This is a genomic window from Janthinobacterium sp. GMG1, from assembly GCF_034427795.1.
In the GTDB taxonomy this organism is placed as follows: domain Bacteria; phylum Pseudomonadota; class Gammaproteobacteria; order Burkholderiales; family Burkholderiaceae_D; genus Janthinobacterium.
The window spans coordinates 1-225828 of sequence record NZ_JAXQNT010000007.1; the positions used below are offsets into that span (position 1 = coordinate 1).

At 62.7% G+C, this 225828-nt stretch carries 220 protein-coding genes and 5 tRNA genes (1 of these 225 only partly in view); 161 read left to right on the top strand and 64 right to left on the bottom strand.

Annotation, left to right across the window (positions count from 1 at the left end; genetic code table 11):
- On the top strand, positions 1–902 hold a 902-nt coding region (locus SJI03_RS18475), incomplete at its 5' end, for an autotransporter outer membrane beta-barrel domain-containing protein (RefSeq protein ID WP_322428162.1).
- Positions 903–979: 77 nt separating this feature from the next.
- On the opposite strand, the gene SJI03_RS18480 is transcribed toward SJI03_RS18475, so the two are convergent.
- The 9 genes from SJI03_RS18480 to SJI03_RS18520 all read right to left on the bottom strand — a co-directional run bounded on the left by SJI03_RS18480 (position 980) and on the right by SJI03_RS18520 (position 10460).
- A complete protein-coding gene (locus SJI03_RS18480) occupies positions 980–2008 on the bottom strand; it encodes an acyl-CoA dehydrogenase (RefSeq protein WP_322428163.1) in 1029 nt (342 codons plus the stop codon).
- A 116-nt stretch (positions 2009–2124) separates the two neighbouring features.
- Complete coding sequence (locus SJI03_RS18485; protein ID WP_322428164.1) at positions 2125–2745, bottom strand: hypothetical protein; 621 nt, start codon at positions 2743–2745, stop codon at positions 2125–2127.
- A gap of 216 nt (positions 2746–2961) precedes the next feature.
- Positions 2962–3618: a hypothetical protein gene (locus tag SJI03_RS18490; RefSeq protein WP_322428165.1), complete on the bottom strand. Its 657-nt coding sequence runs from the start codon at positions 3616–3618 to the stop codon at positions 2962–2964.
- Between the two features lie 260 nt (positions 3619–3878).
- Positions 3879–5963, bottom strand: a complete 2085-nt coding sequence (locus SJI03_RS18495) for a methyl-accepting chemotaxis protein (protein ID WP_322428166.1) — start codon at positions 5961–5963, stop codon at positions 3879–3881.
- Positions 5964–6020: 57 nt separating this feature from the next.
- Positions 6021–6815, bottom strand: a complete 795-nt coding sequence (locus SJI03_RS18500; RefSeq protein ID WP_322428167.1) for a TorF family putative porin — start codon at positions 6813–6815, stop codon at positions 6021–6023.
- Positions 6816–7055: 240 nt separating this feature from the next.
- On the bottom strand, positions 7056–7469 hold the full coding sequence (locus SJI03_RS18505) for a hypothetical protein (RefSeq protein WP_322428168.1): 414 nt from the start codon (positions 7467–7469) through the stop codon (positions 7056–7058).
- A gap of 62 nt (positions 7470–7531) precedes the next feature.
- On the bottom strand, positions 7532–8551 hold the full coding sequence (locus SJI03_RS18510) for a WYL domain-containing protein (protein WP_322428169.1): 1020 nt from the start codon (positions 8549–8551) through the stop codon (positions 7532–7534).
- A gap of 81 nt (positions 8552–8632) precedes the next feature.
- A complete protein-coding gene (locus SJI03_RS18515; protein WP_322428170.1) occupies positions 8633–9652 on the bottom strand; it encodes a GGDEF domain-containing protein in 1020 nt (339 codons plus the stop codon).
- 109 nt (positions 9653–9761) lie between these two features.
- Complete coding sequence (locus SJI03_RS18520; protein WP_322428171.1) at positions 9762–10460, bottom strand: FadR/GntR family transcriptional regulator; 699 nt, start codon at positions 10458–10460, stop codon at positions 9762–9764.
- A gap of 152 nt (positions 10461–10612) precedes the next feature.
- On the opposite strand from SJI03_RS18520, the gene SJI03_RS18525 reads away from it, so the two are divergent.
- The 4 genes from SJI03_RS18525 (at position 10613) to SJI03_RS18540 (ending at position 15366) form a co-directional block, all read left to right on the top strand.
- Complete coding sequence (locus SJI03_RS18525; RefSeq protein ID WP_322428172.1) at positions 10613–11404, top strand: (Fe-S)-binding protein; 792 nt, start codon at positions 10613–10615, stop codon at positions 11402–11404.
- On the top strand, positions 11401–12117 hold the full coding sequence (locus tag SJI03_RS18530) for a LutC/YkgG family protein (protein ID WP_322428173.1): 717 nt from the start codon (positions 11401–11403) through the stop codon (positions 12115–12117). Before SJI03_RS18525 ends, SJI03_RS18530 begins: the two co-directional genes overlap by 4 nt.
- On the top strand, positions 12114–13559 hold the full coding sequence (locus tag SJI03_RS18535; RefSeq protein WP_322428174.1) for a LutB/LldF family L-lactate oxidation iron-sulfur protein: 1446 nt from the start codon (positions 12114–12116) through the stop codon (positions 13557–13559). Before SJI03_RS18530 ends, SJI03_RS18535 begins: the two co-directional genes overlap by 4 nt.
- Positions 13560–13659: 100 nt before the next feature.
- Positions 13660–15366 carry a lactate permease LctP family transporter gene (locus tag SJI03_RS18540; protein WP_099380842.1) on the top strand — a complete coding sequence of 569 codons (1707 nt, stop codon included), beginning with the start codon at positions 13660–13662 and terminating at the stop codon, positions 15364–15366.
- 58 nt (positions 15367–15424) lie between these two features.
- On the opposite strand, the gene SJI03_RS18545 is transcribed toward SJI03_RS18540, so the two are convergent.
- Positions 15425–15952 (bottom strand): NADPH-dependent FMN reductase, encoded by a 528-nt coding sequence (locus SJI03_RS18545; RefSeq protein WP_322428175.1) that lies wholly within the window; start codon positions 15950–15952, stop codon positions 15425–15427.
- Positions 15953–16051: 99 nt separating this feature from the next.
- Positions 16052–16285: a DUF3563 family protein gene (locus SJI03_RS18550; protein ID WP_080698581.1), complete on the bottom strand. Its 234-nt coding sequence runs from the start codon at positions 16283–16285 to the stop codon at positions 16052–16054.
- Positions 16286–16720: 435 nt separating this feature from the next.
- Between SJI03_RS18550 and fucP the strand changes: the two genes are divergently transcribed.
- A complete protein-coding gene (gene fucP, locus SJI03_RS18555; RefSeq protein WP_099380855.1) occupies positions 16721–18022 on the top strand; it encodes an L-fucose:H+ symporter permease in 1302 nt (433 codons plus the stop codon).
- A 51-nt stretch (positions 18023–18073) separates the two neighbouring features.
- On the opposite strand, the gene SJI03_RS18560 is transcribed toward fucP, so the two are convergent.
- A complete protein-coding gene (locus SJI03_RS18560) occupies positions 18074–18967 on the bottom strand; it encodes a LysR substrate-binding domain-containing protein (RefSeq protein ID WP_099380841.1) in 894 nt (297 codons plus the stop codon).
- A 160-nt stretch (positions 18968–19127) separates the two neighbouring features.
- Between SJI03_RS18560 and SJI03_RS18565 the strand changes: the two genes are divergently transcribed.
- A complete protein-coding gene (locus tag SJI03_RS18565) occupies positions 19128–20624 on the top strand; it encodes an acetyl-CoA hydrolase/transferase family protein (protein ID WP_099380840.1) in 1497 nt (498 codons plus the stop codon).
- 124 nt (positions 20625–20748) lie between these two features.
- Here the strand turns inward: SJI03_RS18565 and SJI03_RS18570 are convergent, their stop codons facing one another.
- Positions 20749–21411: a TetR/AcrR family transcriptional regulator gene (locus tag SJI03_RS18570; RefSeq protein WP_322428176.1), complete on the bottom strand. Its 663-nt coding sequence runs from the start codon at positions 21409–21411 to the stop codon at positions 20749–20751.
- Positions 21412–21713: 302 nt separating this feature from the next.
- Between SJI03_RS18570 and SJI03_RS18575 the strand changes: the two genes are divergently transcribed.
- Together SJI03_RS18575 and SJI03_RS18580 are read left to right on the top strand one after the other, a co-directional pair.
- Positions 21714–22835 carry a M14-type cytosolic carboxypeptidase gene (locus tag SJI03_RS18575; RefSeq protein ID WP_099380838.1) on the top strand — a complete coding sequence of 374 codons (1122 nt, stop codon included), beginning with the start codon at positions 21714–21716 and terminating at the stop codon, positions 22833–22835.
- Between the two features lie 12 nt (positions 22836–22847).
- On the top strand, positions 22848–23312 hold the full coding sequence (locus SJI03_RS18580; protein ID WP_099380854.1) for a CYTH domain-containing protein: 465 nt from the start codon (positions 22848–22850) through the stop codon (positions 23310–23312).
- Here SJI03_RS18580 and SJI03_RS18585 read toward each other — a convergent pair.
- The 6 genes from SJI03_RS18585 to SJI03_RS18610 form a co-directional block, all read right to left on the bottom strand.
- Positions 23301–24068: a CPBP family intramembrane glutamic endopeptidase gene (locus tag SJI03_RS18585; RefSeq protein ID WP_322428177.1), complete on the bottom strand. Its 768-nt coding sequence runs from the start codon at positions 24066–24068 to the stop codon at positions 23301–23303. The two genes, SJI03_RS18580 and SJI03_RS18585, sit on opposite strands and share 12 nt — an antisense overlap.
- 58 nt (positions 24069–24126) lie before the next feature.
- Positions 24127–25380 carry a DUF2863 family protein gene (locus SJI03_RS18590; RefSeq protein ID WP_099380836.1) on the bottom strand — a complete coding sequence of 418 codons (1254 nt, stop codon included), beginning with the start codon at positions 25378–25380 and terminating at the stop codon, positions 24127–24129.
- Between the two features lie 213 nt (positions 25381–25593).
- The gene (acnA, locus tag SJI03_RS18595; protein WP_099380767.1) at positions 25594–28314 is read right to left on the bottom strand and encodes an aconitate hydratase AcnA; all 2721 of its coding nucleotides are present in this window, start codon (positions 28312–28314) and stop codon (positions 25594–25596) included.
- 88 nt (positions 28315–28402) lie between these two features.
- On the bottom strand, positions 28403–28957 hold the full coding sequence (locus tag SJI03_RS18600; protein ID WP_322428178.1) for a hypothetical protein: 555 nt from the start codon (positions 28955–28957) through the stop codon (positions 28403–28405).
- A 13-nt stretch (positions 28958–28970) separates the two neighbouring features.
- Positions 28971–29969 (bottom strand): HpcH/HpaI aldolase/citrate lyase family protein, encoded by a 999-nt coding sequence (locus tag SJI03_RS18605; RefSeq protein WP_099380769.1) that lies wholly within the window; start codon positions 29967–29969, stop codon positions 28971–28973.
- Positions 29970–30080: 111 nt separating this feature from the next.
- Entirely contained in the window at positions 30081–31070 is a 990-nt protein-coding gene (locus tag SJI03_RS18610) for a malate dehydrogenase (protein WP_034789110.1), read from the bottom strand.
- Positions 31071–31375: 305 nt separating this feature from the next.
- Between SJI03_RS18610 and SJI03_RS18615 the strand changes: the two genes are divergently transcribed.
- The 29 genes from SJI03_RS18615 (at position 31376) to SJI03_RS18755 (ending at position 65126) form a co-directional block, all read left to right on the top strand.
- Positions 31376–32269, top strand: coding sequence for a GntR family transcriptional regulator (locus SJI03_RS18615; RefSeq protein ID WP_322428179.1), 894 nt, complete (start codon positions 31376–31378; stop codon positions 32267–32269).
- A gap of 306 nt (positions 32270–32575) precedes the next feature.
- Entirely contained in the window at positions 32576–32998 is a 423-nt protein-coding gene (gene sdhC / locus SJI03_RS18620) for a succinate dehydrogenase, cytochrome b556 subunit (RefSeq protein ID WP_034752080.1), read from the top strand.
- A 2-nt stretch (positions 32999–33000) separates the two neighbouring features.
- Entirely contained in the window at positions 33001–33366 is a 366-nt protein-coding gene (gene sdhD / locus SJI03_RS18625; RefSeq protein ID WP_034752078.1) for a succinate dehydrogenase, hydrophobic membrane anchor protein, read from the top strand.
- A 2-nt stretch (positions 33367–33368) separates the two neighbouring features.
- Positions 33369–35150, top strand: coding sequence for a succinate dehydrogenase flavoprotein subunit (gene sdhA, locus SJI03_RS18630; protein WP_035820761.1), 1782 nt, complete (start codon positions 33369–33371; stop codon positions 35148–35150).
- Between the two features lie 9 nt (positions 35151–35159).
- On the top strand, positions 35160–35870 hold the full coding sequence (locus SJI03_RS18635) for a succinate dehydrogenase iron-sulfur subunit (protein ID WP_034752075.1): 711 nt from the start codon (positions 35160–35162) through the stop codon (positions 35868–35870).
- Between the two features lie 117 nt (positions 35871–35987).
- Positions 35988–36269: a succinate dehydrogenase assembly factor 2 gene (locus tag SJI03_RS18640; RefSeq protein WP_034752073.1), complete on the top strand. Its 282-nt coding sequence runs from the start codon at positions 35988–35990 to the stop codon at positions 36267–36269.
- 122 nt (positions 36270–36391) lie between these two features.
- Positions 36392–37693, top strand: coding sequence for a citrate synthase (gene gltA / locus SJI03_RS18645; RefSeq protein WP_035820759.1), 1302 nt, complete (start codon positions 36392–36394; stop codon positions 37691–37693).
- Positions 37694–37791: 98 nt separating this feature from the next.
- The gene (locus SJI03_RS18650; RefSeq protein WP_099380771.1) at positions 37792–38133 is read left to right on the top strand and encodes a winged helix-turn-helix transcriptional regulator; all 342 of its coding nucleotides are present in this window, start codon (positions 37792–37794) and stop codon (positions 38131–38133) included.
- A 225-nt stretch (positions 38134–38358) separates the two neighbouring features.
- The gene (locus SJI03_RS18655; protein ID WP_322428180.1) at positions 38359–38901 is read left to right on the top strand and encodes an NAD(P)H-dependent oxidoreductase; all 543 of its coding nucleotides are present in this window, start codon (positions 38359–38361) and stop codon (positions 38899–38901) included.
- A gap of 218 nt (positions 38902–39119) precedes the next feature.
- Complete coding sequence (locus SJI03_RS18660) at positions 39120–40094, top strand: LysR family transcriptional regulator (RefSeq protein WP_322428181.1); 975 nt, start codon at positions 39120–39122, stop codon at positions 40092–40094.
- Between the two features lie 257 nt (positions 40095–40351).
- On the top strand, positions 40352–43204 hold the full coding sequence (locus SJI03_RS18665) for a 2-oxoglutarate dehydrogenase E1 component (RefSeq protein WP_034789088.1): 2853 nt from the start codon (positions 40352–40354) through the stop codon (positions 43202–43204).
- 117 nt (positions 43205–43321) lie between these two features.
- Positions 43322–44578: a 2-oxoglutarate dehydrogenase complex dihydrolipoyllysine-residue succinyltransferase gene (odhB, locus tag SJI03_RS18670; protein ID WP_099380774.1), complete on the top strand. Its 1257-nt coding sequence runs from the start codon at positions 43322–43324 to the stop codon at positions 44576–44578.
- Between the two features lie 94 nt (positions 44579–44672).
- Positions 44673–45056 carry a PspC domain-containing protein gene (locus SJI03_RS18675; RefSeq protein ID WP_099380775.1) on the top strand — a complete coding sequence of 128 codons (384 nt, stop codon included), beginning with the start codon at positions 44673–44675 and terminating at the stop codon, positions 45054–45056.
- Complete coding sequence (lpdA, locus tag SJI03_RS18680; protein ID WP_322428182.1) at positions 45046–46476, top strand: dihydrolipoyl dehydrogenase; 1431 nt, start codon at positions 45046–45048, stop codon at positions 46474–46476. Before SJI03_RS18675 ends, lpdA begins: the two co-directional genes overlap by 11 nt.
- Positions 46477–46546: 70 nt before the next feature.
- The gene (gene zapE, locus SJI03_RS18685) at positions 46547–47644 is read left to right on the top strand and encodes a cell division protein ZapE (RefSeq protein WP_322428183.1); all 1098 of its coding nucleotides are present in this window, start codon (positions 46547–46549) and stop codon (positions 47642–47644) included.
- Between the two features lie 19 nt (positions 47645–47663).
- On the top strand, positions 47664–48383 hold the full coding sequence (locus tag SJI03_RS18690; RefSeq protein ID WP_322428184.1) for a hypothetical protein: 720 nt from the start codon (positions 47664–47666) through the stop codon (positions 48381–48383).
- A 137-nt stretch (positions 48384–48520) separates the two neighbouring features.
- A complete protein-coding gene (locus tag SJI03_RS18695) occupies positions 48521–48721 on the top strand; it encodes a YdcH family protein (RefSeq protein WP_034752051.1) in 201 nt (66 codons plus the stop codon).
- Positions 48722–48764: 43 nt separating this feature from the next.
- Complete coding sequence (locus SJI03_RS18700) at positions 48765–50819, top strand: ATP-dependent DNA helicase (protein ID WP_416208767.1); 2055 nt, start codon at positions 48765–48767, stop codon at positions 50817–50819.
- A gap of 270 nt (positions 50820–51089) precedes the next feature.
- Positions 51090–51695, top strand: coding sequence for a toll/interleukin-1 receptor domain-containing protein (locus SJI03_RS18705; RefSeq protein ID WP_099380780.1), 606 nt, complete (start codon positions 51090–51092; stop codon positions 51693–51695).
- Positions 51696–51714: 19 nt separating this feature from the next.
- Positions 51715–54168: a tetratricopeptide repeat protein gene (locus SJI03_RS18710; RefSeq protein ID WP_322428185.1), complete on the top strand. Its 2454-nt coding sequence runs from the start codon at positions 51715–51717 to the stop codon at positions 54166–54168.
- Between the two features lie 94 nt (positions 54169–54262).
- Complete coding sequence (gene surE, locus SJI03_RS18715) at positions 54263–55000, top strand: 5'/3'-nucleotidase SurE (protein WP_099380781.1); 738 nt, start codon at positions 54263–54265, stop codon at positions 54998–55000.
- 9 nt (positions 55001–55009) lie between these two features.
- Positions 55010–55900 (top strand): protein-L-isoaspartate(D-aspartate) O-methyltransferase, encoded by an 891-nt coding sequence (locus SJI03_RS18720; RefSeq protein WP_099380782.1) that lies wholly within the window; start codon positions 55010–55012, stop codon positions 55898–55900.
- Positions 55901–55942: 42 nt separating this feature from the next.
- Complete coding sequence (locus SJI03_RS18725) at positions 55943–56863, top strand: peptidoglycan DD-metalloendopeptidase family protein (protein WP_322428348.1); 921 nt, start codon at positions 55943–55945, stop codon at positions 56861–56863.
- Positions 56864–56871: 8 nt separating this feature from the next.
- A complete protein-coding gene (gene rpoS / locus SJI03_RS18730) occupies positions 56872–57903 on the top strand; it encodes an RNA polymerase sigma factor RpoS (RefSeq protein WP_322428186.1) in 1032 nt (343 codons plus the stop codon).
- A 130-nt stretch (positions 57904–58033) separates the two neighbouring features.
- Entirely contained in the window at positions 58034–59377 is a 1344-nt protein-coding gene (rlmD, locus tag SJI03_RS18735) for a 23S rRNA (uracil(1939)-C(5))-methyltransferase RlmD (protein WP_099380785.1), read from the top strand.
- Positions 59378–59774: 397 nt separating this feature from the next.
- On the top strand, positions 59775–61700 hold the full coding sequence (locus SJI03_RS18740) for a glycosyl hydrolase family 18 protein (RefSeq protein ID WP_322428187.1): 1926 nt from the start codon (positions 59775–59777) through the stop codon (positions 61698–61700).
- Between the two features lie 78 nt (positions 61701–61778).
- Entirely contained in the window at positions 61779–62819 is a 1041-nt protein-coding gene (locus tag SJI03_RS18745) for a cupin-like domain-containing protein (RefSeq protein ID WP_322428188.1), read from the top strand.
- Positions 62820–63091: 272 nt separating this feature from the next.
- Positions 63092–64252, top strand: a complete 1161-nt coding sequence (gene cfa, locus SJI03_RS18750; RefSeq protein ID WP_416208773.1) for a cyclopropane fatty acyl phospholipid synthase — start codon at positions 63092–63094, stop codon at positions 64250–64252.
- Positions 64253–64280: 28 nt separating this feature from the next.
- Positions 64281–65126, top strand: coding sequence for a LysR family transcriptional regulator (locus SJI03_RS18755; protein ID WP_322428190.1), 846 nt, complete (start codon positions 64281–64283; stop codon positions 65124–65126).
- Positions 65127–65185: 59 nt separating this feature from the next.
- On the opposite strand, the gene SJI03_RS18760 is transcribed toward SJI03_RS18755, so the two are convergent.
- Positions 65186–65872, bottom strand: coding sequence for a Bax inhibitor-1/YccA family protein (locus SJI03_RS18760; RefSeq protein ID WP_034752039.1), 687 nt, complete (start codon positions 65870–65872; stop codon positions 65186–65188).
- Positions 65873–66093: 221 nt separating this feature from the next.
- Between SJI03_RS18760 and ndk the strand changes: the two genes are divergently transcribed.
- From ndk to SJI03_RS18855, 19 genes are all read left to right on the top strand, one after another.
- Entirely contained in the window at positions 66094–66510 is a 417-nt protein-coding gene (ndk, locus tag SJI03_RS18765) for a nucleoside-diphosphate kinase (RefSeq protein WP_034752036.1), read from the top strand.
- A 125-nt stretch (positions 66511–66635) separates the two neighbouring features.
- Positions 66636–67811 (top strand): 23S rRNA (adenine(2503)-C(2))-methyltransferase RlmN, encoded by a 1176-nt coding sequence (rlmN, locus tag SJI03_RS18770; protein WP_034752035.1) that lies wholly within the window; start codon positions 66636–66638, stop codon positions 67809–67811.
- Positions 67812–67867: 56 nt separating this feature from the next.
- Entirely contained in the window at positions 67868–68599 is a 732-nt protein-coding gene (gene pilW, locus SJI03_RS18775; RefSeq protein WP_233516150.1) for a type IV pilus biogenesis/stability protein PilW, read from the top strand.
- 67 nt (positions 68600–68666) lie between these two features.
- Positions 68667–69587 (top strand): helix-turn-helix domain-containing protein, encoded by a 921-nt coding sequence (locus tag SJI03_RS18780; RefSeq protein ID WP_322428191.1) that lies wholly within the window; start codon positions 68667–68669, stop codon positions 69585–69587.
- 38 nt (positions 69588–69625) lie between these two features.
- The gene (gene ispG, locus SJI03_RS18785; RefSeq protein ID WP_322428192.1) at positions 69626–70894 is read left to right on the top strand and encodes a flavodoxin-dependent (E)-4-hydroxy-3-methylbut-2-enyl-diphosphate synthase; all 1269 of its coding nucleotides are present in this window, start codon (positions 69626–69628) and stop codon (positions 70892–70894) included.
- Between the two features lie 33 nt (positions 70895–70927).
- Positions 70928–72289, top strand: a complete 1362-nt coding sequence (gene hisS, locus SJI03_RS18790; RefSeq protein WP_322428193.1) for a histidine--tRNA ligase — start codon at positions 70928–70930, stop codon at positions 72287–72289.
- Positions 72290–72343: 54 nt separating this feature from the next.
- The gene (locus SJI03_RS18795) at positions 72344–73012 is read left to right on the top strand and encodes a tetratricopeptide repeat protein (RefSeq protein WP_322428194.1); all 669 of its coding nucleotides are present in this window, start codon (positions 72344–72346) and stop codon (positions 73010–73012) included.
- An 85-nt stretch (positions 73013–73097) separates the two neighbouring features.
- A complete protein-coding gene (gene bamB / locus SJI03_RS18800; protein WP_322428195.1) occupies positions 73098–74243 on the top strand; it encodes an outer membrane protein assembly factor BamB in 1146 nt (381 codons plus the stop codon).
- 4 nt (positions 74244–74247) lie between these two features.
- Positions 74248–75594 carry a ribosome biogenesis GTPase Der gene (gene der, locus SJI03_RS18805; RefSeq protein ID WP_034752028.1) on the top strand — a complete coding sequence of 449 codons (1347 nt, stop codon included), beginning with the start codon at positions 74248–74250 and terminating at the stop codon, positions 75592–75594.
- Between the two features lie 240 nt (positions 75595–75834).
- Positions 75835–76071, top strand: a complete 237-nt coding sequence (gene hfq, locus SJI03_RS18810; RefSeq protein WP_008450615.1) for an RNA chaperone Hfq — start codon at positions 75835–75837, stop codon at positions 76069–76071.
- Positions 76072–76185: 114 nt separating this feature from the next.
- Positions 76186–77409 carry a GTPase HflX gene (gene hflX / locus SJI03_RS18815; RefSeq protein ID WP_034752026.1) on the top strand — a complete coding sequence of 408 codons (1224 nt, stop codon included), beginning with the start codon at positions 76186–76188 and terminating at the stop codon, positions 77407–77409.
- 2 nt (positions 77410–77411) lie between these two features.
- Entirely contained in the window at positions 77412–78704 is a 1293-nt protein-coding gene (gene hflK / locus SJI03_RS18820) for an FtsH protease activity modulator HflK (protein ID WP_322428196.1), read from the top strand.
- Entirely contained in the window at positions 78704–79591 is an 888-nt protein-coding gene (gene hflC, locus SJI03_RS18825; RefSeq protein ID WP_099378211.1) for a protease modulator HflC, read from the top strand. The genes hflK and hflC overlap by 1 nt, the downstream gene beginning before the upstream one ends.
- Positions 79592–79862: 271 nt before the next feature.
- A complete protein-coding gene (locus SJI03_RS18830) occupies positions 79863–81023 on the top strand; it encodes an ATP phosphoribosyltransferase regulatory subunit (RefSeq protein WP_035820702.1) in 1161 nt (386 codons plus the stop codon).
- 3 nt (positions 81024–81026) lie between these two features.
- Entirely contained in the window at positions 81027–82340 is a 1314-nt protein-coding gene (locus SJI03_RS18835) for an adenylosuccinate synthase (protein ID WP_034752021.1), read from the top strand.
- Between the two features lie 66 nt (positions 82341–82406).
- Entirely contained in the window at positions 82407–82952 is a 546-nt protein-coding gene (locus tag SJI03_RS18840) for a phosphoribosyltransferase (protein ID WP_034752020.1), read from the top strand.
- A gap of 65 nt (positions 82953–83017) precedes the next feature.
- Complete coding sequence (locus SJI03_RS18845; RefSeq protein WP_099378212.1) at positions 83018–83527, top strand: GNAT family N-acetyltransferase; 510 nt, start codon at positions 83018–83020, stop codon at positions 83525–83527.
- Positions 83524–84450 (top strand): WD40 repeat domain-containing protein, encoded by a 927-nt coding sequence (locus SJI03_RS18850; protein WP_322428197.1) that lies wholly within the window; start codon positions 83524–83526, stop codon positions 84448–84450. The genes SJI03_RS18845 and SJI03_RS18850 overlap by 4 nt, the downstream gene beginning before the upstream one ends.
- Complete coding sequence (locus SJI03_RS18855) at positions 84447–84752, top strand: NIPSNAP family protein (RefSeq protein WP_034752016.1); 306 nt, start codon at positions 84447–84449, stop codon at positions 84750–84752. The genes SJI03_RS18850 and SJI03_RS18855 overlap by 4 nt, the downstream gene beginning before the upstream one ends.
- A gap of 6 nt (positions 84753–84758) precedes the next feature.
- On the opposite strand, the gene SJI03_RS18860 is transcribed toward SJI03_RS18855, so the two are convergent.
- From SJI03_RS18860 to SJI03_RS18880, 5 genes are all read right to left on the bottom strand, one after another.
- Entirely contained in the window at positions 84759–85418 is a 660-nt protein-coding gene (locus SJI03_RS18860; protein WP_322428198.1) for a glutathione S-transferase family protein, read from the bottom strand.
- A gap of 119 nt (positions 85419–85537) precedes the next feature.
- On the bottom strand, positions 85538–86965 hold the full coding sequence (locus SJI03_RS18865; protein ID WP_322428199.1) for a hypothetical protein: 1428 nt from the start codon (positions 86963–86965) through the stop codon (positions 85538–85540).
- 74 nt (positions 86966–87039) lie between these two features.
- Positions 87040–87498, bottom strand: a complete 459-nt coding sequence (locus SJI03_RS18870) for a hypothetical protein (protein ID WP_158301205.1) — start codon at positions 87496–87498, stop codon at positions 87040–87042.
- A gap of 278 nt (positions 87499–87776) precedes the next feature.
- Positions 87777–88490, bottom strand: a complete 714-nt coding sequence (locus SJI03_RS18875; RefSeq protein ID WP_322428200.1) for a hypothetical protein — start codon at positions 88488–88490, stop codon at positions 87777–87779.
- A gap of 30 nt (positions 88491–88520) precedes the next feature.
- Positions 88521–89582: an AI-2E family transporter gene (locus SJI03_RS18880; RefSeq protein WP_322428201.1), complete on the bottom strand. Its 1062-nt coding sequence runs from the start codon at positions 89580–89582 to the stop codon at positions 88521–88523.
- A 197-nt stretch (positions 89583–89779) separates the two neighbouring features.
- Between SJI03_RS18880 and SJI03_RS18885 the strand changes: the two genes are divergently transcribed.
- Positions 89780–90406 (top strand): flavin reductase family protein, encoded by a 627-nt coding sequence (locus tag SJI03_RS18885; RefSeq protein WP_099378219.1) that lies wholly within the window; start codon positions 89780–89782, stop codon positions 90404–90406.
- Positions 90407–90414: 8 nt separating this feature from the next.
- Here the strand turns inward: SJI03_RS18885 and SJI03_RS18890 are convergent, their stop codons facing one another.
- A complete protein-coding gene (locus SJI03_RS18890; RefSeq protein ID WP_322428202.1) occupies positions 90415–91227 on the bottom strand; it encodes a FadR/GntR family transcriptional regulator in 813 nt (270 codons plus the stop codon).
- A 189-nt stretch (positions 91228–91416) separates the two neighbouring features.
- On the opposite strand from SJI03_RS18890, the gene SJI03_RS18895 reads away from it, so the two are divergent.
- The 6 genes from SJI03_RS18895 to denD are packed head-to-tail and all read left to right on the top strand — an operon-like array spanning position 91417 to position 97412.
- Entirely contained in the window at positions 91417–92745 is a 1329-nt protein-coding gene (locus SJI03_RS18895) for an MFS transporter (protein ID WP_416208768.1), read from the top strand.
- A 14-nt stretch (positions 92746–92759) separates the two neighbouring features.
- Complete coding sequence (gene ltnD / locus SJI03_RS18900) at positions 92760–93683, top strand: L-threonate dehydrogenase (protein ID WP_322428203.1); 924 nt, start codon at positions 92760–92762, stop codon at positions 93681–93683.
- Positions 93680–94981, top strand: coding sequence for a 3-oxo-tetronate kinase (gene otnK / locus SJI03_RS18905; protein WP_322428204.1), 1302 nt, complete (start codon positions 93680–93682; stop codon positions 94979–94981). Before ltnD ends, otnK begins: the two co-directional genes overlap by 4 nt.
- Positions 94978–95622 carry a 3-oxo-tetronate 4-phosphate decarboxylase gene (gene otnC, locus SJI03_RS18910; protein WP_099378224.1) on the top strand — a complete coding sequence of 215 codons (645 nt, stop codon included), beginning with the start codon at positions 94978–94980 and terminating at the stop codon, positions 95620–95622. The genes otnK and otnC overlap by 4 nt, the downstream gene beginning before the upstream one ends.
- 18 nt (positions 95623–95640) lie before the next feature.
- Positions 95641–96432 (top strand): 2-oxo-tetronate isomerase, encoded by a 792-nt coding sequence (gene otnI, locus SJI03_RS18915; protein ID WP_099378225.1) that lies wholly within the window; start codon positions 95641–95643, stop codon positions 96430–96432.
- Positions 96433–96434: 2 nt separating this feature from the next.
- Positions 96435–97412: a D-erythronate dehydrogenase gene (gene denD, locus SJI03_RS18920; RefSeq protein WP_322428205.1), complete on the top strand. Its 978-nt coding sequence runs from the start codon at positions 96435–96437 to the stop codon at positions 97410–97412.
- Here the strand turns inward: denD and SJI03_RS18925 are convergent.
- Positions 97409–98251 (bottom strand): helix-turn-helix domain-containing protein, encoded by an 843-nt coding sequence (locus SJI03_RS18925; protein ID WP_322428206.1) that lies wholly within the window; start codon positions 98249–98251, stop codon positions 97409–97411. The two genes, denD and SJI03_RS18925, sit on opposite strands and share 4 nt — an antisense overlap.
- Before the next feature lie 56 nt (positions 98252–98307).
- Between SJI03_RS18925 and SJI03_RS18930 the strand changes: the two genes are divergently transcribed.
- Positions 98308–98805 carry a DUF3224 domain-containing protein gene (locus SJI03_RS18930; protein ID WP_322428207.1) on the top strand — a complete coding sequence of 166 codons (498 nt, stop codon included), beginning with the start codon at positions 98308–98310 and terminating at the stop codon, positions 98803–98805.
- A gap of 24 nt (positions 98806–98829) precedes the next feature.
- Here SJI03_RS18930 and uvrB read toward each other — a convergent pair whose 3' ends face one another.
- Positions 98830–100917 (bottom strand): excinuclease ABC subunit UvrB, encoded by a 2088-nt coding sequence (gene uvrB, locus SJI03_RS18935; protein ID WP_099378229.1) that lies wholly within the window; start codon positions 100915–100917, stop codon positions 98830–98832.
- A 112-nt stretch (positions 100918–101029) separates the two neighbouring features.
- Between uvrB and SJI03_RS18940 the strand changes: the two genes are divergently transcribed.
- The 5 genes from SJI03_RS18940 to SJI03_RS18960 all read left to right on the top strand — a co-directional run bounded on the left by SJI03_RS18940 (position 101030) and on the right by SJI03_RS18960 (position 103281).
- Positions 101030–102244 (top strand): amino acid aminotransferase, encoded by a 1215-nt coding sequence (locus SJI03_RS18940; RefSeq protein ID WP_322428208.1) that lies wholly within the window; start codon positions 101030–101032, stop codon positions 102242–102244.
- A gap of 131 nt (positions 102245–102375) precedes the next feature.
- Positions 102376–102451: transfer RNA gene (locus SJI03_RS18945), tRNA-Asn, on the top strand.
- Between the two features lie 135 nt (positions 102452–102586).
- Positions 102587–102662, top strand: a tRNA-Asn gene (locus SJI03_RS18950).
- Positions 102663–102785: 123 nt separating this feature from the next.
- On the top strand, positions 102786–103112 hold the full coding sequence (locus SJI03_RS18955) for a Dabb family protein (RefSeq protein WP_322428209.1): 327 nt from the start codon (positions 102786–102788) through the stop codon (positions 103110–103112).
- A gap of 93 nt (positions 103113–103205) precedes the next feature.
- A tRNA-Asn gene (locus SJI03_RS18960) sits at positions 103206–103281 on the top strand.
- A 63-nt stretch (positions 103282–103344) separates the two neighbouring features.
- On the opposite strand, the gene SJI03_RS18965 is transcribed toward SJI03_RS18960, so the two are convergent.
- The 4 genes from SJI03_RS18965 to SJI03_RS18980 are packed head-to-tail and all read right to left on the bottom strand — an operon-like array spanning position 103345 to position 106613.
- Positions 103345–104316 carry an alpha/beta hydrolase gene (locus SJI03_RS18965; RefSeq protein ID WP_322428210.1) on the bottom strand — a complete coding sequence of 324 codons (972 nt, stop codon included), beginning with the start codon at positions 104314–104316 and terminating at the stop codon, positions 103345–103347.
- A 58-nt stretch (positions 104317–104374) separates the two neighbouring features.
- A complete protein-coding gene (locus SJI03_RS18970; protein ID WP_322428211.1) occupies positions 104375–105406 on the bottom strand; it encodes a hypothetical protein in 1032 nt (343 codons plus the stop codon).
- On the bottom strand, positions 105403–106140 hold the full coding sequence (locus SJI03_RS18975) for an aspartyl/asparaginyl beta-hydroxylase domain-containing protein (RefSeq protein ID WP_322428212.1): 738 nt from the start codon (positions 106138–106140) through the stop codon (positions 105403–105405). Before SJI03_RS18975 ends, SJI03_RS18970 begins: the two co-directional genes overlap by 4 nt.
- Complete coding sequence (locus SJI03_RS18980; protein WP_322428213.1) at positions 106125–106613, bottom strand: GNAT family N-acetyltransferase; 489 nt, start codon at positions 106611–106613, stop codon at positions 106125–106127. The genes SJI03_RS18975 and SJI03_RS18980 overlap by 16 nt, the downstream gene beginning before the upstream one ends.
- A gap of 150 nt (positions 106614–106763) precedes the next feature.
- On the opposite strand from SJI03_RS18980, the gene SJI03_RS18985 reads away from it, so the two are divergent.
- The 6 genes from SJI03_RS18985 (at position 106764) to SJI03_RS19010 (ending at position 113590) form a co-directional block, all read left to right on the top strand.
- Positions 106764–107780, top strand: a complete 1017-nt coding sequence (locus tag SJI03_RS18985) for a hypothetical protein (RefSeq protein WP_322428214.1) — start codon at positions 106764–106766, stop codon at positions 107778–107780.
- A 122-nt stretch (positions 107781–107902) separates the two neighbouring features.
- Positions 107903–108562, top strand: a complete 660-nt coding sequence (locus tag SJI03_RS18990) for a sugar dehydrogenase complex small subunit (protein ID WP_322428215.1) — start codon at positions 107903–107905, stop codon at positions 108560–108562.
- Positions 108559–110217 carry a GMC family oxidoreductase gene (locus tag SJI03_RS18995; RefSeq protein ID WP_322428216.1) on the top strand — a complete coding sequence of 553 codons (1659 nt, stop codon included), beginning with the start codon at positions 108559–108561 and terminating at the stop codon, positions 110215–110217. The genes SJI03_RS18990 and SJI03_RS18995 overlap by 4 nt, the downstream gene beginning before the upstream one ends.
- Positions 110214–111674, top strand: coding sequence for a c-type cytochrome (locus SJI03_RS19000; RefSeq protein ID WP_322428217.1), 1461 nt, complete (start codon positions 110214–110216; stop codon positions 111672–111674). Before SJI03_RS18995 ends, SJI03_RS19000 begins: the two co-directional genes overlap by 4 nt.
- A 140-nt stretch (positions 111675–111814) precedes the next feature.
- The gene (locus SJI03_RS19005; protein ID WP_322428218.1) at positions 111815–112216 is read left to right on the top strand and encodes a GtrA family protein; all 402 of its coding nucleotides are present in this window, start codon (positions 111815–111817) and stop codon (positions 112214–112216) included.
- A 75-nt stretch (positions 112217–112291) separates the two neighbouring features.
- Positions 112292–113590 (top strand): NCS2 family permease, encoded by a 1299-nt coding sequence (locus SJI03_RS19010; protein ID WP_035820652.1) that lies wholly within the window; start codon positions 112292–112294, stop codon positions 113588–113590.
- Positions 113591–113672: 82 nt separating this feature from the next.
- On the opposite strand, the gene SJI03_RS19015 is transcribed toward SJI03_RS19010, so the two are convergent.
- Complete coding sequence (locus SJI03_RS19015) at positions 113673–114380, bottom strand: GntR family transcriptional regulator (RefSeq protein WP_416208769.1); 708 nt, start codon at positions 114378–114380, stop codon at positions 113673–113675.
- Positions 114381–114660: 280 nt separating this feature from the next.
- Between SJI03_RS19015 and SJI03_RS19020 the strand changes: the two genes are divergently transcribed.
- Positions 114661–114736: transfer RNA gene (locus SJI03_RS19020), tRNA-Asn, on the top strand.
- 120 nt (positions 114737–114856) lie between these two features.
- On the opposite strand, the gene SJI03_RS19025 is transcribed toward SJI03_RS19020, so the two are convergent.
- Positions 114857–115240, bottom strand: coding sequence for a hypothetical protein (locus SJI03_RS19025; RefSeq protein WP_233516153.1), 384 nt, complete (start codon positions 115238–115240; stop codon positions 114857–114859).
- A gap of 337 nt (positions 115241–115577) precedes the next feature.
- On the opposite strand from SJI03_RS19025, the gene SJI03_RS19030 reads away from it, so the two are divergent.
- Both SJI03_RS19030 and SJI03_RS19035 read left to right on the top strand, forming a co-directional pair.
- Complete coding sequence (locus SJI03_RS19030; protein WP_322428219.1) at positions 115578–116372, top strand: alpha/beta hydrolase; 795 nt, start codon at positions 115578–115580, stop codon at positions 116370–116372.
- Positions 116366–116743 (top strand): VOC family protein, encoded by a 378-nt coding sequence (locus tag SJI03_RS19035; protein WP_035820641.1) that lies wholly within the window; start codon positions 116366–116368, stop codon positions 116741–116743. Before SJI03_RS19030 ends, SJI03_RS19035 begins: the two co-directional genes overlap by 7 nt.
- A 16-nt stretch (positions 116744–116759) precedes the next feature.
- Here the strand turns inward: SJI03_RS19035 and SJI03_RS19040 are convergent, their stop codons facing one another.
- Positions 116760–117437 (bottom strand): hypothetical protein, encoded by a 678-nt coding sequence (locus SJI03_RS19040; protein ID WP_322428220.1) that lies wholly within the window; start codon positions 117435–117437, stop codon positions 116760–116762.
- 139 nt (positions 117438–117576) lie between these two features.
- Between SJI03_RS19040 and SJI03_RS19045 the strand changes: the two genes are divergently transcribed.
- The 4 genes from SJI03_RS19045 (at position 117577) to SJI03_RS19060 (ending at position 124209) form a co-directional block, all read left to right on the top strand.
- Entirely contained in the window at positions 117577–118416 is an 840-nt protein-coding gene (locus tag SJI03_RS19045; protein WP_322428221.1) for a M15 family metallopeptidase, read from the top strand.
- Between the two features lie 217 nt (positions 118417–118633).
- Entirely contained in the window at positions 118634–122443 is a 3810-nt protein-coding gene (tssM, locus tag SJI03_RS19050; protein ID WP_322428222.1) for a type VI secretion system membrane subunit TssM, read from the top strand.
- Positions 122440–123420: a type VI secretion system-associated protein TagF gene (tagF, locus tag SJI03_RS19055; protein WP_322428223.1), complete on the top strand. Its 981-nt coding sequence runs from the start codon at positions 122440–122442 to the stop codon at positions 123418–123420. The genes tssM and tagF overlap by 4 nt, the downstream gene beginning before the upstream one ends.
- Positions 123421–123429: 9 nt before the next feature.
- Positions 123430–124209 carry an OmpA family protein gene (locus SJI03_RS19060; RefSeq protein ID WP_322428224.1) on the top strand — a complete coding sequence of 260 codons (780 nt, stop codon included), beginning with the start codon at positions 123430–123432 and terminating at the stop codon, positions 124207–124209.
- Positions 124210–124259: 50 nt separating this feature from the next.
- Here the strand turns inward: SJI03_RS19060 and icmH are convergent, their stop codons facing one another.
- Genes icmH through tssJ form a run of 3 tightly spaced genes read right to left on the bottom strand, consistent with a single transcriptional unit; the run spans position 124260 to position 127049 of the window.
- Positions 124260–125045, bottom strand: a complete 786-nt coding sequence (gene icmH / locus SJI03_RS19065) for a type IVB secretion system protein IcmH/DotU (RefSeq protein ID WP_322428225.1) — start codon at positions 125043–125045, stop codon at positions 124260–124262.
- Positions 125042–126412 (bottom strand): type VI secretion system baseplate subunit TssK, encoded by a 1371-nt coding sequence (gene tssK, locus SJI03_RS19070; RefSeq protein ID WP_322428226.1) that lies wholly within the window; start codon positions 126410–126412, stop codon positions 125042–125044. Before tssK ends, icmH begins: the two co-directional genes overlap by 4 nt.
- Positions 126413–126449: 37 nt before the next feature.
- A complete protein-coding gene (tssJ, locus tag SJI03_RS19075; RefSeq protein WP_099378248.1) occupies positions 126450–127049 on the bottom strand; it encodes a type VI secretion system lipoprotein TssJ in 600 nt (199 codons plus the stop codon).
- A gap of 278 nt (positions 127050–127327) precedes the next feature.
- Here tssJ and SJI03_RS19080 point away from each other — a divergent pair, with 278 nt between their 5' ends.
- The 12 genes from SJI03_RS19080 to SJI03_RS19135 all read left to right on the top strand — a co-directional run bounded on the left by SJI03_RS19080 (position 127328) and on the right by SJI03_RS19135 (position 140214).
- Positions 127328–127930 carry a tetratricopeptide repeat protein gene (locus SJI03_RS19080; RefSeq protein WP_322428227.1) on the top strand — a complete coding sequence of 201 codons (603 nt, stop codon included), beginning with the start codon at positions 127328–127330 and terminating at the stop codon, positions 127928–127930.
- Between the two features lie 37 nt (positions 127931–127967).
- Complete coding sequence (tssB, locus tag SJI03_RS19085; RefSeq protein ID WP_322428228.1) at positions 127968–128477, top strand: type VI secretion system contractile sheath small subunit; 510 nt, start codon at positions 127968–127970, stop codon at positions 128475–128477.
- A 1-nt stretch (position 128478) separates the two neighbouring features.
- Entirely contained in the window at positions 128479–129978 is a 1500-nt protein-coding gene (gene tssC / locus SJI03_RS19090; protein ID WP_322428229.1) for a type VI secretion system contractile sheath large subunit, read from the top strand.
- Positions 129979–130009: 31 nt separating this feature from the next.
- Complete coding sequence (locus SJI03_RS19095; protein ID WP_322428230.1) at positions 130010–130501, top strand: type VI secretion system tube protein Hcp; 492 nt, start codon at positions 130010–130012, stop codon at positions 130499–130501.
- Positions 130502–130567: 66 nt separating this feature from the next.
- Positions 130568–131041, top strand: coding sequence for a type VI secretion system baseplate subunit TssE (tssE, locus tag SJI03_RS19100; protein ID WP_322428231.1), 474 nt, complete (start codon positions 130568–130570; stop codon positions 131039–131041).
- Complete coding sequence (gene tssH, locus SJI03_RS19105; RefSeq protein WP_322428232.1) at positions 131038–133677, top strand: type VI secretion system ATPase TssH; 2640 nt, start codon at positions 131038–131040, stop codon at positions 133675–133677. The genes tssE and tssH overlap by 4 nt, the downstream gene beginning before the upstream one ends.
- A gap of 20 nt (positions 133678–133697) precedes the next feature.
- Positions 133698–134729 (top strand): type VI secretion system protein TssA, encoded by a 1032-nt coding sequence (tssA, locus tag SJI03_RS19110; RefSeq protein ID WP_099378253.1) that lies wholly within the window; start codon positions 133698–133700, stop codon positions 134727–134729.
- Positions 134730–134762: 33 nt separating this feature from the next.
- On the top strand, positions 134763–135563 hold the full coding sequence (locus tag SJI03_RS19115; RefSeq protein WP_322428233.1) for an ABC transporter substrate-binding protein: 801 nt from the start codon (positions 134763–134765) through the stop codon (positions 135561–135563).
- A gap of 48 nt (positions 135564–135611) precedes the next feature.
- Positions 135612–136124, top strand: a complete 513-nt coding sequence (locus SJI03_RS19120) for a lipocalin family protein (RefSeq protein WP_322428234.1) — start codon at positions 135612–135614, stop codon at positions 136122–136124.
- A 264-nt stretch (positions 136125–136388) separates the two neighbouring features.
- Positions 136389–138170, top strand: a complete 1782-nt coding sequence (locus SJI03_RS19125) for a methyl-accepting chemotaxis protein (protein ID WP_322428235.1) — start codon at positions 136389–136391, stop codon at positions 138168–138170.
- A 71-nt stretch (positions 138171–138241) separates the two neighbouring features.
- Positions 138242–138943 (top strand): tRNA-uridine aminocarboxypropyltransferase, encoded by a 702-nt coding sequence (locus SJI03_RS19130; RefSeq protein ID WP_322428236.1) that lies wholly within the window; start codon positions 138242–138244, stop codon positions 138941–138943.
- Between the two features lie 80 nt (positions 138944–139023).
- Positions 139024–140214, top strand: coding sequence for a PA0069 family radical SAM protein (locus tag SJI03_RS19135; RefSeq protein ID WP_416208770.1), 1191 nt, complete (start codon positions 139024–139026; stop codon positions 140212–140214).
- 462 nt (positions 140215–140676) lie between these two features.
- Here SJI03_RS19135 and SJI03_RS19140 read toward each other — a convergent pair whose 3' ends face one another.
- The 7 genes from SJI03_RS19140 to SJI03_RS19170 all read right to left on the bottom strand — a co-directional run bounded on the left by SJI03_RS19140 (position 140677) and on the right by SJI03_RS19170 (position 149305).
- A complete protein-coding gene (locus SJI03_RS19140; protein WP_158301208.1) occupies positions 140677–140853 on the bottom strand; it encodes a hypothetical protein in 177 nt (58 codons plus the stop codon).
- A 147-nt stretch (positions 140854–141000) separates the two neighbouring features.
- Positions 141001–142911, bottom strand: coding sequence for a S8 family serine peptidase (locus SJI03_RS19145; protein ID WP_322428237.1), 1911 nt, complete (start codon positions 142909–142911; stop codon positions 141001–141003).
- A 296-nt stretch (positions 142912–143207) separates the two neighbouring features.
- On the bottom strand, positions 143208–143921 hold the full coding sequence (locus SJI03_RS19150; RefSeq protein WP_322428238.1) for an aspartate/glutamate racemase family protein: 714 nt from the start codon (positions 143919–143921) through the stop codon (positions 143208–143210).
- Positions 143918–145138: a DUF917 domain-containing protein gene (locus SJI03_RS19155; protein WP_322428239.1), complete on the bottom strand. Its 1221-nt coding sequence runs from the start codon at positions 145136–145138 to the stop codon at positions 143918–143920. The genes SJI03_RS19150 and SJI03_RS19155 overlap by 4 nt, the downstream gene beginning before the upstream one ends.
- Positions 145113–147500: a sigma 54-interacting transcriptional regulator gene (locus SJI03_RS19160; RefSeq protein WP_416208774.1), complete on the bottom strand. Its 2388-nt coding sequence runs from the start codon at positions 147498–147500 to the stop codon at positions 145113–145115. The genes SJI03_RS19155 and SJI03_RS19160 overlap by 26 nt, the downstream gene beginning before the upstream one ends.
- Positions 147501–147722: 222 nt before the next feature.
- The gene (locus SJI03_RS19165) at positions 147723–148307 is read right to left on the bottom strand and encodes a gamma-glutamylcyclotransferase (protein ID WP_099378419.1); all 585 of its coding nucleotides are present in this window, start codon (positions 148305–148307) and stop codon (positions 147723–147725) included.
- A gap of 62 nt (positions 148308–148369) precedes the next feature.
- On the bottom strand, positions 148370–149305 hold the full coding sequence (locus SJI03_RS19170; RefSeq protein WP_099378261.1) for a LysR family transcriptional regulator: 936 nt from the start codon (positions 149303–149305) through the stop codon (positions 148370–148372).
- Between the two features lie 126 nt (positions 149306–149431).
- Here SJI03_RS19170 and SJI03_RS19175 point away from each other — a divergent pair, with 126 nt between their 5' ends.
- From SJI03_RS19175 to SJI03_RS19245, 15 genes are all read left to right on the top strand, one after another.
- A complete protein-coding gene (locus SJI03_RS19175; RefSeq protein ID WP_322428241.1) occupies positions 149432–149965 on the top strand; it encodes a VOC family protein in 534 nt (177 codons plus the stop codon).
- Positions 149966–150017: 52 nt separating this feature from the next.
- Entirely contained in the window at positions 150018–151040 is a 1023-nt protein-coding gene (locus SJI03_RS19180) for a fumarylacetoacetate hydrolase family protein (protein ID WP_322428242.1), read from the top strand.
- Between the two features lie 14 nt (positions 151041–151054).
- A complete protein-coding gene (maiA, locus tag SJI03_RS19185; protein ID WP_322428243.1) occupies positions 151055–151705 on the top strand; it encodes a maleylacetoacetate isomerase in 651 nt (216 codons plus the stop codon).
- Positions 151706–151840: 135 nt separating this feature from the next.
- Complete coding sequence (locus tag SJI03_RS19190) at positions 151841–152620, top strand: uracil-DNA glycosylase (RefSeq protein WP_322428244.1); 780 nt, start codon at positions 151841–151843, stop codon at positions 152618–152620.
- Positions 152621–152658: 38 nt separating this feature from the next.
- Positions 152659–153210, top strand: coding sequence for an NADAR family protein (locus SJI03_RS19195; protein WP_099378265.1), 552 nt, complete (start codon positions 152659–152661; stop codon positions 153208–153210).
- 204 nt (positions 153211–153414) lie between these two features.
- The gene (gene iscR, locus SJI03_RS19200) at positions 153415–153891 is read left to right on the top strand and encodes a Fe-S cluster assembly transcriptional regulator IscR (protein ID WP_034779566.1); all 477 of its coding nucleotides are present in this window, start codon (positions 153415–153417) and stop codon (positions 153889–153891) included.
- Between the two features lie 40 nt (positions 153892–153931).
- Positions 153932–155188, top strand: coding sequence for an IscS subfamily cysteine desulfurase (locus SJI03_RS19205; protein WP_099378266.1), 1257 nt, complete (start codon positions 153932–153934; stop codon positions 155186–155188).
- A 54-nt stretch (positions 155189–155242) separates the two neighbouring features.
- Positions 155243–155632, top strand: coding sequence for a Fe-S cluster assembly scaffold IscU (gene iscU / locus SJI03_RS19210; RefSeq protein WP_034779562.1), 390 nt, complete (start codon positions 155243–155245; stop codon positions 155630–155632).
- A gap of 51 nt (positions 155633–155683) precedes the next feature.
- Positions 155684–156004 (top strand): iron-sulfur cluster assembly protein IscA, encoded by a 321-nt coding sequence (gene iscA, locus SJI03_RS19215; protein WP_010399774.1) that lies wholly within the window; start codon positions 155684–155686, stop codon positions 156002–156004.
- 66 nt (positions 156005–156070) lie between these two features.
- A complete protein-coding gene (gene hscB, locus SJI03_RS19220) occupies positions 156071–156586 on the top strand; it encodes a Fe-S protein assembly co-chaperone HscB (RefSeq protein WP_298409908.1) in 516 nt (171 codons plus the stop codon).
- 108 nt (positions 156587–156694) lie between these two features.
- On the top strand, positions 156695–158581 hold the full coding sequence (gene hscA / locus SJI03_RS19225; RefSeq protein WP_322428245.1) for a Fe-S protein assembly chaperone HscA: 1887 nt from the start codon (positions 156695–156697) through the stop codon (positions 158579–158581).
- 61 nt (positions 158582–158642) lie between these two features.
- Entirely contained in the window at positions 158643–158984 is a 342-nt protein-coding gene (fdx, locus tag SJI03_RS19230) for an ISC system 2Fe-2S type ferredoxin (RefSeq protein ID WP_099378269.1), read from the top strand.
- A 1-nt stretch (position 158985) separates the two neighbouring features.
- Positions 158986–159180, top strand: a complete 195-nt coding sequence (gene iscX, locus SJI03_RS19235; protein ID WP_099378270.1) for a Fe-S cluster assembly protein IscX — start codon at positions 158986–158988, stop codon at positions 159178–159180.
- Positions 159167–160084: a class I SAM-dependent methyltransferase gene (locus SJI03_RS19240; protein ID WP_099378271.1), complete on the top strand. Its 918-nt coding sequence runs from the start codon at positions 159167–159169 to the stop codon at positions 160082–160084. The genes iscX and SJI03_RS19240 overlap by 14 nt, the downstream gene beginning before the upstream one ends.
- An 80-nt stretch (positions 160085–160164) precedes the next feature.
- Positions 160165–160923: an rRNA pseudouridine synthase gene (locus tag SJI03_RS19245; protein ID WP_322428246.1), complete on the top strand. Its 759-nt coding sequence runs from the start codon at positions 160165–160167 to the stop codon at positions 160921–160923.
- Here the strand turns inward: SJI03_RS19245 and SJI03_RS19250 are convergent.
- From SJI03_RS19250 to SJI03_RS19270, 5 genes are all read right to left on the bottom strand, one after another.
- The gene (locus tag SJI03_RS19250; RefSeq protein WP_099378273.1) at positions 160920–161348 is read right to left on the bottom strand and encodes a group III truncated hemoglobin; all 429 of its coding nucleotides are present in this window, start codon (positions 161346–161348) and stop codon (positions 160920–160922) included. The two genes, SJI03_RS19245 and SJI03_RS19250, sit on opposite strands and share 4 nt — an antisense overlap.
- 63 nt (positions 161349–161411) lie before the next feature.
- A complete protein-coding gene (locus SJI03_RS19255; protein WP_099378274.1) occupies positions 161412–161957 on the bottom strand; it encodes an RDD family protein in 546 nt (181 codons plus the stop codon).
- Positions 161947–162702 (bottom strand): DUF3106 domain-containing protein, encoded by a 756-nt coding sequence (locus SJI03_RS19260; RefSeq protein ID WP_322428247.1) that lies wholly within the window; start codon positions 162700–162702, stop codon positions 161947–161949. The genes SJI03_RS19255 and SJI03_RS19260 overlap by 11 nt, the downstream gene beginning before the upstream one ends.
- Before the next feature lie 2 nt (positions 162703–162704).
- Positions 162705–163109 (bottom strand): DUF3619 family protein, encoded by a 405-nt coding sequence (locus SJI03_RS19265; protein WP_035820561.1) that lies wholly within the window; start codon positions 163107–163109, stop codon positions 162705–162707.
- Positions 163106–163675 carry an RNA polymerase sigma factor gene (locus SJI03_RS19270; RefSeq protein ID WP_034779551.1) on the bottom strand — a complete coding sequence of 190 codons (570 nt, stop codon included), beginning with the start codon at positions 163673–163675 and terminating at the stop codon, positions 163106–163108. Before SJI03_RS19270 ends, SJI03_RS19265 begins: the two co-directional genes overlap by 4 nt.
- Before the next feature lie 495 nt (positions 163676–164170).
- Between SJI03_RS19270 and SJI03_RS19275 the strand changes: the two genes are divergently transcribed.
- The 9 genes from SJI03_RS19275 (at position 164171) to SJI03_RS19315 (ending at position 173908) form a co-directional block, all read left to right on the top strand.
- On the top strand, positions 164171–165901 hold the full coding sequence (locus SJI03_RS19275) for an acetolactate synthase 3 catalytic subunit (protein WP_099667148.1): 1731 nt from the start codon (positions 164171–164173) through the stop codon (positions 165899–165901).
- A 2-nt stretch (positions 165902–165903) separates the two neighbouring features.
- Positions 165904–166395, top strand: coding sequence for an acetolactate synthase small subunit (gene ilvN / locus SJI03_RS19280; RefSeq protein ID WP_010399754.1), 492 nt, complete (start codon positions 165904–165906; stop codon positions 166393–166395).
- A 74-nt stretch (positions 166396–166469) separates the two neighbouring features.
- Positions 166470–167486: a ketol-acid reductoisomerase gene (gene ilvC / locus SJI03_RS19285; protein ID WP_034750044.1), complete on the top strand. Its 1017-nt coding sequence runs from the start codon at positions 166470–166472 to the stop codon at positions 167484–167486.
- A 149-nt stretch (positions 167487–167635) separates the two neighbouring features.
- Complete coding sequence (locus SJI03_RS19290) at positions 167636–168046, top strand: hypothetical protein (protein WP_322428248.1); 411 nt, start codon at positions 167636–167638, stop codon at positions 168044–168046.
- Between the two features lie 193 nt (positions 168047–168239).
- Positions 168240–169478, top strand: coding sequence for an MFS transporter (locus SJI03_RS19295; protein ID WP_322428249.1), 1239 nt, complete (start codon positions 168240–168242; stop codon positions 169476–169478).
- 206 nt (positions 169479–169684) lie between these two features.
- Positions 169685–170440 carry an SIMPL domain-containing protein gene (locus SJI03_RS19300; protein ID WP_099378281.1) on the top strand — a complete coding sequence of 252 codons (756 nt, stop codon included), beginning with the start codon at positions 169685–169687 and terminating at the stop codon, positions 170438–170440.
- Positions 170441–170550: 110 nt separating this feature from the next.
- Complete coding sequence (locus tag SJI03_RS19305; RefSeq protein ID WP_278316551.1) at positions 170551–171306, top strand: SIMPL domain-containing protein; 756 nt, start codon at positions 170551–170553, stop codon at positions 171304–171306.
- Positions 171307–171463: 157 nt separating this feature from the next.
- Entirely contained in the window at positions 171464–172315 is an 852-nt protein-coding gene (gene pssA, locus SJI03_RS19310; protein ID WP_099378283.1) for a CDP-diacylglycerol--serine O-phosphatidyltransferase, read from the top strand.
- 48 nt (positions 172316–172363) lie between these two features.
- Complete coding sequence (locus SJI03_RS19315; protein ID WP_322428250.1) at positions 172364–173908, top strand: 2-isopropylmalate synthase; 1545 nt, start codon at positions 172364–172366, stop codon at positions 173906–173908.
- An 11-nt stretch (positions 173909–173919) separates the two neighbouring features.
- Here SJI03_RS19315 and bamE read toward each other — a convergent pair whose 3' ends face one another.
- Positions 173920–174417, bottom strand: coding sequence for an outer membrane protein assembly factor BamE domain-containing protein (bamE, locus tag SJI03_RS19320; protein WP_322428251.1), 498 nt, complete (start codon positions 174415–174417; stop codon positions 173920–173922).
- 185 nt (positions 174418–174602) lie between these two features.
- On the opposite strand from bamE, the gene rpsO reads away from it, so the two are divergent.
- The 33 genes from rpsO to SJI03_RS19485 all read left to right on the top strand — a co-directional run bounded on the left by rpsO (position 174603) and on the right by SJI03_RS19485 (position 204267).
- The gene (gene rpsO, locus SJI03_RS19325) at positions 174603–174872 is read left to right on the top strand and encodes a 30S ribosomal protein S15 (RefSeq protein WP_010399743.1); all 270 of its coding nucleotides are present in this window, start codon (positions 174603–174605) and stop codon (positions 174870–174872) included.
- A gap of 220 nt (positions 174873–175092) precedes the next feature.
- Positions 175093–177210, top strand: coding sequence for a polyribonucleotide nucleotidyltransferase (pnp, locus tag SJI03_RS19330; protein WP_010399742.1), 2118 nt, complete (start codon positions 175093–175095; stop codon positions 177208–177210).
- A gap of 213 nt (positions 177211–177423) precedes the next feature.
- Positions 177424–178119, top strand: a complete 696-nt coding sequence (locus tag SJI03_RS19335; protein ID WP_322428252.1) for a hypothetical protein — start codon at positions 177424–177426, stop codon at positions 178117–178119.
- A gap of 9 nt (positions 178120–178128) precedes the next feature.
- On the top strand, positions 178129–178425 hold the full coding sequence (locus SJI03_RS19340; protein WP_099378287.1) for a hypothetical protein: 297 nt from the start codon (positions 178129–178131) through the stop codon (positions 178423–178425).
- Between the two features lie 121 nt (positions 178426–178546).
- Positions 178547–180496: a methyl-accepting chemotaxis protein gene (locus tag SJI03_RS19345; protein ID WP_322428253.1), complete on the top strand. Its 1950-nt coding sequence runs from the start codon at positions 178547–178549 to the stop codon at positions 180494–180496.
- A 153-nt stretch (positions 180497–180649) separates the two neighbouring features.
- Positions 180650–180859 carry a hypothetical protein gene (locus SJI03_RS19350; RefSeq protein WP_322428254.1) on the top strand — a complete coding sequence of 70 codons (210 nt, stop codon included), beginning with the start codon at positions 180650–180652 and terminating at the stop codon, positions 180857–180859.
- 109 nt (positions 180860–180968) lie between these two features.
- Entirely contained in the window at positions 180969–181730 is a 762-nt protein-coding gene (locus SJI03_RS19355) for a GIN domain-containing protein (protein WP_322428255.1), read from the top strand.
- A gap of 62 nt (positions 181731–181792) precedes the next feature.
- On the top strand, positions 181793–182401 hold the full coding sequence (locus tag SJI03_RS19360) for a tetratricopeptide repeat protein (protein ID WP_099378290.1): 609 nt from the start codon (positions 181793–181795) through the stop codon (positions 182399–182401).
- Between the two features lie 70 nt (positions 182402–182471).
- Positions 182472–183452: an NAD(P)H-quinone oxidoreductase gene (locus tag SJI03_RS19365; RefSeq protein ID WP_322428256.1), complete on the top strand. Its 981-nt coding sequence runs from the start codon at positions 182472–182474 to the stop codon at positions 183450–183452.
- A gap of 72 nt (positions 183453–183524) precedes the next feature.
- Positions 183525–184274 carry a triose-phosphate isomerase gene (gene tpiA / locus SJI03_RS19370; RefSeq protein WP_322428257.1) on the top strand — a complete coding sequence of 250 codons (750 nt, stop codon included), beginning with the start codon at positions 183525–183527 and terminating at the stop codon, positions 184272–184274.
- Positions 184275–184302: 28 nt separating this feature from the next.
- Positions 184303–184704, top strand: a complete 402-nt coding sequence (secG, locus tag SJI03_RS19375; protein WP_035820525.1) for a preprotein translocase subunit SecG — start codon at positions 184303–184305, stop codon at positions 184702–184704.
- 191 nt (positions 184705–184895) lie between these two features.
- Positions 184896–184980 (top strand) — tRNA-Leu (locus SJI03_RS19380).
- Positions 184981–185157: 177 nt separating this feature from the next.
- Positions 185158–185517 carry an NADH-quinone oxidoreductase subunit A gene (locus tag SJI03_RS19385; RefSeq protein ID WP_010399734.1) on the top strand — a complete coding sequence of 120 codons (360 nt, stop codon included), beginning with the start codon at positions 185158–185160 and terminating at the stop codon, positions 185515–185517.
- 3 nt (positions 185518–185520) lie between these two features.
- The gene (locus SJI03_RS19390) at positions 185521–185997 is read left to right on the top strand and encodes a NuoB/complex I 20 kDa subunit family protein (RefSeq protein WP_010399733.1); all 477 of its coding nucleotides are present in this window, start codon (positions 185521–185523) and stop codon (positions 185995–185997) included.
- Between the two features lie 17 nt (positions 185998–186014).
- Entirely contained in the window at positions 186015–186608 is a 594-nt protein-coding gene (locus tag SJI03_RS19395; RefSeq protein ID WP_099378293.1) for an NADH-quinone oxidoreductase subunit C, read from the top strand.
- The gene (locus SJI03_RS19400) at positions 186608–187861 is read left to right on the top strand and encodes an NADH-quinone oxidoreductase subunit D (protein ID WP_034749992.1); all 1254 of its coding nucleotides are present in this window, start codon (positions 186608–186610) and stop codon (positions 187859–187861) included. Before SJI03_RS19395 ends, SJI03_RS19400 begins: the two co-directional genes overlap by 1 nt.
- A gap of 12 nt (positions 187862–187873) precedes the next feature.
- Positions 187874–188353, top strand: coding sequence for an NADH-quinone oxidoreductase subunit NuoE (gene nuoE, locus SJI03_RS19405; protein ID WP_034749989.1), 480 nt, complete (start codon positions 187874–187876; stop codon positions 188351–188353).
- Positions 188350–189645 carry an NADH-quinone oxidoreductase subunit NuoF gene (gene nuoF, locus SJI03_RS19410; RefSeq protein WP_010399729.1) on the top strand — a complete coding sequence of 432 codons (1296 nt, stop codon included), beginning with the start codon at positions 188350–188352 and terminating at the stop codon, positions 189643–189645. The genes nuoE and nuoF overlap by 4 nt, the downstream gene beginning before the upstream one ends.
- A 22-nt stretch (positions 189646–189667) precedes the next feature.
- Positions 189668–192001: an NADH-quinone oxidoreductase subunit NuoG gene (gene nuoG / locus SJI03_RS19415; protein WP_322428258.1), complete on the top strand. Its 2334-nt coding sequence runs from the start codon at positions 189668–189670 to the stop codon at positions 191999–192001.
- A complete protein-coding gene (gene nuoH, locus SJI03_RS19420; RefSeq protein WP_099378296.1) occupies positions 192001–193083 on the top strand; it encodes an NADH-quinone oxidoreductase subunit NuoH in 1083 nt (360 codons plus the stop codon). Before nuoG ends, nuoH begins: the two co-directional genes overlap by 1 nt.
- A 14-nt stretch (positions 193084–193097) precedes the next feature.
- Entirely contained in the window at positions 193098–193586 is a 489-nt protein-coding gene (nuoI, locus tag SJI03_RS19425; protein WP_010399726.1) for an NADH-quinone oxidoreductase subunit NuoI, read from the top strand.
- Positions 193587–193652: 66 nt separating this feature from the next.
- Positions 193653–194285: an NADH-quinone oxidoreductase subunit J gene (locus SJI03_RS19430; RefSeq protein WP_034779507.1), complete on the top strand. Its 633-nt coding sequence runs from the start codon at positions 193653–193655 to the stop codon at positions 194283–194285.
- Positions 194282–194590 (top strand): NADH-quinone oxidoreductase subunit NuoK, encoded by a 309-nt coding sequence (nuoK, locus tag SJI03_RS19435; protein WP_010399724.1) that lies wholly within the window; start codon positions 194282–194284, stop codon positions 194588–194590. The genes SJI03_RS19430 and nuoK overlap by 4 nt, the downstream gene beginning before the upstream one ends.
- Before the next feature lie 46 nt (positions 194591–194636).
- Positions 194637–196736 carry an NADH-quinone oxidoreductase subunit L gene (nuoL, locus tag SJI03_RS19440; protein WP_322428259.1) on the top strand — a complete coding sequence of 700 codons (2100 nt, stop codon included), beginning with the start codon at positions 194637–194639 and terminating at the stop codon, positions 196734–196736.
- 29 nt (positions 196737–196765) lie between these two features.
- Positions 196766–198265 (top strand): NADH-quinone oxidoreductase subunit M, encoded by a 1500-nt coding sequence (locus SJI03_RS19445; RefSeq protein WP_072452736.1) that lies wholly within the window; start codon positions 196766–196768, stop codon positions 198263–198265.
- 16 nt (positions 198266–198281) lie between these two features.
- Positions 198282–199784: an NADH-quinone oxidoreductase subunit NuoN gene (gene nuoN, locus SJI03_RS19450; RefSeq protein WP_322428260.1), complete on the top strand. Its 1503-nt coding sequence runs from the start codon at positions 198282–198284 to the stop codon at positions 199782–199784.
- A gap of 3 nt (positions 199785–199787) precedes the next feature.
- A complete protein-coding gene (locus SJI03_RS19455) occupies positions 199788–200111 on the top strand; it encodes a DUF2818 family protein (RefSeq protein WP_099378298.1) in 324 nt (107 codons plus the stop codon).
- Between the two features lie 57 nt (positions 200112–200168).
- Positions 200169–200741: an NUDIX domain-containing protein gene (locus SJI03_RS19460; RefSeq protein ID WP_099378299.1), complete on the top strand. Its 573-nt coding sequence runs from the start codon at positions 200169–200171 to the stop codon at positions 200739–200741.
- Between the two features lie 8 nt (positions 200742–200749).
- Positions 200750–201445 carry a hypothetical protein gene (locus SJI03_RS19465; RefSeq protein WP_233516156.1) on the top strand — a complete coding sequence of 232 codons (696 nt, stop codon included), beginning with the start codon at positions 200750–200752 and terminating at the stop codon, positions 201443–201445.
- 12 nt (positions 201446–201457) lie between these two features.
- Positions 201458–202183: a 2-C-methyl-D-erythritol 4-phosphate cytidylyltransferase gene (ispD, locus tag SJI03_RS19470; protein ID WP_322428261.1), complete on the top strand. Its 726-nt coding sequence runs from the start codon at positions 201458–201460 to the stop codon at positions 202181–202183.
- 20 nt (positions 202184–202203) lie between these two features.
- On the top strand, positions 202204–202707 hold the full coding sequence (gene ispF, locus SJI03_RS19475; RefSeq protein ID WP_322428262.1) for a 2-C-methyl-D-erythritol 2,4-cyclodiphosphate synthase: 504 nt from the start codon (positions 202204–202206) through the stop codon (positions 202705–202707).
- A 36-nt stretch (positions 202708–202743) separates the two neighbouring features.
- Complete coding sequence (locus SJI03_RS19480; RefSeq protein WP_322428263.1) at positions 202744–203907, top strand: PQQ-dependent sugar dehydrogenase; 1164 nt, start codon at positions 202744–202746, stop codon at positions 203905–203907.
- Positions 203908–203964: 57 nt separating this feature from the next.
- Positions 203965–204267, top strand: a complete 303-nt coding sequence (locus SJI03_RS19485; RefSeq protein ID WP_322428264.1) for a hypothetical protein — start codon at positions 203965–203967, stop codon at positions 204265–204267.
- Between the two features lie 3 nt (positions 204268–204270).
- Here the strand turns inward: SJI03_RS19485 and SJI03_RS19490 are convergent, their stop codons facing one another.
- Positions 204271–205485: an MFS transporter gene (locus tag SJI03_RS19490; protein WP_322428265.1), complete on the bottom strand. Its 1215-nt coding sequence runs from the start codon at positions 205483–205485 to the stop codon at positions 204271–204273.
- Positions 205486–205576: 91 nt separating this feature from the next.
- Here SJI03_RS19490 and SJI03_RS19495 point away from each other — a divergent pair, with 91 nt between their 5' ends.
- Entirely contained in the window at positions 205577–206197 is a 621-nt protein-coding gene (locus SJI03_RS19495; RefSeq protein ID WP_077407037.1) for a TetR/AcrR family transcriptional regulator, read from the top strand.
- On the opposite strand, the gene SJI03_RS19500 is transcribed toward SJI03_RS19495, so the two are convergent.
- A complete protein-coding gene (locus tag SJI03_RS19500) occupies positions 206198–206536 on the bottom strand; it encodes an MmcQ/YjbR family DNA-binding protein (RefSeq protein WP_099378307.1) in 339 nt (112 codons plus the stop codon).
- Between the two features lie 518 nt (positions 206537–207054).
- On the opposite strand from SJI03_RS19500, the gene SJI03_RS19505 reads away from it, so the two are divergent.
- Entirely contained in the window at positions 207055–207711 is a 657-nt protein-coding gene (locus SJI03_RS19505) for a CCXG family PEP-CTERM protein (protein WP_322428266.1), read from the top strand.
- Positions 207712–207810: 99 nt separating this feature from the next.
- Here SJI03_RS19505 and SJI03_RS19510 read toward each other — a convergent pair whose 3' ends face one another.
- The 6 genes from SJI03_RS19510 to SJI03_RS19535 all read right to left on the bottom strand — a co-directional run bounded on the left by SJI03_RS19510 (position 207811) and on the right by SJI03_RS19535 (position 214654).
- On the bottom strand, positions 207811–208791 hold the full coding sequence (locus SJI03_RS19510; RefSeq protein WP_099378309.1) for an FHA domain-containing protein: 981 nt from the start codon (positions 208789–208791) through the stop codon (positions 207811–207813).
- Complete coding sequence (locus tag SJI03_RS19515) at positions 208788–210191, bottom strand: serine protease (RefSeq protein ID WP_322428267.1); 1404 nt, start codon at positions 210189–210191, stop codon at positions 208788–208790. The genes SJI03_RS19510 and SJI03_RS19515 overlap by 4 nt, the downstream gene beginning before the upstream one ends.
- A 71-nt stretch (positions 210192–210262) precedes the next feature.
- The gene (gene ribA, locus SJI03_RS19520; protein ID WP_099378311.1) at positions 210263–210916 is read right to left on the bottom strand and encodes a GTP cyclohydrolase II; all 654 of its coding nucleotides are present in this window, start codon (positions 210914–210916) and stop codon (positions 210263–210265) included.
- A 220-nt stretch (positions 210917–211136) separates the two neighbouring features.
- Positions 211137–213380, bottom strand: a complete 2244-nt coding sequence (locus SJI03_RS19525) for a PhoX family phosphatase (protein WP_322428268.1) — start codon at positions 213378–213380, stop codon at positions 211137–211139.
- 156 nt (positions 213381–213536) lie between these two features.
- On the bottom strand, positions 213537–213923 hold the full coding sequence (locus SJI03_RS19530) for a DoxX family protein (protein ID WP_099378313.1): 387 nt from the start codon (positions 213921–213923) through the stop codon (positions 213537–213539).
- 29 nt (positions 213924–213952) lie between these two features.
- Positions 213953–214654, bottom strand: a complete 702-nt coding sequence (locus SJI03_RS19535) for a pirin family protein (RefSeq protein ID WP_322428269.1) — start codon at positions 214652–214654, stop codon at positions 213953–213955.
- Between the two features lie 166 nt (positions 214655–214820).
- On the opposite strand from SJI03_RS19535, the gene SJI03_RS19540 reads away from it, so the two are divergent.
- The gene (locus SJI03_RS19540) at positions 214821–215747 is read left to right on the top strand and encodes a LysR family transcriptional regulator (RefSeq protein WP_322428270.1); all 927 of its coding nucleotides are present in this window, start codon (positions 214821–214823) and stop codon (positions 215745–215747) included.
- 153 nt (positions 215748–215900) lie between these two features.
- Positions 215901–218057: a putative bifunctional diguanylate cyclase/phosphodiesterase gene (locus tag SJI03_RS19545; protein ID WP_099378316.1), complete on the top strand. Its 2157-nt coding sequence runs from the start codon at positions 215901–215903 to the stop codon at positions 218055–218057.
- An 11-nt stretch (positions 218058–218068) separates the two neighbouring features.
- Here the strand turns inward: SJI03_RS19545 and SJI03_RS19550 are convergent, their stop codons facing one another.
- Both SJI03_RS19550 and SJI03_RS19555 read right to left on the bottom strand, forming a co-directional pair.
- Positions 218069–218602 carry a DUF4256 domain-containing protein gene (locus tag SJI03_RS19550; protein ID WP_322428271.1) on the bottom strand — a complete coding sequence of 178 codons (534 nt, stop codon included), beginning with the start codon at positions 218600–218602 and terminating at the stop codon, positions 218069–218071.
- A 74-nt stretch (positions 218603–218676) separates the two neighbouring features.
- Complete coding sequence (locus tag SJI03_RS19555; protein ID WP_322428272.1) at positions 218677–219585, bottom strand: LysR family transcriptional regulator; 909 nt, start codon at positions 219583–219585, stop codon at positions 218677–218679.
- Between the two features lie 98 nt (positions 219586–219683).
- On the opposite strand from SJI03_RS19555, the gene SJI03_RS19560 reads away from it, so the two are divergent.
- Entirely contained in the window at positions 219684–220907 is a 1224-nt protein-coding gene (locus tag SJI03_RS19560) for an MFS transporter (protein ID WP_322428273.1), read from the top strand.
- Between the two features lie 14 nt (positions 220908–220921).
- Here SJI03_RS19560 and SJI03_RS19565 read toward each other — a convergent pair whose 3' ends face one another.
- A complete protein-coding gene (locus SJI03_RS19565) occupies positions 220922–221812 on the bottom strand; it encodes a DMT family transporter (RefSeq protein WP_322428274.1) in 891 nt (296 codons plus the stop codon).
- A 77-nt stretch (positions 221813–221889) separates the two neighbouring features.
- On the opposite strand from SJI03_RS19565, the gene SJI03_RS19570 reads away from it, so the two are divergent.
- Positions 221890–222378, top strand: a complete 489-nt coding sequence (locus SJI03_RS19570) for an Lrp/AsnC family transcriptional regulator (protein WP_322428275.1) — start codon at positions 221890–221892, stop codon at positions 222376–222378.
- A gap of 3 nt (positions 222379–222381) precedes the next feature.
- Here SJI03_RS19570 and SJI03_RS19575 read toward each other — a convergent pair whose 3' ends face one another.
- Positions 222382–222906, bottom strand: a complete 525-nt coding sequence (locus tag SJI03_RS19575; RefSeq protein WP_322428276.1) for a hypothetical protein — start codon at positions 222904–222906, stop codon at positions 222382–222384.
- Positions 222907–223023: 117 nt separating this feature from the next.
- Between SJI03_RS19575 and SJI03_RS19580 the strand changes: the two genes are divergently transcribed.
- Entirely contained in the window at positions 223024–223407 is a 384-nt protein-coding gene (locus SJI03_RS19580) for a glutaredoxin (RefSeq protein ID WP_322428277.1), read from the top strand.
- Between the two features lie 19 nt (positions 223408–223426).
- Here SJI03_RS19580 and SJI03_RS19585 read toward each other — a convergent pair whose 3' ends face one another.
- Positions 223427–223663, bottom strand: a complete 237-nt coding sequence (locus SJI03_RS19585; protein ID WP_034749909.1) for a DUF3820 family protein — start codon at positions 223661–223663, stop codon at positions 223427–223429.
- A gap of 144 nt (positions 223664–223807) precedes the next feature.
- Between SJI03_RS19585 and SJI03_RS19590 the strand changes: the two genes are divergently transcribed.
- A complete protein-coding gene (locus SJI03_RS19590; RefSeq protein ID WP_099378322.1) occupies positions 223808–225019 on the top strand; it encodes an MFS transporter in 1212 nt (403 codons plus the stop codon).
- Between the two features lie 85 nt (positions 225020–225104).
- Positions 225105–225828, top strand: partial view of a YeeE/YedE family protein gene (locus SJI03_RS19595; RefSeq protein ID WP_322428278.1) — the 5' portion only. It continues 494 nt past the right edge of the window; the window shows 724 of its 1218 coding nt (coding positions 1–724); its start codon is at positions 225105–225107; the stop codon falls past the right edge of the window.

Sequence of the window (225828 nt, forward strand, 5' to 3'; positions counted from 1 at the left end):
CCGATGTCAGCGGCGCCACGCAGGGCTTGCCGGACATGCCGCAAAAGCCGGACACGCAGAAGCAGGCGTTGTCGCTGTGGCTCGGTGGCGCGGTGGACTTCGGCCAGCATTATGTGAATGGCCGCGAGACGGGCTTCCGCTTCCGCACGAATGGTGTCAGCGTGGGTGGCGATTACCGCCTCAGCGACCTGGCCACCCTGGGTGTGGGCGCCGGTTTCAGCCATGACCGCAGCGACGTGGGCCAGAACGGCAGCCGCAGCACGGCCGACAGCGCCGTGGCGGCCGTGTATGGCAGCCTGCGTCCGAGCAAGGGCGTGTTCCTTGACGGCGTGCTCGGCTACGGTACCTTGCAGTACGACGCCTCGCGTTATCTGAGCGACGGCAGCGGTTTCGCCACCGGTGAACGTGACGGCAAGCAAGTGTTCGGGGCGCTGGTGGGCGGCATGGAGATGCGCCAGGAAACCTGGATGTGGTCGCCGTATGGCCGCGTGGAACTGATGTCGGCCAAGCTCGATCCGTACACGGAAAAGGCGGCGGGCATCAATGCCTTGAGCTACTTCAAGCAGACGGTGCGTTCGCGCATCGGCGCGCTGGGCGTGCGGGCCGAGGGTATCTATGTGGGCGGTCTGGGCACGTGGTTCCCGCGTGCGCGGCTCGAGTACCGGCACCAGTTCCAGGGCGCCGATGATGCGCGCCTGGCGTATGCCGACCTGGTGGCCGACGGCCCCGTGTACGTGATCCGCACGGTGCCGCAGCAGACGGGCAACTGGGCGGCCGGGCTGGGCGTCAAACTGCTGCTGTCGAACGGCATGACGATTACGCTGGACTACAACAGCAATCTGAACATCGATAGCGGGCGGACCCAGTCGGTGATGTTCGGCATCGCCATGCCGCTCAAGTAATCAACTAGCCCTCAACTTAGCCCTGATCGCCGGCCCGGAGCCAATCCGGTCCGGCGATTTTTTTTGTCCGCGCGCCATCACAGCGTCCACGGATGGTCTTCCGCGCCGGCAACAATGCCGCCCAGCAGTGCCTGGTCGCGTTCGGCATGGCTCTGGCGCAGGAAGACGGGCAGGTCGGCAACCAGGCGGGCGAAACGGGCATCGCGGCACAGGGGACCGGCGCCCAGCGCCCGCGTGGCCAGATGCAGGACCAGGGTGGCGGCGTCTTCCGTTGCCAGGCGCAGGCGCAGGGCCAGCCCCATGGCGTCGCGTTGCGGATGCAGGTCGATTTCGGCGGCTCCTTCGCGCAGCAGGGCGCAGGTGGCGCGCAGGACGCAATCGATTTGCCCCAGCTGCGCCAGGCGCACGGGGTCGGGGGCGGCGTGCTGCGCACGCGCATGCAGGTGGCCGGCGATGGCGCAGGCCGCGCCATACCAGGCGGCCGCGATGCCCGCGTTGCCATGCCAGAAGCCGGGCCGCTGCAGATAGGCACCCGGTGCACCAACGGGATAGGCGCGCGCGGCAGAAAAAGTCACGTCGACGCTGGCACAGGCATGCATGCCGACGGCTTGCCAGCCTTCGTCCGTGAGGTGCACACCGGGCTGCGACAGGGCCACCGAGGCGAGGCAAGCCTGGCCAGCGTCGTTCCAGCAGCTGACTAATGCGTGGCTGAGGCCCTGTGCCCCGGCACACCAGGCCTTGCGTCCATCGAGCACATGGCGGCCTTCGGCCGTCTGCCGCAAGCGCACGCGCGTACCAGGCATGTCCGCGCACCAGACGCCCCAGCTGCTGCCGGCCGGCACGCCGGAGCCGCCGATTTCCGCCAGGATGGCGAGCGCATCGGTATGGCTTTCATACAGCTTGAGCAGGGAAAGGTCGACGGCAGCGATGGCCGCCAGCATTTGCCAGCGCCGCAGGGTGGCGCCGTGGCCGGGCAGGGGCAGCTGCTCCAGTCCCGCGTCACGCAAGCGCCGCAAGCCTTCGATCGGGTGGAAAGCGTTGTCCTGAGGCTGCAGCAGGGTGTCCAGTGCGGCGTGGGAGGGCAGGGGAAAGGTATGCTGCGACATGGCAAGCTCCTGTTTTTTAACAGGATAGCTTTTTATTTTTGCAATGTCTGTTCGATTTTGCACGGAAATACGCGAACGGCCACGACTCCATGACGTGGCCGCAACAAATCAGGCGTTTACTTTTTCACGTAGTGCATGTCCAGGACATACACGCCCTTGTCCAGCACCACCGAGTACAGGTCGTTGCCGCGCAAGGACAGGCCGCCGGGGACGCTTAGTGCGGGCTGCATGCCTTCATCCCACATGCACGATTCGCCATTGTCCACATCGACGCACCATTGCTGCTGGTTTGCTCGCAGCACATATTTCACGGTGGCGCCGCTGCGCTGGAAGGTATAGGCCGGAACCGACGAGGTGAACTTATCGACGCGCAAGTTCGTTGCCGCGGTATTTTCTGCCAGCTTGATCAGCATGTCGGCGGTGCCGTCCGGCTTGCCGGTGATCTTCGCGCTCATACCGTCCGTCGCTATCACGGGGCCGGAGCAATCGGCCTTGAAGTAGGTTTCGCCGGTCGGCGTCATTTCCAGCGAACCGCTGCCGTCGCTCTTGAGCGCGATGACGAGCATTTGACGGTCGTGATCGTCGCACGCGGATTGCCACGTGCCGATATACGCGGCCAGTGGCGAGGTGCTGCCGGAATCGCCGGCAAGTTGCTGTGTCGAACCGCCGCCACCGCCGCCGCAGCCCGTCAGGAGTACCGCAGCCGAGCCAGCCAATACTGCCAATAATTTTTTCATTCAGAGTCCTTTTTATCCGGCAGTGGTGCGTGCCGTCAACGCGGCCTGATTATAGAAGTATTAATAGGGAGGAATTCTCACCGAATCTATCGCTGACTTGATTTGGATCATGTCGCGGCAAGGCGCTGAAATGGTTTGATGGACTGCAGGGGGGAAGTGGTGTAACTGGTGCGCATTGCGCCGAGCACGCGGCGCAATGGCTGATTATTGGCTGGTTTATTGTTTTACATAGTGCATATCGAGCACATAAGCACCGTCTTTTTCCATTACGGTAAACAATTCGTTACCGCGCAGATAAAAGCCGCCCTTGCCACTTACTGTAGTTTGTACGCCGGTATCCGGAATGTCCGTGGTGTTGCCACTGCCATCATTGATGTGCCAATGAGGTTTACCATCCAGCATCACGGTGGTGACGGCCGGACCCGTAATCTGGATGGTGTGGGCTGGAAGCGACGATACGACCTTGTCGATGCGGATGTCCGAGGCCGGGCTGTCCGCCACCAGTTTGAGCTGAATATTGCCTGCGCCATCCGGCGTCGCGGTAATCTTTTCACTCGTCGTTTCCGTAAATTGCACGGGGCCGCTGCAATCGGGAGTGGCGAAGGTTTCGCCGTAGGTCGACATTTCCAGAGCGCCGCTGCCATCGTTTTTGAGGGCGACGACGAGGCGCTGGCGGTATTGGTCGTCACAAGCGGGTTGCCAAGTGCCAACATACGCGGCCAGTGCCGGCGGAGGCGGGGGCGCGACCACCACTGGCGGAACGACTGCATCACCGCTGGCGCTATTCGCACCGCTATTGCCACTGCTGCCACCACCGCAGCCTGTCAATGCCACCGTGCCCGATACCATTAATAATGCCAATACTTTTTTCATGCGTTATTCCTATTAATCTTCAACCGGCTGAAAGCGTGCCGTATGCGCGGCGATATTATAAAGTACATGCGCATCTTATTTTTTTTGAAATCTGAAATGGGTCGCAATACCTGTATTGAAAGTGCGGCCATTGAATGGCGGGGAGGAGAAACAGGCGGGTGCCGCGCATGGTAATGCGTGAGGCAGGTATGGATATGGCAGATTATGAAACGCGTGCCGGCGCCTGAGTATGGCGCCGGCCGAAAGCGGAAATGTCCGGCTTAAAACTCTTCCCAATCATCACCTGCCGGTGTCTTGGCGGGCGCGTGCTGTGTCGCTTGCGGTTTGGCAACATTCAGGCGCTTGGCTGGCGCGGGTGTCTTGGGCGTCACGGCACGCGGCGCTGCTGCCGCTGGCGTTGCTGTCGGCGTTGCCTGGCGCGCCTGCTCGCCCAGCTTGAACACGCTGACTACCTCGGCCAGATGGCTGGCCTGGTCTTGCAGGCTTTCGGCGGCCGCTGCCGCTTCCTCGACCAGGGCAGCGTTTTGCTGCGTCACGCCATCCATCTGCGCCAGCGCCTGGTTGACCTGGGCGATGCCGTCGCTTTGCTCGGTGGTGGCGACGCTGATGTCGGCCATGATGGCGGTCACCTTGCGCACGCTGTCGACCACTTGCTCCATGGTGGCGCCCGCCTCATCGACAAGCTTGCTGCCGGCGGCCACCTTGCCGACGGAATCGTCGATCAGCAGCTTGATTTCCTTGGCCGCCGCGGCGGAGCGTTGCGCCAGGTTGCGCACTTCCGTGGCGACGACGGCGAAGCCGCGTCCCTGTTCGCCCGCGCGCGCCGCTTCCACTGCCGCGTTCAGGGCCAGGATATTCGTCTGGAAGGCGATGCCGTCGATGACAGAAATAATGTCGACGATCTTGTTCGACGAGTCATTGATCGAGGTCATCGTTGCTATCACCTTGCCGACCACTTCGCCGCTCTTCTGCGCCACGCTGGAGGCGGAGGCGGCCAGTTGATTCGCCTGGCGCGCATGGTCGGCGTTTTCCTTGACGGTGCCCGTCAGTTCTTCCACCGAGGCGGCCGTTTCTTCCAGCGAACTGGCTTGCTGTTCCGTGCGCGCCGACAGGTCGTTATTGCCTTGCGCAATTTCCGCGCTGGCACGGGCCACATTGTCGGCACTGGCTTGCACTTGCAGCAGCACGGCGTGGATCTTTTCCACGAAGGCGTTGAACCCCTTGCCGATGACAGCCAGCTCGTCGGTGCCCTTGACTTCCAGCTTGACGCGCAAGTCGGCGTCGCCGCTGGACAGGTCCGTCATGGTGCGGCCCAGGGTGCGCAGCGGGCGCGTCAGCTGGTTGACGACGAGGATCAAGATGCCGGCCGTGGCTGCCGCGCACAGCAGGGCGACGATCAGCGTGTAAGTCATCAGGTCGCGCGCCGAGGCGGTGGCCACGCTTTTCGGGAAATTCAGTTCCACGCTCCACGGCGCGATGTCGGGGTGGATCTGCAGCGGCTGCAGCAAGTGGATGTAGCCCTTGTCGTCCTCGTATTCATACGCCTGGCCCTGGCGCACCTTGTCCAGGCCGGTGGCTGGCACGTCGTCCGCCTTCTTGCCCAGCCGTTCAGGCGCGGGATGGCTGGCGTACAGGCCGCCGTTCGAGATCAGGGCCAGCTTGCCGCCTTCGATCACTTTCAGGTCGGCCAGGATTTTCGCCAGGCGCGTGAGCATGAAGTCGGCGCTGGCCGTGCCCTTGAAGCTGCCGTCGATCATGATGGGCGCCACCAGCGAGGCCATCAGCACATCCTTGCCATCGACGGGGTAGATGTACGGTTCCGTAAAGTAAGTCCTGCCCGTGCGTTTGGGCACGTCGTACCAGTCGTTGGCGCCCGGTTTCGGGTCGAAGACGATGGGTTCGACTTGCAGCTTGCCGCCGGCACCGCGTGTCCAGTAGGGCATGAAGCGGCCGCTGGCGTCGTAGTTCGGTTTCTGGTTGGCAAATTCCGCATCCTTGCCGTCGAGCGCGTTCGGCTCCCACGTCACGGCTGAGCCCAGCAAGTCTTCCGAGCTGGTCAACGTTGCCTTGGTCAGTTCATTGATCTGCTCGCGCTGCAGGGGCAGGCTGGCGCTTTTGGTGCCGCGCATGGCGCCGGCCAGGCTGGACACGCTGGACAGGTTGCTGGCGATGCGCGCCTGCAGCGCGCCGGCCACTTCGCGCGCCGACGTACGGGCCAGTTCCAGTGCGGCCGCTTCGGCGCTGGCGCTGCTCTTGTAGCCGATCACCGCCGCCGTGACGCCGAGGCTGAGGATGGCGAGCGCGGTGGCGGCGACGCAGATTTTACTGTTCAGTGATAGTTGCATGAGGCTGTTCCTTGATGGGGAGGGGTATCGGTGTCTCGGGCGTCGCGGGTAGCGTGCCTAGAAAGTCTTGCTGACGGCCAGCACGAAGGTCGTCGCGGCCGGGTTCGAGGTGTCGAACTGACCGGCTGCATTCGGGATGCCTAAAGTGTAATGGTCGTAGGCGTCGCTGGCGCCCCAGGCGCGCGTGACGGCGCCGCTCAGGCTCAAGCCGCCGTCGAAGGTTTTGGTGACGCCCACCTTGGCGTCGCGCCAGTTCCACATGGCATTGCCCGTGCCCGCCACGCGGCCATTGCCGGCGTGCAGGTTCAAGGTCCAGGCGTTGCCCAGGTCGACATTCGCGCCCACGTCCAGGTAAGCCGTGCCGCGCGCATTGGTGATGCCGAAAAAATCCCGCGTGACGGTATGGTTGTACTTGGCATACAGCATCTTGTAGCTCAGGCCCAGCGACAGCTCGCCATAGTCGTACTTGACGCCCGTGGCGCGGTAGACGGCGCCCGGATATTTGTAATAGTAGGCCAGCACGCTGTAACCGAGTTCGCCCGCCGTGCCGCTGTAGCCGCCGTACAAGTCCCATTCGATGGTTGCATCCTCGATATAGCGGTCGCTGACGGTGGACGCCCAGGTGCCCAGCGACCAGCCGCTCGGGTGCGCGTAGTCGGCACCCGCCTGCAGGGCCGGCTTGCCCCAGGTCTGGCGAAAGCCGCGCGAGATGTATTGCGAGGTGAGGCTGGCATTGGCGCTGAAGGTGGCGGCGGGGCTGTCCGTGGTCTGCGCCTGCACGGGCAGGGCGGCCGCCAGCAGGAAGGCGCAGCCCAGCAACGATGAGGCGGGGAAATGGTGGTGCGATGGCATGGCAGTCAGCTCCGTATTTGCTGGCAGCGGCCGTCCAGGCGCGTTGCCCTGATGGTTGCAATAAAAATGCGGAATGGACTTTTGTGGAGGCAAGGCGAGGCTGCGTGCATGCTCGTCTGAACATGCACACATTCTCACCAAACGTAACTGAAAGGATAGGGGCTAGGGCTAGTGGAAGTCAATAAAGTTGCGTTGAGGAAAGCGTAAGTTGTTGTTTCCTGGCACTTTTTCATGCGCCTGTCATATTGCTGGCGTGCCTCGGCTGGCTGAATGTTGCAAGCTGGCCAGCAAGCCGGGCAGGGCCGCATGCAAGGCTTGCAGGTCGCCAGCATTTAGATCTGCCTGCATTTCCACCAAGCCCGAGGGCTGGCCCCAGACAACCTGTGCGCTGAGCCGGGCGCCGGCGTCGAGGCCCGTGACGCTGACCAGCAGGGCGACTTCTTCCGGGGCATCCTCGGGCACGTCCTCAAGCAGGCAGGAAATGCCGAAATGATAATCCTGAAAGGTGCTGGCCGTGCCGCTGGAAAAAGCGAAGACGGAGGCAAGCACCTGTGGCGCAGCGGCCGCAAGTGACGGCAGGGCGGCGCGAAACAGGGGCAGCAAGTCGTTTTCCAGCTGGCGTACCAACGGATGAGTGTGGCTGAGGACGGTCATGGTTGGATGAAAGGAGTGGCGGCGCGCGATGGTAGCAGTTTTCGCCGCCGCCGGGGCCGTCGTCAGGCGGCGTAGCGGCTGGCCATGCTGGCGATAGTGCTTTTCATCTGTTCGCGCAGGGCGGCAGGCGCCAGCACTTCCACGCCATCGCCCAGGCCCAGCAACCACCACTGCAGTTCGCGCGTGCTGGGCACGGTGGCGGTCAGGTGCAGCGAGCCATCGGCGCGTTCCTGCAATTGCTGGTCCGCGCTCAGCGGCGTCTCGTACAGGTGCTCGCCGCTGCGACGGGCAAACACGGCTTCCAGCAGCAGCGGTTCGCCCTCGCGGATGCCCATGGCGCCCGAAGCAATATACGCATCGATGTCGAAGCCTGGCTGCGCGCGCGCGGCCAGATAGAGCATTTCCGCCTGCTGCACGCGGTGCAGGACCAGCGTGCGCACGTCGTTGTAGTCGGCGAACAGGCATACCAGGTAGAGCAACTGACCGCGCTGCACGATGGCCAGCGGATGGACGGCGTCATAGCTGACGGGACTGTCGTTGTCACGCTTCTTGTAGCTCAGCTTGAGCTGGCGGTTTTGCATCAGCGCTTCATACACGGTGCGCTGGCAAGCTTCGTCGATGTCGGGCGCCAGCAGCCGCTGCATGGGGGCGATGACGCGTATCTTGTCCAGCCAGGCGGATGCGCTGGCACGTTCGCTGGCCGCGTTCAAGGTCTGGCGGGCCGCGCTGAAATACGGCTGCATGCTGTCCAGGGTGGATGGCGGCAATGCATGGCGCATGTGCTGTTCCATCAGGGCCAGGGTCAGCGCGGCTGGCGTCGACAGGCCCGGCATGTCCATGCGCGCCGCATTTTCCATCCAGCACCAGCCAAATGGCTTGCTGTCGGCGGGATTGGTCAGCGGGAAAATTTCGGCCAGGTCGAGCAAGTCGCGCTGGATCGTGCGCACGCCGATTGCAAAGTCGATGGCCTTGAGCTTGTCGTGCAATTCAGCGACGGTGATGGTGCGTGGCGCCTGCGGTATCAGGCGCAGCATTTGCCATTGGCGCATGATGGTGGAAGGGCGGGGCGCGTGTTCAGACATGGTGATTCCGTTCTCTTCAGTGGCAGGATGTGTACTGACAAGTACACAAGTTAACGAATGGTAACATTGATTCGATGGCAATTACAGGGCGTCCAGCATGGCTGCCCTGACGCAATTGCGCCCCGCGTGCTTGGCCTGGTACAGCAGGCGGTCGGCCGCCGCGACCAGGGCGGCGGCGCCGGGCGCCCGGCTATCGGGCGTACACGCGAGGGAGGCGACGCCGAAGCTGGCCGTCGTCCCGATGTGCCGTGCCAGGCCGTCGCGCAGGCGTTCGGCCAGGCGCACGCCGCCCGCCAGGTCCGTTTCAGGCAGGATCAGCAGGAATTCCTCACCGCCGTGGCGCACCACGCTGTCGATGCCACGGCGCGTGGCGTTGCCGAGCAGGCCGGCAAAGGTGCGCAGCACGGCATCGCCCGCAGCATGGCCGTGGGCGTCGTTGATGCGCTTGAAGTGGTCGAGATCGCACAGGATGGCCGTCAGGCACAGGCCATGGCGTTGTGAACGCGCAAGTTCGGCGCCCAGCAAGTGCTCGTCGAGGTAGCGGCGGTTGTAGCAGCCGGTCAGGTGGTCGCGCACGGCCTGTTCTGCCAGGATGGCGTGTTGCAGGACGTGCGCGCGGCGCTGGCGCTGCTGGCCATGGCTGGCACACAGGCCAGTCAAGTTGAGCAGCAGCAAGGTGGCGGCGTTGCCGGCTTGAAAGTCATCCTGCAGGCCGAGCCAGGCCAGGCTCGCCACGATGGCCAGGCCGGCGCCGCCCAGCAGTTGCCGCGTGATGCCGGCATAGGGGGCAACGAGCAGGATGCAAAAGGCGGTTGCGTGCCAGCCGGCGTCGGTTTCGCGCAATGCATAGCAGAGCAGGAACACGAGCACGTCCAGCGCCAGCAGCGCGGTGCCGGAGGCGGCGCTGTCAGGCTGTGCGGCGGGTGCGCGCAAGGCCCGCAGCAGCATGGCCAGAATAAGCAGGCAACAGGCCAGGCCCAGCGGCCAGCCGGCGGGCGGCAGCAGCGCGACGGCAAAGCTGGCGCTGGCGCCGGCATGCAGCGCCAGCAAGGGAAGTGGCGCCGGCTTGCGGAGATCGTCAATTGCATGGTGCAAATGCATGGAAACCTGTCGGATAGCGAATCGGGCCTCCATTCTTGCCCGGCCCTGCGACAAGCCACGACGCGTTGCGCCACCATGCTGCATATCAGATTGGTCCTACCAGTGACCCTTATTCGTCGCTGGTGACGCGCGTGCGCACGAAATCGATGTGGCCTTGCATGGCCGTGCGCGCCTCTTCGGGCTGGCTGGCGCAGATGGCCTCGCACAGCGTGCGGTGCTGCGACAGCAGTTGCAGCGAAGTCGCCTCGTCCTGCTGGCGCAAGCCCGTGCCATTGATGGTGATGTGTTCGCGCAGCATGCCGATGATGCTGGTGTGCAAGTGCAGAAACATGGTGTTGTGCGACGCCTGCGCGATGACTTCATGCAGCCGTGCATCGGCCTGCGCCTCGCCGTGCTTGTCGTCGCTGGCGCGTGCCTGTTCCAGCTCGGCCAGCAGCGCCATGATCTGCGCGCGCTCGTCGCCGCTGGCCCGCTGCGCCGCAAAATAGGCCGTCGCCCCTTCCAGCACGCGGCGAAATTCCAGGATGTCGTTGCGCAGGGCGGGGTGGTCGGCCACCAGCTGGCTCCACGGCGACGCCATGCCGGTGCGCAATTGATCCGTCACAAATACGCCGGCGCCGCGCCGGCTGCGCACGAGGCCCCGCGCCGCCAGCCGCTGCACCGCTTCGCGCACGGTGTTGCGCGAAACCGCATATTGCAGCGCCAGCAGGCGTTCGGCCGGCAGCTGCGCGCCCGCCGGCAAGCTGCCGTCCAGCAGGGCCGTTTCCAGCCGGCGCATCACCATCTCGACCCTGCCCCGCGTTTGCATGCCTGTCGCCATCGCTGTCTTCCGGTGTTGTTTTAAAGTGGTCCGAGCAATTTGAAGTGGCTCGCGGAAGCTGGAATTATGCGTGAACCGGTCATTCTTAACAACACACAGCGGCGCCGCAGCAACATACAGAGCGCCGGGGAGACACACTCATGCAGCCAGACCCGCGCCAGCCACGCCGCTATCCACCCGCACCGCTCCAGGTGTACCTGTTCGCCACCTGCCTGGTCGACCTGTTCGTGCCGCAGGCGGGACTCGACGCGGTGCGCCTGCTGGAGCGGGAAGGCTTGCTGGTGCATTATCCGCGCGGCCAGAGCTGCTGCGGCCAGCCCGCCTACAGCAGCGGCAATCCGGAACAGGCGCGCGCCGTGGCCCGCGCCCAGCTCGACCTGTTTGCGCAGCCTTGGCCCGTGATCGTACCGTCCGGCTCTTGCGCCGGCATGATGCGCCACCACTGGCCGCAGCTGTTCCAGGACGACCCCGTCGCCGGCCCCAAGGCGGTTGAACTGGCCGAGCGCGTGTATGAACTGAGCGAGTTTCTCGTCTGCGTGCTGAAACTCGACCTGGCCGGCCTGGCAGGCGCAGGGCAGGCGCAGGAAAGCGTGGTGCTGCACACCTCGTGCGGCGCGCGCCGCGAAATGGGCACGCGCCTGCACGGCGTGGCCCTGGTCGACGCCTTGCCCGGCGTGACGCGCATCGAACACCAGCGCGAATCGGAATGCTGTGGCTTTGGCGGCACGTTTTCATTGAAGCATCCGGACATTTCCGGCGCCATGGTCACCGACAAGATCGCTTCGGCCTGCGCCACCGGCTGCGACCGGCTCGTCTCGGCCGATTGCGGCTGCCTGCTCAATATTGGTCACGCCGCGCAGCACCAGGGCGCGCTGCTGCCCGTCGAGCACCTGGCCAGCTTCCTGTGGCGCCGCACGGGAGGCGCGGCATGAGCGCGATCTTGACCGCCCGCGAACGCATGCTGGGGCGCTTGCGTGCCGCGGCCCCCACCGCGCCCGAGACGGTGGAGGTCATCGATACGGCCATCGACCGGCATTACCTGGCGCGCCGCGCGCAAGCGCCGCAGTCACCGCGCCAGCAGCTCGACGCCATGCAGACAGCCTTGCGTGCCGCACATGCGCAAGTCGACTGCGTGAGCAGCGACGCCTGGCCCGCCCTGCTGGCGCAGCGCCTCGGCGCGCAGCAGGTGCGCCGTTTGCTGATGGATACCGGCAGCGCCGAAGGGCTGGCCTTGCGCGCCGCCTTGCCCGCTGGCGTGGAAACGCTGTCCTTTGACCGTCCGCTGGCGCAGTGGAAGGGCGAATTGTTCGACACCGTCGACGCGGGGTTGACTGTCGCCCGTTCCGGCATCGCCGCCACGGGCACCCTGGTCATCGCGCCCGACGCGGCCACGCCGCGCACGGTGTCCTTGGCGCCGCCGCTGCATATCTGCCTCGTGTATGCGAGCACCCTGCACGCGGATTTGCATGCGGCGGCGCGCGCCGAGCGCTGGATGGATGGCATGCCATCGAATCTGGTGCTGGTGTCGGGGCCCTCGAAAACGTCCGATATCCAGCAAACCCTCGCGTATGGCGCGCACGGTCCGCGCTGGCTGTGGGTGCTGATCATCGATGATTTATCTGCCCATGAAGGAGGCCAGCCATGAACGCCAAGCCGCTGCAATTCGTCAAGCCGGCGGACTTCCATGCGCGCGCCCGCGCCGCGCTGGACGACCCGAAGCTGCGCCAGAGTTTTCGCGGCGCCATGGATTTTTTACAGGACAAGCGTAGCGCCCAGTTCCCCGACGGCGACGAACTGGAGCGCCTGCGCGACCTCGGCGAAGCCGTGCGCCGGCATGCGCTGGCGCGCCTGCCCGATTTGCTGGTGCAGCTGGAAGACAAGCTGACGGCGGCCGGCGTGCAGGTGCACTGGGCCGAGGATGGCGAGCAAGCCAACGCCATCATCCACGCCATCGCGCAGCGTAATCAGGCGACGCGCTTCATCAAGGGCAAGTCGATGGCCAGCGAGGAAATCGAGCTCAATCACTACCTGGAAGCGCGCGGCATGAGCTGCCTGGAATCGGACATGGGCGAGTACATCGTGCAGCTGGCCGGCGAAAAGCCGTCGCACATCGTCATGCCGGCCATTCACAAGACCAAGGCCGACATCGCCGGCCTGTTCGCCGAGCACATTCCCGACGCGCCCTACACGGAAGACGTCGACAGCCTGATCCAGACGGGACGGCGCGCCCTGCGCCAGGCGTTTGTCGAGGCGGACATCGGCCTGTCGGGCGTGAACTTCGCGGCGACCGACACGGGCACCCTGTGGCTGGTGGAAAACGAGGGCAATGGCCGGCTGACGACGTCCGTGCCGGAGGTACACATCGCCATCATGGGCATGGAAAAGGTGGTCGCCAAGCTCGAACATATCGTGCCGCTGGCCAGTCTATTGACGCGCTCGGCCACGGGGCAGGCCATCACCACGTATTTCAACCTGATTTCCGGTCCGCGCCGCGCCGGTGAGCTGGATGGCCCGCGCGAAGTGCACCTGGTCTTGCTCGACAACGGCCGCAGCCAGGCCTACGCCGACGAGCAGCTGCGCGCTACCTTGCAATGCATCCGCTGCGGCGCCTGCATGAACCACTGCCCCGTCTACACGCGCATCGGCGGCCACGCCTACGGCACCACGTATCCGGGGCCGATCGGCAAGATCATCTCGCCCCACTTGCTGGGACTAGCTGCGACGGCGGACCTGGCCACCGCGTCGAGCCTGTGCGGCGCCTGCGGCGAGGTGTGCCCCGTGCGCATCCCGATTCCGCAACTGCTGGTGCGCCTGCGCACGGAGGCCAACCGCAATCCGCACGAGGAAGTCAGCCATCCGCTGCGCGGCCAGGGTGCCAAGTTCAGCCGCGGCGAAAGCCTGATCTGGCGCTTCTGGAGCGGCGCCTTTGCGCGTCCTGCCAGCTACCGCCTGTTCCGCTGGGCCGCCACGCGGCTGCGGATGCTGACGCCGCGCGCGCAACTGGGCTGGACGCAGCACCGCAAGCCCTTGACACCGGCGCCGCGCAGCCTGGCCGACCTGCTCAATGCGCGGGGACAGGAAGAATAGCCCGGCCCCGCAGCCTCGCAGCACCGCAAAAAACACGCTACACACAATTACATCAAAAGCCGTTTTTTACTTAACCCGCATCCACCGGAGGAGACCCGACATGCAGACCTGGACCCAACTTTATACACCGCTCGGCAGCCTGTGGCTGTCGTCGCTGGCGGCAGCCGTTCCCATCATTTTCTTTTTCATCGCCCTGGCGGCACTGCGCATCAAGGGCCACGTGGCGGCCGCCGTCACCCTGGCGCTGGCGCTGGCCGTCGCCATCTTCGCGTATGGCATGCCCGTGCCGCAGGCGCTGGCGGCGGCCGGCTACGGTTTTGCGTATGGTTTGTGGCCCATCGCGTGGATCATCGTCACGGCCGTCTTCCTGTACAAGATCGTCGTGAAGACGGGGCAGATCGAGATCATCCGCGCCTCCGTATTGTCTGTTACGGACGACCAGCGTTTGCAGGTGCTGCTGATCGGCTTTGCCTTCGGCGCCTTCCTGGAAGGGGCGGCCGGTTTTGGCGCGCCCGTGGCGATCACGTCGGCCTTGCTGGTGGGCCTGGGCTTCAACCCGCTGTATGCGGCGGGCCTGTGCCTGATCGCCAATACGGCGCCCGTGGCCTTTGGCGCCATGGGCATCCCCATCATCGTGGCGGGCCAGGTGACGGGCATCGATCCGTTCCTGATCGGCGCCATGGCGGGCCGCCAATTGCCGCTGCTGTCGCTGCTGGTACCGTTCTGGCTGGTGTTCATGATGGATGGCTTTCGCGGTGTGCGCGAAGTGTGGCCGGCCGCGCTGGTGACGGGTTTGAGCTTTGCCGTGACCCAGTACTTCACGTCTAACCATATCGGCCCTGAGCTGCCGGACATCACTTCGGCCCTCGTCAGCCTGGTGTCGCTGACCCTGTTCCTGAAAGTGTGGCAGCCGAAGAATGCGAAAGTGGCCCATGCCGTCGGCGGTGGCACGGCTGCGCTGTCCGGTTTTGGCGGTGGCGCCGGCAAGGCGGACTTGCGCGGCAGCGGCAGCCGCGCCGCCTCGCCCTACACGACGGCGCAGACCATGCGCGCCTGGGCGCCGTTCGGCCTGCTGACGGCCATCGTCACCGTCTGGAGCCTGCCCGGCTTCAAGGCCCTGTTCGCCGCCGGCGGGGCGCTATCGAGCCTGGTTGTCAAGATCCACGTGCCTTACCTCGATAAACTGGTGATCAAGACGATGCCCATCGTGGCGGAGCCGAAGGCGTATGACGCCGTCTTCAAGCTCGACCTGCTGTCGGCCGTGGGCACGGCGATCTTGCTGACGGCCGTGCTGTCGATGCTGATGCTGCGCATGAAGCCGCGCGATGGCCTCAAGGCCTTCGTCGAAACGCTCGTGGAATTGCGCCGTCCCGTGCTGTCGATCGGCCTGGTGCTGGCGTTTGCCTTCGTTGCCAATTACTCGGGCATGTCGTCCACCCTGGCCCTGTTGCTGGCCGGCAGCGGCGCCGCCTTCCCGTTCTTCTCGCCATTCCTGGGCTGGCTGGGCGTCTTCCTGACGGGTTCCGATACGTCCTCCAACGCCTTGTTCTGCTCCCTGCAAAACACGACGGCGCACCAGATCGGCGTCTCCGACACCTTGCTGGTGGCGGCCAATACGACGGGTGGCGTGACGGCGAAGATGATCTCGCCCCAATCGATCGCCGTCGCCTGTGCGGCAACAGGCCTGGTGGGCAAGGAATCGGACCTGTTCCGCTTTACCCTGAAGCACAGCCTGATGTTTGCCGTGATCATCGGCATCATCACCATGCTGCAGGCCTACGTATTCACCGGCATGATCCCGCACTGAGCGGTCCGTAGAAGTACGTAGTAAAACTAGATGAATTGATAGTAAAACGTGCATCAGGTCATGAAAATGACCTGATGCACTGCAGCATATCCAAGATAGCCCGGCGCAATGCCGGGTCTGCGGCGATGCCTTCCGCATCGAGACCCGACCCCAGCAGGGGCAGGCTGATACAGGCCTCGTCGATCAGTCGTGCCGACATGGTGCGCACCGTTTCGCGCAGGGCCGCTTGCGCATGCGTGGCGCGCGGCGAGGCGTTCAGCAGCACCAGCGGCTTGTCGATGAACGATTCATTTCCCACCATCCAGTCCAGCGCGTTTTTCATGGGTCCACTCACGCCGTGCGCGTACTCGGGACTGGCCAGCAGCAGCACGTCGGCCGCCAGGATGGCGTCGCGCAGGCCCGTCACGGCCGGCAGGCTGTCGGCGTCGAGGTCGGGATTGAACAGGGGCAGTTCACCGAGTCCCGGATAGATGCGGATGTCGAATGGCTCTGGGGCAAGCCGGGCGATGGCGCGCAGCAGGGCGGTGTTCAGCGAGGCGGCGCGCAGGCTGCCGGCGATGGCGAGGATGGTAATGGGCGTTTGCATCCCGCCTGTATAGCCCATCCTGTGCTCAAGCGCAAGGCGAGCAGGATGGCGCTATCGTTGTTGCAACAGCCGATGATGGGCTGCGTGTTGCCGTATTAATTAACGGCTCAGACCGCTCATCCAGCTTGGCTGCGGGTTGGCACGGGCCAGTTCGCGCATGCGGTATTCCAGATCGTAGCGGTCGGTCGATTCGGCCAGGTAGGCTTCTTCGTAAGCGCGCTCGCGGCGGTCGCTGCTTTGGTTCAGCCAGGCACCGACGCGCTTGGCGGCGTGGACCAGGGTGGCGACGATATTGCTGTTTTGCGTGGTGTGATAGGTAAATGCGGTAGACATGGCAGACTCCTTATGTGGCGTGCCGCGTTGTGCTGCACTGCAATATAAGTATAGCGATTCCAAGTTATAAGGCTACTTTTGATTTCAAATGTCAGCTATTCAATTTTGAAATAACAGCCGCGAAAGCTGCGCAATACGGGGCTTTAAGGCATAATGCCGGCGCAGTATCGTAGTTTTACTACAAGACTGTTTTGTCCTGGATGTTGTTTTCAGACGCAGCCCGCAGGCGCGCCGCGTCCACAAGACATCATCTGACGAGAAACGGTCGGCCGTGCGCCTGCCGCGCGCAAGAGTCGCCATGCCTGCCCCCATTTCGTCAATGGCAGTCATGGCCCACGCTGATATCTGCGTGGCGCTTGCGCGTCCTGGTGCTGCCCGGGTGGAAACGCTTCCATGCCTGGCAAGATCAACTTGGAATTGAAAAATGGAGAAGGTATGGAATACGTAAAGCAAGGTCCGGGCATACAGTCCGCACAGGCCGGCACGCAAAACAATACAGGCGCCCTGATCATTGTCACGGTGCTGTTTTTCATGTGGGGACTGCTGACATCGCTCAATGATGTGCTGATCCCCCACCTGCGTTCGATCTACACCCTGACCTATGTCCAGGCGATGCTGGTGCAGTTCTGCTTCTTTGGCGCTTATGCCATCGTTTCGCTGCCCGCCGGCATGCTGATCAAGAAAATCGGTTACCAGCGCGGCGTCGTCGCCGGCCTGCTGATCGCGGCCGCCGGCTGCGCCATGTTCTACCCGGCGTCCACCGGCAGCTATGCGCTGTTCCTCTTGTCCTTCTTCATCCTGGCGGCCGGCATCACCGTGCTGCAGGTGGCGGCCAATCCCTACGTGACGGAACTGGGCGACCCGCAGACGGCGTCGAGCCGTTTGACCCTGACGCAAGCGTTCAACGCGCTGGGCACCACCGTGGCGCCTGCGCTGGGCGGCATGCTGATTTTGTCGGGCACCGTGCTGACGGTGCAGCAGTTCGATCTGCTGCCGGCCGTCGAGCAACTGGCTTACCGCGCCAAGGAAGCGGCTTCCGTGCAGGGGCCGTACCTGGTGCTGGCCGCTACCCTGGTGATCCTGGCGGTGCTGTTCGCGCTGGCCAAATTGCCGAAGATTTCGCATGCCGACGATGCGGCCGCGCTGGCGCAGGATGGCCACAAGGTCTCGATCTGGTCGCACCGCCACCTGGTGCTGGGCGCGCTGGCCATCTTCCTGTATGTGGGCGGTGAAGTCAGTATCGGCAGCTTCCTGATCAACTTCCTGGGCGAGAGCCATATCGCTGGTCTCAGCCACGCCGACGCCGCGTATTTCGTCAGCTATTACTGGGGTGGCGCCATGCTGGGCCGCTTCGTCGGCTTTGCTGTGATGCGCTATGTCAGCCCGGGCAAGACCCTGGCCTTCAACGCCGCCGTCGTCATCGCGCTGATCCTCGTTGCCGTGTTCTCCAGCGGTCACACGGCCATGTGGGCACTGATCGCCGTCGGCCTGTTCAACTCCATCATGTTCCCGACCATCTTCAGCATGGCCCTGAACAAGCTGGGCGCGCAAACGGGTCAAGGTTCGGGCATCCTGTGCATGGCCATCGTCGGCGGCGCCATCGTGCCGTTCATCCAGGGCTTCCTGGCCGACCACATCAACCTGCAGCTGTCCTTCCTCGTGCCGGCCCTGTGCTACACCTTCATTCTGTACTTCGGCTGGAAGTACGCCAGCATGTACAACGACGACGCCAAGTAAGCAAGGTGGCGTGATCAATCAAAAGGGTGGCTTCGGCCACCCTTTTTTGCATTAATGAGCGAACTGCGTGCCCAGTACGTCCTGGCATACCTCGAGCCAGGCGCGCGCCGCGTGCGACAGATAGCGCCCGCTCCAGATATGCGCCACCTGCCACGCCACTTCCGGCTCGACGATGCGCACCGCCTCCAACGGTTCGCCGGCCAGGCGGTGGATGAACGGCTCGGGCAACAGGGCCACGCCCAGGCCCGCCGAGGCCATCGCCACCAGCCAGTCCCACTGCCCGCTCTGCGCGGCGATGGTCGGCGTGAAGCCCGCTTGCGCGAAATGCTGGCGCAGGCTGCGCGTGAGCGCGAAATCATCTTTCAATAACACCAGCGGCAGCTCGGCCAGCGCCTTGAAGGGCAGTGTCGTGCGGTTTTTCTGGAAGGTGCCCGGCTCGGCCAAGGCCCAGATCGGATAGTTGGCCACTTCCACGGCCACGAGATCGAGTTCCGGGTCGGCCGGCAGCACCGTCATGCCGATTTCCAGCTCGCCGGCCGCCACCTTGCGCTCGATCTGCTGGCCCGTGTCTTCCTGCAAGGTCAGGCTGATGTTCGGATGGCGCGCGCGGAAGGCTTTTAGTACGGGCGTAAACAGCACATTGATCATGGGCGGGATGCCGACTGTCAGGCTGCCGCGCTGCAAGGCCTGCGTGTCGCGCACTTCCAGGGTCAGCTGGCGCATATTGGCCAGCATTTCCTGGCCATGCTGGTAGACGATGCGGCCCGTGTCCGTCAGGGTCAGCTTGCGCCCGTCGCGTACCAGCAGCTGGGCCCCAACCTCGTCTTCCAGTTGGCGCACCATCTTGCTGATGGTCGACTGGGTCAGGTGCAGCGATTCGGCCGCCTGCGTAAAGCTCGACAGGCGCACGGTTTCGACGAAATAGCGCAGGGAACGGATATCCAAGAGGAGGCTCGGCGTTGGCAAAGCATGAAAATATCGACTGGATATGACGAAATTAATTCATGCCATGCATGTAGGCGGGATTTTATACTGAATCCACTTATGGGGTTGGTGTATGACAGCCATCCAGTTTGAGAATATTAAGAATATCAGGAGCATCACGATGTACGAGGACCGTATTCGCCACCCAGGCTTGCTCAGCAAAATCATGAGCGCCGATGAGGCCGCCAAATTGTTCCACAACGGCATGCGTGTCGGCATGAGCGGCTTTACCCGTGCCGGCGACGCCAAGGCCCTGCCGCGCGCGCTGGCCGAGCGCGCCCTGCAAGATCCATTGAGCCTGACCCTGATCACGGGCGCATCGCTGGGCAATGGCAGCGATGGCCTGATGGCCGAGGCGGGCGTGCTGGCGCGCCGCATGCCGTTCCAGGTCGACCCTGTGCTGCGCGGCAAGATCAACAACGGCGAAGTCATGTTCATCGACCAGCATCTGTCGGAAACGGCGGAGCAACTGCGCTCGGGCAACCTGGCCGCCGTCGACATCGCCGTTATCGAAGCGACGGCCATCACGGCCGCCGGCGCCATCATCCCGACCATGTCGGTGGGCAACTCCGCCGCGTTTGCCCAGCAGGCCACGCAGGTCATCATCGAGATCAACCTGTCCACGCCGCTGGCGCTGGAAGGCTTGCACGACATCTATATTCCGCAAACCTTGCCGGGGCGCGAACCGATTCCCCTCACGCGCGTCGATCAGCGCCTGGGCAGCACGGCCATCGCCATCGATCCGGCCCGCATCGCCGCCATCGTCATCACGGACAGTCCCGACAGCCCGTCGAACGCCTTGCCGCCCGACGAAGAGACGCAAGCCATTGCCGGCCACGTGATCGCCTTCCTGGAGGGCGAAGTGGCGGCTGGACGCATGGGGCCGGAATTGCTGCCCCTGCAGGCGGGCATCGGCACCATCGCCAACGCCGTGCTGCATGGCCTGATCGGTTCGCCTTTCCGCAATATGACCATGTATTCGGAAGTGCTGCAGGACAGCGCCATCGAGTTGCTCGACTCGGGCCAGCTGGCGTTTGCCTCGGCCTCGTCGATTACCCTGTCGGCCGCCGTGCATCAAAAGCTGATGGACAATATCGACCATTACCGCTCGAAGATCGTGCTGCGCCCGCAAGAGATCAGCAACCATCCGGAAATCGTGCGCCGCCTGGGCATCATCGCCCTGAACACGGCGCTCGAGTTCGATATCTACGGCAACGTCAATTCCACGCACGTGTGCGGCACGCACATGATGAACGGCATCGGTGGCTCGGGCGATTTCGCGCGCAACGGGCAAGTGTCGATGTTCGTGTCGAAATCGGCGGCCAAGGGCGGGCGCATTTCCAGCGTCGTGCCGATGGTCTCGCATGTCGACCATACGGAGCATGATGTCGACGTGCTGGTGACGGAGTGGGGTTTTGCGGACTTGCGTGGCCTGGCGCCGCGCGAACGGGCGCCGTTGATCATCGAGCGCTGCACGCATCCCGCTTACCGCGATCAATTGCGCGCGTATTACGACGCGGCATGCCAGCGCGGCGGTCATACGCCGCACATCCTGGAACAGGCGCTGTCGTGGCATACGCGCTATCAGGAAACGCAGAGCATGCTCGAAGCGCAGTAAGCTTCGCACATATCAAGACGGGGCAGGGCGGTGCAGCACCGCGCCTGCCTTTACTTTTTTTTCAGTACATGTGCAGCGCCTTGGCGCCCAGGCCCAGCAAGGCAAGTTTGCGCTGGATCAAGCGTCAGGAAGCCGGTGCAAAGCGCAGGCGGATGCCTGTCGTGACGACGGCCAGCAAGTCGTCGATATGCGCGTTCATTTCCGGGTGCGGCGTCCACGGGTCGCCCGCATCCATGACGATGCGCAGCGACACGAGGCCGTGCAGCGACTGCCAGAAGATTTGCGTCATCGTATGCAGCGCCAGCTCGTCCTGGCGTACCAGGCCAGTTTGCGCCAGTTCGGTAAACAGGTGCAGCGCATAGGCGTACGGGTCTTGCTCGATATTGCCGTGTTCCACTTCGACGGCGTCGATTTCCGCGTGCGGACGCAATTCCATGAAGATCAGCGAATACTCGTCGGGATGCTGGAAGCCGTACTCGATATAGGCGCGGCCGACCAGGGCGATGCGCTGCCATGGATCGTCGCTGGCGGCGCACGCCGTGCGCATGGCGCGCACCAGTTCCAGCAAGTCCTTGTCCATGGCCTGGGCGATCAAGGTGGCCTTGTCGCGGAACAGGGCGTACACGACGGTGGTGGAAAAACCGGCCGCCTCGGCCACCTTGCGGATGGAGACGGCGCGCGCGCCACCCTTCTTGATGAGATCTTTGACGACGTCGATGATGTGCTCGCGCCGCGCCTGCGCCTCGCGTAACTTTCTTTCCTGGATGTTAGTTAACTTCTTGTCCACGACTCTTTCCTGGCGACTCTATGAAAGCAAGAATTATAGGGGGGCGACCGGGCGCCAATGTGTCAGCCGCTGTTACAAAGCAGTTTTTTGTCCGGTAGATGCAACAGCTGACCGATTTTTCGCGCTTTTGCCCGGCACTTTTCCATCGATGCCCCGGATTGGTGCATAAATCGCCGGGCCAGGCTTTGCGAACGGGGTCAAAGGGCGGAAAATAGCGGGATAGCTTACACTGCGTTTTTTAGCGCGACGGCGCTAGCCCACGAGGCAACGCCGTAACACTTACCTTCGGACGGGATCATTACATGACCATTAAAATCAGCCAGAACTTCGACTCGGGCGCCATCGACGTGGTGAGCGCCGCCAGTGCCGGCGCCATCGACCTGAATTTGCGCAAGGATAGCCACGCCGACATCCACCAGTGGTTCCACTTCCGCCTGCAGGGCGCGCGGGGCCAGGCATGCACGATGCGCTTCCTGAACGCGGGCCAGGCCACCTATCCGGCCGGCTATGAAGACTACCAGGCCGTGGCCAGCTACGACAGCGAAAACTGGTTCCGCGTGCCGACCTCGTTTGATGGCCAGGTCATGACGATCTCGCACACGCCGGAACTCGACAGCGTGTACTACGCCTATTTCGAGCCGTATTCGTGGGAACGCCATCTGCGCCTGCTGGGCGAAGTGGCCGAGCATCCGCTGGCGCGCGTGTCCGACCTGGGCAGCACGGTCGACGGCCGCGACATGAACATGATTACCATTGGCAATCCGCAGGCGGAAAAGAAAATCTGGGTCATCGCGCGCCAGCATCCGGGCGAATCGATGGCCGAATGGTTCGTCGAAGGCCTGATCGACTCGCTGCTCGACGATGCCAACCCGATCGCGCGCAAACTGTTGCAGCGCGCCGTGTTCCACATCGTGCCGAACATGAATCCGGACGGTTCCATCCGCGGCAACCTGCGCACGAATGCGGCAGGCGCCAACCTGAACCGCGAATGGATGACGCCATCGCTGGAATCGAGCCCGGAAGTGCTGTGCGTGAAAAACAAGATCCACGAAACGGGCGTCGACATGTTCTTCGACATCCACGGCGATGAAGCGCTGCCGTACAACTTTGTGGCCGGCAATGAAATGCTGGAAAACTTCACGCCGGCGCAAGCGGCGCACCAGAAGGCCTTTATCGAGCGCTACAAGCAGGCCAGCCCCGACTTCCAGGACAAGTTCGGCTATGCGGCCAGCAAGTACAAGTCGGACATGCTGACCCTGGCGTCGAAGTATGTCGGCCATCACTTCGGCTGCCTGGCGCTGACCCTGGAAATGCCGTTCAAGGAAAACGCCGACTTGCCGGATCCGGCCGTCGGCTGGAATGGCGCGCGCAGCGCGGCCTTGGGCGCGGCCATGCTGCAGCCTATCCTGCTGTCGCTGGATTGAACGGCGTTGTTCATGGGTATCGAGATCGAGCGTAAATTTCTGCTTGCCAGCGACGCCTGGCGTGGCCTGGGCCAGCCGGTCCTGCTGCGCCAGGGTTATTTGTCGTCCGCGCGCGAGCGCGTGGTGCGCGTGCGCATCGAAGGCGGGCAGGCGATGCTGACCATCAAGGGGGCGAATGTGGGCGCGACGCGCGGCGAGTGGGAGTATCCGATTCCGCTGGCCGACGCCGCCGAACTGCTCGACGGCCTGTGCGAACAGCCGCTGATCGAAAAGTACCGTCATCGCATCGAACATGCAGGCATGGTGTGGGAAGTCGATGAGTTCCTGGGCGCCAATGCGGGCCTGGTGGTGGCCGAGATCGAACTGGCCTCGGAAGACCAGCCCTTCGAGAAACCCGACTGGATCGGCGCGGAAGTGTCGGGCGATACGCGCTACTACAACGCAAACCTGATCCGCCACCCGTTTTCACAGTGGTGATGTTGGCCACAGGAACTGGAAAATCACGGCATTCATCGTCAGATTGAATGCCGCGTGCGCCGCCATTGCTGGCCATAGCGAAGCATGGCGGCGACGTAACCACGCGAACAGGCAGGCTGTCGCAAACATCAGCACCACCCACACTGCCGCCGAGACCACATTCAGCGACAGGCCTGCAGCCGTCATGCTCAGGCCATGATGGCACAGGTGTGCCAGGCCGAACAGCCCTGCTTCCACGCAGGTGCTGACGCGCACGGACAGTTTTTCCTCGAGTGCCTTTTGCAGCACGCCCCGAAAGAAGATTTCCTCCCCGATAGGGCTGAAGATGCAGGCCGGCACGGTGATCATCAGGTGCAGCATCCAGATGCTCAGCCCGGCCGTGGGCGCCGTGCGGCGAAAGCTCGTCGCTATGCTGACAAACCAGTTGTCCGGCGTGGCGTCATACAGCAGCATGCCCAGCGCAAAGCACAGGAGCGCGGCCGCCGCGCCGCAGATCAGCGCCAGGGCATAGGGCGCCTTGCCCGAGGGCGCTTGCAGGCCGATGCTGCGCCGTCCGTGCGGTGACAGCAAGATCCATGGCAAGGCCGCCATCACGCAAAAACTCAGTGGCAGCATCCAGAACAAACCCAATGGCCCCAGCGTGCCCATGACGCGCATGGCGATGAATACGCCTGCCAGCAACATTGCCAGCATGGGGAAGGACAGCGCCAGCAATGCTGGCCGCAGGGGAGGGAGCGAGGCTGGGCTGGAATGCATCGGCGGCCGGGGCGAAAAAAAAGGCCGGAAGAAAACTTCCGGCCCGATAAATCATCAATTAATGGAAATGCTCGGTGCCTTGCGGCGTATCTTCCGGCATTTCCGCATGCGCCAGCTCGCCGACAGGATCGGCAAACAGGGGCGCGCCGCAATCGTCGCAGTATTCGCCGACAAAACGTTCCGCATGGCGCTTGATCTGCGTCACGCCGGCGGCGTTCAGATGCTCGATGATTTCATCGACAGGCGTCTTTTGCTTGTCCAGCGCGGCGATGCCTACCTGGATCAGGCCTTCGATCGGCGTGCCATCCTCGTCTTCCTGGCCGTACAAAGGCCAGACGATGCCGTAGATGACGTCCGGCGCCTGGCGCAGGGTGAAGGCGATGCGGTACTCATCGACCTGGCCATCGGCCGCTTCCTCGCCGAAACCGGCGATGACGGCGCGCAGTTCCGACGGCTCGATGGCCAGCGTATGCGTCAGGTAATGCACGGCGGCGCGCACGGAAACGGGACGTATCAGCTTGTCCGCTTCGCGGCAGGCCACGTAATACGCTTCCGGCAGCAGCAATTCCAGGCCGCATCCGGGCAGCAGGCGGGCAATCGTCGGCGTCGCCTGCGTGCGCCATTGTTCCAGGGCGGCGCTGCGTTCGGCGATGAAGTCGAGCTGGCTGGCCGGCGTCTGCCAGCGGAACAACGGTGCGCCCGCAGGGGCGACCACGGCCACCAGCAGGTAGCGCGTATCGGCCAGGAAGGGCGCCGTTTCCGCCTCTTTGGCTGACGGCTTGACGGCCGTGCCTTTCAGCGCGGCCAGTGCCAGCTTCTGCGTCTTGGCATAGGTCTCGACGTGGCTGCGCGGCAGCTGGTCGATCGAGTACAGGGTCGGCGCCATGGCCATCTTCGTGCCATCGGCCAGCAGGTGGGCGGCGAAATGCGCCGACAGCACGCCGTGCGCGTCGCCGGCCATGGGGCCGGAGGCGATGGAGAAGCGCGTCCACGCGAGGATGGGCACGGCGACCAGCAGGGCGTCGTAGCGCACGTCTTCATGTGTGACGACGGTCGATTCGCTGACGGCTTCAACGCAGTCCATCAGCACGTCGTAGGCGTTCAAGTCTTCCTTGAACAGGCTGCCCAGGGTGTTGTCGATGGTGTCCTGGTGGCCGGTTTTGAGTAATTTCTGGAGCTGCGTATCCAGGCTGTGTTCCCAGGACCGCTCTTCGAGACGGCTGGCTGCCTGTACGATCGCCTGGGCAAAGGTGACCAGGCGCTGGCTGTCGGCAGTCAGTTTATGGGATGAATCTTTGGAAGGACGACGCATAGCGGGATAAGAGTCTCGGAAAGTGAAAAAAATGGATCAGTCAAACAATGATAAACCCTTATAACCGTATTGTAGAGGATTCAGCCGCACGCAATACGTAAGCTGTCCTTAGATCATGCCAATAGTCGAAATTTCAAGTCGGAACGGGATGCCGGGACGAAAAAAAGCGCCGGTCGGAACCGGCGCTTTTATCTTGCCTCACAGCTGGGCTGATTACTCGGCCAGCAATTGACGCAGGACGAATGGCAGGATGCCGCCATGCTTGTAGTAATCGACTTCGATCGGCGTATCGATGCGCAGCAGGACTTTGACTTCCTGACTGCTGCCATCGGCGCGGTGGATCACCAGGGTGGCCAGTTGCTGTGGCTTGATTTCGCCTTCGAGGCCTTTCAGGTCGAAGGTTTCCTTGCCGGTGATGCCCAGGGTTTGTACGCTGTCGTCGCCGATGAATTGCAGCGGCAACACGCCCATGCCCACCAGATTCGAGCGGTGAATACGCTCGAACGAACGGGTGATCACGGCTTTCACGCCCAGCAGTTGCGTACCTTTTGCTGCCCAGTCGCGCGACGAGCCCGTACCGTACTCTTCGCCGCCGAAGACCATGGTTGGCGTGCCTTCAGCAACATATTTCATCGCTGCGTCGTAGATCGACATTTCTTCGCCGGAAGGCTGGTGGATCGTGATGCCGCCTTCGACCGCCGAACCGTCTGCCTTGGCAGGGATCATGCGGTTTTTGATACGCACGTTGGCGAACGTGCCGCGCATCATGATTTCATGGTTACCGCGACGCGAGCCGTAGGAGTTGAAGTCCGCTTTCAGGACGCCGTTTTCCTTCAGCCATTTGCCTGCAGGACCGTTTTCCTGGATCGAGCCGGCTGGCGAGATGTGGTCGGTGGTGATGGAATCGCCGAACACGCCCAGTGCGCGCGCGCCTTCGATACCGGTGGCCACTGCCGCTGGCGTCATCGAGAAATTGTCGAAGAACGGTGGTTCCGCGATATAGGTCGATTTTGGCCAGTTGTAGACTTGACCGGAGACGGTCGTGACTTTTTCCCACAGCTTGCCTGGTGCGCCCTTGACGTCGGCGTAGTTGTCCTTGAATACCTTGGCATTCATGGCGAACTTCATCATGGCCGAGACTTCAGCCGAGGTCGGCCAGATGTCGCCCAGGTAGATGTCCTTGCCGCCCTTGCCCTTGCCGACAGGTTCCGTCATCAGGTCGCGCGTCATGTTGCCGGCGATGGCGTAAGCGACGACCAGCGGTGGCGAAGCGAGGAAGTTCGAGCGGATGTTCGGGTGAATACGCGCTTCGAAGTTACGGTTACCCGACAGCACGGCCGACGCGACGATGTCGTGCGTGGCGATCGCTGCGTTCAGCTCAGGCGTCAGGTCGCCCGCGTTGCCGATACAGGTGGTGCAGCCGTAGGCGGTGACGCCGAAGCCCAGTTTTTCCAGGTAGGGCAGCAGACCGGCAGCGGTCAGGTACTCGGTCACGACGCGCGAGCCAGGGGCCAGCGAGGTCTTGATGTGTGGCGCGACTTTCAGGCCGGCTTCCACGGCTTTCTTGGCCAGCAGGCCGGCAGCCAGCATCACGCTCGGGTTCGAGGTGTTGGTGCACGAGGTGATCGCAGCGATCAGTACGTCGCCGTTCGACACTTTCACGTTGTTGGTGGTCTCGTACACGGCGTTCAGATCGGCCGGGTTCTTGTTGAAGCCGTTCTCCGAGGTTGGCTTGGCGAACAGTTCGGCGAAGTTCGCTTTCACATTGCCGATTTCGATACGGTCTTGCGGGCGTTTCGGGCCGGCCAGCGACGGAGCGACCGATGCCAGGTCCAGTTCCACCACGCGGGTGTAGTCGATGTCGCCGGCTTTTGGCACGCCGAACAGGTTTTGCGCCTTGAAGTAGCCTTCGAACGCGGCGATTTCAGCCTTGCTGCGGCCGGTGCCCTTGAAGTAGTCGATGGTCGCTTCGTCGACCGGGAAGAAGCCCATGGTCGCGCCGTATTCCGGTGCCATGTTGGCGATCGTCGCGCGGTCGGTCAGGGTCAAGGACTCGGTGCCTTCGCCGAAGAATTCGACGAACTTGCCGACGACTTTTTCTTTGCGCAGCAGTTCGGTGATGGTCAGTACCAGATCGGTGGCGGTGCAGCCTTCGCGCAATGCGCCCGACAGGTTCACGCCGATGACGTCTGGCGTCAGGAAGTAGACCGGTTGGCCCAGCATGCCGGCTTCCGCCTCGATGCCGCCCACACCCCAGCCGACCACGCCGATGCCGTTGATCATGGTAGTGTGCGAGTCGGTGCCGACCAGGGTGTCAGGGTAGTACACGTCGCCGGCTTTCTTGCCGGAGTGGTGCACGCCGCGCGCCAGGTATTCCAGGTTGACCTGGTGGACGATGCCGAAGCCTGGTGGCACGACGCCGAAGGTGTCGAAGGCTTGCATGCCCCATTTCATGAACTGGTAACGCTCGTTGTTACGCGAGAATTCCAGTTTCATGTTCAGGTCCAGCGCTTTCTTTTCGCGGTAGTGATCGATGGTGACCGAGTGGTCGACCACCAGATCGACCGGTACCAGCGGTTCGATCTTCTTGGCGTTGATGCCCATCTTGGCGGCCACGTTGCGCATCGCTGCCAGGTCGGCCAGCAGCGGCACGCCGGTGAAATCCTGCAGCACGACGCGCGCCACTACGAACGGGATCTCGTCGGTGCGCTCGGCGGTCGGGCCCCAGCTCGCCAATTGCTTGACGTGTTCTTCGGTGACTTTTTTGCCGTCGCAGTTGCGCAATACCGATTCGAGCACGATACGAATCGACACTGGCAGGCGGGAGACATTGATGCCCAGGCTTTTTTCCAGCGCAGGCAGGGAGTACAGCTTGCCCTTCTTGCTATCCGAAATATTAAAGTCCTTGAGCGTGTTCAGAGTGTTGCGGGACATGACCTCTCCTTGTTGGGTATCGTCTATTTATTGATTATTCAAATTACAAAACATGACTGAGCCCCCGAAGAGGCCCTTGCTGCTCACATCAGCCGCCGGTCGCCGGCAGCACGCCCAGCGATGGCGCGGCTTCCACCGCTGCCGCCGGCTTGGCTTGTTCCGCATCCTTGCATTCATTGGCCAGCTGGCGGCCCTGCTTGGAATCGAGCAGCATGCCTTTGGCCGGGATGCCGATCCAGACGAGACCGTACAGACGGTTCTCGAAGCGGTTGGCGCCGGTGGTGGTACCAACGCGGCTCAGGCGGTGCAGGCGCTTCTTCCAGCGCAGGGCGATGTGTTTGTCGTCAGTCGCATTGGTGTAGATGGTAATTTTATTACCAAGTTCACAATTGAAATCGGTGGAGGCCGAGCCTGCGGTGTCCGGTTCGTCGGATTCTTCCTTGTCGGCGACTGACATGGCGAGCGGATGGGCTTCCTTGGCGGCTGCCTTGGCTTTGGTGGTCTTGGTCTTTGGCTTGGCCTTGGCAGCCTTCACTGCCTTGGGATTTGCCTCTGCCGTGGCGGCGAAGCTGGCTGGCGCCAGCGTGAGGGTCATGGCGCCCAGCGCGACGCTGCAGGCAATGGCTAATTTGGAGAGGGACATCGTGTAATTCCTGTCAGTTTTCAGTGGTGCTGGAAGAGGGGGTGTTGAGTAATGCAGCGGCCGCCTCGGGCAGGCCGAGGCCTGCCAGTTTGGCGCGTTGCAAAACGGTCCAATAATATCGGTAGCTGGCGCGGTCGTGCAAGCGGCCATTTTGCGCAATCGGTCCCCAGTTGGCGCGCAGCGCTTCATTGAGGATATTGCTGGCCTCGTTGACTTCGGACAGGCGCGGCGTGAAGGCCTTGATGATGGGCTTGATCTGGTCCGGGTGGATGCTCCACATGCGCGTGTAGCCGAACTCGGCTGTCGCGCGCTGGGCGTCATTCGCCACCACGGCCGAATCGCGCACGTCCGTCGTCACGTTATGCGACGGCACCTTGCCGTGCGCATGGCAGGCGGCCGCCACTTCCAGCTTGGCGCGCACCACCAGCGGGTGCGTGAACTGGCCCGGCGTGCGCATGGCGGCGGCGGGAATGGCGCCGTAGTGGGCCGAGACGAAATCCATGATGCCGAAGGACAGGCATTCGACCTGGGGCAGGGCGGCGATCGCGTAGGCGTCGCGCAGCGCGCCATGCGTCTCGATCAGGATGTGCACGGGCAGGTTGTCGCGGCCGGCGCGGCGCGCGTGCAGGTTGATCAGGTCGATGGCCAGCATGGCATCCTGCACGCCTGCCACCTTGGGCACGGCGATGTAGGCCAGGCGGGAGGCGGCACTGCAGATGATTTCCACGTCGCGCGCGAAAAACGGGCTGTCGACGTCGTGCACGCGCACGCCGATACGGTTGAACTGGTTGTCGTCGCTGGCCAGCAGGCCGGCGATCATCAGGGCGTGGGCTTCTTCATTGCCGGCGCTGGCGCCGTCTTCGCAGTCGAACGTGATGTCGAACAGGGGGCCAAGCTCTTGTTGCAAAGCAATCGATTTACGCATCAGCTTTTCAGAGCCGGCGTAGTGGTCGCAAGCGGCGAGCAACAGCGGCTGGCGTTTGCCTTGGAATAAAACCTCGGAAGGGTGCATGCTTAAGGCATTTCTGCAGGTAAAAACTACTTGGGAAAACAGCCGCGCCGCGAATCTCGCGGGGCGGCCTTCTTTGGCGGGCGGCGCATTGCCGCGCCGCCAAAACTGGACTTAGGCCAGCAGGTGTTTCACGCCTTCGCGCTCTTCGGTCAGTTCTTTCAGGGTCAGGTTGATGCGCTCTTGCGAGAATGCATCGATTTCCAGACCTTGAACGATGGTGTACTCACCGTTGTCGGTGGTGACCGGGAAGCCGAACACTGTGCCTTCAGGAATGCCATACGAGCCATCCGAAGGAACGCCCATGGTGGTCCACTTGCCTGCCGTGCCCAGCATCCAGTCATGGATGTGATCGATGGCGGCGTTTGCTGCCGACGCTGCCGACGACAGGCCGCGCGCTTCGATGATGGCCGCGCCGCGCTTGCCGACGGTTGGCAGGAAGGTGTTGGCGTTCCATTCCTGATCGTTGATCAGGTCTTTCACAGCCTTGCCGTTGACGGTGGCGAAGCGGTAGTCGGCGTACATCGTTGGCGAGTGGTTGCCCCACACGGTCAGCTTCTCGATGTCTTTCACGGCGGTGCCGGTCTTGGCAGCGACTTGCGACAGCGCGCGGTTGTGGTCCAGGCGCAGCATGGCGGTGAAGTTTTTCGCTGGCAGCGATGGCGCCGATTTCATGGCGATGTAGGCGTTGGTGTTGGCAGGGTTGCCGACCACCAGTACTTTGACATTGCGCGAAGCGACGGCGTCGAGCGCCTTGCCTTGCACCGTGAAGATCTGGGCGTTCGCTTCCAGCAGGTCCTTGCGTTCCATGCCTGGGCCGCGTGGACGCGCGCCAACCAGTACGGCCACGTCGACATCCTTGAAGGCGGTCAGCGGATCGGAGTGAGCGGTCATTTCCGTCAGCAGCGGGAAGGCGCAGTCGTCGATTTCCATCATCACGCCCTTGAGCGCCTTCTGGGCTTTTTCGTCCGGGATTTCAAGCAGTTGCAAGATGACAGGCTGGTCTTTGCCGAGCATGTCGCCATTGGCGATGCGGAACAACAGGGCGTAGCCGATCTGGCCGGCGGCGCCGGTCACTGCAACACGCATTGGGGTTTTAGCCATGATGAATCTCCAAAAATGGGAAAGAAAACGGGCTTGAAGCTGGGCTTACGCTTATCCGGAAAAACTATAATGATACCAAAACCGGCACGCGCCACCGAATTGCTGGTGTACGCTGCCGTCACGCTCGTGCTGCACGAGGCCAGAGTGGCTGGCCGACAACATAAAACGCTGGCTCACAAGTTTTATCGAGGGCAGTTTAGGCCCCCGATCTGTATCTGTCAATCATATCTTATGTCTTATATAAGACAGATAACTACGAGTCTTTTACTGGACGCGGGCAGTGATTTGTGTTGAAATGTCGGACTATGAATTCCGCCTCGTCCAATCTGACCAACAATGCCACTGCTGCAAGCGGGGCGGTCAGTCCGACCGCGGGCACCCCGGTCACGCCCGTTGCCGCAGCGGCCAGCACCGCCGCCACCCCTGTCGCCAGCATCAATACCACTGCCTCCACCGCCGTGGCCGCGCCTGCCGCAACTGCCTCGCCCACCTTCAGTCCCCTGTACCAGCAGATCAAGGCGCTCATCACGCAGAGCCTGCAATCGGGCGAATGGAAACCGGGCGAGCTGATTCCCAGCGAAGTCGAACTGGCAGGACGCTTCAAGGTCAGCCAGGGCACGGTGCGCAAGGCCATCGATGAACTGGCCGCCGAGAATCTCGTCATGCGCCGCCAGGGCAAGGGCACCTTCGTTTCCACCCACCATGAGGCGCGCGCGCATTTCCGCTTCCTGCGCCTGGTGCCGGACGAAGGCGTGCCGCATTATCCTGAAAGCAAGTTTATTGAAGTCAAGCGCGTGCGCGCGCCGGCCGACGTGGCGCGCCTGATGGACCTGAAGTCCGGCGACGCCGTCATCTTCATCAAGCGGGTGCAGTATTTCGACGGCGTGCCGACCATCGTCGAGGAGCTGTGGCTGCCTGGCCTGATCTTCAAGGGCCTGACGGCCGAGCGGCTGGTGGAATACAAGGGCCCCATGTACGGCCTGTTCGAAACGGAATTTGGCACGCGCATGATACGCGCGTCCGAGCAGATCCGCGCCGTGTGCGCGGACGCGGGCGCTGCCCAATTGTTAAATATCGACCTCGGCACGCCCTTGCTCAGTTCCGAGCGCGTGTCGTTTACCTACGGCGACAAGCCGGTCGAACTGCGCCGGGGCCTGTACCTGACCAGTCGTCATCATTATCAGAATGAACTCAGCTGAAGCGGCGGGGCACCCTTGGGTGCCCGAACAAGCAGCAAGGCTGAAGTGCATCGCTTGCAAGATGCCTGCCGCAAGGCGGGCAACGGAGACAACGGAAAGCGCAGCGACAGCATGGCCCGCTCCGGCGGGCCGTGTTTTGCCGGCGATTCTGTAATTAAATTACGTGAACTACGGAAAGTAGCGCGGTATTTTGTAGTAAAAAACCATTTTGGTTATATGTAACAATAGATATTGGTATGGGTTGCGAAAATCGGCGAAAATCGCGGCTTCAATATTTAGTTGAAATTCAAAGGGGAGGTTTTTGTTATGTCTGAAGCCGTAAGAGAAGTACCAAAAAAAGAACGGCCGCAATTCCGTAACATTCATGTTACCGAATTGTCGAACTACCGCATGGCTGTCGGCGCCATCGTCTCGATCCTGCATCGCATCAGCGGTTTCATCATTTTCGCCTTGCTGCCATGCATACTGTACATGCTGGAACTGAGCCTGCGTTCCGAAATGTCCTACGCCTACTTCCAGGGCATCGCCTCGCACTGGTTCGTCAAGCTGATCACCCTGGGTCTGGTCTGGGCCTTCCTGCACCACTTCTGCGCCGGTATCCGTCACCTGTTCATGGATGTGCACGTTGCCATCGAAAAAGATTCGGCACGCAAGACCGCTTCGTCCGTGCTGGTCGTGAGCCTGGTGTTGACGGCTCTGGTCGCTTTGAAACTGTTTGGAGTATTTTAAACATGGCAGACAATAATATCGGACCGAAACGCCTCGTCGTCGGTGCCCATTACGGCTTGCGCGATTGGCTGGCGCAACGCGTTACCGCCATCGTCATGGTGGCCTATGTGGCCATCCTGCTTATTTCTTTCCTGACCGGCAGCAACTTCAGCTATGAAGGCTGGGCTGGTCTGTTCGCACAGCAGTGGTTTAAATTGTTCAGCCTGGTGACCTTCGTCGCCCTGTTCTACCACGCATGGGTCGGCGTACGCGACATCTGGATGGACTACGTGAAAAGCGCTGGCCTCCGTCTGACCCTGCAAATTGCCACCATGCTGTGGTTGATCGCTTGTGCCGGCTGGACGGTACAGATACTCTGGAGTGTGTAATCGTGGCAGCATATAAATCTGCAATCCCTACCCGCCGCTTTGATGCGGTCATCGTTGGCGCCGGCGGTTCCGGCATGCGCGCGTCGTTGCAACTGGCTGAAGCCGGTCTGAACGTCGCTGTTTTGTCGAAAGTTTTCCCGACCCGCTCGCACACCGTGGCGGCGCAGGGCGGTATCGGCGCGTCGCTCGGCAACATGGCCGAAGACAACTGGTTCTGGCACATGTTCGACACGGTCAAGGGTGGCGACTATCTGGGCGACCAGGATGCCATCGAATTCATGTGCCGCGAAGCACCGAAGGTCGTGTACGAGCTGGAACACTTCGGCATGCCATTCGACCGCAACCCTGACGGCACCATCTATCAGCGTCCATTCGGCGGCCACACGGCCCACTTCGGCGAAAAGCCGGTGCAGCGCGCTTGCGCGGCAGCCGACCGTACCGGTCACGCCCTGTTGCACACCCTGTACCAGCGCAACGTGCGTGCGCGTACGCACTTCTTCGTCGAATGGATGGCACTCGACCTGATCCGTGACGCCGAAGGCGACGTGATCGGTGTTGTCGCGCTGGAAATGGAAACCGGCGAATGCATGATCCTGGAAGCAAAAACGACGGTCATGGCAACGGGCGGCGCAGGCCGCATCTTCGCCGCATCGACGAATGCCTTCATCAACACGGGTGACGGCATGGGCATGGCGGCACGCGCCGGCTTGCCGCTGCAAGACATGGAATTCTGGCAATTCCACCCGACCGGCGTGGCCGGCGCGGGCGTATTGATCACCGAAGGCGTGCGCGGCGAAGGCGGCATCCTGATCAATAGCGAAGGCGAACGCTTCATGGAGCGCTATGCGCCGACCCTGAAGGATCTGGCGCCGCGCGACTTCGTCTCGCGTTCGATGGACCAGGAAATCAAGGAAGGCCGCGGCTGCGGTCCGAACAAGGACCACGTGATGCTGGACCTGCGCCATATCGGCGCCGACACCATCGCCAAGCGCCTGCCGTCGATCCTAGAAATTGGCCACAAGTTCGCCAACGTCGACGCCACCAAGGAGCCGATTCCTGTCGTGCCGACGATTCACTACCAGATGGGCGGCATCCCGACGAACATCCACGGCCAGGTCGTCACCCCGACCGGTCCGGATAATTCGGCCAAGGTTGTCAACGGCCTGTACGCGATCGGTGAATGCGCCTGCGTGTCCGTGCACGGCGCCAACCGCCTGGGTACGAACTCGCTGCTCGACCTGGTGGTCTTCGGCCGCGCGGCCGGCAACCACATCGTCAACAGCGGCCTGAAAGCCAAGGAAAACAAGCCTTTGCCAGCCGACGCTGCCGAATTCGCCATGGGCCGCCTGGCGCGCCTGGAAAACTCGACCGGCACGGAAACCGTGCAGGGCGTGGCGAATGACATCCGCGCAACGATGCAGAAGTACTGTGGCGTGTTCCGTACCGACGAGATGCTGAACAAGGGCGTCGAAGAAATCATGAAGCTTGACGAGCGCCGCAAGCACGTCTCCTTCAAGGATAAATCGATGGTCTTCAACACGGCCCGCGTGGAAGCGCTGGAACTGGATAACCTGATCGAAACGGCGAAAGCGACCATCGTTTCGGCAGCCGCCCGCAAGGAATCGCGCGGCGCCCACGCCCAGGACGACCATCCGCAACGTGACGACGACAACTGGATGAAGCACACTCTGTGGTATTCGGAAGGCAACCGACTGGAATACAAGCCAGTCGTGACCAAGCCGCTGACGGTTGATACCTTCAAACCGAAACCACGTACTTTCTAAGGCTATACCATGGCACGCACTCTTAAATTCAAAATCTACCGCTACGATCCTGACCAGGATGCCAAGCCGTACATGCAAGACCTGACGGTCGAACTGAAAGACACCGACAAGATGCTGCTCGACGCACTGCAGCGCATCAAGGCGGACGTCGATGACTCGCTGGCCCTGCGCCGCTCGTGCCGCGAAGGCGTGTGCGGTTCGGACGCGATGAACATCAACGGCAAGAACGGCCTGGCATGCACCACCAACCTGAACGAACTGTCGGAGCCTATCGTGCTGCGTCCGTTGCCAGGCTTGCCAGTCATCCGCGACCTGATCGTCGACATGACGCAATTTTTCAAGCAATACGATTCGATCAAGCCTTTCCTGATCAACGATTCGATCCCGCCTGAAAAAGAACGCCTGCAGTCGCCGGAACAGCGCGAAGAACTCGATGGCCTGTACGAGTGCATCCTGTGCGCATGCTGCTCCACGTCGTGCCCGTCGTTCTGGTGGAATCCGGACAAATTCGTCGGCCCGGCTGGCCTGCTGCAAGCCTACCGCTTCATCGCCGATTCGCGCGACGAAGCCACCGGCGCGCGTCTGGACAACCTGGAAGACCCGTACCGCCTGTTCCGCTGCCATTCGATCATGAACTGCGTCGACGTCTGCCCGAAAGGGTTGAACCCGAACAAGGCGATCGGCAAGATCAAGGAATTGATGGTCCGCCGCGCGATCTGATCCTCCTGATCGCGTCCGCCGGGCGCCGTTTGCAGGAAGAGGGTATCCTCTCTTGCCTGCAGGCGGCGCCTGCAAAGCAGCACCGTGCCGCAAGGCACACGTAAAGTGGTAAACCAAATGACAGAATCAATTTTGTCCTCGCATCAGGCCGACCCGGCCAACCGCGCCCGCCTGCGCTGGCGTTCACGCCGTGGCCTGCTGGAAAACGACATTATCCTGACCCGTTTTCTCGATGCGTATGAAACCGAATTGACCGATGAAGAAGTTGACGCGCTGACGCGTTTGCTGGATTTATCGGACAATGCGTTAATGGATCTGGTACTGGCCCGTAAAGAGCCGGAAGGCGAAGTCGATCTGCCGCATGTGCGCGCACTGCTGCAACGACTGCGCATTGCCTAGACGCCTGGGCGATATATTGCAAACGGTGCGAGTGGCGCGCTGTAGCACTGCCGAATTGCGGTGCGAATTGCAGCCAGAATTTTTGATTTTAATTTCGACTCACTCCCGAGAAGGAAGAGCCCATGAATATCTCTGACACAAAAGCTACCCTGTCGTTCTCCGATGGCAGCCCATCGCTTGAATTTCCAATCTACAAAGGCACGGTTGGCCCGGACGTCATCGACATCCGCAAACTGTACGCCGGTAGCGGCAAGTTCACCTACGACCCAGGCTTTATGTCGACGGCCGCCTGCAACTCGTCGATCACCTACATCGACGGCGACAAGGGCGAGCTGCTGTACCGTGGTTACCCGATCGAACAATTGGCCGTCAACGCCGACTTCATGGAATCGTGCTACCTGCTGCTGAACGGCGAACTGCCGAACGCGGCGCAAAAAGCCAAGTTCGTCGACACCGTCACCAAGCACACGATGGTGCACGAACAGATGCAATTCTTCTTCCGTGGCTTCCGCCGCGATGCGCATCCGATGTCGGTCCTGGTGGGCACCGTCGGCGCGCTGGCATCGTTCTACCATGATTCGCTGGACATCAACGACCCGCGTCACCGCGAAGTGTCGGCCATCCGCCTGATCGCCAAGATGCCAACCCTGGTCGCCATGACCTACAAGTACTCGGTCGGCCAGCCGTTCGTGTACCCACGCAACGACCTGTCGTACAGCGCCAACTTCATGCACATGATGTTCGCCAACCCGTGCGAAGAGTACAAGGTCAACGACGTGCTGGTGCGCGCACTGGACCGCATCCTGATCCTGCACGCGGATCACGAGCAAAATGCATCGACCTCGACCGTCCGTCTGGCCGGTTCGTCGGGCGCCAACCCGTTCGCCTGTATCGCTGCCGGTATCGCCTGCCTGTGGGGCCCTGCCCACGGTGGCGCCAACGAAGCGGCACTGAACATGCTGAAAGAAATCGGCACCGTCGAGAACATCCCTGCCTTCATCGAGCAAGTCAAGGACAAGAACTCCGGCGTCAAGCTGATGGGCTTTGGCCACCGCGTGTACAAGAACTTCGATCCACGCGCCAAGCTGATGCGTGAAACCTGCTACGAAGTGCTGCAAGAACTGGGTCTGCAAGACGACCCGCTGTTCAAGCTGGCGATGGAACTGGAAAAGATTGCACTGAACGACGAATACTTCGTTTCGCGCAAACTCTACCCGAACGTCGACTTCTACTCGGGCATCGTGCAATCGGCGCTGGGCATCCCTGTGTCGCTGTTCACCGGTATCTTCGCTATGGCCCGTACGATCGGCTGGATCGCCCAGTGGAACGAAATGATCGCCGACCCAGAGCAAAAAATCGGCCGTCCGCGCCAGCTGTTCGTCGGTTCGACCACGCGCGAAGTACTGCCACTGGACAAGCGTTAATCCAGAGCGGTATCGAGCAAACAAAAAACGGGCTTCGGCCCGTTTTTTTATGCCGGGCTGTTATGCTCGGACCCTGGTTCAACAGGAAGTACAACGCGATGAATGAAGAAACCTGCGCCCCCGGCGGCGTGGCCCTGGGCGATACGGCATTTGGCTACACCTTGTCGCTGATCGGCGGCAAATACAAGATGCTGATCCTGTATGCGCTGGCGGAAAACACCGTGCTGCGGCATAACGAACTCAAGCGCCATCTCGGCGGCATTGCCTTCAAGACCCTCAGCGTCGTCCTGAAGGAGCTGGAAGCCGATGCGCTGATCATCCGCAAGGAATATCCCCAAGTGCCGCCCAAGGTGGAATATTCGCTCTCCAGCAAGGGCGCCTCGCTGATCCCCGTGCTCCACACCTTGTGCGAGTGGGGCGAACGGCACCAGCCAGCCTGATCCGGATACGCATGGCAAAGCGCTATTCTGCGGGCGAGTAACTTACTTTTTATAGGGTATGAGCAGTTAAGGTGCGTACTTGTGAAAGGTACTCGCCATCGCTATGCTGTTTTTGCCCCTGCAGGTGCGCGGCCACATGCTGCGCGCCACGGGGCAGGGTGCCGGCTTGCCTGCTTTTTTGTGAGCGCGGGGCCGGTGCGTCCATTTCATTTTCAGGAAAGCAGCATGATGAAAACCCTCGTTATCGTCTTCCATCCCTCGATTGACACGTCGGTCGCCAACAAGCGCTGGCTGCAGGAGCTGGCACAGTATCCCGACCGCTACACCATCCACGACGTGCATCGGGCCTACCCCGACGGCGTCATCGACGTGGCGCGCGAGCAGGCGCTGGTGGAGGCGCACGCCCATGTGGTCCTGCAATTCCCCGTGTACTGGTTCAACTGCCCGCCCTTGCTGAAGCGGTGGCTCGATGAGGTGCTGGCGTATGGCTGGGCCTACGGTACGGGCGGCGATGCCTTCAAAGGGAGAAAAGTGGCGCTGGCCGTCACGGCAGGCATCCGCCAGGAAGACTTCACGCCGGAAGGCAAGTGGAATGTCACCCTGGCGCAGTTGCTGGCGCCGTTCGATGTCACCCTGGCGTATATCGGCGCCGACAATCGCCGCTTCTTTGCCTTCTATGGCGCGGAAGACGGGCCGAAGGAAACGGGCTATGCCGAGCGGCTGACGCGCAGCGCGCAAGCGTATGAGCGCTTCCTGGCTGCGTTGTAGGGACGGCCTGCATCGTGTCAGTTCAAGGCCGCTGGCCGGTCGTGGTGATGGTGTGCGCTAACTGCGCGGCATCGGAAAGGTTGCCCAGGTACGCGAGGGGCGGGCGGCGCGTGCAAACATATTATTTGTCGTCGCATGGATCCTTTCGACCCGGCACGGCAAATAGGGTAGATTGCAAGCCTTAGTTGCATGAATCGGACGAATCAAGGGAGTACTGCATGGACCGCATCACCGCCGCACAAGTATTTGTCGCCATCGCCGAGCGTGGCAGCATGGTGGCCGCCAGCGACGCGCTCGACATGTCGCGCGCCATGGTGACGCGCTACCTGGCCGAGATGGAGCAGTGGGCGGGGGCACGCCTGTTGCACCGCACCACGCGCCGTTTGAGCCTGACGGATGCGGGCGAGGCCACGCTCGCGCGCTGCCAGCAGATGCTGGAAGTGGCTGGCGCCATGGCCGTCACCTCGCCCGAGGGCCTCGACACGCCACACGGCTTGCTGCGCATCACGTGCTCGCAATCGCTGGCGCAGACGGCGCTGGCCAGCGCAGTAACCGCTTACCTGCGGCGCTACCCGCGCGCCGCCGTCGACCTGCAGATGGAAAACCGCGCCGTCAACCTGGTGGAGCAGCGCATCGACCTGGCGATCCGCATCACCAACGCGCTCGAGCCGAACCTGATCGCGCGCCAGTTGGCCAGCTGCGCTTCGGTGGTGTGCGCCGCGCCATCGTACCTGGCTGTCCATGGCACGCCGCGCCGGGCGGAAGACCTGGCCCTGCACAACTGCCTGACGTACACGTATTTCGGCAAGAGCCTGTGGCAGTTCACGCATGACGGGGAAGCGCTTACTGTCCCCGTCAGCGGCCGCCTGTCGGCGAATGAGTCGCTGGTCCTGCTGGTGGCCACGGTGGCGGGGGCGGGCATCGCCATGCAGCCGCGCTATTCGGCCGCGCCGCTGATCGCCAGCGGCCAGCTGGTGGAGCTGCTGCCCGCTTATGTGCCGCAGGACATGGGCATCTACGGCGTCTACACCTCGCGCCAGCACATGTCGCCGCTGCTGCGCACCATGCTCGACTTCCTGGTGGAGTGGTTTGCCGGCGATGCCGAGTGGCTGGCGGCCATCGCGGCGGCGCCGTTGCCGGGCAGACCAGTTGGGCGCAAACGGCATGCCGGTAGGGCCGCCGATGTGTTGTAAGCATAACAGTGACAGGCTTGCAAGCCCGGGAAAATCAGCAACACAGCTTACATTTGCTTGCCAAATAAAATTCAACTAGCCGTTGTTGCGTTACAATACCGCGTGCTATTCTAAATGACGGTATGCAGAATGCTGGTGCAATAAAAAAGCCCTTCCCCACAACTTGATGTGCAATCCGCTAACCGGTCAGGCCGTGTCGCGGAAGGTTAGATTAACCCGCTAATTCCTCGCGAAACGCGAAGAAAGGTGAGCAATATATGCAGCAATTAACGACCAACTCCTACCTGTTCGGTGGGAATGCTCCGTACGTGGAAGACCTGTACGAGGCGTATCTGAACAACCCAGGCTCGGTACCCGATAACTGGCGCTCCTACTTCGACGCGATGCAGCACGTGCCTGCCGTCGATGGCACCAACAAGCCTGACGTGGCGCATGCCTCCGTCGTCGCCTCGTTCGCCGAACGCGCAAAAGCTGGTCCGATCCGCACAGTAACCGCTTCCTTCGATGCTGAAATGGGCCGCAAGCGCGTCGCCGCCACGCAGCTGATCGCCGCTTACCGCTACCTCGGTTCGCACTGGGCCAACCTGGATCCGCTGCAGCGCCAGGAACGTCCGATGATCCCGGAACTGGAGCCAAGCTTCTACGGTTTCACCGACGCGGACATGGACACCGTGTTCAACATCAGCAATACCTATTTTGGCCCCGAGACCGCCACCCTGCGCGATCTGCTGAACTATCTGCGCGATACCTACACGCGTTCGATCGGCGCCGAATTCATGTACATCTCCGACCCGGCCGAAAAGCGCTGGCTGCAAGAGAAACTGGAAGCGATCCGCTCCACCCCGAATTTCACCCCAGAGAAAAAAATCCACATCCTCGACCGCCTGACCGCGGCTGAAGGCCTGGAACGCTATCTGCACACCCGCTATGTGGGCCAGAAGCGCTTCTCCCTGGAAGGCGGCGAAACCTTCATCGCCTCGATGGATGAAACCATCCAGCGCGCCGGCGAAAAAGGCGTGCAGGAAATCGTCATCGGCATGGCCCACCGCGGCCGCCTGAACGTGCTGGTGAACACCCTGGGCAAGGCGCCGCAGGAACTGTTCGAAGAATTCGAAGGCAAGCATGGCGACGACCTGCCTGCCGGCGACGTGAAGTACCATCAAGGCTTCTCGTCGGACATCTCCACCGCAGGCGGCCCGGTCCACCTGTCGCTGGCGTTCAACCCGTCGCACCTGGAAATCGTCAACCCTGTGGTCGAAGGTTCCGTCAAGGCCCGCATGGATCGCCGCGGCGACGCGCAGGGCGCGCAAGTGCTGCCTATCCTGGTGCACGGCGATGCCGCTTTCGCCGGCCAGGGCGTGGTCATGGAAACGCTGAATCTGGCGCAAACCCGTGGCTACCATACCGGCGGCACGGTGCATATCGTGATCAACAACCAGATCGGTTTCACCACTTCGGATCCGCGCGATGCCCGCTCGACCCTGTACTGCTCGGACGTCGTGAAGATGATCGAAGCACCGGTCCTGCACATCAACGCCGATGATCCTGAAGCCGTGGTGCTGGCGACGCAGATCGCGCTCGACTACCGCATGGAATTCAAGAAGGACATCGTCCTCGACATCATCTGCTACCGCAAGCTTGGCCACAACGAGCAAGATACGCCGGCACTGACGCAGCCACTGATGTACAAGAAGATCGGCCAGCACCCAGGCACCCGCAAACTGTACGCGGACAAACTGGTAGCGCAAGGCGTGATCCCTGCCGATGGCGGCGACAAGATGGTGGCCGCCTTCCGCGACGCCATGGACGCCGGCAAGCACACCGTCGATCCGGTCATCTCGAACTTCAAGAACAAGTACGCCGTCGACTGGCTGCCGTTCCTGAACAAGAAATGGACCGATTCGGCCGACACCGCCGTGCCGATGACGGAACTGAAACGCCTGGCCACCCGCATCACCACCGTGCCGGAAGACTTCAAGGTCCACTCGCTGGTTGAAAAAGTACTGGGCGACCGCGGCACCATGGGTCGTGGCGAAATGAACCTGGACTGGGGCATGGGCGAACACCTGGCCTACGCATCGCTGGTATCGTCCGGCTACGCCATCCGCCTGACGGGCCAGGACGCCGGCCGCGGCACCTTCGTGCACCGCCACGCCGTCTTGCACGATCAAAACCGCGAGCGTTGGGATGCAGGTACCTACATTCCGCTGCAAAACGTGTCGGACAACCAGGCGCCGTTCACCGTCATCGACTCGGTGCTGTCCGAAGAAGCCGTACTGGCCTTCGAATACGGGTACTCGACCGCTGAACCGAACACGCTGACGATCTGGGAAGCCCAGTTCGGCGACTTCGCCAACGGCGCGCAAGTGGTGATCGACCAGTTCATCAGCTCCGGCGAAGTGAAGTGGGGCCGCGCTTCGGGCCTGGTCATGATGCTGCCGCACGGTTACGAAGGCCAGGGTCCTGAGCACTCGTCCGCGCGTCCTGAGCGTTTCCTGCAGCTGTGCGCAGACAACAACATGCAAGTGGTGCAGCCGACGACGGCTTCGCAGATCTTCCATTTGCTGCGCCGCCAGATGGTGCGTCAGTTCCGCAAGCCGCTGGTCATCCTGACGCCGAAGTCGCTGTTGCGCAACAAGGATGCCGGTTCGCCGCTGACCGACCTGGCCAAGGGTGGTTTCCAGACCGTCATCGGCGAAGTCGACGACAAAATCGACGCCAAGAAAGTCAAGCGCGTGGTCGCCTGCTCGGGCAAGGTCTATTACGACCTGGTCAACGCACGCAAGACCCGCGGCCAGACCGACACGGCCATCGTGCGCCTGGAACAGCTGTATCCGTTCCCGCACAAGTCGTTCGCTGCTGAACTGAAGAAGTTCCCGAACCTGGTCGAAGTCGTCTGGGCGCAGGACGAGCCGCAAAACCAGGGCGCCTGGTTCCAGATCCAGCACAACATCTTCGAAGGCCTGGAATCGGGTCAGCGTCTGGCTTACGCCGGCCGTCCTGCTTCGGCGTCGCCTGCTGTCGGTTACTATGACAAGCACTACGCCCAGCAAAAAGATCTGCTGGAAACGGCATTCTCGAAGCTGAAGGGTTTTATCCTGACCAAGTAAGTGGCAGGATGAGGGGCGCCATGCACATGCATGGCGCTTGCTTGCATACATCATGACGGAGCGCTGCCCTTGCTACGCAGGGGCGGCGCCGCAATAACAAAATAAACGGAGTTTTACATGGCACAAATCGAAGTCAAAGTTCCCCAGTTGTCGGAATCGGTTGCAGAAGCGACCCTGCTGGCATGGCACAAGAAAGTCGGCGAACCAGTCGCGCGCGACGAAAACATGATCGATATCGAAACCGATAAAGTGGTGCTGGAACTGCCGGCGCCAGCCGCTGGCGTGATCGTTCAAATCATCAAGGCTGACGGCGCCACCGTCGTCGCCGGCGAAGTCATCGCCATCATCGACACCGACGGCTCGGCCAAGGTCAGCCCGATGGAAGTGTCGGCCGTGCCTGCACCAGCCCTGGCTGCCGCTGCGCAAGACGCATCGACCGCTTCGGCGCCTGCCGCCGCGACCAAAGGCGATGTCGCCATGCCTGCCGCTGCCAAGATCCTGTCCGAAAAAGGCTTGTCCGCTGGCGACGTCGCCGGTTCCGGCAAAGACGGCCGCGTGACCAAGGGCGACGCCCTGGCAGCTTCCGCCAAGCCAGCTGTCGCGCCACTGGCGCCAGCCGCTGCCAAGCCAGCGCTGCAACAAGTTGCCACGCCATCGGCCGCCAGCCTGGGCGACCGCCCTGAAGAGCGCGTGCCGATGAGCCGCCTGCGCGCACGTATCGCCGAGCGCCTGCTGCAATCGCAATCGACGAACGCCATCCTGACCACGTTCAATGAAGTGAACATGCAGCCGGTCATCGACCTGCGCAACAAGTACAAGGACAAGTTCGAGAAAGAGCATGGCGTCAAGCTGGGCTTCATGTCCTTCTTCGTCAAGGCCGCCGTCGCCGCCCTGAAAAAGTACCCGATCATCAATGCCTCCGTTGACGGCAACGACATCGTCTACCACGGCTACTTCGACATCGGTATCGCCGTCGGTTCGCCACGCGGCCTGGTCGTGCCTATCATCCGCAACGCGGACCAGCTGTCGATCGCCGACATCGAGAAAAAAATCGGTGAATTCGGCGCGAAAGCCAAGGAAGGCAAGCTGACCCTGGACGACCTGACGGGCGGCACGTTCTCGATCTCGAACGGCGGCACCTTCGGCTCCATGCTGTCGACCCCGATCATCAACCCGCCACAATCGGCCATCCTGGGCGTGCATGCGACCAAAGACCGCGCTGTTGTCGAAAACGGCCAGATCGTGGTGCGTCCGATGAACTACCTGGCCATGTCCTACGACCACCGCATCATCGACGGCCGCGAAGCCGTCCTGGGCCTGGTGGCGATGAAAGAAGCGCTGGAAGATCCTGCACGCCTGTTGCTGGACCTGTAAGCACTGTAGTCCCCCGGCGTCGCCGCCGGGGCAATGTAGCTGATACCCCTTGCCAGAAGACGCAGCTGGCTGATCTCAATGAAAGAGGATTCCCATGAACGTCTCTGAAGAAATCAAGCGTCTGCACGAGTTGCACCTGGCGGGCGCCCTGAGCGACGCGGAATTCGCGCAAGCGAAAGCCAAGCTCCTGAGCAATATCAACCTGGACAAGCCGGACAACGCGTCCGGCGCCGATGCGGCCCCCGGCCCGGCGAACGACCTGGTGCAGGAATTCAACCGCCTGCGCCGTTCGCGCAACGACCGCTGGCTTGGCGGCGTCTGCGGCGGCCTGGGACGCGCTTCCGGCATGGAAGCGTGGATCTGGCGCCTCGTCTTCGTCCTGTTTACATTGACCTTCGGCTTCGGCGTGGTGATTTACCTTCTATTGTGGATTTTCGTACCAGACGAAGAGATTGGAATAACAAAACATGAGTACTAAACAATTTGACGTAGTTGTCATCGGTGCGGGCCCTGGCGGCTACATCGCCGCCATCCGCGCAGCGCAGCTGGGCTTTTCCGTCGCTTGCGTCGACGAGTGGTCGAACGCCAAGGGCGGCGCCGCTCCTGGCGGCACCTGCACCAACGTCGGCTGCATCCCGTCGAAAGCGCTGCTGCAATCGTCCGAGCATTTCGAACACGCGGGCCACAGCTTCGCCGAGCATGGCATCGACGTCGCCGGCCTGAAGCTGAACCTGGGCCAGATGCTCAAGCGCAAAGACACCGTCGTCAAGCAAAACAACGACGGCATCCTGTACCTGTTCAAGAAGAACAAGATCGCCTTCTTCCACGGTCGCGCCGCTTTCGCTGCCGCCGCCGCTGGCACGTACGAGATCAGCGTGACGGGCGAAGCCAACGAAACCCTGACGGCCAAGCACGTGGTCATTGCCACGGGTTCGAACGCACGCGAACTGCCGGGCGCGCCATTCGACGAGAAACTGATCCTGTCGAACACGGGCGCACTGGCCATCGACGCCGTACCAGCCAAGCTGGGCGTCATCGGTGCCGGCGTGATCGGCCTGGAAATGGGCAGCGTATGGCGCCGCCTCGGTTCCGACGTCACCGTGCTGGAAGGCCTGCCGGTCTTCCTCGGCGCCGTCGACGAGCAGATCGCCAAGGAAGCGTCGAAGCTGTTCATCAAGCAAGGCTTGAAGATCAACCTCGGCTGCAAGATCGGTGCGATCACGCCAGGCAAGAAAGACGTCACCGTGGAATTCGTGGACGCCAAGGGCGAAGCGCAAAAAGCCGTGTTCGATAAGCTGATCATCTCGATCGGCCGCACGCCGAACACGAATGGCCTGGGTGCCGACAAGGTCGGCCTGCAGCTGGACGAACGCGGCTTCATCGCCGTCGACGGCGACTGCAAGACCAACCTGCCGAACGTCTGGGCAGTGGGCGACGTCGTGCGCGGCCCGATGCTGGCGCACAAGGCCGAAGAAGAAGGCGTTGCCGTGGCCGAGCGTATCGCCGGCCAGCATGGTCACACCAACTTCAACACGATTCCTTGGGTGATCTACACCTCGCCGGAAATCGCGTGGGTCGGCAAGACCGAGCAAACCTTGAAGGCCGAAGGCATCGCCTATAAGGCCGGCACCTTCCCGTTCCTAGCCAACGGCCGTGCGCGCGCGCTGGGCGACACTTCGGGCATGGTGAAATTCCTGGCCGATGCGACCACCGATGAAATCCTCGGCGTGCACATCGTCGGCCCGATGGCCTCCGAACTGATTTCCGAAGCCGTCGTGGCGATGGAATTCAAGGCCTCGGCCGAAGACATCGCACGCATCTGCCACGCTCACCCATCCCTGTCGGAAGCGACCAAGGAAGCGGCACTGGCGGTTGACAAGCGTACGTTGAACTTTTAATTGTAGTTAGTCCTGCAGGGGCGCTCGCGGAATTTTTCCGCCGGCGCCCTTGTGCGTTAAAGCGAATCCCATGAACGTAGAAGAGTTTTACCAGCACGCGTTGCAGAAGCGTGATTTCAAGGCCGATGCCGCCCAGCGGCGCGCGGTCGACCGCCTGCAGCTGTGCCATGACGAGTGGGTGGCCTACAAGGGCCAGCGCTCGAGCACCTTCAAGCGCCTGCTGAACCGTCCTGCCGTGCCGAAAGGCGTGTACATGTGGGGTGGGGTGGGGCGCGGCAAGTCGTTCCTGATGGATAGCTTCTATTCGGTCGTGCCCCTGGTGCGCAAGACGCGATTGCACTTCCACGAATTCATGCGCGGCGTGCACCAGCAGCTCGATGAATTGAAAGGCGTGGCCGACCCGCTCGACGAGGTGGCCAAGCGCATCGCCAAGAAATACCGCCTCATCTGTTTCGATGAATTCCACGTCTCCGACATCGCCGACGCGATGATCCTGTACAACCTGCTGTCGGCCCTGTTCGCCAACGGCGTGTCCTTCATCATGACCTCGAACTACGATCCGGACCTGCTGTATCCGGACGGCCTGCACCGTGACCGCATGTTGCCGACCATCGCGCTGCTCAAGGACAAGCTCGACGTGATGAACGTCGACGCCGGCGTCGATTACCGGGGCCGCGCACTGGAACAGGTGGAAAGCTATTACACGCCGCTGGGCGCCGATACCGACAAGGCCCTGCGCGACGCGTACACGCGCATCGCCGAGACGGCCGACGAAGACGCGCGTATTCGCATCGAGAGCCGCGAAATCCATTGCCTGCGCCGCGCCGGCGGCATCATCTGGTTCGATTTCGCCACCCTGTGCGGCGGTCCCCGCTCGCAAAATGATTACCTGGAAATCGCCAGCCGCTTCCATACGGTGATATTGTCCGGCATACCGGCCATGTCGGCGGCGCAGTCGTCCGAGGCGCGCCGCTTCACGTGGCTGATCGACGTGTTTTATGATCAGAAGGTCAAGCTGATCATGTCGGCCGAAGTGGCGCCTGAAGAGCTGTACACGAACGGCATGCTGGCCAACGAGTTTCACCGCACCGTTTCGCGTATCATCGAGATGCAATCGCGCGAATACATGGAAAAAGAACAGCGCGGCGCGGCCGACGCGATCGTTTGAGGCAGGGATAAGGAACATGATGGCAAATACACTATACAAGCTGGGTGCGGTGCTGGGCCTGGTCCTGGCCCTGTCCGCCTGCGCCCACCAGGGCGCCGCGGCACTGGATGAAGTCGGCGCGCCGCAGGTGCCCGCCACCTTGTCGGTGGACGAGGCGGACGCCAAGCTGAAGCAGGTCGCCAGCGAGCGCGCGGCGGCGGAAAACGAGTTTGCCGCGCGCGAACTGGAGTGCTACGACAAGTTTTTCGTGAATAACTGCCTGGACACGGCCAAGGAAAAGCGCCGCCTGATCCTCGTGCGCCTGCGCGCCGTCGAAGCGGAAGCGAATTACTTCAAGCGGGCCGAGTCCGTGCGCCTGCGCGATATCGACCTGGCCCGCACGCAGGAAAGTGCGCGTCTGGACGCCGAGCAGCGGGCCGCGGCCCTGCCCAAGCCTGTGAAAGTGGTCGCGCCCGAGCCGGCGCCGCCCAAGCCGCAAGGCAAGAGCGTTGCCGAGCGCGAAGCCGAGCATGCGGCAAAGGTGGCGAAGCAGGCTGCCGCCGATGCCGCCGACGCGCCGCGCCGCGCGGCCCGCGAAGCGCAATATGCGAAAAAACAGGCTGACGCCGTGGCGCGCCAGAAACGGGTGGCGCAACGCCTGGCCGAGCGCCAGGCCGAAGCGCAGGCCAAGGCGGCCAAGGCGGCCGCCGCCGCTGCCAGCACGCCGGCCGTTGCTGTACCTGTGCCGCCTGTCAAATAAGACCACCGCGCAGGGGCATGCCGGAAATGGCGTGCCCTAACGCGCGCGGCAGGTTAAACTACGCACGATGGCTGCCTGCGTACGCTGCACGCCCCGGTTTCCCAACACTGTCACCAACACTGCCTGGAACGCAACACATGAGCGATGCACAGCAAATAGAGCGGCGCCTGATTGAACTCAACGTGGAACACCGCGACCTCGATGCCGTCATCGAGTTGCTGATACTCGATGGCCACCATGACGAGTTGCAGCTGCGCCGCCTGAAAAAGCGCAAATTGCAATTGAAGGATCACATCACCTTGCTGAAAATGCAGTTGGTGCCCGACGTTCCCGCCTGAGGGGCGCCAGTAGCGTCCAGTCCAGCCTTCACCTAAGTATATTTTGACCGATCACAATTTATTGCCAGTAAACCCAGATGGCCAGCCTGCTGTCTTGCCAGCCGATGTGCCAGCCGAACCGCAGGCGGCGCCTGGCAAGCACGATGCCGACATCGAGCGCCTGTTCGGCGCCGGCGGCCCGCTCGGTCCGGCCGTGGGCAGCTACAAGCCGCGCCGTTCGCAAACGGAAATGGCGAAAGCCATCGCCAGCGCCATCGACAGCCAGACGACCCTGATCGCCGAGGCAGGCACGGGCACCGGCAAGACCTTCGCCTACCTGGTGCCGGCCCTGATGTGGGGCGGCAAGACCATTGTCTCCACCGGCACGAAGAACTTGCAGGATCAATTGTTCCTGCGCGACATCCCCACCGTGCGCGCCGCGCTGCAGGCGCCCGTTTCCGTCGCCTTGCTGAAAGGCCGCTCGAACTACGTCTGCCACTATCACCTGGAACGCACCCTGCAAAACGGCCGCATGACGTCGCGCGACGACGTGGGCCATTTGCGTGAAATCTCGCGTTTCATCAAGATGACCAGCTCGGGCGACAAGGCCGAGCTGACCAAGGTGCCGGAAAACGCCATGATCTGGAACCTGGTGACGTCCACGCGCGACACCTGCATGGGCGCCGAATGCCAGTACTACCAGGATTGCTTTGTCATGAAGGCCCGCAAGGAAGCCCAGCAGGCCGATGTGGTGGTGGTCAACCACCACTTGTTCTTTGCCGATGTGGCCCTGAAGGATACGGGCGTGGCGGAATTGCTGCCCTCGGCCAACACCATCATCTTCGATGAGGCGCACCAGCTGCCCGATACGGCCACCTTGTTCTTTGGCAACACGGTATCGACCTCGCAAATCCTGGAGCTGTGCCGCGACGTGCTGGCCGAGGGACTCGCGCACGCGCGCGGCATCGACTGGGCCAAGACCGTCACGGTGGTGGAAAAGGCGGCACGCGACCTGCGCTTGACCTTCCCGCAGGATATCGTGCGCCTGTCCCTGCCGCAGATTGCCCCGTCGAGCGATTTCTTCCCTGCGCTCGACACCCTCAAGGATGAGCTTGACGGCATGGTGGCCGTGCTGGAAACCCAGGCGGAACGGGCGGAAACGCTGGAGCAGTGCCGCGTGCGCGGTGTCGAGCTGGCGCAGCAGCTGAGCGGCTGGAAGTTCGATCCGAAGGCGAAAGTGGCGGCCGGCGAAGAAGCCGTGTTCTGGGTGGAAGCGTTTTCCAGCTCCTTGCAATTGCATAAAACACCGTTGTCGATCGCGCCAATCTTCAACAACCAGCGCGAAGGCACGCCACGCAGCTGGATCTTCACGTCCGCCACCCTGGCCGTGAAAAACGACTTCAAGCATTTTTCCGAACAGATGGGCTTGACGGGCGAACCGTCGCATACGTGGCCGTCGCCGTTCGACTATGGCCAGCAAGGCTTGCTGTTCGTGCCGCAAAACCTGCCGCAACCGAACTCGCTGGGCTACACGGATGCCGTCATCGACTGCGCCCTGCCCATCATCGAGGCGGCCGGCGGTCGCACCTTCTTCCTGTGCACCACCTTGCGCGCCGTCAAACGGGCCGCCGAGCGCCTGGCCGACGAATTCAAGCAGCGCGGTTTGAACTTCCCCCTGTTCGTGCAGGGAGAAAAGGGCCGCACGGAATTGCTGGACCAGTTCCGCGCCGCCGGCAACGGCGTGCTGATCGGCAGCCAGAGTTTCTGGGAAGGCGTCGACGTGCGCGGCGATGCCTTATCTCTGGTAATCATCGACAAGCTGCCGTTCGCGCCGCCCGACGACCCCGTGCTGGCCGCGCGCATCGAAGTGATGGAAAAGCAAGGCAAGAACGGTTTCATGCACCACTCGCTGCCGGAAGCCATCATCAACCTGAAGCAGGGTGCGGGCCGGCTGATCCGTGACGAGGGCGACCGGGGCGTGCTGATGATCTGTGATCCGCGCCTGATCTCCAAGCCATATGGCAAGCGCATCTGGCAAAGCCTGCCGCCGTTCAAGCGCACGCGCGACACGGCTGAAGTGGTAGAGTTCTTCCGCAACCTGCCCGCCAAGGGCGCTTAAGTCCTTGTTGCCGGCGCCTTCCGCGCGCCGGCATATTTCCCTTTGTTATCAAGCGAGTAGCGTTTTTTGTGCGGCGCCGCCTTGCGCGCCTGGCATGCCAGAAATCGGCGTGATCGCGCCAGTTTCTGGCTTTCTTGCGAATGTCCAGGACGCCAGACACATCTTTGCGCCAGCGCAAACAGGCCGTTGCTCAGCGGTCTACAGTGACTTCATGCCTCGTGGGATCAAGGCGCGGCGATGGCAGGGCCGCACGGGGAACAGGGGGATGCCATGGAGATCCGCTACGGCTGTTTCTTGAGCTACGCGCACGGCCAATATGCGTACATGAACAAGTTCAAGAATGACCTCATCGAGGCGCTCGCATGCTATCTGGAACCGCACCTGGACCGCGAGGAAGTCCTGTTCATCGACAGCGAGCAACTGGGAGGCGGCGACGATATCGACCTGCGCGTGGCGCGCGCCATGTGCCAGAGCGTCTGCATGATCGTGCTGTACACGCCTAAATATGAAGCGCACGGCTACACGCGGCGCGAATTTGCCGCCATGCAACTGATCGAGCAGGAGCGGCGCGCCTGGTATGAACTGCCCAGCCATTTGATTATCCCCATCATCATGACGCGCCATCCCGACGGCTTGCCGCCGCAAATCACGGAATCGGGCCTGTACGTCGATTTCTCCGGCTACACCCTGGCCAGCGGCGACCTGAAATCGAATCCGCAGTACCTGCCCGACATAGAACGCATCGTGCAGCGCATCGCCACGCATTACCACTTGCTCAAGCGGTCAACACCGCCCGGCCACGATTGCAGCCGTTTCGTGTTGCCCGCTATTCCGCCGGAATGGCGCGCCATTCCGCCTCCCCACTTTCCGCGTTAATCACGTAAAAGGTCCTGTCATGGAATGCCAACGCCTCTCCCTGCCACCTTTGAGCGCCCCTGGCGAAGTCGTCACCTTCTATTCCTACAAGGGCGGTACCGGCCGCACCATGGCCCTGTCGAACATCGCCGTCCTGCTGGCGCGCCGCGAAAACGCCAGCGTGCCCGTGCTGATGCTGGACTGGGACATGGAAGCACCGGGCCTGCACCACTATTTCGAACAGCACGAGGAGCGCCCGGGCGTGCTGGAATTCTTTGAGGCGTGCCGCCAGCAGCTCGAACGCCTCAGCCTGGAGACGGGAGGCAAGCGCGGCTCGGTCGCCGACGATGTCGCCCTGGCCCAGCGCGTGCTCGATGCCATCGACTGGCAGCAATACGTGGTGCGCGTCGACCAGGGCAGCCCGCTGTACCTGATGCGCGCGGGGCGCTTCGACGCCAGCTACAGCGAGCGCCTGGCGCAGATGCGCTGGGATCAGCTGTTCGACAGTTGCCCGGCCCTGTTTCGCTGCTTCGCCGATACCCTGGCCCAGCATTTCCGTTATGTGCTCGTCGACTCGCGCACGGGCCGCACGGACAGCGCCGGCATCTGCACCACCTTGCTGCCGAAAAAACTGGTGGTGGTCTTCACGCCGAACCGGCAAAGCCTGGAAGGCGTCGATGCACTCGTCACGCGGGCCATCGAGTACCGCCGCAGCCATGAAGACGAACAGCGTCCGCTGCTCGTCTACCCCTTGCCCTCGCGCATAGAAATGGGCGATGGCGCGCAGCGTGCCGAGTGGCGCCGCGGCGACGCGCACAAGGGCATCGCCGGCTTCCAGCCCATGTTCGAGCGCCTGCTGCGCACTTCCTACGGCTTGCCGCAGATCGCCCTCGACAGCTATTTCGACGAAGTCCAGCTGCAGCAGACGAAAACCTTTGCCTATGGCGAGCAGTTGGCCGTGCGCATCGATCAGGGCGGCGACCGCTTTTCCCTCACGCGCACCTTCGAAGCCTTTTTGCACTGGCTGACGGGCGGCTACTTCCCCTGGCAATCGAGCCGCGAAATCGCCTTGCTGGGCGCCATCAGCGAAGCGCGTCAGGCTTTGCTTGCCGAACCGGGCCGCGCCGTGGCCCTGCCGCTGGCGCGCGACCTGGCCCGTCTGGGCGAGCTGTACCGCAAGGATGGCCGCAGCGGGCAGGCGCTCGAGGCCTTCCGCCAGAGCGTCGAGATCCGCGTGCGCCTGCTGGGCGAGGAGCATCCCGACAGCCTGGCGTGCAAGAGCGGCATGGCGCGCCTGCTGCGCCAGCTGGGCAAGCTCGAGGAAGCCCGCTTCCTGGAAGAAGACGTGCTCGACGTGCGCGAACGTGTGCTGGGCAGCGAACATCCCGACACCCTGGCGGCCCGCGCCTGCCTGGCGAAAACCCTGTTGCTGCAGGGGGAACTGGCGGCGGCGCTGCTGCTGCAGGATGCGGTGCTGGCAAGCTACGCGCGCCAGCTGGGCGGCGAGCATCCGCTGACCCTGGAAGCGATGGATGGCCGCGCCGCCACCTTGCTGCGCATGGGCCGGCTGGCGCAGGCGCAGCAAGTGCTGGCCACGGTGGTGGCGGCGCGCGAACGCCTGTTTGGCGCTGAGCATGGCGATACCTTGCGCAGCAAGCTGGCCCTGGCGCAGGCGCTGGGGCGCGAAGGCGACCTGGAAGGCGCGCGGCGCCTGTTCGTTGCCGTGCTACAGGCGCAGGAGCGGCGCCTGGGCGGCGACCATGCGGCCACCCTGGCCACGCGCGATTTGCTGGCCGACATCGTGGCCGGGCAGGGTGACTGGGCCGGCGCGCGCCAGTTGCACGAAGACCAGGTGGCGGCGCGCGAGCGCACGCATGGGCTCGACCATCCGGAAACCCTGATGAGCCAGCGCAAGCTGGCCGAGGCGCTGTTGCGGCGTGGTGAGCTCGATGCGGCGCGCAGCGTGCAGGAGCAGGTGCTGGAAGTGCATGCGCGCCTGCTGGGCGAAGACCATCTCGATACCTTGCACAGCAAGACGCAATTGGCCGGTACCTTGCAGCAGCAGGGCGACAGCGAGGCGGCGCGCCTGCTGGAAGACGCCGTGCTCAGCGGCAGTGACCGGCTCCTGAATGCGCCCGTCACGGGGCATGCGGACAGCGTGCTGGACGGTGCGCGGCATTTGCAGGAAACCATCCTGGCCGGGCGCGCCAGCGGGCACGAGGGCGCGGAGCCGGATACCCTGGTCAGCATGATCTCCATGCTGCAAGGCATGATCGAGCGCGAACAGTATGCGCAGGCGGGCGAACTGGCCGAACATTTGAAGTCTTGCCTGCTGCGTCCGGGCGTGCCGGGCAAGCTGCGCCGGCGCGGCATGGCGCAGCTGAAAAGAATGTACAAGTTGCAAGGCGATTTGAATGCCTTGCTGGCCTTGCAGGAAGATGAAGTGCAGGCGCTGGAAGGGGCATTGTCCGAGGCGCGCATCGAGCAGCGCTGATCCTGTGCGCCATGTCCGCGCGGCAGCACAAATAATGCTGTCTATCGGCGTGCGGCATGCGCAGTGTTGGCATCGCTTCGGGTAAAATCCCGTTATGAGAATTCTTATCAGTAACGACGACGGCTACCTGGCGCCTGGCCTGGCGGCCCTGGCCGACGCGCTCGCACCCATTGCCGACATCGTCGTGGTGGCGCCCGACAGCAACCGTTCGGGCGCCTCCAATTCGCTGTCCCTGGACCGCCCCTTGTCCGTGCACAAGGCCGCCAACGGCTTTTATTTTGTCAACGGCACGCCCACCGACTGCGTGCACGTGGCGCTGACGGGCATGCTCATCGAGCGACCCGACCTGGTGGTCTCCGGCATCAACAATGGCCCCAACATGGGCGACGACACCCTGTATTCGGGCACCGTGGCGGCCGCCACGGAAGGCTATCTGTTCGGCATTCCCGCCATCGCCTTTTCCCAGTCGCAGTTTGGCTGGGCCAACCTGGACGCGGCTGCCCGCGTGGCCAGGGAAATCGTCGAGCGCCAGTTCGACGCCCTGCAGAAACCGTATCTGCTGAATGTGAACATCCCCGCCATCCCTTACGAGCAAATGCAAGGCATGGCGGCCACGCGTCTGGGCAAGCGCCATTCGGCCGAGCCCGTGATCCGCGCGCTCGACCCCCGTGGCCGTGAAATCTTCTGGATCGGCCCGGCCGGCGCCGCCAAGGAAGGCGGTCCGGGCACGGACTTCCATGCCGTTGAACATGGACAAGTATCGATCACGCCGCTGCAGATCGACCTGACCCATACCACCCAACTCGATGCACTGGCGAAAGGCCTGGCATGACCGCTCACTATGACTGACAAGCCGCGCACCTTCCCCCTTACCCTCGATTCGCTGGCCGGCAAGCCCGCCAGGCCGGGCGGGGGACAGTCGCTGGCCCAGTCCAGGATCGCCACGCCGCAGACGGCCACGCAGAATGCGGCGCAAAACGCGGCGCGCGGCGTGGCGCAGCCGTATGGCGCGCACGCGGCCATCGCACCGTCGCGCGCCCAGGCCATCGCCAATGAGCGGGCGCAGCCGGCGGTGGTGTCGCCGCCACGGCAAAACCCGCTCGTCTCGGAGGCCGTGCGCCGCGCCATGGTGGCCCGCGTGGCGAAGCAGGGCGTCAAGGACCAGGTGGTGCTCGACGCCATGCAGGCCGTGCCGCGCCACATGTTCATGGACGAGGCGCTGGCGTCGCAGGCGTATATCGACGCGTCCCTGCCCATCGGCCACCACCAGACCATTTCGCAGCCATATATCGTGGCGCGCATGATCGAAGTGATGCGCCAGGGCGGCAGCCTGCAGCGCGTGCTGGAAATCGGCACGGGCTGCGGCTACCAGGCGGCGGTGCTGTCGCTGGTGGCGAAAGAGGTGTATTCGATCGAGCGCATCCGGCCCCTGCACGAGCTGGCGAAGGCCAATCTGCGCCCGCTGCGCGTGTCAAATCTGCGCTTGCAGTACGGAGATGGTATGCTTGGCCTGCCGCAGGCGGCGCCCTTCGACGGGATCATCCTTGCCGCAGCCGGCCTGGAAGTCCCGCAAGCCTTGCTGGAACAGCTGGCGCCCGGCGGGCGTCTGGTTGCGCCGGTGGGGGCTAAATTGCAACACTTACAACTCATTACCCGGGTGGGGAAAATGGAATGGACTAGCCAAACCCTGGAAGATTGCCATTTCGTACCTTTGCGCCCGGGCACCATATGATCCCCGGATCAGCTAGCAAGCAGGACATACAATTACATGCGAATGATTAAGAAAAGTAACATACTTCTATGTGGCATCACCTTGGCCGCGCTGTTGAGCGGTTGCGGCACGACGGGCGTCCAGGCGCCCGTCGTGGAGCGCCACCCATCGAGCAGCAGCAGCGCCGCAGCCAGCGATCCGCGCGACCGCGATCCGGCTTATTACACGGTCAAGCGTGGCGATACCCTGTTGCGCATCGCCCTCGAGCACGGGCAGAATTACCGCGACCTGGTGGCCTGGAATGACTTGAGCAATCCGAACGACATCAAGGTCGACCAGGTGCTGCGCGTGTTGCCGCCGAATGGCGATACGGGCGGGGCGCAAACGTCGGCCATCGTCATGCCGCCGGTGACGGAAGTCAAGCCGGCCGCGCCTGTCGTGCCGAAGAAAACGGGTCCGCGTGGCGAGAAGCGCGCGTATTCCGACGCTACCCTGGCCGAGCTGCGCGCCGATGGCGGCAACGGCGACGCCAAGCCTGCGCCGGCCCCGGCAGCAGTTGTAGCCGCCGCACCGGCCGCCGCCGCGGCAGCCCCTGCGGCATCGGCGCCTGGCGACGAGAAGATCAGCTGGATGTGGCCTTCCGAAGGCAAGGTCATCGGCACTTTCGACGAAGGCAAGAACAAGGGCGTCGATATCGCCGGCAAGGCGGGCCAGCAGGTCGTGGCCGCCGGCGCGGGAAAAGTCATGTATGCCGGGAGCGGAATCCGTGGTTATGGTAATCTTGTCATCGTGAAGCACAGTAATAGTTTATTGTCGGCGTATGCGCATAACCGCAGCATCCTGGTGAAGGAAGGGCAGAACGTCAACAAAGGCCAGGCCATCGCCGAAATGGGCGATTCCGATGCCGACCGCGTGAAACTGCACTTTGAAATCCGCCAGCAAGGCAAACCTGTCGACCCATCGAAATTCCTGCCTAACCGTTAGGTAAAGCAATGACACACGCGCCGCACGACCAGCTGGACGATGACCCGGAACTGCCGGAAGACGGGGCAGACGAAGTCGTGACGGACGATGCCGGTGAACTCGACGGCATTGACGCCGTCGACGCCGTCGACGCGGGCGAGGTGGCCAGCGTAACCGTGTTGGTCGAAAGTGTCGATGAACTGAAAAAGGTGCTGGCGGCCGAGCTGTCGACCGATACCACGCAGCACTATCTGAACCAGATCGGCACGCGGCCCCTGCTGACGGTGGCGCAGGAAGTGCATTACGCCACCCTGGCCAAGCAGGGCAATTTTGAAGCCCGCCAAACCATGATCGAGCACAACCTGCGCCTGGTCGTGTCGATCGCCAAGCATTACATCAACCGCGGCGTGGTCTTGCTCGACATGATCGAGGAGGGCAACATCGGCCTGATGCGCGCCATCGACAAGTTCGAACCCGAACGCGGTTTCCGTTTCTCTACTTATGCCACCTGGTGGATACGCCAGAGCATAGAGCGCGCCATCATGAACCAGGCGCGCACGGTGCGCCTGCCCGTGCACATGGTGCGCGAACTGAACCAGATTTTGCGCGGCAAATACCACCTGGAAGCCCAGCACCACGATGGCAAGGATGCCACCGCGGAAGATATCGCCCACCTGGTGGGCCGTCCCGTGGAAGAGGTGCAGGATATCCTGGCCCTGTCCGAGCACGCCACTTCGCTCGACGCGCCGCTCGACAACGATCCGCAGTCGTCGTTGATGGACATGTTGCCCGGCGCCAGCGAAGACAGCCCCGACGCGCGCGCGGAACACCATGAAATGACGGTGCTGGTGCGCGACTGGCTGACCAAGCTGCCCGACAAGCAGCGCGTGGTGATCATGCGCCGTTTTGGCCTCGACAATGACGATCCCGCCACCCTGGAAACCCTGGCCGAGGAAATGGGCGTGACGCGAGAGCGCGTGCGCCAGATCCAGCAGGAAGCCCTGATTAAACTGAAGCGGGCCATGGCGGCGCGCGGCGTAGTAAGAGATTCCCTTTTGTAATCCCCTGGCCCGGCTGTCGCGGGCCCGCATCTGCTATCATACGCCCCGCTCGCGGCGCCTGACCTTTCCCCCGTTCTTTCAAGTTCCAGCGCGGCCCTGCGTCCTGGCCCACTCTTACCTATTGATCGCTATGCAAGAAAATATCATCGAAATCAAATCGCTCGACATGGACGCCCGCGGCGTTGGCCATATTGAAAACGAAGACGGCTCGCCGGGCAAGGTCGTGTTTGTCGAAGGCGCATTGCCGGGCGAGCGCGTCAGCTTTGTGACGTTCAAGAAAAAGAAGAACTGGGAAATGGCCCGCATGACGGCGCTGCACCGCGAATCATCGATGCGCGTGACGCCCAAGTGCAAGCATTTCGACAATTGCGGCGGCTGCTCGATGCAGCACCTGGAGCCGTCGGCGCAGGTGGCGATCAAGCAGCGCGTGCTGGAAGACAACTTGTGGCATATCGGCAAGGTGCGTCCGCAAAGCATCATGCGCCCCATGTATGGCCCGACGTGGGGCTACCGCTACCGCGCGCGCCTGTCCGTGCGCCACGTCAAGAAGAAAGATGCCGTGCTGGTAGGCTTCCATGAAAAGAAATCGGCGTTTGTTGCCGACATGGATAGCTGCGAAATCCTGCCGCCGCATATCTCCGCCATGCTGCTGCCGCTGCGTGGATTGATTGCTTCGCTGTCCATCTTCGACCAGATGCCGCAGATCGAGCTGGCCGTGGGTGAAGACGTCACCGCCATGGTCTTGCGCATCATGGCGCCGTTGACGGCGGACGATGAAACGAAATTGAAGGCCTTTGCCGACGAATACGGCGTGCAATGGTGGCTGCAGGTGAAAGGTCCGGAAACGGCCGTGCCGTTCTATCCGCTCGACAAGCAATTGCACTACCTGCTGCCGGAATTCGGCGTCAAGATGCCGTTCAAGCCTGTCGATTTCACGCAGGTGAACCACCACATCAACCGCGTGCTGGTATCGAAAGCCCTGCGTTTGCTGGAAGTGCAGCCGACGGACCGCGTGGCCGACTTGTTCTGCGGCCTGGGCAATTTCACCTTGCCGCTGGCCACGCAGGGCAGTGAAGTGGTCGGTATCGAAGGTAGCACCACTCTGACGGAGCGGGCGCTGGAAAACGCGCTGGCCAATGGCCTGGCGGAAAAAACCTCGTTTTCGACGCGCAACCTGTTCGAAGTGACGACGGACGACCTGATCGCGCTGGGCCGTTTTGATCGCATCCTCGTCGACCCGCCGCGCGATGGCGCCATGGCCCTGTGCCAGGCGCTGGTCGGTTTGTCGCAAGTGCGTCCTGACCTGCTGCCGAAACGCATCGTCTACGTGTCGTGCAGCCCGTCGACCCTGGCGCGCGACGCCGGCATCCTGGCGCTGGAAGCCGGCTATGTGCTGAGCAAAGCGGGCGTGGTGAACATGTTCCCGCACACTTCGCACGTCGAATCGATGGCCGTGTTTGATCTGCCGCAATAAGTCTGCCTGACACGGCGGGTGGCCAGGCAGGCACCCGCCGTTGCCGTATGTGACGGCACAGCAAGCTCCCCCAATACCACTTACAGCGTGTTATAAAACTGGTCTGTCTTTTCCCGATCCAGCGTCTTTTTTCATCCTTCCTCTGCCGTTTTTTTGCTTGTCCAGTAGGACAACGCGCCGTCCGCCTCCGCCGTTATGCTTTCTTTGTAAAGTGGTATTGCCCACTTTGAGGCCACTTCAAAACCACTTGACCGCCTATTTTTTCAGCAGCATGCTGTTCTTGCAACTGCAAAAAACAAAATCACAGGTAGCTTTTTATTGAAGCAGAGTGGTATTTCCGCAAACCTGAACAGGAGACAACGTGGAAAATTTAATACTCAAAAAAACGATCAGAAACATGATGGTATGTCTGGCCAGCGGTGGCGTGCTGGCCGCATGCGGCGGCGGTGGTGGTGATGCCGGCGCCCCGGCTGGCTCGCAATTGCTGGCGGCCAGCACCGTCGTCGCCTGCGTGCCTTGGCAAGAGGGTGGCACGTATAACGCAGGCACGGTGGTCACTTACCTGGGCGCCAACTACACGGCCCTGGTGACGCAGACCGATCACGTGGGCTCCGGTTGGAACCCCGTTTCCACGCCGAGCCTGTGGAGCGCCGGCGGCACTTGCGACGGCGGCACCACGCCGACGCCGACTCCCACCCCAACGCCTACTCCAACTCCCACGCCAACCCCGACCCCGGCGCCTACGCCGAACCCGACGCCCACTCCGACGCCAACGCCAACCGGCGGCACCTGCGCGCTGGCCTGGGTGGCCGGCACGGCTTACAGCGCGGGCGCCACCGTCAGCTATGCGGGCACGAATTACCGCGCCAACTACTGGACGCAGGGCGACAACCCGTCGACCAGCAGCGGCGCCGCCGGCACGGGCAAGCCATGGACCAGCCAGGAGATATGCAGCACCACGCCGACTCCGACACCTACGCCTACCCCGACACCGACACCGACACCGACGCCGACTCCAACGCCGACTCCGACCCCAACGCCAACGCCAACGCCAACGGGCCGCGAAGTCGGTTCCTATTTCGCGCAGTGGGGCGTGTACGGCCGCGACTATGAAGTGGCGAACGTGCACACGAGCGGCGTGGCCGACAAGCTGACCTTCATCAACTATGCCTTCGGCAATATTTACCCGAAAAACGGCGGCTATGAATGCGCCATGATTACCAAGACGGAGCCGGGCGCGACGAATCCGAATTCGCCGGACGCGGGCACGGGCGGCGATGCCGAGGCCGACTACATCCGCACGCCGAAGCGCACCGTCGATGGCCAGGCGATCCCTTGGGACGCTCCGTTGTCGGGCAACTTCCTGCAGCTGAGGAAACTCAAGGCGGCGCACCCGAACCTGAAGCTGTTCATCTCGCTGGGCGGCTGGAGCTGGTCGAAGAACTTCTCCGTCGGTTCGGCCACGGATGCGCTGCGCAAGCAGATGGTGCGCTCGTGTATCGACATCTACATCAAGGGCAACTTGCCGGTGCAGGGCGGTCGCGGCGGCGCGGGCGCGGCGGCCAACATCTTTGACGGCATCGACATCGACTGGGAATATCCGGTCGGCGGCGGCCAGCCGTACAACACGGTCAGCCCCAACGACAAGCGCAACTTCACCTTGCTGATGGCGGAATTCCGTGCCCAGCTCGATGCGCTCGGTGCAGCCAACGGCAAGCGCTACCTGCTGACGGCCGCTGTCGGTGCGGGCAAGGACAAGATCGACAACACGGAACCGGCCCTGTACTCGCAGTACATGGATTGGATCAACCTGATGACCTACGACTTCCACGGCGGCTGGGAAACGAGCACCAACTTCAACGCCCAGCTGTTTGCCGATCCTGCCGATCCATCGACGGGCATGGCGCGCGAGTACGTGGGCGACAAGGCGGTGCAGTACATGATTGCCGCCGGCGTACCGCGCGACAAGCTGCTGCTGGGCATACCGTTCTATGGCCGCGGCTGGACCGGCGTGGCGCCGGGGCCGAACGGCGATGGCCTGTACCAGGCGGCGACGGGCACGGCGCCAGGCACGTACGAGTCGGGCATCGAGGACTATAAAATCCTCGTGGCCAAGGCCGGCACGCGCTACTACCACCCCGTGACCAAGCAGCTGTACCTGTACACGGGGGCGGGCGGCCAGTGGTGGAGCTATGATGACCCGACCGTCATCGGCACCAAGGTCAAGTACGTGAAGGACCAGGGCTTGCGCGGCGCGTTCTCGTGGGAACTCGATGGCGACGCGAATGGCGTGCTGGCGACAGAGGTGTGGAAAGTGCGGTAATGTTGATGTAGCGTAAGACGCGGCCGGATAGCCATGCTGTCCGGCTGCTTGTTCACATAAAAAAACAGGAGACGGGCGATGGCGGCAGTATCGACATTCGGAGTCAAGCAGCAGCAGGAGCAGCAGGAGCTGAGCCGCGAGTGGCGCAGCTGGATCGCGGAAAACCTCATGCTGGGCAGCCACCCGTCGGCGCTGATGCCTGTGCTGCAACAGGCCGGCATCGCGGAGCCGCTGGCGCGCCGCGAAATCGAGCTGGCGCTGCAGAGTCCCTACCTGGCCGGCGCCGTGCGCCTGTCGAACCGGCTGGCCAAGCGCGACTGGGTGATCGACATCCAGCGCAAGCTGAACCAGCTGCGCCCACCCGAGATTCCCCGCCGCGAGAAACTGACGGCGCAAGAGTTCCTGACGGAGTTCTATTCCACCAACCAGCCCGTCATCATCACGGGCATGATGGACGACTGGCCCGCCATGGCCAAGTGGAGCCCGGCTTATTTCCGCGACCATTACGCGCAGCGCGAAGTGGAAGTGCAGTTCGGCCGAGAGGCGGACGCCCAGTACGAAATGAACAGCGTGGCGCACAAGCGCAAGATGGCGTTCGGCGAATACGCCAGCCTGGTCGAGGGCAGTGGCGCGACCAACGATTTCTACATGACGGCGAATAACAATTCGCAAAACCGGCAAGCCTTGCGCGAGCTGTGGGACGATATCGGCCAGCTGCCCGAATACCTGGAACAGAGTGGCGGCCCCACGGGCTTTTTATGGTTTGGCCCGGCCGGCACCGTGACGCCATTCCACCACGACCTGACGAACAACTTCATGGCCCAGGTCAAAGGGCGCAAGCGGCTGCGCATCATGGCCGCCTGCGAGGTGGCACGCGTGTACAACCAGCGCCACTGTTTTACGCCCGTCGACGGGCGCGACATCGACCTGCGGCGCTATCCGCTGATGGCCGACGTGCAGGTGCGCGAATGCGTGCTGGCACCGGGCGAGATCCTGTTTTTGCCCGTCGGCTGCTGGCATTTCGTCGAAGCGCTCGACGTATCGATGACGGTGGCGTTTACCAATTTCAAATGGGATAACGATTTTTACAGCAAGTACCCGTCGAATCACGACTTTTGATGGTGACATGACTTGCTGCGAACAGCCGCCGTACAGGCGGCTTTTTTCATGCTGCGGAGCGTTTCGTAAGAAAAATATTTCCATAAAAAAATTGATTCAAATCATTTGGCAGCAATTATTTTGATATGAATGACCATGATGTTTCATTATCCAGATGGGCATGGCAGGCGGATAATTTTATGACTGGTGCGTCGCCGGGCATCTGAGTGCATTGCCGGCGCGTGCCAGCACCGACAACCATCTGGAGGCGGCAGGGCATGAACACGCAGCAAATGACACAGTTACAGCAAGCACCAGCAGGTAGTACTGAACTCCAGCTCGACACGCGGCTGACCCGCGAAGCGGCCGAATTGCTGGCCAGGGCCGACATCCATCTGAATGGCCGCGCCGCCTGGGACATGCAGTTGCGCAAACCGGGCGTGCCCGAACGGGCCTTCGCCAGCGGCAACCTGGGCCTTGGTGAAGCGTACATGGACGGCGACTGGGATGCGAAGCAGCTCGATGAATTCTTTTGCCATCTGCTGCGGGCCAGGGTGGCCGACGACGTGCGTCCCATGCGCCTGGCCTTCCACGCCCTGTACGCGCGTCTGTTCAACTTGCAGACGGAGCGCCGCGCCTGGATGGTGGGCAAGGAGCACTACGACCTGGGCAACGCCTTCTATGCGGCCATGCTCGATCCGCGCATGACGTACACGTGCGGCTACTGGAAGGATGCCAGCAACCTAGCTGAGGCACAGGAAGCCAAGCTCGATCTGATCTGCCGCAAGCTCAGGCTGGAACCTGGCATGCGCGTGCTCGACATCGGCTGTGGCTGGGGCAGTTTCATGCGCTATGCGGCGGAAAAATACCGGGTGCAGTGCGTGGGCGTGACGATATCGCAAGAGCAGGCAGCGTATGCGCGCGGCATGCCGGGCGGCGAGCAGCTGGACTTCCGCCTGCAGGACTACCGCGACACCGATGAAAAATTTGACCGCATCGTCAGCATCGGCATGTTCGAGCATGTGGGGCATAAAAATCACCGCACTTTCATGGAAGTGGCGCACCGCTGCCTGGAAGATGACGGCCTGTTCCTGCTGCACACAATCGGCAAAAACAAGCGCCATTCCACGTGCGACCCGTGGATCGACAAATACATCTTCCCGAATGGCGATTTGCCGTCGATCGGCCAGATCGGCGACGCCATGGACGATCTGTTTGTGGCCGAGGACTTGCACAACTTCGGCGCCGACTACGACAAGACCCTGATGGCCTGGCATGCGAACTTTGAGCAGGCGTGGCCACGCTTTTCCGCCCAGCTGGGCGAGCGCTTCCATCGCATGTGGTCATACTATTTGCTGTCCTGCGCCGGCGCTTTCCGCGCGCGCGACCTGCAGCTGTGGCAATGGGTCTTGTCGAAGCAGGGCGTATTGGGTGGTTATGAACGCATTAGTTGAGATGTACGGCAACTGATATGATGGATTGATGGATATCAATCAAGCGCGTACCTTCCTGGAAGTGGCCTCCTGCGGCAGCTTCATCATGGCCGCCGAACGCATGCACGTGACGCAGACGGCTGTCAGCGCCCGCATTCGCACCCTGGAGCAGCAGCTGGGGCGCCAGCTGTTCGTGCGCAACAAGGCAGGCGCGCGCCTGACGTCGGCCGGCGAGCGCTTCATGCGCCATGCGGCCACCATGGTGCAGGTGTGGGAAAGAGCGCGCCACCAGGTGGCCTTGCCGCCGGGGCGCGATGACGCCGTCAGCATCGGCTGCGAGCTGAGCCTGTGGCAGCCGCTGCTCGGCGACTGGCTGATACGCATGAGCCGTGATTGCCCGGAGATCGCCTTGCGCGCGGAAGTCGACAGCCCCGCGCGCCTGCTCGACGCCGTGCACGACGGCTCGCTGGACCTGGCCGTACTGTACAACCCGCCGCAGCGCCCGGGCCTGGCCAGCGAATTGCTGGCCGAGGAAAAGCTGGTGATGGTGACCACGCGCGATGACGGCCAAATGCATGCCGATACGTATGTGTACGTGGACTGGGGGCCCAGCTTCGCGGCCAATCACCAGGCGGCCTACCCGGAGCTGAGCAGCCCGCCCATCTCCATTTCCCTAGGGCCGCTGGCCCTCGTCTACCTGCTGGAGGTGGGCGGCGCCAGTTACTTCCGTATCGGCAGCGCGCAGCCCTATCTCGATGCGGGCCTCTTGTACCGCGTGCGCGACGCGCCAGAATTCTCGCATTCCGCCTACGCCGTCTACGCGGCGCAGCGCGACAACCCGACCCTGGACCGCGCCCGCGCCTGCCTGCTGGAAGTGGCGGAGAGAATCAAGTAGATTCGAAAGACGTAAAAAAGCCGACCCGAGGGTCGGCTTTTATTTTCATGCGCTAGCGCTTAGTCGCGGCTGCCGCCGGCGAAACCGAGCAGTGACAACAGGCTGGTGAAGATGTTGTACACGTCCAGGTAGATGCGCAGGGTGGCCGAGATGTAGTTGGTCTCGCCGCCGTTGATGATTTGCTGCACGTCATACAGGATGTAGGCCGAGAAGATGGCGATGGCGACCATGGAGATCACGATCGACAGTGCCGACAGGCCCAGGAAAATATTCGCCACCGATGCGAGGATCAGCACGATCACGCCGGCGAACAGCCATTTGCCCATGGCCGAGAAGTCGCGCTTCGAGACCGTGGCGATCGTTGCCATCACGGCCAGGATGGTGGCCGTGCCGCCGAATGCCGTCATGATCAGCATGCCGCCGTTCGAGTAGCCGAGCGTGCGCGTCAGGATAGGCGTGAGCATCAGGCCCATGAAGAAGGTAAAGCCCAGCAGGACGGCGACGCCGAGACCCGAGTTCTTGGTTTTTTCAATCGCGTACATGAAGCCGAAGGCGACGGCCATGAAGATGATGAAACCCATGCCGCCGGTCAGCATCGGCAAATGCATTTGCACGCCGATGAAGGCGCCCAGCACGGTCGGGATCATGGACAGCGCCAGCAGCCAGTAAGTGTTGCGCAAGACCTGATGGCGGACTTGCTGCATGCCCCCCGACAGGTCAAAGGTGCGTTGCATGTTCTGATTCATAGTGCCTCCGTGTTGTCAATTCAAATTACTGCTTTACCCAAGGATAGCATGAGGGCCGGAATTTGCCAAAAAAGCAGCTTAAGATTTCATTAAACTCAAGCGGCAGGGAAGGATGCCCCCTGCCTGTCTGGGTAATATGGGGTGGAGTATGGTAAAATCAAAGGTTGATTGAGTTATCAATTTACCGTTTTAAACCTTACTTTTTATTGGAGTTTTCACACATGGCAATCGAACGCACCCTGTCGATCATCAAACCAGACGCAGTTGCAAAAAACGTAATCGGTCAAATCTACTCCCGTTTTGAAAACGCTGGCCTGAAAATCGTTGCTGCACGCATGACCCAACTGTCGCGCGAACAAGCTGAAGGCTTCTACGCAGCGCACAAAGAACGCGGCTTCTTCAAGGATCTGGTCGACTTCATGGTTTCCGGTCCAGTCATGATCCAAGCCCTGGAAGGCGAAAACGCCGTTCTGGCCCACCGTGACCTGATGGGCGCGACCGATCCGAAGAAAGCAGAAAAAGGCACGATCCGCGCCGATTTCGCCGATTCGATCGACGCTAACGCCGTACACGGTTCCGACGCTGTCGAAGCTGCTAAAGTGGAAATCGCTTACTTCTTCCCAGAACTGAAGGCTTAATTGCCTTAGATAACGTTATTTCCTGGCGTTATCTGTGAAATAACTTATCACCCCCTGTTCCCGCTGCGCTGTGGAGTTTTCTCTCCGGATGCGCGCGGGGACGGATTTTTAGAATAGACAAGATCATGAATACGACGACCCTCACCAACTTGCTGGACCTCGATCCCGCGCAACTCATCGCCTACTGCGCCGAGTTGGGAGAGAAACCGTTTCGTGCGAAACAATTGCAACGCTGGATACACCAGTTCGGCGCCTCCGACTTCGACGCCATGACGGATCTGGCCAAGTCGCTGCGCGACAAGCTGGCCACGCGCGCCGAAGTGCGCGCCCCGGCCATCATCAGCGACCACACGTCGACGGATGGCACGCGCAAGTGGCTGGTCGACGTCGGCAATGGCAATGCCGTGGAAACCGTGTTCATTCCGGAAGAAAACCGCGGCACCCTGTGCATCTCGACCCAGGCCGGCTGCGCCGTGAACTGCCGTTTCTGCTCGACGGGCAAGCAAGGCTTCAACCGCAACCTGTCCGTGGGCGAAATCATTGGCCAGCTGTGGATGGCGGAATTCGAATTGCGCCGCACCAAGGGCATCGAGCCGGGCCCGAAAGGCGAGCGCCAGATCACCAACGTGGTGATGATGGGCATGGGCGAACCCCTGCTGAACTTTGAGCCGACCGTCACAGCCCTGAAATTGATGCTCGACGACAACGCCTACGGCCTGTCGCGCCGCCGCGTGACCCTGTCGACCTCGGGCGTGGTGCCGATGATGGACAAGCTTTCGCAGGAAGTGCCGGTGGCCCTGGCCGTCTCGCTGCACGCCTCGAACGATGCCTTGCGCGATGGTTTGATTCCACTGAACAAGAAATACCCGCTGAAGGAATTGATGGCGGCCTGCAAGCGCTACCTGGAATTCGCCCCGCGCGATTTCATCACGTTTGAATACTGCATGCTCGACGGTGTCAACGACAGCGACGAGCATGCGCGCGAACTGCTTGCGCTGGTGCAAGACCGCGAGTTCGGCGTGAACTGCAAGTTCAACCTGATTCCGTTCAACCCGTTTCCCGAGTCGGGCCTGTTCCGCTCGAAAAACCCGCGCATCAAGGCCTTTGCCCAAGTCCTCATGGATGGCGGCATCATCACCACCGTGCGCAAGACGCGCGGCGACGATATCGATGCGGCCTGCGGCCAGCTGGCCGGCGAAGTCAAGGACCGCACCCGGGTGCAGGAGCGCATGGAAAAAATGACTGAGTATCAACAGAAATTTGGCGCCAATTTCGGCAAGATCGTGGAGATCCGCTCCTGATGCGGGGAAGCATGGCTTATCCTGGCGTACTTGCCGCGGCTGTTGTCAGCCTGGGCGTGCTGCTGGCCGGCTGTGCTTCCACCGCGGACAAGGAGCAAGCCGCATCGGTCGAGCAGCGCGCCGCCTTGCGCTTGCAGCTGGCCAGCGCCTATTATATGCAAGACCAGTTTGCGGTGGCGTTGACAGAAGCGGATCAGGCGGTGCAGCTGCTGCCGGGCAATGCCCAGGTGCGCGGCATGCGCGCCCTGATTTTTGCTGCCCTGCGCCAACCTGCTGCTGCTGAAAAAGATTTTCTTTACGCATTGCGCCTTGCGCCCCACAATCCCGAGTTGAGCAATAATTATGGCCTGTTTCTGTGCCAGACCGGGCGCGCGGCGCAGTCGCTGGCGTATTTTGATGCCGCATTGCAAGATACCGCCTATGGCACGCCTGAACTTGCGCTGCATAATGCGGCCGCGTGCAGCCTGCTCATGAAAGATTACCCGCGCGCCGCCAGCTACTGGCTCAAGGCGGAGCGCATCGCACCTGGCGCGGCAATCACGTATGCCGGCCTGGTGCGCGTGTATTACGAACAGCAAGACTACCGGCAAGCGGCTCAATACCTTGAGCGGCTCGGTAAAGCAGCGACAATGGAGAGCCAGACGGCCGATGTGCTGTGGCTCGGGATCAAGGTGCAGCATAAGCTCGGGGATGCGGGTGCGGAAGCTGGCCTGGGGGCGCATTTGCGCCGCCACCATTCCGGCTCCCCCGAATATGCTGCTTATCAAAATGGGGCGTTTGATGAGTGAGACAGGGATACCAATGAATTCAGAGTGGGCAGAAACGCCTCAGCAGCAGCCCCAGGGCAATCTTGCGTTGGCGGGCGCACAGTTGAAGGCGCAGCGCGAAGCGCTGGGCTGGCCGGTGGAACAGGTGGCCGACCAGCTCAAGCTGGCGCCACGCCAGGTGATCGCGCTGGAAGAGGGCGACATGGCGGCCTTGCCGAACGTGGCCGTGGTGCGCGGTTTCGTGCGCGCCTACGCCAAGGTGGTGCGTCTCGACGCGGCGCCGCTGGTGGCCATGATCGAAGTCCATCCGGCGCCGGCGCAAGACCCGGCCGCGCCCGTGCGGCGTGAAATTTCCGCCACGTTTTCCGAGTCGCGCTTCCCGTCGATGACGCAACGCTCGTCGAACCAGACTCCCCTCTGGATCGCCGGCGCCGTGGCCGTCGTCGTGGCGGCCGCCTTTGGCGCCTATAAACTCGGTTATGTGCCGGCCAGCCTGCTGTCCTCGCACACGGAGAAAGAAACGGCGCATGCGGAAGTGGGGCCCGTGGAAACGACCCTGATCAAGCCGGGCCAGGACTTGACGCCGGTGCAGTCGCCATCCGTGCCGCTGATCTCCGTGCCGCCGCCGCCAGGCAACGATACGCAGACTGGCGCACCGGCCTCTGGCGTCGCTTCGGTGCCGGCCGCCGCCGTGCCGCCAGCAGCTGCGCCGGCAACGACGGCCGCCGTCACGCCGCCCGCGGCGGCTGCTACCGCTGCAGCTGCCGTGGGCGCGAATGCGCTGGTGCTGAAGGTCGAGCAGGATTCCTGGGTGGAAATCCGCCGTCCTGGCAGCACGCCGCTGATTTCGCGCATGGTGAAGGCGGGCAGCACGGAAACGTTTGATATCACGGGTCCGGCTACCCTGGTGGTGGGCAAGCCTGGTGTTGTGCAGGCAACTTTGCGTGGCGCCAAGCTGGATCTGCCAACCGTTGCCGGCGGCACGATTTCGCGCGTCAGCATCAAATAATTGCAGTAATCGTTCAAGCAAACTCAGAAGATAATATTATGGCTACCTCGAAAACAGCGATCGGCTCCGGTCCATCCGGCCGGCGCGACAGCCGCAAGGTGCTGATCGCGCACGGCCAGCGCCAGATCTGGGTGGGCGGCGACGCCCCCGTGGTGGTGCAGTCGATGACGAACACGGATACGGCCGACGCCATCGGCACGGCGATCCAGATCAAGGAACTGGCGCGTGCGGGTTCGGAACTGGTGCGCCTGACGGTGGACCGTCCGGAAGCGGCCGCGGCAGTGCCCTACATCCGCGAGCAGCTCGACAAGATGGACATCGACGTGCCGCTGGTGGGCGATTTTCACTATAACGGCCATACCCTGCTCAACGATTACCCCGATTGCGCGCGCGCGCTGTCGAAGTACCGGATCAATCCAGGCAACGTGGGCAAGGGCGCCAAGCGCGACACGCAATTTGCGCAAATGATCGAGGCGGCTTGCCGCTACGACAAGCCGGTGCGCATCGGCGTGAACTGGGGCAGCCTGGACCAGGCCTTGCTGGCGCGCATCATGGATGAAAACGCGGGTCGTGCCGAACCGTGGCCGGCGCAAGCCGTCATGTATGAAGCGCTGGTGACGTCGGCGATTGAAAATGCCGTGCGGGCCGAAGAGCTGGGCCTGGCGCGCGACAAGATCATCCTGTCGTGCAAAGTTTCTGGCGTGCAAGATTTGATCGCCGTGTACCGCGAACTGGCGCAGCGCTGCGACTATCCGCTGCATCTGGGCCTGACGGAAGCGGGCATGGGCAGCAAGGGCATCGTGGCGTCCACCGCGGCGCTGTCCGTGCTGCTGCAAGAGGGCATCGGCGACACCATCCGCATTTCGCTCACGCCAGAACCTGGCGGCGACCGCACGCGTGAAGTCATCGTCGGCCAGGAAATCCTGCAAACCATGGGCTTGCGCAAGTTCGCGCCCATGGTCATCGCCTGCCCGGGTTGCGGCCGCACGACGTCGACCACCTTCCAGGAGCTGGCCGACAATATCCAGACGTATCTGCGCGAGCAGATGCCGGAATGGAAGAAATCGTATCCGGGCGTGGAAGCGATGAACGTGGCCGTCATGGGCTGCATCGTCAACGGCCCCGGCGAATCGAAGCATGCGAACATCGGCATCAGCCTGCCCGGCACGGGCGAGTCGCCGGCCGCGCCCGTGTTTGTCGACGGCGAAAAAGTCGTCACCCTGCGCGGCGAACGCATCGTCGAGGAATTCCAGGACATCGTCTTGAAGTATGTACAGAGTCACTATGGAAACACGGTTGCCGTCTGAGCCTGATCCGATAAAAAAGTAAAGAAGAACACTATGTCCGAAAATAAAAAGCTCGACAAGATCACTGCCGTCAAAGGCATGAACGATATCCTGCCGGTCGACGCCCCGCTGTGGGAGTTGTTTGAAAACACGGCGCAGTCCGTGCTGCAAAGCTATGGCTTCCAGCAGATCCGCACGCCGATCGTGGAAGAAACGAAATTGTTCGCGCGCGCCATCGGCGCCGTGACCGATATCGTGGAAAAGGAAATGTATTCGTTCACCGATTCGATGAACGGCGACAACCTGACCCTGCGTCCTGAAGGCACGGCCGGCGTGGTGCGCGCCGTGGTCGAGCACAACCTCGTCTACGAAGGTCCGAAACGTCTGTGGTACAAGGGCCAGATGTTCCGCCACGAGCGCCCGCAAAAGGGCCGCTATCGCCAGTTCCACCAGTTCGGCGTGGAAGCCATCGGTTTTACAGGGCCGGATATCGACGCCGAAATCATCATGCTGTCGCGCCGCCTGTGGGATGACCTGGGCCTGGAAGGCATTCGCCTGGAACTGAACTCGATCGGCGACGCGGCCGAGCGCCTGCGCCACCGCGCCGACCTGATCGCCTACCTGGAAGGTCACAGCGAGCTGCTCGACGAAGAAGCCAAGCGCCGCCTGCACAGCAATCCGTTGCGCATCCTCGACACCAAGAACCCTGCCATGCAGGACCTGGTCAATGGCGCGCCGAAGCTGCTGGACTACCTGGGCGAGGAATCGCTGGCCCACTTCCATGGCGTGCAGAAGATTCTGAACCACAACAATATCCCGTTCACCATCAATCCACGCTTGGTGCGCGGCCTCGATTACTACAACCGCACGGTGTTCGAGTGGGTCAGCGATAAGCTGGGCGCGCAAGGCACGGTCTGCGCCGGTGGCCGCTATGACGGCATGGTGGAAATGTTTGGCGGCAAATCGACGCCCGCCGTCGGTTTCGGCATGGGCGTCGAACGCCTGGTGCTGCTGATGAAGGATGCGGCCGAGCCGGAACAGCCGGCCCAGTGCGACGTCTACCTGGTGCACCAGGGCGAGCAGGCAGGCTTGCAAGCCTTCGTGCTGGCCGAGCGGATTCGCGATGCGGGCCTGGACGTTGTGCTACATTGCGCAGCGAGCAACGGTGGTGGCAGCTTCAAGACGCAAATGAAAAAGGCCGACGCCAGCGGCGCGGCGTTTGCCGTGATCATGGGCGACGATGAAATCGCCAATAACGTCGCGACGGTGAAAGCCATGCGCGAAGCCGATGCCGGCGCGCAGCAGAACACGGTGCCGTTCGACGATGTCGTCGATTACGTGGTGGACCAGATCATCGGCGACCACGATTGCGGCCATGACCACGGTCCTGGCGGCCACGTGCATCACCACCACTGATTTGCAGCAAGACCGTTCTACCCTCGATCAACTACTCATTAAAACTGACGACCCATGGCATACGATCACGAAGAACAAGAACAACTGGCAACCCTCAAGGCCTGGTGGCAGCGCAATGGCAATCTGACCTCCTGGGTCCTGATCGTGGCGCTGGCAGGCTACAGCGGCTGGGCTGGCTGGCAGTACTACCAGCGCACGCAGGCCGCGCAAGCGGGCCAGCTGTACGACGAACTGCAAAACGCCATCGTCGCCAAGGACACGGCCAAGGTGATGCGCGCGGCCGGCGACATGCAGTCGCGCTTCGGTGGCACGGCATATGCGCAGATGAGCGCCCTGTCCGCTGCCAAGGTGGCGTTCGACGCGAATGACCTGAAAACGGCCAAGACCCAGTTGCAATGGGTGGCCGAGCATGGCACGGAAGAGTACAAGTCCATCGCCAAGCTGCGTCTGGCTGGCGTCCTGCTGGACGAAAAAGCCTACGATGAAGCGCTGAAAGTGCTGGCGACGGCTTCCGTGGCGCAATTTGCCGGCGCCGTGGCCGACCGCAAGGGCGACATCCTGGTGGCGCAAAACAAGCTGGCCGATGCGCGCACGGCTTATCTGGCCGCGATAGCCGCGACGGACAAGAACAATCCAGGCCGTCAATTGATCCAGGTCAAACTGGAAGCGATCGGCGGTACGGTACCGGAAGACAAGGCCAAGGCTGACAAGGCTGCCGCCTGACAGGAACACTGATGGCGTGGCCGCGCGGCGTTCTGCGCCGCCTGCCTTGCCCTTACAAGTACAAGAAAAAGGTTGGATAACACTTATGCGTGTCACTGAAAAGCTGGTAGCTGCAAGTCTGTTGGCCCTGATGGCCGGTTGCTCGTCGTGGAACCCGTTCGCCTCGAAAGATCCGAAAGTCGAACCGGCCAAGCTGGTCGAGTTAAAATCGAGCATCGCCGTGCGCGACGCCTGGAAGTATTCGATCGGCAAGGCCGGCGTGTACGCGTTTACGCCTGCGCTGGCTGGCAGCAGCCTGTACGTGGTCAATGCCGATGGCGCGCTGGCGCGTCTGGATGCGGCCAGCGGCCGTGAAACGTGGCGCATCAAGGCCGGCAGCGACATCACGTCGAGCGCCGGCAGCGATGGCACGCTGGTGGCCGTGGGTGCCGCCAAGGGCGTCGTGCTGGCGTTCGACGCCGATGGCAAGCAGCTGTGGAAGGCGCAGGCGTCCAGCGAAGTGTTGACGGCGCCTGTCGTGGGCCAGGGCGTGGTGGTGGTGCGCAGCGTGGACAACCGCATCGTCGGCTTCGACGCCAAGACGGGTGAGCGCAAGTGGACGGTGCAGCGCGCCACGCCAGCCTTGACCTTGCGCAATGCGCCGGGCATGGTGCTGGGCGGCGCGAATATCTACGTGGCCCAGCCGGGCGGCAAGCTGCTGGCACTGACGGCCGCCACCGGTGTGGTACGCTGGGAGATCGTCGTCAGCGAACCGCGCGGCGCTACCGAACTGGAGCGCGTCTCCGACATCGCCGGCACGCCGGTGGCGTTCGAAGGCGAAGTGTGCGTCGTCACGTACCAGGGCAAGGCGGGCTGCTTCGACGCCGCCACGGGCGTGCCGCGCTGGACCAAGCCGATCTCGTCCGATGTGGGCGTGGCCGTCGATCAGCGTTTCGTGTTTGTTGCCGATGACCAGGGCGGCGTGGTGGCGTTCAGCCGCGAAGGCGGCCAGAGCGCCTGGAAGAATGAGGCGCTGGCGCGCCGCCGCCTGTCGACGCCGGCCTCCTACGGCCGCAGCGTCGCCGTCGGCGACTATCAAGGTTATATCCACTTCCTGTCACGGGAAGATGGCGCATTAATAGGTCGTGTCAGCACCGACGGTAGCCCGATTGTTTCGGCTCCCGTTGTTGCCGGTTCGAATTTGATTTTTCAAACCCAATCAGGGACAGTGACCGCTCTCGCGGTCGAGTAATACAATGAAGCCGGTAATTGCACTAGTAGGTCGACCCAATGTTGGGAAATCGACTTTATTCAATCGTCTGACCCGCTCGCGCGATGCGCTGGTGGCGGATTTGCCTGGGTTGACGCGCGATCGTCACTATGGCGAAGGCCGTGTCGGCGAACGTCCCTTCCTGGTCATCGATACGGGTGGTTTCGAACCCGTCGCCAAGGAAGGCATCATGCACCAGATGGCACTGCAGACCAAGCAGGCCGTGGCCGAGGCCGACGTGGTGGTGTTCATCGTGGACGGCCGTCAAGGCCTGACCCCGCATGACAAGACCATCGTCGACTTCCTGCGCAAGAGCGGTCGCCCGGTCTTGCTGGTGGTCAACAAAAGCGAAGGCATGCGCTATACGGCCGTCGTGTCCGAATTCTATGAATTGGGCATGGGCGATCCGTATGCGATCTCGTCGGCGCACGGCGACGGCGTCAACGACCTCGTCGAAGTGATGCTGGACCTGGCGTTCGCGCAGCGTCCGGATGAGCCTGAAGAGCTGGAAAAGACCGACCGCGGCATCAAGATCGCCCTCGTCGGCCGTCCGAACGTGGGCAAGTCGACCTTGATCAACACCCTGCTGGGCGAAGAGCGCGTGATCGCCTTCGACATGCCGGGCACGACGCGCGATTCGATCGAGATCCCGTTCGAGCGCGATGGACAGCAATACACCTTGATCGACACGGCAGGTATCCGCCGCCGCGGCAAGGTGTTTGAAGCGATCGAGAAATTCTCGGTGGTGAAAACGCTGCAGTCGATTTCCGAAGCCAACGTGGTCGTGCTGATGCTCGACGCGCAGCAGGATATCTCGGAGCAGGACGCGCATATCGCCGGCTTTATCCTGGAATCGGGCCGCGCACTGGTCGTGGCCGTGAATAAATGGGATGGCTTGCAATCGCACGAGCGCGATGAAATCAAGATCGATATCGACCGCAAGCTCGACTTCCTGTCGTTCGCGCAGATGCATTTCATTTCGGCGCTGAAGGGCACCAACATCGGTCCGCTGATGAAGTCGCTCAACGCCGCGTATGCGGCCGCCATGTGCGACCTGTCGACGCCGAAGCTGACGCGCGCCCTGATCGAGGCCGTGGAGAAGCAGGAGCCGCGCCGCAAGGGTTCGATCCGTCCGAAGCTGCGTTACGCCCACCAGGGCGGCATGAACCCGCCTGTGATCGTTATTCACGGCAATGCGCTCGACGCTGTTGGCGATCCATACAAACGCTATCTGGAAAAACATTTCCGCGATACGTTTGCGCTGGTCGGCACGCCGCTGCGCATCGAACTGCGCACGGGTAAAAACCCGTTTGCACGCACGCCAAGCAAGTAATGATTTAACTGCTGAATTAAGTGCATATTAAGGCGCCGCAGAGATAATGCGGCGCCGACAGCCAATTAATGGCTTTTGCACGGAAATAATAAAGTGTTAATGCGCCATGCGCGACAGCGATCGCGAAAACAGGTTACAGTAGCTATGACGCATCTTTCTTTCTTTGAAAGGTGTGAGAGCACTTGAAATCAAGCGAGTCGCCTCCAATTCTTACACAACAACATAAACAACGGAGCTGTTATGAGCAACAAAGGGCAACTGTTACAAGACCCATTCCTCAATGCATTACGCAAAGAGCATGTTCCTGTCTCGATCTACCTGGTCAATGGCATTAAATTGCAGGGCCATATCGAATCGTTCGATCAATATGTCGTATTGCTGCGCAATACGGTGACACAGATGGTGTACAAGCATGCCATCTCGACAGTGGTGCCGGCCCGTGCCGTCAATCTCAATATTGAATCTGAAGCGGAGTAAAGCGTTGAGCTTGACGGCCCAGCGCCTTTCACCCTCCATCGCCCCCGTCCGCGCCAGCGGCGCTGATGCGTTTGCATCGGCGTCGGCGTCCGCCACAACTCATCAGTTGCCATCATGCGCGCGGCACTAGTCGGGGTTGACTTCGGTCACAGCGACTTTGCCGCCAGCATGGAGGAACTCATGCTGTTGTCGCGTTCGGCTGGCGCCGACCCGATTTCCACCATCACGGCCAAGCGTTCCAGTCCCGATTCCGCGTATTTCGTCGGCAGCGGCAAGGCCGATGAAATTGGCGACGTCGTCGTCAACGATGGCCTGGAAATCGTCATCTTCAACCATGCCCTTTCGCCGGCTCAGCAGCGCAATCTGGAAAAGCGCCTGAATGTGCGCGTGCTCGACCGTACCAGCCTGATCCTCGACATCTTCGCGCAGCGCGCCAAGAGCCACGAGGGCAAGCTGCAAGTCGAGCTGGCCCAGCTGCAGCATCTGGCCACGCGCCTGATCCGCGGCTGGACCCACCTTGAGCGGCAAAAGGGCGGTATCGGCTTGCGCGGTCCCGGCGAGACGCAGCTCGAGACCGACCGCCGGCTGATTGGCGACCGCGTCAAGGCCTTGCGCGCCCGCCTGGAAAAGCTGCACAAGCAGCGCGAAACGCAGCGCCGCGCGCGCGGCCGCAATCACACATTTTCCGTGTCCCTGGTCGGCTATACCAATGCCGGCAAGTCGACCCTGTTCAATGCCGTGACCAAGGCCGGCGTGTATGTCGCCGACCAGTTGTTCGCCACCCTCGACACCACCTCGCGCCGGGTTTACCTGGGCCAGGAAGTGGGCAATGTGGTGATCTCCGACACGGTCGGCTTCGTGCGCGAATTGCCGCACCAGCTGGTGGCGGCCTTCCGCGCCACGCTCGAAGAAACCATCCATGCCGATTTGCTGCTGCATGTCGTCGACGCCGCGTCGCCGGTGCGCATGGAGCAGATCGAGCAGGTCAACCTGGTCTTGAAAGAGATCGGCGCCGATCATATTCCCCAAATCCTCGTGTGGAACAAGATCGATGCGGCCGGGCTGGAGCCTTCGGTGGAGCGCGACGAATATGCTACGATCAGTCGCGTGTTCGTCAGTGCGCAGAAGGGCAGCGGGCTCGACCTGCTGCGCGATGCGATCGTCGAGATGGCCAGGAAGGCGCCCGGTTCGGCCCACCTGTACCAGAACGACGAAGCACCGCAGGAAGATCAGTTTGACGGTCAGTACGACCAGCACGATGGCGCCGCCCCGGACCAGGACGAAGAGCCTGGCGAGGACGATAGGATTTCCACCCACTCCCAAGTCGGAACACGATAGTTATGCTTGTCTCCCTACTCAAAAAAACAGGCTTGAAGTTGTCCCTGAACGACCCCCGCTGGGGCAATCGCAAGGACGACGGCAAGAAAGCCCAAGAAGGCAAAAAGCCCGGCGAAGGTCCGCCGGACCTCGATCAGTTGTGGCGCGATTTCAATCAGCGCCTGAACGCCTTTTTCGGACAGAAGAACCGTCCCGACAACGGCGGCAATAACAACGGCGGTGGCGGTGGCCCGCGTCCCGACATGAAGGGCGCCGGCATCACCGCCGGCGTGGTCGGCGTGATCGCCGTCTTCATCTGGCTCGCCAGCGGTGCGTTCATCGTGCAAGAGGGCCAGAGCGGCGTCGTGCTCACGTTCGGCAAGTACAGCCACACCACGCCGGCCGGTTTCAACTGGCGCTGGCCGTATCCGTTCCAGACCGACGAAACGGTCAACGTGTCGCAGGTGCGCACGGTGGAAGTAGGTTACCGCCAGTCGCTGCGCAACAAGCAGGCCAGCGAATCGCTGATGCTGACGGATGATGAAAACATCATCGACATCCAGTTCGCGGTGCAATACACGCTGAAAGACCCCGTGGCGTGGCTGTTCAACACGCGTGACCAGGAAGACACCCTGCGCCAGGTCGCCGAAACGGCGATCCGCGAAGTGGTCGGCCGCAGCAAGATGGACTTCGTGCTGTACGAAGGTCGTGAAAAGGTCGCGTACGATACGCAGCAGCTGATGCAGCAGATCCTCGATCGCTACAAGGTCGGTGCCGCCATCACCAACGTGACGATGCAGGCCGTGCAGCCGCCGGAGCAGGTGCAAGCCGCCTTCGACGATGCCGTCAAGGCAGGCCAGGACCGCGAACGCCAGAAGAATGAAGGCCAGGCTTACGCCAATGACGTCATTCCGAAAGCCCGCGGTGCCGCTTTCCGCCTGATGGAAGAGGCGCAAGCCTACAGTGCGATGGTGACCGAGAACGCTGCCGGTAATGCTTCGCGCTTCAAGCAGGTGCTGGTCGAGTACCAGAAGGCGCCGGTCGTCACGCGCGACCGCATGTATCTGGAAACGATGCAGCAGGTGTTCAGCAGTGCCAGCAAGGTCATGGTCGACGCGAAGACGGGCAGCAATCTGCTGTACCTGCCGCTCGACAAGCTGATCGCCCAGACGGCTGCCACCGATGCTGCCGCTGCCGCCGCCCGTGCTGCCGCGACACCCGCAGCCAACACCGTTTTGCCACAGGAAGCCATGCCGACAGTAGAAGTCAATCAGCGCCGCGACAGCCGCTCTTCGCGTGAACGGGAGAGCCGCTAATGAACCGTATCGTAGCCGCCCTGATCGCGGGCTTTATCGCGATCATGCTCTTGTCCTCGACCGTGTTCGTGGTCGACCAGCGTAAGTATGCGGTCGTCTTCGCCCTCGGTGAAGTCAAGGAAGTCATCAGCACGCCAGGCCTGTATTTCAAGCTGCCGCCGCCGTTCCAGAACGTGCTGTATCTGGACAAGCGCATCCTGACCCTGGATACGCCGGAGCCGGAACGCTTCATCACGGCCGAGAAGAAGAACATCCTCGTCGACGCCTATGTGAAATGGCGCATCGCCGATCCACGCCTGTATTTCCGCAGCTTTGGCGGCGATGAAAAGCCGGCCCGCAACCGCATGTCGCAAATCGTCAAGGCGGCGCTGAACGATGAAATCACCAAGCGCACCGTGCGCGAAGTGATCTCGGGCCAGCGCGGCAAGGTGATGGAAGCGATCCTGGCCAAGGTCTCGGCGGAAGCCAAGGCCATCGGCGTGGAAATCGTCGACGTGCGCCTGAAGCGTGTCGACTACGTCGAGCAGATCAACAACTCCGTGTACGAGCGCATGAAGTCCGAGCGCGTGCGCGTGGCCAATGAGCTGCGTTCGACCGGTTCGGCCGACTCCGAGAAAATCCGCGCCGACGCCGACAAGCAGCGCACGGTGATCCTGGCCGAAGCGTATCGCGAAGCCGAGAAGATCCGCGGCGAGGGCGATGCCAAGGCATCGCAGGTCTATGCGGAAGCGTTTGGCAAGAATCCGGAGTTCTACAAGTTCTACCGTAGCCTGGAAGCCTATCGCGCCACGTTCAAGGACAAGGGCGACGTGATGGTGGTCGATCCGAGTTCGGAATTCTTCAAGTACTTCAAGGGTAACGGCACGGCCGCTCCGTCCAAGAAGTAAGGCAGCATCGAGACTGCCCCCGGCCGCAAGGACGGGGGGCGGCAACAGCGGGGCCGGCATCGATGCCGGCCCCGTTTTTTTGTGCCCGTCATGCTGTTGCGGGAAGGCGTAAAATGCGGTGTTTTTAGGGCTGTGCGGCAGCGTTTCGGAGAACTTATCCCTAAAGGCCCGTGTTTTCGCGTAAAATATCAGGTTCGGCCTCTTGCCTGGCGCGCCCGCCGCTGCCTCGCATGATGCATTTTTTCAACTTTCTTCCGTATCTCGCTCCCTCATGCCGAATTGGCTTTTGCCCGAAAATATTGCCGATGTTCTGCCGTCGGAAGCGCGCAAGATCGAAGAGCTGCGCCGCCTCATGCTGGATAATTTCCGTCTGTACGGATATGAACTGGTGATGCCGCCGCTGCTCGAGTATCTGGAATCGCTGATGACTGGCGCTGGCAAGGATACCGACCTGCGTACGTTCAAACTGGTCGACCAGCTGTCGGGCCGCATGCTCGGCCTGCGCGCCGACATGACGACGCAAGTGGCGCGCATCGACGCGCACCTGCTCAACCGTGCCACCGTCACCCGCCTGTGCTACGCCGGCAGCGTGCTGCATACCCGTCCGTCGGGCCTGCACGCCACCCGCGAACCGCTTCAGATCGGCGCCGAGATCTATGGCCACGCCGGCCTGGAAGCGGATGCCGAGATCCAGGAACTGGCGCTCGCTTCGCTGGCACTGGCAGGTTTCGATAGCGTCCGCCTGGATTTGTCGCACGTTGGCCTGTTGCGCGCTATCATTGCGCAAGACGCCGCCGCCGTGCGCGACGAAGCTGCGCTGTACACCTTGCTGCGCGCGAAAGATGCGCCGGGCCTGCGCGCCCTGACCGCATCCTACGATGCCGTGACGCGCGATGCGCTGCTGGCCTTGCCGAACCTGTACGGCGACATTGATGTGCTGGCGCGTGCGCGCGAAGTGCTGCCGCCGTTGCCGGGCGTGCTCAAGGCGCTGGCCGAACTGGCCGCGCTGGCAGGATCTGCCCTCGGCCGCGCCGAAGTGGCGATCGACCTGGCCGACCTGCGCGGCTACCAATATGAAAGTGGCGCGATGTTTGCGCTGTATGTACCTGGCTTGCCGAACGCGGTTGCGCGCGGCGGCCGTTATGACCACGTCGGCGAAGCGTTCGGCCGGGCACGTCCCGCGACCGGCTTCTCGCTCGATTTGCGCGAACTGGCGCGCCTGTTGCCGACCGCGGAACGGAAGCATTCGATCCGCGCGCCGTGGGGCAGCGCGCCAGAATTGAAGGAAAAAATCGCCGAGTTGCGCAAGGCGGGCGAGGTCGTGATCCAGAGTATGCCGGGTCACAGTAATGAACAAGACGAGTTCGAGTGCGATCGCGTGCTGGTACTTGCCGATAATGGTAGTAGCTGGATTCTTAAAAACTTAGGTTGAGTGATGTCAAAGAAAATTATGGCAAAGAACGTTGTTGTCATCGGCACCCAATGGGGCGATGAAGGTAAAGGCAAGATCGTCGATTGGTTGACCGATCACGCCCAGGGTGTGGTGCGTTTCCAGGGCGGCCACAATGCAGGCCACACGCTGGTCATCGGCGGCGTCAAAACCGCGCTGCAGCTGATCCCGTCGGGCATCATGCGTCCAGGCGTCGCCTGCTACATCGGCAACGGCGTGGTCGTTTCCGTGCCGGACGTGCTGCGTGAAATCGACAAGCTCGAAGCGGTCGGCGTCGAAGTCGCCTCGCGCCTGAAAGTGTCGGACGCGGCGCCCGTGATCCTGCCTTACCACACCGCGATCGACCTGGCGCGTGAAGCCAAGCGTGGCGATGCGAAGATCGGCACCACAGGCAAGGGCATCGGCCCGGCCTACGAAGACAAAGTGGCGCGCCGCGCGATCCGTATCGCCGACCTGCTGAACGAGAAGCGCTTCGCTGAAAAGCTGGCCGAAAACCTCGATTACCACAACTTCGTGCTGGAAAACTACCTGAAGGCGCCGAAAGTCGACTATCAGAAGACCCTCGACGACGCGCTGGCCTATGTGCCGCGTCTGCGTCCGATGGTCACCGACGTGTCGAGCGCGCTGTACAAGGCGCACAAGGCTGGCGCCAACCTGCTGTTCGAAGGCGCGCAGGGTTCCCTGCTCGACGTCGACCACGGCACCTACCCGTTCGTCACCTCGTCGAACTGCGTGGCCGGCAATGCCGCCGCCGGTTCCGGCGTGGGTCCTGGCATGCTGCACTACATCATGGGCATCACCAAGGCCTACACGACGCGCGTCGGTTCCGGCCCGTTCCCTTCGGAACTGCCAACGGATGCGGGCGTCGGCCACCATCTGGCGCAAGTCGGCCATGAATTCGGCACCGTGACGGGCCGTGCCCGCCGCTGCGGCTGGTTCGACGCCGCCTTGCTGCGCCGCTCCGTGCAGATCAACGGCGTGACGGGCATGTGCCTGACCAAGCTGGACGTGCTGGACGGTATCGAAACGCTGAAACTGTGCACCGGCTACACCATCGACGGCGTCGCTACGGACATCTTCCCATCGGGCGCTGAAGAAGCCGCCCGTTGCGTGCCGGTGTACGAAGAGATGCCAGGCTGGACGGAAAGCACGGTCGGCGCGAAATCGCTGGCGGCCCTGCCGGCAACGGCGCGCGCTTACATCAAGCGCATCGAAGAACTGGTCGGCGTGCCGGTGGACATGGTTTCGACCGGTCCGGATCGTGAAGAAACGATCGTGCTGCGTCACCCATTCGAGTAAGCTGCTGGACACAATCCGCCGCAAGGCGGATTTTTTTAATCACGCTAATAATAAGATTCCACTATCATGACTACCCCACAATCGAACGATCAACACCTCTGGGTCAACTGGGAAGAATACCACCGCCTGATCGAGCGCCTGGCGCTCAAGGTCTACGAATCGGGCTGGAAATTCGACCAGGTATTGTGCCTGGCGCGCGGCGGCGTGCGTCCCGGCGACGTCTTCTCGCGTATTTTTGATTTGCCACTGGCTATCCTGTCGACCAGCTCCTACCGCGAAGACGCGGGCACGGTGCGCGGCGACCTCGATATCGCCAAGTACATGACCATGACCAAGGGCCCGCTGGCCGGCCGCATCCTGCTGGTCGACGACCTGGCCGATTCGGGCGTCACCCTGGACAAGGTCACGCGTCACCTGAAGGAAAACTTCCCTGACGTGACCGAAGTCAAATCGGCCGTGATCTGGCTGAAGGGCTGCTCCGTCGTGCGTCCCGACTACTTCCTCGACGAACTGCCGCACAATCCGTGGATCCACCAGCCGTTCGAAGACTACGACGGCCTGCGTCCGCACCAGTTGGCGGCGTGGATCAAGAAGGGCGAAGCAGGCAAGTAATTGCGTGCGCGCTTGCAAAAAAAAGACGATCGTGTATCGTCTTTTTTTTCGTCCAAGGAAATGCGATGACCATACTGACGACGGCGCGCCTGCGCCTGGAACCGATCAACGAGAGCCATTACGAGCGCATGCGCACGCTCAACACCGATCCCGAGGTGATGACGTATCTGAACGCGGGCCAGCCCGAGACGGAAGAGGACACGCGCGCGGCCATCACGCGCACCATGGGCCGCTGGGCCGAGTGGGGCTATTCGTGGTGGGCGATGATACGCCTCGACGATGGTGAGCTGGTGGGCATGGCGTGCCTGCAGCACCTCTCCGGCGTCAAGGCCAATCCCCTGGAAATCGGCTGGCGCCTTGCGCGCACCAGCTGGGGTCAGGGCTATGCCAGCGAAGCGGCGGCCGCCATCGTCGCGCATGCGTTCGACGTCGTCGGCGCGCCCGAAGTGGTGGCCGTGGCCCACCCGGACAATGCCGCCTCGATCAAGGTCATGACGCGCCTGGGCATGCAATACGTCGGCATGGAGCGCCATTACGACCTCGATAGCGTCGTCTACCGCCTGGCGCGCCCATGACGGCAGCGCAGAAGCCCCTGAAGCTGGGCTGCAGCTACGGCGTGCGCTTTTCACCGGATGGCACGCGCCTGGCCGTGCTGGGCCGCGACCTGGTTCTGTGGAACGTGGCGGCGCGGACCAAGCTGTGGCGCGGCAAATTCATCGCGCACATGTCGGGCATGGCCTTTTCTCCCGATGGCGGCCGGCTGGCCATCAAGAGCACGACGGGGCAGATGGCCGTGGTGGATGCCCACGCAGGTCAGTTGCTGCTGAACTTCCAGAACAAAAAGGATGGCGAAGGCTGCGGTCCCGTGTGGTCGCCATGCGGCCGGTATCTGGCCGACGGCGGCTGGGATGGCCGTCTGCGGGTGCGCGACGCGCAAACGGGCGAGGTGCTTTTCACGCAGCTGCATCCGGGCGAGATGCTGCGGGGTGTCTGCGCCATCGATGGCGGGCGGCGTTTGCTGGTCCATCATGGCGTCAAATCGGTGGACGAAGGGCAGGTGCAGCCGCCTGATTACTGCCGTGTATGGGACTGGCCCTTGCAAGACGGCGGCGGGCGCAAGGTGCTGTCGCTGCCAGGCTTGAAGTCCTGCGCGCCATCGCCGGATGGAAAGTATCTGGCCGTGCTGCACCATGCCGGTGGCGAGGAGTATCTGTCCATGTATGCGCTGGCCGACGGCCGCTGGCAGGCCAAGGTGCCCGTGGAGGCGGGTGGCGGCACGGGTAACGGCTTGCGCTGGCTGCCCGACGGCAGCGCGCTGGGACGCATCGGCAAGGGCAAGCTGCTGTTCTACGCCTGGCCTGGGTTAAACGTCCTGGCGCAGGAAGATTTTATCTATCCCTGCGCGCTGGACTTTTTGCCTGGCTCGCCATTGGCCGCCATCGGCTCCTGGGAGTCCGGCATGCTGATGGATCTGAACCTTCACAAGGAAACCGCATGATCACCTGTTATTTGCGTTACATCATCGATCCGTATAAATTGCGGGAATTCGAAGCCTACGGCAAGCTGTGGATACCGCTGGTCGAACGCTTCGGCGGCCAGCACCACGGTTACTTTTTACCATCCGAAGGCGCCAGCAACGTGGCGCTGGCCATGTTTTCGTTCCCCAGCCTGGCCTTGTACGAGCAGTACCGCAGCGACTCGATGCAGGACGCCGAGTGCCAGGCCGCCTTCCGCTACGCCGAAGAGACGCGCTGCATCGTCAGCTACGAGCGCAGTTTTTTCCGCCCCGTGTTTGCCTGAACAGGGTCAGTCGCGCTGCGGTGCACCCAGCGGGAAGAGGTGGCGGTACGGGCGCGCTTCTTCCATCGCGCGGGCGAACGATGGGCGGGCCAGCAGGCGCGCGCGGTAGGCGCGCAGCAGGGGTAGTGTGGCGGGAATCGGCTGCGTCCAGTCCGCATAGAACAGTGAAGGAGCGGCGGCGCAGTCGGCCAAGGTGAAGTGGTCGCCAGCGGCCCAGGACCTGCCGGCCAGGCGGGCTTCCAGCCAGGTATAGGCGAGGTCCAGCTTGTCGCCGGCAAATGCGCGGCCTTCGCGCGTCTTCACCGGGTCGCCGCTCAGGGCGGCGCCAACGGCATGCTGCACGGGCGTCATCACATGCAGGTCGAAATAGCGGTCGAGAAAACGCACGTCCAGCGCCTGCATCGGGTCGTCCGGCAGCAGGCGCAGCGGACCCGGATGGGCCAGTTGCAGGTATTCGATGATGATGCTGGTCTCGGCGACATTGCGCTCGCCGTCCACCAGCAGGGGAAACTTGCGCAGCGGCCAGCGCTCCAGCCATTCCTGAAGGTGCTGGGGTTCGTCCGGCGCCAGGCAGCGGAAGGCGAACGGTATGGCATTCTCGTACAGGGCGATGAGTACCTTTTGCGTGTATGAGGAAAAGGGATGGCCGTAGAGGATCAGCGACACGATGGGATCTCCTGTCATTGCGAAGGGTTGGCAACACGCGCGTGCAGCAACGATAGTGCAATGACAGGATCAATGCAAGCGGTCCGGGACGTCCCCGTTTGTCTCCGTGGCCCGTCCGCCTAGCCGAGGTTCGCCAGGTAGCGCAAGCCCGTGATGCTGGGGAAGAAGCAATACACGCCGCCACGCGTGATGACGCTGCGCGAGAAATGCTGCAGTTCCGTGTTGCCGCTGCCCTTGGGGCCCACGCCGGGCAAGGTGAAGGAACTGACGGCCGGGTCGTTGACACCCAGAAACACGTCCTGGCCGCTGATGTTGAGCGTGGCATTGCCCGCCTCGGGACCGGCCGGACCGACGGCCGATTTGACGAAAATATCCTCATTGTTCCACTGCTTCATCAGGAATTCAAACTGATTGCGCAGGCTGGCATTGATGAAATAGCCGACCAGGCCGCGCTGTTCTGCGATGGGGGCGGCCGGATCATATTCGCTGCCGTAAGGCATGGCGCGCCGCACGATGCGGTGGTGGCGGGCGGAGGCGCCCACGACGGCTTCGTCGCGCGGATTGTTGCGCCGGATATGCGAACCGATCGGGCATTTCAGACCCAGCGTGTCGTCCTGTTCCGGCTGTTCATCGACATAGTGAAAGCGGTTCAGGCTGGCGTCCGGCAGCACGGGGCCTGCCTCGTCCGGCCTGAGCACGAGCGGATTGCCATTGCGCCAGCGCCCGCACATCTTGGCGGCCACCATTTCGGTGCTGAGCCCGGAACTGGCCGCGCCCTGGCTCAGGATGCTGTCAAACAGGGGCACGTCCTGCTCCAGGATGCGGAAGGCGGCGTAGCTGCCATTGGTGGACAGTTGCGGCGGTTGCACCTCGTAGGTGCCGCCGTTCTCATTCTGATAGCCGAGCAGGAATTCCCCCGTCATGACGCTGTTGAGCGGGTCAGGGTCGTGCTCGTGCTTGCGCTGCGGTGCGCCATCGACGTCCGGCTGGGCGATGCTGTCGCGGTAGCCGAAATGCACGCGGTTGTCTGGCAGGGCCACGCCGTCGTGTGCATACAGTTCACGCCAGCCGGCGGCAAAGGCGCGGCGGAGTCTGGCCGAGCTTGCCTCCAGCACTTCCGTCGATTCGCTGACCCATAGGCTCAGTATCGCATGCACCTGGCCCGCTTTGGTGGCCGGCCCCAGGTTGCCGAGCCAGTGTTCGGGGGCGCTGTCGCCCACGTCGCCCACGGCCTTGACGCTGGCCGGGTCGGCTGCGCCCCGTTGAAATGCCTGGTCAAAGGTGCTCAGGTCGGTCGCGGCAACGCCCAGCGCCGACAGGCCGGGAGCGGTAAAGCTGAGGTTCAGGAAGCAGGGCGGCTTGGGGCGGATATGGCGCGCGGTGGTAATGGACGGCAAGCCGTCGCTGCCGTCGAGCAGGGCCGCGATGGTGCGTCGTGCCAGCGCCGCATCCGTGATGCTGAAGATGAAATGGCGCGCCAGGTTGACGCGGTAGCCGCGCAGGATCGTGCCTTGCACGTCGTCGTAATCGATGGTGGGATCGGCCATGCTGTCTCCGGGGGCTGGGGTGGTGGCTGGCAGGGTGGTGGGGCCGCTTGCGCAGCCCCGGCGTGGTGTTCGGTTCAGACCGAGGCGAGGATTTTCTGAACGGTCTGCGGATAAGCGCTATACAGGCCATTATTGGGCACGTGCTGCGCGGCGTCGTTGGCCGTGATGAAGGCTTCAAATGCGGTCACGTGCTTCGCAACGGGCATCAACGCCTTGCCACCCACGACAAACTGCAGCAGTGCGTCGAATACCTCGCCCAACTGGTCCACGAAATCTTCGATGTAGTCGTTGAAGCTGCCGTCATATTCGGTGATTACGCCGATGATCAGGGTATCGGAAGGGCCCACCGATTGAAGGTTGGGCAGCAGATTGGCCTGGGAGCGGTCAAGCAGGGTGAAACGGGCAAAGTGCACGGTACCGATATCGGTGAGGGCGGCATTGATCTTCGCCTGGTACTCCACCAATGTTGCGGCGATGGCGGTCGGATTGGTGCCGGGAAGTACCGGCATCATTAAGCACAGTGGATTTGCCATGGGAGGCTCCTCATTACGTGGTTGTCGGGAGGACCGACACTACGCCGCGGCGCCCGGTGCGTCAAAAACTATATTTTCGCGTCTGTTGTTAAATGTATACTGTTGCAACATGATAAATTTGCGAAATGCGGTCTCATGTGGATAGTTGCCGAGGCTGGCCGGCGCCGGCGGACACTCTGCCGCCAGGCTGTTCCCGCCTGTTTCAGGAAGCGCAAGTGGCGCCGTCGGCAGCGCCGGGTTCCGCAGGTTTTATTGGAGGCGCGCTGCATCGCCCGCTGTTAAAACCGGATGGGACAAGGCGCCGCCGTCCCTTCGCCGAAACCGGCGTAGCCGGACCGCGCGCTGAGGTTCAGCGACATGCTGCCTTTGTCGGGTAAATAGATGCAGTATTCACCGGTCGCCGTGATGACGCGGTAGATGCGTTTCGGGTCGTTTGGCGCGCTGAACAGCTCAATGCGGGCCGCTTCGAACCACTTCGGCTTGACCGCCGCATGCGCTTGCGCAAATCCCTTTGCCAGGCGCGTCTGCGGCGTATCGGGCGGCGCCACGAACTCCTGCGGATGCTCGGCGCGCAGCTGGCGGTCGATGGCGCCGGCTGCCAGCAGCGCCTGTTGCGCCAGGGTGAGGGTGCCGGTCTTCGGGGCGGCCGGTGCCGGTTCTGCCGGCAGGGCATCGTCTTGTGGCTGGTCCTGCAGCGATGCCGTCGCCGCCTTTGGCGGCGACACGCTTGCCGCGCTCGATGGATGGGCTGGCGCGCGTGCCGGTGCCGGCGCCGGATCGGGCTTGGCGGGTGGAATGAAGCGTTGCATTGGGCGCTGTGGCGGCATCAGCTGCAGCCAGATCCGGTCATCGTGCTCGACGCTTGTGTGTACAGGCCGCGTGGCTACCCAGAACAGCGCCAGGTGCAGCACGATAATCGCGGCGATGTAGCGGCCATGGGGACGCTGGCCGAGAGAAAAATCATGCGCTTGTCCTGCAAGGTCGATGCGCATTTGTTTCCCGCCTGCCCAGGCCGCCACGCCTCAATCCTCGGCCTGGAATTCGCTGGCCGAGACGAACAGATCCCACGAGGCGATGAACAGGGCCGCCACCACGGGGCCGATGACGAAGCCGTTCAGGCCAAACAGGGCCATGCCGCCCACGGTCGACAGCAGCACCACGTAGTCGGGCATCTTGGTATCCTTGCCGACCAGGATGGGGCGCAGCACGTTGTCGACCAGGCCGATGACGAAGACGCCGAAGGCGGCCAGGCCTGCGCCTTGCCAGATGGCGCCCGTGGCCAGGAAGTAGACGGCCACGGGCGCCCAGACGAGGGCGGCGCCGACGGCCGGCAGCAGCGACAGGAAGGCCATCAGCACGGCCCACAGCAGGGGCGCGGGCACGTCGAGGAACCAGAACGCCAGCCCGCCGAGGGCGCCCTGGGCGATCGCCACGAGTATATTGCCCTTCACCGTGGCGCGGATCACCGTGGTGAAATTGGTGAACAGGCGTTGCTTGTACTTGCGGCTCAGCGGCACGGCACCCTTGATGCGGGCCGACAGGGCGGAGCCGTCGCGCATGAGGAAAAACAACAGGTACAGCATGATGCACAGGCTGGTGAGAAATTCGAAGGTGTACAGGCCCACATTGATGGCTTTCACGGCCACCACCTGGCTCACTTGCGTGGCGCCCTCGGCCAGCTTGTCCTGCAGGCTGGCCAGGCTGGTCAGGTTGAAGCGGTCGAGCAAGTTGATCAGCCATTGCGGCAGCACCGCCATGATCTTATTGAAGAACATGGTGACCGTGATTTCACCCGAACGCACCATTTCCACGACGCTGGCCGCCTGGTTTACGAGCGACACGGAAATGAGCGACAGTGGCAGGATCACGATGACGATGATGAGCAGCAAGGTCAGCAGCGACGCCAGGCCGGCGCGGCCCTTGGTTTTCCTCAGCAGCCAGCGGTACACGGGGGCGAACAGGATCGCCAGGATGACGCCCCAGAAGATGGCGCCCGCATACGGCGCCAGTATCCAGCCGAAGCCGATGGTGACGATGCTCAGGAGGAGCAAGAACACTTTCTGGTGCAGCGTGAGGGTATGCATGGGCGGTAGTGGAATGATAAGGGTTGAGTTGTCCCATCATAAGCGAGGCATGGTGCGGCGCGCCATAGAATTGTCGTGATGCGTGCGCGAGCGCACCCGGCACCGGCGGGCTGACAACGCGGTGGCGGCAATTCCAGTAAGCTGTTGCTCCAGGCGTTCCATCCCGGGCGCCTAAGACTTCGACTTCAGGAACGCGCGTGGCCGACAATATTCACTTTTATGAACCGGCACAGGGCCATGGCCTGCCGCATGATCCGTTCAACGCCATCGTGGGGCCGCGGCCCATCGGCTGGATCGCTTCGCAGAGCAGCGAGGGCGTGCTCAATCTGGCGCCGTACAGCTTTTTCAACGCCTTTAATTACCATCCGCCGCTGATCGGTTTTTCCAGCATCGGCCGCAAGGATACCTTGCGCAATATCGAACAGACGGGTGAATTCGTGTGGAACCTGGCGACGCGTCCGCTGGCCGGGGCGATGAATATCAGCTGCGCGCCGGCGCCGCCCGAAGTCGATGAATTCGCGCTGGCCGGCCTGACGCCGGCCGCCTCGCGCATCGTCAACGTGCCGCGCGTGGAGGAAAGCCCCGTCTCCTTCGAATGCCGGCGCACGCAGATCATCGAGCTGCAAGGCGTCAATGGCGACGGTGTCGGCAGCTGGCTGGTGCTGGGGGAAGTGGTGGGCGTGCACATCGCGCACCACCTGTTGACCGATGGCGTGTACGACACGGCCGCCGCGGCGCCGATCTTGCGCGGCGGCGGCCCGGCCGATTATTTCGAGATCGGACCGGACAGCTTGTTCCACATGCGCCGGCCCAGCTATCCCTGAGCCAGGATTTATTTCTGCATGATGGGGTCGCGTCCCAGGGTGCGCGCCAGCGCGCCGCCGTCGCCGCGCCAGAATTCGCGGTCGGCCAGGCGCACGCGTTCGGCCGCATGCTGCATGTGTTCCATGGCCGCCTGGCGCGCCCGTTGCGGGTCGCCGTCAGCAATCGCCTGCACGATCTTTTCATGTTCGCGCCGCACTTCGATTGAAAAGTCCGTGCGCCGCGCTTCATTCGCGCGCGTCACCTTGACGGCCGAGCGGATCGGGTCGGCGAACATGGCGACGAATTTCGGCCAATAGGGATTGCCCGTCGCCTCGGCGATGCACAAGTGCAGGCGCACGTCTTCTTCCACGCCATCGACGCCGGCCGCCACCGCTTCCTCGATGCGCCGCAGCGCGTGTTCGATGTCGGCCAGCTGGCCCGGCGTGCGCCGCACGGCCGCCAGCGCGGCGATTTCCGCTTCCAGGCCCTGGCGCACTTCGATCAGGTTCAGCAGCGATTGCACCGATTGCTCCGTCAGCGCGTCGCCCCGTTCGCCGCTCTTCGCGCCATCCTGCGCACACACGAAGGTGCCGCTACCCTTGCGCGTGACGAGGATGCTTTCGGCTTGCAGCAGGGCTATGGCTTCACGCAGCACCGTGCGGCTCACACCGAAATGCTCGGCCATCGCCTGCTCCGACGGCAGGCGCGTGCCGGCGGCCAGACCGTCGTGGTGGAGCTGCTGGCGCAAGCGGGCCGCCACGCGCGCACCCAGGGTGCCGGTGGTGAAGCTGCCCGCGGCGGGCTCCGGCGCGGGGAGGGTGAAGCTAAACGTGCGGTCCATCGGGTGCATCCTTGCGCTAACGGTTTTCAAATGGGATTGCCTGCTTGCCATTATATGGAATATACAGCTTGACACACATAAAACACACACATAATATACATCCATACAAATTTTAGACAAGTTGCCAGCCACCTCCGGTGGACCATAAAAACCCGGCACGGTCGATCCCTTCGTGATCAGGAGACAAGCATGGAAGTGTCACAAACAATGCCGGGCCAGCCGGCAGGCGCCGCCGCCAGCCAGAAAATCATCGATGACGCCGTCTACCGCAAGGTGACCTGGCGCATCATCCCCTTCCTCATGCTGTGCTACATCGTCGCTTACCTCGACCGTGTGAACGTGGGCTTCGCCAAGCTGCAGATGCTGGCCGACCTGCAGTTTTCCGAAACCGTGTATGGCCTGGGCGCCGGCGTGTTCTTCCTCGGCTACTTCCTGTTCGAAGTACCCAGCAATGTGATGCTGCATAAAATCGGCGCGCGCGTGTGGATCGCCCGCATCATGATCACCTGGGCCATCATCTCGGGTGCCTTCATGTTCGTCACCACGCCGACCATGTTCTACATCATGCGCTTCCTGCTCGGCGTGGCCGAAGCGGGCTTCTTCCCCGGCATCATCCTGTACCTGACCTACTGGTATCCATCCGAGCGCCGCGCACGCATGGTCTGCACCTTCATGGCGGCCATTCCCGTGGCGGGCCTGATCGGCGGCCCGCTGTCGGGCTGGATCATGGAAACCTTCGCCGGCGTGCATGGCTATGCGGGCTGGCAGTGGATGTTCGTGCTCGAAGCCATCCCCGCCGTGATCATGGGCGTGGCCGTGCTGCTGTACCTCGATAACAGCATCCGCGCCGCCAAGTGGCTGACGGAAGACGAAAAAGTGATCCTCGAGCAGCGCATCGCCACGGAAGCGAAGGGCAAGGTGTCGCACCCGTCGATCCGCGCCATGTTCGCCGATCCGCGCATCTGGGTCATGGCCCTGATTTATTTCTGCTGCGTGATGGGCCAGTATTCGCTGACGTTCTGGCTGCCCAGCCTGATCAAGGCGGCTGGCGTGACGGGCGTGCTCAATATCGGTTTGTTTACCGCGATTCCCTATTCGTTTGCCGTGGCCACGATGATTTTGCTGGGCCGCAGCTCGGACAAATACCGCGAACGCCGCTGGCATATGGCCATTCCGCTGGTGATCGGCGCGGCCGCCATCGTTTGCAGCGCGCTGGCCGGCGCCCATAACACGGGCTGGGCCATCTTCTTCCTGACGATCGCCGCCGGCGGCATCCTGGCCGCCTCGCCCATGTTCTGGAGCCTGCCGACGGCCTTCCTCGGTGGCGTCTCGGCCGCCGCCGGCATCGCCGCCATCAATTCGGTGGGCAACCTGGCCGGTTTCGCGGCGCCATACATGATCGGCTCGATCAAGGACCTGACACAGTCGACCGACATCGCCATCTACCTGCTGGCGGCCATCCTCGTGATCGGCGCGGTCATCATCATGCGCGTGCCGGCCAAGCTGGTGAACAAATAAAACTGGAGTAGCAGATGAACGTAGCAATCAAAAAAGTAGGTGTGATCGGCCTGGGCGCCATGGGCATGGGCATCGCGCAATCCTTGCTGCGCGCCGGTTTTGAGGTGCATGCCTGCGACGTGCGGCCCGAAACCGTGCAAGCGCTGGCAGACAAGGGCGCCCGTGCGGCGCAGTCGCCGGCCGCGCTGGCGGCGCAGGTGCAGGCCGTGCTGATCGTCGTTGTCAACGCGCAGCAGACGGAGTCCGTGCTGTTTGGCGAGCACGGCGCGGCCAGCGCCCTGGCGGCGGGCAGCGTGGTGATCGCCTGCGCCACCGTGGCGCCGGAGTTTGCCGAAGCCCTCGGCGCGCGCCTGGCGGCCATGGGCTTGCGCTTCATCGATGCGCCCATCTCTGGCGGCGCGGCCAAGGCGGCGGCCGGCGAAATGTCCGTCATGGCGGCCGGCGCACCCGAGGCGTTCGATGCCTGCGCCGGCATCTTTGACGCCATCTGCGCAAAGTTGTACTGCCTGGGCGAACAGCCGGGGCAGGGCTCGAAAGTCAAGATGATCAACCAGCTGCTGGCCGGCGTGCACATCGCCGCCGCCGCCGAAGCGATGGCCTTGGGACTGCGCGCTGGCTGCGACCCGGACGCGCTGTACGAAGTCATTTCGAACAGCGCCGGCAGTTCCTGGATGTTCCAGAACCGGGTGCCGCATATTTTGAAAGGCGACTACGCGCCGCTGTCGGCCGTGAATATTTTTGTGAAAGACCTCGGCATCGTGCTCGATTACGCAAAAAAAAGCGTGTTCCCGTTGCCCCTGTCGGCCACGGCGCACCAGATGTTCATGCAGGCGTCGGCAGCAGGCTTTGGCGGCGAGGACGACTCGGCCGTCATCAAGATTTTCCCGGGCATTGAACTGCCGGCGCAAGCGTCACTGAATCAAGAGGAACCATCATGACCGTACTACTGGGATGTATCGCCGACGATTTCACGGGTGGCACCGACCTGGCCGGCATGCTGGTCAAGGCCGGCATGCGCACGGTGCAGCTGATCGGCGTGCCGCAAGGTCCGCCGCCGGCCGACGTCGACGCCGTCGTCATCGCGCTGAAGTCGCGCACGAATGCGCCCGAGGAGGCGGTGGCTGAATCGCTGGCTGCGCTGGCCTGGCTGCAGCAAGCCGGATGCAAGCAGTTTTACTTCAAGTACTGCTCCACGTTCGACTCCACGCCGCGCGGCAATATCGGACCCGTGGCCGAGGCGCTGATGCGGGCGCTTGACACGGATTTTACGATTGCCTGCCCGGCGTTCCCCGCCAACGGCCGCACCATCTACAAGGGCAACCTGTTTGTCGGCGACGTGCCGCTGGCCGAATCTGGCATGCGCGACCATCCCTTGACGCCGATGACGGATTCGAACCTGGTGCGCGTGCTGCAGCAGCAGGTGCAAGCCAAGGTAGGTCTGGCCGATTTCTCCGTGGTGGAGAAGGGCGCCGCAGCCATCGCCCAGCGCTTCACGGACTTGCGCGGCCAGGGCTGCCATTTCGCCGTCGTCGATGCCGTCTCGAACCGCGACCTGGAAGCCATCGGCGCCGCCTGCGCGGACTTGAAACTGATCACGGGCGGCTCCGGCATCGCGCTGGGACTGCCGCAGAATTTCCGCCAGCGGGGGCAATTGGCGCCATCGCCCGCCGGCCAGGCGGGGCGCCTGCCGCCGCCGACAGGCCTGCGTGCCGTGATCTCGGGCAGCTGCTCCGTGGCCACGCAGCAGCAGGTGGCGCACCTGCGTGAACTGGCGCCATCGTTCCACGTCGACCCATTGCAGCTGGCCGCGGGCGGCGAGGTGGTTGACGCCGTGATCGAGCAGGCGTTGGCCTGGGCCGGCGCGCATCTGGCGCAAGGCCCTGTGCTGATCTATGCCACGGCCACGCCGGATGCCGTGCGCGCCGTGCAGGCGCAGCTGGGCGTGGAGCGGGCCGGCGCGCTCGTCGAGGAAACCCTGGCCGCCATCGCGCAAGGCCTGGTGCGCCTCGGCGTGGGCCAACTGATCGTCGCCGGCGGCGAAACCTCGGGTGCGGTGGTGAAAGCGCTGGGTGTGGCGGGTTTGCGCATCGGCCCCGAGATCGACCCTGGCGTGCCGTGGACGCAAGCCTTGCCTGCATTGGGTGACGATGGCGCGGCGCCGCTGGCGCTGGCGCTCAAGTCCGGCAATTTCGGCACGGTCGATTTCTTCAGCAAAGCGTGGCAGGTGCTGGCATGAGCAGCAGCGAATCGCGCCAGCGCGAGCAGATCGTCGACTTCGGCAAGTCGCTATACGAGCGTGGCTTGACGGCGGGCAGCAGCGGCAACCTGAGCGTGCGCCTGGATGACGGCTGGCTGCTGACGCCGACGAACGCCAGCCTGGGACGGCTCGATCCCGCGCAATTGTCCAAGCTCGATTGGGACGGCAACTTGATCAGCGGCGCACCGCCGTCGAAAGAGGCGTTCCTGCACCGCGCCATGTACGCGGAGCGGGGCGGCGCCGGCGCCATCGTGCATCTGCACTCGACGCATTCGGCGGCCGTGTCGTGCATGTGCGGCTTGAACCATGACGACTGCATCCCGCCGCTCACGCCCTACTTTGTGATGAAGGTGGGGCGCCTGCCGCTGGTGCCGTATCACCGTCCGGGCGACCCGGCGCTGGCTGGCGCCATCGGTGCCATGGCACGCAAGCATTCGGCCGTGCTGCTGGCCAATCACGGCCCCGTCGTCTCGGGCTCGAATCTGGAAGCGGCCGTGTATGCGGCCGAGGAACTGGAAGAGACGGCCAAGCTGTTCCTGCTGCTGCGCGACGTGCCCACGCGCCCGCTCGACGCGGCGCAGATCGCCGACCTGAAACACACATTCAAACTCGACATATAAAAAATCCAGGAGATACGCATGCCCCGCTTTGCCGCCAATCTGACCATGATGTTCAACGAAGTGCCGTTCCCGCAGCGCTTTGCCGCCGCCGCGCAAGCGGGTTTTAAAGGCGTCGAATTCCTTTTCCCGTATGACCACGCGCCGCAGGAAGTGGCCGGCTGGCTGCGCGAGCATGGTTTGATAAATGTGCTGTTCAACCTCCCGCCGGGCGACTGGGCGGCGGGCGAGCGGGGCATCGCTTCGCTGCCGGGCCGCGAGGAAGAATTCCGCGCTGGCGTGGCGCGCGCCATCGAGTATGCGCTGGCCCTGGGCACCCCGCGCGTGCACATGATGGCGGGGCTGGTGCCGGAGGGCGCCGACCTGGCGCTGCACCGTGCCACGTACCTGACGAACCTGCGGTACGCGGCCCAGGCCGTGGGCCAGCATGGCATCGAACTCTTGATCGAACCGATCAACGGGCGCGACATGCCTGGCTACTTCCTCGTCACGCAGGCGCAGGGCCATGCGCTACGCCTGGAATCGGGCCAGCCCAACGTCAAGGTGCAGATGGATTTTTATCACACGCAGATCGTCGAGGGCGATATCGCCATGACGTTCAGGAACAACTTCGACGGCATCGGCCACGTGCAGATCGCCAGCGTCCCGGCGCGCAATGAGCCGGACGATGGCGAAGTCAATTACCCGTATTTATTCAGCCTGCTCGATGAACTGGGTTACGACGGCTGGATCGGCTGCGAATACCGTCCGCGCGGGCGCACAGAAGATGGCCTGGGCTGGCTCGCCGCATACAACAACAAACAAGGAGCATGAACATGAAAGTACTCATTACCGGCGGCGCCGGTTTCCTCGGGCAGCGCCTGGCGCGCCAGTTGCTGGCGCAAGGCCAGCTGACGGACAGCCAGGGCCAGTTGCAAACGATCAGCGAGCTGGTATTGGTCGACGTGGTGGCTGCGCATGACTTCAACGATGCGCGCGTAAAAGTGGTCACGGGCGACATCGCCGACGGTGCCCTGATGCGTGCCACCATCGATGCGCGCACAAGCTCGATCTTCCATATGGCCGCCATCGTCAGCGGCCAGGCGGAAGCCGATTTCGAGCTGGGCATGCGCATTAACCTTGATGCGTCGCGTTTGCTGCTCGATATCTGCCGCGAACTGGGACACAAGCCGAAAGTGGTGTTTACCAGTTCCGTGGCCGTCTACGGCGGCCAGCTGCCGGACGTGGTGCAGGATACGACGGCACTGAACCCGCAGTCGTCGTACGGCGCGCAAAAGGCCATCGGCGAACTGTTGCTCAACGATTACAGCCGCCGCGGCTTTGTCGATGGCCGCGTCTTGCGCTTGCCCACCATCAGCGTGCGTCCCGGCAAACCGAACAAGGCGGCGTCATCGTTCGCCAGCGGCATCATCCGCGAACCCTTGAATGGCGAGGCGGCCGTCTGCCCCGTGTCCACCGACCTGCGTCTGTGGCTGCTGTCGCCGCGCGGCGCCATCGCCTCGCTGATCGCCGGCCACGAACTGGCGGGCGAGGCGTTTGGCGCCAGCCGCACAGTGAACTTGCCGGGCTTGAGCGTGAGCGTGGGCGAAATGATCGCCGCACTCGAAGCCGTGGCCGGCAGCGACGTGACGGCCCGCATCAGCTATGCACCCGATCCCGCCGTCGAGCGCATCGTCAGGAGCTGGCCCGGCGCCTGGGATACGGCACGGGCCGAAGCGCTGGGTTTGACGGCCGATGCAGATTTCGCCGCCATCATCCGTGCGTATGTCGACGACATGAAAGCGGCCGGCTAGGTGACTGTCGCCAGCTGCGAGCGGCGATAGTCGAGCGGCGTGCTGCCCACCAGGTCCGCAAAACTGCGGCTGAAATGGGCCTGGTCAAAAAAGCCCAGTTCCTGCGCCAGGCTGGCCAGGTCGGGCGCATCGGGCTGCGCCAGGCGCCAGATCGCTTCCTGCAGACGGTAGCGCTGGATCACCCACTTTGGCGGCACGCCCACGTAGTTGGCGAACAGGCGCTGCAGCCGTCGTTCGCCGATGGCCATTTTTTCGCACAGTTGCGCCACGCTTGCCGGGCCGTTGTGGGCCGCCGCCGCGGCAGTCAGCCTGGCTGCCAGCAGGGCGGCGGCGTCGACTTGCGGCAGCCTTGCCAGCAGCAGTGCCTGTGCCTGCGCCACCATGGCCGTATCGTCGGCTTGTTGCAGCACCAGCGCCTCGGCTTGCGCGGCAGGCATGTCCAGCATGGCATCGGCGGCGATGGTCGTATCGGTGAATGACGACAAGGGCTGGCTGATGAACGGGCGCAGGCCGCCCGGTGAAAAACGCACGCCCAGCACCTTGCCCGTTCCGCTCAATGGCCGGTCGAAGGCGCCGCGCACCACGCCATGGATGGCCGTGCGTCCAAGGTCGAACACCAGGTGCGCGTTCGGGTAGGGCAGCACGCGCTGCGTCTCCGGCGCGCAGTCCCGCCTGTCCCATTCGACCATCCAGAAGTAGTCGACGAACGGCGCCAGCGCGCCAGCCGGCGGATAGGTCGCCAGCCGTATGCGGCGCGCCGCTGCCTGCGGGTCGACGATGCCTTTCGGCGCCTGGCCGCGTGTGGCGAGCACATTGCGCGGGTTGTCGGGTTTATCCAATATTTGTCTCCTGCGTGGCTTTAAGCTGGCTCTCTCGCATCGATTGAAAGGGAGTCATGAAATCACACAGCTTGTCTGGCCTGGTGCTGGCCGCATGTTGTCTATTGGTGGCGCCAGCCGGCGCCGCCTCGTCTGCACAGGGGGATCATCGCATGCATGTACGCGCCACGGGAAGTTTCAGTATCACCATGACGCCAGCCGCGGCGCCGCAGCGCGCGGGGCGCACGACTCTGGGCAGGGTGCTGCTCGACAAAGTCTATGCCGGCGACCTGGTCGCCACGGCAAAGGGCGAGATGCTCAACGCCGTCACTGACACCAGGGGCGCGGCAGGCTATGTCGCCATGGAAGCCATCACGGGCGTGCTGCAGGGCCGGCAAGGCACCTTCGTGGCGCAGCATGCGGGCACCATGGCCGACGGCCAGCAGACGTTGTCCATCGTGATCGTGCCGCATTCCGGCACGGGGCAGCTGACAGGCATCAGCGGGACGCTGGCCATCCGCATCGTCGATGGCCAGCATTTCTACGACATCGACTATTCGCTGCCGGAGCCGTAGGCGGGTCAAGGCACGGATAGCCGTCTATTTGCCCAGTATCGACGCCACATTGTCGGTACCGGGCGCGCCGAACAGCTGCTGTTTGAGGACGTGCAGCTGGTCGCGCACCTGCGCCGCTTTTTCGAACTCGAGGTTCTTTGCGTGGTCGACCATCAGTTTTTCCAGGCGCTTGATTTCCTTGCTGACCTGTTTCTCGCTCATGGCTTCGAACTTCGCCGCTTCCTGCGCCACTTGCAGGGTTTCGCGCGCTTCCTGCGGGCTGTAGACGCCATCGATCATTTCGCGGATCGATTTTTTCACGCCGATCGGCACGATGTTGTTGGCTGTGTTGAAGGCGATCTGCTTGTTGCGGCGGCGTTCCGTCTCGTCGATGGCGCGGCGCATGGAGTCCGTGATGCGGTCGCCGTACAGGATCGCCGTGCCGTTCAGGTTACGCGCGGCGCGGCCGATGGTCTGGATCAGGCTGCGCTCGGAACGCAAGAAACCTTCCTTGTCCGCGTCGAGGATGGCGACCAGCGACACTTCCGGCAAGTCCAGACCCTCGCGCAGCAGGTTGATCCCCACCAGTACGTCGAAGGTGCCCAGGCGCAGATCGCGCAGGATTTCCACGCGCTCCACCGTCTCGATATCGCTGTGCAGATAGCGCACCTTGATGCCATGGTCGCCCAGGTATTCCGTCAACTGCTCCGACATGCGCTTGGTGAGCGTGGTCACCAGCACGCGCTCGTCCTTCTTGATGCGCTCGACGATTTCCGACATCAGGTCGTCCACCTGGCTGCTGGCGGGGCGCACGATGATCTGCGGGTCGACCAGGCCGGTGGGGCGCACGACTTGCTCGACCACCTGGTCGGAATGGCTCTTTTCGTATTCGGCCGGCGTGGCCGAGACGAACACGGTCTGGCGCATCTTCTGTTCGAATTCCTCGAATTTCAAGGGCCGGTTGTCGAGTGCCGACGGCAGGCGGAAGCCATAGTCGACCAGATTCGTCTTGCGCGAACGGTCGCCGTTGTACATGGCGCTCAGCTGGCCCGTCAGCACGTGCGACTCGTCGAGGAACATCAATGCGTCTGGCGGCAGGTAATCGACCAGGGTCGGCGGCGGTTCGCCCGGCAGCGCGCCGCTCAAATGGCGCGAGTAGTTCTCGATGCCCTTCGTAAAACCGATTTCCGCCATCATTTCCAGGTCGAAGCGCGTGCGCTGTTCCAGCCGCTGCTCCTCGATCAGCTTATTCTCCTTGCGGAAGAATTCGAGGCGTTCACGCAGCTCGTCCTTGATGGTTTCCACGGCGCGCAGCACGGTGGAGCGGGGCGTCACATAGTGCGAGCCCGGGTACACGGTGAAGCGGGGGATTTTCTGACGCACTCTGCCCGTCAGCGGGTCGAACAGCTGGATCGATTCGATCTCGTCGTCGAACATTTCCAGGCGCACGGCCAGTTCCGCATGCTCGGCGGGGAAGATGTCGATGGTATCGCCGCGCACGCGGAAGGTGCCGCGGCCGAAGTCGACTTCATTGCGCGTGTACTGCATCTGGATCAGGCGCGCGATGACGTCGCGCTGCGCGACCCTGTCCTTGACGCGCAAGGTCAGGATCATCTGGTGGTATTCGTTCGGATTGCCGATACCGTAGATGGCCGAGACGGTGGCGACGATGATGACGTCGCGCCGTTCCATCAGCGACTTGGTGCATGACAGGCGCATCTGCTCGATATGCTCGTTGATCGACGAGTCCTTTTCGATGAACAGGTCGCGCTGCGGCACGTAGGCTTCGGGCTGGTAGTAATCGTAGTAGCTGACGAAGTATTCGACGGCGTTCTGCGGGAAAAAGTCGCGGAACTCGCTGTACAGCTGCGCCGCCAGGGTCTTGTTCGGCGCGAAGACGATGGCGGGCCGGCCCATGCGCGCGATGACGTTGGCCATGGTGTAGGTCTTGCCCGAGCCGGTCACGCCCAGCAGGGTCTGGAAGGCCAGTCCGTCGGCGATCCCCTCGGATAACTGGTCGATTGCCGTGGGCTGATCGCCGGCCGGAGGGAAGGGCTGGTGCAGCTTGAAGGGGGAGTCCGGGAAAGAGATAATTGCGCTTTCCGCCTCGCTGGCGGTAGATAATTCGGGCATGTGAATCAGACCTTTGTTAGAATAGTGCTCTGCTGGCGGCCCTGGCGTTGTATTTTGGGGCGCTGTCTACAACTCCGCTGTGAACCTGCTTCCAATCGAATCCAATCTTATCATGACGAACCCAACTGTTTCTGCCAGTCTGTTTAGCGCCATCGAGATGGCCCCACGCGACCCGATCCTGGGCATCACCGAAGCATTTAACGCGGACCAGAATCCCGCCAAAATCAATCTGGGCGTTGGCGTCTATTATGACGACAACGGTAAAGTGCCTCTGTTAGCTTGCGTACGCAAGGCGGAAGCCATCCTGATCGAACAGGCGGCGCCACGCACCTACCTGCCGATCGAAGGCCTCGCCGCCTACGACAAGGCTGTGCAAGAACTCGTATTTGGCGCCGATAGCGCCGTAATTCAAGAGCGCCGCGCCGTGACCGTGCAAGCCATCGGCGGCACGGGCGCACTGAAGATCGGTGCCGACTTCCTGCAGCGCTTCGCGCCGGGTGCCCAGGTCTACATCAGCGACCCGAGCTGGGAAAACCACCGCGCGCTGTTCGAAAACGCCGGTTTTGTCGTGAATAACTACGCGTACTACGATGCCGCCACCCATGGCGTGAACTTCGACGGCATGTTGGCCAGCCTGAACGCCATGCCAGCCGGTTCCATCGTCGTGCTGCACGCCTGCTGCCACAACCCGACCGGCGCCGACCTGAGCGTGGCCCAATGGGATCAGATCATCAGCGTCGTGACTTCGCGCGGCCTGGTGCCGTTCCTGGACATGGCCTATCAAGGCTTCGCCAACGGCATCGCCGAAGACGGCGCCGTGGTGCGCCGCTTCGCCGACGCGGGCGGCCCGCTGCTGGTGTCGAACTCGTTCTCGAAATCGTTCTCGCTGTACGGCGAGCGCGTGGGCGCCCTGAGCGTTGTCGCTGCCGACGCTGACGAAGCGGCCCGTTTGCTGTCGCAGCTGAAACGTGTCGTGCGCACCAACTACTCGAATCCGCCTACGCATGGCGGCAAGGTGGTTGCCACCGTCCTGGCCACGCCGGAACTGCGCCAGCTGTGGGAAGAGGAACTGGCCGGCATGCGCGTGCGCATCCGCGAAATGCGCAATGCCTTCGTGGAAAAACTGAAAGCCAAGGCGCCAGCCCACGATTTCGAATTCGTGCGCCAGCAAATCGGCATGTTCTCGTACTCGGGTCTCACCAAGGAGCAGGTGGCGTCCTTGCGCGAGCAATCGATCTACGCCGTGGACACGGGCCGTATCTGCGTGGCAGCATTGAATTCGCGCAATATCGACATCGTCATTGACGCGATCGCCAAAGTACTTTAATATCTTGCTTCTTCGGCGTTGCATGCAAGTGCGGCGCTGATGGCGGTAGAAAGTCGGCGATGGCCGTGTTTGTGAAGATGCAGTATCAGTCTTGCAAATATGGAACAAGCGACATATAATATTGCCTCTTTTCCCTGATAGCTCAGTTGGTAGAGCGACGGACTGTTAATCCGCAGGTCCCTGGTTCGAGTCCAGGTCGGGGAGCCAGAATTCGAAAGGCCACGTTGAAAAACGTGGCCTTTTTTGTTTTTGCGGCGCCGGCGCGTAGTTTGGGGCAGGGTAAGATTTTCCCTATGGGAATCTGGACAGCGCCAAGTTTGGCCTATATAATACGGCCTCTTTTCCCTGATAGCTCAGTTGGTAGAGCGACGGACTGTTAATCCGCAGGTCCCTGGTTCGAGTCCAGGTCGGGGAGCCAGAATTCGGAAGGCCATGTTGAAAAACATGGCCTTTTTTGTTTTCCGCAGCCATCAGCAGGGCTTGCCTGTGCGTAATCGCGTTTTGCGCTATCCTGAATGCATCACTTCAGGAGCACCTTCCCATGACTTGTACCTCCGCCTTGCGCCATATCGTCCTGTGCGACTTCCTCGATGGCATCACGTCCGCCAAGCACGCCGAGCTCGTCTACGAATTTTCCCAGTTGAAACACCGCATACCCGGTGTGCGGCAATTTGAATGGGGGCCGAACGTCAGCCCGGAAGGCCTCGATGATGGCTTTACCGATTGTTTTACCCTGACCTTCGATGACGCCGGCGCGCGCGACGTGTACCTGACCCATGCGGCCCACCTGGCCTTTGTCGAGCAGCTCAAGCCATGGCTGGGGCGGGTGCTGGTATTTGACTACTATCCGCAAGAGCAGCCCGGCTGACCGCTGCCGGGCAGGCTGACGCCGGGAAAATATACATTTTTCCGGGGGAAATCTGGACACCGTAAAATTTACCCTATAGAATGCGGCCTCTTTTCCCTGATAGCTCAGTTGGTAGAGCGACGGACTGTTAATCCGCAGGTCCCTGGTTCGAGTCCAGGTCGGGGAGCCAGAACATCAGCAGCATCGAAAAGCCCAGCCTTCACGGTTGGGCTTTTTGCGTTTCAGACGCTCTTTACTTGCTTGGTTGAACTGTATCCAATGTCTTGATGATGGCCTCTTGGAATTTCACCGGTTCATCCTGGTGTATCTGATGCCCGGAATGTTCGAAGAAAAACAGCCCCTTCCTTGGCGCCTTCAAGGTGTCGAAATACGCTTGCGTGATCCTGGTCGAGGTCTGGATGTCGTTTTTACCGACGAAGAAGTACACAGGGCAGTCAACGCTCTTCAAGGTCTTGGGCAGATCAATGTTCATGACCTCGTTCCAGACGGGCGACCAGGTTTTTGACCATTGAAGAAAGCCCGTCTTGAATCCCTCGCTCGTCGCGAATGCCTTGCCATCCTTGTAAAAAAGCCATTTCCTTAAGTAAAACATGCTTTCGTCACTAGTAAACGGGAAACTGATACTGTTCAGTTCCTGGCTGGCGACGGCATTGTCCTTGAAATGCGCTTTCAAGGCTTGCAGCAATTCTTTCTCGCTTTCCAACTGGCTCACGACAGGATTCGACGCGAAATAGGCATGCAGCAGTTCCGGGTGATGCTTGACGATATCAAAGCCCAGGACGTTGCCCCAGGAGCTGCCCAGCAAGTATATTTTGTCCTGCCTGAATTCCTTGCGCAGAAATTGGACGACCTGATACGTGTCGTTCTCCATCTGCCTGACGGATGGCTGCGTGGGGGAAGGATTCAGTTTCAAGGTTTTTCCGGCGTCCCGCTGGTCCCATTGCACAATCGTGAATCTGCTTTTCAGGATATTCGTAAAGGCCTCCGCTCCCTTGATCATGGAGCTGCCCGGACCGCCGGACAAAAACAGCAGCACGGGCTTGTTCGCGTCGTCCGTCTTGATTTCCAGCACCTGCTTTATCCCGCCAATGTCAGGTGTCAGGGTGGTGGTGACTTCCGCGGAAACGGGTTTCGCTTCCGCCATGGTTTGCGCCTGGCATGCGTAGAAGGGAAGCAGGGCCGTAAAGAATACTGCCAATGTCATTTTTTTTATCATGGTGTGAGGGTCAATTTCAGGTTGTCAGAGGTTGGTTTCATAGAAATCATTGGCCTTGCCTTGCAGGCAGCCGCAACGCTTCCAGCGCCAGATAGCCGGGCTGTAACTGCGCGGCGATGGCAGCCAGGCCGTCTGTTGCTGGCACGGGCGGATCGCCGTGGTAAGCCGTGCCGTACTTTGCATGCACACCGCCTTGCGCGTGCATCGCTTGCAATTGCGCCGCCGTGGAGGTGATGCCGAAACGGGCCAGCAAATCGCTGAACACGATGTCTGGCAATTGCTTGTAGTTAATTAACTGCAGCTGGCCTGCGGCAGCATGAGGCAGGGCGGCGTCGAACAGGCTGGCCAGCACGAGGCCCGTGTAGCCATCGATATCGCCCGGCGTCAGCAGGTGCGCGGGCAGCGGCAGCTGTGCCGGATGCAGCATGCCGGGCACCATTTGCGGTCCGCGCTGGCGCTGGTGCGAGGCCAGCACGGCCAGCGGTTCGCGGTAGACGAACAGGCAGGGCGTGCCGGGAAACGCTTGCCGCAGCAAGTCCAGGCTGTGGATGTGCCAGCAGTCGAACTTGATGATGAAATGCGTCTCGTCGCCCGAGCGGCGCCGGCCGAGGGCCAGGATGGCCTGGCGCAGCAGGGCGATGCTGTCGCTGCCCGCCATGCCATCGTGATGCAGCCGCAGCAGCGAATCGATGACGGGCGGCTCGGACATGACGATGCATTGCGGCAGGGATGCCAGCAACTGGCTCAGCAGGGTTGAGCCGCAGCGCGAGACGTGGAAGATGAAGGCGTCGGGCGCCAGGCCATCGCCCAGCGTGGCCACCATGGCCAGCGCCGCCAGCGGCGTGCGGCAGACGCGGCGCTCCTCGTGCGGCTGGCGCGCCAGGGTGTTGACAAAAAAGGCGTCGTTGAAAGGTGTTTTTCCCAGGTGGCGCCAGCACATGGTGGCGTCCGCCAATGTTTCGCCACGCTCCACGTACAGCGGATACCAGCCGCGCAGATCCATGCCCTCGTGCCACGTCACCGTCTCGCCCCTGGCCAGCAGACGTTCCTGCTGCGCAAGGCCCGGCGCGGCGCTCACGGGGCGACCCCGTCTGCCAAGGCAGACAGTTGGCTTGCCAAGGCCAGGCTGGCAGGCGAGGGCGACAGTCGCAGCTGGGCGATGACGGCCCGCACATTGCCATCGTTGATGCAGGGATCGCCATATTTTGGGGCCGCTTTCGGCACGAAGCCGGCCGAGGCGAACAGCGCTTCGAGCCAGGCATTGGTGACGCAGTCGAGCACGAGGTGGATGCGCGGCGCCGTGCCCTGGTTGTGCACCGCGTGCAGGCAGCTGGCGTCCATGTACCAGGCGTGGCCGGCCGTAAAGTGCACGCTCTCGCCATCGATGGTAAACAACACCTGTGGCGAAGTGTGGATGGGGATGTGGATGCGGATCAAGCCATCGGCCAGCGACGTGCCGGCGTCGCGGTGCGCGCGGATGACGGCGCCCGGCGCCAGGGCCATCAGGCGCGCGGCGCGGATATCGCAGGCGAAGCTGGCGAGCACTTCGCGCAGGCCGGGACAGCGCGCCAGCTGCGGCGTGGCGGCGTAGGCGGCGCCATCGACGGGCATGATGTCGCCGGCTGCTCCGTCAGGCGAGCGCAGCGGCACGCAGCTCCAGCCGTTTTCATAGGCGCCCGTGTTGAAATGGCTGATCCACTCGCTGGTGGAGAACTGGTCGCTGTCGCCTTGCATGCGCGCCACGTCGAAGCGCAGCGGCAGTTGCAGCCAGGTGCTGGGGGTATTTTGCGCCGGCACTAGGGTGCGCTCCATTCCAGTTGCTCCTGGACGTCGTTTTCCCCGCGCAGGCGAAAGCCCAGCCGCTGGTACAGCGCGCGCGCGGCGGTGTTGCTTTTGTTGACGGCTAGGTGGAGGTGTAATTGCTCCGCACTGGCTTGCGCCTGCAGGCCGCGCAGCACGGCGCTGCCGGCGCCCTGGCCTTGCGCGGCAGGCAGGATGGCGATGTCGACCAGGTGCAGCACCTGATCCTGGCGCTCCAGGACCAGGCGGCCGATGGGGATAGTGCCGTGCTGCAGCACCAGGTATACGGCGTGCGGATACGCCTGGCGGTAACCGTGGCTTTGCATGCGGCGCTGCATGGCGATCAGCTGTTCGATGACGGCGGGCTCGGCCGGCATCTGGCGCAAGTCGTCGCGCGTGGAGCTGTACAGCGCGGCGGCAAAGCCATCGTCGTCGTCGCGCTGGACGCGCAACTGGTAGGGGGCGGAAAGCGGTAAGTTGTGCATCGGTGCTCCGGCAGGTTGTGGCAAATGCGCAGGCGTGTATTTATTTGCTATGCTGCCAATTTTTCCGCGTACTTGCAATCATTTCAAGGAAGCCGCCATGCATTCTGTCTTTATCCTGCCTTATCCGTGGAGTGATGCGTGGAGTTGCGCGTGACTTCGGCGCGAGCGGAACTGGCCGCCATCGCGGCCGCGCTGTGCGATCCGCGGCGTTCCCTGGCCAGCCTGGTCGGCGAAACGGTGCAATTGCGCCAGCTCGTCGAGCGCCATTCGCGCCTGTCCATGGACCGGCAGGACGGCTTGCGCGATGGCGAGAGTTTTCTTCCCAGCGGCTGGGCCATCTCGCCCGTGCAGGCGGGACTGTGCGCGCGCGAGCCCTACCGCAGCGCTGCCTTCATCCAGGGCCTGGCGCTGGCCGTGCGCGAGCGCCTGGACGTGAGCGGCGGGCGGCCCGTACGCGTGCTGTATGCGGGTTGCGGCCCGTTCGCCCTGCTGGCCTTGCCGGTGATGGCCTTGCTCGATGCGAAGCAGGTGCAGTTTGCCATCCTCGACGTGCACGCGGAGACGCTGGCGTATGCGCGCGAGCTGATTGCAGTCCTGGGCCTGGACGGCCATGTGACGGACTACCTTTGCGCCGACGCGGCCGCCTATCAAATGCCTGCCGGCGCCACACCGGATGTGATCGTCAGCGAAACCATGAATACGGCGCTGGGCAAGGAGCCGCAGGTAGCCATCCTGCGCAATCTGCACGCGCAAGCGCCTGCGGCGGCGCTGTTGCCGGCGGCCGTCACCGTGCACCTGGGCCTGGACCGGCGCGCGCCGGGCGAACCGTGCACCGACTGGGGCCGCGTGTTTGCACTCGATGCGGACGCCTTGCGCACTTGGCAGGGTGAGCCGGGCGACAGTTTGCCGGCCGCCAGCATCCGCCTGCCCGACGTGCTGGAACAGGCGCCGCGCTTGCTGACGCGCATCCGCGTGCATGGCGACATCGTTCTGGGCGACCATGAGTGCAGCCTGAACCTTCCACTGCCCTTGCCGGGCAAGCCAAGTCTGCCTGGCGGCAGCGTGCTCGACTTCCATTACCGCCTGGGCGGCCAGCCGGGACTGGCGTTTTGCCTGCGCGAAACGCCTGCATCCCTGCAGGCATTGCACCAGCCAGTGCCTCAGTAGTAGTACTACATTGGCAGACTATTTACTTCTGTAGGATAATATGGAACCGGTTCCATTTATGCGCAAATGCAATGTGGCGCAATCATCGAAGTCAATAAAACAACAAGTCTTGCGGGAGTCTCATGAACCATCCAGGCACTGAACCATCTGCAACATCCGCTTCATCCCTTCCCCGTATCAGCCGCCGCCACGCCCTGATTGGCCTGGCCGCCTTGCTGGCGCAGGCCGGTTTCTGGAGCAATCCCCTGTCCGCCGCCATGCAGGCGCCGGCCAGCGTTCCCGCGACGGGCGTGGTGTCCGCCACCATGCTGTTCTATACCTTGTCGCAAACCATCACGGGCCACCGCGACCTGTCCACCGCGACGGCGGCGCGCATGGAACAAGCCATGCGCAGCAACGTGCCCGGCTTCGCCGAGCGCTTGCCGCAACTGGGCGCGCTGCTCGTCACGGGCCAGGAAGCCAAGGCCTTGCTGGCGGCCGCCACCGCCGCGGATGCCGGCTTGCGCGAGCTGGCGCTGGCCATCGTCGCCGCCTGGTACACGGGCACTGTCGCCGGCAACGCGGCGCAGGGCACGAAATCCATCGTAGTCGCCTACGCCGAGGCCTTGATGTACCGCACGGTGGCCGATGGCCAGGTCGTGCCCACGTATTGCAATTACGGCCCCCTGTGGTGGTTGAAGGCGCCGCCGGCCGTGCGCGTCTCCGCGCCCGTGGCGCCAAAACCTGTACCGGCCCCGGCCACCACCGGCACTCCCGAAACGAAAGGCAAGCAAGCAAAATGAAATCACCCCAATTCAAGAGTAATGGCGACGTCGTCGCCGATGTCGTCATCGTCGGCACCGGCGTTGTCGGCGCCATGATGGCCGACCAGCTGGCTGCGCAGGGTCACTCCGTGATCATGCTGGAAGCGGGCCTGCGCATCGAGCGCGGGCAAGCCGTGGAAAACTGGCGCAACATGCCGTTCGAAAACCGCGTCGGTTCCGACTTCCAGGGCCTGTATCCGCAGGCCGAGAATGCGCCCGCGCCCCTGTATTTCCCGAAGAATAATTACGTGGAAGTGTCTGGCCCCAACGGCAGCAGTTTTCAGCAGGGCTATCTGCGCACGGTGGGCGGCACGACCTGGCACTGGGCCGCGTCGTGCTGGCGCCACTTGCCATCCGACATGCGCATGAAGAGCGATTACGGGGTAGGGCGCGACTGGGCCATTTCCTATGACGAGCTGGAACCGTACTATTGCCGCGCCGAGCAGGAAATGGGCGTGGCCGGCCCCAACGATCCGGCGCTGCAATCGCCGAGCGAGCGCAGTGCGCCATACCCGATGGACATGGTGCCCTGGGGCTATGGCGACAAGCGTTTCGCCGAAGTGGTCAACCCGCACGGCTACCGCTCCGTGCCGATCCCGCAAGGCCGCTCGACGCGCCCGTGGCAGGGCCGTCCGACTTGCTGCGGCAACAACAATTGCCAGCCGATCTGCCCCATCGGCGCCATGTACAACGGCATCCACCACGTGGAGCGGGCCGAGCTGAAAGGCGCCGGCGTATTGGCCGAGGCCGTCGTCTACCGCATCGATACGGATCAGAACAACCGCGTCACCGCCGTGCACTGGTACGACGCCAAGAAGCAGTCGCACATGGCGACCGGCAAGGCTTTCGTGATCGCATGCAACGGCATCGAGACGCCGCGCCTGTTGTTGCTGGCGGCGAACCAGAACAATCCGAACGGCATCGCCAACAGTTCGGACCAGGTGGGCCGCAACATGATGGACCACTCGGGTTTCCACTGTACCTTCCTCGCCAATGAGCCGATCTGGACGGGCCGTGGCCCGGCGCAGAGCAGCTGCCTGGTGGGACCGCGCGACGGCGCCTTCCGCGCGCAGTATTCGGCCAACAAGATGATTCTGAACAATATCACTCGGGTGGGGCCTGCTACCCAGCAGTCGTTGAAGCTGGGGCTGGTAGGCAAGGATCTCGACGACGAGATCCGCCGCCGCGCCGCGTTCGGTGTGGACTTGTCGATCAGCCTGGAACCGCTGCCCGAGGCGCACAACCGTTTGACCTTGAGCAAGACGCGCAAGGATCCGCTGGGCCTGGCCTGTCCCGACATTTACTATGACGTGGGCGATTACGTGCGCGATGGCGCGAAGGCCGCGCATGCACAGCTCAAGCACATCGGCAAGCTGTTTGGCGCCGTGGAATTCCATATCACCGACAGCCTGAACGCGAATAACCACATCATGGGCGGCGTCATCATGGGTTCGAATCGTCTTGACTCCGTGGTCGACGGCAATTGCCGTGCCCACGATCACGCCAACCTGTGGCTGCCGGGCGGCGGCGCCATGCCGTCGGCCAGCGTCGTCAACACCACCCTCAGCATGGCCGCGCTCGGCTTGCGCGCGGCAGACGACATCGCCCGCACCCTGGCAAGGGAGGCCGCATGATGCGCCGTTTATTCCTGAGCCTGGCTTTGGCAGCTAGCTTGCCGCTGGCCGCGTACGCCGTGCCACCTGTTCCTCCCGTCACCCTGACGCCGGACCGCCCGGCCGCACCCGTGGCCGCCAAGCCCGATGCGCGCCTCGAACGGGGCCGCTACCTGGCCATCGCCGCCGACTGCATGGCGTGCCATACGGCTGCGGGCGGCAAGCCGTATGCGGGCGGCTACGCCATCGATTCGCCGCTGGGCACGATCTACGCGACGAACATCACGCCATCGAAAACAGGCGGCATCGGGCATTACAGCGAAGCGGATTTTGCGCGCGCCCTGCGCGAAGGCGTGCGCGCCGATGGCAGCCATTTGTATCCGGCCATGCCCTACACCAGCTATGCGCAGCTGACGGATGCGGATGTGGGCGACCTGTATTACTACTTCATGCAGGCCGTCAAGCCCGTCGATGCGCCGGCGCGCCAGACGGCCCTGCCATTCCCGTTCAATGTGCGCCTGTCCATGCTGGGCTGGAATACCTTGTTCCTCGACAATAAACGCTTTGTGCCTGATCCAACGAAGAGCGCGCAGATCAACCGGGGCGCTTATTTGGCCGAAGGCCTGGCGCACTGCAGCGCCTGCCACACGCCGCGCAACGCGCTGATGGCGGAGATCGGCAGCCAGACCCTGGCCGGCGCCTCGCTCGGTTCCTGGCATGCGCCGAATATCACGTCCGACAAGGTCAGCGGCATCGGCGCCTGGACGGATGCCGAACTCACGGCTTACCTGAAGACGGGCCACGTGGAAGGCAAGGGGCAGGCGGCGGGCGGCATGGCCGAAGCCATCCAGAACAGCCTGCAATTTCTGCGCGACGATGACGTGGCCGCCATCGTTGCCTGGCTGCGTACGGTGCCGCCCGTGCGCGCGCCGGGCCAGACGAAGGCTGCCTTCAGCCATGGCAGCGCCGCCAGCGAAGAACCGCTGCTGCGGGGCATGGCCAGTTCCACCGAGCATCATTCACTGAACAGCGGTGCCGTGCTGTTTTCCGGCTATTGCGCCAGCTGCCATTCGGCCAGCGGCGCCGGCAGCACGGGCCAGGCGTATCCGGCCCTGTTCAAGAACACGGCGACGGGCGGCAGCACGCCGGCCAACCTGGTGTCGGCCATCCTGTTTGGCGTCGAGCGCAAGATCGAAGGGGAGGAGCACGAAGCGTTCATGCCCCGTTTCGACCAGCGTTCCTACGTGCAACCCTTGACGGACGAGCAGATCGCCTCGATTGCCAATTATGTGCTGAAACAGTATGGCAACCCGGATGTGTCCGTCACGCCCGCATATGTGGCGCAGGCGCGCAGCGGCGGCGAGAAACCCGTGCTGGCACGTGCTCAGCCGTTCATGCTGCCGGGCGGCATCGTGGGCATCTTGCTGCTGATCGCGCTGTTTGTGTGGCTGCGCCGGCGCCGCCAGCGCAGAGGATGAACGCTGAAACGACGGCGAATATGAACGTTGGGCGCAACTTGCAGTAAAATGCAGGCTGAAAAATGGTTACGAGCAATCGTAGCCATTTTTTATTCTGGCACTATCCTGGCGAGTGTGTTCGCCTTATTTTAAAATTGACAATGTCCCATTCCCTGCATCACCAATTTTTACGTTTCGCCGCCGTCGGCGCTTCCGGCACGGCCGTGCAATACAGCGTGCTGTGGGGCGGCGTGGAATGGGCCGGCATCAGCGCCGCCGCCGCGTCCGGCATCGGCTACATCCTCGGTTCCGTCGTCAACTACCTCCTCAATTACTTTTTCACGTTTAAAAGCGACAAGGGCCATGGCGAGGCGGCAAGTAAATATTTCACCTTGCTGGGCATCGGCTGGTGCATCAATACAGGCCTGATGTGGCTGCTGGTACACCAGTTGGGCTGGTATTACTGGCTGGCGCAGGTGTTGGCGACGGGCATCGGGCTGGTCTGGAATTTCGCGGGCAGCCGCTGGTGGGCCTTCAAGCCGGCTAGCGCACCGACCAAATAACTGGTTATTGCAAGAAAAAAAGATGCGTCTTGGCCAAGACCAGGCGCGCGGTTTTACCAATACAAGGGGTTAATCATGCAGTTCCTGGAACGCTATTTCAAACTGAAGGACAACGGAACCAATGTGCGCACGGAGCTGCTGGCTGGCCTGACCACGTTCCTGACGATGGCCTACATCATCTTCGTCAACCCGTCCATCCTCGGCGACGCGGGCATGCCGAAAGACTCCGTTTTCGTTGCCACTTGCCTGGCGGCCGCCATCGGCACCCTGATCATGGGCCTGTACGCGAACTACCCGATCGCGCTGGCGCCGGGGATGGGCTTGAATGCGTACTTTTCGTACACGGTGGTCAAGGGCATGGGCATGAGTTGGGAAGTGGCGCTGGGCGCCGTCTTCATTTCCGGCTGCCTGTTCATCCTGGTGAGCCTGTTCAAGGTGCGCGAGATGATCATCAACAGCATTCCGCCCGCGCTGCGCACGGCCATCACGGTCGGTATCGGCCTGTTCCTGGCGATCATTTCGCTGAAAAGCGCCGGTATCGTGGTGTCGAACCCGGCCACCATCATCGCCCTGGGCGACTTGCACCAGGCGGCGCCCATCCTGGCCATCCTCGGCTTTTTCATCATCGTCGCGCTGGACCGCCTGAAAGTGCCGGGCGCCATCCTGATCGGCATTCTCACTATCACGATTGCCAGCTTCTTCTTTGGAGGCAACCAGTTCAACGGCATCGTCTCGGCGCCGCCCGCCATCGAGCCGACCCTGTTCAAGCTCGACATCATGGGCGCTCTGTCGATCGGCATCGTCAACGTGGTGCTGGTGTTTTTCCTGGTCGAACTGTTTGACGCGACGGGCACTCTGATGGGCGTGGCCAACCGCGCCGGCTTGCTGAAAGACGGCAAGATGGAGCGCATGAACAAGGCCTTGCTGGCTGACAGCACGGCGATTGCCGCCGGCGCCTGCCTGGGCACGTCGAGCACCACGGCCTTCGTCGAAAGCGCGGCCGGCGTGCAAGCGGGCGGACGCACGGGCTTGACGGCCGTGGCCGTCGCGCTGCTGTTCCTGGGCAGCCTGTTCTTCGCCCCGCTGGCACACACGGTGCCGCCGTACGCGACGGCGCCCGCGCTGCTGTACGTGGCCTGCCTGATGCTGCGCGAACTGACCTTCATCGACTGGGATGACAGCACGGAAAGCATTCCCGCCGCCATCACGGCCTTGATGATGCCGTTTACCTATTCCGTGGCCAGCGGCGTCGCGTTCGGTTTCATCACCTATGCTGTATTGAAGCTGTTGACGGGCAAGGGCAAGCAGGTATCCGTGGTGGCTTACATCATCGCCGCCATCTTCCTGTTCAAGTTTATTTACCTGGGTGAGTAGCGTGGGCGAATAGCGCGTTTGCCGCCGCATGCGACAAGGCCGCCCGTGCATCCGCACCGGCGGCCTTTTTTGATGGCGCCGCCTACATCAGCAGCGCCGCCACCAGGTCTTTCTTGGCGTCGCCGGCGCTGCCGTCGAAGCGCAGGGCCGCTTCCACATGCGACAGATGTTCGACCATCAGGCGCGCGGCAAGATCCGCGTCGCCGCTGCGCGCCGCCTCGAGAAAGCGCCCGTGCTCGTCGTACGAGCAGGCGGCGGCGTCGCCCGACTGGTACAGCATGGTGATGAGCGAGCTGCGGCCCACCAGTTCGCGCACGATGTCGCGCAGCACGGCGTTGCCGGCGATATCGGCCAGCAAGACGTGGAAGTCGCCCAGCAGTTGCGAGCGCAGCGGCGTCGCTTGCGCCAGCGCCAGGCGTTCCGCTTTCAGGTGGCGCTCCAGCATCCTGTAGTCGGCAGCTTTGGCCCGCGCGACGAATTCGCGTGCCAGGGCCGCTTCGATGATGCGCCGCGCGGCAAAGATGTCGCGCGCCTCTGTCTCGGTCGGCTGGCTGACGAAGGCGCCCTTGTCGGGCACCATGCGTATGAGTTTGTCCTTCGAGAGTATGAGCAGGGCGGCGCGGATCTTGGTGCGGCTGACGCCGTACAGCCGGCACAGCGCCTCTTCGCGCAGCCGCGTGCCAGGCGGCAATTGGCGCGCCACGATGGCGGCCGCCATATGCTTGGCAATTTCCGCCGAGCTATCGCCGCTGCCGGCTTTGTCCACCAAGGTTGCGCTTGATTCTGTCATGTCGGGTGAGAGCAGTAAGCCAGGGGCAAGGTGACCTTGCAAGCGCATGTCCGCGCGGCGGCGTGGTTGACGCCCCGCTGCCGGCATGCCGTTATGCGCCTTGCATATCAGCAAGGCCTGGCTATTCTACTATCTTGCGTGGCGCCGCGCAGACGGCCCCTGCCACATTGCGAGGCTCGCCCGCCGGTGGCCTGTTTTGCTGGCCATGCAGCAACCATGCAGCAACCATGCAGCAACAACTGGACACGAGAAATTTTGACGTATATAATTCGGCCTCCTTTCCCTGATAGCTCAGTTGGTAGAGCGACGGACTGTTAATCCGCAGGTCCCTGGTTCGAGTCCAGGTCGGGGAGCCAGAACAAGCAGCAGCAAAGGGCCACGTGGCAACACGTGGCCCTTTTGTCATGCGCGCACGGTTTCTCATTCACGCCAGTCATCGCTTCAGTGCGTCAGCGACGTGCACGGTGTTTCCCGGATCAGGGATCGACAAACACGTCGAAACGCACCTTGAGCGGGCTGCCCCACGAGATATCCACCCAGGCACGGAAGCCGCCGTTATAGGGCGCGATGTTGTACACGGCCATGCGGGCGGCGCCGATGAAACGGTCCTGGGGCGTCGCGGCATACTCGCTGATGTTGAGCAGCACGCGCGAGTTGGCTTTCACGTTGGCGTTGGCGAAGTTGACCGAAGGATTCACGCCATTGGCCGTCCACGTGTAGTAGGTGGTGAAGGCGGCGGCGCTCAGGTTCAGGTCCTGTGCGGCCGCGCCTTTCGCGGCTTGGCCGTCCTGCTCCAGAGGCAGATCGGTGGTTTCCGGCGCCAGGTTGCTGCCGGTGCGATGTTCTACTTTCATTTCCATGATGTACTCCTGATCGATAGTTTGGACGCCGCGCCTGTCGTCGTGCGGCAAGACGCCCTATCTGTTGCCGTGACGGCCAGTGTCACGTCCTGGCTGATAAGGTAGCCGCCTGCTCCATGCTGTTGGAGTAATTCATTCTAGGCGTACACAGGGGACGAATGCGCGCGGCGCCACCGGAAAAACGGCGCTTGCTTGTGCTGGCGCAAACACCTTGCAGGCAGGCGGCAGGATCTTTTCTCGCAGGCTATTTTTATGGGGCGCCACGCATGCCGCGCAGGACAATGGCACAATAGGCCCAGCCGACCTGTCGATGCGGAACCCGTTGCGAGCCTAGCCCATGCCGATACTAAACCTGAGTGCCGAAACCGATATCTATTACGAATTGATCGAAGGCGACCCCGCCAAGCCCTGCCTGGTATTCCTGCACGAGGGACTCGGTTGCTGTGCGATGTGGAAAGATTTCCCCGCGCTGCTATGCCAGGCGACAGGGTGCCGCGGCTTGCTGTATGACCGTCATGGCTATGGGCAGTCGTCGCCGCTGGCGGCGCGGCGCCAGCTCCACTACTTGCACGACTATGCGCTGTGCGAGCTGCCGCAGGTGCTGGCCGCACTGTTGCCGGGACAGGATCATTTTCTCGTCGGCCACTCGGACGGCGGCAGCATCGCCCTGATTTATGCGGCGCAGCAGCCGCCGCGTTTGCGCGGCATCATCACCGAAGCGGCGCACGTGTTTGTCGAGGATATCACGCTTGACGGCATCCGCGTGGCGGACGCGGCGTTTGGCGCGGGCAAGTTGCGCGCGCTGGCGAAATACCATGGCGACAAGACGGAAACCATCTTCAAGGCCTGGTCGGATACATGGCTCAGCTATGGCTTCCAGTTCTGGAATATCGAGTATCTGCTGCCCTCCATTGAATGCCCGGCGCTGGTGCTGCAGGGCAGCGAGGACCAGTACGGCAGCGCGGCCCAGGTCGACACGATCGTGGCGCAGGCGCTCAACGCTGTGCCCGCCATGGTCGAACAGTGCGGCCATACGCCGCACCAGGAGCAGCCGCAGGCATTGCTGGCGCTGATGGAAGGCTTTTTGCAAGGCCGCATGGACGCGGCCACTCACCCGAGAAATATATGCTAGACCACCTTGATCACCTCGTATTGACCACCCGCGACAAGCCGGCCTGCATCGATTTCTATACGCGCGTGCTGGGCATGCAACTGGAAACGTTTGGTGCCGGCCGTCATGCCTTCAAGTTTGGCGCGCAAAAAATCAATCTGCATGAAGCCGGCAAGGAATTCCTGCCCAAGGCGGACGTGCCCACGCCCGGCTCGCTGGATCTGTGCTTCATCGCCGCCGTGCCGCTCGACGTGTTCATCGCCCACCTGGCGGCGCTGGGCATTGCCATCGAGGAAGGACCGGTGGCCCGCACGGGCGCCAATTGGCCCATCCGCTCTGTCTATCTGCGCGACCCGGACCGCAACCTGATCGAAGTGTCCGAGCGCGCCTGAGGTTCGTCAATGCTCATCAATGGCAGGCGGGATCGCTGTCCCAGCGGCCCGAGCAGATGCGCGAGCGGCACAGCATGCCTTCGATCAGGCCCAGCTGCTGACAGCGTTGCAACAGTTCTGCCGTCTCTTCTTCCTGCCTGCGCAGCACCACGTCGCGCACGGGCGTCGTCGTGCCTTCTTGCCGGTGCGCATGGGCCACCATCGCCGTCAGCAGGGTGACGTCGCTGTCGCCGGGTGCGGCAGCCGGCCTTGTCCCCTGTGGCCGCACGTTTGCCGGGCGCACGGGCGGCGGCGCCTTGCGCGGCGCGCTCGCGGCTGCCACCTCGGGCAAGGATGGTGCCGCCGTATTGACGATGGTGGCCGCCTGCGCCGGGTGTTGCAGCACCGTTGACGCCGGCATTGCGGGCGCAGCCATGGCGATGGCGGGTGCCGGCGGCAGGGGCAGGGGCAGGGGCTGAACCTCCGTATCGTAGGCGAGTACGGCCGAGACCAGCACCGCCAGGCACAGCGCGGCAGCGGCCCAGTGCCGCCAGCCGGGGCGCCAGCGCAGGGCCGGCATGGATGCGGGCGCGGCGATGCCATGTTCGAGCTGCGACAGGATGCCCTTGCCTTCGATGCGCGCACCAGCGGCGCCGGCTTTGCTCAGCAGGTTGGGACCGCGCCCCTGGCCATCCCCGGTTTTCAGTAAAGACAAAATATCACCTCCGCAGTGGATCAAATTCGACTGACCTTGATGTAAACCGCGCTCATGCGGGCCGCGGACGCCTACGATCTAGCGATACCGCCGAGCAATGGATTGCCCGGTCCCGCCGATTCCCGTCACGGAGCGCCCCATGTTCGTCGCCCTGGTCCTGATGTATTTCCTGTTGGCCTGTTTTGCCTGCTGGCTGCTGCTGTTTCCCGGCGGCCGCGCCATCGTGCTGCACACGCTCGTCAACCTGGGCTGGCGCGTGCAGCGGCGCGCGCAGCATTTGAAGGGCGGCAGCGGCGCGCAGTGGCAGCGCGTGCAACGGCACACGGGCTCGGGCATGGCGCGCGCCTGGCAGCTGCTGTGGCGGTATCGCTGGTTGAGTCTGGCCGGCAGCGTGCTGGTCATCGTGCCGCCGCTGCTGGCCTGGCTGTCCAGCGACCGCATTGCCCTGCGCGGCTATGCCGATCAGCAACACGTCATCAACGACCAGGTCAGCGACTTGCTGAAAGGCGAGCAGCTGGTGCCGCCGCCAACTCTGCCGCCGCTGCTGTTTTCCACGGCGGAAGTAACGCAGCTGCGTCCGCTGCTGGGCGGCGCCAGCCGCAACTGGCAATTGCTCGACCACGATTTCGCGCAGCGTTTGCTGCTGGTGTTCAGGATCATGAAAGACGTGCATGGCTATGACATGGTCTTGCTGGAAGGCTATCGCAGCCCCGCGCGCCAGGATCAACTGGCGGCGGCCGGCCCGAACGTGACGAACGCGAGGGCGTTTCAAAGCTATCACCAGTATGGCCTGGCGGCCGATTGCGCATTCATGCATGAAGGAAAGCTCATCATTTCTGAAAAAAATGCCTGGGCCATGCGCGGCTACCGTTTATATGGCGTGACGGCCGAATCGGTGGGCCTGCGCTGGGGCGGGCGCTGGACCATGATGGATTTTGGCCACACGGAATTGCCGCAACCGCGCGTGCTGGGCAAGTAAGCCGCGCCAGCCATTCTAGCGCCGGGTCGGGGTCTGAATTTCACCGCTGCAAACTTGCTTGCGCAGCGTCAAGGGCACACCGGCAACTGCCGCGCGCTGGCGCCTGGTACTTGTCATATGTCAACAAAGGCGCGCCGCATTGCTGTCAGCATGGGCCGACTCCGCCTTACTGCGCGGCGGCGCTCCTCCTGCTTTGCGACCTTACCCTGGGCTCATCATGCTGCGACGACTCTGGCATTTCCTCATCGACAGCCGCCATCTGACCATACTCGGCTTCGTGGCGCTGGCCGTGTTCCTGTACCTGGGTGCCGAGGTGCTGGAAGTGGCGCTGATCTGGGCACTGGTCTTGCTGCTGCTGGCCTTTCTTACCTGGCTGGGCCTGTGGCTGTGGCGCCGGCGCCGCGCGCGGCGCGATGCGCAGGCGCTGGGCCAGGCCATCCTCAACGAGGCCGAGATTGCCGCCGCGCAAGCGGCCTCGGGGTCCACGGCCAGCAGTCCGCAGCAGGGTGAACTCGGCGCCGTGCGCACGGGCATGCTGGCCGCCATCGAGACCATCAAGACATCCAAGCTGGGCCTCAAGTCGGGCGCCGCCGCCCTGTACGAATTGCCGTGGTACATGATCATCGGCAATCCGGCCGCCGGCAAGAGCAGCGCCATCCTGCATTCGGGCCTGCAATTCCCTTTCGCCGACGGCAAGGTCGTGCAAGGCGTGGGCGGCACGCGCAACTGCGACTGGTTTTTCACCACGGACGGCATCGTGCTCGACACGGCAGGGCGCTATTGCGTCGTCGACGAGCACCGCGGCGAATGGTTCGGCTTTCTCGACCTGCTGAAAAAATACCGGCGCAAGGCGCCCGTCAACGGCATCCTCATCGCCGTCAGCATCGCCGAATTGAACGGCGACCCTGACGTTGGCATGCAACTGGCGCGCAGCCTGCGCAAGCGCGTGCAAGATGTCATCGAACGCCTGGAAGTGTTCGCGCCGCTGTACATCGTGTTCACCAAGGCGGATCTGATCGCCGGCTTCACGGAGTTTTTCGCGGATGCCGAGCGCAGCGAGCGCGAGCGCGTCTGGGGCGCCACCATGCCCTACCAGCGCAAGCTGCCGACGGCCGACTTGCTGGCGTTTTTCGACCAGAGTTTCGATGAATTGCACGACGGCTTGACAGAGCTGAGCCTGGCCAATATGGCGCACCGGCAACGCAAGACGATGGCGCCCGGTGTATTTACTTTTCCGTTGGAATTTGCCGCCATCAAGCCGGCCCTGCGCGCCTTCATCGCCACCTTGTTCGAGGAAAACCCGTTCCAGTTCCAGCCCGTGTTCCGCGGCTTTTACTTCACCAGCGCGCTGCAGGAGGGCGAGCCCGTCAGTGCCTCCTCGCAGCAGGTGGCGCGCCGCTTCGACCTGGCCTTTGCACCGGCCCCGGCCGCCGCGTCATCGGGTGTGCGCCAGCACGGCTATTTCCTGCTGGAGTTGTTCCGCAAGGTCATTTTTGCCGACAAGCACCTGGTAGCCAACTATGCCAACCGCGCCAGGCTGCGCTTCAAATATGCCGTGTTCTTTGCCGCCACCGTGTCGCTGGGCACTTGCCTGGGCGGCTGGAGCTGGTCCTATCTGGGTAACCGGCAACTGGTGGCCAACGTCGAGGCCGATTTAACTAAAGTGGTGAAGCTGCAGGAGCGGCGCCTGGACTTGCAGTCGCGCCTGGAAGCGCTTGAAATATTGCAGGACCGCATCGAGCAGCTGGAAACGTACCGCACGCAACGGCCGTGGTCCTTGCGCCTGGGCCTGTACCAGGGCGAACTGCTTGAACGCAAGCTGCGCGAGGAGTATTTTGCCGGCGCGCGCCAGGTCATGCTGACCCCCGTGGCGGGTGCGCTGGAAGCCCTGCTGTTTGAAATGAACGCCAGCGCCGACCAGTTGCAGCCCGCGGCGCGCACGCCGCAGACGCCGGCCGCCGCATCCTCTGCGCCACGCAATGTCCAGTACCAGGCGGCCAGCGCGACGAATGTGGAAGACGCCTACAACGCGCTGAAAACCTATCTGATGCTGGCCGATAAATCGCATGCGGAAAGCAGCCACCTGAACGACCAGCTGACGCGTTTCTGGCGCGCCTGGCTGGAGGGCAACCGGGGCGCCATGCCGCGCGAACAGATGATACGCAGCGCCGAGCGGCTGCTGACGTTTTACCTGGCGCAGATCGGCGACCCGTCCTGGCCGCGCATCGAGCAAAAGCTGGCGCTGGTCGACCAGGCGCGCGAAAACCTGCGCCGCGTGGTGCGCGGCATGCCGGCGCGCGAGCGCGTGTATGCCGACGTCAAGGCGCGCGCCTCGACGCGTTTTCCCGGCATGACGGTGGCGCGCATCGTCGGCGAGCAGGATCAGGCGCTGCTGGCGGGCAGTTACGCCGTCTCCGGCGCCTTTACACGCCAGGCCTGGGAAAAGTTCGTCGAGGGCGCCTTTCGCGACGCCGCCAACCGCGAGCTGCAAAGCGCCGACTGGGTGCTGAAAAGCGCTTCCACCGACGACCTGACCCTGGAAGGCAGTCCGGAGCAGATCGAGAAAAACCTGGTGGCCATGTACAAGGCCGACTACGCGCGCGAGTGGCAAAAATTCGTGCAGGGCGTGGCCGTCGCGGACCTGAAAGGTTTTGACGGCGCCGTGCAGGCGATGAACCGCCTGGGCGACCCGCAGTCGTCGCCGATCGCCAAGCTGCTGACGACCATTTACGCGGAAACTTCGTGGGACAACCCGGCCTTGCAGAACGCGCAATTGCGCAAGGCGGAACGGGGCATCGTCGCCTGGTTCAAGGAAACCGTGCTGCGCCGCGCGCCGTCGCAACTGACGGCCAATCCCGGTCTCAATGCGCAGATCGACCCGGCCCGCCTGGACAAGCCCATGGGGCCCGTGGGGCGCGAATTTGCCGGCGTGGGCAAGCTGGTGTCGGCCCGGGACAACAATGCCTCGCTGATGCGCGCCTACCTGGAAGCGCTGTCGAAACTGCGCAGCCGCCTGAACCAGCTGAAGAACCAGGGTGACGCGGGACCGGGCGCGCGCCAGTTCATGCAGCAGACCCTGGAGGGTAGCGGTTCCGAGCTGGCCGACGCCCTGAAGCTGGTCGACGAGCAGGTGCTCACGGGGATGAGCGACGCGCAAAAGCAGGCGATACGCCCCATCCTCGTGCGCCCGCTGATGCAGACCTTTGCCGTCATCGTCGCGCCGGCCGAACTCGATATCAACAAGACCTGGGCGGCGCAGGTGTATGAACCGTTCCAGAAATCGCTGGCCAACAAATATCCGTTTGCGCCCACGGCGCGCATCGAGGCGAGCAACCTGGAAATCGGCCAGTTCTTCGGCCCCGAAGGCCTGGTGGCGAAATTCGTCACGACGTCGATGGGACCACTGGTGGTGCGGCGCGGTGACGTGCTGGCGCCGCGCACCTGGGCCGACATGGGCATCAGCCTGTCGCCGCAGGTGGTGGCGCGTTTCCCCGGCTGGATCGCGCCGCTGGGCGCGGGCGGCGTGGCGGCCACCTCGACGGCGGCGCAAACCGTCTTCCAGATCCAGCCGTCGCCCGCGCCGGGCACCCTGGAATACACGGTGGAGATCGACGGCCAGCAGCTGCGTTACCGCAACACCCCGGCGCAGTGGACGAACATGGTCCATCCCGGCCCGCAAGGCGCGGCGGGCGCCCAGGGCGCGCGCATCACGGCCGTCACCTTCGACGGACGCACGGTGGAACTGTTCAACGAGCCGGGGCAATTCGGCTTGAAGCGCATGATCGACGCGGCGGCCAAGAAGCGCAAGGAGGGCGGCGTGTTCGAACTGCGCTGGGCGCGCGGCGAGGTGGCCGTGGCGGTCGACCTGAAAATCACCAGTAGCGCCGAAACCTCGGGCGCGGGATCCGTCACGGCGCTGCAGGAGCAGGGCTTTCGCGGCATGCAGCTGCCCGAGACCATCGTCGGCATGCCGGGCGGGCCTGTGCCAGTCGTCGCTGCAGTTGCGGCAAACGGGGTGGCGCCATGATGCGCGCGCAACAGCAGGTGCGCCTCGGTTACTTTGGCAAGATCCCCGCGCGCGGGGACTTCATCAAGGCTTGCGACAATCACGCGCTGGTGCAGCTGCTCGACGACTGGCTGGCGCAGGTGATGACGGCACTGACGGTGGAACCGCGCTGGAAGCTCAATTACGACGCCTTGCCGCCGCTGCGCTTTGCCTTTGTCGGCACGCGCAGCCGGCGCGCCATCGCCGGGCGCCTGGAAGCGAGCAACGACCAGTCGCTGCGACGTTTTCCCTTCATGGCCATGGGCGCGCTGGAAGTCGATGACGCCGAAGCCTTTGTCGCCTGCAGCCCGCTGGCGCTGGCGCCCCTGTGGCAGCGCGTGGAGCAGCTGTCGCACGGCATCGTGGCCAGCGCCGAACCGGGGCCGGCGTTGCTGGCGCTGGCCGGCAACGTGGTCGACATCGAACCGGCCGCACCGGATCACGCGGCGCGGCTGGTTGCCTTTTTGCAGGCGCAGACCGTGCATGGCCTGCAAACGCTGCTCGCTTCGCCCACCTTCCCCGTGACGGTGCGCGAATTGCTGCTGGGCCTGGGCCTGCTGCTGCAGCCCGTGCGCCAGAGCGGCTTGCCGCGCCTGGAAAAAAGCCTGGTGCTGCCGCTGCCGCAGGACGCGCAGCTGCGCGACCTGGTGGCCAGCTTCTGGCTGCATCTGATTGCGCCCTTCCTGCGCCAGGCCGATTTCGAACTGGCGCTGTTCTTTTCCCACCTCGACGAGGCGCCCGTGCTGGTGATCGGGTTTTGCGGCGCCGACCCGCATGGCTTGCGCGCGCTGATCGATCCGCAGGCCGGCTGCGAACGGCTGATCGTGTTCGACCAGCTGGACTGGGTCGAGGAGCAGCTGGGACACGATGCGGCGCTGCGCCAGTTGTCCGCCTGCCTGCAGCAAGAGCAGCTGTCGTTGCGCTCGGCCTGCGCCATGTTTGCCGATACCTTTGTCTGAAGGATTGCGATGAAGTCACCTATTTTCCTGTTGCTATTCGCTGTGGCCACTTCCTGCCACGCCCAGGCGCAAGCGCCCCAGACGCCGATGCCGGGGCAGATCCTCGTCACGGGTACCCTGGCCGACGAGGCGGGCAAGGCGGCCGTGCTGGCTCGCCTGCGCGAACTGTATGGCGCCGAGCGCGTGGTCGACCAGATCGCCATCGGCAACGTGGCCGTGCCGGCCAACTGGAACGGCTACGTGCACAAGCTGATCGCGCCGAACCTGAAGCTCATTTCACGAGGACAGATCAGCATCGACGGCAACAACGTCAGCGTGCGCGGCGAAGTGGCGAACGAGGCGCAGCGCCAGCAGATCGCCAGCGACATCGCCACCAGCCTCAATCCCACGTATGTCGTCAATAATGGCTTGCGGGTCAAGGCGGCCGAGGCCGAGCAGGGCTTGCTCGATGCGGCGCTGGATAAACGCATCATCGAATTCGACAGCGGCAAGGCCACCATCACGCCGGCGGGCCTGGCCATTCTCGACGAAATGGCGGCCGCCATGCTCAGGCTGCGGGGCCGCAAGGTGGAGGTGATTGGCCACACGGACGACACGGGCCTGCGCGCCAGCAATGTGGCCCTGAGCCAGGCGCGCGCCGAAGCCGTGCGCGCCTACCTGGCCAGCAAGGGCGTCGCGGCCGATACCGTGCTGGTGTCGGGCCAGGGGCCGGACCGCCCCGTGGCCAGCAACGCCGCGGCCGATGGCCGGGCGAGAAACCGGCGCATCGAGTTCAGGATTGCGCAGTAGATTGGGTTGACACCTCACAAAACCGACGCGCAGTAGGTTTTGTGAGGTGTTCAGGGCAGGGTGATGGTCAGGTGTGCCGGGCGCGGCGCCAGCTTGACCAGGTCCGCATACGCGGCCAGGGTCGTTTGCGTGCCGCGCGTCAGATGCGTTTTCAGGCCCAGGTAGGCGCAGATGGCCAGCAGGGCGAAAAAGCTCGACAGCGCCCACAGCGGCACGTCGCTGCCGCGTTTGTTGACCACCTGGTCGGGGCGTTCCGCGCGCGGCGCGAAGCCGCGGCTCTTGCCCTTGATGTGGGCGATTTCGTCGCCCAGGCGCGCCGTCAGGTAGCTGAGTTTTTCGCCGCCGTCGATCGCATACTTGCCCTGAAATCCCAGTAATAGACACATGTGGAAGACCTGCAGCGCCTGCACGCGCATGGCGCCCTTGCCGCGCAAGGCGTCGAGGCGGTCGAAAAAGTGTTCACCGGCCAGCTGGTCGCCAAAGATCAGCAGCTGCAGCGGGCGCCGCTCCCACTGCTTGCGCAGGGCGAAGGGCGAGGCCAGGATGATTTCATCGACGGCCGCGCAGAACGCATATTTGGCCGCCTCGATATCGTCGCCGTCGGCGCGGATCTTTTTCGCTTCGCGCTCGAAGTCGTCGAGAAAGGCCGTGATGCGGTCCATGAAGCTTTGCTCGTCGCCGGGCGCCGAACCGTGCTTCAGCATGAACAGCATATAAAAGCCTTCGTGCATCAGGTCCAGCAGGGCGCTGCCTGCATGCCGGCCGCTGCCTGCAGGAGCGGAGCCGCGTTGTCCCAGCAGGGAGGGCGCCGCGCGCCGTTCGATGAGCTGGCTCATGCCGTCACCGCGATCAGTTCCAGCTGCAGGTCGCGTATGCCGGCCGGCACGTAGACGGAAATCGACTGCGCCTTGAGCATCTGTTCATACAGCGCGCCGCGGTTTTCAATCGCAAAATAATAGGTATCGGGGCGCACGGGAATGGCGGCCGGCACTTGCGGCGCATGCGACAGCTTCAGGCCGGGCATGGCCGTGAGCACGCATTTTTCCACGTCGTCGGGCGCGCCCACTTTCACGCGCAGCGGCACCACGTCCACCAGTTCGATGGCGGGCATGGCGGCGCGAATGGCCAGGTACAGGGTGGTGTGCTGGTCGATCTTGCCCGAATCGAGCTTGCCCAGGTAGTACGACGGCTTGTCCTCGATCAGGGCGATGGAAAAGTATTTCGACGAGATGACGGTGTCGAGCAGTTCGCGGATGATCGCGTCGATGGCGTCGAAGCAGGCGCCTGGCTGCGCGTGGTCGTAGGCGGGCAGGCTGGCCAGGGTGTAATGCTTGGAGTAGCTGAGCAGGCCGCCCGCCAGGCCCAGCAGCGCCTCGTACAGGCGCTCCGGATGCAGGGCCGGATGGCGCACATAGTGCATCAGCGCAGCGGCGGACGTGCTGACCGTGTGCAGCAGCCAGAAAGACGACACGTCGCCTGAGCGGAACTCAATCACGTTGCGGCTTGGCTCGCGGTGGTGGCCGTGCAGCGCGCTCACTTTCGCCTGCAGCGCGTCGAGCAGGTGTTCCAGCACGCCCTGCAGGCGCGGCGCGCCGGCGATCGCCAGGCTGGGCGCCATGAACGAGGGCACGGGTTCGAAGCCGCCCGATACCGTGCGCCGCAGGGCGATCAGCGGCAGGCAGTCGTAGGAGCCGCGCGCCTCGCTGTCGGGAAGCAGGCGCACGGTCTTCTTCAGGTAGGCCACGTCGGCCACGGCGGACTCCGTGAACAGGTCGGGCGTGGCGCGCATGGCGTGCGCAAAGCGCGTGGCCGCCGGCGTGCCTGCCGTTGACGCTTGCGCCGTGTAATTCATGCCTTCGCGGTTGAGGATGGGCAGCGCCGCGTAATACGTCACTTCCTGCACCGCCGGCGGCAGCGCTTCCAGGTCCACCGGCGGGGGCAGGGTATCGCTGCCGGGCGCGCCGTCGCCCAGCGCCTCGAACACTTCGCCGTCGCGGAAGATCGCCGACAGGGCGTGCAGGCGCAAGCTGCCCGTCTTCAGCGCCGCCAGGTCCCATTCCATGTGCGCCACGCCCCACAGGTAGGGATGCAGCGCGCTGGCCGTGTGATGCAGGCGCGCTTCGTGATATTGATCCTGGCGCTGGAAATGCTGCGGCCGCAGGAACAGACCCTCTCCCCACAAGACTTTCGCTGCCATGCCCATCTCGTTTCTCCTTGAATGTGTGGCGTGTTTGTGTGTGCTAATGGCAGCGCGGGGCCGACAGCGCGGCCATGCCGCTGACGCTCAGCGCGCAGGCGTGCAGGCCGACCGTGATGCCGCCGCGCTCCGCGTCGGCGGCGGCAAAGGTGGCGCGCCAGCGCTGCGCCGCCGGAGCGCGGAACAGGGCCACGACGCCGATGAAATACGCTTCCTTGCTGACTTTCTCCTGGACCTCGTAGCGCTGGCCCGGCACCAGCAGCACTTCCTTCACTTCCATCAGGTCGGCGCCCAGCGCGACCTTTTCGCGCTGCGTATCGAGGAAGCTGTCGTAGGGCGCCTGCTCGAAGGCGGCGCTCTGGCGCAGCTTGTAGATGCGCGCCACCAGCGCCAGCGGCCGGCCGTCCGCATCCGTGTTGAGGCGCTGCGCCGCATGCAGGCGGATGCTGACGTTGCGCGGCGGCTTTTGCGCGTCGGGCAGTTCCGGCGGCGGCTTGGCCACGCCGGCCATCTGCAGCGCCGCGTTGGCCAGGGTACCGATGGCGCCGCCTGCACAGCCGGCCAGCAGCAATGTCTGCGGCAACACCAGCAGCAGTAGCGCGACGGAGCGGGCCAGGCGGCGGAGCGGGGCGTCAATTGGCATGGCGGATCTTTGCAAGGTGAAGGGTGGAAATAAAAGTGTTGCAGTCATTTAAGCGCATGCATGGGCGGCCTGCTTGCGCTGGCGCAAAATCGGACAGCGATCAAGGTAATTACTGCGCCAGATCAGGTTTCATGTCGCTGTACGCGGCTCTGATGTGGAACTTCTTCTTTGCTGATTAATCTCAATCTTGCAAAAAAATTGGCGATCAATAATGGCCTCCACCAAGGCGCCGCCCATCTTTCCCAGCGGTAGCGTCCTCCACGTGAAGGAATGCCCCGATGAAGCCAGCCACCATATTGCCCCGTATTGCCTGCCTCGCCAGCGCCTTGCTGTTGGTCGCCTGCGCCACGCCGGACCAGCCGGCACCTAAAAAACCTGCCGCGCCGACCCTGGCGCAAGTGATGAACGACGCCGATGCGGCCGCGCGCGCCGGCCAGTACGAGCGCGCCATGACCCTGCTCAAGGGCGGCGGCAGCAGCTACCCGGCCGACAAGGCGCCGTGGCTGCAAATGGCGCAGATGAAGTTCGACCGCGGTCAGTACGGCGACGCCATCGGCCATGCGCTCGAAGCGCTGGAACGCGACCCGGACGACAAGGTCGCCAACAGCATCGTCGCCGTCAGCGGCTTGCGTTTGTTCGGCAAGGCGCTGGCCGACCTGTCGCGGCAAAACAATCTGAATGGCTCGTTGCGTTCGGAAGCGCAGGACCTGGCCAAGCTGCTGCGCGCGAGCATCGGCGAAGACGTGCTGGTGCCGCCTGCCAGACGCCCGCCGGCGGCCGGCAAGCGCGCTGCCAGCTCCAGTTCCAGCGTCGGCACGCCGGCGGCGAAGGGCGCGGCAGCGCCAGGCGGCACGGCCGACCCGTTCAGCGGCCTGAAATAAGCGAGCATTCCCACCATCCCCTTGCAAAGGAAGCGCCATGCCCAAGTCCGACAGCGTGCAAAAACGCCTGCAAAAGATACGCGCGCCGCGCGTGCAAATGACCTACGACGTCGAGATTGGCGACGCGATTGAAAACAAGGAGCTGCCTTTCGTGGTCGGCGTGCTGGGCGACTTCGGCGGCAATCCGGACAGCGAAAAAAAGCGCCTGAAGGACCGCAAGTTCGTCGCCATCGACCGCGACAACTTCGACGAAGTGCTGGCCGGCGTGGAGCCGGTGGCCCGCTTCGCCGTGCCGAACCGCCTCAGCGAGGCGGGCGGCACGTTCGCCGTCGACCTGCACTTTCGCTCGATGGACGACTTTCGCCCGGAATCCGTGGTGCACCAGGTCGAGCCCTTGCGCAAGCTGCTCGAGGCGCGCACCAAGCTGGCCGACCTGCGCAACAAGCTGGCCGGCAACGACAAGCTGGAAGACTTGCTGACGGAAGTGCTGAACAACACGGACAGCCTGGCCACCCTGAAACCGCAGTTCCCAGCGCAGGAGGATTGAGATGAGCGCCCAGGCAGAAGCCCCAGAAGCCCTTGCGGTATCCACGCCCGACGCGCCGGCCGCCACCGACTTGCTCGATCAGATCGTCGAGCAAAGCCGCGTCGCCAAGTCCGGCGCCGAACATGCGCGCGCACGCGATCTGATCTCGGAACTGGTGGCGCAGGTGCTCGACGGCACGGTGCTGATGTCCAGCAGCCTGTCGGCGACCTTGGACGGGCGCGTGGCGGAAATCGACCGCCTGATTTCGGCCCAGCTCAGCGAAATCATGCACGCGGCGCCATTCCAGCAGCTCGAACAAAGCTGGGCGGGCCTGCGCTACCTGGTCGGCAATTCCGATACGGGCACGCGCCTGCAGATCCGCATGTTCAACGCCACCAAGCGCGAACTGGTGAAGGATTTCCAGGCCGCGCTGGAGTTCGACCAGAGCAGCATGTTCAAGAAGGTGTATGAAGAGGAATTCGGCACTTTCGGTGGCGCGCCGTTCGCCGCGCTGCTGGGCGACTTCGCCATCTCGCGCCAGCCGGAAGACATGTATTTCGTCGAGCAGATGTCGCACATTGCCGCCGCCGCGCACGCGCCCTTCATCGCTTCGGCCGCTCCGGAACTGTTTGGCCTGGAAAGCTACGGTGACCTGGGCAAGCCGCGCGACCTGGCCAAGGTGTTCGACACCATCGAGTACGCGAAATGGAAAGCCTTCCGCGAATCGGAAGACGCGCGCTACGTCGGCCTGACCTTGCCCCGCTTCCTGGGCCGGTTGCCCTTCAATCCCGTCGACGGCACCACGGTCGAAGGTTTTAACTTCGTCGAGGAAGTCGACGGCAGCGACCATCACAAATACCTGTGGTGTAACGCCGCGTATGCGTTCGGCTGCAAGCTGACGCGCGCCTTTGCCGACTACGGCTGGTGCGCCGCCATCCGCGGCGTGGAGGGCGGCGGCCTGGTGGACGACCTGCCGACCCACACCTTCAAGACGGACGAGGGCGACGTGGCCCTGAAATGTCCTGCCGAAGTGGCGATCACCGACCGCCGCGAAAAGGAATTGTCGGATCTGGGCTTCATCTCGCTGGTGCACTGCAAGAACACGGCGTATGCAGCGTTTTTCGGCGCGCAGTCGGCGCAGAAAAGCCGCAAGTACAACAGCGACGCGGCCAACGCGAATGCGCTGCTGTCGTCGCAGCTGCAGTACATCTTTGCCGTTTCGCGCATCGCCCATTACATGAAGGCCATGATGCGCGACAAGATCGGCAGCTTTGCCGCTGCTTCCAACGTGGAAGATTTTCTGAACCGCTGGCTGATGCAGTACGTGCTGCTCGACGATAACGCCAGCCAGGAACAGAAGGCGCAGTTCCCGCTGCGCGAGGCGTCTGTGCAGGTGCATGAAGTGCCGGGCCGGCCCGGCGTATACCGCGCCGTGTCGTTCCTGCGGCCGCACTTCCAGCTCGATGAATTATCCGTTTCGCTCCGACTGGTCGCGGAGTTGCCGAAGTCGACCAATTCCTGATCCACCCATCTTTCAACCACAGGAGCACACCATGGCAATCGATGTATATCTGCAGATAGACGGCATCAAGGGCGAGTCCACCGATGACAAGCACAAGGACTGGATCGAGTGCAAATTGGTCAGCTGGAGCGTCGAGCAGCCGAAGTCCGCCACCGCTTCGACGGGCGGCGGCCACACGGCCGAACGCTGCGAGCACAAGGACATCGTCATCTCCAAGCTGGCCGACCTGGCCTCGCCGGTGCTGCTGCAGACCTGCTCGGCCGGCAAGACCATCCCCAAGGCGCGCTTCGAATTCATGCGCGCCGACGGCCAGGGCGAGCGCGTCAAGTACTTTGAAATCGAAATCGAAAATGTGCTGATCGGCGCCGTCACGCCGAACGTGGAAGAGGGCGACATCCTCGGTGAACACGTCGGCTTCAAGTTCTCGAAAGTGAAGTGGAAATACACGCAGCAAAAAGTGACGGGCGGCGCCGGCGGCAATACTTCGGGCGGCTGGGACCTGGCCGCGAACCGCGTGGCTTGATCCATGGTGCGCGGCGCGCGGCGGACATCCTCCTGCGCGCGCCGCGCCGACTTTTCGGGAGAGCGCATGGACAGTTATGTACCTGGCCTGTTCGACCGCCTGATGGGCGACGGCGGTGCGGCGGGCGGCGTGGCGGTGCGCCTGTCGCTGGAACAATTGAAGGATGCGGTGGCGCGCGACCTGGAAGAGCTGCTCAACACGCGCGTGGCGCTGCCGCCTGGCGCGCTCGACGCCTATCCGGAATGCGCGGCCTCCATCGTCAACTATGGCCTGATCGATTTCGCCGGCATGTGTTTGTCCAGCAGCGAAGACCGCACCCGCATCTGCGCCGCGCTGAAGGCGGCCATCGAACGCCACGAACCGCGCCTGCGCAATGTGCGCGCCCGCCTGGAGCGCGAGGCGGGCGCCATCAACCGCGTGGGTTTTGTCATCAGCGGCACCCTGGCCGTGAGATCCGGCGGGGAGACGGTCAATTTCGACGCCGTGCTGCAGCCGTCGTCGCTGCGTTATTCGATCAACCGCAAGGGAGCCGCCGCATGAGCAATAACCTGAAAACCCTGATCGCCAAACTGAATGACACGGCGCGCACGGCCGCCACCCGCGCCGCCGCCATTTGCGTGGGGCTGGGCCAGTATGAAGTCGATATCGAACACCTGTTCCTGGCGCTGCTGGAGCAGGAGCGCAGCGATTTCGTCACCATCGCGAAGCGCAGTGAAATCAGCCTGACGGCGCTGGAGGCGGACCTGCGCCGCGAGATCGGCAGCTTCCGCACGGGCAGCGCGCGCACGCCCGTCTTCTCGCCCCATTTGCCGCTGCTGTTCGAACACGCCTGGCTGATCGCTTCGCTGGACACGGCGCAGCCAGGGCCCATCCGCAGCCGCCATCTGCTATTGGCGCTGCTGACGGAGCCGGAACTGTCGCAGCTCGCATACCGCGGCTCGAAGCTGTTCGCCCGCTTCAGCGTGGAGCAATTAAAGCACCATCCGGACAAGCTGACGGCCGGTTCCGCAGAGGAAAGCGCGGCAGTGCCGCAGCTTGCCGACACGTCCGACGATCTTGTGGCTAGCCTGGCCAGCAAAACCCCGGCGCTGGACCAGTTCACCACCGACCTGACGCAGCTGGCGCGCGACGGCAAGCTCGATCCCGTGATCGGCCGCGAGGCGGAGATACGCCAGGCCGTCGACATCCTGCTGCGCCGGCGCCAGAACAATCCGATTCTCACGGGCGAGGCGGGCGTGGGCAAGACGGCCGTGGTGGAAGGCCTGGCCTTGCGCATCGCCGCCGGCGATGTGCCCGAGGTGCTGCAGGGCGCGCACATCCACGCGCTCGACATGGGCTTGCTGCAAGCCGGCGCCAGCGTGAAGGGGGAATTTGAAAGCCGCCTGAAAAATGTCATCGACGAGGTGACGAAAAGCCTGCACCCGATCATCCTCTTCATCGACGAGGCGCACACGATGATCGGCGCCGGCGGCCAGGCGGGGCAGAACGATGCCGCCAACCTGCTGAAACCGGCGCTGGCGCGCGGCGCCCTGCGCACCATCGCCGCCACCACCTGGAGCGAGTACAAAAAATATTTTGAAAAGGATGCGGCGCTGGCGCGGCGCTTCCAGGTGGTGAAGGTGGAGGAACCGAGCGAAGACATCGCCTGCGCCATGCTGCGCGCCATGGCGCCGCTGATGGAGCGCCATTTCGGCATCCGCGTGCGCGATGCCGCCATCGTCGATGCCGTGCGCCTGTCGCACCGCTACATCAGCGGACGCCAGCTGCCCGACAAGGCCATCAGCGTGCTCGATACGGCGTGCGCCAAGGTGGCGCTGGGCCAGCGCGCCACGCCGGCGCAGCTGGAAAACGCGCACCGGCGCCAGGAACGCATCGGCGCGGAGATCGCCGCCCTGGCCCGCGAGGCGGCCGATGGCGAAGCGCCCGACAAGGCCGGCGCCGCGCGCCTGGCGCAGCTGCGGCGCGAGCATGACGAAGGACAGGCGGCGATTGCGGCGCTGGCGCAGCGCTGGGAGCGTGAAAAGGCACTGGTGGCGCAGATCGGCGACTTGCGCGGGCAGCTGCGCGGCGAGCGGCCGGGCGAGATCGGCGCGGCGCGCCTGCTGGCGCTGAAGGAAGAACTGGCGGCCCTGCAGGGCGAAGCGCCGCTGTCGCCGCTGGAAGTCGATGCGCAGGTGGTGGCCGGCATCGTCGCCGGCTGGACCGGCATCCCGCTGGGGAAAATGCTCAAGGACGAAATCCGTACGGTGCTGACCCTCGATGGGGCGCTGCGCGAACGGGTGCTGGGACAGGAGCACGTCATCGAGGCGGTGGCGCAGCGCGTGCGCACGGCGCGCGCCAGCCTGGACGACCCGAACAAGCCGCAAGCCGTGTTTTTGTTCACGGGGCCGTCCGGCACGGGCAAGACGGAAACGGCGCTGGCGCTGGCCGACCTGCTGTATGGCGGCGAGCGCAAGCTCATTACCATCAACATGAGCGAGTATCAGGAGGCGCACAGCGTGGCCGGTCTGAAAGGCTCGCCGCCCGGCTATGTCGGCTATGGCGAGGGCGGCGTGCTGACGGAAGCCGTGCGGCGCCAGCCCTACAGCGTGGTGCTGCTCGATGAAGCGGAAAAAGCCCACCCCGACGTGCTGGAACTGTTCTTCCAGGTCTTCGACAAGGGCGTGCTCGATGATGCCGAAGGGCGCGAAGTCGATTTTCGCAACACCATCATCATCGCCACCTCGAACCTGGGGTCCGGCGCGATGATGGCCGCCTGCCTGAACAGGGCGGCGCAAGACTTGCCCACGCCGGCCGCGCTGGAAGAACTGGTGCGCCCGCAATTGGTGGCGCACTTCAAACCGGCCCTGCTGGGGCGCCTGAAGGTGCTGCCTTTCTATCCGTTGAACGACGCGGTGCTGGCCGAAATCATCGCGCTGAAGCTGGCGCGGATAGGTACACGCATCGCGCGCAACCACCAGGCGCAGTTCAGCCATGACGCGGGCCTGGTCGACGCCGTGCTGGCGCGCTGCACCGAGGTCGATTCGGGCGCGCGCAATGTCGACCATATCCTCAACGGCAGCCTGCTGCCGGCGATCGCCGAAGCGGTGCTGGCGCGCATGGCCGCAGGCGAGCCGGTGGCATCGATACGCGTCAGCGCGAATAAGCAGGGGCAGTTCAAGTACACGATCCGATAATCCACCTTCCGGAGAGCGCCATGTTCAATCTGGAGCAATTGCTGCACCCCGTCAGCGCCGTCAGTCCATGCGGCGAAGATATCACCTTCAGCCAGGAGCTCGACGCCATCGCGCGCGCGCGCCAGCACGACGACCCGAGCCTGGACCAGGGCGAGTGGGTGACGGCGCTGAAGGAAGCCGACTGGCCCTTCGTGGCGACGCGCTGCGAACAGCTGATCGCAGCGCGCAGCAAGGATTTGCGCGTGGCAGTGTGGCTGGCCGAAGCGCACGCAAAGACGCGCCACTTCCGTGGCCTGGGCGATGGCTATGCGCTGCTGGCCGGTCTGTGCGAACGTTACTGGGATGGCCTGTACCCGCCGGCGGAAGAGGGAGACCAGGAACAGCGCATCGGCAATGTCTTCTGGCTGCTGTCACGCACGCCCCAGCTGCTGCGCGAGATCCCGCTGACCGAAGGCGCCGACGGCTTGTACTCGCTGCAGGATTTCGAGGCGGCGCGCCAGCGCGCGGCCGCCAGCCTGGCGCAGGGCGCAGCGGATCAGGGCTGGGGCGATGCGCGTCACGAAGAAGGGACGACCCTGGCGCAGATGGAGGCGGCGCGGCAAAGGAATACGCGCACCTTTTCCGACGCCTTGCTGGCTGATGCGCAGTACTGCATGCAGTCGATGCTGGCGTTCGAGCGCAGCGTCGATGCGCGTTTCGGCGCCGATGGTCCGAGTTTTCGCGCCGCGCGCGAAGCGCTGGAAAACGTCATTCACTTCATCGCGCCGCTGTCGCCTGGCGCCGACTTTGCCGGCGCGCCGGCCGCCGCTGGCCAGGGTGCCGGTGGCAGCGGGGGCGCCATTGTGCAGCGCCAGCAGGCGCTGGCCCAGCTGCGCCAGGTGGCCGATTTCTTCCGCCGCACGGAGCCGCACAGCCCCGTCGCCTACCTGGCCGACAAGGCCGCCAGCTGGGGCGAGCTGCCGCTGCACCTGTGGTTGCGCGCCGTCGTGAAGGACTCCAGTACGCTGGCGCAGCTCGACGAAATGCTGGGCACGAACAGCGCAAGCGGATGATGGCGTTTGCCCCTTCCATGCTACTCTTCGGGCATGTCCAGAATGCCCATCCTGCCTGCCGCGCTATGCCTGTTGATCGCTGCCAGCGCGCAGGCCGAGGGGGTAACGCCGCTGGTGATTTATGGCGACGATGATTATCCGCCGTACTCCTACGTTGAAAACGGCCAGCTGAAAGGCATCTACACGGAGATCGTGCGCGAAGCGGCGCAATCGATGCCGCAGTATGCGGTGCAGCTGCGTCCCGTGCCCTGGAAACGGGGCGTGCTGATGCTGCAGACAGGCGAGGCGTTTGCCCTGTATCCGCCGTATTCGTGGCGCAGCGAGAGGCCGTATGTGCGCTATTCCGTGCCGCTGCTGATGGAGCAGCTGGTGGTGCTGTGCAACCGGGAGGTGCTGGCCAGGCGCACGCTGCGGCAGTGGCCCGCCGATTACGGCGGCCTGCACATCGGCGTGAATGCGGGTTTTTTGCTCGGTGATGCGAAGCAGACGGCAGCCCTGCAAGCGGCCAGCATCGTGTTCGATACGGCCAAGGGCACGCGCACGAATCTGCTCAAGCTGATGCGCGGTCGCATCGATTGCTATGTCAGCGACCGCCTGTCGGCGCAGTGGGAATTGCAGCGCATCCGGCGCGAGGGGGCGCCGGGCACGCCGATGCAGGCGATACAGGAAACGGCGCAGCTGGCCAGCCAGCAGGGCCACCTGGGTTTTACGGCGCGCCGGCCCGCCACCTACCCTTATCGCGATGACTTTATCGAACAATTTAATGCCGCCATCGTGCGCATGCAACATAGTGGCGCGATCCGCCGCATCGTCGACCGTGCGCTGCTGCCCTGATGCTGCTGCCCTGACGTTGCCACCTTGATTCACCCGATGGAGAAGACCATGAAAAAACTGCTGTTCCTGTGTGTGCTCGTGCTGGCCGGCTGCGTGGGCCGTCCCGAGAATATTGTGCCTGTTAGTAACTTCGACACGACCCGCTATCTGGGCAAGTGGTATGAGATCGCGCGCCTCGACCATTCCTTCGAGCGGGGCCTGAGCCAGGTGACGGCCGATTACAGCCTGCGCCAGGATGGCGGCCTGAAAGTGCTCAATCGCGGCTACAAGGATGCGGACGCGGTCTGGAAGGATGCGGAAGGCAAGGCGTATTTCGTCGACAAGAAAGACGTGGGCTACCTGAAAGTGTCGTTTTTCGGCCCCTTCTATGGTTCCTACATCGTTTTTGATTTGGACCAGCAAGATTACAGCTATTCCATGATCAGCGGTCCCGACAAGTCCTACTTCTGGCTGTTGTCGCGCACGCCAACCATGGATCCGGCCTTGCAGCAGCGCCTGATCGGAAAAGCCGCTGGCCTGGGTTTCGATACATCAAAATTGATCTATGTAAAGCAAAACTGACCTTGCTTGCCTGCCGCCCGTTCGTGGCGGCATACCATCTTCTGAGTGTTGCTTTTCTGCATGTTATTTCTTGCAATACCACTCTGATTCACTCACAATCTGCTCCAAAGTAGTGCGCTGCGGCGCGCTGCCATTCCGGTGGCGACCTTACCGTTGCGCCACCGCTCGTGATTGTCGCACGGCAGATGCCTGCTATATTGGTACGTAGCAGTAGCTCGGTTTCGTGGCGTCTGTGCATCGTTTTCTTCAGATAGGAATCACGCAATGAAAAACCTCAAGATCGGCGTACGTCTCGGTGGCGGTTTTGCCGCCGTCCTGTTCCTGTTGACCAGCCTGACCGTGGTGGGCATCGTGCAGATGCAAAGCGCCAGCAAGGAAACCGATGCGCTCGTCAACGTCAAAGTGCGCAATGAGCGCCTGATCGCCGAGTGGACCAAGGTCATCGAGGTCAATGCGGCGCGCACGGCCGCCGCCTGGAAAGTTAGCGATCCCGAACACCAGAAGCAGTTCGAAAAGGAAATGGCGGTCTCGTCGGCACGCGCCACGGAAATCCAGAACGATATCGGCAAGAGCGAGCTGAACGCGGACGAGCAGGCGCTCTACCAGGAAGTATTGAGCACGCGCAAGGCGTACACAGAAGTGCGCAAGAATGTGTTCAAGGCCAAGAATGCGGGCGACCTGGAACTGGGCAAGCGCCTGTATGAAGGCGACATGGCCGTCAAGCGCGATATCTACCTGGCGTCGCTGAAGAAGCTGGAATTGCTGGAAGCCAAATTGCTCGATGAAACGGCCGCGCAAATCCGTTCGCGCTACGAAAACGGCCGTTTGCTGCTGATCTCGCTGGGCGTGGTGGCCATCTTGCTGGGCGTCGCCTGCGCATACTGGATCACGCGCTCGATCACGCGTCCCATCACGCGCGCCGTCGAGGTGGCGGAAGCCGTTTCCGCTGGCGACCTGACCAGCCATATCGTGGTGGAAAGCCGCGATGAGACGGGGCAATTGATGCATGCGCTGAAAAACATGAACGATAAACTGGTCAGCATCGTGGGCCAGGTGCGCGCCGGCACCGAATCGATCAGCACGGCGTCGAGCGAAATCGCCGCCGGCAACCTGGACTTGTCGTCACGCACGGAAGAGCAGGCCAGTTCGCTGGAAGAGACGGCGTCGTCCATGGAAGAGCTGACCTCCACCGTGAAACTCAATGCCGACAATGCGCGCAGCGCGAATCAACTGGCCATCGACGCTTCGCAGATCGCCAGCAAGGGTGGCGTGGTGGTGTCGGAAGTGGTCAGCACCATGGGTTCGATCAACGATTCCTCGCGCAAGATTGTCGACATCATCAGTGTCATCGACGCCATCGCCTTCCAGACGAATATCCTGGCCCTGAACGCGGCCGTGGAAGCGGCCAGGGCCGGTGAACAGGGCCGTGGTTTTGCCGTCGTGGCTTCCGAGGTGCGCAACCTGGCGCAGCGTTCCAGCGCGGCGGCCAAGGAAATCAAGGGCTTGATCGACGATTCCGTGCAAAAGGTCGAGGCCGGTTCGCAACTGGTGGACAAGGCTGGCCGCACCATGGATGAAATCGTGCAAAGCATCAGCCATGTGACGCAGATCATGAACCAGATCACCGACGCCAGCGATGAACAGCGCGCCGGCATCGAACAAGTCAACCAGGCCATCGGTCAGATGGACCAGGTGACGCAGCAAAACGCGGCCCTGGTGGAAGAAGCGGCCGCGGCGGCCGAATCCATGCAGGAACAGGCGGCCAGACTGGCCGAGGTCGTGGGCGTGTTCAAGCTCGATGCGACGCAGCAATATGTTGCCGCCAGTGCTGGCCCGTCCGTGACGGCGTCTGCGCCAATCAAAGCTGCCACGCGAGTTGCCATGCAAGCTGCCGCGCGACCTGCGATACGGCCCGCCAAGCGACACGCGCCGGCATCGGCTGTGACCGCGTCCACGTCGGACAAGGCGGCGCCAGTGGAAGCGATGCGCCCGCGCGCGCCAAAGGCGCCCGTGGCATCCGGCGCTGACGAATGGGAAGAATTTTAAGCGCAGATTCCCCTCGGCATGGCGCGGGCGCTACAATCGCGGCTTGAAGACAGCCGCGAACGCGCTCCGCCATGACCACCCGCCGTACCTCCAGCCTTACCCTTAGCTCTAGCGCTATCGCCAGCCCTGCCACCGCCTCGTCCTCCCTGGCTGAACCGGCCAAACGGGCGCGCTGCCCAGCCTGCCTGCGCGCCGCATCCAGTTGCATCTGCCGCTGGATCGCCCCCGTTGCCCACACGGTGGACGTGCTGATCCTGCAGCATCCGCTGGAAGTCCACAATGCCAAGGGCAGCGCCCGCTTGCTGCACCTGAGCTTGCCCAACAGCCGCATGCTGACGGGCGAGCAGTTTGCCCCCGATACGCTCGCCGGACTGCTGGCCGGCAAGCACAACGTGCTGCTATACCCGGATACGCCCGGCGACCGTTCGCTGGGCATCGCGCCGCCGCCAGCGCTCGACCCCGCCATCTTGCTCGATCCCACCTTATTGCGGCTGGTGGTGCTGGATGCCACCTGGCGCAAGAGCCGCAAGATGCTGTATCTGAATCCCCCGTTGCAACAGCTGCCGCGCCTGCCCCTGCGCGATACGCCCGCTTCCCATTACCTGATCCGCAAGGCGCACGCGCCAGACCAGTTATCGACCCTGGAAGCGACGTGCTATGCCTTGATGCAGTTGGAGCAGGACGAGGCTCGCTTCGTTCCCCTGATCGCGGCATTTGACGGTTTTGTCGCGCAGCAGTTGAGTTATGTCATACCGGAGGGTGAAAAAGCGTGAAGCGGCATCACGCCAACCCTTGATCTTGTCCGCATGGCGGCATAGTATACTGTACGTATATACAGTTGATGGGGCCGTTCATGAAAGCAATCATTCCAGAGCACGATGACAGCTTCGCCGGGCAAGCCATGTTGCCGCCGCAATCGGTGAAAGCCCACAAGGGGCGCGGCGCCGTCTCGAACTTGCAGGGGCGCTACGAAGTGCACGCGCGTGCCGGTTTCGATGACGGCTGGAGCGTGGGCGGCCTGGATGCGGCAGATGGTGAGGCGCCGGCGCCGGGCTGGAAGACGCAGGTCAGCGACGAGCAGGCGCGCACTATTCTCACGCGCAACGCTTCGCCCGATTTGCCATTCAACGTCTCTCTGAACCCGTACCGGGGCTGCGAACATGGTTGCATTTATTGCTTTGCCCGCCCTACGCACAGCTATCTGGGCCTGTCGCCGGGCCTGGACTTCGAAAGCCGCATCTACGCCAAGGTGAATGCCCCCGAACTCTTGCGGCGCGAGCTGGCCAACCCCTCGTATGTGCCCGAACCGATCGCCCTGGGCGTCAATACCGATGCGTATCAGCCGTGCGAACGCGAACGGCAGCTGACGCGGCGCGTGCTGGAAGTGCTGCACGAATGCGATCATCCCGTGGCGCTGATCACGAAATCGTCGTTGATCGAGCGCGATATCGATATTCTGGCGCCCATGGCGGCCAAGCGCCTGGCAGCCGTGGCCGTGACTGTCACCACGCTCGACCCGGCCATCGCGCGCACTCTGGAACCGCGCGCGGCCGCCCCGGCGCGGCGCCTGCGCACCATCCGCACCCTGACGGAGGCGGGTATTCCCGTGGGCGTGAGCATTGCGCCCATCATCCCGTTCGTGACGGAGCCGGAAATCGAGCAGCTGCTCGAAGCCGTGCGCGATGCGGGCGCCATCCACGCCCATTACGTGGTGCTGCGCCTGCCGTGGGAAGTGAGCCCCTTGTTCCAGCAATGGCTGGAAGCGCACTTCCCGGAACGGGCCCAGCGCGTGATGAACCGGGTGCGTGAAATGCGTGGCGGCAAGGATTACGACAGCGCGTTCGGTGCGCGCATGCGGGGCGAAGGCGTGTGGGCCGACCTTATCCGCCAGCGCTTTGAAAAAGCCGTGCACCGGCTGGGGCTGCACGGCAAGGGCGGTCGCTTCAAGCAGCTCGATTGCACGCAGTTCCGCCGGCCGCTGGTGGTGCCGCCGCTGGGAAACAAGGCAAAAGGAGGGAATGCGGGTCAGCTGGATTTGTTCTAGCGCATGACGTGACCGGACTGCGGCCAATGCAGTTCCCGCTTCCGGCAGAGGCCAGGAGGCGGGAATCTGGAGAGCGGATTCGGTGCTCAGTGGCAGATGGCAAAGGTGCCATTCACGCCTTGCCAATGAATCGCGCCGCGCCGGGCGCAGCAGGCGCTGCAATTATGGGCTGTCGGTCCGCCTATCGGCCCGTGTGTATCGAAGCACTGGCCTTGGCCCGTGTTGGTCGGTCCGCAAGCGGACGGCTGTATGCCGCTGGTATGCGGGCCGCTGGCTTGTACGTTGGCTTGTGCGTTGATAGGGCCACGCGCGCTGCGCGAAACAGGCGGGCTTTGTAGTGGGAGTCGCATCGCTGTCCTTCCTTAATCGTGGGTGACGCCGGCTGGCTGAACGGGCGACGAGAAACTCATCGCCCGCAGGCATGCCGGGTTTAGCCGGGATGGCTCGATCTTGCTGGCTTGATCAGCAAACGGTGGCGTTGCAAGCCATCAGGCAGAGTTGCTGTGCGGTGCCGCTCAAGGCGCCGCAAGCCGCTTTGCACAGGGTGCAGGTAATGCCGGAAGGAGCGACGCCCTGGCTGATGGCGGAGATGCTGGGGCTGCGTTGTACGGCTTTGGCTTGCAATGGCAGATTGTTCATTTCGAAACTCCTTGTGGTGGCGCCGCCGCGGGCAGCGGCAATGGGTGTGCGTACCGAAGTACGGTGCTGATCGTTTCCCGCCAACGACCGTATGCTGAAGCGCGTGCACGCATCGCTGCGCCCACGTGCCCCGACATTCAAATGCTGTTAGCGTTGCGACCAGTAGCGCACTGCGCCGACGCTGACCGGTATCACATCGCTGACGTCGACGGCGAAGCGGGCGACCGTGTTGGCTACCTGCAGGTTTTCCGGGTTGAAGAAGGTCATGATAATGTCGTAGCATTCGGAGCCCGGGCGGCAGACAGGGCTCTGTTGCACGACGATGGTATCGAGCTGCATGCCGGTGGTCTTGGCCAGCATTTCCGCCGCTTGCATGGCATTCGTGGCCGAGAAGTTGAGCGCGCGGTCCATGCCCGTGACGCCCAGGTTGCGGAAGTCGTAATAGATGCGGTTCAGGAAGTTTTCCAGGCGCGCGCCCGTGTTGCTGCTGTTGATTTCCAGGCTGTCCTGCACCGCCATCAGGCTGTCGATCAGCTGCGGCACATTCCAGCTGAACATGCCCCGGATGGCCGGCTGGATCACGGGAACGACCTGGCCGGACATCAGCCTGGCGGCGCCCGAGATTACGCCGGGAAACGAATTCATGACGACCAGGCCATCGATGGTGCCGACATAGGCCTCGAACAGCAGTTCATAGGTCAGGTCGGCATATGGGCCGACGGGAACGATCGCGTAAATCGGCGTGGCGTCCAGGTTGACGGTCCAGGTCAGCGATTGGCGGAAATATGGCTTTGCGCGCAGGAATTCGATCAATTGCTGCGGATCGCCAGGATTGTCCCTGCCTGGTGGCATGGCCTGGACGAAGGAATCGCGGCGCGCTTCACTGCCGAAGTCGATGCCCAGGTTGCCCAGCGCATACACCAGGGTCGGGCCCTTGGCGCTGCCGCCGCAGCCGCAATCGGAGGCATCGATGCCGGAAGCGCTGATGCCTTGCCGCGTCGCGCCGGAAGGGCCCGCGAAGTTGGCCGGAGAGGGGGTTTCCAGCATGGGAATGCTGAGCGGATGCGCCTGCGCGGAAGTGTCGGCATTGGCTGGGCTCGCTTCAATCACAGTATCGTCTGACATTTCAATTTTCCCTTTTAATAATAGTTGAGTGGCGTCCGGCACATTCAATGTCCCAGTCAGGAGGCGGCGACAGTCCAGCTCGCCATTGGTGTTGCAACGCGTTGCGCTTTGCAGCAATGCGCTGCAAACTCCACGAGGGTCAGGACGATCCCCATGTTGGTGTTGCCGGCATAGCAGCAAGGCTGCGATGGCCGAGACGATCGGGGTGGCAAAGCTGGTGCCGCTGCTGAGCCGCACGCGCCCAGCGGCAGCGGCGCCGAGGATGTCGGTGCCGGGCGCCATGATGCCGCGCGCGCGATAGGCTTCACCCCAGTTGCTGTTGGGCATGGGCGCGCCTTGCCGGTCCAGTGCGCCGACGACCAGGGTGTACTCGATGGAGGCGGGAATATGCAGGCAATCGCAGCCGTCATTGCCCGCCGCCGCGATCAGCAGGACGTTGCGTTCATGGCACAGCTGTATGGCTTTTTGCAGCAGGCCATCGGCGCTGCCGCTGTCGGACAGTTCACCGCCGCTGACATTGATGATGTGCGCGCCGTGCTCGACGGCCTGGGTGATGGCGCGGGCCAGGTCGAGCTGCGTGCATTGTGTCAGTGCGCCGTCGGCGCGGTCGGCAAAGATGGGCAGGATCAAGCCCCGACAATGGGGGGCCAGGCCCGTGACGGGGCTGCCGGGCTGGCCAAAGATGATGCTGGCGACATGGGTGCCGTGTTGCGATGCCCGGCCGCTGCCGCTGGCACCCGTGGCGAGCGTGTCGAGCAGTTGCAGCCTGGCGCCGGCAAAGCAGGGATGGCTGGTATCGACGGGACCGTCGAGCACGGCGATGCAGATGTCGGCACAGCCGGTGTTGCCATCTTGCAAGGCAGCCAGGCCGGGCAGCAAGCCATGATTGGCCCGGCTGTCGTGGGTGGTGGATATTTCCATAGTCGTCGGCACGGCGGCGCTCCTTGCTGGGTCCTGGAGGGCGTGCGGCTCACCGCTTGAGGTGCTCCGTCCGCCTGCTGCGGCGCCTGTTGCTCAAGCGCCGATAGCATGATCTTTAGCAAAGGGTGTGCCAGAAGGCCAAGTGCTTGATTTTCAAGGGATGGCGCTGATTTGCATTGTCGTGACGCAACAATGATGGCGGATATCGTCCACTCTTTTTGAGCGTGATGGACGAAAACGGCAGGCGGCAAGGACGGGGAGGGGGCGCCCGGGATACGGCATGGCGTGACGCGGGCGCGTGCGGCGCTTCAGCTATCCTTGCTGTAGCAGGCGCGGCTGGGCCGCAGGCGCATGCGCACGAGGGACACCAGGAAGCTGAAGCCTGCCTGGTTCGGATCGATGACCGGCACATAGGTCTGCAGCGCGTCCTCCAGCAGCGCGCTGACGCGCGCGGCGACGCCCACAAAGCCGGTGCAGCCGAGCAGGATGGACTGGGCGCCGTCTTCCTGTATCGCCAGCATGGCGGCCTGGAAGGTTTTTTCGACCACCGTGTCCAGCTTGCCGAGGTCTGCGACGGGACAGTCGATGGAGCGGATGGAGGCGAAGCTGTCCTGCAAGCCGTAAGTCTGCATGTGGCCCCGCTGCATGGCGAGCGTGCTGGGCAGTATCGTCATGATCGACAGGCGCTGGCTGAGGGCCAGCGCCGTAAAGGCGGCGGGCGGGAAGCCGCCGAGGATGGGAATGTCGATCACTTCGCGCGCGGCCTCCACGCCGCACATGTCGAAGTCGCTGAGCCAGATGCCGTCATAGCCTTCGCCTTCGATTTCCCTGGCCAGTTGCACCACCGGATAACCGTTTTGCAGCCAGTCGACGCGGTATTCGATGCAGTCGTGCCCGCTCGAAATATTGCGCACGGACACTTCGACATCGGGCGGCATCACGGGCTCGATGGCATCCAGCAGGCGCTGGTTGTAAATGGACGTGGCCACCGGCGCCACGATACAGATGCGCAGCGGCTTCATGCGGCGCTCCCTGCCGCTGCGCCGGCGTTGCCCGCCAGCGGCACATAGGGTCCCAGGTAGCCGATGGTGTTGAGCAGTTGCATGAAGCTGTCGAGTATTAGGCCGCCCCGTTCCCGCAATGCCGGGTGGGTTTGCAGGCCCAGCAGCGTCACCTTGCGCTGCAGGAGGGCCGGGTTGAGCGTGCCGTCAGGCAGCAGCAAGTCGCCATTCGAATACACGGCCTGGCCATCGCCCTCGACAAAGTAACTGATGGTGTCGGGCGCCATGCAGAGGGGCGTGCTGCGGCTGCTATCCCAGGCCAGCAGCGATTCGTTCTGGTACAGGACCGTGCATAGCCGTTCACCCGCGCGGATGGTGATCTTGCCCAGGTCGAAGCCATTGCGCGAGTCGACTTCGGCGGCGACGAATGTACCCTGAGGAAACAATGGCCAGGCGCGCATGTCGCATTGCCGCGCAAGATAGTCGACCAGTTCGTCCGCGTTGCGCAAGCGGCCTGCCTGCAGTTCGCGGCCCAGGCGCAGGGCGCGTCCCAGGGTGCCGCGCACGGGCAGCGCGCGGGCCAGTTCCGCCGGCGCCATGATCCACATGGCCAGCCCGCCGAACTGCTTGAAATCGGCCTGCGAGACGATGGGGCGCATCATCTGGTCGATGATCGTTGCCACGTCCTGCTGGTGGGCGTGGGCGCCGTTCACGCCCTGGCTCGGCTGGACGTCGAGTTCCACGCGCAGTCCCGACTGGCTGACGAGGAAGGCCGGGCGCGGATTGATCTGCTCGGCCGCATACGTCAGCTGCGGCAGCGAGGGAACGGCGCGGCCGGCGCCATCGGCGTCGATCACCGCCAGCCCCAGGTGGGCGGCGACCAGGCAGGCGACGAGAAACCCCAGTGCCCCGCTCTCGGGCGGCGCCAGGTAGGCCAGGGTGCGGTTTTCCAGCGCCAGGCGCTCCCTGACGGCGATCACGGCATCGACGGGACCTTGCGGAAGTTGGGCGCCATTGATCGCCACGGGCGAACCCAGGTAAGCCACCATGACCGTCTCGCCATCGGTGGCTTCGTCGACGCTGACCACGCGCACTTGGGCGTCCGGATAGTAATCGCCGGCGTGGAATTGGGCCAGCAGGCTGCGCGCGGAAGTGAGCGTGCCGCCGCCACCGCTGCCGAAGAAGCAAGCTCCCAGCAGTAGCGATTCAAGGTCATCGTGGTTCAGCACATAGCTCATGTTGCGGGTCCTCAGGTTGGCATGGCATGGAGATGGTTTGCGCCAGGGTGGTCTGCAACTGCAGCGCCTGGGCAAACCGGGGGAAAGCCGTGTCACGTTCCACGCCGCGCAAGGCGCGCGTGAGGTGTTCGAGTGCTTCGGGCCGGCGCCCGCGCTGCTGCAGCAGTTGCGCCAGGCGGGTTGCCACCAGCAGGCCGCCGGCCGTCGCGCCCAGCGCCTTGGCGGTCGACAGTGCACTGCCCAGTTCGCGTTCCGCGTTGTCCAGATCACCCACCGCGATCCACGTCTGCGCATGCATGTCGAGCAGTTCGACCAGATAGGCCCGTTCGCCATGTTCCAGCGCCAGTTCGATGGCGCCGTGCAGCAGTTGCCGGGCTTGCGATGGCTGGCCTGCCGACAGCAGCAGTTCGCCCCGTTTCCAGGCCTGAAATGAATGGAAGAGCATGCCGCCTTCGCACAGCATGTATTGCTGGTAGCCATCGGCGATGCGCTGTTCGGTCCGCGCATGGACGTTGCCAGACGCCAATGCGCAGGCATGGAATATCTGGCCCACCCCCAGGTAGAATTGATAGCCATATTCGCTGGCGACGGTTTGCAGGTCTGCCGCCAGGTTTGCCAGCCGGCTCCAGTCCTCGAACATGCAGGCGAGCCACGCGGCGCCCTGCAGTGCGATGGCGCGATGGAAGGGATGCGGGTTGTCGGCGCCGCCGCGCAATGCCAGGTGGTCCATCACCTGGCGCGCGCGCCGGAAGGCGCCACTCTGGAAGCAGGACAGGCCTTCGAAAGTGGTCGACAGCGCGGCGATGTCCAGGCCCTGTCCCCCGGTGTCGGCCGATGCCGCGCCGCATAGCAGGTGTCCGCGCTCCAGGCAGGCCAGCGTCTCGCGGTAATCGCCGAGCCAGAACAGCGTGTTGGCCAGGGCCAGGTGGGCCTGCGACAGCAAGTCCGTGTCACCTATGGCTTGCGCCCGCTGCAGCATGTCTTGCGCCGTAGCCCGCGCCGCCACCAGGTCCAGCGCCATCAGTTGCGAGCTCCAGATGCCGAAGCGCAGGGCGGTGATTTCCACCTCGTCGCCCAGCGCCGCCGCTTCCTGCAATGCCTGCTGGTAGCAGGCGAGCGCTTCGGCGCTTTGCCAGCCGCTGATGCCGCGGTGCGAAATGGCGAGCCAGCGGTGCAGGTCGCAGCTCAGGCGGCGCGCGGTGCAGGGGTGGGAGTCGGCGGCCAGCAAGGTGAGGCCGCGACGCAATACTTCGATGGCTTCCTTGAAACGGGCCGCCTCGATCAGCGCACGTCCCTCCAGCAGGCAGACGCGGGCAAAATTGCTGCGCTCCTCGTCGCCATGCACGCGGCGTTCGATGACCTTGCGGTTGATGCCCAGGTGGCGCGCCGCGATCGTCTTGTTGCCATCGGCAAGGCGCATCGCATAGTCGATCAGCAATTGTTCCGCGGCCTCCAGCTTGTCGTCGCCTTCCAGCCGCATGAGGGCTTCCGCCAGCAGCGTGTGATCCGCGTCTTCCGGCATGCCCGCCGACAGGAAGGCTTCCAGGCTGTGGGCATCGATCAGCGCCGATTCGGCCAGTATCGACAGCCGTTCAACCAGGTTGCGCAGTTCGCGGATATGGCCGGGCCAGGCATGCCGGCCCAGGCGTTCCATGGCGGTGGCGGTAAAGCGGATGGGCCGCTTCTGCAGGCTGGCAAAGTGGGCGGCGAGGGCGGCGACGTCGCCGCGGCGCTGGTCCAGGCCCGGTACGTCGAGTTTCAATACCGCCAGCCGGTAATACAGGTCTTCGCGGAAACGGCCCGCTTGCACCATCGCGGCCAGGTCGCAGTGGGTGGCGGCCACGATGCGGCCGTTGAACGGCTGGGTATCACCTCCGCCCAGTGGCCTGAAACAGCGTGCTTCGAGTACGCGCAGCAGCTTGCTCTGTACACCTAGCGGCAATTCGCCTATTTCATCGAGAAACAGCGTGCCTTGTCCCGCCTGGGCGAAGAACCCGGTGCGGCTGTTGAGCGCTCCCGTAAATGCGCCCTTGGTATGGCCGAAGAGTTCCGCGTCGATCAGGTGTTCCGGCAGTGCGCCGCAGTTGAGATCGACAAAGGGCGCAGCGGGATCGCCGCTGTGCCGGTGCACGAGCTGGGCGATGATTTCCTTGCCGGAACCGGTTGGGCCACTGATGAGCACCGTGCAGCGGGTCGGCGCCACGGCTTCGACCATGCGCAGCAGGCGTTGGAATATTGGAGAGCTGCCAATGATGTTCAGCCCGCCCCCGGCGCTGCCGCAGTGGACGGGGACATGCACAGGGGCAATAGCGCCTGCTCCGGGAAGCATGCAATGCGGCTGCCTCCCATGCTGTTGCAGCATAGACCTTTCGGACATGGTCGTCTCGCTCCGGTGATTTCGCTCCGATCATGCAGGGCCGTATGTTCTGCCCCGCTGCCTGCCGACGCGTACCGTTGCTCCACTCATGCATAAAGGAATCGCGCGTTCCGATTATGGCCGTTAATAAAACGGCGATAGTCGCCAATTGTCACAATGAAAATATATTCATCGCTTGCATCATGCAAGCTGGTTACCTGCCGTCACTCACTGCGTTGCTGGCGGCGCATCCTTCAATTGCGCCAGATGTTGCTCGATGGCAAAGACGTGCGGGTCGCTCTTGCCCAGCTCGCGCAGGGCGCTGGCCAGGTGCAGCAGGTATTCGCTGTTCGGGCCGCTGGGGCCGGCAGAGCGGGCGATCTGGCGCGCGATGTCCAGTTCCGGGGCGGCGCCGAGGAAGGCGGCGTTTTCCTCGTTGGCGATGTACACCAGGCCTTCGACCTTGCTGCCATCGTCGAAGGTGATGTCGGTGGCCAGGCGCAAATAGCCGTTCTTTTCGCGGTGGTCGAGGTGGGCGAAGACTTCGGGCGTGATCAGGTAAGCCATGCCGTCGCACACGGCGCCCGCTTGCGGCACGATGGTGGCGACGCGGCCCGGCGCCATCGGCGTGCCCCGGTGGTCGTGCGAGCCTTGCCAGAAGCGCCGCGTCCAGCCGGCGATGCTGGCCGGGCGGCGCTCGATGTAGGGGAAATCGGCCTTGTAGATCAGCGAGCCATAGCCGAACAGCCAGACCTGTGCATGGCCGTCGAATTTGTTCATGCGCTGGTTGATGGCGATGGTGGCGGCGTCGATGGCGGACAGATCGTTCTGGTGAGGCTGAGTCATGGTGCGAGCGGTGAAAGGGCGATGCCCGATTATAAAGCGGCGCCAGCCGGGCCGCCCGCTCCCACGTTCCACTCGTGCGTCTCGACAAAGCGGAACAGGAAGGCCATGAAGCTTTCGGCTGCCGGCGACAGCGACCGCCCCGTCTTCGTGTAGACGAAAAAGCGCCGCGTCAGTTCCGGCTCGTGCAGGGCGCGCATCTGCAATTGATATAGTTTGACCATCGGTTCCGCGTACGGCAGGCAGACCGTGATGCCCAGGTTGGCGCTGACCATGGCCAGCGCCGTCGTCATGAAGGTCACTTCGTTGTACGGATTGAGCGACAGCTCGCGAAACGCGCCGTGCATGTCGCGCAGCAGGCGTTCCGTGAACTGGCCTTGCAGCGAAATGAACGGATAGTCGCCCACGTCGGCCCAGGTGACCCTTTCCTTTTGCTGCAGCGGGTGCTGTTCGGGGAAGACCAGCACGAAGGGCATTTCAAACAGCACTTGCGCGGCGATTTCCGCCGTGGGGTCGCGCTCGGGGCCGATGCCGAAATCGACTTCGCCGCTGAAGACACGCGCCGACACATTCTCCACGGGGCAGTCGACGAGGCGCAGCTGCACGTCCGGGTGCGCCTGGCGGTAGGCGGCGATCACTTCCGGCAGCAGGGTGCACGCCATCATCTGCGGCGCAGCGATGCGCACCATCCCCGTTTTCAGAGCCTTGCGCTGGGCGATGCCGGCCATGGCGCCGTCGAGGTCCTCGATCATCTTTTCAAACAGCGGATACAGTTCGCGGCCGATTTCGGACAGCTGCGTCTTGCGCGTGCTGCGCTCGACCACGCGCACGCCCAGCACGCTTTCCAGTTCCTTGATCAAGCCACTCAAGGCCGATTGCGTCACGTGCAGGTATTCGGCGGCCAGGGTGAAACTGCCGGTCTTGGCCAGCGCCACGAAGGCGCGCATCTGTCGCAGGCTGGGACTCATAAGATAATCCGATAAATCAATGGTTAAAAATTGTTTGTATGATAGCTGGAACTCGATTCTAATGGTGAAAAGCTGAAAAACAGGCCAGCCATTGCGCCCAGGGCGCCATCCATTGGAGACAAGCACATGAAGATCAAGCAAATCCACCACGTCGCCTACCGCTGCATCGACGCGAAGAAAACCGTCGAGTGGTACGTCAAGCATTTGAACATGAATTTCGTCCTCGCCATCGCCGAAGACCTGGTGCCGTCGACCAAGGCGCCGGACCCGTACATGCACGTCTTCCTCGATGCGGGCCAGGGCAATGTGCTGGCCTTCTTCGAGCTGCCGACGCAGCCGCCGATGGACCGCGACCGCAATACCCCGGCCTGGGTGCAGCACCTGGCGCTGGAAGTGGGCAGCATGGACGAACTGCTGGCCGCCAAGGAGCGCCTGGTGGCCGGCGGCATCGAGGTGCTGGGTCCCGTCAACCACGCCATCTTCCAGTCGATCTACTTCTTTGACCCGAACGGCCACCGCCTGGAGCTGGCGGCCAACGTGGGCACGCCCGAGATGATGGCCAAACTGGACGCCGTCAAATGGGAAATGCTGGAAGAATGGTCGCAAACGCGCCGCGCGCCGAAACACGCCGCCTGGATGCACGCGCCGGCCGACGCCTGAGCGCCGCACACGGAAATCATCTGAACAATACGCCAAACAAGGAACACACTCCATGAAACTCGCAACCCTGAAAAACGGCAGCCGCGACGGCGCCCTGATCCTCGTCAGCCGCGACCTGCGCCAGTACCAGCGCGTGGCCGCCATCGCGCCCACCCTGCAGGCGGCGCTCGACAACTGGGACGCTGTCGCGCCCAAGCTGGAGCAGGCGTATGCCGACCTGAACGCGGGCAAGGCGCCGGACGCGCAGCCATTTGATGCCAATCAATGCCACTCGCCGCTGCCGCGCGCCTACCAGTGGGCCGACGGTTCCGCCTACATCAATCACGTGGAACTGGTGCGCAAGGCGCGCAATGCGGAAGTACCGGCCTCGTTCTACACGGACCCGCTGATGTACCAGGGCGGCTCCGACAGCTTTATCGGCCCGCGCGATCCGATCTTCGCCTTGTCGGAAGAGTGGGGCATCGACCTGGAAGCGGAAGTGGCGGTGATCACGGGCGACGTGGCCATGGGCGTCGGCGTGGACGATGCGGCGAAAGCGATCCGCCTGGTCATGCTGGTCAACGATGTCTCCTTGCGCAACCTGATTCCGGGCGAGCTGGCCAAGGGTTTCGGTTTCTTCCAGTCGAAGGCGGCCAGCGCATTTTCCCCCGTCGCCGTCACGCCCGATGAACTGGGTGCCGACTGGGTTGGCAGCAAGCTGCATTTGCCGCTGCTGGTGGACCTGAACGACAAACCGTTCGGCAAGCCGAACGCGGGCGAGGACATGACCTTCGACTTTGCCCAGTTGGTCGCGCATGCGGCCAAGACGCGCGAACTGGGCGCCGGCAGCATCATCGGTTCCGGCACCGTGTCGAACAAGCAGGGCAACCTGTTTGGCTCCAGCATCGAGAACGGCGGCGTCGGCTACTGCTGCCTGGCCGAAGTGCGCATGTATGAAACCATCGAACACGGCGCGCCAAAGACGGCCTACCTGAAGTTCGGCGACACGGTGCGTATCGAAATGCGCGACGCGGCCGGCGCCAGCATCTTCGGCAGCATCGAGCAGACCGTGGCCCTGTACGCTGGCCGCGCCTGAGGGGAGGGCGCCCCATGAAGCTGTACACCTACTTTCGCAGTTCGGCCGCCTACCGCGTGCGCATTGCCTTGAATCTCAAGGGTATCGCCTACGACAGCATCCCCGTGCATCTGCTGCAGGATGGCGGCCAGCAGCTGCTGCCAGCCTACCGCGCCGTCAATCCGTCGGCCCTGGTGCCGGCGCTCGATGACGACGGCGCCATCCTGACGCAGTCGCTGGCGATGCTCGAGTATCTCGACGAGACGCGCCCTAGCGTGCCGCTGCTGCCGGCCGATGCGCTGGGCCGCGCCAGGGTGCGCGCGCTGGCGCTGGCGATCGCCTGCGACGCCCATCCGCTGACAAATCTGCGCGTGTTGAAATACCTGAAAAACACTCTGGGGCTGTCGGACGAGGCCAAGCAGGAGTGGTACCGCCACTGGATGGCCGAGGGACTGGCGGCCGTGGAGGCGCTGCTGGCGCAGGGCGATCCTGCCGGCGCGGGCCTGTTCTGTCATGGCGACAGCCCGACGATGGCCGATTGCTGCCTGGTGCCGCAGGTATTCAATGCGCAGCGCTTCGCCATCGACCTGGCGCCATATCCGCGTGTGGCGCGCATCCATGCCCATTGCGCCGGCTTGCCCGCGTTTGCTGCCGCCCATCCGTCGCAGCAGCCTGACGCCGAATAGGCTGGAAGTAGCTCAATGCAGAGATCCCCGGCCTGGCAACAGGCTGGGGATTTTTTATGCGTGCTTGATGTTGGGCAGTCAATGCATGCCTGCCGGTGCGCTACAATTTGCGTTTGCCCAAATACTGTACGTCCCATGACCGCGACAACCGTTCCTGCCAGCATCACCGATGCCCTGTCCCTGGCGCACGCTTCCTGGCGTCCCATCCTGCTGCGCGGCTTGCAGGCCGTGATGGCGGCCGATCCCGCCTACCTGCCGGCGCTGGCCATCGACGATTACCTGCCCACGCAGGGCCGGCTGTTCGCCGCCTTTGCCCTGCCGCTGGCGCAGGTGCGCTACGTGCTGGTGGGCGAGGGGCCGTATCCGCGCGCCGACAGCGCCACGGGGGTGTGCTTCATGGACGGCGCCGTCGGTAGTCTGTGGTCGGCCACGGGCCTGTCGAAGCCCGTCAACCGCGCCACCTCGCTGCGCAACTTCATGAAGATGCTGCTGGTGGCCGATGGCCAGTTGCAGGGCGGCGACACGTCCGGCGTGGCCATGGCGCCCGTGGCCGCCGCCGCGCAGCTGCCGGGCAGCGGCGTGATCCAGACCCTGCCCGACTTGCAGCGCAAGATGACGGAGCAGGGCTTCCTGCTGCTCAACGCGGCGCTGGTGTTCCGTGCCCACGTGCCGCCCGTGCAGGATGCGCGCGGCTGGCTGCCCTTCCTGCAGGTGGTGCTGGAAGCGCTGGCGCAGCAGGGCGGGGCGGCCACGCCGCAACTGGTGCTGTGGGGCAAGATCGCCGAGCTCATCAAACGCCTGCCGGTGGCGGCATTGTTGCCGCAGGTGACGGCGGAACATCCGTATAATCTGTCCTTTATCGGCAATCGTGACATGCAGGCCTTGTTTGGCCCGATGCAACTATTGCGTGCTTGAGCTTGAATCATCGCCTGTCTGGCGGAAGTGCGGGGAATATGCAAATCAGTAACGTGGAAGAATTGAAGGCGTGGATCGCGGCGGGTGGCGTGCCCGACTATCTGTATTTCTGGGGGCACACGCCGGCGCAGCCGCAGGTGCCCGACAAAAGCTGCTTCAGCCAGTGGTTTCCGTCACCGTTCAGCCTGGCTGGCGTGACGTATGCGACGGCCGAGCACTACATGATGGCGCAAAAGGCGGCCCTGTTTGGCGACACTGCCGTGCAGGCGCGCATCGTGGCGGCCGGGCGGCCGTCGGAAGTGAAGAAGCTGGGGCGCGAAGTGGCGAATTTTGACGCCAAAGTATGGGAAGCGGCCCGCGCCGGCATCGTCTTCGATGGCAACTTTGCCAAGTTTTCGCAAAAGGCCGCGCTGCGCAAGTTTCTTCTGGGCACGGGCGAGCGCGTCATCGTCGAAGCCAGTCCCGTCGACCGCATCTGGGGCGTGGGCCTGGCGTCGGACAATCCGCGCATCCTGGACCCCGCCACCTGGGACGGCTTGAACTTGCTGGGATTTGAACTGATGAAAGTGCGGACTGCTTTACGGGGCTGAGAACGCCCTGCGATTTCCCGACTGTTGTTTTCCTGATGCCGCCGCGCCTGGCGCGGCCGGCCATGCCCCTTCCAGCCCTGTGGTCATCGAGGGGCGCTCTGACAAACCCCGCCGAATTTGTTATACTTGACTAAATCATTCAACTACTCGGGGTTTGAGGAGTTGAAAAACCGCAATATTTTAAACCAGTTGACCAGAGGATGTATGCGTCTGACTACAAAAGGCCGTTTTGCCGTGACAGCGATGATCGATCTTGCCCTGCGCCAGGGCAAGGGACCGGTCACCTTGTCCGGCATCAGCCAGCGCCAGTCGATTTCCCTGTCCTACCTGGAACAGCTGTTCGGCAAGCTGCGCCGGCATGAGATCGTCGAGTCGATCCGCGGTCCCGGCGGCGGCTACAGCCTGGCGCGCCGTGCGGACAAAGTGACGGTGGCCGACATCATCATCGCCGTCGACGAACCGCTGGACGCCACGCAGTGCGGCGGCAAGGAGCATTGCCACGGCGCCGACGCGGCCACGGGTGCGCGCTGCATGACGCATGAATTGTGGTCCACACTCAACGAAAAAATGGTCGATTATCTGGATTCTGTGTCCTTGCAGGACCTGGTCGACCAGCAGAGACAAAAGATTGCCGAGCAAAGCGTGATGGTGATGCACCGTAACCACGCCGCCCTCGGTTGATAATGACAAAAATACCAGTTGCTGATTGCAGGAGTTATTGATGAACGCCCCAGAAAAAAACGTAGGCCAAGTGCACTTTGAAACCGCACCGCATTTCCCGATCTACATGGATTACTCGGCCACGACGCCGATCGATCCACGCGTCGCCGACAAGATGATTCCGTACCTGCGCGAGCAGTTCGGCAATCCGGCATCGCGCAGCCACATGTATGGCTGGACGGCGGAAAAAGCCGTGGAAGAGGCACGCGGCCACGTGGCGGCCCTGGTGAACGCCGATCCGCGCGAAATCATCTGGACCTCCGGCGCGACGGAAAGCAACAACCTGGCCATCAAGGGCGCGGCACAGTTCTACAAGACCAAGGGCAAGCACATCATCACTGTCAAGACCGAGCACAAATCGGTGCTCGACACGGTGCGTGAACTGGAACGCATCGGCTTTGAAGCGACCTACCTGGAACCGCAGGACAACGGCCTGATCACCGTCGAGCAGCTGGCCGCGGCCGTGCGCCCGGACACCATCCTCGTGTCGGTCATGCTGGTGAACAACGAAATCGGCGTGATCCAGCCGATCGACGAAATCGGCGTGTTCTGCCGCTCGAAAGGCATCATCTTCCATTGCGACGCTGCGCAAGCGACGGGCAAGGTCGTCATCGACCTTCAAAAAACCAAGGTCGACCTGATGACCTTCACGGCACATAAAACCTACGGCCCGAAAGGCGTGGGCGCCCTGTACGTGTGCCGCAAGCCGCGTGTGCGCCTGGAAGCGCAGATGCACGGTGGCGGCCATGAGCGCGGCCTGCGCTCGGGCACTCTGCCGACGCACCAGATCGTCGGCATGGGCGAAGCGTTCCGCATCGCCAAGGAAGAAATGGACAGCGAAATCGGCCGTATCAAGGCCTTGCGCGACCGCCTGGCCAAGGGCCTGCAAGAGATCGAAGAAGTCTACATCAACGGCGACATGGAGCACCGCGTGCCGCATAACCTGAACGTCAGCTTCAACTACGTCGAAGGCGAGTCGCTGATCATGGCGATCAAGGATATCGCCGTGTCGTCCGGTTCGGCCTGCACCTCGGCCAGCCTGGAACCATCGTACGTGTTGCGCGCCCTGGGCCGCAGCGACGAACTGGCGCACAGCTCGATCCGTTTCACCATCGGCCGCTTCTCGACCGAGGAAGACATCGACTTCGCCGTGAACCTGCTGAAATCGAAAGTACACAAGCTGCGCGACCTGTCGCCGCTGTGGGACATGTTCAAGGACGGAATCGACATCAATTCGATTCAATGGGCCGCCCACTAACCAATACCCGGGCCTCCACTACGGGGCCGGCAAGAATATTTAAGGAGCATCAAAATGGCTTACTCGGACAAAGTACTCGATCACTACGAAAACCCGCGCAACGTGGGCGCTTTCGACAAGGGTGATGAAACCATCGGCACCGGCATGGTAGGCGCGCCTGCCTGCGGCGACGTGATGAAACTGCAGATCAAGGTTGGCGCCGACGGCCTGATCGAAGATGCGAAATTCAAGACCTACGGCTGCGGTTCGGCCATCGCGTCGAGCTCGCTGGTGACCGAATGGGTCAAGGGCAAGACCCTGGACCAGGCACTGGCCATCAAGAACACGCAGATCGCCGAAGAACTGGCCCTGCCGCCAGTGAAGATCCACTGCTCCATCCTGGCGGAAGACGCCATCAAGGCAGCTGTTCTGGATTACCAGACCCGTCACCCGGCAGCAGCTTAAACGTTGGTAGCCCGCCCCGGCCGCAAGGCCGGGGCAGTTACGGAGAAATACATGATCACACTGACCGAAAAAGCGGCGAAACACATCAACCGTTATATCGAACGGCGCGGCAAGGGCATGGGCCTGCGCTTTGGCGTGCGCACCACGGGCTGCTCGGGCCTGGCTTACAAGCTCGAATATGTCGATGAAGTGGCGGCCGAAGACAGCGTTTTTGAGTCGCACGGCGTGAAAGTCTTCGTTGACCCGAAAAGCCTCCCTTACATCGACGGCACGGAACTCGATTTCGCGCGCGAAGGCTTGAACGAAGGCTTCAAGTTCCACAATCCGAACGAAAAAGACGCCTGCGGCTGCGGCGAGTCCTTCAGGATTTAAACAGCTGGCAAGACCCCGGTCGGTGCGCTGTACCCATCGATTGCGGTACAGCGACCACCGACCATTATGCAAAATCACTTCGAATTATTCCAGTTGCCGGCACAGTTCTCGCTCGACATGAGCGCGCTCGACTCTGCCTACCGCGACGTGCAGGGCAAGGTCCACCCTGACCGCTTCATCAATGCCAGCAGCGCTGAAAAGCGCGTGGCGATGCAATGGGCTACGCGCGCCAATGAAGCCTACCAAACCCTGAAAAGCCCGCAAAAACGCGCGCAATACCTGTGCGAACTCAATGGCGTCGACTTGCAGACGGAGTCGAACACGGCCATGCCTGTCAGCTTCCTGATGCAGCAGATGGAATGGCGCGAAGAGCTGGGCGATGCCCGTGCCGGCAAGGATGCCGACGCGCTCGACGCCCTGGACCGCCAGCTGCGCGGCGAACGCAAGGCCTTGCTGGCCCAGGTGGCGGCCCAGCTCGACGCCGCCGACTATGTGAATGCCGCGCAAAGCGTGCGCGCCCTGATGTTCCTCGACAAATTCGGCGAGGAAGTGCGTTTTGCATATGAGGCCATGGAAGCCTGACTGGCCAATCGCTTGACCGGCGTGCCAAGCGCCAGTCCGGCGCGCGTCTTATAATGCGCGACAGGCATCAACTGCATCACGCAAAAAATTAATCGAGGCACGAATACAATGGCACTTCTGCAAATTTCCGAACCAGGCATGTCGACCGCGCCGCACCAGCACCGTCTGGCCGTCGGCATCGATCTGGGCACCACCAATTCCCTGGTCGCCACCGTCCGCAACAGCATTCCCGAGGTGCTCAACGACGAAGAAGGGCACTCGCTGCTGCCGTCCGTCGTGCGCTACCTGCCGAATGGCCACGCCAACATCGGCTACAAGGCCCTGGCCGCGCAGACCACCGACCCGAAGAACACCATCGTTTCCGTCAAGCGCTTCATGGGCCGCGGCCTGGCTGACATCGCCTACGCGGAAAACCTGCCCTACGACTTCCAGGATACGCCTGGCATGGTGCAGCTGAAAACCGTGGCCGGCGTGAAAAGCCCCGTCGAAGTGTCGGCGCAAATCCTCGCCACCCTGCGCCAGCGCGCGGAAGATTCGCTGGGCGACGACCTGGTGGGCGCCGTGATTACTGTACCAGCGTATTTCGACGATGCCCAGCGCCAGGCCACGAAAGATGCGGCACAATTGGCCGGCATCAATGTCTTGCGCCTGCTGAGCGAGCCGACGGCCGCCGCCATCGCCTACGGCCTCGACAACGCCTCCGAAGGCGTGTACGCCGTGTATGACCTCGGCGGCGGTACCTTCGACATCTCGATCCTGAAGTTGAGCAAGGGCGTCTTCGAAGTGCTGTCCACGGGCGGCGACTCGGCCCTGGGCGGCGACGATTTCGACCGCCGCCTGTTCTGCTGGATCAGCGAGCACGCCAAGCTGGCGCCCCTGTCGGACGAAGACACGGCCATCCTGATGGTGAAAGCGCGCGAGATCAAGGAAACGCTGTCGACCAAGTCGGAAACGATGATCGATGCGGCCCTGAATTCGGGCGAAGAGATCCACCTGCGCATCACGGCAGCGGACTTTGCCGCCATGACGCAGCACCTGGTGGCCAAGACCATGAACGCCATCAAGAAAGCCCTGCGCGACGCGAACGTGGATGCGGACGACGTCGACGGCGTGGTGATGGTGGGCGGCGCCACGCGCATGCCGCACGTGCAGCGCGCCGTGAGCGAATTCTTCCACACGACGCCGCACGCGAATATCGACCCGGACAAAGTGGTGGCGCTGGGCGCCGCCATCCAGGCGAACTTGCTGGCCGGCAACCGCGCCGCCGGCGACGACTGGCTGCTGCTGGACGTGATCCCGCTCTCCTTGGGCATCGAGACCATGGGCGGCCTGGTGGAAAAGATCATCCCCCGCAATTCGACGATCCCGTGCGCGCGCGCGCAGGAATTCACGACGTTTAAAGATGGCCAGACGGCGCTGGCCGTGCACGTGCTGCAGGGCGAGCGCGAACTGGTCAGCGACTGCCGTTCGCTGGCGCGCTTCGAGCTGCGCGGCATTCCGCCGATGGTGGCGGGCGCCGCGCGCATCCGCATCACGTATCAAGTCGATGCGGACGGCTTGCTGTCCGTCTCGGCGCGCGAGCTGCGTTCGGGCGTGGAAGCGTCGATCAGCGTCAAGCCGGCCTATGGCCTGGGCGACGACGACATCGCGCGCATGCTGCAGGATTCGTACACGTCGGCCGACGTCGACATGGTGGCGCGCGCGCTGCGCGAAGAGCAGGTGGAAGCGGAACGCATCCTGCTGGCCACGCAGTCGGCGCTCGATGAAGACGGCGGCTTGCTCGACGATGCCGAGCGCGTCATCGTCGACGGCTTGATGCAGCGGGTGCGCGACGCCATTGCGCAATCGCAAAGCGGCGCCATCGACCACCAGGCCTTGAAGCTGGCGATCGAGCTGCTCGCCGACGGCACCGAGGATTTCGCCTCGCGCCGCATGGACCGCAGCGTACGCACGGCCTTGACGGGTAAATCCCTGGACCAGGTCGTACAAGACTAATTGAACAGCGCGCCGCCGAAGCTGCGGCCGCGCTCCGAATGACAGACTGAAAGAAGAAACCATGCCACAAATCGTTATCCTGCCGCACGCCAAGCTTTGCCCGGACGGCGCCGTCATCGAAGCCCCTGCCGGCAAGTCCATCTGCGACATCCTGCTGGAAAACGACATCGATATCGAGCACGCCTGCGAAAAATCGTGCGCCTGCACCACCTGCCATGTGCTGGTCCGCGAAGGCATCGATTCGCTGAACGAAGCGACGGAACTGGAAGAAGACATGCTGGACAAGGCCTGGGGCCTGGAAGCCGTGTCGCGCCTGTCGTGCCAGTCCATCGTGGCCGAGGCCGATCTCGTCGTCGAAATCCCGAAATACACGATCAACCAGGTCAGCGAAGGCAGTCACTAACATGAAATGGTCCGACATCACCGCAATCGCCGAAGCCTTGTTCGACGCGCATCCGGACATCGATCCCCTGACCGTGCGTTTCACCGACCTGCATAACTGGGTGGTGGAACTGGACGGCTTCGACGATGACCACACGCGCGGCGGCGAAAAAGTGCTCGAAGCGATACAGATGGCGTGGATCGATGAAGCGCGCTAAGGGCGCGGCAGCCGCCGCCACCGCAGCCGCTGTGCCGAAAGACGTCATCACGGCCGCCAGCAACATGCCCGAGATCAAGGATGGCCAGTCGGTCGCCTTGCTGCAGGAATTGCACATCCTGACGCGCGACGGCAAGATGAACCAGGACAGCCGCCGCAAGCTCAAGCAGGTGTACCACCTGACGCAGTTCATCGAGCCGCTGCTGCGCGAAGTGCAGCTGGATCACCCGGGCGTGTCGCTGGTCGACCACGGCGCCGGCAAGTCGTATCTGGGCTTCATTTTGTACGACCTGTTCTTCAAGAATGGCAACGATGGTTCGCACATCTACGGCATCGAGACGCGCGAAGAGCTGGTGCAGCGCTCGCAAGAGCTGGCGAAGAAATTCAAGTTCCCCGGCATGTCGTTTTTGCCGCTGTCCGTGGCCGAATCGACGGAGTCGAACCTGCTGCCGCAGCAGATCGACATCGTCACGGCCTTGCATGCCTGCAACACTGCCACCGATGACGCGATCCACTTTGCCTTGAAGAAAAAGGCGAAATTCATGGTGCTGGTGCCATGTTGCCAGGCGGAAGTGGCGTCCGTATTGAAGAAGAACAAGGGCAAGAGCCTGGGCAAGAGTGTCTTGACGGAATTGTGGCGCCACCCGCTGCACACGCGCGAGTTCGGCAGCCAGATCACCAACGTGCTGCGCTGTTTGCAGCTGGAAGCGCACGGCTACCAGGTCAGCGTGACGGAACTGGTGGGCTGGGAACATTCGATGAAGAATGAACTGATCATCGCCAGTTACAAGAACTTGCCGCGCCAGCGTCCGACGGAACGCCTGCAGGAAGTGCTGCAGACCCTGGGCCTGGAAGAGATGGGCCACCGTTTCTTTGCTGAAGAGCTGGCCAAGGCCACTGCGTAAGCATACGCTGTTGCACACGAGGGGAGGGGCGGGTCGGTTACAATACCGGCTTTCTCCTCCCTTGCTTTTTGCGCCTCCCCATGACCACACCACACGAAATGCCCACCGTCCGCCTGGCCAAGCGCCTGTCTGAAGACGTGCCCTGTTCGCGCCGCGAGGCCGAGCTGTATATCGAGGGCGGCTGGGTCACGGTCGATGGCGTGCTGGTGGAAGAGTCGGGCGCGCGCGTGGCCGACAATCAAACGGTGGTGCTGCTGCCGAACGCGACCCTGGAAGAAATGCCGCCCGTGACGATCCTGCTGCACAAGCCGGCCGGGATCAACGGCGGCGTCGGCGCGGAAGGCAAGCCAGCCTTGAGCTGTTTGCGTCCCGAAGAAATTTTCACGCCGGAAAATGTGGCGCCCAGCTCAGTCACGCGCTTCCTCAAGCGTCATCTGATCGGCTTGACCATCACCAATCCGCTCGAGACCATGGCGTCCGGCTTGCTGGTGTTTACGCAGGATTTCCGCGTGGCCCGCAAGCTGGTCGATGAAGCGAAAACGGTGGAGCAGGAATTCATCGTGGAAGTGTCGGGCGCCATCGCCGAGAATGGCCTGGCGCTGCTGAATCACGGCTTGCCCTTCAATGGCAAGCCTTTGCCACCGATCAAGGTCAGTTGGCAAAATGAAACGCGTTTGCGCTTTGCCCTGAAAAACGTGCAGCCGGGCCAGATCGCCCATATGTGCAAGATGGTGGGACTGGACGTCGTTGCCATGAAACGGCTGCGCATCGGCCGCATTTCGATGGGTGCCATGCCCGTGGGGCAATGGCGTTACTTGCAGGGCTACGAACGCTTCTAAAGCTGCGGCGCCACGATGGAATGGCTTTCCGCAAAGCTTTTCCATAGCCGTTCGGCAATATTCAAGGCGATGGTATCGGCCTTCTCTTGCAGGGCCGCATTGCCCATGCCCTCGGTCGTGGCAAAGAACAGGGTCAGCCAGCGGCGGAACATGCAGGGCGTGAGATGCTCCATTTGCGCGTGCTGGGCCAGCGGCTTGCCGTGGTAGCGCATGGTGCCGCGCAGCAAGCCTGACCAGAAATCGACCAATGTTGCCAGGTGGGCATCCCAATCCTTGACCTCGGCGGCAAAGATGGGGCCCAGCATGGCGTCGTCGCGCGCGGCCGCATAAAAGGTGTGGACGAGGTGCTTGACTTCGTCTTCGCTGCAGACTTCCTCGCGGTAGGGCGCGAAGCGTGTGTGGGGGAGGGGGGCGGTATTATTCATGGCATGCCATGATCGCAGAGCCCCCGTGGTGCTTCAATGACCCAGGTCAAGCCGCTTAAAAACTCAGGCGGCGACTTTCTTCGACTTCTTCGCCGGGGCTGGCAATTGCACGATTTGCGTGCCCGCCAGCTTGTCGTGCAGGAATTGCCCGTTGCCCGTGAACAGGGCCGTGCCTGACCAGGCCAGGATGCCGATACCGATGGCGCCCAGGGCTGTCCAGTGCTGCAAGTCCAGCAAATACGACACCAGCAGCGCCGGCAGCAGCCACATCCATGACAGGACATAGCGGTACGCGGCCACGCGCAGCGGCACGTGGGCGTGGCCCGGCAGCACGACTTTCAGGCGCCACGTCTTCATGGCCAGGGTTTGCCCTTCGCGGCTCCACTGATGGATGAAATACGCCCCCATGACGAGGAAGGCCAGGCATTGGCGCATGTGTTCCGTCAACGGCGTATGCGCGCCTTGCACGGCCAGTTCAAACAGCAGGAAAGGCAGGAACAGCACGGCCAGGGCCAGCAGCGACTCGTACACCATGGAAATCAGGCGGCGCTTGATCGTGGGATGGGACGTGATGCTGGCGGCGGGCGTGCTATTTGTACTATTTGGCATTGGTTGGCAGTGGGGCAGGCGTGGCAGGTGGCGTGACAGGCACGGTGGCAGGGGCCGCGGCGGGATCGCCTGGCACTGCCGTCGCTGCGGGAGCGGGCGGCAGGACGGGCGCGGCGGCGGCAGGCGCTGCCGGCGTGGCGGGTGGCAGGATCACGGGCGGCTTGCTCGTATTCGAATTGATCGCGGGCACTTTGCCCAGCGGTTTTTTCGGCACGAGCTCCGTCGCCAGCTTTTTCTTTTGATCTTCCGGCAATTGCTGGTATTGCTCCCATTGCGCGGTTTTTTGACCCGGATCAATTTTCTTCGTGCGCGCATAGTTTTCGCGCACAAGGCTGCGCTGTGCCGGCGTCAGCTTGATCCATTCGCGCATGCGTTCATGCACGCGGGTTTGCTCGTCCGGCGTCATGGACGCAAAACGGCTGGCGATATCGAGCCATTTCTGCTTGCGCAGCGGTTCCAGCTTGTTCCATTCGCCCGCCAGCGGCTGCAGGGCTTCCTGCTGCGCGCGCGACAGCTTGTTCCACGATGGATTCTCGCCCGCCTTGGGCGTGCCGCCTTTGCCGGCCGTGCGGGGCGAGCCGGGCTTGACGGCCGGGGCCGGCGCCACCACGGGCGCGGCTGCCACGGGAGGGGCGGCGGGAGCGGCATGTTGCTGCGCGCCTACCCAGGCGGCGCCGGCGAGGGCGCAGGCACCCAGGCCGATGCCGCCAGCCAGCCAGCCTTTGCGTACGCTCGAACGTGCCATGCTTATTGCTCGCGTTTCGTCAGGTAGGCGTTGAAGCCATGGTCCATATAGGCCGAGAGCGGCAATTCGTCCGACAGCACGGCGGCGTCGATTTCTGCCAGTTCGGCAATATGTTGTTCCTGCTCAAACTGATAGATGCCCACCAGGCCGCCGACCAGCAGCAGCAGGGGGATGATGACGCTCATGCGGCCCAGCCACGACAGCGGCTCGACAAACAGGCTGCTGGCGATGCCGGCGAAGACGTCCTTGCGCACGGCGACGGCGGCGGGTGCGTCCGCCTTCTTACGCGACAGGGCCAGCTTGCGTGCCGCTGCCAGGCGATCGGTGGCCGATGCGGGCAGGTCGTCGAGTTTTTCGTTCAGTGCATGGCGCACTTTGTAAGCGAAATTGAGATCGTCGGTGTTCATAATTTAATTCCCTTGGCTTTCAGCGATTCGGCGAGCGTGTGGGTAGCTCTAGAGCAATGTGTTTTCACGCTACCTTCGGAGCAACCCATCGCTTCCGCTGTTTCAGCCACATCCATGTCCTGCCAATAACGCATGAGGAAGGCTTCGCGTTGACGTGAAGGCAGTTTTTGTACCTCTGCATCAATCAAATCAAGGATTTGCGCGCGTTCGACCTGGTCGGCCGACGATTCGGCGGCGCTGGAGCCCTGTTCCGATTCATAAGTGTCAAGTATATCAAAATCCTCATGCTCGTCGCCCGAGGGCTTCATGCCGGAGAAGAGGCTGACCCAGGTGTTGCGAACTTTTTCTCGGCGGAAATAATCGAGTATGGTGTTCTGCAAGATGCGCTGGAACAGCATCGGTAGTTCGGCGGCCGGCTTGTCGCCGTACTTTTCGGCCAGCTTGATCATGGCGTCCTGCACGATGTCGAGTGCCGACTCTTCCTTGCGGACCGCGTAGGCGGCCTGCTTGAAGGCGCGCCGCTCGACATTTTCTAGAAAGTCGGATAATTCTTTGTCTGTTGCCATGCGGTATTGGGGATCTTAGCGGCTGCGGGGGCGGTGGGCGAATTGGGGCGGGTATGCTTTTTGCAACCCCGTGCATGCTAGCAAAAAATGTGCGTTTCCGCAGGGTTTTTGCACTACGTGCGAGCAAAATGGCCTTTCGGCTGACATTTTCCTTGACCATAATGGTGCGACGCGATAACGTATGGGACGCTTTGAACACCCCAAAGCCCTATGGTCAAGTCGCGACCGGCACACAAGGCCATCCGCGGCAAGACGCGCTTTCATTTGTAGGCAGTTTGTTCTAACCCGCGCCACAAGCGCGAGCGGTTCGTACAGGCGCCACAGAAACTCCGGCCAAACGAGTTGCGTTAAGCGTTGTTTTGTAAGGTATCTATGGGTGCCCAAAGAAATGTCGTGACCGCATGAAAAGGGAAGCAGGAGCACTGTCGCGCACGGCGAACTTCGTCAGGAAAGAACATCCGATCAATCTCCAATGGACCTTGAAAGGAATGTTTCATGAATACCGAAGCAGCAGCAGGACCCATTACCGGCGCAGAAATTGTCGTGCGCTGTCTGGCTGAAGAGGGCGTCGAGCACGTCTTTGGATACCCGGGCGGAGCCGTACTCTACATCTACGACGCCATCTTCCAGCAAAACAAATTCCAGCATATCCTGGTACGCCACGAGCAGGCCGCGATCCACGCCGCCGATGCCTATTCGCGCAGCTCGAACAAAGTCGGTGTCGCCATCGTCACGTCCGGTCCGGGCGTCACGAATGCCGTCACGGGCTTGTCCACTGCGTACATGGACTCGATTCCCATGGTGGTGATCTCCGGCCAGGTGCCGAGCCACGCCATCGGGCAGGATGCGTTCCAGGAATGCGACACGGTCGGCATCACGCGCCCCGTGGTCAAGCACAACTTCCTCGTCAAGGACGTCAAGGACCTGGCAGCGACGATCAAGAAAGCCTTCTTCATCGCCCGTACCGGCCGTCCGGGACCCGTGCTGGTCGATATCCCCAAGGATATCAGCATGCACAAATGCCATTTCGACTATCCGAAGGAAGTCGAGATGCGTTCCTACCGTCCCGTCGACAAGGGCCACTCGGGCCAGATCCGCAAGGCCGTGCAGCTGTTGCTGCAAGCCGAACGGCCGATGATCTACACGGGCGGCGGCGTGATCCTGGCGAATGCCTCGGCCGAGCTGAACAAGCTGGTCGACCGCCTGGGTTTCCCGTGCACCAACACCTTGATGGGTCTGGGCGGCTACCGCGCCTCGAGCGAGCAGTATGTCGGCATGCCCGGCATGCACGGCACCTATGAAGCGAACATGGCGATGCAGAACTGCGACGTCCTGATCGCCATCGGCGCCCGTTTCGATGACCGCGTGATCGGCAACCCGAAACATTTCGCCTCGCATCCGCGCAAGATCATCCACGTGGACATCGATCCATCGTCGATTTCCAAGCGCGTCAAGGTCGATATCCCCATCGTCGGCAACGTCAAGGATGTGCTGATCGAGTTCCTCGCGCAACTGGATGCGGCCGAAGCCAAGCCGAACGTCAACGCCTTGAGCAACTGGTGGAAGCAGATCGCCGAATGGCGTGGCCGCGAATGCCTGAAATACCCGACTTCCGACTTGGTCATCAAGCCGCAATCGGTGGTGGAAAAAGTGTTCCAGATCACCAAGGGCGACGCCTTCATCACGTCCGATGTGGGTCAGCACCAGATGTGGGCCGCGCAATACTATGGCTTCGACAAGCCGCGCCGCTGGATCAATTCCGGCGGCCTGGGCACCATGGGTGTCGGCTTGCCATATGCCATGGGCGTGCAGATGGCCAATCCGGACGCCACCGTTGCCTGCATCACGGGCGAAGGCTCGATCCAGATGTGCATCCAGGAATTGGCAACGTGCAAGCAGTATCACCTGACGCCGAAGATCATCATGCTCAACAACCGTTTCCTCGGTATGGTGCGCCAGTGGCAGGAAATCGATTACGGTTCGCGCTATTCCGAGTCGTACATGGATTCGCTGCCCGACTTCGAGAAGCTGGCGGAAGCCTACGGCCACGTGGGCATGAAAATTGAAAAACCGGGCGACGTCGACGGCGCCCTGAAAGAGGCGTTTGGCATGAAAGACAGGCTGGTATTCATGAACTTCATTACCGACCAGTCCGAAAACGTGTGGCCCATGGTGAAAGCCGGCAAAGGCCTGTCCGAAATGATGCTCGGCTCGGAGGACCTCTAATCATGCGCCATATTATTTCTGTCTTGCTGGAAAACGAAGCGGGCGCCCTGTCGCGCGTGGTGGGCCTGTTCTCGGCACGCGGTTACAACATCGAAACGTTGACCGTGGCGCCGACGGAAGACTCGACCCTGTCGCGCATGACCATCGTCACCAGCGGCTCGGACGACATCATCGAGCAGATCACCAAGCACTTGAACCGCCTCATCGAAGTGGTGAAGGTGGTGGACCTGACCGAAGGCCAGCATATCGAACGCGAGTTGATGCTGATCAAGGTTCGTGCCGTGGGCAAGGAGCGCGAGGAAATGAAGCGCACCGCCGATATCTTCCGTGGCCGCATCATCGATGTCACCGAAAAGACGTACACGATCGAACTGACCGGCAACAAGGTCAAGCTCGACGCGTTCATCGATTCGATCGACCGCGCCGCCATCCTGGAAACCGTCCGCACGGGTGGTTCCGGCATCGGCCGCGGCGAACGCATCCTCAAAGTATAAAAAGACTAGTAGTACTAAGCGGCCCTGGCGCCGCATTTAAAACAACAACGCATCATCAAATTATAGGAAATACCATGAAAGTTTTTTACGACAAAGACGCTGACCTCTCCTTGATCAAAGGCAAAAACGTTGCCATCATCGGCTACGGTTCGCAAGGCCACGCGCACGCACAAAACCTGAACGACTCGGGCGTCAACGTCACCGTCGGCCTGCGCAAGGGGGGCGCTTCGTGGACCAAGGTCGAGCAAGCTGGCCTGAAAGTGGCGGAAGTCAACGACGCCGTGAAAGCGGCCGACGTCATCATGATCTTGCTGCCAGATGAAAACATCGCCCAGGTCTACAACGAAAACATCGCCCCGTTTGCCAAGCAAGGCGCCGTACTGGCCTTCGCCCACGGCTTCAACGTGCATTATGGCCAAGTCGTGCCACGCGCCGATCTGGACGTGATCATGGTCGCGCCGAAAGCCCCAGGCCACACCGTGCGCGCCACCTACACCCAGGGCGGCGGCGTGCCCCACCTGATCGCCGTGTACCAGGACAAATCGGGCATCGCCCGCGATATCGCCCTGTCGTACGCCTCGGCCAACGGCGGCGGCCGTGCCGGCATCATCGAAACGAATTTCCGTGAAGAAACCGAAACGGATCTGTTCGGCGAACAAGCCGTGCTGTGCGGCGGTGCCGTGGAACTGATCAAGGCCGGTTTCGAAACCCTGACGGAAGCGGGCTACGCGCCTGAAATGGCGTACTTCGAGTGCTTGCACGAACTGAAGCTGATCGTCGACCTGATCTATGAAGGCGGCATCGCCAACATGAACTACTCGATCTCGAACAACGCCGAATACGGCGAATACGTGACCGGCCCTAAGGTTGTGACGTCGGCCACCAAGGATGCGATGCGTCAATGCCTGAAAGACATTCAAACGGGCGAATACGCGAAGAGCTTCATCCTGGAAAACAAGGCAGGCGCACCGACCCTGATCTCGCGCCGCCGCCTGACGTCCGAGCACCAGATCGAAGAAGTGGGCGCGAAACTGCGCGCCATGATGCCTTGGATCGCCAAGAACAAGATGGTTGACCAGTCGAAGAACTAAGCAGTTATCGTTCCTTGCAAGAAGCCGGCGCAAGCCGGCTTTTTTTATGCGCATCGTTTTGCAAGCAACATCCGTTACAATCAGGCCCATTCAATCCTACCGTCAGCATCATGCTTGTTTTTTCTAAAGTTTTTGTCGGGAATCTTCATGTGGTCAAGCGCCCCTTCCTGGTGACCATCAGCTGCTGGTTTCTGGTCTTCGGCTCGCTGTCAGCGCTGGTATCGTCCTACCTCGGCCGCAACGATCCCGCCATGCTGGCCGGAATGGGGCACAGCGTGATTCCCGCCGAGGCGCAATACGCGATTTTGATCTTTAGCATGGGCATTAACCTGGTGGCAGCGCTGGCCATGCTGCAAAGGCAGCGTGGCGCGCGCACCGTGTATCTGGTGTGGGGCGTGATCGACATTGCGCTGTGCCTGGCGACCTTGCCGGTCAAGATGCACGTCGTGCCTGGCGCGCTCCTGTTCGCCGTCATCTGCGCCTTCCTGTACAGTCCGAAATCGAATGCCTGGTTTTCGCCACGCAAGGCAGCCAATGATGCGTGCATGACGCCAGCTTGAGCACGGCTGTCTTGGCGCGCACGCTTTTCGCCCGCCTCCTGTCTTTTTATATTCCTATATAATTCCGCCCTTCCTTTGCAGTTTCCTGTGGACTGCATCTGTTTCGGTATCTGCCGACCGCAACGCGCATCACCGCTTTTGTAGCACGCCAGGCGCTAATTGATCAGCCGCTTGCGCAACCTGAAGGACCCCTATGACTGACCGCATTACCGCCACAGTACCCATGCCGGGCACTGCCGAATCTTCCATTTCCGAACGGCTTCCCGTCCTGGCCTTGCTGGCCCTGGCCATGACGGCGTTTCTCGCCCTCCTGTCGGAAACCTTGCCGGCCGGCTTGCTGCCGCAGATTGCCCGTGACCTCAATATTTCCGAAGTCATGACGGGCCAACTGGTGACCGTCTACGCCATCGGTTCCATCCTGACGGCGATTCCCCTGACGGCCCTGACGAGTGGCTGGCGCCGGCGCAATGTCTTGCTGCTGGCCATCATCGGTTTCTTGATCTTCAATACGGCGACAGCCCTGTCGCCCAACTATATGGTCGCCCTGGCCTCGCGCTTCGTCACCGGCATGGCCGCAGGCTTGGCCTGGGGCTTGATGGCGGGCTACGCGCGCCGCATGGTGTCCGTCGAACAGCAGGGCAGGGCGATGGCCATTGCCATGATCGGCACGCCGCTGGCCCTGTCGCTGGGCGTACCGCTGGGCACCCTGATGGGCGGCGTGCTGGGCTGGCGCAGCATCTTCGGCATCATGTCGGGCCTGGCCGTGGTGCTGGTCGCGTGGGTGTTGCTGGTTGTGCCCGATTACCCTGGGCAAAAGAATGGCGAGCGCCTGTCGATCCGCCAGGTGTTCCTGACGCCGGGCGTGCGGCCGATTCTGTTTGTCATCGTCGCCTGGATGCTGGCGCATAACATTCTGTATACCTATATCGCGCCGTTCCTGGCGCCGTCCGGCTTGCGCCCCCGCGTTGACCTGGTGTTGCTCGTGTATGGCGTGGGTTCCTTGGCCGGCATCTGGCTGGTCAGCCAGCTGATCGACCGCTGGCTGCGTCCGCTCGTGCTGGGCTGCATCGCCGCCTTGGCCCTCGTGATGGTGGCGCTGGGCCTGGCGATGGACTCGCCTGCCGTGATCTATGTCAGCATGGCCATCTGGGGCATCACCTTCGGCGGCGCCGGCACCTTGCTGCAGACGGCGTCGGCGGACGCGGCCGGCGACGGCATGGATGTGGCGCAAGCGATGGTGGCGACCATCTGGAACGTGGCCATCGCGGGCGGCGGCCTGGCGGGCGGCTTGCTGCTCGACGGCTATGGCGCGGCATCGTTCCCGTGGGCCATGCTGGCCTTGCTGCTGGTGGCATTGACCATCGCCTGGCGCGCGCACCGCCACAGTTTCAAGCCGGGCCGGCGCCGCGGTGGCGCAGTCGTAGGCCACTAATAACATTGTTATTTATGATGACAGTGTGTTGAAATGTGAGCAGATGTGACTGGCAAGCACATTTTGTGACGATTTGTTAATTTGCGCCACAGGAATGAATGAGGCGTTAGAATCTACACAGTTTGACAAGTTTCTCAGGCGAAAGGGATGGCAAAAGCGTCCCTTTCGCGGGCTGTCAGCCACATTAACTACCTAGGAGTACCCCCATGACCGTGATGAAATCCGTCCTTGTTGCCGCCGCAGCGACCGTTGCCCTGAGCGCACAAGCTCAAACCTTGCCAACCAACGGCACTCTGGTGGTCGTACCCGCATTTGGCGAAGTCAAGCATGTCAATGACCAGGTGGTCGCTACCCTGGCCGTCGAAGAACAGGACAAGGACAAGGCTGCCGCCGCGTCGAGAGTCAACCAGAAGATGAACAAGGGCATCGCCATCGTCAAGCAGGCCGACCCGTCGGCGGCACTCAAATCGTACGGCTACTACACCTATCCCGTGTACCCGGAAGAGCGCCCATTGCCGGCCGGCGCCGTGGCCAAGCCGCGTTTGCCTACGGCCTGGCGTGTCGGCCAGTATCTGGAAGTGACGACGGCCAATCTGGCGTCCTTGCCAAAAACCGTGTCGGCGGCGCAAGGCGTGCTGACCCTGAATGGCTTGAATTTCGGCCTGAAGCCGGAAACCATCCGCCTGCTGGACGACCAGCGCATCGCCGCCACGTATAAAAACCTGAACGAGCGCGTGGCCGCCATCGCCAAGGCCATGGGCCGCAACGTTTCCGACGCCGTGCTCGATACGGTGGACTTCGAAGGTTCGGGCAACTATGTCACCGAAAACCGTGCTGCCGCCGCACCGATGATGATGCGCAGCGCCAAGATGGCCGAAGACAGCACCGTTGCAGAACCGAGCTTCGAGCCGGGCGAAACGACGCTCGACATGCGTGTCGTCGGCAAGGTCAAGTTCAAGTAAGCACAAGTAAGCTCGCCAATGTGGAAGTATTCCACATTGAAATGTTTTAATAATCATGGGGCTATTGGCCCCATGGTTGTTTTTGCCCCATTATTTTCCAGGAGAACATTATGACCGTCATGAAATCGCTGCTGGCTGCCGCCGCCGCTACCATTGCCCTGGGTGCCCAAGCCCAAACCTTGCCCACTTCCGGCACCCTCGTGGTGGTGCCCGCGAATGGCGAAGTGGTGCATGCGAACGACCAGGTGACTGTCACCCTGGCCATCGAAGAGCAGGACAAGGACAAGGTTGCCGCCGCCTCGCGCGTGAACCAGAAGATGAACCAGGGCGCGGCCATCGTCAAGAAAGCCGATCCGCAAGCCGTGCTGAAGACCCAGGGCTACTACACGTATGCCGTGTACCCGGAAACGGCGCCCCTGCCGCCAGGCGTCGCGGCCAAGCCTAGAGTGCCGACCGGCTGGCGTGTGGGTCAGTATCTGCAGGTAACGACGACCAATCTGGCTGCCTTGCCGAAAACCGTTTCCGCGGCGCAAGGCGTGCTGACCCTGAACCGCCTGAACTTCGGCCTGGCGCCCGCCACCATCCGCAAGCTCGACGACCAGCGCATCGCCGCCGCCTACAAGAACCTCAACGAGCGCGTGGCCGCCATCGCCGGCGCCATGGGCCGCACTGTCAATGACGCCGTGATCGACACCATCGATTTCGAAGGCTCGGGCAATTACGCGCAGCGCGTCAGCGTGGCCGGCGCGCGCAACATGAGCGCCGACTCCATGGGCTATGGCGGCAACCAGGTCGCCGAGCCGAGCTTCGAGGCAGGCGAAACGACCCTCAACATGGGCCTGGTGGCCAAGATCAAGTTCAAATAATGCTTGAGCAGGCGTCAATATTGCCGGCTTGACGCCGCCGCGCTTTTCTTTGGCGGTGGCTCCTCTATAATGGCAACATCGGCAGGCGCATGCCGCAAGACGAATGCGCCTGCCATCTGGCACCGAATCCCCCGCAGTACACAAGATATGGAACAACATGGCAAACTTCCCCCGTCGTAGAGGCAAGAACGGCACTCCCGCAGCATCCAAAGCGTCCCGCTTCAGCAAATTCGTGCGCCAGCCGGTGACCGAGGGTACTGGCAAGAAAACCTTGCGCCGCCGCGGCATCTATCTGTTGCCGAATGCCTTCACGACGGCAGCCCTGTTTTGCGGCTTCTACGCCATCGTCATGGCCATGAACCAGAAATTCGAACACGCGGCCTGGGCCATCTTCATCGCCATGATCCTCGACGGCCTCGACGGCCGCATCGCGCGCCTGACGAATACGCAGAGCGAATTCGGCGCCCAGTACGACAGCCTGTCCGACATGGTCTCGTTCGGCGCCGCGCCGGCGCTGGTGATCTATGAATGGTCGCTGCGCGGCATGGGCAAGCTGGGCTGGCTGGCCGCCTTCGTGTATTGCGCCGGCGCCGCCTTGCGCCTGGCCCGCTTCAACACGAATATCGCCGTGGTCGACAAGCGCTTCTTCCAGGGCTTGCCCAGCCCGGCGGCCGCCGCCATGGTGGCCGGCTTCATCCTGCTGATGAACGACCTGGAATTTGCCGGCAACCAGCTGGCCTGGGTCTCGTGGACGATCGCCCTGTTCTCCGGCTTGACGATGGTCACCAACGTGCCGTTCTACAGTTTCAAGGATGTGAATTTCCGCAAGTCCGTGCCCTTTATCGTGGTATTCCTGCTGGCATTGTTCTTCGCGCTCATTTCCATCGACCCGCCGAAAGTGCTGTTCCCGATTTTCGTCGCCTATGGCCTGTCCGGCTACGCCGTGTTTTTCTGGCGCATGGCGAAGGGCAAGCCCGTCAGCATCATCCAGACCGACCCCGAGCATTGATGCGCTGAGTCGGTAGCGTCGCCAGTCTTCAGCCAGCCAGGAGCAGCCATGAGCACCAGCAACCGACTCATCATTTTTGACACCACCTTGCGCGACGGCGAGCAATCGCCGGGCGCTTCCATGACGCGCGAGGAAAAGCTGCGCATCGCCAAGCAGCTCGAACGCCTGAAGGTCGACGTGATCGAAGCGGGCTTCGCCGCCGCCTCGCAGGGCGACTTCGAGTCGATACGGGCGATTGCCGGCGCCGTGCGCGAGTCCACCATCTGCTCGCTGTCGCGCGCCAACGACCGCGACATCGCCCGCGCCGCCGAAGCGCTGCAGCCGGCCGAGCGCAAGCGCATCCACACGTTTATCGCCACTTCGCCCCTGCACATGCAGATCAAGCTGCGCATGACGCCAGAGCAAGTGCTTACGCAGGCGCAAAACGCCGTGCGCTACGCGCGCCAGTTCACGGACGATATCGAATTCAGCCCCGAAGACGGCAGCCGCTCGGACGAGGATTTTCTCTGCCGCGTGCTGGAAGGCGTGATCGCCGAGGGCGCCACCACCATCAATTTCCCCGATACCGTGGGTTATGCCGTGCCGGAAATCTTTGGCGCCACCATCAAGCGCTTGCGCGAACGCATACCAAACTCCGATAAAGCCATCTGGTCTGTCCATTGTCATAACGACCTGGGCCTGGCTGTGGCCAATTCGCTGGCCGGCGTCATGATCGGCGGCGCGCGGCAGATCGAGTGTACCGTCAATGGCCTTGGTGAGCGGGCCGGCAACACGGCGCTGGAAGAGGTGGTGATGGCGCTGCGCACGCGCGCCGCCTATTACAACCTGACGGTGGGCATCGATACGACGCAGATCGTGGCCGCGTCCAAAATGGTGTCGCAGATCACGGGTTTTGCCGTGCAGCCGAACAAGGCCGTCGTCGGCGCGAACGCCTTCGCGCACGCGTCCGGCATCCACCAGGACGGCATCTTGAAGGCGAGGGAAACGTATGAAATCATGCGTGCCGAAGACGTGGGCTGGACGGCCAACAAGATCGTCCTCGGCAAACTGTCGGGGCGCAATGCCTTCAAGCAGCGGCTGCACGAGCTGGGTATCGCGCTGGAATCCGAGGGGGAAGTCAACGCGGCTTTCCTGCGCTTCAAGGAGCTGGCGGACCGGAAATCCGAGATTTTCGACGAAGACATCATGGCCCTCGTCAGCGAGGAACAGCAGGCGCAGGAGAGTGAGCACTACCGTTTCATTTCCCTGACACAGCAGTCGACGACGGGCGCCGTGCCCCATGCGCGCGTGGAATTTCTCGTCGGCGGCGTGCAGCGCAGCTGCGAAGGGCAGGGCGACGGCCCCGTCGACGCGACGGTGAACGCCATCGAAAGCGCGGCCGCCAGCGGCGCGGAGCTGGTCTTGTTCTCCGTCAATGCCATCAGCACTGGCACTCAGTCGCAGGGCGAAGTGACGATGCGGCTGTCGCGCGACGGGCGTATCGTCAACGGCGTGGGCGCCGACCCGGACATCATCGTGGCGTCGGCCAAGGCGTATTTGTCGGCATTGAACAAATTACACGCCAAGGATGAGCGGATCGATCCCCAGCCGTGAGGGGGCGCTAACTACCAGAAGAAGCGCCGCTCTTCCTTGGCCGGATCGGGTCCGTTCATCATCATGCGCACGATGCCGTCATGGTCGAAGTGCACGTGCATCATGGAATCCCACACGCCCGATTCCTTGTAGCGGTAAGACCAGACGTGCAGTTTCGGCAGCGACAGATACGAGGTTTCCGTCGGGCGGCCCAGGGTGTGCAGCACGTCTTGCTGGGTCGACACGCCCACCTTGATGCGGGCAAAGCCGGGCGTGTCGAGCACTTGCTCGTAGGAAATCAACTTGTCGTCGGGGCCGAAGCGGGCCATATACGTGTACTGGCCGTACGGACCCGTCGCGTATTCGAGTTCCGCACCCGTGGGCAGTTGATAGATATTGCTTGGCCGGCCCAGGCGCGCTTCCACTGCGGCGCGCGGTTCACCCGGCTGCGGCGGCGGAGCGTTCCAGCTGGCGCAGCCGGCCAGCACGGCAAACAGCAGCGGTGTTGCTGATTTGAGCAGTTTTTTCATGTTTGACCTCCTGAAATGCAGGAAAACCCTATCATGCACCGAGAAAAGCGCGCACGGCAGGATACAGGCGGGCATTTTTCCGATATACTTGCGCGTCTGGTTGGAAGCATAGGCCAGTATTTTAATAATCGTAGTTCACGGTGGATAGGGTTCAGACTCTGTGCACCGCATGTGAAAGGTTTATCATGACAGTAGAAAACATCAACAAAGCCGCTATCATCGCGGACAACGCACGTGGTCAAAACGACACCGGCTCCCCTGAAGTGCAAGTTGCACTGCTGACAGCTCGCATCAACGAACTGAACGGCCACTTCAAAGCCCACTCGAAAGATCACCACTCCCGCCGCGGCCTGATCATGATGGTCAACCGTCGTAAGAGCCTGTTGTCCTATCTGAAGGCTAAAGACGCTACCCGTTATCGCGACCTGATCGCTAAACTTGGTCTGCGCAAGTAATTTTTGCCGTACAAGGTTTATACAGAAATGCCTGCGCCAGTTCGCTGACGCGGGCATTTTGTCATTTGAATTCCGGATTTTTATCGGTAAGTGCAGTATTCTCTACCGATATCATGTTTTAAAAGTAAAGTAGTAAAGGTGGCAACGATGTTTCTGCCGCCTGTGGTGAGGTGAACGACAGCCCCTGAAAATCTGTCGGCAATTAGAAAAGGGATACCCCATGTTTAACAAAGTTACGAAAACCTTCCAGTACGGTCAACACCAAGTGACCCTGGAAACCGGCGAAATCGCACGTCAGGCATCCGGCGCAGTGCTGGTGTCGATCGAAGATACCGTCGTTCTGGCAACGGTAGTGGCACGCAAAGATGCCAAGCCAGGCCAGGATTTCTTCCCTTTGACGGTTGATTATGTTGAGAAAACCTATGCTGCCGGTAAAATCCCGGGCGGTTTTTTCAAGCGCGAAGGCCGTCCTTCCGAAAAAGAAACACTGACATCCCGTTTGATCGACCGTCCTATCCGTCCGCTGTTCCCGGAAGGCTACCTGAATGAAGTGCAAGTCATCATTCACGTGCTGTCGGTCAACCCGGAAATCGATCCGGACATCGCCGCCATGATCGGCGCTTCGGCTGCCCTGTGCGTATCGGGCGTGCCTTTCAATGGTCCTATCGGCGCCGCGCGCGTCGGTTACGCGAATGGCCAGTACATCCTGAACCCGACCGTCCAGCAACTGAAAACGTCGGAAATGGACCTGGTTGTCGCCGGTACCGAAACGGCCGTGCTGATGGTCGAATCGGAAGCGAAACAGCTGTCCGAAGAAATCATGCTGGGCGCCGTGGTTTTCGGCCACGACCAGATGAAAGTTGTCATCGACGCGATTCACGATCTGGTGCGTGACGGCGGCAAGCCGGAAGTGGAATGGGCGCCTGCGCCGAAAAACGAAGCACTGATCGCCCGCGTCGCGCATTTCGCCAACGCCAAGATCAATGACGCGTATCAAACCAAGGACAAGCAAGAACGTACGGCCAAGCTGAAAGCAGCGACGTCGGAAGTGATCGCCGACCTGTCGGCTGAAGCGGCTGCTGCCGGCGGCGCGTCCATCGATAGCGCTGAAGTGAACAACATCCTGTTCGACATCGAAGCGAAAATCGTGCGTACGCAAATCCTGGACGGCGAGCCACGCATCGACGGCCGCGACACGCGCACCGTGCGTCCGATCTCGATCCGCACCAGCGTGCTGCCACGCACCCACGGTTCGGCCCTGTTCACGCGCGGCGAAACGCAAGCGCTGGTCGTGGCAACTTTGGGCACCGCCCGCGACAGCCAGAAGATCGATGCACTGATGGGCGAGTTCACCGATTCGTTCATGCTGCATTACAACATGCCTCCGTTCGCCACCGGCGAAACTGGCCGTGTCGGTACGCCGAAACGCCGCGAAATCGGCCACGGCCGCCTGGCCAAGCGCGCGTTGATCGCCGCCCTGCCGGCAGCTGAAGAGTTCAGCTACTCGGTGCGTCTGGTATCGGAAATCACGGAATCGAACGGTTCCTCGTCGATGGCTTCCGTCTGCGGCGGCTGCCTGGCACTGATGGACGCCGGCGTGCCAATGAAAGAACACGTGGCAGGTATCGCCATGGGCCTGATCAAGGAAGGCGGCAAGTTTGCCGTGCTGTCCGACATCCTGGGCGACGAAGATCACTTGGGCGACATGGACTTCAAGGTAGCCGGTACCCGCAACGGTATCACGGCGCTGCAGATGGACATCAAGATCATGGGCATCACCAAGGAAATCATGCAAGTGGCACTGGCGCAAGCCAAAGAAGGCCGCGAGCACATCCTGGGCGAAATGCAAAAAGCCATGCCGCACGTCAAAACCGAACTGTCCGATTTCGCACCGCGTCTGATCACCATCAAGATCAACCCGGAAAAAATCCGTGACGTGATCGGCAAGGGCGGCGCCGTGATCCGCGCGCTGACCGAAGAGACGGGCACCCAGATCGACATCAGCGACGAAGGCGTGGTCACCATCGCTTCCGTCGACGCTGCTGCCGGCCAGGAAGCCAAGCGCCGCATCGAAGAACTGACCGCTTCCGTCGAAGTGGGCAAGACCTACGAAGGCACCGTGCTGAAATTGCTGGATTTCGGCGCCATCGTGCAAGTCATGCCAGGCAAGGACGGCCTGCTGCACATCTCGCAGATCGCCAACGAGCGCGTCAACGCCGTGGCCGACTACCTGAAAGAAGGCCAGCTGGTCCGCGTCAAGGTTCTGGAAACGGACGATCGCGGCCGCCTGAAACTGTCGATGAAAGCTGCCGAAGGCAACGAAGCGCCAGCCGCTTAATTTCCTTCAGATTCGCCTGACTGCGGCCTCGGCCGCATGATCAAAACCGCCAGCGCGCAAGCCCTGGCGGTTTTTTTGCGCCTTGTTTGCGCTGTATCGAAGGTGGATGCCGGATTGTGCATCGACCTTGATGCAGCGCGTATCGGCCGCCGCCGCGCCTTGTAGATTCGGGAGGGGATATTCCCCTGAACGAGTCTTCCAAGGAGATGCAGCATGCGCACATTCTGCGGGCTGGCCGCCGCCTTTCTGCTTGCCGTCGCGCCCGGTGTCCGGGCGCAGCTGGACAGCGCACCGACGCCGGTGCCGTTGCCCATCCCCATCGCCGCCGCGTCCGCGGCCATGCCGGGGCAAGACCTCGACGTCTTGCGCGCCGTGCATGCGCGCGAAATCAATGACCTCAGCACCTTCAAGACGGCGGGCTTGCAGCGCGAAGCGATCGATCCCTATCTCGATAGTGGGGCAGGGCAGCAGTTCCTGCGCGAACTGCGCGCCGCCGATCCTGCTGCCCCGGCCGAGACGATTTACGCGCGCGCGGTCGAGCAGCTCGCTTCCGGCAGTACCTTGCCCGACTTGCAAGCCATGTCGGCCGCATTGGTAAAAATCGTGCCGCATGGCCAGAATGTGTCTCCGTACTCGCCGTATTTCACCACCAGCGCGCAATTGCAGCAGGCATCTAGCCGCTGCGCCACCCTGGCCGACTGTTTCGGCTTGCCCTTGAAGAGCGAGGCGCCGCTGTATGATGTGTATCAGATCATGCCCAAGGGCACTGTCAACGTGTTCGTCAGCCAGGTGGCGCCGACGCAAGAGCTGGGCGGGCTGGTGCGGCGCCGTGGCGGGGCACAGCAATATCTGCTGCCCAACCGCAGCCTGTGGTCGGCGCCCGTGCTGATCGGCACGATCAAGAATTGAGGAGTGATAATGGATCAACAACGTTTGCAAGCCCATGCCGCCGAACTGGAACAATGGCTGGCCCGCCTGGCGTCGGCCGACGGGGAGGTGGCCGACCTGCGCAGCGCGCTCGAGCCGCTGCTGGCACTGGCGGGCAGCGGGGCCTTGACGACGCCCCTGCCGTGGGGCGATATCCCCGGCGGGCGTTATTTTACGGAAGGCGGCTTGCGCCAGTACCCCGAGCTGGAGCAGGCATTTGCCCGTTTCCGCATCGAGGCCACGGGCGGCGAATCGCCGGCCTTGCGCAAGCTGCGCGGCGAGCTGTAATTAATATATGGTATCAATTGTTGTTTATGGGTAATTGACTGTCAGTATTGCTTGACGACAAAATCTTATTCATCGACCATGGCGCATCCCTCCCGATTTTCTCTTTTTTATTGGATGCACCATGTTGTCCTCCCTTAAGGCGCGGCTGATCGCCATCGCCGTTTCCATCGTCGTGCTGGCCATGCTGGCCGTCGCCATCGCCAATTTCTTCACTACGCGCTCCAGCACCCTGGCCGCGCTCGACACGCAGATGTTGCAGTTGTCGCACAGCCATGCCGCGGCCATCGCCGAATGGCTGCGTTCCAAGCAAGCCGTCGTGGGCTCGCTCAAGCAGGGCGCCACGGCGGCCGACCCGCTGCCCGCCCTGAAGGCGGCCGAGCAGGCCGGTACCTTCGACATGGCGTATATCGGCTTTGCCGACAAGCACGCCGTCTTTTCGCAGGAGCGCAAGCGCGCCGCCGACTATGATCCCACGGCGCGCCCCTGGTACAAGCTGGCGTCCGAGGTGGGCGGCCCCATCATTACGGCGCCGTATATCGGCGCCAGCACGGGCAAGCTGGTGGTGACGTTTGCCGAGCCGCTGGGCGGCAAGGGCAGCGTGACGGGCGTGATGGCGGCCGACGTGATGATGGATGCGGTGGTGCAAAACGTCGCCTCGATCAAGCCGACGGCGTCCAGCTATGCCTTCCTCGTCGATGGCGGCGGCAAGATCATCGCCCACCCGGACGGCAAGCTGACCCTGAAGCCCCTGGCCGAGCTGGACCCTGGCCTCAGTGCGCAGGCGCTGGCCGATATCGAAAAGAGCGGTGACGGCGCCGCCATTCGCCTGGGCGAACGCAATGGCATCTTGCATGTGAGTAAAGTGCCGGGCAGCGACTGGCTGCTGGCTACCGTGCTCGACCGCGCAGAAGCGACGCAAGCATTGACCTCCATGCTGCGCGCGTCGGCCCTGACGGCCTTGCTGGTGCTGGCCCTGGCCGCCACGGTATTGAGCGTGCTGGTGGCACACGCCTTGCGCCGCCTGGGCCTGGTGCGCGATGCGATGGAAGCGATCGCCACGGGCGATGGAGACCTGACCAGCCGCCTCGACGCGCAAGGTTCGGACGAGCTGGCGCAGATCGCCAAGGCATTTAACTTGTTCGTCGAAAAGATTGCCACCGTGCTGGTGCAGATCCGCAGCATCAGCACCCTGGTGCGCAGCGAATCGGCCGATATTGCCGCCGGCAATGCCGACCTGTCCTCGCGCACGGAAGCGCAGGCGGGTGCGCTGGAAGAAACGGCCAGTTCGATGGATGAGCTGACGTCGACCGTCAAGCAGAATGCGGAAAACGCGCATGCGGCCAATGAGCTGGCCATGTCCGCCTCGGAAGTGGCGGCCAAGGGCGGCAGGGTGGTGCAGCAAGTGGTGGGCACCATGGCCGGCATCCAGGAAAGCTCGCGCAAAATCGTCGACATCATCGGCGTGATCGACGGCATCGCCTTCCAGACGAATATCCTGGCCCTGAACGCGGCCGTCGAGGCGGCGCGCGCGGGCGAGCAGGGCAGGGGTTTTGCCGTCGTGGCGTCCGAAGTGCGCAACCTGGCGCAACGCTCCGCTGGCGCGGCGAAGGAAATCAAGGAGTTGATTGGCGATTCGGTGGAGAAAGTGGATGCCGGCGGGCGCCTTGTCGATGAAGCGGGCCAGACCATGGACCAGGTGGTGGCATCGGTGCAGCAATTGACGACCATCATGAGCGAGATCACGGTGGCCAGCCGCGAACAGAGCGCCGGCATCGGCGAGATCAATACGGCCGTCACGCACATGGATACCATGACGCAGCAAAATGCGGCCCTCGTCGAGCAAGCCGCCGCCGCCGCGGAAAGCCTGCAGGAACAGGCCGTGGATCTGGCGCAAGCCGTCGGCATGTTCCGTCTGGGTGATGCGCCTGCCGCGGCATCCGCGCCCGTGACGCGTCTAAAGGCGAAGCCAGCCGTTCGTGCCCTTGCGCCGCGTGCGCCGGTCCGCGCGCCGTCGCCGGCCAAGTCCGTCAAGGCGGCCAAGTCCGGCGCCGACGAGTGGGAAGAGTTTTAAGAAGGCGAGTAGCGATCTGCACGTTCATCCGCGTTTTTGTCAGGCCAGCCTGCCAAAAGCGCAGTTCGTCGCAATCGGCGTGTCTGCCGGGGGCGGTATGGCTATAGTCACACCATACCGCAAGCCCACTGCCAGACACCCGAGGAGATTCACATGAACGTCGCTAAAAACATGGAAGTCATCGCCGTTGCCGCCGCCATCCTGCTCGGCGCCAGCTGCTACGCCACTGCCCCGGCCGCCCCGGCCCTGCAAGTGGCCAGTTCCACGGCCACCCTGGCTGCGCCAGCGGACACGGCTGCCATGCACGTGGTGGTGGTCAAGGCCAAGCGCCTGAGCGCTACCGAAAAAGCCCGTTTCGCATAATTGATTGTCAGCAATTTTTGCTGCTGCTACAGTGGCAGCCAGTGGCGATGCGCGCAAGCCCCACGAGGGCGCCGCGAGACATAAAAACAAGATACCGAGGATGCACTACATGAAAAAGACACTGCAACTGGCGCTGTTGTTCCTGGCGACTTTGGGCCTGGTGCGCGGCGCGGCCGCCGAGACCCGCCTGCTGGAAATGCGCAACATCGACGCCCGCGTGGTGCGCGTCAAGCTCGATGGCGTGATGGAAGTACGCATTCGCCAGGGCAACGTGCCTTCGCTGAGCATTACGGCCGACAAACGCTATATCGCCGATGTCAGCACGGCGCAAAGCGGTGATACCCTGCACATCGAAACGGAAGTGCGCGGCTTCAAGATCGGCCCTTCATCGATCCGCGCCGACCTGGTGCTGCCGAATTTGCGCGAAGTCAGTTCGGAAGGCTTTGGCAGCACGGATATCACGGGTTTCAAGGGCGAGGAACTGACCCTGTCGCTGGAAGGGGCGGGCAGCATCAAGCTGGTGGGCGACTACCGCAAGCTGAATGCCAGTCTGGGCGGTGTGGGCAGCATGCAACTATGGATAGGCAACAATGAGCGGGCCGAGCTGGACTTGCAGGGCGCGGGCTCGGTCGTGCTGGGCGGACGCGGACGACTCCTGAAAGCCAGCCTGGGCGGCCTGGGCAGCCTGAATGCGCAGCAATTCGAAGCCGACGCCGTCAACCTGGAATTGAGCGGCCTTGGCAACGCCACGGTGAATGCCCATACGAATGCCAAGCTGAACTTGAGCGGGCTCGGTTCGGTGGTGGTGTACGGCAAGCCAACCAACCGCGATGTCAGCGTCGAGGGCCTGGGCAAAGTCAGCTGGAAGTAAAAGCATCCTGCCGCAGGCTTTCGGCAGAACAATAATAAGTAGTCAGACCACATCCCATTCCGATGAAAAAACTGATCATTACCTTACTCATGCTGTTGACGATACAGCTACCCGCGCGGGCTGGTTTCGCCGAAGGCGCCAGTGCCTATAACAACAAGAATTACACGCTAGCCTACAAGGAAATATTGCCACTAGCTAAGACCGGCAACGCCGATGCCCAGCATTTGCTGGGCTTGATGTATTACATGGGGCGGGGTTTGCCGCAGGATTACAAGCAAGCCATGTTCTGGCACCGCAAGGCGGCCGAGCAGGGCAAGGCCGACGCCCAGTATGTGGTGGGCGCCATGTATTACACGGGCAACGCCGTGCTGCAGGACCATAAACAGGCCGTAGGCTGGTTCCGCAAGGCGGCCGAGCAGAACCATGCCGAAGCGCAGCAGGTGCTGGGCCTGATGTACCGCTACCACATGGGCGGCGTGCAGCAGGACAACGTCATCGCCTACATGCTGTGGAATCTGGCGGCCGCGAATGGCAACGCAAATGCGGCCGACCAGCGCGCCGCCGTGGTGCGCAAGATGACGCATGAGCAAGTCGAGGAAGGGCAAGCCCTGTCGGCGAAATGGAAGCCGGGCACGCCCTTGCCGCGCCAGTCGAAGACGGGCGCCGGTTAAGAGCGGCGGTGGTCTGCAGGGGAGGGCGGCTTGGCGTACAATCGCCGTTTTCCCTTGAAAGAGTCCCGCCATGCGTGCAGTTGCCATCAGCCAGCCAGGTCCCGCCGACGTTTTGCAGATCGTCGAGTCTCCCGTTCCCGCCTTCAAAGCCGGAGAGCTGCTGATCAAGGTGCACGCGGCCGGCATCAACCGTCCCGACGTGCTGCAACGCCTGGGCAAATATGCGCCGCCCGCCGGCGCCTCCGACTTGCCGGGCCTGGAAGTGGCGGGCGAAGTCGTCGATGGCGATTTCAGCAACACTGAATTCAAAAAAGGCGACCTGGTCTGTGCGCTGGTGCAGGGTGGCGGCTATGCCGAATACTGCGCCGCGCCCGCCGGCCAGTGCCTGCCGCTGCCGCAAGGCTTGACGGCGATGGAAGGTGCGTCCCTGCCGGAAAATTTCTTTACCGTCTGGAGCAATGTCTTCGACCGCTGCGCGCTGGCCGATGGTGAAACGTTATTGGTGCAGGGCGGCACGTCCGGCATCGGCGTGACGGCCATTCAATTGGCGGCCGCCCTCGGGCATCGCGTCTTCGCCACGGCCGGCAGCGACGAAAAGGCGCGCGCCTGCGAGGCGCTGGGTGCCGAACGGGGCATCAATTACCGCACGGAAGATTTCGTCGCCGTCGTCAAGGAATTGACCGGTGGCAAGGGCGTCGACGTCATCCTCGACATGGTGGGCGGCGACTACCTGCCGCGCGAGATCAGCTGCCTGGCCGACGACGGCCGCATCGGCCTGATCGCCGTGCAGGGTGGCACCAAGGCGGAGCTGGACCTGGGCACCTTGCTGCGCCGCCGCCTGACGGTGACGGGTTCCACCCTGCGTCCCCGTTCCGTGGCCTTCAAGGCGGCCATCGCGAACCATTTGCGCACGACCGTCTGGCCGCTGATCGAGGCGGGCAAGATCAAGCCCGTGATCTATAAAACTTTCCCGTTGGAAAAAGCCAACGAGGCGCATGCCTTGATGGAGGCGAGCACGCACGTGGGCAAGATCATGTTGCAAGTTGTTTGAAACGGGGCACTGCCTGTTTGACCGGCATCGGTGCCGGAGTTAGAATGACGGGTTATTAGAATTTAGGCTACTATGCGTCGCAAACTCGTCGTCGGAAATTGGAAAATGAACGGCAGTCGCACCTCGAACGCGGTGTTATTGTCTGAAATAGTTGCTGGCCTGGCTGCCTCTGGCGCCGCCAGCGCCGTCTGTGTGCCTGCGCCGTATCTGGCGCAGTGCCAGGCGCAATTGGCAGGCACGACCCTTGGTTGGGGTGCGCAGGATGTCTCGGCGCACGCCAGCGGCGCCTACACGGGAGAAATCTCGACCGCCATGCTGCAGGATTTTGGCTGCGGCTATGTGGTGATCGGGCATTCCGAGCGCCGCGCCTACCATGGCGAGAGCGATGCGCAGGTGGCGGCCAAGACGGTTGCGGCGCTGGCGGCGGGCATCACGCCTATCGTCTGCATCGGCGAAACCCTGGCGCAGCGCGAAGCGGGCCAGACCAATGCCGTGGTGGCGCAGCAACTGGGCGCCGTGCTGGCGGCGATTTCCGCCGACGACGTGGCGAAACTGGTGCTGGCCTATGAGCCAGTCTGGGCCATCGGCACGGGCAAGACGGCCACGCCGCAAATGGCGCAGGACGTGCATCAGGTATTGCGCGCCCAGCTGGTGGCAAAGAATGCGGTAGCAGCGACCGGCGTGCAGATCCTGTACGGCGGCAGCATGAAGCCGGAGAACGCAAAAGAATTGATGGCGATGCCGGATATCGATGGCGGTCTGATCGGTGGAGCAGCATTGAAGGCGGCGGATTTCCTGGCGATTATTCACGCCGCTGATTGAATTACTTTAAACTAAGAATGGAATTGCAATGAACATGATGTTCAATCTGGTAGTGGTAGTACAGGTTATTTCGGCATTGTCGATTATCGCGCTGGTGTTGTTGCAGCACGGTAAGGGCGCCGACATGGGCGCCGCCTTCGGTTCGGGCGCCTCGGGCAGCCTGTTCGGTGCGACGGGTTCGTCGAACTTCATGTCGAAATCGACGGGCGTTGCCGCCGCGATCTTCTTCGGCGCCACCCTGGCCCTGTCGCTGATGGCGAATCAGCGCGCCACGACGGTCGGCGGCGGCGTGATGGATAAAGTCGTCAAGCCAGTGCCGGTCACCGGCGCGGGCGCGATCCCGACGACGGTGCCTGCGGCACCGGCAGCCAGCGCTCCGGCAGCGGCGGCACCGGTTGCCAGCACCCCGGCCGGCGCGATTCCGAAGTAATTCTGGTTCAGCTCGATACCTCATCGAGAGTAATTCTCATTACGGGCAGATTATTGCTCAATGTTTCAGCAGCGCGGCAGGAAAAAATCGTGACGCGCTGGAAGATGTAAAAATTTATCGTTTTTATCTGTGTTTTGATGCATTTGTGCATTAACTTTAGCGGCAAAGCAGAGTAGAATACGGGCCTTACCGCCGACGTGGTGAAATTGGTAGACACGCTATCTTGAGGGGGTAGTGGCGCAAGCTGTACGAGTTCGAGTCTCGTCGTCGGCACCAGAAATCAGAAGCCAGCAACGGCGCACGAGCCATGGCTCGTACAAAGTTGCTGGCTTTTTTTACGAGGATGTGTCGTTCGATCCTGGTCTTAGCTTTGATTGGGATCGTGCGTTAGATACGCTGCAAATGATCGCAGCGTCCTCATTTAACCGATCGTTCAATATAAGCTCATCAATCGTGAACCTCGAAAATTACTTCCCCGTCCTGCTGTTCATTATTATCGGCCTTGGTGTCGGTATCGCTCCCCAGCTCCTGGGGCGCCTGTTAGGCCCTAACAAGCCCGACGCAGCAAAACTCTCCCCGTACGAATGTGGCTTTGAAGCATTCGAAGACGCGCGCATGAAATTTGATGTGCGCTACTATCTGGTCGCAATCCTGTTTATTTTGTTCGATCTGGAAACGGCATTCTTTTTCCCATGGGGCGTTGCAATGCGCGACCTGGGCTGGGCCGGTTTCGTCACGATGATGGTGTTCATCGCTGAATTCGTGGTCGGATTTTGGTACATTTGGAAGAAAGGTGCCCTTGACTGGGAATAAGCCATGGCTATTGAAGGCGTATTAAGCGAAGGTTTCATCACCACCTCGGCCGACAAGCTGATCAACTGGGCGCGCACCGGGTCTATGTTCCCGATGACGTTCGGTCTGGCCTGCTGTGCGGTCGAAATGATGCATGTGGGCGCTGCCCGCTACGATATGGACCGTTTCGGCGTCGTGTTTCGTCCGTCGCCGCGTCAGTCCGACGTCATGATCGTTGCCGGCACCCTGTGCAACAAGATGGCGCCGGCCCTGCGCAAGGTCTACGACCAGATGGCGGAGCCACGCTGGGTTATCTCGATGGGTTCCTGCGCCAATGGCGGCGGGTACTACCATTACTCCTATTCCGTGGTGCGCGGTTGCGACCGCATCGTGCCCGTCGACGTGTATGTGCCTGGCTGTCCTCCGACCGCTGAAGCCTTGCTGTACGGCATCATGCAGTTGCAGAACAAGATCAAGCGTACCAGCACGATCGCACGCTAACCGGGTCGCTTCAGATTATGACAACACATTTAGAAGTATTGCAAAACGCCCTCGGCACTGCCCTGGGCGATCGCGTTAGCACGACGGTTGCGCTGGGCGAAGTCACTCTGGTCGTCAAGGCCGAGGACTACCTGGCCGTGATGCAGACCCTGCGCGACGATCCGGCCCTGCATTTCGAGCAAATGCTCGACCTGTGCGGCGTCGACTACTCGACCTATGGCGACGGTAGCTGGGATGGCCTGCGTTTCGCGGCCGTTTCGCACTTGCTGTCGGTCAAGCACAACTGGCGCGTGCGCGTGCGCGTGTTCGCGCCGGACGACGACATGCCGCTGCTGCCCTCCGTGGTGAGCATCTGGCGCGCCGTCAACTGGTACGAGCGCGAAGCATTCGACCTGCTGGGCATCCTCTTCGAAGGCCACAACGACTTGCGCCGCCTGCTGACCGACTACGGTTTCATCGGCCATCCGTTCCGCAAGGATTTCCCCGTCTCCGGCTATGTCGAGATGCGCTACGATCCGGAACAAAAGCGCGTGATTTACCAGCCCGTGACGATCGAGCCGCGGGAAAACGTGCCGCGCGTGATCCGCGAAGAACATTACGGGATGAAATAATGGCTGAGATTAAGAACTACACCCTGAACTTTGGGCCACAGCATCCGGCCGCGCACGGTGTGCTGCGCCTGGTGCTGGAGATGGATGGCGAAGTCATCCAGCGCGCCGACCCGCATATCGGCCTGCTGCACCGCGCCACCGAAAAGCTGGCCGAACAGAAGACCTATTTGCAATCCGTGCCGTACATGGACCGTCTCGACTATGTGTCGATGATGTGCAATGAACATGCGTACGTGATGGCCATCGAAAAGATGCTGGGCCTGGAAGTGCCGCTGCGCGCGCAATACATCCGCGTCATGTTCGACGAGATGACGCGCATCCTGAATCACCTGATGTGGCTCGGCACCCACGCGCTGGACGTTGGCGCCATGGGCCCGTTCCTGTATTGCTTCCGCGACCGCGAAGACTTGTTCGACGCCTACGAGGCAGTCTCGGGCGCGCGCATGCACGCGGCCTACTACCGTCCGGGCGGCGTGTACCGCGACCTGCCGGACGCGATGCCGCAGCACAAGGCGTCGATCATCCGCAACGCCAAGGCCATCGGCAAACTCAATGAAAACCGCCAGGGTTCCCTGCTGGACTTCATCGAAGACTTCGCGCGCCGTTTCCCGAATTCCGTGGACGAGTACGAAACCCTGCTGACCGACAACCGTATCTGGAAACAGCGTACCGTCGGCATCGGCGTGGTCTCGCCGGAAGATGCGCTGGCCATGGGCTTTACGGGCGCCATGCTGCGCGGCTCGGGCGTGCAGTGGGACTTGCGCAAGAAACAGCCGTACGAAGTGTACGACCTGATGGACTTCGACATTCCTATCGGCACCAACGGCGATTGCTACGACCGCTACCTGGTCCGCGTGGAAGAACTGCGCCAGTCGAACCGCATCATCAAGCAATGCGTGGAGTGGCTGCGCAACAATGAAGGTCCTGTCATGACCAGCAACCGCAAGGTGGCGCCTCCGGGCCGCGTCGACATGAAGACCAACATGGAATCGCTGATTCACCACTTCAAGCTGTTCACGGAAGGTTTCCACGTGCCGCCAGGCGAGGCCTACAGTGCCGTGGAACATCCGAAGGGCGAGTTCGGCGTGTACCTGGTGTCCGATGGCGCCAACAAGCCGTACCGCATGAAACTGCGCGCGCCAGACTACGCCCACTTGCAGTCGCTCGACGAGATGGCGCGTGGGCACATGCTTGCCGACGCCGTGACCATCATCGGGACGCAAGATATCGTGTTCGGCAGTATTGACCGCTAAGAGGCAAAAAGTATGTTGTTATCAGAGCAATGCTATAAGAAAATTGACCGCGAGCTGGCCAAGTATCCGGCCGACCAGCGTCAGTCGGCCGTCATGGCCGCGCTGGCCCATGCCCAGGATGAACTGGGCTGGCTGGCGCCGGAAACCATGAAGGAACTGGCCGATTACATCGGCATGCCGGCGATTGCCGTGCAGGAAGTGGCCACGTTCTACAATATGTACAACGTGAAACCCGTGGGCAAGCACAAGATCACTGTGTGCACCAACCTGCCATGCGCCCTGTCGGGCGGCGTGCGCGCTGCAGACTACCTGAAGCAGAAACTGGGCATCGATTTCCGCGAAACCACCGCAGACGGCCAGTTCACCCTGGTTGAGGGCGAGTGCATGGGTGCTTGCGGCGATGCGCCTGTCTTGCTGGTCAGTAATAAAACCATGTGCAGCTGGATGTCGAACGAGAAAATCGACGCCATGCTGGAGGAACTCAAGAAATGACGTCACTCCACAACCGCCATATCGATCCATTGATCCTGAAGGATCTGGATGGCAAGAACTGGCATTTGCAAGATTATGTGAACCGCGGCGGCTACAGCGCCCTGCGGCGTATCCTGGAAGAGAAAATCACGCCGGAACAGATCATCGCCGACCTCAAGGCTTCGTCCTTGCGCGGCCGTGGCGGCGCGGGTTTCCCTACCGGCTTGAAGTGGAGCTTCATGCCGCGCCAGTTCCCGGGCCAGAAATACCTCGTCTGCAATACAGATGAAGGCGAACCGGGCACTTTCAAGGACCGCGACATCATTCGTTACAATCCCCATGCCCTGATCGAAGGCATGGCCATTGGCGCTTATGCGATGGGCATCACCGTGGGCTACAACTATATCCACGGTGAAATCTTCCAGGAATACCTGCGTTTCGAAGAAGCGCTGGAAGAGGCGCGCGCCGCCGGTTTCCTCGGTGACAAGATCATGGGCAGCGAGTTCTCGTTCCAGTTGCACGCGCACCATGGTTATGGCGCCTACATCTGCGGCGAAGAAACGGCCCTGCTCGAATCGCTGGAAGGCAAGAAAGGCCAGCCGCGCTTCAAGCCGCCTTTCCCTGCCTCGTTTGGCCTGTACGGCAAGCCGACGACGATCAACAACACGGAAACCTTCGCGGCCGTGCCTTTCGTGCTGAACATTGGTCCAGAGAAATATCTGGCGATGGGCAAGCCGAACAACGGCGGTTCGAAGATCTTCTCGATCTCGGGCGACGTGGAAAAACCGGGCAACTACGAAGTGCCGCTCGGCACCCCGTTTGCGACCCTGCTGGAACTGGCAGGCGGCATGCGCGGTGGCAAAAAGATCAAGGCCGTGATCCCTGGCGGTTCGTCCGCTCCGGTGATCCGCGGCGACATCATGATGCAGACCGACCTGGACTACGACTCGATCGCGAAAGCCGGTTCGATGTTGGGTTCGGGCGCCGTCATCGTGATGGACGAAACACGCTGCATGGTAAAGGCGCTGGAACGCCTGTCCTACTTCTACTTTGAAGAATCGTGCGGCCAGTGTACGCCTTGCCGTGAAGGCACAGGCTGGATGTACCGCATGGTGCACCGCATCGAGCAGGGGCAGGGTCGTCCAGACGACCTGGACATGCTCAACTCGATCGCCGACAACATCCAGGGCCGCACTATTTGCGCGCTGGGCGATGCGGCTGCCATGCCGGTACGGGCCTTCATTAAGAATTTCCGTGAAGAATTTGAATATCATATCGAGCACAAGCATTGCTTAGTGCCCGCATATATCTAAGCTGCGTCAGGTAACGATCACCATGGTTGAAATCGAAATAGACGGCAAAAAAGTCGAAGTCCCTGCTGGTAGCATGGTGATGGACGCCGCCAACAAATTGGGAACCTACATTCCGCACTTCTGCTATCACAAGAAATTGTCGATCGCAGCGAACTGCCGCATGTGCCTGGTCGAAGTGGAAAAGGCGCCCAAGCCTTTGCCCGCTTGTGCGACCCCGGTCAGTGCCGGCATGATCGTGCGTTCCGCCAGCGATAAAGCTGTGCAGGCGCAAAAGTCGGTCATGGAATTCTTGCTGATTAACCACCCGCTCGATTGCCCTATCTGCGATCAGGGCGGCGAATGCCAGTTGCAAGACTTGGCAGTGGGTTACGGCAAGAGCGAATCGCGCTACAAGGAAGACAAGCGCGTCGTGCAGCCGAAGGAAGCCGGTCCGCTGGTGTCCATGCAGGAAATGTCGCGCTGCATCCAGTGCACCCGTTGCGTACGCTTTGGCCAGGAAGTGGCTGGCGTGATGGAACTGGGCATGATCGGCCGCGGCGAACACTCGGAAATCGTGTCCTTCGTGGGCCAGACGGTCGACTCGGAACTGTCGGGCAACATGATCGACCTGTGCCCGGTTGGCGCACTGACCTCGAAGCCGTTCCGTTACAGCGCCCGTACGTGGGAACTGTCGCGCCGCAAATCGGTCAGCCCGCATGACGGTCTGGGCGCGAACCTGATCGTGCAAGTGAAAGCTGGCAAGGTCAAGCGCGTATTGCCGCTGGAAAACGAAGCCGTCAACGAGTGCTGGATCTCGGACAAGGACCGTTTCTCGTACGAAGCGCTGGACAGTGCCGAGCGCCTGACTTCCCCGATGCTGAAACAAGGCAACGAGTGGAAAGAAGTCGATTGGCAAACGGCGCTGGAATACGTGGCGCACGGTTTGAAAAATATCAAGCACGAGCATGGCGCCGACGCCATCGCCGCGCTGGCAACCCCGCATTCGACCGTCGAAGAGCTGGTACTGCTGCAAAAAGTCGCCAACGGTCTCGGTTCCGAGAACGTCGACTTCCGCCTGCGCCAGACCGACTTCGCGCTGGACGCTGGCGTCAAGCCATGGCTGGGCATGCCTATCAACGAATTTGGCCAGATCAAGCGCGCCTTCGTCATCGGCTCGTTCCTGCGCAAGGATCACCCATTGCTGGCCACGCGTTTGCGCGCGTCCGTCAAGGGCGGCGCCAAGCTGTCGATCCTGCACGCCTCGGACGATGATCAATTGATCACCATCGCCAACAAGATGATCGTCGCGCCTAGCGATTGGCTGGCGGCCTTGTCGGAAGTGGTCGTCGCTGTTGCTAAAGCGAAAGAAATTACGGCGCCTGCAGGCTTCGAAGCCGTCAACGCTTCGGACGTGGCTGTCGCCATCGCAGCCAGCCTGATGGCTGGCGACAACGGCGCCGTGCTGCTGGGTAATGCGGCAACGCAACACCCGCAAGCGTCGCAACTGCATGCTGCCGCGCAATGGATCGCCGAACAGACGGGCGCCAAGCTCGGTTACCTGACGGAAGCGGCCAACACGGTTGGCGCGCACCTGGTCGCCAAGCCGCGCGCCAACGTGCAAGCAGCGTTTGCCGTGCCGAAAAAAGCCTACGTGCTGCTGCACGCCGAGCCGGAACTCGATGCCGCCAATCCACAAGCGGCCCGCGCTGCCCTGGATGGTGCCGACATGGTCGTGGCCATGTCCGCTTTCAAGCACGGCATGGATTACGCCGATGTCTTGCTGCCGATCGCCCCGTTCGCTGAAACCTCGGGTACCTTCGTCAACTGCGAAGGCCGCGCGCAAAGCTTCAACGGCACCGTGAAACCGCTGGCCGATACCCGTCCAGCCTGGAAAGTGCTGCGCGTCCTGGGCAACATCCTGGGCCTGGCCGGTTTCGACTACGACACCTCCGAAGCGATCCGCGACGAAGCGTTTGGTGCCGGCGTGACCGATCTGTCGGCACAGCTGAACAACATCGCGAAAAATGCACCGGAAGCGGCAAGCTACGCCCCGGCGTCGTCTGCGCTGCAACGCATCGCCGACGTGCCCATCTACTTCGCCGACGCGCTGGTACGCCGCTCCGAACCGCTGCTGCGCACGGTCGATGGCGCCGCGCCGCAAGCGCACCTGTCCCTGGCGCTGGCTGAAAAGCTGGGCATCAAGGCGGGCGACAAGGTCAAAGTGGCGCAAGGCTCCGGCAGCGCCATCCTGGTGGCGGCAATTCACGCCGGCCTGCCAGCCAATGTGGTCAAAGTGTCGGCGGCGCATGCCTCGACGGCTAGCCTGGGCGGCATGTTCGGTGACATCACAGTTGAAACAGCAGAGGGGAAAATCTGATGGCTCTGCCTGAATTTGTAAACGTCATCAACAGTACCGGCCAGGATTTGCTGGGCGGTACCTGGCCGTTCTTCTGGACCCTGATCAAGATCCTGTGCGTGCTGTTGCCGCTGATGGGCCTGGTTGCTTACGCCACCCTGTGGGAGCGCAAGCTGATCGGCTGGATCCAGATCCGCGTCGGCCCGAACCGCGTGGGTCCCCTGGGCCTGCTGCAACCGATCGCCGATGCGCTGAAACTCTTGTTCAAAGAGATCATCATCCCGGCCAAGGCCGCCAAGGGCCTGTTCGTGATCGGCCCGATCATGACCATCATGCCGGCCCTGGCCGCCTGGTCGGTCGTGCCGTTCGGTCCGGAAGCCGTGCTGGCCAACGTCAACGCGGGCTTGCTGCTGCTGCTGGCGATTACCTCGATGGAAGTCTACGGCATCATCATCGCCGGCTGGGCCTCGAACTCGAAGTACTCGTTCATGGGCGCCATGCGCGCTTCGGCACAGATGATTTCGTATGAAATCCCGATGGGCTTCGTGATGGTCATCGTGCTGATGGTCTCGGGCAGCCTGAACTTCATCGACATCGTTGGCGGCCAGCAAATCGGCTACTTCGCCGAAAAAGGCGTGAACTTCATGTCGTGGAACTGGCTGCCGCTGCTGCCGATGTTCGTCATCTACCTGGTGTCGGGTCTGGCTGAAGCCAACCGTCACCCGTTCGACGTCGTCGAAGGCGAGTCGGAAATCGTCGCCGGCCACATGGTCGAGTACTCGGGCATGGCCTACGCCATGTTCATGCTGGCCGAATACGCCAACATGATCCTGATCGGCGCGCTGGCTTCGATCATGTTCCTCGGTGGCTGGTCCGCACCATTTGCCTTCCTCGAGTTCTGGGGTGGTTTCGGCGGCTTCTTCTGGCTGTTCGCCAAGACCTTCTTCATCGTGTCGGTGTTCATCTGGGTGCGCGGTACTTTCCCACGCTACCGTTATGACCAGATCATGCGCCTCGGCTGGAAAGTGTTTATCCCGTTGACGCTGGTCTACCTGGTCTTCGTCGCTGCCTGGATGCAGACATCCTGGAATATTTGGAAGTAAGAGAGTGCATACGAATGGATAAGGTAAAAGATTTCTTCAGCAGCCTCTTGTTAGGCGAGCTGATCAAGGGCATGGCGTTGACAGGCAAGTACATGTTTTCGCGCAAGATCACGGTGCAATTCCCGGAAGAGAAGACACCGATCTCGCCGCGTTTCCGTGGCTTGCACGCGCTGCGCCGCTACCCGAACGGCGAGGAACGTTGCATCGCCTGCAAACTGTGCGAAGCAGTTTGCCCGGCGATGGCCATCACGATCGAATCGGAACAGCGTGACGACGGTTCGCGCCGCACCACGCGTTACGATATTGACTTGACCAAGTGCATCTTCTGCGGTTTCTGCGAAGAGTCCTGCCCGGTCGATTCGATCGTCGAGACGCAAATCCTGGAATACCACGGCGAGAAACGCGGGGATTTGTATTACACGAAAGAGATGTTGCTGGCCGTAGGTGATCGTTATGAAAATGACATCGCCGCTGCGCGCGCCGCCGACGCACCTTATCGCTGATGGATGCGCCGCAGCCCTAAAGCTGCGGCGCGCCCCTCGTTCATCTGTACGTCTATTGGGTTTTTTATGGACTTTAAAACAATTTTGTTTTACGCCTTCGCGCTGATCTTGATTCTGGCAGCGACGCGCGTCATCACGGCCCGTAATCCGGTCCACGCAGTACTGTTCCTGGTACTGTCCTTCTTCTCCGCGGCCGGCATCTGGATGCTGCTGCAAGCTGAATTCCTGGCCATCGTGCTGGTATTGGTGTATGTCGGCGCCGTGATGGTGCTGTTCCTCTTCGTGGTCATGATGCTCGATATCAATATCGACCGCATGCGCGAAGGCTTCTGGGGCTATCTGCCTTTGTCGGTGACGGTGGGCGTGATCATCGTGCTGGAAATGGCTGCCGTCCTGTGGCACGGTTTCCGCAACTTTGCGCCTAGCATCGCTCCGGTGAACGTCAACCTGGGCGGCACCAAGGAACTGGGCCTGCTGATCTACACGAAATATGTGTTCGCCTTCGAGATCGCTGCCGTCGTGCTGCTGGTGGCCATCGTTGCCGCGGTTGCACTGACCCTGCGCAAACGCAAGGACACCAAGCACTTTGCTCCAGGCGACGCCGTGCGCGTCAAGCGCAACGACCGCCTGAAGATCATCAAGATGGACGCGGTTGTCGAGCGTCCTGCGGCTGAGCCGGAAGTTAAGGAGGCACCATGACATTATCGCTCACACATTTTCTGGTCCTGGGCGCGATCCTGTTCGCAATCTCGATCGTCGGTATTTTCCTGAACCGCAAGAACATCATCGTATTGCTGATGGCAATCGAATTGATGCTGCTGGCGGTGAATATGAATTTCATCGCGTTCTCCCATTTCATGGGCGACGCGGCCGGTCAGATCTTCGTTTTCTTCATCCTGACGGTTGCCGCCGCTGAGTCGGCTATCGGTCTGGCTATTCTGGTGGTGATGTTCCGTAATCTGGATACCATCAACGTCGAAGACCTGGACAGCCTCAAAGGCTGATGTTTTTCAGACTCGATCTCTCGAATAATAACGATTAAGGTTCATCATGGCGGGGCAACTCCTCAACCCTAACCTCCTTCTTGCCGTACCGCTGGCGCCGCTGGCCGGTGCCGCGATTGCAGGCTTGCTTGGCACCCAGTTCCTGGGTAATTTGGTCGGACGCAAGACGTCGCATACCGCGACGATCCTGGGCGTACTGATTGCGTTCATCCTGTCCGTGCAGACACTGCTGGCAGTGATGGATGGCGCGACATTCAATGGCACGATCTATAACTGGATGACGATCGGCACCCTGAAGATGGAAGTGGGCTTCCAGATCGATTCGCTGTCGGCGATGATGATGTGCGTGGTCACCTTCGTCTCCCTGATGGTGCACATCTACACGATCGGCTACATGAAGGACGACGAAGGCTACAACCGCTTCTTCGCCTATATCTCGCTGTTCACGTTCTCGATGTTGATGCTGGTCATGGCCAACAACTTCCTGCAACTGTTCTTCGGTTGGGAAGCCGTGGGCCTGGTCTCTTACCTCTTGATCGGTTTCTGGTACCAGCGGCCGACGGCCATCGTGGCCAACATGAAGGCTTTCCTCGTCAACCGCGTGGGCGACTTCGGCTTCATCCTGGGCATCGGCTTGCTGCTGGCCTACGCCGGCACCATGAACTATCAGGAAGTGTTCGCCAAGAAAGACGAACTGGCTCTGTTGAGCCTGCCAGGTACCGACTGGGCCCTGCTGACCGTTGCCTGCATCTGCCTGTTCATCGGCGCGATGGGCAAGTCGGCGCAGTTCCCGCTGCACGTGTGGCTGCCTGACTCGATGGAAGGTCCTACCCCGATCTCGGCACTGATTCACGCCGCGACGATGGTGACGGCCGGTATTTTCATGGTTTCGCGCATGTCGCCGCTGTTCGAACTGTCCGACACGGCACTGTCCTTCATCCTGGTGATCGGCTCCATCACGGCATTGTTCATGGGCTTCCTGGGCATCATCCAGAACGACATCAAGCGCGTCGTCGCTTACTCGACCCTGTCGCAGCTGGGCTACATGACCGTCGCGCTGGGTTCGTCCGCGTACTCCGTGGCCGTGTTCCACCTGATGACACACGCATTCTTCAAGGCACTGCTGTTCCTGGGCGCCGGTTCCGTCATCATCGGCATGCACCATGACCAGGATATCCGCAACATGGGTGGCCTGCGCAAATACATGCCAATCACGTGGATCACGTCACTGGTCGGTTCGCTGGCCCTGATCGGCACGCCGCTGTTCTCCGGTTTCTACTCGAAAGACAGCATCATCGAAGCCGTCGAAGCGACGCACATCTGGGGCGCTGGCTTTGCCCAGTTCGCCGTGCTGGCTGGCGTGTTCGTCACCGCCTTCTACTCGTTCCGCATGTACTTCCTCGTCTTCCACGGCAAGGAACGTTTCGGCCAGGCACATGCGCACGGTCATGACGACCATCACGCACCGAAAGCGGCCCATGGCGCGCACGGCGATGCACATGACGATCATCACGAGGAAGAGGACGACGACCACGCGCACCACGGTCTGGAACCTGGCCAGAAGCCGCATGAATCCCCATTCGTCGTCTGGTTCCCGCTGGTGATGCTGGCGATTCCTTCGCTGATCATCGGTTACCTGACGATCGGCCCGATGCTGCATGGCGATTTCTTCAAGGGCGTGATCTTCGTCGGCGAAAACCATCCAGCAATGGAAGAGTTGTCGCATGAATTCCACGGCGCAATGGCGATGGCGATCCACGGCCTGTCGACGGCACCGTTCTGGCTGGCATTGTCCGGCGTGGTGGCAGCCTACTACTGCTACATGGTCAACCCGCGTGTACCGGCCTGGTTCTTTGCCAAGTTCCACGCGATCCACACCCTGCTGGACAACAAGTACTACATGGACAAGTTCAATGAAGTCGTGTTCGCCGGCGGTGCCCGCTTGCTGGGTAATGGCCTGTGGAACTTCGGTGACAAGAAGCTGATCGATGGCCTGCTGGTCAACGGTAGCGCCAAGGTCGTCGCCTGGCTGTCCTCGCTGTCGCGAGTGTTGCAGACCGGCTACATCTATCACTATGCATTCGTGATGATCCTGGGCGTGCTGGGCTTCCTGATCTATTTCCTGCCATTCTGGCCCGCTAAGTAAGCTGACCTGATAAAAGAATACTGAGAACCATGATGCAGTCTACGATTTCTACACTACCTCCTTACCTGAGTCTGTCGATCTGGGTGCCGATCATTTGCGGCGTCCTGATCCTGGCTCTCGGCCGTGACAGCAAAGCGGGCTTTACCCGCTGGCTGTCGCTGGCTGGCGCCGTGCTCAGCATGCTGTGCACCTTGCCGCTGATCCAGCATTTCGACAACGCCGCACACGGCATGCAATTCGTCGAAAAAGCACCGTGGATTGAAACCTTCAATATCTGGTACTCGCTGGGTATCGACGGCCTGTCCTTGTGGTTCGTGCCACTGACGGCGTTCATCACCGTCATCGTCGTCATTTCGGCCTGGCAAGTGATCGAGAAGCGCATCGCCCAGTACATGGGCTCGTTTTTGATCCTGTCGGGCCTGATGATCGGCGTGTTCTGCGCGCTGGACGGCTTGCTGTTCTACTTCTTCTTTGAAGCAACCCTGATCCCGATGTTCATCATCATCGGTATCTGGGGCGGTTCGAACCGCGTGTACGCGTCGTTCAAGTTCTTCCTGTACACCTTCTTCGGTTCGCTGCTGACCCTGGTTGCCATCATCTACCTGCGCAATGTGTCGGGCACCTTTGACATCCTGGCCTGGCATGCGTTCAAGCTGACGATGAACGAGCAGATCTTCATCTTCCTGGCCTTCCTGATGGCGTTTGCCGTGAAAGTGCCGATGTTCCCTGTCCACACGTGGCTGCCGGACGTCCACGTGGAAGCGCCTACCGGCGGTTCCGCCGTGCTGGCCGCCATCATGCTGAAACTGGGCGCCTACGGCTTCCTGCGTTTCTCGTTGCCGATCACGCCGGACGCCAGCCACTACCTGTCGGGCTTCATGATCACTCTGTCGCTGATCGCCGTGATCTACATCGGTCTGGTTGCCCTGGTGCAAACCGACATGAAAAAACTGGTCGCCTATTCGTCGATCGCGCACATGGGTTTCGTCACCCTGGGCTTCTTCATGTTCAACGACATTTCGGTGCAGGGCGGTATCGTGCAGATGGTCTCGCACGGTTTCATCTCCGGCGCGATGTTCCTGTGCATCGGCGTGCTGTATGACCGCATGCATACCCGCAATATCGCCGATTACGGCGGCGTCGTGAACCGCATGCCGAAATTTGCCGCCTTCTTCGTGCTGTTCTCGATGGCCAACTGCGGTCTGCCAGCCACTTCCGGCTTCGTCGGCGAGTTCATGGTGATCCTGGGCGCAGTGAAATACAACTTCTGGATCGGTCTGCTGGCTGCAACGGCACTGATCTGGGGCGCGGCGTACTCGCTGTGGATGGCCAAGCGCGTGGTGTTCGGCAAGATCAAGAACAAGCATGTGGCCGAACTGACCGACATCAACAAACGTGAATTCTTCATGCTTGCTGTGCTGGCCATCGCCGTGCTCGTGATGGGTCTGTACCCAGCCCCGTTCACCGACACGATGCAAACTTCGGTTGCTGACCTGCTGCAGCATGTCGCCACCAGCAAGTTGCCTTAAATAGAAGACCGATAACATGACTAATGCACCTAATCTGGTACCGCTGTACGCGGAAATCTTTCTGCTGATCGCCACGTCGGCGCTCTTGCTGATCGATATGTTCTTGCCTGCGGCGAAGCGTTCGATCACTTACGTGCTGGCCTTGCTGACCCTGGCCGGCTGCGCCTTGCTGACCGTGGGCGACTTCAACGCGGGCACCACCGTCTACACGTTCCACAACATGTTCGTGTCGGACCCGATGTCGCAGCTGCTGAAACTGTTCTCGTACGGCGCCGTGGCGCTGACTCTGATCTACTCGCGTGCCTATGCCACCGACCGCAACATGCTGTCGGGTAACCTGGGCGGCGAGTTCTACGTGCTGGCCCTGTTTGCACTGCTGGGCCAGATGATCATGATCTCGGCCAACAACTTCCTGATCATCTACCTGGGTCTGGAACTGATGTCGCTGTCGCTGTACGCACTGATCGCTTTGCGCCGTGACAATGCCAAGGCCACGGAAGCGGCCATGAAATACTTCATCCTGGGCGCACTGGCTTCCGGTTTCATGTTGTACGGTATCTCGATGCTGTACGGCGCGTCCGGCACGCTGGACCTGGGCGAACTGCGCGTGGCGCTGGAAAACGGCAAGACCAACGGCACCATCATGGTCTTCGGCCTGGTGTTCCTCGTTGCCGGCCTGGCCTTCAAACTGGGCGTCGTGCCATTCCACATGTGGGTGCCTGACGTGTATCAAGGTTCGCCGACGGCCGTGACCTTGCTGCTGGGCGCGGCGCCGAAACTGGCTGCCTTTGCCATCGCCCTGCGCCTGCTGGCCGAAGGCTTGCTGCCGATGGCGCATGACTGGCAGCAAATGCTGCTGGTGCTGGCCGTGATGTCGCTGGCCATCGGTAACTTCACCGCCATCGCGCAAACCAATTTGAAGCGTATGTTGGCGTACTCGACCATCGCACAAATGGGCTTCGTTCTGCTGGGCTTGCTGTCCGGTACCGTTGACGCACCGAACAACACCCTGAACGCGGCTGGCGCAGCCACCGCCTACGGCGCTTCGATGTACTACGTCATCACCTACGTGTTCACCACGCTGGGTACCTTTGGCGTGATCATGTTGCTGGCACGTAATGGTTTCGAAGCAGAAGAACTGGCCGACTTCAAGGGCCTGGGCAAACGCAGCCCGATCTTCGCGCTGGTGATGACCCTGTTCATGTTCTCGCTGGCCGGCGTGCCGCCGCTGATGGGCTTCATGGCCAAGTACTCGGTGCTGGCTTCCGTGCTGGCCACGGGCCAGCTGTGGCTGACCATCGCTGCCGTGCTGTTCTCGCTGATCGGTGCCTTCTACTACCTGCGCGTCGTGAAAATGATGTGGTTTGACGAGCCGACGGACAGCAATGCGCTGGTCGTGCATGGCGACATGCGCGTCGTGCTGGCTTTGAACGGCGTGTTCGTCCTGGCGCTGGGTGTGATGCCTAACAGCATTCTGGCTGCCTGCGCGACCGCCATCACCAAGACCCTGGCGTCCTGACCGATGGATGTCACCGCTTCGAGCTGGCTGGTGATCGCCCTGGGTATCCTGGGCGCCAACCTGCCTTTCCTGAACGAGAAACTGTTTGCCGCCGTACCCTTGAAAAAGGCGGCGCAAGCAGAGCAGGGCTGGCGCAAGCCGCTGGCGCTGCGCCTGCTGGAGATGGTGATTCTGTACTTCATCGTCGGCGCCGTGGCATTCGCGCTCGAAGCGCGCATCGGCAACGGTTTCCCGCAGACGTGGGAGTTCTACGCCATCACAGGCTGTCTGTTCCTGGTGCTGGCTTTCCCGGGGTTTGTGAGCCGTTATTTACGCAAACGCCGCTAGGCAACATCTCCGAAAGCGGCGCCTCTGGCGCCGTTTTTTATTGAATAAAGGAATCCCATGGATACCCAAGCCACTGATACGCAATTGATTGAAACCAAGGTCGATGGCGAGCTCGTCTACCAAGGCGGCTTCCTGCGCGTGCAGCGCGACCGTGTTGCCTTGCCTGATGGCAAGATCACGGCGCGCGAATTCGTGCTGCATCCGGGCGCCGTCGTCATCCTGCCGCTGCTCGACGATGGCACGGTGCTGATGGAGCGCCAGTACCGCTATCCGTTGGACCGGGTCTTCATTGAATTCCCGGCCGGCAAGATCGATGCGGGAGAATCGCACCTGGCGTGCGCCCAGCGCGAGTTGCTGGAAGAAACGGGCTACACGGCCAGCGACTGGCAATTCGTCTCCACCATCCATAACGCCATCGCGTATTCCGACGAACACCTGGAATTGTTCCTGGCGCGCGGCCTGGTGGCCGGCGAACGCCAGCTCGACGAAGGCGAATTCCTGGAAACGTTTACGGCCACCGTGCCGCAACTGCTGGACTGGGTCAAGGATGGCACGATCACGGACGTGAAAACCGTCATCGGCATCTTCTGGCTCGACAAGATTACCAGCGGCGCCTGGCAAGCAGCTTGATCCTGCGCATGCGCACGGTTCTTTTTCTGCTGCTGACCTGCATCACCTTGGAGGCGCAGGCGCAGGCGCGCACGCCGTTCCAGGTGCGCTGCGAGGACACGATCAGCAAGACGGTGTCCGTGCTGACGGCGCAGCAGAACGGCTACAGCATCGACACGCATCTGCCGTACAAGGCGTTGACGGTGATGAAGGGTACGGCGCGCGCGAATACCTGGGTGCTGGGACTGACGAAGACGGATTCGCGCGTGGCCATCGCCCTGGCCGGTCCCATGCTGCAGGACCCGGCCAGCGGCTATGAATGCGTGGCGCCGCAGATCACCGTGACCCTGACGTATGCGCCCGTGGTGATCTATATCGGCCGCGAGTTTGCCCCCGGCACTTGCGCGTATGATGAGATACTTGCGCACGAGCTGCGGCACATGAAAACCTATATGGAACACTTGCCGCGCGTTGAAAAGACCGTGCGCGCGGCGCTGGCCAAGCGCTTCGAGGCGCGGCCCCTGTATGCGCCCAGCGGCACGGCCAAGGCGGCGCTGGCGCGCGAGATCGACACGGGCTGGTTGCCATACGTCAAGGCCGAAATGCGCAAGGTGGAAGCCTTGCAGGCGGCCATTGATTCTCCGCAAGAATATGCGCGCCTGGGCAAGGCCTGCAAGGGCGAGATCCAGAATATCCTGACGGGCAAGACAGCGCCCGGCAACTAGACAAGGAATGGCATGACAGCAGCACCGAATAGCGTCCGTTACTTTGCGTTGATCCCCGCCGCCGGCGTGGGCGCGCGCATGGAAGCGGGCAGTCCCAAGCAGTATTTACCCATCGCCGGCAAGCCCATGCTGCGCCACGCGCTCGACGCCTTTCTCGCCAGCCCCCTGATCGCGCACACGTATGTCGTCGTCAGCGCGGAGGATGGCATGATTGATACTGTCGTGCCGGAACACGGCGCAGGGGTTGGCGTATCGGTGTTGCGCTGCGGCGGCGCCACGCGCATGGAAACCATCCTGAATGGCCTGCAGGCGCTGCACGGCAGCATAGCTGCCCACGACCAGGTGCTGGTGCACGACGCGGCGCGCCCTGGTCTGACGCCGGCACTGATTGCAAAACTCATTGCCGAAGTCGGCGCGCATCCGGCCGGCGGCTTGCTGGCCTTGCCCGTGGTCGATACCGTCAAGCGGGCCGGGCCGGGCGGCCTGTCGACGCAGACGGTGCCGCGCGACGGCCTGTGGCTGGCGCAGACGCCGCAAATGTTCAGCTATGCGCTGCTGCACCAAGCCTTGTCCGAAGCGCCCGATCCGCAAGCGATTACCGACGACGCCAGCGCCGTCGAAGCGCTGGGCCTGGCGCCCAGGCTGGTTGAAGGCCACCCGCGCAACCTGAAGGTGACCTTGCCGCGCGACATACACACGGCCGAGCTGTACTTGGCTCATTTCTTGGCCCATCCTTGAATCCTGAATCGAAAGACCGCATGACGACCATCACCACTCCCGTATTGCCATTTCGCATCGGCCAGGGCTATGACTGCCACGCGCTGGTGGAAAACCGCGACCTGATCATCGGCGGCGTGAACATCCCCCATCACCTGGGCTTGCTCGGCCATTCCGACGCGGACGTGCTGCTGCACGCGATTACGGACGCCATCTTCGGCGCCGCCGCCCTGGGCGACATCGGCCGCCATTTCCCCGACACGGACGCGCAATTCAAGGGCGCCGATTCGCGCACCCTGCTGCGCGAAGCCGTGCGCCGCGTGCAGGCGACCGGTTATATCATCGGCAATATCGACGCCACCATCATCGCCCAGCGTCCGAAAATGGCGCCGCATATCGCCGCCATGTGCGCCAATGTGGCGGAAGACCTGGGCGTGAGTGTGGGCCAGGTCAACATCAAGGCCAAGACAAATGAAAAACTGGGCTACCTGGGCCGTGAAGAAGGCATCGCGGCCGAAGCCGTGGCCTTGCTGCTGCGCGCCTGATACGCTACCGATGATCGACCACTGACAGGAGAGAGCATGTTCCAGCGACGCCGTATCAGCATTGTGCTTGCATGGGCACTGACCGCCGCGCCATCGGCCTGGGCCGAACTGCAAGCCACGGGCGAGCCGCCCGCCGCGAAACAGGGCTGGAAGGCCGAGACCGTCGCGCAGGGCGTGCGCCAGCCGTGGGGCATCGCCTGGCTGGGCGAGGGGCGCGCGCTCGTCACCAGCATGCAGGGCACTTTGCACCTGCTGAACGGCAAGAAATTCGAGGACGTGGCGCTGGAAGGCATGCCCAAGGTATTTACGGGCGGGCAGGGGGGCTTGCTCGATATCGTCATTCACCCGCAAGATGCCAGCAAGCCGAATCCACGCGTCTACATGACGGTGTCGACGGGCACGAATGACGCCAACCGCACGACGCTCGTGCGCGGCGTGTTCGACGGCAAGAAGGTGACGGGCATCCAGACACTGTTCAAGGTCGCCACGGACAAGAGCGGCGGGCAGCACTTCGGTTCACGCCTGCTGTGGCTGCCGGACGGCACCTTGCTGATGAGCGTGGCCGATGGCGGCAATCCGCCGTTGCGCATCGGTGACCGCCTGGCGCGCGAGCAGGCACAGAATCTGGCCACGCACCAGGGTTCCATCCTGCGCCTGACGGACGAGGGCAAACCGGCGCCCGGCAATCCGCTGGCGGCCAAGGGCGCCTTGGCGGAAATCTGGTCGTACGGCCACCGCAACGTGCAGGGCATGGCGCTTGATCCCGTCTCCGGCCGCGTGTGGGCCACGGAACACGGTCCGTACGGCGGCGACGAGCTGAACCTGGTGGTGGCGGGCGGCAACTACGGCTGGCCCCTGCAAAGCTATGGCGCCGACTACAAGACGCACGAACCGGTCGGCAAGCATGAAGTGGCGGGCATGCTCAATCCGAGCGTGGCCTGGGTGCCATCGCCGGCGCCGTCGGGGCTGGCCGTCTACACGGGCGACAAGATTGCCGCCTGGCGCGGCAGCATCTTCAGCGGCGGCCTGGCGGCCCAGGATATCCGCCGCATCGCCGTCGATGCAAATGGCAAGGTGACGGGGCAGGACCGCCTGTCCATCGGCGCGCGCGTGCGCGACGTGCGCCAGGGCCCGGATGGCTATCTGTATGCGCTGACGGATGAAGACAATGGCCGCTTGCTGCGCATCGTGGCGCAGTAGCACGGCAGGCGCCATCTTCGCTTAAGATGGCGCCTTTACTTCATTCAAGGTGGCGGCATGGCCCGTGATACTTATGCATACCGGCACGTCGCCGTCGAATCGCGCGCGGTTCATGGCCGCGTGGAAATCCGCCCCGTGCCGGGCCAGGCTTTTTCACCGGAACTGGCCGTGCAGTGTTCGCGCCGCCTCGTCGACCTGCAGCGCTATCCGCTGGGCAGCCGTTTTCTGCTCTTTGCCAAGCTGACGGACCGCCTGGGCGGCACGCCTTTCCTGTACGCATATCACGGCGACGCGGACGTGGTGATGACGCCGGCCGAAGTGACGAAATTTCTCGGCGAATTTCGCCGCGGCCGCATTTGATACCTACGATGCGATGCAGGCCGCGCCGGCCTTGACGCTGGCCTGCGGCTTGCCGAAGATGGCGATCGTCAGAGCGCAGCCGAGGGCGAACAGGCCGCCTACCACCATCGCGCTGGACACGCCTAGCCGGTCGACGGCCATGCCACCCAGCAAGGCGCCGGACGCCAGCGACACTTGCACGATGGCGACAAACAGCGCGCTGCTGCCTTCCATCAAGTGCGGCGCCGCCTTGAACATCCACGTCTGCACGGCGATCGGCATGGCGCCGAAACCGAAACCCCACACGGCCACCAGCAGCATGGCGGTGAGCGAATGGCTGCCGAACGCAGCCAGGGCCAGGGTGGACAAGCCCAGCACGGCGCCCGTCACCATCAGCGCGGCCCGTTCGTAGCGGCCGGCGGCCCAGCCGCCCACGAGGTTGCCGATGAAGCCGGAAGCGCCGTACACGAGCAGCATGGCGCTGACCGTGCCGGCCGCCAGGTGCGAGATTTGCGTGAGGAAGGGCGCGATATACGTGTAGGCGGCGAACTGGCCCGTGAAGAGCATGGCCGTGGCGATCAGGCCCAGCCTGGCCTTGCGGATGCCGAAAATCATCGGCAACTGGCGCAAGCGGATGGCCTGCGTCGGTGGCAGTTTGGGCAGCAGCAATAGCTGGCCGAGGAAGACCAGCACGGCAATGGCGCTGGCAGCGCCGAAAGCCACTCTCCATCCCACCAGCTCGCCCACCAGAGCGCCGGCCGGCACGCCCGCTACCGTGCCCAGCGAGACGCCGGCGAAGATGATGGACATGGCGCGCGACGCATGCTGCGGCGCCACCAGGCGCGGGCCGATGGCGCTGCCGATGGCCCAGAAGCCGCCCACGCCCACGCCCAGCATGGCGCGGCCCAGCAGTATCCACGCGTATGAAGGCGCTAGCGCCACCAGCAGGTTCGAGGCGACCAGCAGGGCCGTGAGGGCCAGCAGCACGATGCGGCGGTCCAGGCGGCCCGAGCCGACGGTGACGAAGATGGCGGCAAAGGCGGCAACGATGCCGGGCGTGGTGATCATCAAGCCAGCCTGGCCCTTGCTGATGGCCAGTTCGGCGGCCATGGCCGGCAGCAGGCCGACGGGCAGGAATTCGGAGGTGACGAGGGCGAAAGCGCCGATGCCGACGGACAAGACGGCCAGCCACGGCGCCACGGTGGTATCGTCGTCAGTAGGGTTGGAAGGTGTGTGCATAGGGGTTCCTGAAAAGCCCGGAGGTTTTTAACCGGTCGGTATATAATCAGGGCAGGCGGACATTGTTGTCAATAATTTTTTACCGAACGGTATGAAACAAGATAAAAAAGAGGAAGCCGTCAAGGCGAAAACGGGGCGGCCACGCACGTTCGACGCGGACGAGGCGCTCGATTGCGCCATGAAAGTGTTCTGGGAAAAGGGTTATGAAGGTAGTTCCCTGCCGGAATTGACGAAGGCCATGGGCATGAACCGGCCCAGCCTGTATGCCGTGTTCGGCAACAAGGAGCAATTGTTCCACAAGGCGCTCGAGCGCTACAGTGACACGCGCATGCGGTTTTTCGACGCGGCGCTGGAACAGCCGACGGCGCGCCAGGTGGTGGAAGCCTTGCTGACGCAGTATGTCGACGCGCAAACCATGCCGGACGGTCCGCACGGCTGCATGGGCGTCAATGCGGCGCTGGCCTGCAGCGACGATGCCTTGCCGATCCGCGATGAATTGTTCGCGCGCCGGCTGCGCGGTGAGATCAAGCTGCGCGACCGCTTGCGGCGCGCGAAGGAAGAGGGGGATTTGCCGCCCGATTCCTGCCCCGAGCAGCAGGCGCGCTTTGTCGTGACCCTGTCGCAGGGCATGGCCATCCAGGCGGCCGCCGGCGTCTCGCGCGAGCAATTGCAGCAGATGGTGGGCTTGCTGCTGCGCAATTGGCCGATGTAACTAGCCTGTCGGGGCGATGGTCTTGGCCAGGTCGCTGGGCGCCTTGCGCCGCCAGGCGGCCGTCAGGGCGGCGGCCAGCATGTCCAGTTCGGCATCCGCCAGGCGCACCGTGATGCCGGCCAGGCGTTCGCCCCACCACAGCTTCTCGCAGCCTGACGGCGTGATGACGGTGGCGATATGCGCCGCTTCCGCATCGAGCAGAACGTTGATGTGCTCGTCATCGGGCAGGGTGGCAAAGATCTTCCCGCCCACGCGGAAGGCCGGACGGTCGTGGTGTTCTTCCTCGGTGGCGTCGGGAAACGACAGTGCCAGATAGCGTAGTTCTTCCAGGTCGACCATTCCTCTTTCCCCCAGTTCGGACAGATAGCAGCGTGACTACATTTTGCCATGCTGTTTCGCCCCGTGGTGCAGCGGCATGCGAAAAGAAATGCGCACGATGCGACACTGTCGCGCGCGCTTGTGGCGCTTGCGCGACAGGTCCGGCTACCGCTCCAGGGGCAAAATGCCCGTCCAAGCAGGCCTGTTCAGCCTTTTTGCGTGTGATTGTCATAAAAGTATCTTACATGACTAAAAGAAAAATACTTTTCTTCTAGGGAATTTAAGATAGAATAGATTCAACGTTTCACCTGACCCGTCAACTGTCTGGTTTTGTCCCGGGAACCCGAACCCTTTCCAGGACGCTTGCAGTGCCGCCATGGCACGCCGCAAGTCCGCGCTGTTTTGCGGAAGCCACGTCCCCGACCGCTCATCCTTGCAATTCTTGCGCTACGCCGACACGCCTCAATGCAGCGTGTATTCAGCTCAAGCGCCTTCACGCCTGTTGCGCCCGTTGAATACTTACTGACTGGATACTTATCATGAAAAACTTGCCTAAATTCGCCCTGTCCCTGATCGTCGCTGGTGTGTTTTCCCACGCGAACGCCAGCACCATCACCGTGTCCACCGGCTACTCGAACGCCGGCGCGCAAGCTTCCGCCGCCGCTTACCAGTCCGTGGTGAATGCCGCCGTGGCCACGCCGGGCGCCGGCTATGGCACGACAACGATCGCCAGCTACAACAACTTCACGAATAGCAGCCTGTTTGGCGCCGGCAGCAACATTGCCTTCAAGTCGGTGATCAATTTTGGCGTCAGCGCAGCCGATGCGGGTGCCTGGAGCTTCCGCAGCGGCGTCGATTTCGGCAAGGGCGGCGCCCTGTTCCTCGACGGCGTTGCGCTGGATTTCAAGAGCAGCGACTTGTGGTGGGCTGGCAATTACAATAGCAGCAGCCAGTTCCTCGGCGGTTCGGGTACCTTGTCGGCCGGCAACCACACCTTGAGCATCTTTGGCCTGGAAAACTGCTGCGATGGCGGCCAGCAAGTCCAGTTCAAGGCGGGCAACAACAATTTCGCCAGCTTTTCCAGCACCGATGGCCTGGTGTCGGCCGTGCCGGAACCAAGCACCTATGCCATGCTGCTGATCGGCCTGGGCTTGCTGGGTTTCACGGCGCGCCGCAAGCAAGATGACAAGTTCTAAGCGCAAGTCTTAAGTAGCACTCTTCTGCGCGCCTCGCGGCGCACGTAAAAAAGCCCGCCGGTCTGCTAGGACACGGCGGGCTTTTTGCATGGCGGCGGCTTAATCGCCGCTGTCTTCGTCTTCGTCGGCGCCCTTGGCCGCCTGGCCGCGCTCGGCGTCGACGGCGCGCTGCAGGCTGGCCGCATCGCGGAAGAAGGCGTCCGTCGTGTGATTCGGGCTCAGGCGCAACGCTGGCGGATAGATCACGGACATGTAGGGCTCGTCGGCCAGGCGGCCGCTGGCTTGCAGGTTGCTCAGCAGGATCAGGGTCGAGCCAAGGATGGCCAGCACGATGGCGACGAGGCCGAAGCGGCGCGGATGCTGCGGCTTGATCGTGCACAAATGGTAGTAAATCATGACGCATACAATGACGATGAACATATGCCGTCCGTAGCGCGTCAGCACTTCCAGCGACAGCGCATACGCCGCCACGTTGCTGCCCAGTTCCCACACTTCCATGGCCAGCAAGCCGCAGCCGATGATGAACAGGTGGCGGCCGAAGCGCGCCACATGGCCAAACAGGCGGTTTGCCACGGCCCAGATCGACGCCCACACGAGGCCGCCGGCCAGCGCGTAGGCGATGATCATCAGGTAGGAAATGGGTTCGAAGGCGTCCGCATCACTGAGCCAGTTGCTGAAGGCGGCCGAGGCGCCGATCATGGTCAGGCCGGCAACGGCGGGGCGCAAGCCTTCCCAGTCGTGCCTGGTCGTGTCGCCCAGTTCGGGCGCCACCGGTTGGTCGCTGGCGCGCACGCGCAGGCGCGTGTGGCCCAGGCGCACGATGCTGTTGCCGCTCATGGCCACTTGCAGTTGCCGCTGTCCCCGGTGGATCACGCCATTCTGGCTGCCCAGGTCGCGCAGCAGCAGGCCGCCCGCGCCGTCGTCCTCGACAATGGCGTGCGCGGCGGCCGTATGCGCGTCGTCGAGGATGAAGTCGTTGTCGTAGCCACGTCCGATGCGGATCGGCAGGGATTCGATCCGCTGGCGTTGCCGCACCTCGCCATTCTCGGCGAGGATTTCGATGAAGTATGGTGCTTTCATGGCTTGCGGCTGCTGGTGGTGGAGGGCGCGCGCGACAGCGCTTCGAGGAAGGTGCGCGTGACGCGCATGCCGTTGGCGTAGGACACGCCGCGCGCGTCGATGCGGCTTTGCAGGCTCATGAGTGGCTCATCGGTGCTGGCGGCCAGCAGGGCAAAGTCGTACAGTCCCGTAAACTTGCGGTAGGCGCGCACGCACAGGATGGCGCGCAGGGGCAGGGTGGTGTTCTTGACGAACTGTTCGGTGCATTGCGGGCCGGTCAGATTCACGCTCTTGTAGCTGCCGAAACTTTCATTCTTGAACGAAGCGCTGGCCAGCTCGGAAAAGCGCAGCGGGCCCAGTTCGCTGCTGCGCAAAAATTCGTGGCGCATCGACACTTGCCCCGTCTGCAGGGCGCCGGAGATGAAGATGGCCGATTCCATGGCGCAGCTGGTGTTGTCGAGCATGTAGGGTTTGTCTGACTTGACGTTGGAGCGGCCCCAGCAGCGCATCTGGTCGGACTCGCGCACGGGCACGCGATACGGGCCCATGGCTTTCAGGCTCAAGGGCGTATCGAGCAGGCGCGCCAGCATGACTTCCTGGTGCGCCAGCAGTTGCGCCGTCACCAGCGGCTTGAAGTCCTTCGGCGGCTTGCCTTGCTGCGCCACCTTGGCCAGCAATTGCTGCGCATAGCGGGCGGGCACGAGAAAACTGACGAGTTCGCCGTCGAGGCGTTTCGACACGTTCACACCGGCGACGTCGCCATTCGCGGTGACGCTGGGGCCGCCGCTCATGCCGGAATTGATCGGTCCCGTAAACATCAGCTGGTCGTAGAAGCTGCGCGTGACGACGCCGTTGTACGAGCCTTCCGAAATAGCGAAGCCCAGGTCCAGCGGATTGCCCATCGAATACAGGTACTGGCCCTGGGTCAGCGGCGCCAGCGGCTCCGGCATCTTGAAGAAACCCGTGCCGTGGCGGTTCACGCGCAATACCGCCAGGTCGTGCAGCACGTCGACGGCCAGCAATTCCACATTGCCGCGCTGGCCGCTCGTGTCGACCCACTCGCCCACATAGGTATCGGGGTCGAGGGCGAATTGCGACACGACGTGATAGTTGCTGACCACCAAGTCGCCCGTGCCGATCAAAAAGCCCGAGCCGACCGACGATTGCGTGCGGCCGTTCTTCAGCAGCACGCGCACTTGCAGGATGTCGGCACGCGCGGCCGTGTACAGCTTTTGCGCGGCCGATGAGGGCGGCGGCAGGGCCGCATGTTCGGTGGCGGCGGGCGCGGCGGTGGCCGGCGGCGGCTTGATGAGGGGAGTCGATGCGGTGGGGAGCGCGGCTGGCGCAGGCGCCGGCACCGCGTGTGCGCCTGCGCCAGCGCACAGGCTGGCCAGCAAGCAGGCGTAGTTAGATAATTTCATGCATCCTTTGTGCGTGAGCAGGAGCGAGGCCGGCGCCCGGGTGACGCGCCGCTGCGCGCCGGCCCGGGGGACTACAGGGCGCCGTCTTCCAGTGCCGGTGCCGTTTCCGGCGTCATCATGTGGCCGAGCTTGCTTTGCTTGGTATTCAGGTAGTGCTGGTTGAAGGCGTTGCGGTTGACCAGCAGCGGCACCCGTTCGGCCACCGTGATGCCCAGCGCTTCCATGGCGGCGATCTTGCGCGGGTTGTTCGTCATCAAACGCAGGCTATTGATGCCGAACTGTGCAAACATGGGCTTGCACAAGGTGTAGTTGCGCGCGTCGGCCTTGAAACCCAGCTGCTCATTTGCCTGTACCGTGTCGGCGCCCGCTTCCTGCAGGCGGTAGGCGCGGATCTTGTTGATCAGGCCGATGCCGCGTCCTTCCTGGCGCAGGTACAGCAAGATGCCGCGACCTTCCTCGGCGATGCGTTTCAAGGCGCCTTCAAGCTGCGCGCCGCAGTCGCAGCGCTGCGAAAACAGCACGTCGCCCGTCAGGCACTCGGAATGCACGCGCGCCAGCACCGGTTCGCCGTTGCCGATATCGCCCAGCACCATGGCCAGGTGTTCCTTGCCCGTGGCGTGTTCGACAAAGGCGTGCAGGGTGAACTGGGCCCACGGCGTCGGCAGTGCGCAGGAAGTCGTGTAATCCAATTCGCCTGTCGCCAGGAGGTCTGCGCCGCTTTGCATGGTTGTGCTCATATAAGTAATTATCAAAAATAAAAGGCGCGCGACACCACTCCGGTGCCGGCGCGCCTTGCCATCATACCAAAAAGCAGGGAAACGTTTTCCCTGGCTGCCATTCGGTCGTTGCAATGTCTGGTGATAAGCCTTACTTAGGGGCACTTCCTTCTTTTACAAGGTGAACTGCCGGCTTTGCCTGGCGGCGGCTGCCGCCAGGCACGGTGCATCAGCTGCCGATGCGTCCGCCGTCGTTCTTGGTGATCACGATGGTGGCCGAGCGGGGGCGTTTGCCGGCGCCATAACCGGCGTTGGCCGGCCACTGGCTCGTGTATTTGGACGGATCGCCGATATTCGCCAGCTTGGTATTTTCGCCCGGATGCTGGATGTTGATGAACATGGTCTTGCCATCGGGCGTTTCGCTGATACCCGTGATTTCCGAACCGACCGGCCCCACCAGGAAGCGCTTGAGCGTGTCGGCCGTGGGTTTCTTGCCGATGAAGGTGTCGACCGCCAGGTTGCCGCCGGCCGCCGTCGCGTAGTTCAGGGTCGACTTGGCGCCGTCGCCGACCTTGCCGGGGATGGCCGCCAGCATCATGCAGTTGGTGACATCCGTGTACGCGCCATCGTCCGTCTGGATCCAGCAGATGCCCGTGTAGGGGCTGAAGGCGAGGCCGTCGGGGCTGGAGAAATCCTGCTCGGCCGTCAGGTTCGACAGGTTGATCTTGCTGGCGTCGGCGCCGCTCTCGGCGCCAAACAGGTAGACATCCCAGGTAAAGCTGGTGGCAGCGGCCGCGCCCGTGCCTTCCTTGAAGCGGATGATGTGGCCGTTCGGATTGCCGTTTTGCGCCGTCGTGCCCTTCATGTCCGTGTAGGCGCGCGGGTTGGCGCTGTCCGGCGCCAGTTGCGACGAGCCGCTCGGATTGACGGTGCGGTTCGAATTGTTGGTCAGCGTGTAGTAGATCTCGCCATTCGCCGGGTTGACCGAGCACCATTCCGGGCGGTCCATTTTTGTTGCGCCCACGGCGTCGGCCGCCAGGCGGGCATTCACCAGCACGTCGGCCAGGTCGGCGAACTTGTAGGCGCTGTACGCCTGGATCAGCGCGTTCGACATGGCCAGCTCGATCCACTGGCCCGTGCCGTCGGCGGCCAGCTTGGCCACGTACAGCTTGCCCGAATCGAGGTATTTGTCGCCGGTGGCGATACGGTCGGCCGGATTGGCGTCCGCGGCGGCCCAGACGGCGGTCGTGACGAATTTGTAGATGTACTCGTTGCGCGAATCGTCGCCCATGTACACGGCCAGTTGCTGGCCCACGGCCGGCACGCTGAAGGCGGCGCTTTCGTGCGCGTAGCGGCCCAGCGCCGTGCGCTTGCGGATGGCCTTGGTCTTGTCGTACGGGTCCATCTCGACGATGTAGCCCATGCCATTCAATTCATTGCGGTAATCGTCGCTGCCGTTGGCGGATGCGCCGATCTTGCTCAGGTTCCAGCGCGCGTACTTGTCGTCGCTGCCGCCCGTTTCCCAGCCGTGGCGCGAGGCGCCGCCCTGGCTGCGGCCATAGCGGTTCAGCGAAGCGACGGATTTGTCGCCGCGCGCCGCATTGTCGGTGGCCGAGCGGGTGAAGTAACCGGCCCAGTTTTCTTCGCCGGACAGGTAGCTGCCCCATGGCGACTTGCCCGTGCCGCAATTGTTGATGGTGCCGCGCGTCTTGGTGCCGGTCGGCGAATACTTGGTCACGACGAGGGCGTTGCCGCGCACGGGGCCGGCAAGCTCGATGTCCGTCAGCGGCGTGACGCGGCGGTTGAAGGCGGAATCGTTGACGGTGGCCCAGGCGCTGCCCGTCTTCTTGACTTCCACCACGCTCAGTCCGTGGACGGCCACTTCCTTGTCGACTTCGGCGGCGGGGCGCGGCAGCGAGGTGGTGCCGCCATTCACGTGCAGGAAGTGCGAGGACAGAGTTTCGTCCGTGGTCGCTTCGTGGTTCATCGCCAGCAAGCCCCGTTCGGCGCCGGACGCCAGCGGCGCACCGGCGGCGGACAGGCCGTAGTATTCCATGCCGTCGTGGTGGTCGCCGGCGCGGTTGTCGAAATCGGTATCGCTGCCGTCATTCTTGTACGCTGGCGTGGCCGCGCGCAGCGAGTCGCCCAGCGCATACAGGGCCGTGGCCGTGTAGCCTGCCGGCACCGACACGACGTCGGCCAGGCTTTTCGGCACGGCCGTGAAGGCCAGCAGTTTTTCGGGCGTCGGTGTCGGCGTCGGCGTGACGGCGATGGCGTCGCTGCCGCCGCCGCAAGCGGACAGGCCCATCGAACCCATGACGGCGGTAGCGGCCGTGACGGCGCTGCCGCGCAGCCAGTTGCGGCGGCTCAGGCGGGCGTTCAGGATGCTGTTGAAATGGTTGTCGTGGGACGCGTTGCTGTCAATGTCGTTCAGATCGGTGGCGCGGATGGCCAGATCGTTGGGCTTGTTCATGGGCTGCGATGTCCTGTGGTTGCGTGATTAAATGGCAACCGCATGATAGTCAGTGTATGTGACCGCGCCATGTCAGCTTGATGACAAAACGGTGACAGGCTGCCGGCCGGGCGGACCGCGTCCGTGACGGGCCCGTCCGGTCAGGCAGCCTTGGCCTTACCTGGCCTGGCGAAAACCGCGCTCCACCAGCAACAGCATGCCGCCGAAGATGGACAGGTTCTTCAGGAAGTTCGTCAACTGGTCCTGGAAGTGGGCCGCATCGGCGCTCCAGAAGGCATGGAAGATGAGCGTCGTCGGGATCAGGAACAGCGCCAGGGCCAGCGCCGCCCAGCGTGCCTGCCAGCCCGTGATCAAGAGCAAGCCGCCGCCCACTTCCAGGACGATCACGCCCACCAGCAAGATATTGGCGATCGGCAAGCCCTGGCTGGCCATGTAACCGGCCACACCGGCAAAGCCGCCGATTTTCAGCAAGCCCGAGACAAAGAACAGCACGCCAAGGGCGGCACGCCCGAGGGGCAGCAGGATATCCGTATTATTTTTCATGTTTGTTTCCTTTTCTTTATTTTTATCAATTATTTAGGCAGGTCGAAGAGCAGAAATTCCGCGTCTTCCGGCTGGGTAATGCTCACGGCCGCTTCCTGCGTCAATTTCAGCGCATCGCCCGCTTTCAAGGGTGTGCCGTTGACGACCAGGCTGCCGCGGATCAGGTGCACATAGGCGAGGCGGCCTTCGTCGAGCGCATGTTCGGCCTGTTCGCCTTCCTGCAGGATGCTGGCGTAGATGGCCGCATCCTGGTGGATCAGCACGGAACCCTGGCGGCCGTCGGAGGAGGCGATCAAGCGTAGCTTGCCCCGTTTGCTGTCCGGCGTGAAGTGTTTCTCTTCATAGCTGGGGGGAATGCCCGTCACGTTCGGCTGGATCCAGATCTGCAGGAAGTGCAAGCCATCCGTTGCCGAGTGGTTGAACTCGCTGTGGCGCACGCCGCTGCCGGCGCTCATGCGCTGCACATCGCCGTAGTGCAGGACGGAACCGGTGCCCATGCTGTCCTTGTGCTCCAGCGCGCCGTCGAGCACATACGAAATGATTTCCATGTCGCGGTGGCCGTGCGTGCCGAAACCCTGGCCAGGCGTGACGCGGTCTTCATTGATCACCAGCAAGGGGCCAAAGCCCATGTGCAGCGGATCGTGGTAGCTGCCGAAGGAAAAGCTGTGGTGGGAATTGAGCCAGCCGTGGTTGGCGGCGCCGCGTTCTTCGCTATGACGAATCTGTAACATGGTGGACTCCGTTTCTATAAGTTAATGTGCGATAATTTCGAAGGACCGTTACCTGGCGCTGTGCCATGGCTTCTTTCTCCCCTTCGCAGTACGATGAACAAAGTATAGGCGCCTGTTCAGAGAAAGAAAAACGGAAAATATTGCGACCTATGATCGAAAAAATCGAATGTTAAGACTGAGCCTGGAAGCCTTGCAAATCGTCGACGCCATCGACCGCCGCGGTTCGTTCTCGTCGGCCGGCAAGGAATTGCATAAAGTCCCGTCCACCATTTCCTATACGGTGGCCAAGCTGGAAGACGACCTGGGCGTGCAGGTGTTCCAGCGCAATGGCCCGAAAGTCATGCTGACGGCGGCCGGCCAGGAATTGCTGAAAGAGGGCCGTTATCTGTTGAAGGCGGCGCAGGACCTCGAGCACCGCGTGCGCAGGGTGGCGTCCGGCTGGGAAACGGAATTGTCCATCGGCATCGATTCCATGTTTTCCGCCGTGGCCCTGGCCGATGACGTGCGCGCCTTTTACGACGTGGCGCAGCAGACGCGCCTGCGCCTGTCGCAAGACACGCTGTCGGGCACGTGGGAAGCGCTGCTGGACCGGCGCGCCGACTTGCTGGTGGGCGCGCCCGGTGACGGGCCGGCCGGCGGCGGCTATATCGCGCAGCCGATCGGCATGCTCGACTTCGTCTTCGCCGTGGCGCCCACGCACCCGCTGGCGCAGGTGCAGGAGCCCTTGTCGCGCGGCCACCTGCAGCAATACCGGGCCGTGGTGGTGGCCGATTCGGCGCGCCAGATGGCGCCGCGCACGGTGGGCTTGCTGCTGGGGCAAGATGCCTTGAGCGTGCCGAACATGCAGGTCAAGTTCGACTATCAGGTGCTGGGGCTTGGTTTTGGCTTCCTGCCGGGGCCGTGTGCGCGCGCCGCCATCGCGCGCGGCTTGCTGGTGGAAAAGGCCGTGGAAGAACCGAAACCGTCGGAAACGTTTTATCTGGCCTGGCGCGTGGGCGAGGATGGCGCCGCATTGCGCTGGTGGATGGCGCGCATGCGCGAACCGGATGTGTTTGCCCGCCTGGCGCAGCATCTGCCGGGCCATTCGGCGTAGGTCTTAAAATGTTGACATACGCCAACATTTTTAAGTTACCATATTCACAGTATTTCCGCCCGACCTCCACGCCCCACAGTGGGATTTTGATGATTACACACACAGCAGCGCTCCTGATATGTTCCCCTGACCTGGTCCCCGAGTGGGGTTGCCATGCTTGAGGCGAAGGTTGCGCTGTGCCTGCGCCTGGCTCAGGATGCCCGTGAACAGGCGGGGCCGCAGCAGGCCGCCACCCTGGCGCGGCTGGAGGAGGAACTGGAGCGTCTGCGCGGCGCCAGCCGCCCCGTGGTGCGCGTGGCGCCCCCCGACGCCTTGCTGGAAATCGATCCTGACGGCTTTTTGATCGGCTGGAACCATGGCGCCGAACAGATGTTCGGCTATTCCGAACTGGAAGCCCTGGGCCAGCACATCCTGTTCCTGTATCCGGAAGACGACGCGGAAGCGAGCGTGCTGGAGCTGCATTTCACGCAGGGCGACGTGGCCACCGATGTGCGCCGGCGCAAGAAGTCGGGCATGGTGACGTGGCTGCGCATGCACCGCCACGTGATCCACGACCAGGCGGGCAAGGGCTGCGGCATGGCAGTGCGCCTTTCGGCCATGAGCGAGCCGCTGTCCGACGTGGACAAGGTCAGGTTGCACGCGCGCATCATCGAAGACAGCGAGCAAGCCGTGCTGATCACGGACGCGGAAGAGCGCATCGTCTCGATCAACAGTTCCTTCAGCCGCATCACCGGCTACTCGCCGGCCGAAGCCATCGGCCGCACGCCGGACTTGCTGCGCTCGGGCGTGCACGACCCCGATTTCCGCGCCAAGGTGCGCGCCGCCATGCGCGGCCACGGCTCCTGGCGCGGCGAAATCATCGGCAAGCGCAAGAATGGCGAATTGTTCCCGCAAGACGTCACCATCAGCGTCGTGCGCGACGAATTCGGCGAAATTAGCCACGTGTTTTCCCTGTTTTCCGATATCTCGGTGCACAAGGATGCCGAGGCGCGCATGCAGCGCATGGCCAACTACGACAGCCTGACGGGCTTGCCCAACCGCTGCCTGTTGAATCAATTGGTCGACCAGGGCCTGGCCGAAGCGAAACGCCAGGGCACGCATGGCGCGCTGATGGTCATCGACATCAGCCGCATCGGTTCCATCAGCGACACGCTTGGCCATGAAGTGGGCGACCAGCTGGTGATCGCCATCGGCCAGCTGTTCCGTGGCGCCCTGCGCGACGCGGACATCCTGGCGCGCGTCGACAACAGCAAGTTCGTCGTGGCCCTGCTGCATATCGAAAAGCGCGAACACGCGGCGAATGTGGCGCAAAAGCTGCTCAACCTGCTGGAGGCGCCGATCAATATCGACACGCACGCGCTGCACGTGGGCGCCAGCATCGGCATCACCGTGTATCCGGAAGACGGCCTGGAAGCGCCTGCCCTGTTCCGTTTTGCCGACGTGGCCGTGGCCAAGGCGGGGCAGACGATCGAATCGACCTTCCTGTTTTACCGCGAAGACATGAACCGCCGGGCCAAGGAACATTTGCGCCTGGAAAGCGAAATGCGTTTGGCCCTGGGTGACAAGGAGCTGGAATTGCATTACCAGCCGAAAGTGAGCCTGGCCAGCGGGCGCATCGTGGGCGCGGAAGCCTTGCTGCGCTGGAAGCATCCGATGCGCGGCATGGTCTCGCCCGGCCTCTTCATCCCCGTTGCCGAGGAAACCAGTTTGATCCTGGAACTGGGTACCTGGGTGCTGGACGAGGCCTGCCGCCAGATCCGCAACTGGGAAGACCGTGGCCTGCACATGCCGGCCATCGCCGTCAACCTGTCGGCGCGCCAGTTCGATGAACAGTTGCCGGCGCGCATAGCGGCGGTGCTGGAACGCTACGGCGTGCGGCCCGACCAGATCATGCTGGAAATCACGGAAAGCCTGCTGATGCGCGGCGCCGACAAGGTGATCGACATCATGAACCAGCTGGTGGCCATGGGTCTGGCGCTGGCGCTGGACGACTTCGGTACCGGCTATTCCAGCCTGGCCTACCTGAAGAAATTCCCCATCAGTACTTTGAAAATCGACCGCTCCTTCGTCATCGGCTTGCCGTTCGAGGAAAACGATTGCGCCATCGCCCGCGCCATCGTCACCATGGCGCAGCAACTGCGCCAGGAAATCGTCGCCGAAGGGGTGGAAACGGCCGAGCAGATGCGCTTCCTGCGCGAGCTCGGCTGCGACCAGCTGCAAGGTTATCTGTTCAGCCCGGCCGTGACGGCGGCCGAGTTCGAGCTGATGCTCGATGAAGGCCGGCAGTTGCGGCTGGAAGAGCTGGCCTGAGCCGGCGATTGTCAGACGGTTAGTCGTCCCCGAAAGCCCCGGCTCGCATAATACGATTCGGCGCCATTGTGGTAGACGAAGACCTGTTCATAGCGGCGGTCGCAAAACAGGGCGCCGCCCAGCGCGCGGATGCTGTCCGGCGTGGCGATCCAGCTCGAGGTTTTGCGGTCGAATGGCCCCAGTTCCTGCAACTGGCGGTATTGCGTCTGCGTCAGCAGTGTGACTCCCATCGCCTGCGCCATGGCCATGGCGCTGCCGGCCGGCTTGTTGGCCTTGCGCGCGGCCAGGGCCGCCGCATCGAAACACAGGCTGCGCCGGCCGAGCGGACTTTCTGCCGAGCAATCGCAAAACGTGACGGCGCCCGTGTCGCCGGCGTGCCCGATGACGTCCGGTTCGCCGCCCGTGTCTTCCATTTGCTGCAATACCGCCAGGCTGGCAGGAGCGGCGTCCAGCCGCGCCAGCACCTTGTCCCACTTCCATTGCGGATGGCGGTGCCTGTGCTGGCTGAAGCGGGTTTGCAAGGTGTGGATCAAGGTCTCATGCATGAGCGCGGCTCCCTGAAGTTTCAACGATATCAACGATTGGGCCGATTATAGGACGCGATGCTTGTCGGCGCCGCTCACCCCAGTTTTACTTTTTCCAGCAGATAATCGAGCATCACGCGCACGCGAGCCGGCACCTGTAAACCCGGTCCCACGAAGACGGCGTGCACGAGTTCCTTGTCGCCCGGATTGTAGTCCTGCAGCACTTCTACCAACTGACCTTGCGCAATGTCGCGCAGCACGTGCTGGCGTGAAAAGCGTCCCAGTCCCATGCCCGCCAGTACCAGTTGGCGCAGGCTTTCGCCATCGCTGACGCAGGTATTGCCCTGCGGCGCCACATTCAACATGCCGCCAGCGCCATCGAGGAAGGGCCAGGTTTCGTTCTGGCAGCGGAAGTTGAAGGCCAATAAATTGTGTCCGGATAATTCCTGCGGCGTGCGCGGCAGGCCGTGGCGCGCCGCGTAGGCGGGCGACGCCACGACAACCATCGCGTCTTCGCCCAGTTTGCGCGCCACCAGGTTCGATTCCTTCAGCTTGCCCGTGCGGATGGCGATGTCGGTGCGGTCTTCCAGCAAGTCGACGATGGCGTCGCTGACGACGACGTCGAGCACGATGTCGGGATAGCGCTGCGCGAACTCGGGCAGGATGGGCAGCAGGTGGCGCACGCCGAACGGTACGAAACAGTTGATGCGCAAGCGGCCGCGCGGCGCTGCGCCCTGCGCCGCTTCGCGCTCGGCGCCATCGATATCGTCGAGGATGCGCTTGCACTGCACGAAGAAGGCGTCGCCCTCGGGCGTCGTGTGCAGCTGGCGCGTGCTGCGCTGGAGCAAGCGGGCACCCAGCCGTGCTTCCAGGCGATTGACCAGCTTGCTGACGGCCGATGGCGTCAAGGCCAGGCGGCGCGCGGCGGCGGAAAAGGCCCCCGTTTCCACCACGGCGGCAAACACGGCCATTTCGAACGCGCGGTTGATGTCTTGCCTGGCCATTATTGAATCCATTTCACAGGTGTTTCCATTATTGGAGTCTATATCAAAAGCATTTCCATCGATACACTGGCTGGCTTGAACTCTGCCGGAGAAATACCATGACCACCGCAAACCCTGTTTCCACTTCAGCCAGCAAGATGCCGCCCGGCGTGCTGGCGCTGGCCGTCGGCGCCTTTGCCATCGGCGTGACCGAATTCATCGTCGTCGGCATCCTGCCGACGATTGCGAAAGATTTGCATATTTCCATCGAATCGGCCGGCTCGCTGGTCAGCCTGTATGCGCTGGCGCTGGCCATCGGCACGCCGCTGCTGGTGCTGCTGATGTCGCGCCTGCCGCGCAAGGCGGCCTTGCTGGGGCTGATGAGCGTGTTCCTGGCCGGCAACCTGCTGGCCGCCTTTTCGCACACGTTCGAACTGTTGCTGGCGGGACGGGTCATCACGGCCGTGGCGCACGGCACCTTCTTTGCCATCGGCGCCACCGTGGCCGCCAGCCTGGTCAGCAAGGCGCAGGCGGGCAGGGCGATTTCCGTGATGTTTGCCGGACTGACCCTGGCCATGGTGATCGGCGTGCCCTTCGGCAGCTTCCTCGGCAATCTGATGGGCTGGCGCTTGCCCTTCTTTGCCGTCGTCGTGCTGGCCGCGCTGGGATTGGCCGCCATGGCGCGCTGGCTGCCGGCCGGTTTGCAGCAGGGCAAGGGCGGCAAGGCCATGACGCAGCTGGCGGCCCTGGGCAGCGGCCCCATCCTGACCATGATGGCGATTACGACGTTTGGCTTTGGCAGCAGCTTTGCCGCCTTCACGTTCATTACGCCCATCCTGACGGATGTGACGGGTTTCTCCGCCACCATGGCCAGCGCCTTGCTGATCGTGTTTGGCGCCGCCACCTTTGCCGGCAACCTGGCGGGTGGCTACCTGACCAGCCACCTGGGCTGGCAAAAGGCCTTGCGCCTGATGCTGTTGTTGCTGGCCGTCACGCAAGCGGGCGTGGCGTTGAGCATCAGTTCGCCCTGGATGATGACGGTGATGCTGTTCGTCTGGGGCGTGTTCGCCTTCGGCCTGTCGCCCGCCTTGCAGGCAGGCATGCTGGCCACGGCCGAGCGCTACACGCCGCAAGCCGTCGATTTCGCCTCGGGCCTGAACATTTCCGCATTTAACCTCGGCATTTCCTTTGGTTCCATGCTCGGTGCGCTGATGGTCTCGCGCCAGCTGATGGCGTCGTCGCCATGGGCCGGCGTGGCCGCCGCGCTGCTGGCCCTGCTGCCGCTGGCCTGGCTGGCGCGCCGCAACCTGGCGTCCCATGTGGCGGGTGCGGCCGTGCATTAAGAGGACATGAGGACTCAGGTATGCACGGCGGTGGCCGGCGCCGCTTTCTTCATGCGCTGCGCCATGTACGAACTGCCCATCGACGCGGCCATGATCATGGCAATCGCCAGCCATTGCCCGGCACCCAGGCGCTCGTCGAGCAGGATGTATGCGAGCATGGCGGCCACGGCCGGTTCCATGCTGCTCATGATGCCGAACGCTTGCGGCGTCAGCCGCTTCAGGGCCACCATTTCCAGCGAGATCGGGATGGCGCTGGAAATGAGTGCCACGCCCAGGCCCACGCCCAGCACGAGGGGCGAGAGCAGGGCGGCGCCGCTGTGCATCACGCCCACGGGCACGACCACCAGCGCGGCCATTGCCAGGCCCAGCGATACGGAATGGCCCGCATGCAAATGGCTGGCGCGCTTGCCGAAGACGATGTACGAAGCCCAGCAGACGGCGGCGCCCAGGGCGAACAGCACGCCCGTGGGGTCGAGGTTGCTGACGTCGTGGCCGAGCGGCAGCAGCAGCGCCAGTCCCGCTACGGCCAGGGCCACCCAGACGAAGTCGATGGGGCGGCGCGAGGCCAGCAGGGCCACAGCCAACGGGCCGGAAAACTCGATCGCCACGGCGATGCCGAACGGGATCGTGCGCAAGGCCATGTAGAAGCACAGGTTGGTCATGCCCAGCGCCGCGCCATACAGGGCCACCGTGCGCAGGTCGGCGCGGCTCAGCTGCCAGCGCCACGGGCGCCAGAACAGCAACAGCAGCAAGGCGGAAAAGCCCACGCGCACGGCCGTCGTGCCCTGTGCGCCCACCAGCGGGAACAGGCTGTGCTTGGCCCATGACGTGCCGAGTCCCAGGCAAGTGACGGAGCCGAGGATGGCCAGCAGGGGAATCAGCGAGGAATAGCGGCGTAATGGCATGGTGATAAAAGGCTTGATAACGGAATAGCGAAAGTTTATTGTGTCTGCTCCGATATTTGCACTGCAATTTGACCTTCATGACGCAACTTTCGCTCACGCCCTCCCTTGCCCTCGACGCCTTCGATCTGGCGATCCTCGATATTTTGCAGCGCGATAACACGACTTCGCAGCGCGAAATCGCCCAGGCCGTGCACTTGTCCGCGCCGGCCGTGCAGCGGCGCATCCGCCGCCTGCGCGAGAGCGGCGTGATCCGCAACGAGGTGGCCGTGCTCGACGCCAGCCGCCTGGGCCGCCCCCTGATCCTGACGGTGGAAGTGCATTTGCACGACGAACATCCGCAGCGCACGGCCGGCATGCGCGCGCGTATCATGGCCGAGCCTGCCATACAGCAGTGCTACGGCATCACGGGCGAGGCCGATTACCTGCTGGTCATCACGGCCAGCAGCATGGCCGAATACGAAGCGCTGACGGAACGCCTGTTCGGCGGCGACGACAATATCCGGCGCTACCGTACCTCGGTGGCCTTGACTTGCCTCAAGATGGGTTTGCACGTGCCGCTGGGGTAGGGCTTACTGCTCCTCGCGCTGCGCATCGCGTTCGCGGCAGCTCAAGGATGCGTAATGGCCTTTCGGCAGCCGGGTCTTGATGGCCACTTCGCCCAGTGCATGCCGGATGTCGACAGGGTCCGTCAAGGTGCAGCGCTGGGCGCTGGCGAACGCTTGCAGGTTTTGCGTGCTGCCGCGCACTTTCACCGTCACGCCGGCGCCGGGGCTGACGCAGCAGCCGATGTATTGCGTGATGTATTCTTCCTCGATGAGCACCAGTTCATGTCCCATGAAGCTTGCCGGCTTCTTCAGCAGGTAGTAATCGGTGTAGTCGAAGCGCTGCTGGGGGCGCTGGCTGATAAAACCTTCGCGCACATAGGCGGCGATGGCCTTGCCGGAGGTGCCTACTCTGTCCGTCGTGCCCTTTTTCAGGTGCAGGGCATGCAGCAAGCCCATTTCGAGCCCGGGATCGGTAGCGGCGAGGGCGCTGGCGCAACTGGCGGCGAGCAGAAGAGCGCCGAGCAGGCGGAGGGTGCGGCATGCAGGCATGAGAGTGATTTCTTGCATATATTTAAACGAAAGGGGAGTAGGGGCGCAGTGTAGCGCACGTCACGCGGTAGGCATGGCACAATGCGTGATCCGCATGCCACTCACCCCAGGACTTTCATGACCCGCGCCCTCCTTGACGAAGCCCAGATCCATCCCGCCGCCCGCCCCTTGATCGGCAGCAAGCACAAGGACATCGTGCGCGAGGTGCAGGCGGCCATCGCCGCGCACCAGGTGGTGGTGGTCGGCATGGCGCTCAATCCGTTTCCGCGCAAGGCGCGCAAGATCCTCGACGTGCTGGGCACGCCCTACCAGTACCTGCAATACGGCAGCTATCTGAACCAGTGGCACCGCCGCAACGCCCTGAAAATGTGGACGGGCTGGCCCACGTTTCCCATGGTCTTTGTCAACGGCGTGCTGATCGGTGGTGCCAGCGAACTGCACAAGCTGGTGGAAAATGGCGAGTTCAGCGCCATGCTGGCCAAGAAGGTGCGCGAGTTTTAAGACCCGCCTTCTATTCTCCTTACTCGCCCGGCCGCCACGGTGACTTGCGCGTGCGCAGCGGGTCGAGCAAGCTGCGCAAGTCGTTGTGATCGAGTTCGTACATCAGCGCAATTAAACTGCCCAGTTCGCCCGAGGGAAAGCCCTCGCGCGCGAACCAGCCCAGGTAGTGGCCCGGCAAGTCGGCCAGCAACCGTCCCTGATATTTCCCATATGGCATTTCGCGCGTGACCAGCAGCGCCAGTTTTTCTGAATTCATGGTGGTGATCCCGTGTTGATGCGGTCAGTGTAGCAGACCATACAATTATTGATTTGCGCGCAAGTATCTTCTTCCTGTGGAGGTATTTTTCGAAACAAAGAAAACCCCGATACTGCATGCCAACATCATTTATCGGAGTCTTTCATGCCCATTGCCTTGCTCGCGCTGACCCTCAGCGCATTTGCCATCGGAACCACCGAGTTTGTCATCGTCGGGCTGTTGCCCACCATCGCCGCGGACCTGGGCGTCAACCTGCCATCGGCCGGCTTGCTGGTCAGCCTGTATGCGCTGGGCGTCGCCGTCGGCGCACCCGTGCTGACTGCCCTGACGGGCAAGATTCCCCGCAAAACCCTGTTATTGTCGCTGATGGTCCTGTTCACCCTGGGGAACTTGTTGGCGTGGAAGTCGCCGGGCTACGAGACCCTCGTCATCGCTCGCATCCTGACGGGGCTGGCGCATGGCGTATTCTTTTCCATCGGCTCGACCATCGCCACCTCGCTGGTGCCGAAGGACAAGGCCGCCAGCGCGATTGCCATTATGTTTACGGGCCTGACCGTGGCCCTGGTGACGGGCGTGCCGCTGGGCACCTTCATCGGCCAGCATTTCGGCTGGCGTGAAACCTTCCTCGCCGTCTCGGCCCTGGGCCTGGTCGCCTTTGTCGGCAGCTTGCTGTACGTGCCGTCGACCATCAAGCACAGCAAGCCTGCATCGTTGCTGCAGCAAGTGCAGGTGCTGGGCCAGCCGCGCCTGTTGCTGGTGTACGCCATGACGGCCGTCGGCTATGGCGGCTCTTTCATCGCCTTTACGTATCTGGCACCGATCCTGCAAGACGTGTCGGGTTTCAGCGCGGGCGCCGTGGGCGTGGTGATGCTGGTGTATGGCGTGTCGGTGGCGTTTGGCAATATCTGGGGCGGCAAGCTGGCCGACAAGAAAGGTCCAGTGCGTGCCCTGAAACTGATCTTCCTGCTGCTGGCGTTGGTTTTGCTGCTGTTGACCTTCACGGCGCCGCATCCCGTGCTCGTCGTCATCACCGTGCTGCTGTGGGGCGCCGTGGCCTTCGGTAACGTGGCCGGGCTGCAAGTGTATGTCGTGCAGCAAGCGGAACACTTCACGCCCCGCGCCGTCGACGTGGCTTCGGGGCTGAACATCGCCGCGTTTAATCTGGGCATCGCCGGCGGCGCCTGGGGCGGCGGCCTGATCGTCGAACACCTGGGACTCGTGCATACGGGCTGGATCGGTGCGCTCGTCGTGCTGGGTGCGTTCGGCTTGACGGCCTTGAGTGGCCGGATGGACCGCTTGAATCCCATCCCTGTGCGCACTGGCGGCGAAAAGTCGATCCATGCGGTAGGGCATTAAGCCGGCTTGATTTGCAAGCAAGTTGCTGGCACAGGCGAGAGTAGGGTTTACAATAGTGCTTACCTTCCTCTCGCCCATACTCCCCATGTCCGATACAGCAATGTCACCGCTGCGCCTGCGCGCCGCCATCAATCCGAAACCGCTGGGCGTCGCCCTGTTGCTCATCGTGCTAGGCGCGTGGTACCTGGCGCAAACCGTCGGCATTCACCAGTCCGCGCTGTACGTGGTGGGCGCCTTGCTCGGCATTACCCTGTATCACGCGGCCTTCGGTTTTACGTCCGCCTGGCGCGTCTTCATCGCCGATGGCCGCGGTGACGGCTTGCGCGCGCAAATGCTGATGCTGGCCGTGGGCGTGGCGCTGTTCTTCCCGGCATTGTCTGCCGGGACCCTGTTCGGCACGCCCGTCGCGGGCCTGGTGTCCCCCGCCGGCACCTCCGTCATCTTTGGCGCCTTCATCTTCGGCATCGGCATGCAGCTGGGCGGCGGTTGCGCTTCCGGCACCCTGTACACGGTGGGGGGCGGCAGCACGCGCATGCTCATCACCCTGGCCGCCTTCATCGTCGGCTCCGTCATTGGCACGGCGCACATGCCGTTCTGGACGGCGCTGCCGCAATTGAAACCCATTTCCCTTGTCACAAGCCTGGGCCTGGTGCCCGCACTGGCGCTGAACTGGATCGTCTTCGCACTGATCGCCGGCCTCACGGTGCTGGTGGAAAAGCGTCGCCATGGCAAGCTCGTCGCGACGCCCCTGCGCCCGGCGCAGGCGTCACCCTGGCTGCATGGCCCGTGGCCGCTGGTGGCGGGCGCCG

Excerpts from the sequence above, each read along its gene's own strand:
- nuoL (WP_322428259.1), top strand. The coding sequence starts at position 194,637 with ATGGCGGGGCAACTCCTCAACCCTAACCTCCTTCTTGCCGTACCGCTG.
- SJI03_RS19010 (WP_035820652.1), top strand. The coding sequence starts at position 112,292 with ATGCAGTTCCTGGAACGCTATTTCAAACTGAAGGACAACGGAACCAAT.
- tssK (WP_322428226.1), bottom strand. The coding sequence starts at position 126,412 with ATGGGCATGGCAGCGAAAGTCTTGTGGGGAGAGGGTCTGTTCCTGCGG.
- SJI03_RS18850 (WP_322428197.1), top strand. The coding sequence starts at position 83,524 with ATGACGGCAGCGCAGAAGCCCCTGAAGCTGGGCTGCAGCTACGGCGTG.
- SJI03_RS19025 (WP_233516153.1), bottom strand. The coding sequence starts at position 115,240 with ATGGAAATGAAAGTAGAACATCGCACCGGCAGCAACCTGGCGCCGGAA.
- SJI03_RS19245 (WP_322428246.1), top strand. The coding sequence starts at position 160,165 with ATGACCACACCACACGAAATGCCCACCGTCCGCCTGGCCAAGCGCCTG.
- SJI03_RS19430 (WP_034779507.1), top strand. The coding sequence starts at position 193,653 with ATGGACTTTAAAACAATTTTGTTTTACGCCTTCGCGCTGATCTTGATT.
- SJI03_RS19495 (WP_077407037.1), top strand. The coding sequence starts at position 205,577 with ATGAAACAAGATAAAAAAGAGGAAGCCGTCAAGGCGAAAACGGGGCGG.
- tssH (WP_322428232.1), top strand. The coding sequence starts at position 131,038 with ATGAGCAATAACCTGAAAACCCTGATCGCCAAACTGAATGACACGGCG.
- SJI03_RS18575 (WP_099380838.1), top strand. The coding sequence starts at position 21,714 with ATGACCATTAAAATCAGCCAGAACTTCGACTCGGGCGCCATCGACGTG.
- SJI03_RS19295 (WP_322428249.1), top strand. The coding sequence starts at position 168,240 with ATGACTGACCGCATTACCGCCACAGTACCCATGCCGGGCACTGCCGAA.
- hfq (WP_008450615.1), top strand. The coding sequence starts at position 75,835 with ATGAGCAACAAAGGGCAACTGTTACAAGACCCATTCCTCAATGCATTA.
- tssM (WP_322428222.1), top strand. The coding sequence starts at position 118,634 with ATGCTGCGACGACTCTGGCATTTCCTCATCGACAGCCGCCATCTGACC.
- SJI03_RS19030 (WP_322428219.1), top strand. The coding sequence starts at position 115,578 with ATGCCGATACTAAACCTGAGTGCCGAAACCGATATCTATTACGAATTG.
- rpsO (WP_010399743.1), top strand. The coding sequence starts at position 174,603 with ATGACAGTAGAAAACATCAACAAAGCCGCTATCATCGCGGACAACGCA.
- SJI03_RS18795 (WP_322428194.1), top strand. The coding sequence starts at position 72,344 with ATGGCATACGATCACGAAGAACAAGAACAACTGGCAACCCTCAAGGCC.
- SJI03_RS19525 (WP_322428268.1), bottom strand. The coding sequence starts at position 213,380 with ATGAACAAGCCCAACGATCTGGCCATCCGCGCCACCGATCTGAACGAC.
- SJI03_RS19585 (WP_034749909.1), bottom strand. The coding sequence starts at position 223,663 with ATGAATTCAGAAAAACTGGCGCTGCTGGTCACGCGCGAAATGCCATAT.
- SJI03_RS19390 (WP_010399733.1), top strand. The coding sequence starts at position 185,521 with ATGGCTATTGAAGGCGTATTAAGCGAAGGTTTCATCACCACCTCGGCC.
- SJI03_RS19530 (WP_099378313.1), bottom strand. The coding sequence starts at position 213,923 with ATGAAAAATAATACGGATATCCTGCTGCCCCTCGGGCGTGCCGCCCTT.
- SJI03_RS19195 (WP_099378265.1), top strand. The coding sequence starts at position 152,659 with ATGCAAATCAGTAACGTGGAAGAATTGAAGGCGTGGATCGCGGCGGGT.
- SJI03_RS19505 (WP_322428266.1), top strand. The coding sequence starts at position 207,055 with ATGAAAAACTTGCCTAAATTCGCCCTGTCCCTGATCGTCGCTGGTGTG.
- SJI03_RS18875 (WP_322428200.1), bottom strand. The coding sequence starts at position 88,490 with ATGCGCATCGACCTTGCAGGACAAGCGCATGATTTTTCTCTCGGCCAG.
- iscR (WP_034779566.1), top strand. The coding sequence starts at position 153,415 with ATGCGTCTGACTACAAAAGGCCGTTTTGCCGTGACAGCGATGATCGAT.
- SJI03_RS19270 (WP_034779551.1), bottom strand. The coding sequence starts at position 163,675 with ATGGCAACAGACAAAGAATTATCCGACTTTCTAGAAAATGTCGAGCGG.
- SJI03_RS19515 (WP_322428267.1), bottom strand. The coding sequence starts at position 210,191 with ATGAAATTATCTAACTACGCCTGCTTGCTGGCCAGCCTGTGCGCTGGC.
- SJI03_RS19260 (WP_322428247.1), bottom strand. The coding sequence starts at position 162,702 with ATGGCACGTTCGAGCGTACGCAAAGGCTGGCTGGCTGGCGGCATCGGC.
- SJI03_RS18655 (WP_322428180.1), top strand. The coding sequence starts at position 38,359 with ATGATGAAAACCCTCGTTATCGTCTTCCATCCCTCGATTGACACGTCG.
- iscX (WP_099378270.1), top strand. The coding sequence starts at position 158,986 with ATGAAATGGTCCGACATCACCGCAATCGCCGAAGCCTTGTTCGACGCG.
- rlmN (WP_034752035.1), top strand. The coding sequence starts at position 66,636 with ATGAATACGACGACCCTCACCAACTTGCTGGACCTCGATCCCGCGCAA.
- SJI03_RS18500 (WP_322428167.1), bottom strand. The coding sequence starts at position 6,815 with ATGCCATCGCACCACCATTTCCCCGCCTCATCGTTGCTGGGCTGCGCC.
- SJI03_RS18640 (WP_034752073.1), top strand. The coding sequence starts at position 35,988 with ATGACAGAATCAATTTTGTCCTCGCATCAGGCCGACCCGGCCAACCGC.
- SJI03_RS19545 (WP_099378316.1), top strand. The coding sequence starts at position 215,901 with ATGCTTGAGGCGAAGGTTGCGCTGTGCCTGCGCCTGGCTCAGGATGCC.
- SJI03_RS18740 (WP_322428187.1), top strand. The coding sequence starts at position 59,775 with ATGATGGTATGTCTGGCCAGCGGTGGCGTGCTGGCCGCATGCGGCGGC.
- SJI03_RS18965 (WP_322428210.1), bottom strand. The coding sequence starts at position 104,316 with ATGACATTGGCAGTATTCTTTACGGCCCTGCTTCCCTTCTACGCATGC.
- SJI03_RS18635 (WP_034752075.1), top strand. The coding sequence starts at position 35,160 with ATGGCACGCACTCTTAAATTCAAAATCTACCGCTACGATCCTGACCAG.
- SJI03_RS19000 (WP_322428217.1), top strand. The coding sequence starts at position 110,214 with ATGATGCGCCGTTTATTCCTGAGCCTGGCTTTGGCAGCTAGCTTGCCG.
- zapE (WP_322428183.1), top strand. The coding sequence starts at position 46,547 with ATGAACGTAGAAGAGTTTTACCAGCACGCGTTGCAGAAGCGTGATTTC.
- nuoE (WP_034749989.1), top strand. The coding sequence starts at position 187,874 with ATGTTGTTATCAGAGCAATGCTATAAGAAAATTGACCGCGAGCTGGCC.
- SJI03_RS18755 (WP_322428190.1), top strand. The coding sequence starts at position 64,281 with ATGGATATCAATCAAGCGCGTACCTTCCTGGAAGTGGCCTCCTGCGGC.
- SJI03_RS19400 (WP_034749992.1), top strand. The coding sequence starts at position 186,608 with ATGGCTGAGATTAAGAACTACACCCTGAACTTTGGGCCACAGCATCCG.
- SJI03_RS19485 (WP_322428264.1), top strand. The coding sequence starts at position 203,965 with ATGGCCCGTGATACTTATGCATACCGGCACGTCGCCGTCGAATCGCGC.
- SJI03_RS18525 (WP_322428172.1), top strand. The coding sequence starts at position 10,613 with ATGCAGCCAGACCCGCGCCAGCCACGCCGCTATCCACCCGCACCGCTC.
- ilvC (WP_034750044.1), top strand. The coding sequence starts at position 166,470 with ATGAAAGTTTTTTACGACAAAGACGCTGACCTCTCCTTGATCAAAGGC.
- SJI03_RS19265 (WP_035820561.1), bottom strand. The coding sequence starts at position 163,109 with ATGAACACCGACGATCTCAATTTCGCTTACAAAGTGCGCCATGCACTG.
- SJI03_RS19130 (WP_322428236.1), top strand. The coding sequence starts at position 138,242 with ATGACCACCCGCCGTACCTCCAGCCTTACCCTTAGCTCTAGCGCTATC.
- SJI03_RS19570 (WP_322428275.1), top strand. The coding sequence starts at position 221,890 with ATGACGCAACTTTCGCTCACGCCCTCCCTTGCCCTCGACGCCTTCGAT.
- SJI03_RS18515 (WP_322428170.1), bottom strand. The coding sequence starts at position 9,652 with ATGCATTTGCACCATGCAATTGACGATCTCCGCAAGCCGGCGCCACTT.
- SJI03_RS18695 (WP_034752051.1), top strand. The coding sequence starts at position 48,521 with ATGAGCGATGCACAGCAAATAGAGCGGCGCCTGATTGAACTCAACGTG.
- SJI03_RS19535 (WP_322428269.1), bottom strand. The coding sequence starts at position 214,654 with ATGTTACAGATTCGTCATAGCGAAGAACGCGGCGCCGCCAACCACGGC.
- SJI03_RS19095 (WP_322428230.1), top strand. The coding sequence starts at position 130,010 with ATGGCAATCGATGTATATCTGCAGATAGACGGCATCAAGGGCGAGTCC.
- der (WP_034752028.1), top strand. The coding sequence starts at position 74,248 with ATGAAGCCGGTAATTGCACTAGTAGGTCGACCCAATGTTGGGAAATCG.
- SJI03_RS19550 (WP_322428271.1), bottom strand. The coding sequence starts at position 218,602 with ATGCATGAGACCTTGATCCACACCTTGCAAACCCGCTTCAGCCAGCAC.
- SJI03_RS18705 (WP_099380780.1), top strand. The coding sequence starts at position 51,090 with ATGGAGATCCGCTACGGCTGTTTCTTGAGCTACGCGCACGGCCAATAT.
- tagF (WP_322428223.1), top strand. The coding sequence starts at position 122,440 with ATGATGCGCGCGCAACAGCAGGTGCGCCTCGGTTACTTTGGCAAGATC.
- iscU (WP_034779562.1), top strand. The coding sequence starts at position 155,243 with ATGGCTTACTCGGACAAAGTACTCGATCACTACGAAAACCCGCGCAAC.
- otnI (WP_099378225.1), top strand. The coding sequence starts at position 95,641 with ATGCCCCGCTTTGCCGCCAATCTGACCATGATGTTCAACGAAGTGCCG.
- SJI03_RS18600 (WP_322428178.1), bottom strand. The coding sequence starts at position 28,957 with ATGTCCCTCTCCAAATTAGCCATTGCCTGCAGCGTCGCGCTGGGCGCC.
- SJI03_RS18745 (WP_322428188.1), top strand. The coding sequence starts at position 61,779 with ATGGCGGCAGTATCGACATTCGGAGTCAAGCAGCAGCAGGAGCAGCAG.
- SJI03_RS19150 (WP_322428238.1), bottom strand. The coding sequence starts at position 143,921 with ATGAAGCCGCTGCGCATCTGTATCGTGGCGCCGGTGGCCACGTCCATT.
- tssB (WP_322428228.1), top strand. The coding sequence starts at position 127,968 with ATGCCCAAGTCCGACAGCGTGCAAAAACGCCTGCAAAAGATACGCGCG.
- SJI03_RS18690 (WP_322428184.1), top strand. The coding sequence starts at position 47,664 with ATGGCAAATACACTATACAAGCTGGGTGCGGTGCTGGGCCTGGTCCTG.
- SJI03_RS19300 (WP_099378281.1), top strand. The coding sequence starts at position 169,685 with ATGACCGTGATGAAATCCGTCCTTGTTGCCGCCGCAGCGACCGTTGCC.
- SJI03_RS18510 (WP_322428169.1), bottom strand. The coding sequence starts at position 8,551 with ATGTCTGAACACGCGCCCCGCCCTTCCACCATCATGCGCCAATGGCAA.
- SJI03_RS18585 (WP_322428177.1), bottom strand. The coding sequence starts at position 24,068 with ATGCATTCCAGCCCAGCCTCGCTCCCTCCCCTGCGGCCAGCATTGCTG.
- SJI03_RS18520 (WP_322428171.1), bottom strand. The coding sequence starts at position 10,460 with ATGCAAACGCGGGGCAGGGTCGAGATGGTGATGCGCCGGCTGGAAACG.
- SJI03_RS18665 (WP_034789088.1), top strand. The coding sequence starts at position 40,352 with ATGCAGCAATTAACGACCAACTCCTACCTGTTCGGTGGGAATGCTCCG.
- SJI03_RS18660 (WP_322428181.1), top strand. The coding sequence starts at position 39,120 with ATGGACCGCATCACCGCCGCACAAGTATTTGTCGCCATCGCCGAGCGT.
- SJI03_RS19465 (WP_233516156.1), top strand. The coding sequence starts at position 200,750 with ATGCGCACGGTTCTTTTTCTGCTGCTGACCTGCATCACCTTGGAGGCG.
- SJI03_RS19135 (WP_416208770.1), top strand. The coding sequence starts at position 139,024 with ATGAAAGCAATCATTCCAGAGCACGATGACAGCTTCGCCGGGCAAGCC.
- SJI03_RS19355 (WP_322428255.1), top strand. The coding sequence starts at position 180,969 with ATGAAAAAGACACTGCAACTGGCGCTGTTGTTCCTGGCGACTTTGGGC.
- SJI03_RS19560 (WP_322428273.1), top strand. The coding sequence starts at position 219,684 with ATGACCACCGCAAACCCTGTTTCCACTTCAGCCAGCAAGATGCCGCCC.
- fucP (WP_099380855.1), top strand. The coding sequence starts at position 16,721 with ATGGAATACGTAAAGCAAGGTCCGGGCATACAGTCCGCACAGGCCGGC.
- SJI03_RS18980 (WP_322428213.1), bottom strand. The coding sequence starts at position 106,613 with ATGCACAACTTACCGCTTTCCGCCCCCTACCAGTTGCGCGTCCAGCGC.
- hflC (WP_099378211.1), top strand. The coding sequence starts at position 78,704 with ATGAACCGTATCGTAGCCGCCCTGATCGCGGGCTTTATCGCGATCATG.
- SJI03_RS19115 (WP_322428233.1), top strand. The coding sequence starts at position 134,763 with ATGTCCAGAATGCCCATCCTGCCTGCCGCGCTATGCCTGTTGATCGCT.
- hisS (WP_322428193.1), top strand. The coding sequence starts at position 70,928 with ATGTCCGAAAATAAAAAGCTCGACAAGATCACTGCCGTCAAAGGCATG.
- lpdA (WP_322428182.1), top strand. The coding sequence starts at position 45,046 with ATGAGTACTAAACAATTTGACGTAGTTGTCATCGGTGCGGGCCCTGGC.
- SJI03_RS19460 (WP_099378299.1), top strand. The coding sequence starts at position 200,169 with ATGGATACCCAAGCCACTGATACGCAATTGATTGAAACCAAGGTCGAT.
- SJI03_RS19125 (WP_322428235.1), top strand. The coding sequence starts at position 136,389 with ATGAAAAACCTCAAGATCGGCGTACGTCTCGGTGGCGGTTTTGCCGCC.
- SJI03_RS19580 (WP_322428277.1), top strand. The coding sequence starts at position 223,024 with ATGACCCGCGCCCTCCTTGACGAAGCCCAGATCCATCCCGCCGCCCGC.
- SJI03_RS19160 (WP_416208774.1), bottom strand. The coding sequence starts at position 147,500 with ATGCTGCAACAGCATGGGAGGCAGCCGCATTGCATGCTTCCCGGAGCA.
- SJI03_RS19590 (WP_099378322.1), top strand. The coding sequence starts at position 223,808 with ATGCCCATTGCCTTGCTCGCGCTGACCCTCAGCGCATTTGCCATCGGA.
- SJI03_RS19080 (WP_322428227.1), top strand. The coding sequence starts at position 127,328 with ATGAAGCCAGCCACCATATTGCCCCGTATTGCCTGCCTCGCCAGCGCC.
- tssC (WP_322428229.1), top strand. The coding sequence starts at position 128,479 with ATGAGCGCCCAGGCAGAAGCCCCAGAAGCCCTTGCGGTATCCACGCCC.
- SJI03_RS18495 (WP_322428166.1), bottom strand. The coding sequence starts at position 5,963 with ATGCAACTATCACTGAACAGTAAAATCTGCGTCGCCGCCACCGCGCTC.
- SJI03_RS18855 (WP_034752016.1), top strand. The coding sequence starts at position 84,447 with ATGATCACCTGTTATTTGCGTTACATCATCGATCCGTATAAATTGCGG.
- rpoS (WP_322428186.1), top strand. The coding sequence starts at position 56,872 with ATGACACACGCGCCGCACGACCAGCTGGACGATGACCCGGAACTGCCG.
- SJI03_RS19140 (WP_158301208.1), bottom strand. The coding sequence starts at position 140,853 with ATGAACAATCTGCCATTGCAAGCCAAAGCCGTACAACGCAGCCCCAGC.
- SJI03_RS18650 (WP_099380771.1), top strand. The coding sequence starts at position 37,792 with ATGAATGAAGAAACCTGCGCCCCCGGCGGCGTGGCCCTGGGCGATACG.
- SJI03_RS18995 (WP_322428216.1), top strand. The coding sequence starts at position 108,559 with ATGAAATCACCCCAATTCAAGAGTAATGGCGACGTCGTCGCCGATGTC.
- SJI03_RS19575 (WP_322428276.1), bottom strand. The coding sequence starts at position 222,906 with ATGCCTGCATGCCGCACCCTCCGCCTGCTCGGCGCTCTTCTGCTCGCC.
- SJI03_RS18720 (WP_099380782.1), top strand. The coding sequence starts at position 55,010 with ATGACTGACAAGCCGCGCACCTTCCCCCTTACCCTCGATTCGCTGGCC.
- SJI03_RS18710 (WP_322428185.1), top strand. The coding sequence starts at position 51,715 with ATGGAATGCCAACGCCTCTCCCTGCCACCTTTGAGCGCCCCTGGCGAA.
- SJI03_RS18605 (WP_099380769.1), bottom strand. The coding sequence starts at position 29,969 with ATGCACCCTTCCGAGGTTTTATTCCAAGGCAAACGCCAGCCGCTGTTG.
- SJI03_RS18990 (WP_322428215.1), top strand. The coding sequence starts at position 107,903 with ATGAACCATCCAGGCACTGAACCATCTGCAACATCCGCTTCATCCCTT.
- SJI03_RS19455 (WP_099378298.1), top strand. The coding sequence starts at position 199,788 with ATGGATGTCACCGCTTCGAGCTGGCTGGTGATCGCCCTGGGTATCCTG.
- uvrB (WP_099378229.1), bottom strand. The coding sequence starts at position 100,917 with ATGCCCGAATTATCTACCGCCAGCGAGGCGGAAAGCGCAATTATCTCT.
- SJI03_RS19250 (WP_099378273.1), bottom strand. The coding sequence starts at position 161,348 with ATGAATAATACCGCCCCCCTCCCCCACACACGCTTCGCGCCCTACCGC.
- SJI03_RS19045 (WP_322428221.1), top strand. The coding sequence starts at position 117,577 with ATGTTCGTCGCCCTGGTCCTGATGTATTTCCTGTTGGCCTGTTTTGCC.
- icmH (WP_322428225.1), bottom strand. The coding sequence starts at position 125,045 with ATGAGCCAGCTCATCGAACGGCGCGCGGCGCCCTCCCTGCTGGGACAA.
- tssJ (WP_099378248.1), bottom strand. The coding sequence starts at position 127,049 with ATGCCAATTGACGCCCCGCTCCGCCGCCTGGCCCGCTCCGTCGCGCTA.
- ispD (WP_322428261.1), top strand. The coding sequence starts at position 201,458 with ATGACAGCAGCACCGAATAGCGTCCGTTACTTTGCGTTGATCCCCGCC.
- surE (WP_099380781.1), top strand. The coding sequence starts at position 54,263 with ATGAGAATTCTTATCAGTAACGACGACGGCTACCTGGCGCCTGGCCTG.
- SJI03_RS18505 (WP_322428168.1), bottom strand. The coding sequence starts at position 7,469 with ATGACCGTCCTCAGCCACACTCATCCGTTGGTACGCCAGCTGGAAAAC.
- bamB (WP_322428195.1), top strand. The coding sequence starts at position 73,098 with ATGCGTGTCACTGAAAAGCTGGTAGCTGCAAGTCTGTTGGCCCTGATG.
- otnK (WP_322428204.1), top strand. The coding sequence starts at position 93,680 with ATGACCGTACTACTGGGATGTATCGCCGACGATTTCACGGGTGGCACC.
- rlmD (WP_099380785.1), top strand. The coding sequence starts at position 58,034 with ATGCAAGAAAATATCATCGAAATCAAATCGCTCGACATGGACGCCCGC.
- SJI03_RS18480 (WP_322428163.1), bottom strand. The coding sequence starts at position 2,008 with ATGTCGCAGCATACCTTTCCCCTGCCCTCCCACGCCGCACTGGACACC.
- denD (WP_322428205.1), top strand. The coding sequence starts at position 96,435 with ATGAAAGTACTCATTACCGGCGGCGCCGGTTTCCTCGGGCAGCGCCTG.
- nuoN (WP_322428260.1), top strand. The coding sequence starts at position 198,282 with ATGACTAATGCACCTAATCTGGTACCGCTGTACGCGGAAATCTTTCTG.
- tpiA (WP_322428257.1), top strand. The coding sequence starts at position 183,525 with ATGCGTCGCAAACTCGTCGTCGGAAATTGGAAAATGAACGGCAGTCGC.
- SJI03_RS19275 (WP_099667148.1), top strand. The coding sequence starts at position 164,171 with ATGAATACCGAAGCAGCAGCAGGACCCATTACCGGCGCAGAAATTGTC.
- SJI03_RS18615 (WP_322428179.1), top strand. The coding sequence starts at position 31,376 with ATGAATTCCGCCTCGTCCAATCTGACCAACAATGCCACTGCTGCAAGC.
- ispG (WP_322428192.1), top strand. The coding sequence starts at position 69,626 with ATGGCTACCTCGAAAACAGCGATCGGCTCCGGTCCATCCGGCCGGCGC.
- tssE (WP_322428231.1), top strand. The coding sequence starts at position 130,568 with ATGGACAGTTATGTACCTGGCCTGTTCGACCGCCTGATGGGCGACGGC.
- nuoF (WP_010399729.1), top strand. The coding sequence starts at position 188,350 with ATGACGTCACTCCACAACCGCCATATCGATCCATTGATCCTGAAGGAT.
- SJI03_RS18545 (WP_322428175.1), bottom strand. The coding sequence starts at position 15,952 with ATGCAAACGCCCATTACCATCCTCGCCATCGCCGGCAGCCTGCGCGCC.
- SJI03_RS19480 (WP_322428263.1), top strand. The coding sequence starts at position 202,744 with ATGTTCCAGCGACGCCGTATCAGCATTGTGCTTGCATGGGCACTGACC.
- SJI03_RS19445 (WP_072452736.1), top strand. The coding sequence starts at position 196,766 with ATGATGCAGTCTACGATTTCTACACTACCTCCTTACCTGAGTCTGTCG.
- SJI03_RS19345 (WP_322428253.1), top strand. The coding sequence starts at position 178,547 with ATGTTGTCCTCCCTTAAGGCGCGGCTGATCGCCATCGCCGTTTCCATC.
- nuoI (WP_010399726.1), top strand. The coding sequence starts at position 193,098 with ATGGATAAGGTAAAAGATTTCTTCAGCAGCCTCTTGTTAGGCGAGCTG.
- SJI03_RS19240 (WP_099378271.1), top strand. The coding sequence starts at position 159,167 with ATGAAGCGCGCTAAGGGCGCGGCAGCCGCCGCCACCGCAGCCGCTGTG.
- SJI03_RS19555 (WP_322428272.1), bottom strand. The coding sequence starts at position 219,585 with ATGGCCAGGCAAGACATCAACCGCGCGTTCGAAATGGCCGTGTTTGCC.
- SJI03_RS18880 (WP_322428201.1), bottom strand. The coding sequence starts at position 89,582 with ATGCATACCCTCACGCTGCACCAGAAAGTGTTCTTGCTCCTCCTGAGC.
- SJI03_RS19565 (WP_322428274.1), bottom strand. The coding sequence starts at position 221,812 with ATGCCATTACGCCGCTATTCCTCGCTGATTCCCCTGCTGGCCATCCTC.
- secG (WP_035820525.1), top strand. The coding sequence starts at position 184,303 with ATGAACATGATGTTCAATCTGGTAGTGGTAGTACAGGTTATTTCGGCA.
- nuoH (WP_099378296.1), top strand. The coding sequence starts at position 192,001 with ATGGCTCTGCCTGAATTTGTAAACGTCATCAACAGTACCGGCCAGGAT.
- maiA (WP_322428243.1), top strand. The coding sequence starts at position 151,055 with ATGAAGCTGTACACCTACTTTCGCAGTTCGGCCGCCTACCGCGTGCGC.
- SJI03_RS18580 (WP_099380854.1), top strand. The coding sequence starts at position 22,848 with ATGGGTATCGAGATCGAGCGTAAATTTCTGCTTGCCAGCGACGCCTGG.
- hscB (WP_298409908.1), top strand. The coding sequence starts at position 156,071 with ATGCAAAATCACTTCGAATTATTCCAGTTGCCGGCACAGTTCTCGCTC.
- hflX (WP_034752026.1), top strand. The coding sequence starts at position 76,186 with ATGCGCGCGGCACTAGTCGGGGTTGACTTCGGTCACAGCGACTTTGCC.
- SJI03_RS18590 (WP_099380836.1), bottom strand. The coding sequence starts at position 25,380 with ATGCGTCGTCCTTCCAAAGATTCATCCCATAAACTGACTGCCGACAGC.
- odhB (WP_099380774.1), top strand. The coding sequence starts at position 43,322 with ATGGCACAAATCGAAGTCAAAGTTCCCCAGTTGTCGGAATCGGTTGCA.
- SJI03_RS18865 (WP_322428199.1), bottom strand. The coding sequence starts at position 86,965 with ATGGCCGATCCCACCATCGATTACGACGACGTGCAAGGCACGATCCTG.
- SJI03_RS18610 (WP_034789110.1), bottom strand. The coding sequence starts at position 31,070 with ATGGCTAAAACCCCAATGCGTGTTGCAGTGACCGGCGCCGCCGGCCAG.
- pssA (WP_099378283.1), top strand. The coding sequence starts at position 171,464 with ATGGCAAACTTCCCCCGTCGTAGAGGCAAGAACGGCACTCCCGCAGCA.
- SJI03_RS18535 (WP_322428174.1), top strand. The coding sequence starts at position 12,114 with ATGAACGCCAAGCCGCTGCAATTCGTCAAGCCGGCGGACTTCCATGCG.
- SJI03_RS19170 (WP_099378261.1), bottom strand. The coding sequence starts at position 149,305 with ATGAGTCCCAGCCTGCGACAGATGCGCGCCTTCGTGGCGCTGGCCAAG.
- tssA (WP_099378253.1), top strand. The coding sequence starts at position 133,698 with ATGTTCAATCTGGAGCAATTGCTGCACCCCGTCAGCGCCGTCAGTCCA.
- SJI03_RS19175 (WP_322428241.1), top strand. The coding sequence starts at position 149,432 with ATGAAGATCAAGCAAATCCACCACGTCGCCTACCGCTGCATCGACGCG.
- ndk (WP_034752036.1), top strand. The coding sequence starts at position 66,094 with ATGGCAATCGAACGCACCCTGTCGATCATCAAACCAGACGCAGTTGCA.
- fdx (WP_099378269.1), top strand. The coding sequence starts at position 158,643 with ATGCCACAAATCGTTATCCTGCCGCACGCCAAGCTTTGCCCGGACGGC.
- SJI03_RS18675 (WP_099380775.1), top strand. The coding sequence starts at position 44,673 with ATGAACGTCTCTGAAGAAATCAAGCGTCTGCACGAGTTGCACCTGGCG.
- ltnD (WP_322428203.1), top strand. The coding sequence starts at position 92,760 with ATGAACGTAGCAATCAAAAAAGTAGGTGTGATCGGCCTGGGCGCCATG.
- SJI03_RS18760 (WP_034752039.1), bottom strand. The coding sequence starts at position 65,872 with ATGAATCAGAACATGCAACGCACCTTTGACCTGTCGGGGGGCATGCAG.
- nuoK (WP_010399724.1), top strand. The coding sequence starts at position 194,282 with ATGACATTATCGCTCACACATTTTCTGGTCCTGGGCGCGATCCTGTTC.
- iscA (WP_010399774.1), top strand. The coding sequence starts at position 155,684 with ATGATCACACTGACCGAAAAAGCGGCGAAACACATCAACCGTTATATC.
- SJI03_RS18835 (WP_034752021.1), top strand. The coding sequence starts at position 81,027 with ATGTCAAAGAAAATTATGGCAAAGAACGTTGTTGTCATCGGCACCCAA.
- SJI03_RS19205 (WP_099378266.1), top strand. The coding sequence starts at position 153,932 with ATGAACGCCCCAGAAAAAAACGTAGGCCAAGTGCACTTTGAAACCGCA.
- SJI03_RS18955 (WP_322428209.1), top strand. The coding sequence starts at position 102,786 with ATGACTTGTACCTCCGCCTTGCGCCATATCGTCCTGTGCGACTTCCTC.
- SJI03_RS19035 (WP_035820641.1), top strand. The coding sequence starts at position 116,366 with ATGCTAGACCACCTTGATCACCTCGTATTGACCACCCGCGACAAGCCG.
- nuoG (WP_322428258.1), top strand. The coding sequence starts at position 189,668 with ATGGTTGAAATCGAAATAGACGGCAAAAAAGTCGAAGTCCCTGCTGGT.
- SJI03_RS19360 (WP_099378290.1), top strand. The coding sequence starts at position 181,793 with ATGAAAAAACTGATCATTACCTTACTCATGCTGTTGACGATACAGCTA.
- SJI03_RS19350 (WP_322428254.1), top strand. The coding sequence starts at position 180,650 with ATGAACGTCGCTAAAAACATGGAAGTCATCGCCGTTGCCGCCGCCATC.
- SJI03_RS18540 (WP_099380842.1), top strand. The coding sequence starts at position 13,660 with ATGCAGACCTGGACCCAACTTTATACACCGCTCGGCAGCCTGTGGCTG.
- SJI03_RS18490 (WP_322428165.1), bottom strand. The coding sequence starts at position 3,618 with ATGAAAAAAGTATTGGCATTATTAATGGTATCGGGCACGGTGGCATTG.
- gltA (WP_035820759.1), top strand. The coding sequence starts at position 36,392 with ATGAATATCTCTGACACAAAAGCTACCCTGTCGTTCTCCGATGGCAGC.
- sdhD (WP_034752078.1), top strand. The coding sequence starts at position 33,001 with ATGGCAGACAATAATATCGGACCGAAACGCCTCGTCGTCGGTGCCCAT.
- SJI03_RS18895 (WP_416208768.1), top strand. The coding sequence starts at position 91,417 with ATGGAAGTGTCACAAACAATGCCGGGCCAGCCGGCAGGCGCCGCCGCC.
- ribA (WP_099378311.1), bottom strand. The coding sequence starts at position 210,916 with ATGCAAAGCGGCGCAGACCTCCTGGCGACAGGCGAATTGGATTACACG.
- SJI03_RS19060 (WP_322428224.1), top strand. The coding sequence starts at position 123,430 with ATGAAGTCACCTATTTTCCTGTTGCTATTCGCTGTGGCCACTTCCTGC.
- SJI03_RS18725 (WP_322428348.1), top strand. The coding sequence starts at position 55,943 with ATGATTAAGAAAAGTAACATACTTCTATGTGGCATCACCTTGGCCGCG.
- SJI03_RS19335 (WP_322428252.1), top strand. The coding sequence starts at position 177,424 with ATGCGCACATTCTGCGGGCTGGCCGCCGCCTTTCTGCTTGCCGTCGCG.
- SJI03_RS19395 (WP_099378293.1), top strand. The coding sequence starts at position 186,015 with ATGACAACACATTTAGAAGTATTGCAAAACGCCCTCGGCACTGCCCTG.
- SJI03_RS19340 (WP_099378287.1), top strand. The coding sequence starts at position 178,129 with ATGGATCAACAACGTTTGCAAGCCCATGCCGCCGAACTGGAACAATGG.
- SJI03_RS19155 (WP_322428239.1), bottom strand. The coding sequence starts at position 145,138 with ATGAGCTATGTGCTGAACCACGATGACCTTGAATCGCTACTGCTGGGA.
- SJI03_RS18845 (WP_099378212.1), top strand. The coding sequence starts at position 83,018 with ATGACCATACTGACGACGGCGCGCCTGCGCCTGGAACCGATCAACGAG.
- bamE (WP_322428251.1), bottom strand. The coding sequence starts at position 174,417 with ATGAAAAAACTGCTCAAATCAGCAACACCGCTGCTGTTTGCCGTGCTG.
- SJI03_RS18550 (WP_080698581.1), bottom strand. The coding sequence starts at position 16,285 with ATGTCTACCGCATTTACCTATCACACCACGCAAAACAGCAATATCGTC.
- SJI03_RS19365 (WP_322428256.1), top strand. The coding sequence starts at position 182,472 with ATGCGTGCAGTTGCCATCAGCCAGCCAGGTCCCGCCGACGTTTTGCAG.
- SJI03_RS19015 (WP_416208769.1), bottom strand. The coding sequence starts at position 114,380 with ATGACAGAATCAAGCGCAACCTTGGTGGACAAAGCCGGCAGCGGCGAT.
- SJI03_RS19500 (WP_099378307.1), bottom strand. The coding sequence starts at position 206,536 with ATGGTCGACCTGGAAGAACTACGCTATCTGGCACTGTCGTTTCCCGAC.
- SJI03_RS19540 (WP_322428270.1), top strand. The coding sequence starts at position 214,821 with ATGTTAAGACTGAGCCTGGAAGCCTTGCAAATCGTCGACGCCATCGAC.
- SJI03_RS19255 (WP_099378274.1), bottom strand. The coding sequence starts at position 161,957 with ATGCCAAATAGTACAAATAGCACGCCCGCCGCCAGCATCACGTCCCAT.
- SJI03_RS18940 (WP_322428208.1), top strand. The coding sequence starts at position 101,030 with ATGACGAACCCAACTGTTTCTGCCAGTCTGTTTAGCGCCATCGAGATG.
- SJI03_RS19120 (WP_322428234.1), top strand. The coding sequence starts at position 135,612 with ATGAAAAAACTGCTGTTCCTGTGTGTGCTCGTGCTGGCCGGCTGCGTG.
- pnp (WP_010399742.1), top strand. The coding sequence starts at position 175,093 with ATGTTTAACAAAGTTACGAAAACCTTCCAGTACGGTCAACACCAAGTG.
- ilvN (WP_010399754.1), top strand. The coding sequence starts at position 165,904 with ATGCGCCATATTATTTCTGTCTTGCTGGAAAACGAAGCGGGCGCCCTG.
- otnC (WP_099378224.1), top strand. The coding sequence starts at position 94,978 with ATGAGCAGCAGCGAATCGCGCCAGCGCGAGCAGATCGTCGACTTCGGC.
- cfa (WP_416208773.1), top strand. The coding sequence starts at position 63,092 with ATGACACAGTTACAGCAAGCACCAGCAGGTAGTACTGAACTCCAGCTC.
- SJI03_RS18975 (WP_322428212.1), bottom strand. The coding sequence starts at position 106,140 with ATGGAGCGCACCCTAGTGCCGGCGCAAAATACCCCCAGCACCTGGCTG.
- SJI03_RS19305 (WP_278316551.1), top strand. The coding sequence starts at position 170,551 with ATGACCGTCATGAAATCGCTGCTGGCTGCCGCCGCCGCTACCATTGCC.
- SJI03_RS19005 (WP_322428218.1), top strand. The coding sequence starts at position 111,815 with ATGTCCCATTCCCTGCATCACCAATTTTTACGTTTCGCCGCCGTCGGC.
- sdhC (WP_034752080.1), top strand. The coding sequence starts at position 32,576 with ATGTCTGAAGCCGTAAGAGAAGTACCAAAAAAAGAACGGCCGCAATTC.
- SJI03_RS18870 (WP_158301205.1), bottom strand. The coding sequence starts at position 87,498 with ATGGCAAATCCACTGTGCTTAATGATGCCGGTACTTCCCGGCACCAAT.
- SJI03_RS18565 (WP_099380840.1), top strand. The coding sequence starts at position 19,128 with ATGTACGAGGACCGTATTCGCCACCCAGGCTTGCTCAGCAAAATCATG.
- ispF (WP_322428262.1), top strand. The coding sequence starts at position 202,204 with ATGACGACCATCACCACTCCCGTATTGCCATTTCGCATCGGCCAGGGC.
- hscA (WP_322428245.1), top strand. The coding sequence starts at position 156,695 with ATGGCACTTCTGCAAATTTCCGAACCAGGCATGTCGACCGCGCCGCAC.
- SJI03_RS18530 (WP_322428173.1), top strand. The coding sequence starts at position 11,401 with ATGAGCGCGATCTTGACCGCCCGCGAACGCATGCTGGGGCGCTTGCGT.
- hflK (WP_322428196.1), top strand. The coding sequence starts at position 77,412 with ATGCTTGTCTCCCTACTCAAAAAAACAGGCTTGAAGTTGTCCCTGAAC.
- acnA (WP_099380767.1), bottom strand. The coding sequence starts at position 28,314 with ATGTCCCGCAACACTCTGAACACGCTCAAGGACTTTAATATTTCGGAT.
- SJI03_RS18830 (WP_035820702.1), top strand. The coding sequence starts at position 79,863 with ATGCCGAATTGGCTTTTGCCCGAAAATATTGCCGATGTTCTGCCGTCG.
- SJI03_RS19510 (WP_099378309.1), bottom strand. The coding sequence starts at position 208,791 with ATGAAAGCACCATACTTCATCGAAATCCTCGCCGAGAATGGCGAGGTG.
- SJI03_RS18485 (WP_322428164.1), bottom strand. The coding sequence starts at position 2,745 with ATGAAAAAATTATTGGCAGTATTGGCTGGCTCGGCTGCGGTACTCCTG.
- SJI03_RS18890 (WP_322428202.1), bottom strand. The coding sequence starts at position 91,227 with ATGGACCGCACGTTTAGCTTCACCCTCCCCGCGCCGGAGCCCGCCGCG.
- SJI03_RS18840 (WP_034752020.1), top strand. The coding sequence starts at position 82,407 with ATGACTACCCCACAATCGAACGATCAACACCTCTGGGTCAACTGGGAA.
- SJI03_RS19180 (WP_322428242.1), top strand. The coding sequence starts at position 150,018 with ATGAAACTCGCAACCCTGAAAAACGGCAGCCGCGACGGCGCCCTGATC.
- SJI03_RS18930 (WP_322428207.1), top strand. The coding sequence starts at position 98,308 with ATGAAATCACACAGCTTGTCTGGCCTGGTGCTGGCCGCATGTTGTCTA.
- SJI03_RS19490 (WP_322428265.1), bottom strand. The coding sequence starts at position 205,485 with ATGCACACACCTTCCAACCCTACTGACGACGATACCACCGTGGCGCCG.
- SJI03_RS19315 (WP_322428250.1), top strand. The coding sequence starts at position 172,364 with ATGAGCACCAGCAACCGACTCATCATTTTTGACACCACCTTGCGCGAC.
- SJI03_RS19190 (WP_322428244.1), top strand. The coding sequence starts at position 151,841 with ATGACCGCGACAACCGTTCCTGCCAGCATCACCGATGCCCTGTCCCTG.